Consider the following 230686-nt stretch of genomic DNA (forward strand, 5'->3'; position numbering starts at 1 on the left):
GAAGCCTAATGATTATCTCAATCAAGCAATTTTTTTATTATCTATTTGGGAATTAGATGTTTTTCAGCAAAATCTTTTCCGATACATTCTCCTAATGATCTCCCCCATGTGCCAGCTGTTTCACTATTGATTTTATCTGGCATGCTGGCATACAGTTCATCTTGGCATTTTTTAGTGCTTTCAGGAATTAAAGTCACGCATTGTTCATAAGTCATTTTAATTTCATCAAATCGTTTTTTGAGATCCGGATCTTGAATAAATCCTTTGCAGATAAGATCTGGTAATAAGGGAGTCATAGAGTTTAACCAGGCATCCTTAGTCATCTCATTAGGATTTGCTGTGTCTTCAGCATTGGATATTAAGGGAAATAATGAAGTGCTTAGCACGAGCGTGGTAGCAATAAGTAATTTCCTTGACATGATTTATTGTCCTTATTTTTATAGTCTCATATATATAGTAGGACAAAAAATATAATTTTTCCTTCATTAAGCAATTTAAAGCACTTTAGTTCTCAATGACAGATTCATGGAGTTACGACAATCATCTGATTAACATTTGAATTGTTCAAAAATTAAACTAAAATAATAAAGTGACGGAAAAAAAATAGGTTAAATCATGGAAAAGTCCAATTTTCGCTTAAATTTTTTGTCTCAAATTTTATTCTTCACTTTAGGAGCATTTCTATTCTGTAATGGGTACGCGGCGGGTAATACCTTTATTTTTAATCCTAATACATTAACCTGGAAAGCTATCAGCTCTAATGGCAAGGTGATACGTACAGGGCGAGGATCAGGTGGAAAACACTATTGTTCTGATGTTCGCAGATCATGCAAAACACCATCTGGTGTTTTTAGAGTGATTAGCAAAGGTGGCCCAGCATGCCGATCCAGTCGTTATCCGCTGGGTAAAGGTGGAGCACCTATGCCATATTGTATGTTTTTTAGTAAATTGTATGCAATTCATGGTTCTCCGGATGTGCCAAATTATAACGCAAGTCATGGCTGTGTCAGAGTGAAGCCTCATGATGCAAGATGGTTAAGTCAAAATTTTATTAAAATTGGAACGAAAGTAATTATTAAATCCTATTAATAGCATTAATTAATGCGCCATAATTAGGGATTATGTAGTATAATTGGAATTATTGGAAAATTATTATTCACACGTTCATTTATACTCATTAATTTTAGAAGAAGTAGCGTTATGATTGAAGTAAATATTTGGTTATCAACTGCTTTTTTGTTTAAGAAACGAATTAAGCACAAATTTTTTGGCCCGCTTTTAGCCTCAGAGGATAAAGGGGAAAATGTAGGACACGTTAATTTTACTATAGAAATTGATGAGCGTACAAAAACAAAAAATAGTTTTGATTTTATTGAGCAACATGGGTCAGAATTACGAGCTAAAAAAACATTGCGCGTCGTACCAACTAAAGCTACCAACACATCTCCTCCAAACATAGAATCATCTCATTTGATACCAACTATAGTAAGAAGTGATATTGTTTCTCATAGTTTTTGGCCAGACGCGAGACCCACTAAATCAGAAACCATTAAAGGCAAAGCTGTCAAACCCAAGTTTAAAACTCATGAAGAAGATATGATTTCTGAAGATTCGGTAACAGCAATGACTATTATCCATCGAAAATCTGCTTTAGATGAGATTAGCAGGGAAAAGATGGAAGATCTTGATTTTCTTGTTGAAATTTCAGATTTGGAAGTCAACTTGGAGCAAAGAAAACTATTTATGGATGACCTTAAAAAATTGCAGTTGGAAAAAGATGAATTGATTAAACAACAGAAGCAATTAACCAATTCTTACCAAACCCAATTAAAAGATTTAAAGGGGCAATTAGCCAAGCTGGAACTTCATTTGAATAAAACAAACGGTCAAATTACAGCTACAGAGAGAACTATAAATTATTTAAATAAACTGAAAAATCCTGATCCTAAAACCAAAACACAATTGATTGAGCTTACTGAAAAATTAATTAAATTAAAACAAGAGTTCGAGACTACAATAAATTCTCAACATGAGATAAGCGCATTGATATCAAAATCTGAACTGACTTATCATGAGGACTTGCAACAAGTTGAAAAGAAACTGCAACAGATTGAGCTTGCGATGAACCATCGTATAGAAGATTTGAAAAAGCTGGATATTAAAATCAATGGCAGGGATGAGAATGATTTAAAAGAGTTGCAAGAAGAGGCGCGTCGTCGCAAAGAATATACTTCTCGCAAAGAACAATTCATCAAAAGCCGTGATTTTACTGAAGGAAGGCAACCTGATTACAGCGTTACTTTGCCAACTGCAGAAAGCGGTTTAACTTATTATGTTGATGAAATCAAAATACTGAAAGCTATGCAAGAAGAACGCAGCCAAAACTATTCATTTCTTTTTAATAACTGTGCCAGTAGTGCTAAACGTTGTTTGCTAGCAGGAATAGATGAAAAATTGCGAGCCAAGTTAAAAGAAACAGGTTTAGGTAGCAAATTTTTTGAAATCAGTAAAGTAGAAACATGCAAGTCATTACGTGATTGGGCAAGAACTCTTGATAGTAAATTGACAGAACTTAATCTTCGATCTCCTGCTCCTACCCGAGGTGCTTAAGAATAATAAGCAGTTCGTCCGTAAAAAGCTAAGATCACTGCCTTGAGTTTCAGGCAGTGATTTTTTTATAAATCATCTTCATCACCAATACTAAACGAAGAGCCACAACCACAAGTTGTTTTTGCATTAGGGTTGCGTATGACAAATTGCTCTCCTTGTATTCCTTTAATGTAATCGATTTCCGCATCATGCAAATATTGATAACTCATTGAGTCAACTAGCAATTTGACAGAGGATTTTCCATCAGAACATTGTTGTATCACAATAGTGTCGTCATCATTGATTTGTTCATCAAAGCTAAATCCGTATTGAAATCCAGAACAACCACCGCCTGTAATTGAAACTCGTAAATTCAAATTGGAATTATCTTCTTCTTTGATTAGTTCTGCGACTTTATCTGCTGCACTGACAGAAAAATGTATATCTGAAGTATTTTGTGATACGTCAAGATTGGCCATACTAAGCTCCAAAATAATTACTACCTCTACAATTCATTATATCAATAATACAAGTTGTTTCGTAGTCTCAATCCATAAATTGGTATTAGGGACCAGAGAAAACAAACAGTGCCAATACAAAATTAGCTTCCCTGTTTAGCGGATAATCTGCTCTATAGTAGCTCCGCCCAAGCATTGATTTTTTTCATAAAAGACGATGAATTGCCCCGGAGTAATCGCACGTTGAGGACTTGAAAACATCACATAGTGTTGATTATTATCCGGAGGAGAAATCATGCAGGCTTGATCGGTTTGCCTATATCTTGTTTTAGCAAAGCAGGTTAGTGGTAAATGATTCTCATAGTCTGCCAGCCAATGAATGGGACCACATATCAAACCTTGAGAATAGAGCATTGGATGTTGACTGCCCTGTGCTACGTAAAGGGTGTTACTGGCTATGTCTTTATCCACGACATACCATGGCTCATCTGTCGAGTTTTGTAATCCTCCAATTCCCAAACCCTGGCGTTGTCCTAATGTGTAAAACATTAAACCATCATGTTGACCAAGTGTTTTTCCCCCTGTACTTTTTATTTCTCCCGGTTTGGCAAGTATGAATTCATTAAGAAAAGTTTTGAATCTTTTTTCACCTATAAAGCAAATACCTGTAGAATCTTTTTTGGCATGAGTGACAAGGCCAAGTTGTTTAGCGAATTCTCTAATTTGTGGCTTAGTAAAATCACCTATTGGAAAAATGGTTTTGGACAATGCCTCTGGTTCAACAGCGTGGAGGAAATACGTTTGATCCTTTTCCCTATCTTTTGCCTTAAATAAATAGCCAATAGATCCTTCTATTGTATTTTTGGCATAGTGGCCAGTAGCTATATAATCTGCGCCAAGGGTTAAAGCATGATTCAAAAAGGCATTAAATTTGATTTCTTTATTACATAACACGTCAGGGTTTGGTGTTCTTCCCTTTTCATATTCACTCAGAAAATAAGCAAATACTCTATCCCAGTATTCTTTTGAAAAATTTACAGTATGTAGTGGTATGCGCAATTGATTACAGACGGCCTGGGCATCTGCCAAATCTTTTGCTGCAGGGCAATAATCATTGTGATCGTCCTGCTCCCAGTTTTTCATGAATAGTCCTTCCACCTGGTATCCTTGTTCTTTCAATAGCCAGGCTGCTACAGAAGAGTCTACTCCTCCTGACATACCAACAATAACTTTAGCTTTCATAAATGGTTTGTATCGCTCTTTTTTGAATCATAATCATATTGGAATGTGCGATTTTAACAAATTAACTACACTCTAGGAAATTGTAATTTAGCCCTGTATTTATTACCCAATAAGTTGATATTTTTTACATATAATCGGATAATACCACGTTTTTAGGGATTCGTTATCATTTTAACTTGATTATGTTAGTAAGTCATAAACCGTCTATAAGTGCTTATATAAACTTGCAAGACTCAAAGAGCAAACTCATTCTATATTTCGGATAATTATCTATGATGCATTTACAAGAGTTGGCAAAACATGGCCAGCAAGAAAAGGAAGTGATTTTAAACGAGCGTTTACCCTCGTTTGTTAGTCCCGGATGCCATTTGCATGCATCTTATCATATAGAGGCAAAAGATGATTTTTATCTTATTCATCTTAGAGTGCAAGGCAATTTAAACAGCGTATGTCAGCGATGTATGGAAAACTTCACTGTATGTTATAATAACTCGACTGTTATTGCTGTTTGCCGAAATGATGAGAGAGCTGAGCAACTTTTGAGTCAATATGAATGCTTGGTTTCTTCAAACTGGCAAGTTGATTTAAATGAATTAATAATTGATGAGCTGCATTTGTATGCACCACAAGTTCATCCTGATATTAATGAATGTGCTAATGAAATCAATGAAATTTTAACTGGGAAAAAACAAACTTCTTAATATTTTGATAATTAATACTTGGATTGAAGTTAAAATATCGGTAATATTCCCGCTTTATGAATGCAATTTGTTTAGGAGTAATACAATGGCCGTACAACAAAATAAAAAATCACGCTCACGTCGTGATATGAGGCGTTCTCATGATGCACTAACCAAGCCTACTCTATCAGTAGATCCAACAACTGGTGAAACCCATCTTCGTCATCACATGACCCCAGATGGATATTACAGAGGCAAAAAAATTATTGACGCTGAAACCGCTTACGAACAAGAGTAACTTTCTTGAAGAATATCACCATTGCAATTGACGCGATGGGTGGGGATCACGGCTTGGAAATTGTGATTCCTGCCTGTATTCGTGCTATTAAAAACAACCCTGATTTGAAACTATTGCTTGTAGGAGTCCAGGACAAGATCAGTGCTTCTTTGAAAAAACATGGCATGTTGTCCTGTCAGCAATTTACTATCGTCCACGCATCAGAAGTGGTTACAATGGATGAATTGCCATCTCATGCATTACGAAATAAAAAAGATTCCTCAATGCGAATAGCAATTAACCTGGTTAAGGAAGGCAGAGCGCAGGCTTGCGTCAGTGCGGGCAATACAGGTGCCTTAATGGCTACCGCCCGATATGTCTTAAAGACTTTACCGGGGATTGATCGCCCAGCAATAGTATCCGAGTTACCTACCATGGGTGGAAAAACAAGAGTCATTGATTTGGGAGCCAATGTTGATTCTTGCGCAGAGCATTTGTTTCAGTTTGCTGTGATGGGGTCTGCATTGATACAGGCAATAGAAAATAAACCCAAACCTAAAATTGGTTTACTTAATATTGGCGTTGAAGAAATTAAGGGTAATGATCAGGTTAAGCGTACTGCACATATGCTGGCTGAGTGTTCTGTTATGAATTATGTGGGATACGTTGAGGGTGATCACTTTTACAGTGGTGATGTTGATTTAGTGGTCTGTGATGGATTTGTTGGAAATGTGGCATTAAAAGCAAGTGAAGGTTTGGCAAAGCTTTTATTAACTGTCCTTAAAGAATCATTTAGCAGAAATTGGTTAACAAAAATTGCTGGTTTGATTGCTTTACCAGCCTTAAAACATTTAAAAAATCGTTTGGATCCATCGCGATACAATGGTGCCAGTCTACTCGGGTTGAATGGTATCGTTGTCAAAAGTCATGGTGGAGCCAATGAAGTGGGTTTTCAACATGCTATTGAACAGGCTGTTCTTGAAGTAAAAAATAATGTTGTCGATTTAGTGCGTGATCAAATAAATGATTTTATAAATCAAGGATTGTTGTTATGAAAAATGCTGTTATTAATGGCACTGGAAGTTACTCTCCAGAGAGACAAATGACTAATGCTGAACTGGAAACCATGCTTGATACTAGCGATGAATGGATTGTTACCAGGACTGGTATTAGTAGCCGTAGTGTTGCTCAAGAACATGAAACAACATCTTATATGGCTTCCAGAGCAGCAGAGCAAGCACTAGAGGCATCAGGCCTTGATGCTGAAGAAATTGATTTGATATTAGTAGCAACATGTACCCCAGATTATTTTTTTCCTAGCGTTGCCTGTCACGTACAACATGCTTTAGGAATCAAAAGACCTATTCCGGCTTTTGACATTGGAGCTGCATGCAGCGGTTTTGTTTATGCGATGGATGTAGCGAAACAATACATTGCTACAGGGGCTGCCAAACACGTTCTTGTCGTAGGCAGCGAGAGCATGTCAAGAGCGGTAGATTGGACTGATCGTTCTATTTGTGTCTTATTCGGAGATGGCGCAGGCGCTGTTGTTTTAAGCGCAAGTGATCGCCAAGGGATTATGGGTAGTGTTTTACATTCTGCCTATGACTCTGATAAATTACTAGTCCTTCGTAATTCAACTTTTGAACAAGATCGTGCAACGATTGGAATGCGAGGTAATGAGGTATTCAAAATTGCTGTTAATATTATGGGTAATATTGTTGATGAAGTATTAGAAGCAAGTCATTTAAAAAAATCTGATATTGATTGGCTGATACCTCATCAAGCCAATATACGCATCATACAAGCCATAGCTAAAAAATTATCTCTTCCTATGTCACATGTTATTGTTACAATTGGTAACCAAGGTAACACATCGGCTGCTTCTATTCCCTTAGCACTTGATTATTCTATTAAAAATAATCAGATTAAAAGGGATGAAATATTATTAATTGAATCCTTTGGTGGTGGAATGACCTGGGGCGCTATGGTTATTCGTTACTAAATTAACTAATAAGGATTAATTCTATTATGGTAAAATCAGCATTTGTATTTCCTGGACAGGGATCGCAGTCTATCGGCATGTTGTCTGACTTTATGCCACAGTATACTGTTGTCACCGATGCTTTTGCAGAGGCCTCAGATGCTTTGGGCTATGATTTGTGGGATTTGGTTCAAAATGGGCCAGAGACAAAGCTAAATCAGACTGAATACACGCAGGCTGCCATGTTAACTGCTGATGTTGCAATTTATCGTTTATTAATGCAATTAGGCGTACCTCAGCCTCAAGTAATGGCTGGTCATAGTTTGGGGGAATACGCTGCTTTGGTTTGCGCTAATTCTTTATCTTTAAAGGATGCTGCGCAGTTAGTTGCTCGTAGAGGACAGGTGATGCAAAACGCGATCCCTCTGGGAGAGGGGGCTATGGCTGCCATAGTAGGCTTATCTGATGAACAGGTTCGTTCATTGTGTGAGCAGGCCAGCACAGCCAATCATCTTGTTACCCCGGCGAATTATAATGCTCTGGGCCAAATTGTTGTTGCTGGACATCGAGTAGCCGTTGATAAACTAATACAATTGGCTGAAGAGGCTGGAGCCAGACTGGCAATGATAATTCCTGTAAGTGTGCCTTGTCATTGCCCCTTATTAAAAAATGCTGCCGAATTATTTGCTGAAGATCTTGCTCAAATTGAATTTCAAGTTCCTTCAGTCGATGTAATAAGCAATGTTGATTTAAGTATTTATCATTCCACTCAACATATAAGAGATAAACTCAAAGAGCAACTATACAGCCCTGTGCGCTGGGTTGAAACAGTTCAGTTAATTCAACAGCGCGGAATTGATCTGGTTGTGGAGTGTGGGCCAGGAAAAGTTCTGAACGGTTTGATAAAAAGAATTGAGAGAAATTTAACTACGATTAGCGTTTATGACACCATTAGTCTTGATCAAGTCATAGAGCGTTTACATATCCCAGTTTGAGAGGAAACTAGATGATCAATTTAGAAGGTAAAATTGCATTAGTTACTGGTGCCAGCCGTGGCATAGGTCGTGCTGTTGCCGAGAAATTGGCAAGAAATGGTGCCTTTGTTTTTGGAACAGCAACCACTGAACAGGGTGCTGCGTCTATTAATTCTTTTTTTGAAAAAGAAAAATTGGCTGGTAAAGGCATCGTTTTGGATGTAACCAGCACTGAGCAAGTAGAAAATTTGATGTCTACCTTGTCTGATAATGATCAGTGTCCTTCTATTCTTGTTAATAATGCTGGCATTACCGCAGATAACCTGTTATTGCGTATGGATGATGATGAATGGTACAAAGTAATAGAAACAAATTTGAATTCTATTTACAGAATGACTAAAGCTTGCTTAAAACCTATGTTCAGAGCGCGTTGGGGAAGAATAATTTCTATAGGCTCTGTGGTAGGTGCCAGTGGCAATTCTGGACAGGTAAACTATACTGCAGCCAAGGCTGGAGTTATTGGTTTTTCCAAGTCTTTGGCACAGGAAATTGGTAGTAGAGGAATAACTGTAAACGTGGTAGCCCCCGGGTTTATCGACACAGATATGACTACTGCATTGCCTGATATGGTGAAAGAAGAAATGTTAAAAAGAATTCCCATGCGTAAGCTGGGCCAGCCAGAAGATGTTGCTGATGCTGTAGCTTTTCTAGCATCAGACAGCGCAAAATATATCACAGGTGAAACAATTCATGTCAATGGCGGTATGTATATGAGTTAAATGCACTTGCGTTATCTGTATAATTGAATAAACTAGCCGTCAGTATTTAATAATTTCTATCAACCGAAAGAGGAAAATTACGTTATGAGTACAGTTGAAGAGCGTGTTCGCAAAATTGTTGTTGAACAACTGGGTGTTAAAGAAGAAGAATTAAAGAATGATGCATCCTTTGTTGATGATTTGGGTGCTGATTCCCTGGATACAGTAGAATTGGTTATGGCTCTTGAAGAAGAATTTGAAACAGAAATTCCTGATGAAAAAGCTGAGAAAATTACTACAATTCAAGAAGCAATTGATTATATTGAATCTAACTTAAATAAAGAAGAAGCTTAATTTTTTTAAGGAGCTCTCATTGAATAGTCGGCGTGTGGTTATTACCGGCATGGGTATGCTTACTCCTGTCGGACTTAATGTAGAAGAAACTTGGCGAAGTATTTTAGCTGGGGTTAGTGGGGTAGGTTTGGTGGAAGATTTTGATACTACTGAATACCCAACTAAGATTTGGGCTAAGGTCAAGAATTTTAATGTTGAGAATCACATGCCAATTAAAGACGCCCGCAAAATGGACGTCTTTACACAATATGGTATGGCTGCTGCTGATGAAGCGATGCTTGACTCGGGTTTAAAAATTGATGAAGTCTTATCTCGTCGAATCGGTGTCGCAGTGGGCGCAGGTATTGGTGGTATTCAAACAATCACAAATAACCAGGATAAACTGGTTGCCGGTGGACCACGTAAGGTTTCGCCATTTTTTATTCCGGCAGGTATTATCAATATGGTTGCTGGACAGATTTCTATTAAACATAATTTAAAAGGACCTAATATTTCGGTTGTGACTGCATGTACTACCGGAACACATAATATCGGGCTAGCCGGGCGTATAATTGCTTATGGCGATGCCGATGTCATGATTTGTGGTGGAGCGGAAATGACCACAACGCCACTTTGTCTTGCTGGGTTTTCAGCAGTAAGATCTTTATCCAAACGGAATGATGAGCCTGAGAAAGCCTCAAGGCCTTGGGATAAAGACAGAGACGGTTTTGTTATGGGTGAGGGTGCTGGTGTTTTGGTTTTAGAAGAATATGAACACGCTAAAGCTCGTGGAGCCAAAATTTATGCTGAATTGGTTGGTTTTGGTATGTCAGGAGATGCTTATCATATTACCGCACCCGATGAAGATGCCGATGGAGCTTCACGAGCTATGGAGGCAGCCATCCAGGATGCTGGTATCGATCCCAGACAAGTTGATTATATTAATGCTCACGGTACGTCGACTTATTTAAACGATTTAAATGAAACAAAAGCCATTAAGCGTGTTTTCCAGAACCATGCTTATGATCTGGCGGTTAGCTCAACCAAATCCATGACAGGCCATTTGCTCGGAGCTGCAGGTGCAGTAGAGGCAATTATAAGTATTTTAGCCATAAGAGATCAGGTGGCTCCACCTACAATAAATTTGGATAATCCTGATGAAGGTTGTGATTTGAATTATGTAGCACATGTACCACAAAGCAGAACAATTAATTATGTTCTAAGTAATTCACTTGGTTTTGGTGGGACAAACGGTAGCTTACTGTTCAAGCGAATCTAAATGCAATTCTCTAGACATAAAAAACTGGTTATTCTTGTTTTATCCTTGTTTTTTATGTCTTTCTTGTTTTTATTTTGGAATATATATCGCTTATTGTATACACCAATAATTCCGAAAACTGCTTCTCCAATGATTCTTGCCTTGGATAAGGCGACGTCCGCTTATCAATTTGCTTATATTTTGCAAGATAAAAAATTAATACATTCTGCCAAATTTTTTCTATTGATTATTCGTTTTGAAGGATTATCGCATCAGTTAAAGGCAGGCGTGTATCAAATTACTCCTGGCGAAACTGCAATGAAATTACTACATCGAGTAGTTGCTGGTGATGTAATTACGCAAAATTTTACGATCATCGAAGGATCTACACAGCAGAAAGTAGATTATGACCTAAGACAGGCTAATTATTTGAAATACAATCCAGAAGATTGGGCAATAGTAAAAGAAAATTACCCAAGTGCAGAGGGGTTACTTCTAGCAGACACTTATCAATACCAAGGTGGGAGTAGTAGTAGGGCATTATTAGAGCAAGCCCATCGTAATTTATTAAATTATCTTAATACCAGTTGGGCAAACAGATCACCAAATTTGCCTTATAAAACTCCTTATGAGCTATTGATTGCCGCGTCAATTATTGAAAAAGAAACTGCAATTGCACAAGAGAAAAAATTGATTTCTGGTGTGATGGTAAACAGGTTAAAGAAAAAAATGCCATTACAAATGGATCCTACGGTTATCTATGGACTGGGAAATCAATATAAAGGAAAATTAACACATAATGATTTGCTAATTCAATCACCATATAATTCTTATTTGAATAGAGGGTTGCCTCCCACCCCAATAGCTATGGTTGGCAAAGAGGCCATAGATGCCGCTGCACATCCGCAATTGTCCAATTATTTATACTTTGTTGCCAAAGGAGATGGTACTCATCAATTCTCCGAAACTTATGAGCAACAAAGACAAGCAATTAACCAATACAGACGCAAGGATTATTAATGTCATCGTTAACCGGGAAATTGATAGTTATTGAAGGTTTGGAGGGAGCAGGAAAATCTACAGCTGTCAATTTAGTTGTTGAACTGTTATCCCAAAAAAAAATCAGTACTATAACCACGAGAGAACCCGGAGGAACAAAAATAGGTGAAATTTTAAGAAGTATTATTAAAAATCCAGAGTACAATAATGTTCTGGATGACAGAAGCGAATTACTTCTCCTGTATGCCGCAAGAATACAACTGATTGAGCAAGTGATCAAACCCGCTTTAAATGTGGGGCAGTGGGTCATAGCTGATCGATTTGAGCTTTCCACTTTAGCTTATCAGGGAGGGGGCCGCAAAATGGATATGCGGGTTATTAATGAGCTATCGAATTTCTGTTTAAAAGGATTCAAACCTGATCTTACTTTATATTTAGACATTAATCCCGAGCTTGGCATGATAAGAGCCAAATCAAGGGGAAAATTTGACAGAATTGAGCAGGAATCTATTGAGTTTTTTCATAGAATACATGATACATATCATATTCTTGTTAAACAAAACCCGGAAATTATAATGATTGATGCTAACAGGTCTTTGGAAGAGGTTCAATCTTCCATTCAATCAGTAATCGAGGAGTTTATAGAGCATAACCTATGATTACTTATCAAGAACAATGGCAGAAAATGCAAATGGCCTTGGCGATAAGACGAATTCCTCAAGCCATGCTATTTTCGGGTTCTTTGCATTGTGGTCTTATAGAATTTACAAATCAAGTGATCAAATTACTCTTGTGTAAAATAAAACAGAATGAGCCTTGTTTGACTTGCATGGATTGCCAAATGATAGAGCGTTTTGAGCATCCGGATGTGGAATGGATTAAGCCTGAAAGAAGCGGTGGTATTATTAAAATTGATCAAATTAGGGGATTGCAGAGTACGGCGTTTCTAACACCACAGAGGACTAATCATAAACTTATAATTATCGAATCAGCTGAATCAATGAATATTGCTGCATCAAATGCCTTATTGAAAATTCTGGAAGAGCCAGCGCAACATACTATCTTTATTTTGTTAGCGCAACAAATTGGCAATATACCCCCCACCGTATTGAGCCGATGCCAAATAACGCAATTTGCTGTTTTTGATGAGTTGCCTTGCAACAATTTATTGGCTTTAGGAGAGTACTATACTCAGGAATTGAATAGCACAATGGTCTTCAAGCATTCAGAATCTATTTTAGAAGGCTTGATTGCAATTATTGAGCGAAGAGAGCATCCATGCACTTTGGCTGCACAATGGATTCAACATGAATTAAGTGCTTTTTTGTGGTTTTTATATTTGATCTATTCTCAACTACAGTATATGCATTTGTTTCGAGTGGCTTATTCTGGTACGTTAACAAAACAATTGAATAAGCTATCCTCATTACTCAATCCGGTTATGATTTTTGCCCAAGTAGATAAAATCAATACTTTGTTAAGAAAATTAAGCCATAATATGAATATAAATCATACATTGGTCTTGGAAGATTTATTATTTTCTTTGGTTGTTGATTATTAATTGAGTTTAAAGGAATTAAACCATTGAGTGTAAACCGAGTTTTTTATTAAGCAACTGAAGTGAGCAATATGATTAGTTAAAACAGGACTATTCAAGGAGGATGTCTATTGATTGAACGGAGGAGTTATGACCGAAAAACCACAGATTATAAACTGCTCATTTCCCAATGAAGCATCTTTGTACATGGCTTACATGCCTTTTGTGAAAGGTGGCGGTCTTTTTATAAGAACTCAACACGTTTATTCTCTAGGGCAGTCGCTTGAATTATCTGTTAAATTGCTCAATGAAAATGAACCATATTTGGTCACTGGTAAAATAGTCTGGATTACTCCTAAAGGTGCACAAGGTAATAAGCCGCCGGGAGTTGGTATTCAATTTACCGGTGAAAACAGTCGTTATCTATGTAACAAGATAGAAACTTATTTGGCAGGAATGCTAAAATCATGTCAGGTTACAGATACTATATAGAGTTTTCATTTATTCATGAACAATATATTCATTGATATTATTTTGGGGTATAAAGGTGCTGGTCGACTCTCATTGTCATTTAAATTTTATCGATTTGACTCATTTTAATCATGATCTTGCTCAGGTAATCAATCAGGCTCGCGAGAATGGGGTGGAGTATTTCTTGTCTGTTTGTGTTGAGTTGAGCGATTATCCTCAATTAGAGCGTTTAGCTAAGGATTATCCTGATATTAGCATTTCTGTTGGAGTGCATCCGAATAGTGAAATGAATTATCCTGTTACGGCACAGATGTTATGTGAATTGGCTCAAAATCCTGCCTGTATTGCCATAGGAGAAACAGGGCTTGATTATTATCGTAATCCCACTGAGGAAGCTCAATCTTTGCAACGAGATCGCTTCAGGGAACATATCAAGGCGGCACTTATAACTTCCAAGCCGTTAATTATTCATACCAGGCAAGCTGCTGAAGATACTTTGTTGATGATGGCTAAGGAGGGGGCTAGTCAGATAGGCGGAGTCATGCACTGTTTTGCTGAAGACTTTGATATTGCGCAAAGAGCAATTGATTTAAATTTTTATATATCATTTTCCGGGATAGTTACTTTTAAAAATGCTGTTTCATTGCAAGATGTAGCCAGACAGATACCTTTAGAGAGGATATTGATAGAGACAGATTCACCTTATTTGGCTCCGGTTCCACACAGAGGAAAGCAAAATCATCCCGCTTTGGTGAAACACGTTGCAGAAACTATCGCACAACTCAGAGGGATGGATTTCCAAGAGATAGCAGAAATCACTACAAACAATTTTTATAATTGTTTTAATATCAAACGACAAGGATAAATCATTGGTAAATCGTAGTTCTCAACTTCAAAGCAGAAGCAGTAATTTTTTTGCCTGTGAATAAAGGTTTTAGTAGTATTGATATATCCTATTGCAAATTTAGAGTAATTAATGAGTTTATATATCGGTTTGATGTCCGGTACCAGTATGGATGGCATTGATGCTGCCTTGTTGGAGCTTCCTTCCAATCATTTGATTCACGGGATTACTAAACAATACAGTGATGATGTCAGGAGAAATCTTGATGATTTAATTATGGGTAATCATTTAACCCTGGCTTCGATTTGCCAACTGAACACGCTAATTGGCAGGGAGTTTGCAGAAGCAGTTCGCCAACTCTTGAGTGAAATAAAAGTGCATCCAAAAGAAATTCAGGCCATTGGCAGTCATGGTCAAACTGTCTGTCATGATACAAGTGGAAATATCCCGTATACTTTGCAGCTTGGTTGTGGCCATACGATTTCTTCTTTAACTGGCATTACCGTTGTAGCAGATTTTAGAACAAGAGATTTGGTGAATGGTGGTCAAGGTGCGCCTTTTGCCCCCCTTTACCATCAACAGATATTTTCTAAAGTGAATGAGTCTGTTGCTGTTGTTAACATTGGTGGTATTGCTAATGTTACCTTTATTGCAAAGAATCAAATGACTAGAGGTTGGGATATAGGGCCTGGCAATTGTCTGATGGATGCCTGGATTTATAAAAATAAAGGAGCCCTTTTTGATAAAAGTGGGGTTTGGGCGAGCCAAGGTGAAGTGATTTATCCTCTGCTTGAATATTTGTTACAAGATCCATTTTTCCATTTGGATTCACCTAAAAGCATTGGCAAAGAATATTTTTCTTTATCCTGGCTACAAAAACATTTAAAACCGGATTACACACCAGCTGATATTCAGGCTACTTTGTTGGCGCTTACAGCCCATACGATAGCTGAAACAATATTAAATGAATCAGGAGAAATTAAACAATTATATCTCTGTGGAGGCGGGGCCCACAATACGCATTTGAAAGAGAATTTAGCTCGTCTACTGCCTGGGATAGCAGTAAAAAGCATAGCAGAGTTAGGGATTAGTCCTGATTATCTTGAGGCAATGATGTTTGCATGGTTAGCAGCACAGACGATTAATCAAATACCAGTTAATTTAACATCAATAACTGGAGCTAAAGGTATTGCAATTTTAGGTGCAGTGTATCCTATAATAAAATCATATTGACAAACTAAAGAATCATAAGGTTTAATTTCATAAAAATTAACAGAGTGATTTTAAATTGACCGCACATTACAACGTCGCTTCAAACAGTGGAGCAAGAAATACACTTGCAACGTCTTATTTTATTTTTTTTCTAGCCGCTTCATTTTACTTGTATGAATTCATACTACAAGTAGCACCAAGCGTTATGGCAGAGTCGATGATGAAAACCTTTGGGGTGACGGGTCAAGGCTTTGGTGTCATTTCAGCTTTTTATTTTTATGCTTATGCCCCTACACAATTGCCAGCAGGAGTATTATACGATAGATATGGACCACGCAAGTTAATGACTTTTGCAATCGTTTTGTGTGCATTTGGTTCTGCCTTTTTTGCTTCCACTGACAGTGTATTTACAGCTTGCATAGGCCGATTTTTGATCGGAATAGGCTCTGCGTTTTCTTTTATCGGTGTTTTGGTCCTTATTTCACGCTGGTTTCCCCCTTATTATTTTGCAATTCTAGCAGGGGTAGCGCAGTTGATGAGTTCAGTCGGCGCTATGTTTGGTGAAATGCCGTTGGCAGCTTTAATTGATCTGGTTGGATGGAGAAGTGCGAGTTTTATTTTAGCGGGTGTTGGATTTCTCTTGGCTATTTTATTTTGGGTATTTATTCGAGATTATCCTCATCAGCAAAATCAGACAATCCCTGATCATTATTTAAGAGATGAATGGAAGCGCTTAGTTGCTGTCTGTAAACATGCTTATACATGGATTATCGGTGGTTATGCTTTTGCAATTTGGACTCCTATTGCAGTATTTGCTGCACTTTGGGGGGTTCCTTTTTTACAGGAAAAATTTCAAGTAAGCGTAGTGGCTGCATCAGGCTTATGCAGTATGATTTGGCTAGGCATTGGTGTTGGTAGTCCCTTATTAGGTTGGTTGAGTGATAAATTGGAGAGTCGCCGTATTGCATTGATTATCAGTGCGGTTTTAGGACTGATTGCAACTCTGATTATCCTTTATTGGTCTGAGTTATCTTATAATTGGGCTTATTTTGTCTTGTTCGTTTTAGGATTAGGTGCTGGAGGACAGACGGTAAGTTTTGCAGTAGTTAAAGAAAATAATACACCGGAATTAGTTGGCACAGCATCTGGTTTTAATAATTTGTCTGTATTAATTGGTGGGGCCATTTTCCAGCCCCTCGTTGGTTATATCTTGCAACAGACGGGATCATGGCGAATTGTCAATGGTGCTCATGTATACAGTATATCGAGTTATCAGACTGCGTTGCTTGTTATGCCAGTATGCTTCCTGGCCAGTTTGCTTATTGCCACTTTTTTGCTTAAGGAATCGCATCCTGCGCGCAGAGATTAATAACAGATTTATCAATTCAATTTTGCGTTATTGACCAAAAACAAAGGAATCAGATTATGTAAATGTGGCCTGTTCTTATGAGTTAGCCACATTACTATTTGCTTCATCATGAATTTCAGATTTCTTGGGAGTCCCTATAAAAAAAGTTAAACCGATAAAGATTAGAAATAATAATCCAACGGCATTACAATAGAAGGCGAAATGCAGATTATTGTGATGTTGATAAAACAGGTTAGCTATTTCTATTCCAATAGCCCCAATGATCATAATACTTAGGCTGATTAATGCTGAGGCTGTTCCTTTGCTTACAGCGGTTACAAATAAACAATACCTGTTCAAGGGGGCATTAATTACACTCAGTGAGAAAAAGTAAATTATGATTCCCGGGATCAAATACACATAATTATTGCCATAAAAATAAGGGAGAAGAGCTGTCAGAGCAAGTCCCACGACCATTATGATACAACCTATAAAAATAATTCTCTCGATTTTATATTTGTAAGTTAAATGATGTAAGCACCAGTTTCCTAAAATTGTTGCCCCGAAGATGGGTAGTTGCCAAAGGCCATATTGAATTACAGTTAATTTTGCTTCAGCAATTAATATGATTGGCGCCAGCGCAATCCAGGCGATGCATGGGATCCCTACCAGACCTTCAGCAATTGCACTATAACAAAAGGCCTGATTAGATAATAACGTTTTATAATTTCTGGTTATAGCGTTCAGTGCGAACGGTGTTTTAGGTATAAGCTGGCCGTCTCTTTTTACCTGGCCTATGGGTTCTGGCATAAACCGCCATAATCCCCAATAAGCTAAAAGAGCACCCAAAGCAATAATAATAAAAATCAAACGCCAGGACGTATAATGAATGATTATGGCTCCTAATAGTGGCCCTAGTAATGGGGCTAATATTGCGGCATTAGCCATGATAGCAATTAATCGGATAGCGTCCATTTCTTCAAATATTTCTTGAATTGTGGCATAACCTATCACACCAATGAAACACAATCCCATTCCCTGAAAAAACCGGGCGATTAAAAATTGATTCATGGAGTGTGAGCTTGCAATCAAAAGAGTGAATAGAAAAAATAAGCATGATCCTATTAACATCATTGGTCTTCTGCCATAAGCATCTGATAGTGGGCCAAGTATGAGCTGCAAACTGGCCCCTCCGAGGACATAGACAGTTAGAGAGGTGGCAACAACACTTTCATGCGCGTTGAATGATTTAACAACATTGATCATACCTGGCATGATCATGTCATTGGCTATATAAGTCAAAAACTCATATAAAACTAGGAAGCAAGCAAAGATAATGGCCTGTCTGTATGAAATTTTAATTAGTGGCTCAGACATAGCATTAACCCTGAATCAATCGTTTCTAAAAGGCGGTCTATCAGTATATACGTTTATTTCATGATTTGGTAGAAAATCTGATAAATGTTTTGGTAAGCGACATAAAATCTGCCATATACTGAGAATAAATCTTTACAATAGTAACTGCCACTTAAAGTTTGTTTACGGCAAGCCCACCATTTGATAAGATTTGCTTACTTCTATAATCTGCTTCTTATGATCTGATCAGTATGCCCAAAGAAAAAGTCGTTATTATTATCCCTACCTATAATGAAGAAGATAATATTTCTAATACGATTGATTTGATTCTTAAGGAGACATACTCACTCGCAGATTATCAGGTTGACATTCTTGTATTTGATAGTCACTCTACAGATTCTACAGCCCATATAGTTCGAGAGCTAACTTATACCTCTCAACGTATTCATTTTGCACAAGAACCACAGAAAACTGGACTTGGTTCCGCTTACCTGCAAGCTATGAGAATTGCAATAGATGAGTTAAATGCAGATGTTGTATTTGAGTTTGATGCAGATGGTTCTCATCAACCTTGTTATATTGCTCCAATGTTAGAGCTACTTAAACAGCATGATGTAGTTGTGGGGAGCCGATATATTTCAGGGGGAAGGATTCCCTCAAACTGGGCATTCCATCGTAAATTATTATCTGTGGGAGGTAATTGGGTTGCTCGTATGTTATTAACTGGAAAATATAAAGATCTTACTTCTGGCTTAAGGGCAATACGTACCAATCTGTTAAAGAAACTATTGCCTTCAAACTTCCTATCCAATAATTACGCATATAAACTTGAGTTATATTGGCTTTTACACAAGGCAAAAGCCAGGATCGTTGAATTTCCTATTCAATTTATTGATAGAGAAAAAGGGAAAAGTAAATTACCTAAGAACAGTATGATTGACACCTTGCGTGTTCTTTTTACCCTTCGCTTCAGAGAATTACGCCAGTACCTAACTATGTGTTGTGTGGGCTCTATCGGTGCATTGATTCAATTCAGCTTATACAATTGGTTGCGCAGTTCGAACCATTCCGCTCTGGTATCCAGCCAGGTTGCTATCAGTGCTGCTATTATATCCAATTTTATTTTTCACCATTCCATTACATTCAAACAAAAAACTGACTTCCGGATAACTAAAACAACATTTAGCCGTTTTACACAATTTATTATTTATTCCACATTTATGGTTTATTTTCAAAGCCTATGGGTTCATATTTTTGTCCATTCCTTTGGACAAGGTGTTTTGAAAGAAAATATCATTGTAGCCTCAGGCTTGGGTATTGGATCTATTATCAATTACCTGTTTTATTCAAATATTATTTGGTCATCAAAAGGCACTCATTCCCTCAATTCAAACTCTTCTAAAGAAACTCAAATTTGAAAGCAAAAGAAATTGGGGGCATAAGTCCTGTTTCATTTAAGTATCCAGCTTATTACTGCACCAATAGGCGTAAATGATTGGCTTACCTTTTTCATCAAAAGCAGCTGGCAAATTCAATGATTGACACTGGGCAAAGTATTTTTTAACACATGATAATCTATCAAATGTATCGATATATAGCACTTCGCCAAGGGTATTCAGATTAGGTGACCAGTACCTGTATTGATTTTGCATTGAACCGCAGTCGAAGGTAAAAATTGTTGGTTTATTTTTAAGAAAGAACAGCATGCGTGCCTCAAACCATCCAGGAGTTATGACTATGCTTGGGAGTTTATCATTAGACTGATTAATTTGCTGTATCGATTGATAATAAGCCAATTTTTTTGAATACCCAAAACTAAAAAGAGTAGTATTGTTCATCAAAATGATTCCACTGGTAAGAACGTAGAATACAATTAATAAATAAGTGGAATTACGATAAGCCCACTCTTGATAGCAATAACCAGCTAATAAGCTGGCAGTAATTATGTATTGGCTCAACCAATATGCTCTTATCGTGGCTTTGCCGGCGACAAATAAATAGAAAAGAACAAATGTTACGCAAATAATGAGGCACAAATAAAATACAGGGGATTTTCTAGGGGTGCCTTTGGATAGATATAACGCAGGGGGAATGAACAAAAAGTTAATTGCAGGGAGGAAAAAATTAAAAAAGGCATGCAAGATACCCCCCATCGCATGATGAGTATTTTGCGATTGGTGAGTACTTAACTGGTAGCGAATGGATACCCAATCATGTTGAGCATTCCATAGAATAACCGGGCTGAAGACAATGATTGCCAGGGTTAATGCCAAATAAAAATGCCTGGATTTAAAAAGCCGCCTATAGGGTGTTGCAACCAAAAAAACAAGTAAGGCCAGCACGAGAACAATTCCTGAGTATTTGGATAAAAGCATAAGGCCTATACTCAAACCTATGTAATACAAATCCTGGTTTCGATTAAACTGGATATACCTTATTGTAAAGTAAAGAGTTAATGCCCAAAAAAGGGTTAAAGGCGTGTCATAGGTAGTTTGATTGATCAAATCTAAAGTGACTAATGGTGAGAATAACCAAATCAAAACCGTAACATAACTGGCTTCCTTATTAAGGCATAATCTTGCTGTTTTATAAATTATAAAACTGGTCAAGGCAGTAGAAACTATAGTAACCAGGTTTAAAGCAAAGAGAGTATCTCCAAATAAAAGTGTAGCTATGCGGATAAAGTAGGCAATCATGGGAGAACCATCATAGTATGATAGAGCCAAATGCCTGCTCCAATCCCAGTAATAATAACTATCTAATCCAAGGAGGTGAATTGGTGCAATTAATAGAATGAGTAGAAAATAGAGGCTAATGTAGCGATTCATGTGCAAAAACATTCAGTATTCCCAGGAAAGTAATGATGAATTGTATGTTATTTTATTATCAGTTTTTATATAATGCATTCAGTTTTATCATTAATTAATAAATGACGTTTATGAAATTATATTTTTTTGGTGATGATAATAATAAACCCAAATTAAGCGAACATTTAATCATTTACATACTCAGTTTGCTAGATCCCAAGTCTCAGTCTGTTGCTTCTTTAGTGAATAAAGACTGGTCCCGGCTGGTTCAATTGACACGGCAATACCTGTCTATGTTACCGGTGATTCATCGAATACCTTTATTTGCGAATTTGGGTCTTGACGTTTTGAAATTAAAATTAATGACAGGTGGCATGACGAATTCAACAGTTAGGCTAAGAATCAAAAATGCGCCTGAGAAATGGGTTATGCGGATTCCTGGAATAGGCTCTTCAGCATTTATAACCAGAAGAGATGAAGCTCACAACGCTAAACAAGCCGAAAAACTTGGACTGAATGTTCCAATAGCTTTCTTTGATCCTGAAGATGGGTTGCAGGTAACGCGCTTTATAGAAGGAGTGCATTCTCTGGATGATAAAGCCTTGGCCCGCAAGGAAATTCTGCATGAGGTAGCATCTATGATGAGAAGACTTCATAAATCTCCTCCCTTTGATAATAACACGCTTTTTTTTGAGCGAAATGAAGAGTTATTGGATTTATTAAAACGAAAACCCTTTAATTTCCCAGGGGAAATAGAATTTGTTGAGCAACAAATGAAAAATCTAAAGGAGATTTTTTCTTCTTATCATATTCAGCAATTTCCTTGCCACAATGATACAACGCCACTTAATTTTATCTTGTCCGAAAATCCAGAAATCAAGGGTTCTGAAAAGATTCATCAGATTGATTGGGAATATTCAAGTAATAATGATTTTATTTGGGATTTGGTTTATTTTATGGTTGAGGCCAAGCTAAACCGCGAACAACAGCTTATTCTGTTGAAAGCTTACTTTAATACAGAAGAGCTGAGTGACTCTCTGTTGGCATGGATAGAGGTTTATAAACCCATCATTGAGTGGTGGATAACCATTTGGTCATGGACGCAATTGGCAAATGGAGCTAATGCAGTTGATTTGAGTTCTTATGAGCAACTAGGGCTTGAACGGTATCATAACACCTTAAGTCACTTGAAAAGTGAGGACTATGTCAAAGCCCTGGCACTGATTGAAGCAGATAGTCATAGCCTTACTTTTACGGGGCAGAGGCCTTTTTAGCTGCCGCCATTATCTAGAGAGGACAACTCGTTTACAGTGACGATTAAGATCTTCAGAGCATTTTTTTGAGAAATTCCTGTAAATGCATCTTGTCTTTCTCAGCACCTAAATAGTTTTTGAGTTGTGCTATGTTTCTGTCATAACCTTCCTGGCTAATTGTGCCACGCATCAGCTCAAATCTTAAATACACACAATAGGTGTTGAGTACATCTGTTTCACAATAATCTCTTATTTCTTTCAATTGGCCTGCCTGGTATTGTTCCCAAACTTTAGAGCCACTCATTCCCATTTTTCCAGGGAAACCTAGCATGGTTGAAATGTCATCAAGAGGGGCAAAAGCTCTGTTCTGATATCCTGCAAGAACATCCATTAGATCAATATGTCGGTAGTGAAAGCGGCTTAGATAATTGTTCCATTTGAAGGTTTGTTGATTTTCTCCTGTCTCCCAATAAGTGGGCGCGCTAATACTATGATATAGTGATCGGTAATGCAGTACAGGAAGATCAAAACCGCTCCCATTCCAGCTCACCAGGGTGGGTGTATGTTTGTCAATTCCAGCAAAAAAACGGGTTATTAATTCTTTTTCATCAGAATTTTCATCGCCAAGAGACCATACTTTTATTTGATTTCCATGACTGATTACCACTGATATAGCGCAGATTTTTTGTAAGTAATGAGGCAAAAAATCATTGCCTGCTTTCTCACGCCTTAAGGCAAACATAGCGCATGCCGTATCTTCATCTGATAAGCCATCTAGTGCAAAAAGCCTTCGCCCTGACTCAATATCTGGAATTGTTTCAATATCAAAAACAAGTATTGTCATAATTTATTAGTCCAATTCGGTCTTCATTCTTATTTTTGCAAATTTGCTTGAAATTATCGACAAGTCTCGGATTTGTCAAAATCACAATTGGGATATCTGATTGATTCTATCATGTGAAGGAATAGAAGTAACTTTAAATGGCATAGATTGTATGCAGTATATTTGATACAATATTTTTTAAATTGATACCTTATATCGTAGCATTGATATTCAATACTGCAGGATGAGTTTTTTATCATTAAATCATGAAGATTCGATTTACTTTACTTTGTTTTAGCATTTTTCTTACGGGCTGCGTCAGCAAACCGCCAGCAGATATTAATAATATTTGTAATATATTTAAACAATATCCGAAATGGTATGTGGACTCAAAGGATGTTGAGCGACGCTGGAAGGTTCCGGTTCCGGTCCAAATGGCAATTATTCATCAAGAATCAAAATTTAATGCTCGAGCCAGGCCACCAAGAACCAAACTGTTATGGATAATTCCATGGACAAGGCCATCGACAGCTTACGGATATACTCAGGCGTTGCGTTCGACTTGGGACAATTATAAACGCACCAATGGATGGTTTTGGTCATCACGCGACGATTTTGGAGATGGTGTTGATTTTATAGGATGGTATGCTAACCAGGCGAATATTAAGGCAGGTATTCCCCGAACAGATGCTTACTCACTTTATTTGGCTTATCATGAAGGGATAGGTGGTTATCAAAGGAAAACCTATTTGAAAAAACCATGGTTGATTTCTGTAGCGCGCAAAGTGAAGGCTAAATCACAACTTTATGCAATGCAGCTCAATTCTTGTAAAGATTCGTTGAAGTCACGTTCCTGGTGGTAATTAAGATGGCCTAATTATGTTCTTGCCAGTGGAAATAAAGTCAGATTTGGAACATATATGATTTTGTGTGTTTATAATAACCGCCATAACACGAAGTCAATCTTAAGTAAGGTATACATTTCTATTTTTGAATAGAAAATCGGGTAAAATCCTGTTTATTTAACAGAATAAAGCTTGAAAAGAAAAGGTGAGTGATAGTCTGCTTATGATGTGCCTACTCAATCCTTATAGTCTTAAAAAACCTGTTTTTTGAGCTGCTCATTTAGTTTTTTAAGACTATGCATGACCAAAATTATTTGTCAATGTGCACTAAATAATTATAAAATTTTATAGTGCTACTATGTTACTATATTTGAAAGTATATAATGATTACGAATTATTTAAGGAGTTTTGGATGCGATTAATGCTTTTAGGTGGACCGGGAGCCGGCAAAGGAACCCAAGCTTCACTTTTAATTAACCGTTATAAAATTCCTCAAATTTCTACCGGTGACATGCTGCGTGCTGCCATAGCAAAAGGTACGCCCTTAGGATTAAGTGCCCAAAAAATCATGGAATCAGGTGGGTTGGTGTCCGATGATATTATTATCGGGTTAGTGAAGGAAAGACTAAAAAACCCTGATTGTGATAGAGGATTCCTGTTTGATGGTTTTCCAAGAACATTGGTCCAGGCCGAAGCTTTAAAAGATGCAGAAATCCATTTGGATCATGTGATAGAAATAGCCGTCGATGACGAAGAAATAATTGAACGCATCAGCGGGCGACGCATTCACCAGCCTTCTGGTAGGGTTTATCACGTTGTGAATCAACCGCCGAAAAATCCGGGTGTAGATGACATCACAGGTGAGCCTCTGATTCAACGTGATGATGATAAAGAAGAAACCATACGTAAGCGCTTACAGGTTTACCATAGCCAAACAGCGCCATTGGTGCAATATTATAAGGAATGGGCTGAATCTGGCTCTAAAGAAGCTCCAAAATTTCACACTATTAGTGGTACAGGTACAGTAGAGCAAATATTTGACAACATCGTAACGATACTCGAAACTTAGGAGTTAACATGCCGACCCAGACTATTAACAGCGCTGAATTTGAATCATTAATTAATGACAATGAGATAGTTTTTATTGATTTCTGGGCTGAGTGGTGTGCTCCCTGTAAGCAATTTTCAAAAGTATATGAGCAAGTTTCCGATCAATTTCCAGCTATTAAATTTGTTAAAGTTAACATTGAAGAGCAACAAGAGTTAGCAGATTTTTTCGAGATCCGATCCATCCCTCATCTTATGGTTTTCAAAGACAGTATTGTTATTTATTCTGATGCTGGAAGCATACCCGAGTCCACTTTAAAAGAATTGGCGCAACAAGCACTTGATGCTGATGTTAGTGAAATACGAGCTCAGCTTGAGCAGAAGGATAAGTAGATATACTAGCCAGATAATCCGCAAGTTCTTTTTTACTGGCATTATCCATAGTAAGGCCGAGTTTAGTGCGGCGGTTAAGTATGTCATCACAATAATTCGCCCACTCTTCTAAAATAAGATAATCTACTTCCACCTGGTAGAGTGATGGGCCATATTTTTTCCCCATTGCTTCCATATTGTTGCATTGCGAAAGAAAAATTTCAGTATAACAACCATAGGTATTGAGGTAGCGATTTAATAGTTCATCATCCAGCCAATGATATTTTGTTTTGGCGTAATTGACATATTGAGTAAAACTCATATCTGCTAAAGTTGCCCCAGGTAAGGGCGTATGTTGTGTTTTCGATGGCTTCATTTGTGGAAATACAGGGGTAAGTTGATCTACAACTTCTTCAGCCAACTGTCTATAAGTGGTTATTTTCCCTCCAAAAATTGTAATAATGGGAGCTGGGGAGTGGTTAAACTCATAGGAATAGTCACGACTTAATGATTTGACTTCTTTGCTATCATCAGCTAACAAAGGCCTTATGCCGCTCCAGGAATGGACTACATCTTCTTTAGTTATTTTAAACTTGAAGTAGGCATTTACCAATTCAATTAAGTAATCAATTTCTTCTTCGCCAATCTCTATGTGGTTAAGATCCCCAGTATAGTGGATATCGGTGGTTCCAATCATACTAAAGCCATGATAGGGGATAACAAAAATAACCCGCTGATCATTATGTTGCAAGAAATAGGCATGATTTCCCTCAAAAAGTTTGGGGACGATAATATGGCTACCTTTAACCAGGGTAATATCTTTTTGGATAGGTGTATGAGTTAATTGGGCAATGGATTGCACCCATGGTCCTGTGGCATTAATGATGCTTTTAGCATAAGCTTTATAGCTCTGCCCTTTGGTGGGCTGGATAGTTAAATGCCATATGTTATTGATTACCTCTGCATGGGTTACTTTGGCATGTGGCCTTATGCTTGCGCCATGATTTTTGGCTTGTATGGCATTAAGAATGGTTAAGCGAGCATCATCGGTGGTGGCATCATAGAAAAGAAAACCGCGATTTAGCTCCTCTTTTAGTGGCGTAAAATAATTATTCTTATTATTTCTGTGGATCGATCTGGATTTGGGTAAATGATTTTTTCGACTGAGATGATCGTAAAAAAATAAGCCTAACCTCAATAACCATGAGGGGCGCATATGTTTTAAGTAGGGCAAAACAAAAGATTGGGAATGGACTAAATGGGGAGCCAAATTGAGAAGCGTTTGACGTTCCTGGAGTGCTTTTTTGACTAAACCAAACTCATAATGCTCTAAATACCTTAAACCACCATGAATTAATTTTGTGCTACTTGATGATGTTTTCGAAGCCAGATCGTCCTGTTCGAAGAGTATCACAGACAGACCTCTTAATGCTGCATCTGCAGCGCAGCCGCAGCCATTGATGCCTCCACCAATAATTGCAACATCAAAAACCTGATCCATGTTTTTATCTCCGAAAAAAGATTACACTCAATATCTATAAATATAGAGGGATTTTACAATAATGAACTATATACTAGCTATTGACCAGGGAACAAGTAGTACTCGCGCTATGATCTACACCCTTCAAGGTGATTTAATCGCAAATAGTCAGTATCCTCTTACTCAATATTACCCCAATTCGGGTTGGGTAGAACACGATCCTGAGGAAATATGGCAAAAAACTCTGAATGCGATGAGGGATGTCGTATCTCAAGTTCAAGGAAAAGCAATTTTATGCTGTGGCCTTACCAACCAACGGGAAACTACTCTGATTTGGAACAAAAAAACAGGGGAATGCCTCGCGCCAGCTATTGTGTGGCAAGATAGACGTACGGAGGAGTTTTGTTATTCCTTGTCTGAATACTCGTCAATGATACAAGAGAAAACCGGATTACTTCCTGATCCCTATTTTTCAGCGAGCAAGTTAAACTGGTTACTAAAGAATAATGCTCAAGCTCAATCACTAATTAACCAGGGGGATTTGGCATTTGGGACAATAGACAGTTTTTTAATATGGCGCATGACTAAAGGTGCAAGTCATGCTACCGATATCACCAACGCATCCAGAACTATGCTGTTTAATATTCATGATGAAAAATGGGATAAGCAGTTGCTGGAGCTTTTTTCTATTTCAGAATCGGTATTACCAGCGGTATACTCCAGTGATAATCATTTTGGGGTGATAGATAAAGAATGGCTGGGAGTAGAAATACCAATTACCGGGGTTGCAGGTGATCAACAAGCCGCTTTAATTGGACAAGGTTGTTTTAATGGAGGAATGGTTAAGGCTACTTTTGGTACGGGGGGATTTTTATTACTCAATACAGGTGATAAACCAGTTTTCTCAAAGCATAAATTGTTGACTACTATTGCCTATAAAATTAAAGAAAAAACAGTATATGGTTTGGAGGGTAGTATTTATCATGCCGGAACTACTGTTAAATGGTTACGCGATGAAATGAAGTTGATATCTCATTCTGCTGAAACTGAAGTATTGGCTCGAAGTCTTGATAGCAATAACGGCGTATATCTTGTTTCATCTTTTACTGGTCTGGGAGCACCTCATTGGTTATCAATAACGGGAACAGCCATTATAGGTGTATCCCGTTCAACGAATAGAGCACATTTTGCCAGGGCTGCCTTGGAAGGAGTTTGTTATCAAACACGTGATGTATTAACCTGTATGAGAGATGATAGTCAATTGGATTTGACTTTATTAAGAGCGGATGGAGGGATGGCAGTAAACCAATGGTTTCTACAATTTATGGCTGATCAGTGCCAGTTGACAATTCAAAAACCCAAAGACATTGAAACGACTGCCAAAGGGGCAGCAGTATTAGCGGCAATAGGTTCTGGACTATTTGATTCAGTTTCTTCAGTAAATAAGATATGGGACGTTGAGAACGAGTTTCAGCCATTCAGGGAAAGAGAGGTAGTTGAAAAAGATTTTCGCGGCTGGCTAGAGGCGTTGTCAATGGTTAAAGCAAGGCATGCATAGCCTAGTCTTGTATATAAATTGGTGCGATTAAATTAGATTGCAGTAGCTCGTATTATAGTTTAATACAAGCTACTGATTAACACATTGGATTTTTTATTTTACGTCACGAATTTTTTCACCAGTATACAATTGGCGAGGTCTGCCAATGCGTGACTTGGTGGCTACCATTTCCATCCAATGACTCATCCATCCAACAGTGCGGGCCAGAGCAAATATCACTGTGAACATATTGGTTGGTATTCCAATAGCACTTAAAGTCAGTCCTGAGTAAAAGTCTACATTGGGGTAGAGTTTTTTCTCAATGAAATATTCATCTTCAAGAGCTATACGTTCAAGCTCCATTGCCAATTTGAATAAAGGTGCGTCTTTGGCTCCTACCGCTTCTAGTACATCATAACAGGTCTTACGCATTACTTTAGCTCTTGGATCATAGCTTTTATAGACCCTGTGCCCAAACCCCATCAAGCGGAATGGATCATTTTTATCTTTAGCTCGTTTAATGTAATGATCGATGCGACTCACATCGCCTATTTCTTTTAGCATATTTAAGCAGGCTTCATTCGCTCCACCATGAGCTGGTCCCCATAAAGCCCCTATACCGGCTGAAATGCAAGCAAAGGGATTAGCTCCGGTAGAACCGGCCAGACGTACCGTCGATGTAGAGGCATTTTGCTCATGATCGGCATGGAGAATAAAAATAGTATCCATAGCCCTTACCAGTACAGGATCTGGCGTAGTATCTTCAGATGGAACACCAAACATCATATGGAGAAAGTTCTCTGCATAAGACATTTTATTTTTAGGATACATATAAGGCATGCCAATGGAGTATTTATAGCTCATCGCAGCTAAAGTAGGCATTTTAGCAACCAGTCTGATTGCGGAAATAAAACGGTCTTGTGCGTTATTCAAATCCATGGATTCATGATAAAAAGCAGACAAAGCCCCCACAATTCCAACCATTATAGCCATTGGGTGAGCGTCACGTCTGAACCCATTCAAAAACTGGTACATTTGCTGATGAACCATAGTATGATTGTTGATCAGACTAACGAAAGCTTTCTTTTCTTCTTTGTTAGGTAGTTCTCCATTGAGTAATAAATAACTTACATCAAGGAAGTCCTTTTTTTCTGCCAATTGTTCTATAGGATAACCCCTATACAACAAAATGCCTTTATCCCCATCAATATAGGTGATTTTTGATTCACAGGAGGCAGTTGATAAAAAACCTTGATCAAAGGTAAAGACGCCATGTGAACCAAGCTGGGTAATATCAATCACATCATTACCTAGGGTGGGAGTATAGATTGGTAAATCAATCGTCTCTTGCCCATCGATGCTGAGTTTCGCTGTCTTTTGAGTCATTGCTTCTCCTGATTATTTACATGCTTAAAGCATTCATACTTGCATTAGTGCGCGGAACTATATAAAAATGACAACATACAGTCAAATTAAACATAATTTTGGTCATTAAAAATGCTAGTCCCATATCCAATATTAATTAAATATTCAAATAATTTAGATCATTTGCAACCGTATACATTGATTATATATTATGGTTTACAAATTTGAGGAATAATAGAAAAAAAAATGATAACTCCAGCCGAATTACCTATCAATCATCGTGGTGCGGTATATCATCTTGATTTAAGAACAGAGGAAATAGCTGATCTCATCATTACAGTGGGAGACCCTGGGCGAGTAAGCCTGGTTAGTCAACATTTTGATAAAATTGAAGTGCAACGCTCCCACCGAGAATTTGTTACTCATACAGGGTATCTGGGAACTAATAGAATTACAGTTCTCTCAACTGGAATTGGCATGCCAAACATAGATATCGTGATGAATGAACTGGATGCTTTGGCAAACATCGATTTATCTACACGAACAGTGAATACCACCAAAAAAAGTTTAACAATAATTCGATTAGGCACGACAGGAGCTCTGACTGAGAATTGTTTGCCCGGAGATATAGCCATTAGTCGATATGCAATTGGTTTTGATAGTTTGATTGATTATTATCAATATCAGCCACTGGGAGTGCTTGAAACAATCAAGGAGGAATTATCTCAATATTTAAAGGGAGAGAGTGGTCCGTTTTATATTTCTGAATCTTGCTCTCAATTAGCTGAACAGTTCAGCTCCTTGGGACATACAGGAATTACTGCTACTTGTGGTGGTTTTTATGGGCCGCAAGGTCGCCAGTTAAGATTGCCGCTTCATTACCCCAACCTTATTAGACAGTTAGGAACATTTTGCACTCAGAATTATTCAGTAATTAATCTTGAGATGGAAACTGCTGCTATCTATGCTCTTGGCAGTATGCTTGGACATAAATGCCTATCCTTAAGTGTGGTGATTAATAACAGGATACATGGAAGTTTTGCAGCAGATGTGAAATCTTGCCTGGATTCCCTGATCACAAAATCACTCGCGAACATTAAAAATATCCTTGAGCTATCCGAAGCTTAAGGTGATTTAATTAAGACGCCCAGTGTGGTATCCTTTTGCATTAAATTAATCTTAATTTACTGTCTAAAGGATACATCCAAATTATGGTATACCTAGCCAAAGAAGTCTTACCAGTCAACATAGAAGACGAATTGAAGCAATCCTATTTGGATTATGCGATGAGTGTCATTGTGGGTCGAGCATTACCTGATGTACGTGATGGTTTAAAGCCAGTACACAGGCGAGTTCTTTTTGCGATGAGTGAGTTAAGTAATGATTGGAATAAGCCGTATAAAAAATCTGCTCGTGTAGTAGGGGATGTCATTGGTAAATATCATCCTCATGGGGATACAGCTGTTTATGACACTATTGTTCGTATGGCTCAGCCCTTTTCCATGCGTTATATGCTGATTGATGGGCAGGGTAATTTTGGCTCTGTAGATGGAGATGCTCCAGCTGCCATGCGTTACACTGAAGTAAGAATGTCCAAAGTGGCGCATGCTTTACTGGCTGATTTGGATAAGGAAACCGTTGATTTTAGTCCTAACTATGATGAAACAGAATTTGCTCCAGTGGTATTGCCATCGAGAATTCCCAATTTACTAGTTAATGGCTCTTCCGGTATTGCGGTAGGGATGGCTACTAATATTCCACCACATAATCTTACCGAAGTAATCAATGCATGTATTGCTTTAGTGGATGAACCTGACACGAGTCTTGAAGATTTAATGGAAATTATTCCTGGCCCTGATTTTCCTACAGCCGCAATTATTAATGGTCGTGCTGGAATTATTGAAGGTTATCGTACTGGAAAAGGGCGGGTTGTTATCAGGGCACGCACAGAAATTGAAACGGATGAAAGTTCAGGCCGTCAGTCAATTATTATTCAGGAATTACCCTATCAGGTGAATAAAGCGCGTTTGATCGAGCGTATTGCTGAATTGGTAAGGGACAAGAAAATCGAAGGAATTTCCGGCTTGAGAGATGAGTCAGACAAGCAAGGAATGAGAGTAGTCATTGAATTAAAACGCAATGAAGTAGCAGATGTGGTATTGAATAACCTGTTCGCTCATACTCAAATGCAAAATGTATTCGGAATTAATATGGTTGCTCTGGTGGATGGCCAACCGCGTACTTTGAATTTGAAGCAAATACTGGAATATTTTATAAAACATCGAAGAGAGGTTGTTACCAGACGCACAATATTTGAATTGAAAAAAGCCAGAAGTCGAGCCCATTTATTGGAGGGCTTGGGAATCGCCTTAGCTAATATCGATGAAATGATCGCATTAATTAAGCAATCTCCTACTCCTCAAGACGCAAAAAGTGCTTTATTAAGCAAAATATGGCAACCTGGGTTGGTAAAGGCCATGTTGGAAAAGGCTGGCTCAAACGCGTCAAGGCCTGATGATTTAACTGAAGAGTATGGTTTGCATGAGAGCGGATATAAATTATCTGAAGCGCAGGCACAAGCAATACTTGAATTAAGATTACATAGGCTAACAGCTCTTGAACAAGATAAAATAATTAATGAATTTGAAGAGCTATTGAATTTAATTAAAGAATTACTTGATATATTGGCTTCACCTGAAAGACTTATGCAAGTTATTCGTGATGAATTGATAGAGATTAAATCCCAATTTGGTGATGAGAGACGAACGGAAATAACAGCCTCACAAGAAGATTTGACTATTGAAGATTTGATTACCGAAGAAGATGTTGTGGTCACTTTATCTCATCAAGGTTATGTAAAATATCAGCCCATTACAGCCTATCAGGCTCAGCGCCGAGGTGGCAAAGGCAAATCGGCAACTCATGTCAAGGATGAGGATTTTGTTGAGCGTTTGGTTATTGCGAGTACTCATGACACCTTATTATGTTTCTCCAATCATGGCAAATTATATTGGCTAAAAGCATATCAATTGCCTCAAGCAAGCCGCGCTTCGAGAGGAAGGCCTATAATCAATATTCTTCCTTTGGCAGAAGGCGAAGAGATTAATGCTATGCTCCCTGTTCGTGAGTATAAAGACGGCAGCTACGTGTTTATGGCAACCAAGAAGGGAACAGTTAAAAAAGTGCCTTTAAACGCATTTAGCAGGCCGCGTTCCAATGGTATTATTGCTGTGGACCTGGAAGAAGATGACAGTCTCGTTGGAGTTGATATTACTGATGGTGCTCGCGATATTATGTTGTTTACTGATGCAGGCAAAGTAATCCGCTTTGATGAAAGTAAAGTGCGACCTATGGGGCGCACGGCTCGAGGAGTTCGTGGAATTAGGGTAGAAAAGGATCAAGCCGTTAAATCTCTTGTGGTAGTCGATCCAAGTGGAGGCACCATTTTGACGGCAACTGAAAACGGCTACGGCAAGAGAACTCATATTGATGAATATCGAGTGTCAGGACGGGGCGGGCAAGGTGTTATTTCCATTCAGGTTACTGAACGAAATGGTAAAGTGGTCCGCTCCTTGCAGGTTACCGATAATGACGAAGCCATGTTAATTACAGATAAAGGGACTTTGGTTCGTTTTAAAGTTAATGAATTATCTGTGATAGGCCGAAATACACAAGGAGTTCGTCTGATTAACGTCAGTTCTGGTGAGGCAGTTGTTGGAATGCAAAAAATTGTAGATCTTGGAGAAGAATTAGAAGAGGCAGAAGATTCATCCCTTAATGCTGAAGACAGCAGTGATGAATAGCAGGGTTTTCAATTTTGGAGCTGGCCCTGCCATGCTGCCTGAGGAGATATTAAAAGAGGCTCAAGAGGAATTTCTTAATTGGCGTAATACCGGCATGTCTATACTTGAAATAGGGCATAGAACACCGGAAATCATTAGTCTTTTAAGTACTGCAGAGCAATCGTTAAGAGAGCTGTTAAATATCCCAAAAAATTATCATGTATTATTTTTGGGGGGGGCAGCTCGGGCACAATTTGCCATGATTCCTATGAATTTATTACGGCCAGGAGATGATGCGGCTTATTTTATTACGGGAATCTGGTCTAAGATGGCTTATCATGAAGCGAATCTTCTAAAAAAAGCATATTACCTTAGCAGTGAAGAGAAAGAAGGATTTGTATCAATTCCTGACTATCAAAAGTGGGAGTTAAAAAGTAATACAGCCTATGTCTATTATACCCCAAATGAAACAATTAATGGAGTCAGATTTCCTTATGTTCCTAAAACAGAAGGTGTTCCTCTAGTTGCGGATATGACTTCTTGCTTGCTGAGCGAGCCGATAAATATTAGGCAATATGGTTTGATTTTTGCTGGTGCGCAGAAGAACATTGCCAATGCAGGTTTAACTGTAGTTATCATTCATGAGGAATTACTACAAAATCAACCTGAGCCAGTGATTCCTACCATGTTGAATTATAAAAATCATGCTGATCATCGCTCCTTATATGCTACACCCCCAGTATTTAATTGTTATTTGGCAAGTAAAATGTTCGAATGGATAAAAAAACAAGGGGGTATAGAAGAATTATTTCAGAGGAATTGTTTGAAAGCTGCGAAGCTGTATCAATATCTCGATTCAACTGATTTTTATTTAACTCCAGTATCTAAAGAAGCTCGCTCTATAATGAATGTTTGCTTTTCCCTGTACTATCCGGATTTGGAACAAAAATTTCTCGATATGGCTAATGAGCGTGGGTTAAAGGCTTTAAAAGGCCATCGTTTCACTGGAGGATTGCGCGCCAGTTTGTACAATGCCATGCCTATGGCTGGAGTTGATGCTCTCATTGAGTTTATGTCTGAATTTGCAAAAGAAAATGGTTAATAAGCATGTTGAATTTTATAAGTAAACCAGTAGGCTGCCTTAAGGGCGAAATCACAGTACCTGGAGATAAATCCATTTCTCATCGTTCTATTATTTTTGGCGCGATTGCTATTGGAACTTCAGTAATCGATGGCTTTTTAGATGGTGAAGATTGCATAGCCACCCTTAAAGCATTCCAATCGATGGGTGTTAGGATAGAGGGGCCTGATAAGCAACGTGTCATTATTCATGGGGTTGGTAAATATGGTTTAAAACAACCTCAAAATATTATTGATTGTGGCAACTCAGGCACCAGTATGCGCTTGCTGGCTGGATTGCTTGCAGCACAACAATTTGATAGCCAGTTAACGGGAGACGAAAGTTTACTTAAACGCCCAATGTTAAGAATTAGTAGACCCTTAAGTCAAATGGGCGCAGACGTTACTACTCAGGATGGGAAGCCGCCTATAGTAATCAAAGGCGGAAAAAAATTAAATGGAATACATTATGTTATGCCGGAAGCCAGTGCTCAGGTAAAGTCGTGTTTGTTGTTAGCTGGTATGTATGCTGAAGGACAAACAAAAATAACTGAAAATGCAGTCAGTCGGGATCATACTGAAAGAATGTTAAGAACATTTTCTTATCCAGTTCAGATACAAGATGGTGCTATCATAATTGATTGTAATGGCGAGTGCCATGGAACTCGTCTGAATATCCCGGGAGACATTTCATCTGCTGCTTTTTTTATTGTTGCAGCTTCTATTACTCCAGGTTCCGATGTTTTAATTCGTAATGTAGGTATTAATCCTACACGAACTGGCATTATTCATATTTTAACTGAAATGGGAGCGGACATAAGAGTTTTGAATCAACGTGCCTATGGAGAGGAACCAGTTGCTGATTTGCATATCAGATATTCCCAATTAAAAGGAATCGATATTCCTGCCTCTATGGTGCCTTTGGCGATTGATGAATTCCCGGTTATTTTTATTGCAGCTGCTTGCGCACAAGGGAAAACCACTCTTCATGGAGCTAAAGAGCTGCGCTTGAAGGAAAGTGATCGTATTGGCGCGATGGTGGATGGCTTAAACCAATTGGGAGTTCATGCTGAGGGTTTTGATGATGGAATATTGATAGAGGGTGGAAGTATACAGGGTGGTGAGGTTAATAGTCGAGGAGATCACCGTATTGCCATGTCATTTGCCATTGCTGGCGCTGTCGCCAGTGCTCCTGTAACGATTAAAAACTGCGCCAATGTTGCAACTTCATTTCCATCTTTTGTTACTACCGCTAACATGCTTCATTTTCAGATAGAGGAATACAGCTGATGGTTTTTAATAATGAGGTTCCTGTCATTACGTTGGATGGTCCAAGTGGAACAGGAAAGGGGACAATTTGTCATTTGGTAGCTAAGAGACTGCATTGGAATATGCTTGACAGTGGTGCTATTTATCGTGTTCTAGCTTATGCTGCTCGGAAAAATAGCATCGAACCGAATGATATTAAAAAATTGACTGCTTTGGCCCGTTCCCTGAATTTGCGTTTTGAATCATCTGCGGATAATGAAACAAAAGTAATACTTGATGATGAAAATGTCAGCCAGCAAATCCGCAGTGAGCAATGTGGTCAGGATGCCTCACAAATTGCAGTGATTCCTGAAGTAAGAGCAGCACTGCTTGAACGCCAGAGAAACTTTGCCCAATTTCCTGGATTGGTGACCGATGGACGCGATATGGGGACGGTGGTTTTTCCAAATGCTGTTTTGAAGGTTTATTTATATGCAAGTGCAGAAGAAAGAGCAAATAGACGATATTTACAGTTGCAAGATAATGGAATTAATGTTAGCCTCGCCCAGGTTGTTGAAGAACTGGCTAAACGGGATGCAAGGGATACAGCTCGTACGCATGCGCCATTGAAACCAGCTGAAGATGCTGTCTTGATCGATACAACCGGACTAACAATTGTACAAGTGTTCAATATTGTATTAAAATTAATTGATGAACGTTTGAATAATTTGTAGTTTTGAATTGGGGGGAAGGTGAGTGGAATTCATTCTTCCATTTTTTTACTAAAGAGTTTATTAACATGTCTGAAAGTTTCAAAGAATTATTTGAGCAAAGTATTGCCGGAGCTCAATTTTATCCTGGTGCCATTATTACTGCTAAAGTCATCGATATTGATGATGATTTTGTTACTCTCAATGCTGGACTAAAGTCAGAAGGTATTGTTGCCGTAGAAGAATTCTACGATAAAAATGGCGAATTGGAAGTTAAAGTAGGCGATACTGTCGAAGTGGCCCTGGATTCAGTAGAAGATGGTCACGGCGAAACGCTCCTTTCAAGAGAAAAAGCAAAACGCCAGGAAGCATGGCGCAAGTTATCGAAATGCCACGAAAATAATGAAACAGTCACTGGTTTGATTTCTGGAAAAGTCAAAGGTGGTTTTACTGTGGAAATTGGCTCAATCAGAGCATTTTTACCGGGTTCCCTTGTTGATGTTAGGCCTGTAAGAGATCCATCTTACCTCGAAGGTAAAGAACTTGAATTTAAAGTCATCAAGATGGATTTGAAACGCAATAATATTGTTGTTTCTCGACGAGCTGTAGTTGAAGAAGAAAGTAGCGCTGACAGACAAGCACTACTGGAGTCTTTACATGATGGTCAAGAGCTTCACGGTATTGTTAAAAACCTTACCGACTATGGTGCTTTCATTGATCTTGGCGGCATAGATGGTTTGTTACATATCACTGACATTTCCTGGAAGCGAGTCAAGCATCCAAGTGAAGTATTATCAGTAGGTCAGGATGTTAAAGTCAAAGTACTAAGCTTTGATAGTGAAAGAAACCGCGTTTCCTTGGGTATGAAGCAGTTAGGGAATGATCCTTGGGTTGATTTGGTTGAACGTTACCCAATAGGCAAGAGATTGCAAGGTAAGGTAACCAACATCACCGATTATGGTTGCTTTGTCGAAATTGAGGAAGGTGTAGAAGGTTTAGTCCACATGTCAGAAATGGATTGGACTAATAAAAATGTTCACCCAAGCAAAGTAGTGTCTCTGGGAGATGTAGTAGACGTTATGGTTCTTGAAATTGATGAAGAACGACGACGTATTTCTTTAGGCATGAAACAGTGTGTGGGTAATCCATGGCAGCAATTCGCATCTACTCATAATAAAGGCGAAAAAGTAAAAGGCAAGATCCGTTCTATTACTGACTTTGGAATCTTTATAGGTCTTGATGGTGATATTGATGGACTAGTTCATTTATCTGATATTTCCTGGACTGTTCCTGGTGAAGAAGCGGTAAAACAATTTAAAAAGGGTCAAGAGTTAGAAGCTGTTATTTTAGCAATCGATCCAGAGAGAGAGCGTATTTCTCTAGGATTGAAACAATTGGAAGGCGACAGTTTTGCCAGTTTTGCTGAAACTTACACGAAAGGATCTATTGTTAAAGGTACAGTTACAGCTGTAGAACCTAAAACTGTAACAGTTGCGTTAGCAGAAGATGTTTCTGGCACAATTCGTGTGAGTGAATTATCCGATGAACGTGTTGATGATGCTACCACTATCGTAAAAGTTGGTGATGAAGTTGAAGCAAAAATCACTAATATTGATAGAAAAAATCGCACCATTTCACTTTCCGTCAAGGCAAAAGATGCCCAGGATGAAGCGGATGCAATTAAGAAGTACTCCAGAACAGAGGCAGCATCAACTACTCTGGGTGATTTATTGAAAGAAAAAATGGCTAGCAAAGAAGGTGAATAACCTTTTTAAGTCAAAACTAAAAAAGCGTAGAACTATCTACGCTTTTTTTTATTTTGAGAAAAAGATTATGGTATGATGGACGTTTTAGCTTAAGGATTAAAGGAAATATTCAATGCGCATATTAATGCTGGTAACTTATCTGCTGCTTATTATTATTGGTGTTAGTTTTGCGGCTCTAAATGCCTCGTCGGTTCAAGTTAATTTCTATTTTAAAACGGTGTCCATGCCTATCTCTGTTCTTATGACTATCATGCTCGGAGTTGGTGTTTTTATAGGTTTTGTTCTCTTTATTACACGATATTGGCGTTTAAAAATTGAATGTCGTAAAATGAAAAACCAATTAAAACTAACTGAAAAAGAAATTAAGAATTTACGTTCAATACCCTTACAAGATCAACATTAATTTTATTATTAGTGGAAACTCGATATGCAGAGAGGAAAATTAATAGATGATTAATTTATGGCCACTGTTGTTACCTGCTGCCGCATGGTCTGGCTGGTGGCTGGCTAACCGCAGTAATTCCAATAAAGATGCTCATGTCCACAATCGCTTATCGCGAGAATATGTAGTTGGACTTAATTATTTATTAAATGAACAATCTGATAAAGCGGTTGACGTATTTATCAAGCTTCTAGAAGTTGATAGCGATACAGTAGAAACCCATCTTGCACTGGGTAGCTTGTTCAGGCGTAGAGGGGAAGTAGACAGAGCTATTCGTATTCATCAAAATTTAATCGCCAGGCCTCAATTAAGTATTCAACAACGAAAGGAAGCCCTAATGGCTTTAGGGCAAGATTATATGAGTGCTGGAGTGTTTGACCGAGCTGAACGTATATTCCTTGAAGTTGTTGAGTTGGGCGGGAGTAGAGATACAAGCAGTCTTCAAGGATTATTAGCAATTTACCAACAAGAAAAAGCTTGGGAAAAAGCTTTAGATATTATTAAGAAACTGGAAATTTCTACCGGAGCCAGTTTCCACAATCAAGCAGCTCATTATTACTGTGAAATGGCTAGTCAAGCGCTTAAAATCAATGCAATGGATAGAGCAATTTATTGTATAAAGCAAGCAATGAATGTTGATCCGGAATCCGTAAGAGCCAGTTTGATGAATGCTACAATTGAAATAAAAGAAGGCCGCTATAAACAGGCTATTCGATCTTTAAAAAGAGTGCCGCAGCAGGATGCAGAGTTTTTAACCGAAATCATTGAACCATTAGTTCTTTGTCATAAAGAGCTGGACTCCATGCCGGATTGTATTCACTATCTTGAGCAAACTTTGGAAAAACATCCGAGAGCCTCTGTAATTTTCGTTATAGCTGATTATTTGCGACAAAATAAGGGTATGGATATTGCAATTGACTTTGTGGCTGATAATTTAAGCAAACATCCATCGATAAGAGGTTTGAATCGTTTGATTTATTGGCACTTGGAGTCTGCTCATGGGAAAGTACGTGAAAAACTGCAAATGCTTTATGATATTACTAGCAAGTTTTTAGATAATAAGCCCATATATCGATGTGGGCATTGTGGTTTTGGTGGTAAACATTTACATTGGCATTGCCCAAGTTGTAAACAGTGGGGTAGAATGAAGCCTATCCATGGTTTGGAAGGGGATTAACCTGAGACATACTCTCAGAAAGTTAATGAACAGTTGCATATTAGCTTAGTATCGTAATTCAAATTTGTTATTGCAAATTAAGTAAAACAATTCAAATAGGAAATTTAATTTAATTTGATTTGTTTTGTCTTCTCGTTTGCCAAGGCAGTTTACGTTCAAATCAGTTTATTGCAACTTTAGATTTGTATTAAGATTATTCCTTAACTTCATGGTATTGATCTTAGGTATAGCTAAACAATTTATATACTAATTATGAGATTATAATGCAATTTATCGACTTAAAAACACAATATTCTTTAATTGAGAATGATATTTTAAACAGCATTAAAAGGGTATTAAATCATGGCCAATATATTATGGGGCCTGAAATTGCAGAACTTGAAAAAGAGTTAGCCACTTTTGTTGGAGTGAAGCATGCGATTGTGAATTCAAGTGGTACAGATGCTTTATTAATGGCATTGATGGCTCTGGATATTCAGCCTGGGGATGAAGTAATTACAAGCCCATTTAGTTTCTTCGCAACAGCAGAAGTGATTAGCCTTTGTCATGCAACACCCGTCTTTGTAGATATAGATCCTTTAACTTATAATTTGGATCCTGAGCAGTTAGAGAGAGCAATCACTAAGAAAACCAAGGCCATTATGCCAGTTGATTTATATGGGCAATGCGCAGATTACGATGTGATTAATGCCATTGCAACTCAATACGGTATTCCTGTTATTGAAGATGCTGCGCAGAGTTTTGGAGCTACTTATAAAGGCAAATACTCTTGTTCCCTGGCTACTATTGGCTGTACTAGTTTTTTCCCGTCAAAACCTTTAGGTGGTTATGGTGATTCTGGAGCTTGTTTTACTAATGATGATGTTTTAGCCCAAAAATTAATTGAAATTAGAATTCATGGACAAAATGCCCGCTATTGCCATCATCGGGTAGGGATTAACGGTCGAATGGACACTATCCAAGCAGCAATACTACTTCAGAAGCTGAAAATATTTTCTAATGAAATTCTATTGCGACAAAAAGTAGCAAAACGTTATGATCAAATGCTTTCTGAGTTAGTGAAAACTCCTTATGTGCATGAATGCAATGCGAGTGTGTATGCTCAGTATACCATTGAGGTTGAGAATAGAGATGTATTTGCGAAATCAATGCAAGCCTCAGGTATACCTACAGCTGTTCATTACCCAATTGCTATGCATCAACAGCAGGCACTTGGTTACTTAAATTACAAACTTGGAGATTTTCCAAACTCTGAAAAAGCAAGTCAACATGTAATTAGCCTGCCTATGCACCCTTATTTACAAGAAGATGAGCAATTGAAAATAGTTGCAGCAGTTAGAAATGCTTTACTTGTGATGAATGAAGAGGCCATGGTATAAATGACACCTAAATTAATCGTTGCGTTGGATTTTGATAATCAAGATAACGCTATACAGTTGGTTGAAAAACTTGATCCGAATCATTGCGCACTTAAGGTTGGGAGTGAGCTTTTTACTCTATTAGGGCCTCAGTTTGTAAAAGCATTGGTAAGAAGAGAGTTTAAAGTATTTTTAGATTTAAAATTTCACGATATCCCTAATACAGTTGCTAAAGCATGCCACTCCGCTGCAGAATTAGGGGTATGGATGATAAATGTTCATGCCATCGGCGGCTTAAAAATGTTACAAGCTGCCAGGGAATCTTTAAAAACGTATGGTAAAGACAGGCCTTTGTTGATAGCAGTGACTGTGCTGACCAGTTTTGAAGAAGGGGAGCTGGCCAGTGTTGGTATTAGTAACACATTGCCTGAGCAAGCAACCCATCTGGCTATGCTTGCCAGAGAGGCTGGGCTTGATGGTGTGGTAAGCTCTGCACATGAAGTTAAAATTATAAAACAGAAGTGTGGTGAGAATTTTATTACCGTTACTCCTGGCATAAGACTGCCAAATAATCTAAAAGATGATCAATCGCGAGTAATGACTCCACAACAAGCCATCAGAGAAGGAAGTGATTTTCTGGTTATTGGAAGACCAATTACGCAAGCGAGCAATCCTTATGAGGTTGTCTCAGCATTATTACGTGATCTTTGATGGCGCATACTTTTAAAAAATTATACATATGGTATAATTTTTTTCATTTTTGAATTAGTTGTACCATTCCTATTTTATTCCATAGAGATTTATGATAATTGTTATAAAGATGATTAATAAATATTTAAAAATAACCCATATTATTTCAGATATTTATTCTATGGACTACCCAGACGTAAGGATTTACTGATGACCCCACAGCACGTCATAAGTCAACTGCTGGAATCTGATACCAAATACCCTCAGAATTTAGATTTATTAAAAAAAATAATCATATCAGCTTATCTGGGACGCCTCAGAATTAATGGATTACCTCCAGATAACAAGATTGCACTTGGAAATTATTTATTTGATGATGAACGTATGATTTTTGATTTCACTCGATTGAGTGATTCAAAAAGAGCTTTATTTATTGAATGGTTGCTTGAGCCTCATCAAAAAGATAAAGAGCATGGTTTTTTAAGTGGCGTTTACGTGAATGAATATCGAGGTTTCACTGCGGAGGTTGCTTTAAGTTGGTGGGGTATCTTAAAAAACTGGTTATTTAATAATAAATCTGAGCATTGGAAAATAACGGATTTGGGACTTTCTGTCAATTATCAGCTGACTGGTATTGAAATGTGTCATGGAAAGCAGGGTATCTTAATTGGATTTAACCAGTTTTTAGTACCACCTTCAGGTACAAAATACAGAGATCCGAATGATAGCCAAAGTGAGCCATTAGGTAATGTTAAAAGAGTATTCATTACTGATAAACTGGTTGATGAACTTGTTGGGCTCAATTATAAAAAACTTAATTATGAGTCTGTCTGTAAAAGCCCTCATCCTCAATCTATTGATGTAACTGATCCAGAAGCTCGTCATAAAGACATGTATGACTACAGAAAAATGCAACGTTTCAATGGTGTGAGGCCTTGGTATATCAGACTTTGGAGATGGATATCTAAACTATTTTTTGGCGATACATACGACGCTAAAAAAACAAGCACTTCAGACGACAATTTGGAATTACTTTATAAAACTAAAACTGTCAAAATTTATCAGCGCTCCAAATCAAAAGAGATCTTGGTCACAGAGAAGCGACCTGATATTACTAATTTGGTTTTTTGTGGAGGTGGGGCAAAAATTTTTGCTCACGTGGGGGTTTGGAAGGCTCTCAATGAAGCAGGAATGAAGCCAACCAAATTTGCAGGAAGCTCTGCCGGTGCAATCATGTCTTTGATGTGCTACCTGGGTTATACTGCTGATGAAATTAGTGAACTTTTCAAGCATTTCAAACAAGAGCATTTAGTTCAATTTGATATAGACAGAAATGGATTATCTGATACTCATTCCTTAAAGACCGCGCTGGATTATGCTATCGCAAATAAAGTAAGGCAAATAGTAAATAAATATAAAATTCCATATCCTAAGGGAAAAATAACTTTTAGTACTTTAGCGTCTCTAAGAGAGCAATTTCCAGATTGTGGAATAGGCAAAGAATTAATTGTTACAGCAACAAATAAACGCTCAGGAAAAACTATTTATTTATCAGCAAATCGTTACCCATTATTGGAGGTCAGTGAAGCAGTTAAAATTTCTGCGAGCTTTCCAGTTTTGTATAGAGATACTCTGCTGGATGGTGAAGAGCATAATGACGGTGGAATATTAAGTAATTTTCCAACCGAAGTTTTTTTTGATGACCACTCAACGCTGTTGGAGTCTGAATTTGGTAATAATTTAAAAGTATTGGCAGTTCAATTTGATAATGGGATTGAAAGAAATGTTATTGATAGAATAATGGACAAAGTTTATCGAGAGAATTTCGTTCTTAACTGGATTTATAGCTTACTGACTGGAGTGAGTGATCCTGCAAGTGGATGGGAAAGAGACCGCCTTAAGTTAAGACAATATGCTCTTCAAACTATAATTCCTGAAACAGGGAAAGTATCAACAACAGGATTTAATGTAGAGAGGCAGAGCCAGGAGGAATTAATCCAAAATGGTTATCAATCAACTCTGGATTATCTTAATGTAAGATATACTAGAAAAAACAACAGCTATGTTAATAAGGAAATAATGTACTCTACTTTCAATTCTTTGGGAGATTTGCTTGCTTACTGTTGTTACAGAGGAGATGAACAATGGTTTAATGTTGTTAATAATCTAATTGTGCAATCTACCTTACCTAATCGTACTGCTTTAATGAAACAATCCCTTGAACTTAGAAAACTTTATTTTAATACGTCTCTACCATCTAATCCTGAAAAGAATAAAACAGCTTGTAATGAAAGCAATACTTTAACTTTTTTTGGTAATGCGGTTTGTCAGCATCATAATCACAGCCAGGAACTTGAAAATGGAAACCATGATGTCTTACTGGCACTCTATCCAATTTTTTTAAAACTATCTACTGATTTATTAATAAATAAAATTGATAAGAACCTATTAGACCGTGCACGTCATTCACTAAATATACATTCTCCCTTTGATTGTCTTGAGCATTTTAACAAAATTTCAGGAAATGCTCATGTTATGATTCATATCATCGTTAAATTAATTAAAGAGCTCAAAGAAAGATCATGCCAACAAATTTATGATGTATTAAAAGAGGTTAGGCATTTATTGTATAGCGACATTAATCTTATGAAAGCAAATTATTTTGGCAAATGGGATTTAGGTCTCCCTCAATGTATACGGATCTTGAATTTGTTAAAACAGGAAAAGCATGACGATGTATCTCGGCTATTGGATTGCCTACGTAACCAAATGGAGCCTGTGCAAACAGTAAAAGGAGGAGTGCATCATGATGACCTTAATAACGGGAGCCACGAGAGGTATAGGTTTGGCCTTGGCGTATGAGTTTGCATCACATGGCCATGATTTAATACTTATTGGTAGAGATTCTGAACAGCTGGAGCACATTTCAAAGCAATTAAATACACAATATCAAGTTAATGTTGAATATAAAGTACATGACTTAAGTAAACCTGGAAGCGCATTTAAGTTGTATACTGATTTAAAAGAGCAGGGTGTAGAAGTCAACTGCCTGGTTAATAATGCGGGCATAGGCTATATGGGTTCTTTTGTTGAGATGGGCATGAACAAGCTCGATGATTTAATGAACATAAACATGATTTCTTTAAGTGAATTAACACTATGTTTTCTTCATGATTTTGTGGCTCGAAACGAAGGCAGTGTTTTACAGGTTTCTTCAACAGCAGCATTTCAACCGGGTCCTTTTATGGCAGCCTACTATGCGAGTAAGGCATATGTGGCAACGCTTTCCCATGCTATTGCTTATGAGCTTAAAGATACTAAGGTATCTATGTCTATTCTTTGTCCTGGAGCAACAAAAACCAATTTTTTCCATGCTTCTGGTATGGAAAGTTCTATGTTGGAGAGGGGATATATTGGAATGATGACACCAGAAAAGGTCGCTAAAATTGCCTATAAAGGATTAAAAAAAGGAAAGTTGTATATTATTCCGGGGCTAAGAAATAAAATTTTAGCCTATGCAGCAGCCATATCACCCAAAGCGATTGCTCTTAGGATCGCATCTTATCTTCATCATAAAATTTTGTAGATGATATGCGGCTTCAATTGATGAAAATAACAGGATTTACTCTACTTGAAACGATGCTTACATTAGCTTTGCTTGTAGGATTATTGCTTTTAGGTTCATGGTCATTTTTTTCACTAATACAAAATAATGAGAGAGAAACATTAGTTAATAGTATAAAAACAGCCATTCAATACTCCAAAATACAGGCTATTCATTTGGGGCATCCGATTTATCTTCTTCCTTTTGGTTCTAATGAAAATTGGTCCAGGGGGATGGTGCTTGCTAAACTTAATCAAACAACCAATAAAACTGAGCTTATTCACCAATGGCAATGGAGTTCTAATTCCTGGAATATTAATTGGAAAGGCGTAGATTCAAACCATAGAATTATTATATCCAATATTCCGAATCGTGCGATGAGTAATGGTAAATTTATTTTGAACAATAAGCGAACCAATGAAAAAGTTGTGGTTACTTTAAATAGGCTTGGCAGGGTTAGGGTAGGGGGTAATTAACACAAGATCAAAATAAAAGGATTTTGTTTTTATCTTAAATTATAAGCAATGGTTGTTCATAAAGAGGTAATTTTGTAATATCTTATGAAATTTTTTTCCAAATTATTTATGTATGTCTATTAATTATGAATCCCTGCTGATTGCCGATACCAAAGGGCCAGGATTGCTCAAAAATTGGTTAGAATACCAAGATTCCTTAACAGATAAACTAAAAGCAATAACCGGTAATGCGGAGCTGGAACGTTTATCTCAGAACTGGTCTATCCCAAATTGGTGGGATAAGTATGTTCTGTGTATACCGGACAAAAGCATTCTTCAACGTGAAATTGTTATGAAAAATCAAGGGATTATCTATTGGTACGCGCGATCGGTTATCCCACAATCGTGTTATGCCCTTAAGCCAGAGTTTTTCAACCGTTTGGAAAATGAATCAATACGAAATCTCATTTTTGATGAAAGTAGTGTGAGACGGTTACCAATACTTTGTTATCCTGTAGATCAATTAAATCTTGAGTTTCATTGGGTTAAAAAATACATTAGCGCTGAATACTCTCAAATGTGGGTCAGGTTTACGGAGCTAGTATTTCAGGAAAAGAGTTCTTTTTATTTGGTTGAAATCTTGTTACCAGAGCTGGAAAATTTATTATGATTCCCTGGAATGCCTATGTCAGATTATTACGCTTAAATAAACCAATAGGAATTTTATTACTTTGGTATCCCACCGCATGGGCACTTTGGATGGCAAATCAGGGCTTTCCTTCTATTGATTTGCTTATGATTTTTTTATTAGGTACAGTATTTATGCGTTCCGCAGGTTGTGTTATTAACGATATTGCTGACAGGCATATTGATAGGCATGTAGCCAGAACCCAATTTCGCCCCTTGACTGCTGGAGAGGTCAGCTTGTCTGAGGCATTTATTTTATTGTTTATATTACTTTGTGCCTCATTGCTTTTATTATTAAAACTTCCAATCAATTGTTTTTATTTTGCGGTTATTTCCGTGCTAATTACTTTTTTATACCCATTTTGTAAACGATTTTTGAATGCTCCACAACTGATATTAGGTTTGGCTTTTTCCATGGGTATTCCTATGGCATTTATTGCCTCAGGGAAAAATTTAAATAGTGATTTTATTGTATTGTTTTTAATTAATTTTTCCTGGATTATCGCTTATGACACGATGTATGCGATGACTGACAAAGCCGATGATTTAAAAATAGGAGTCAAATCGACTGCAATATATTTTGCAAGTTATGATAGATTAATTATTGCTTTGTTACTGATTTTTCTGCATTCTTTATGGTTGGTATGGGCAATAAATAAGAACGCAGAATGGTTTTTTTATTTGTTATGGTGTACTGCGGCTGGAATACTGACTTATCAACTAAAGTTAATTTATGCAAGAATACCTAAAAATTGTTTTAAAGCATTTTTAGTGAGTGGTTATTATGGATTAGTAATGTGGTTTGCCGTTGGATTAGCATTGATTTAAATAATATGTCCTCTCAACCCTAATAGAAAATTTGTTGTGCCAAATGATTATGGGTGTCGGAAAATTCCTTCATAAGACAGGCTTTAGAAGAAAAAATCCAACACCAACCCATATTTTGAAACAGGAAGGCTAATTAATATACATCGCTTCCATTATCAGCTACAACTCGAGTGTGTCTTCCATAAATTACCAGAATTTTTTGCTTGTTCTTTAATTTCAAGTCTTCTGCTTGTACCACTGAAATAATGGTGCCAGAGTTTAACTTGATGACGTATTCGACACCATGTGTTCTATTATAACCACCATCTATCAAATTAGAATCAGCACCGCCTTTTACATGCAGATTGGCATCAGCGTTTTGACGATGTAAATTAACTGGTCGTTTGGAAATAATCACACCCGGAATAACCTTTTTTATTTTGCCTATCTCATTTGCATCATATTCACCGGGAGGAAGTTCATTGCTACAACTTACAAGTAGCAAACCCAATAGTAATGATGAAATGGATTTAAATATGATTTTAGTCTTCATGATAATTTAAACTCCAATGCTAATTAATTCACTATGACTAGTTATTCTAACTGAGATTCTTAAAATTATTAATTAATTTTTATTCACTTCCAACACAATGGTGGCAATTAAACAAGTTTTCGGGATCATAATGGTGTTTAATTTGTAATAATTTCTCATAATTGGATCCCCATAAAGCCCTTTGCCAATTTTTTAAATTGTAATCGGCCTCATTTCCATAGGTGCCCGAATCAGGATTCAGAGCAGATATTAGCTTCATTGCTTTTTTTGCCTGTTTAGCTGAAAACCGTGCTTTATCTAAATCAGGTTTGTGCTCAGGCAACTTGGGAAAGACATATTGTTGCCCCCCAATTATTGTTATCAAGGCTGCTGCATCCAATACGGAAGGGTTCATTGATGTTTTTCTTTGTCTCTCGATTGCTTGCTGAGACGCCCCTGCCAAGCCTTTGTTAAAATGCAAAGACAGTTTGGTCAGGCGAGATGCTTCAAACAAAGCGTTAGATAGTTTATTCGAAAATTTTTCTTGAAAGAGGGTATAGGGCAAATAACCGGATTGGTAGTGAGTTAAATAGATAGAAACTTCTGACTGATTACCAGACCACCAAAACTCTGGATAAGGGATATTTTTTCGCTTATCAATTACAATATGATCAGGTAGATTTTTGCTTAGATAATCGTAATCCCAGAATTTTCTTGCAGGTAGTACCAGGCTGTTTATTGTAAATTGATAATGTTCAGGTTTTTGGGATAACCAAGTTTTAAATGGTTGCCATAATCTATCAACCTGAGTTTTGCTCATCCCTTGAAAAACCAATGCCAGCTCTATTTTGTTATCAGGGCCTAATATGACTTGTTCTCCCCAATGTTCATTATGAAGTCTTTCTCTGTAAAAAATAATAAAATAATCTATGAGATTCTTAAAATCCTGCTCTGTTTTTGCTGTAATACTTCCTGTTAATGCTCCAAATGTTGCTGGCAATTCATGCGTTTCCAATGTGACTTTACTTACAATACCATAAGTTCCGCCGCCACCTCCTTTCAATGCCCAATATAAATCCTGGTTTTGGCATTCATTGGCAATCAAAATTGAACCATCAGCGATAATTACTTCTGCTTCTAAAATTCCCCCTGCACCGGTTCCATATTTTTTAGAAAAACTCCCAAATCCTCCACCTTGAATAAATCCCCCAGCAACTCCAACGGAAGTACAGCCTCCGCCCTGAACATAGCGCCCCTGGTTTACAGTAACCTCTTTATAAGCCTCTATCCATCTGGTACCTGCTTCAACAGTTACCGCAGGAACACCCTTATGATTTGCAGAACAACCATTTGGGACGAAATGTTTCTGGAACTGTATTTCTCGCATGTGATGTGTCCAAATCAGCAAAGAATCAGGAGCATTGGATCTTCCAAGATAGTCATGACCAGTGCCTTTGACAACTAGTTTGATATGATGTTTTCTAGCAAATTTTACTGCATGAGCAATTTCCTGCGCTGTTTTTGCTGCAACTATGTATGGGCTTATTTCTGAATCCCATGCCTCAAACCAGCCGGTGGACTGGGTTGCGGTAGGTTGTGTTTCCAAATAAAAGGGATTTTTTATTTCCTCCAGGGTATTTTTACAACCATTACTTTTGGGATCTTCAATGCAAGGTGACAGATAGTTCCTGGCTTTTATTAAATGGCCATTTATTTTTTTGTTTAGTTGCTCCCATTCTTTGGGGGTTGGCCAGCATGGTTGGTTAGGGAGGCAATAAGATGATTTATTGTTATTTACTGGCGCTTTTGCGTGAGAGAATGTTATTAAAAAGGTAACAATAAAGCAGTTAAATAGCATTATCCATAATTTCATTGCAAGAGCTCTCCCTGTTTGCATGCTGACATATTAACACATAGACTGTGCGTTCATGACAATAATTTCTCAAGCAGAGTACTGGCTCCAATACGAAACCAATCCTTATGAATCGCTTTGCCCATAAGTAATTCAGCCAGTTGAGCATATTGTTGAGCCTGAAGAGGCGTTTTAATCCCTCCTGAAACCTTTATTCCACAAGAGGATGCATAAGTTGAATCCATAACAGCACTGACTATAGCAAATACTGCTGCCAGAGTTGCACCCTGAGGGGTTTTTCCAGTCGAAGTTTTGAGAAACCGTCCACCAAGAGCAATGATTTCTGAGCTAAGCTGATAAATGCTTTCCATATCTGGAAAAAGGCCAGTTTCTAAAATTATTTTTAAGGTAAGTTGATGTTTCTTGCAGGTTTGAATAATGACATCACAATGATTTAACGCTTTTTGCTTATTTCCTCTTAAGTAATACTGATAGGGTAGTACATAATCTATTTCATTAGCACCCAGTTGAATGGCATTATCTATCTCTGCCAGGGAAACCAGCAAATCATCATTCCCAAGAGGAAAATTGATAACAGTTGCTAATTTAATTTTGGAGTTAGGCTTAAATACATGAAGATGTTTGGGTAGCACGCAAATAGCTGCAACATTATTTTGACAGGCTTGGCTCTGTAATTGATGCAATGCTTCAAGAGAAGCATCCGCCTCTAGTAGTGTCAAATCAATGCAATGCATCAACTGAGCATTCGAAATAGATGTAATATCCTGGTTTGACAGGAGCTTGTCCAATAGATCATTAAAATGCTTATCCAAACTCACGATAATTCCAAAATATACTGTTTAATCAAAGTATTAAGTTTTTCAGCGGCACTAGAAGCCATTTTGACAACGGATTCATGGCTATGACTGGTTTTTGCAAGGCCAGTTGCATAATTTGTTATGGTTGCAATAACAGCGACACGCAAGCCACAATGATTGGCGACTAAAACTTCAGGCACAGTTGACATCCCCACTGCATCAGCTCCCAGCAATTTAAAGGCACGAATTTCAGCAGCTGTTTCATAGTTTGGTCCCAAGACAGAGATATAAACCCCCTGGTGTAGTTTAATCGAGTGTCTTTGAGCAATATCCAATAATGCATTGCGCATGGTAATGTCATAAGCATTATCTAAAGGATAAAACCTGGGTCCAAACTCATCATCATTCGGACCAACCAGGGGATTTCCGGGTTGAAAATTGATGTGATCGGTAATTAACATTAATTCACCCGGTCCAACTTCTTCTTTAAGTGAACCAGAAGCATTTGTTGCTATAAAATACTGGCAACCTAATAGCTTTAAAGTTCTTACATAGGTTTTTACTGCTTCATGATTTTCCATGCTTTCGTAAGTATGGGCTCTGCCTTGTAAGCAAATAACCGCAGTAGATCCATAATATCCTAAAATTAATTTTCCTCCATGCCCCTGTACTGTAGTTCTGGGAAATCCTGGGAGTTTTTCGTATTCAATAGCAACTGTATCTTCTAACTCTTCGGCAAATTGGCCTAACCCTGAGCCTAATACTACACCCACTTTTGGTTTAAATGATGGACATGTTTTTTGAATATATTCTGCTGCTAAATGTGGGTAACTGATAGTGGATATTGAAGTCGTCATAAAGTCGTCCGATTAAGGGTTAAAATCAAAAGCCAAGGGTAGTAATTCATTAATGGTAATACTATGAAATATTGTTTCTTTATTACAGAGATGTACCATGGTATCAGAGGATGAAAACTCATGAATTCTTTGTCGGCATGCACCACAAGGAGAACATAGCAAATTGTTTGCAGCTAATACCACAATGCTTTTAATTTTTCGCTCACCTGCGGTAACCATATTACAAATCGCTGAAACTTCAGCACAGGTTGTTAGCCCATAAGAAATATTTTCTACATTGACCCCTGTATAAAAATTATTTTTATCAGTGCATATACAGGCAGCTACTGAAAATTTGGAATAGGGGGCATAAGCGTTGACTAGCACCTTATGCGCTTCATTAATCATGTTCGAAGTTAATTTATCCATTGTCACACCCTCATCATTGGCGTGCAGAATATACTAAATTAATACTGTGGTTTACAAGTACGAGAGGATAAATCCATTTGAAGATCTGGAGACGGTTCTTTCATTTTTACATCATGTGGCGTAAAGTGAAGTGGCCTGGTTCCATGATAAGGTTCTGGGGTAGGATTGGGCTCCAAAGTAATTTTTTTCTCCAAATCATTGCTCATTTGTTTGTAGCTTTCATCGATAGTGATATCAGGCTGAGAGTCGCCAAATTTCGATTCGATCCAATATTCAAACGCTAACGCTCCCACTCCAATACATACAATAGTTGTAACTATAAGTAAGGGTATAGTCATTACTGGAATAAAGAAAGCGACAGTAGTTGAGACTGCCGTAATGAATCCTATTAAACTTATGGATAAAGCATAAGACACATAGGCATTTTGGCGGTCTTTGGAAAAATTTTCTTCATGGCTGGGTGGATTATTTAATTTGTTGTACTCACCAATTGTCCAAACAATATTACTGCCAAAAAACAGCCATCCTGAAAGAACAAGCATTATTGGGGAAAAGATTGCCATCATGCTGATAGATGTTGCGACGAGCCCTAGAGCTGCGGCATAAAGATATTGTTCTTTAAATTGAGCAAACTCATACCACTCCTGCATCTTTTTATCTTGGCCTGGGTAAAAATGACTTGCAATAAACCACAAGCTATAGCCAACCAGGTAAAACAAAAGTGAAATTAGATTCAGAGCGGAAGAAACCACGGCAATGGGAAGGTATTTAATTTTTGAAATTACAAATCCAGATATAAAGAAATAATTACTTGCGTTATTTAATTTTGTATCATTGCTCACAAAATGGCATTCCAATTATTTTTTAGATTCATTTTACTTAAATCTATAGGTTTTATCCAGTAAACTGGGATTATGAACAAAATGTATAATTATTTGTATGTATACGGAATTAGATAATAAAAATGCAAGTCAAAAATCAATTTTAGTCAATAAGGAGGAACTCGATATATAGAAATCCTATTTAACATCAGCAGGTAAAATGATACGAACAAGCAAACCACCTTGCTCTCTATTTTTAGCAATAATTTCTCCTTGGTGTAATGCTACAGCCCTAGCTGCAATTGCGAGCCCAAGCCCATAGCCACCGGTTTTTTTTGTTCTGGAGGTATCCACGCGGTAGAAAGGATTAAATATTTTTTCCAGTTGATCTTCGGGAACCCCAGGTCCTTTATCATTAATATCAATATAAACTTGATCTTTGTTTTTATCATAGCTTGATGAAATCAGGACCTTTTCATCTGGAGGAGAATAGTGTGATGCATTACGAACAATATTTTCTATAGCTCTGTGTATTAGGCGTTGGTCAATATTTAATTCACAAGGTGTAATTATTCCAGCTTGTATTCTTATAGAATTGTGACTGAACTCATAATTGGCATCACTTATAACCTGTGCAAGCAAATCCGCGATATTTGTTTGGGATAAATGAAGTTCTGTTGTCGATTTTTCTAAACGAGCAAAATCGAGAATTTCGCCTATCAAATCATTAAGTCTGGATGTTTCAATTTCCATGCGGGCAAATTCATTATCAGCCAAATGCTTGGTTTTCTTTTTCCCTAATTCTATGGCGATTTTAAGTCGAGCCAATGGAGAGCGTAATTCGTGGGAAATATCCTGTATTAATCGTTCTTTGGAATGAACAAGCGCTTCTAATTGCTCGGCCATTCGATCGAATTCATTACTTAACTCCGCAATCTCATCTTTACTATGACCTCTGAAGCGACCAACCCGGGTATTTAAATTTCCTTTAGCGATAGATTTTGCTGCCATGCCTAATGAGCGTAAAGGTTGAGTTAAATAACGTGAGAGTAAATAGCAGATAAGCCCACTGATGAATATAGCCAGAGTTAAACGTATTGTCAGTCCAGCCCATGGAATTTGCACAAAATAAGAGATTGGCTTTTCACTGACAGCTGCTAGCCGGTAATATTTTCCAGAAGTTGATAGGATCTCATGGCTAACGACTAATTTCCCTGTTTTAAATATGCCATCACTTGGGAGTTCATCATTTATTAAATTTTCTGAAATTTTTTTTACGGCGTCAGGTGGTTTCTGTGCGCCAATGATTTCGCCGGTGCTGGTTAGTAAATACAGTGTCATATGACGAGAAAGGCCTATTTTATCAAGCCATTTCAAAAGTGCTGATTGTTGGCCTGACTCATAGGTTGCGACAGCTGCATTGGCATAGCTGTCCATGAACATTTCCTCTCGAGCTGGTTGTGATGATTTTTGTGCGATTTGGCTGGTAACCCATGCCGTAGTAAAAATAATTAAAATGGTGGCCAGCCAAAAAGAAACAAATATTTTCCAGTACAGACTACGCATTAAACATGTACCCAAACCCGCGGACAGTTTTGACTAAAGGTTCTCCCTGAGGATTATCGCCTAATTTATTTCGCAAATTGCTGATGTGAACATCGATACTGCGGTCATAAGCAGTGTATTTTCTTCCCAGAGCATATTCGGTGAGTTCCTCTTTGGAAAATGCTTGCCCTGGTGATTTGATTAACATCTCCAAAATATTAAATTCCGCATTGGTTAATTCAAGGAATTTTCCTCCCATAGTCACGTGGCGTTTGGAGCAATCCACAATGATATTATGTTGTTCAATAATAGGTTTGGGAGTTGGGATTTTTTGAGTGCGTCTTAAAATAGCACGCAGACGTGCAACTAACTCTCGTGGATTACAAGGTTTAGGTAAGTAATCATCTGCACCAATTTCTAACCCAACAATGCGATCGATATCATCACCACGAGCAGTTAACATCAATACAGGTGTTTCCAAATGCTCTCTTATTGCCTTTAATACTTCAAAACCATTAAGCTTAGGCAGCATGACGTCGAGTATAATGGCATCAAATACCTGATTTAAAGCTCTTTTAACGCCATTTTCTCCATCATGCACACATACTACATTAAAGCCTTCTGGTTCCAAATATTGGGTTAATAAATCTGTTAGTTCTGTGTCATCATCAATAATGAGAATAGAGCTGCTCATGAATTACTTATCCTTCAACAGTAGAATTTAGTTTCTCGGGACTTCTTTTATCGAGACATTCTAATAACTTTATTCTTCTCGAATCGGCATTAAGAACTTTAAATTCAAAATCATCTATGATTATTACTTCACCTCGTTGAGGTAAATAGCCGAATTTATTTAATACTATGCCACCAATTGTATCATAGGTTTCGTCACTAAAATCAGCGTTGAGCTGTTCGTTAAATTCTTCTATTGGAGTATGGGCTTTGATGATATAGCAGTGTCCTTCATGTGTTTTAATATAGGCGTCTTCATCGATATCAAATTCATCTTCTATGTCACCGATTATTTGTTCAATGATATCTTCAATGGTAACGAAACCTGACACCTCTCCATATTCATCAACAACAATAGCCATATGATTTCTATTACTTCGAAATTCACTAAGCAGACTATCAAGACGTCTGCTTTCAGGTACAAAAGTTACCTGGCGGCAGATGTCCAATAAATCAAATGATTCCATATTTTCTGGTTGATATTTTAACAAATCTTTTGCGTGCAAAATGCCAACCACTTCATCAGAATTTTCACCCGTTACAGGAAAACGTGAATGTCCCGTTTGAGTTACAATAGATATAATATGCTTAAAATCATCATCCTTATTAATGCAAACCATTTGATTTTTAGGCAGCATTATGTCTCGAACACGCATTTTTGAGAAAAGGATAGCTCCCTCAATCATTGCGAGGGTCTCTGAATTAATCAGGGAGCGTATTTGCGCGTCTCTTAATAAACTGACCAATTCTTCCTGATTTTGTGGCTCTCCTTGTAAGAACTGTTTTAAACGAGAAAACCACGACCCACCATCTTCCAATTTATTCAAGTTCATTTTCCTCGACTTCATATGGATTAGCATAACCTAATTCAGCTAGTAATTTAGCTTCGAGCATTTGCATAATAGAGGCTTCTTCATCTTTTATATGATCATACCCTAATAAATGCAACACTCCATGAATCAGGATTAAAGACCAATGTGCATGGAGCGATTTATTGAATTGAGCACTTTCTGCAAGCAACACTTCAGGGCAAATAACGACGTCACCCAAAAGAGGACATTCCAGTTCAATGTTCGCCGGTAGTGAGCAAGGAAATGCAAGAACATTGGTTGGTTTGTTCTTCTTTCTATAGGTATGGTTAAGATAAGTCATTTCTTCAACATCAACCAGACGAACTGTTAGCTCAGCATCCTGCTTATGATCTCTTAGAGCTAGTGATGCCAGCTTGGTGATTTCATCTTCACTCAAGGGCAATAATTTCCCTGTAGCATTTTGTATGTCAATGTGATAGGTCATTTTTTAATCCTTTCCATCTCATTATCATAGCAATCTACGATTTTTGAAACCAAAGGATGTCTGACGACTTCACGACTGGTAAATGTATGAATGCTGATATCAGGAAAATGTCTGAATAATTGAATGGCATGCGCAAGGCCCGAGTCAATGCCTTTAGGCAAGTCGACTTGAGTGATATCACCTGTGATGACTGTTTTAGAGCCAAAGCCCATGCGTGTCAAAAACATTTTCATTTGCATGATAGTGGTGTTTTGAGCCTCATCCAGAATAATAAAAGATTCATTTAAAGTTCTGCCCCTCATGAAAGCTAATGGGAGAATTTCAATGATATCTGTTTGAATCAGTTTTTGAGTTTCTTTAAAGCCTATCATTTCATACAGTGCGTCATAGATAGGCCTTAAGTAAGGTAAGACTTTTTCTACCAGATCGCCGGGAAGAAAACCGAGCTTTTCACCCGCTTCTACAGCAGGCCTTACAAAAATAAGTCTTTGTACTTCGCCTTTTTCAAAACATTCTATTGCTTTGGAAACAGCCAGGTAGGTTTTACCAGTCCCAGCCGGCCCTACGGCAAATGTAATATCATGCGTATTAATAGAATCCAGATATGCGGCTTGTTTGCTGTTACGTGCAGAAATTGATTTTCGAGATAATCTGATATGGTGAGTCATTGCTGTTTGATAATCCTCATTGATTAAGACTCGTAGAGTTTTGGTATCTATAGGTTCGCTAGTTAAAGGATACAATAATTTTAATACTTTTTTTATCTCTTCAAAATGCTCACCTGATTGGCCACATATTATCATGCTATGATTTTTGATCTTTATTGAAACCTTGAAGTGCTGTTCTAAAATTTTTAAGTTACTGTGCAAAACCCCACACAGGTTTGCGAGTTCCCTGGTATTAAGAGGTGGTAATTTGATTATTTCACTGTTTAATGTACTACTCAAAGTTTTTATTAAAGATTAATGACCATACTTAAAGAATAGTGCAAAAGTACTATGTTGTGCAAGTTGTTCAAAGAAAAGGATAGTTTAGTCTTTACAACATCATATTTTTACCTGGTTTTTCTTATATAGAATTGGGTATTTTGAATGGATCCCGTATAAAAAGCTTTGCTTTTTTACGGGATAACGTGCGTTTAGCGACATAAAAGTCATAAAAGCCTTTTATGTCGAACTCACGTTAATTATGCTATACTTCGATTTTTTTAAATTAGCTGCAATTTATGATCGATCTTCATTGTCATAGTTCTTTTTCAGACGGTGCACTGACTCCAGAAGAACTAATAAAAAGAGCGAGTACTTTACAAGTTGAATGCCTATCTCTTACTGATCATGATACTGTTGCAGGATATGACGCTTTATATGACGCTGCAGTCCATACAAACATTAAAATAGTTAAAGGGATAGAACTCAGTACTCGTTGGAAGAAGTATGACATTCATATACTTGGTTACCAAATTAATCACACAGCAGAATTAAAAGAGTTAATTGCTCATCAAAATAAAAGTCGAATAGAGCGTGCTGAGAAAATTGGAGAATCCTTGCATTCGGTTGGTATTGACAATGCTTATGAAAAAGCCAGTCTTTTGGCAGGCCACAAACGGGTGGGTCGACCCCATTTTGCCCAAGTACTGATTAATGAAGGGAAGGCAAAAGATATGAAGTCGGCTTTTAAAAATTACCTCGGGAGAGGCAAGTGCGCCTATATACCTACCTTATGGATTAGCATGCACGATGCGGTCAAAGGTATATCTCATTCTGGTGGACAGGCTGTAATTGCTCATCCACTTAAATATGGATTGACGCGTTCAAAATTGCGTGACTTAATCACGGAGTTTAAAGAGGCTGGAGGTGTTGGCATGGAAGTCGTTTCTGGAGAAATGACAACTGTACAAATTCAAGAAATGGCCGGGATGTGTGAGCGATTTCATTTGCTCGCTTCATCAGGATCAGATTACCATAGTGACGCTCAATCTTGTATAAATCTGGGGCGCCAGAGACAATTACCAATAATATGCACGCCTATTTGGCAAGAATGGAACATGAAACAGGGGACTTTATGAGTCAGTTTTTTGCTTTACATCCAGATAATCCTCAAGCACGCTTGTTGAGAAAAGCAGTTTCAATTATTGAAGAAGGGGGGCTTATCGTTTACCCGACAGATTCTGGCTATGCTTTGGGCTGTAGTTTGGGCAATAAATCAGCCCTGGAGCGTATTCGCCGCTTACGCCAATTGGATAAGCATCATAATATGACCCTGGTTTGTCGTGACTTATCCCAGTTAGGTACTTATGCAAAGGTTTCTAATCCAATTTTTAGATTATTGAAGGCTTTTACTCCAGGCTCTTATACCTTTATTCTTAATGCTACACATGAAGTGCCTCGTTTGATGCTCCACCCAAAACGAAGAACATTGGGGTTAAGAGTACCTGATAACACGATTACTTTGTCTTTATTGGAGTGTCTGGAAGCCCCTTTAATGAGCACCACTTTAATTTTACCAGGAGCTGAAGCGCCATTAAGCGAGCCTGAAGCAATTAAAGATTTATTAGGCAACCAAATTGATTTAATAATTGATGGTGGAAATTGTGGTCATGAACCCACTACAGTAGTAGATTTAACTGGAGATTATCCGATAATTATAAGAGAGGGAAAAGGAGATCCTGAACCCTTTAAGTAATGGAATACAGTCGCGGTTTTGTTAGTATTTAGTAAAAGAGAATTTTATGTGCTCCTACCAGACTAGAGCTGACACCATTGAATTTTATTTTGTCCAGTTAGCTTTTGATTATTAATCTCATGTCTCTAATCTTGATAAAATTTGGATAAAATATGATTGAAGCAAGCATCAGGTTAGAATTCAGGGAATAAAGAAATTTTTGTATTTGAAATAATTGATTAATTTATAACAAGAAGAGGAAATTGATGTCAGCACTGTTTACTTCCAATAAGCGAGTCGTTTCTGGAATGCGGGTCAGTGGAAGATTGCATTTAGGTCATTATCATGGTGTTTTAAAAAATTGGATAAAATTACAACATCAATACGATTGTTTCTTTTTTGCAGCAGATTGGCATGGCCTAACAACACAATATGAAGACCCCAATTTTATTGAAAAACACCTCTGGGATATGATTATTGATTGGCTAGCTTGTGGAGTTAATCCAGGCTTGTGTAAGATATTTATTCAATCCTGGGTTCCAGAGCATGCTGAATTACATTTACTTTTGTCCATGATCACTCCTTTAGGTTGGTTGGAGCGAGTTCCTACTTATAAAGATCAGCAGGAGAAATTAAAAGAAAAAGATTTATCAACCTATGGTTTTTTGGGATATCCATTACTACAAAGTGCTGATGTACTTTTATACCACGCGGATTATGTTCCAGTGGGTGAAGACCAAGTGGCTCATATTGAGTTAACACGAGAAATAGCCCGAAGATTTAACTATCTTTATGGTAGAGAGGCTAATTTTGAGGAGCTGGCTGCTGCAGCAATCAAAAAGATGGGTAAAAAGAATGGGAAAATTTATACCGAATTACGCAGACAATTTCAGGAGCATGGCATCCACGAATCGATTAAGACAGCACAAGCGCTTTTAGAAGATCAGCCTAATTTGTCGATTGGAGATAAAGAGCGATTGTTGGGATATTTGGAAGGAAGTGGCAAAATTATATTAAACGAACCACAGCCTTTGCTTACGGAAACTGCAAAAATGCCTGGTCTTGATGGGCAGAAAATGTCCAAATCTTACCATAATACGATCATGCTAAGAGATGAGCCAGCTTTAGTTGAAAAGAAAATTCTGACTATGCCCACGGATCCGGCGCGTGTTAAACGTACAGATCCAGGAGAGCCTGAAAAATGTCCTGTTTGGCAATTCCATAAAGTGTATTCTAATGAGGAAGTAAAAGATTGGGTGCAAAAAGGTTGCCGAACAGCAGGAATTGGTTGCGTTGACTGTAAGAGACCAGTGATTGGTGCTATCCATCAAGAACTTAAACCAATACAGGAAGCGATTTCAGATTATGAAGCTGATTTAGGTTCGGTAAAACGTATTGTAGCGGAAGGAAGCGAAGCGGCCAGAGAAGAAGGAAACAAGACTTTAAATACGGTCAGAGAAGTCATGGGGCTTGATTATTAATGAATATCGATTTGCAGCCTGCGCCTGTAGTCAAAGCGGTGGTGGATGGTAAGGAAATTACTCAGTTTCCAGAGGATTTATATATTCCTCCTGATGCATTGGAGGTATTACTGGATTCTTTTACCGGGCCATTAGATTTATTGCTGTATTTAATCCGCAAGCAAAATATTGATATTCTTGATATTCCCATGACAAGTATAACCAACCAGTATTTACAATATATCCAGCTCATGGAAAATCGAAGAATGGAGCTGGCTGCCGAGTATTTATTAATGGCTGCCATGTTAGCTGAAATCAAGTCACGTTTATTATTGCCAGTTACACCAGATTCAGAGGAGGAGGAAGAAGATCCACGTATGACTCTGGTAAGACAGTTGCAAGCTTATGAGCAAATAAAACAAGCGGCTGAATTATTGGATGGATTGCCAAGACAAGACAGAGATAATTTTACAATTCAGGTTAATCCAGACGAGGTTGAAGCAATTAAAGTTTATCCTGAAGTTGAGTTATCTGAGTTAGTCGAGGCTATGAAAATTTTGCTAAAACGTGAAGAGCATTATTCCAAACATCAAGTTTCCAGGGAATTAATGTCTGTTCGTGAACGAATGAGTCGTATTCTCTTTCAATTGCAGCATCAAAAAATTTTGGAATTTGGCCAATTATATACTCTTGAAGAGGGAAGGATGGGATTGGTTGTGAGTTTTTTAGCTATTCTTGAACTGGCTAAGCAGTCTTTATTGATCATTACGCAAACTCAGCCATTTTCACCTATACATTTGCAGGCTGCATGAGATGATTGACAATGAATTAAAAAATATTGTTGAAGCTTTGGTATTATCCAGTAATGAGCCCGTTACTTTAGAAAAAATACAAGAAACCTTTGATGAGTGGCAAAGACCAACACTAGAAGATTTGCAGGCTATAATAGAGAGCTTAAAGGTAGATTATTCTTACCGTGCTTTTGAGCTTATCCAGGTTGCAGGTGGTTTTAAGGTACAAACAAAATCCAAATATGCCACTTGGGTTGCTCGTCTCCAAATCGAGAAGCCAGCAAAGTATTCGCGCGCACTGCTTGAAACTTTGGCAATAATTGCTTACAAGCAACCTGTTACGCGCGCTGATATTGAAGACATTAGAGGAGTTGCCGTTAACAGCCAGATTATAAAAACGTTAATGGAAAGGGAATGGATTCGTATAGCAGGCTATAAGGATGTAGTAGGAAAGCCAGCTGTTTATACAACGACAAAAGAATTTTTAAATTACTTTAACTTAAATTACTTAAGTGAACTTCCTCCCTTACCTGAAATAATGGATACATTAACCTTGCACGAGGCAACCCAACCTATAAAAGAGTGTACGCAAAATGAGCAGTGAAAGATTACAGAAAATATTAAGTCAAGCCGGACTTGGATCTCGTCGTGAAATGGAGCGGTGGATTGATAATGGTTGGGTGCAGGTTAATGGCAAACCAGCTAAACTGGGAGATTCCGCTGGCCCTAGTGATAAAATTAGCGTCAAAGGAAAGTTGATTCCCAACCCTTTAAAAAGCAAACAAAACATCCGGGTTCTTCTTTACCATAAACCTGTCGGTGAAGTATCCAGTCGACATGATCCAAAATTTGAAAAAACAGTATTTGATAATTTACCGCATCTTAGACAGGGGCGTTGGGTGCAAGTGGGGCGCTTGGATTTAAATACTTCCGGCTTGCTCATTTTTACTAATAATGGCGAATTGGCTAACCAACTCATGCATCCCAAGTATGGTTTGGAAAGAGAGTATGCCGTACGAGTTCATGGTCAAGTCAGCCAGGAATCTTTAAATAACTTATTGAAAGGGGTTATGTTGGATGATGGTTTGGCAAAATTTACCAAAATTCAATTTCGTGGAGGAGAAGGAACAAATTCCTGGTACCATGTGACCCTTAATGAAGGAAGAAATAGAGAAGTACGTCGATTGTGGGAGTCTCAAGGTGTTGAGGTTAGTCGATTAATAAGAATCCGTTATGGCATGCTTACAATGCCCAGATTTTTATCCAGAGGGCAGTTTTATGAACTTACCCCAAAAGAAGTGACTGAATTTCTTGATTCATTACCCAACGAATTGTCTTAAATGATTTAAAATCAGATGTTAGATTTCGTTGTATTCACTATATCAACTGTCTTGAAAAGAATGATGACTTTCTGGACAGTTATTTTTGATTAATCCTATCCTCACATGTATAAACATATTCAAAGTTGAAGAAATTTTAGGGAACGAAAATTTAACATCTGAAGAAGCACTGGAGCAATTTACATGGCTTTCCAAAAAATGCTGAATCCAGATCTGAAAATCTACGCAAGATTATTTGCCCATGAGTTTGAAAAGAGAAGTAATGCCTAATTCATCAAATGTTTTAAGGCATATGGAAAATCACTTTGCCTTGACTACCTGTGAAGATATAAAAAATATCATGCAACCTTTGCTCATAAAACATGGTATGACAGTCTTTAATTATTATCGAATTTACTTTGATAGTACTGTCATTAGACTCTCCACAGACCAAAAATGGACTGAGCATTATTTTAAAATGAACTATCTGGAGACACTGACTATTCCAGAATCCTATTTAAAAAAACCGCTGAATTATTATTTATGGCTAACGGATGACTGTCCTTTGATGCTCCAAGATGCAGCAATAAATTTCAACATGGCCAATGGTATATCTATTGCTAAAATAAACCATGATTCTATAGAATATTTTTGTTTTGCAAGTACACGTGATAATACAAGTATTGTTAATAACTTTTATCTCAATAATCTGGATGTTCTAGAACAATATAGTCTTTACTTTAAAGATCAATTTAATTCAATAATAAGTCAATTCGAAAAAAATAAAATAATACTCCCCTATAATGCTACTTGTTGTCAGAGCAACAAAATTAATAAGGAATTAAAAAGATCCCTTCTTTCTCCTCGTCAAAAGGACTGTGCAAAACTCTTATTGCAAGGAATGAGTTATAAGGAAATTGGGAAAATACTCCAATTATCAGCTAGAACTGTTGAAACCCACGTTAATCAATTAAAAACAAAATTGGGATGTGATAATAAAGCTGAATTGATTCTTCAATTGAACGGAATAATTACAAGATAAATAGCTATTTTATCCGTGATTTTACGGATATTCTCTGAATGTTACTTTAAGTATTCTTTATGTTTTTATACAAGAGAGTACTTAAATGCAGAATAAAGTTAAATTCCCAATTCCTTTTCTAATTGGACAGCAGCATTGCTTCTCGTCTCTACGTAAGGCTTTATCAAAGAGTAGAAATAGTCCCCGAACAAAAAAGCTTAATCACATTTGTGTGTAAATATGGCTTGAGAGGATATTCGAATACGGCAAGGCCTGAGTTTTTTCTTTGCTATGCCCATAATTTATAAAATTTTGAAAATATTATTTCAAGACTGATCATTGGGTGCAGAAAAAATTGAAGGTGAATTGAAATTGCGATAACGCGTCAAAAAGAGAATGTTGTAAATGAAAGAAAAAATGATATTAGACAAGTCAAATATTATAAATGCTATTTTTAGTAATCTTTCGGCAGATGAAATCAGGAAAGTCAAAGGCGTATCGCATGCTTTTTATGACCGGGCCACTGAGTATTTAACAGGTCATCTCGAGAATGAAAATTTTCACCTTAACAGAGTTATTCCACCTTCTGATGCGATACAAAGAGAGCAAAAAATTGAATTTTGTGCTAAATCCTTGCAAGCACTTATTTGTAGTATATCTGAAGGAGAAGAGGGAAAGTCTGAGAATTTGCATAAATTTAATAATATGATGGAAAAAATACGCAGTGCTGTACAATCTAACCTGGGTTTAAGTCGTGTTCAACGAGAAACATATGAAACTTTCCATCCTATTTATGTCAAACTCGGAGCGCCCAATTTTCCAATTAATGACGAGGGGGAACTTGATCCAGGCAGCATTGTTTATCGAACTGATCATGTTAAGGGGAGAGATGAAAGAAAATCATCATGGCTAGTATTGTTGAAAGATGACTCAAATGAAGACGGACTTTCCATTTGTTTTGATACTAAATTTCGTAAATATCTACTACACATAGATGGTGCAGGTCATGTTACCTCTCAATTAACACTTAGATGGAATGCTATTTATGACGATTTATTGCCTGACACTGTTATGCAGCAACCACTTAGATCTTTTACTCCCTGGCAGCGGCATGCTGAGGCAAATTTTTTTAATGGACGTTCAACCAATAAAATATTGGGGTTATTAACAAAAAATTACCCGGAAATATTCAACTATGATCCTACCTCTTATTTTAAAGAGGAACCTGTCTTTAGTGTTGAATTAAATAGAAATGCTCCAAAAAAGCTATCAACAGATAAAAAGAATATTTACTTAACTTTAGATGAATCTTTTTTTAAAACGCCAAATGGTTTTGAGAATGGTTTAAACAGACAGCCAATATTGGCTGTGATAAAAACAAACTCCTCACTCAGAGGAGATTGTTTTTCTGTGGTACCAGCCATTTACGAAAAACAGAAGCTTCATATTCTAATTAAGGGACATCAACAGCAAACTAAGGTAGTTGATGTTTTTCATGCAAATTTTAAAACAGGAGAACTCCTGTCATGGGAGTTGCTTGACGATGTTTTAATTTTCGGAGAACCCTCGACAGAGTACAAACCTGCATTAACTGATTTAAATCTTTTATCCGATCAACAATCCGAGTTAATGTCTCATGTTTCAACGGCACCAATGGTAAGAGGAAGCGGGCCTGGCGCCCGACAGTATTGGTTAAATGGGTTTTTCAAAAGCACAGTTTATAGTGAAATGATTGTAATAGCTGAAATTTTCAATAGACGGTTTATGAGCACACCGTTAGCGTCCTTGGAGCAAACACTTAATCATTCAGATGCAACAAAAAGCTTTTATCGATTGCAATTTAGTCGTCAGGAATTAGAAAAGGCTAAAGAGTTTGTTTTTCAGTTGGCTATCCCCAATGAATTTTCCAAGCAAGAAGATTTTGACTTTTTTTATGGTGAGCACGGCAATAAATTAGAAGAAACAACAAAGCTTGCTATTCTCATGTTAAAAAGAATGGTGCCCAAAGAGTTTCATCATAAAATTCGTATTGGTATTAATATGTGCTGCCCTGCTGCATCAGTGGAAAACATTGGTTCAGGCTTTGGTTTGCGTAATAAGCCTGATTTTATAGAGCGCATTGTTAAAGCGATAAAGGATGCTGATTCAAACTTGAAAGTTGAATTTAAAACTTTAATGTTATCACATGAAGACGGCTATGGTGATGGTGATCAAATATCTGGTAATACAAAAAATATCTCGGAAATTCAGAATGAATGTCTCACACGAATAGTTTATAAAACGAAGGCTAATAGATTGGTGTATCAAGGAAAGCCACGCAATATTGAAACTTATAACGTAGATGCAGTGTCGTGTATTATTAGAGAGGTCAATACACCAAAGGAATTCCAGTTTGGGTATAGCGGAATGGTAGCTACTATTACAAATCATGATATAAACCAATTAGGTTATAAGGTTGTCGGTGAGCCACATTACAGTGTACAAAGTATTCTTGAAAAAATTAAAAAACAATTAGGGGAAGTTCCAATTGAATTTGAAGTGATGCTAGGTCGAGTTTTGCTAGGCTCAGCATGGGTTTTACAAGGAAGATATGCCAGTGATGCAGAAATTCTTCTACATACGTTGTTTCAGGCAGCGATTGAGCAAGAATGGGCCAGGGGGATGGGGCGATATGGTATTGATATATATCAAATTCAAGTTCTATATAATATTCGACATATAACTAATGATAATTATAGGAATTCTCTAATTAATAAAATATTTAATGCTCAATCTACAGAGGAAATAATTGATAAGATATTTGAACTATACTTCAGCATTAAGAAGAAAGGGGAATGCAATATTTTACAGCTTCAAAGACTTGAAAAAGCGGTATTTGCTGCAATACCTAATAGCAAAGCTCTTCAACAATATAAATTAATTACAGAGTCAAACTCAAAATCGAGGGCAGGTTTTCAATTTTTCTCAAATAAAGATAAGAAGCAAACACTAGAGGAAAAATCTGTCTTCACTCCTTAAGATAGTATTGTAAATTAAAGTATGGTTGATATTGATAGTTACATTAGATAGTTATTCATGGTTTAAAAAGTTCTTAACAGGAAATAATGAGAAAGATGAAAAACAATGATAAGTCTGTTATTACTGTTGATTTAAATGATCCGGTGAAGAGTCTGGAATATCTTGAAGAGGCTTTCCAGATTGGTACTTTTATTCTAAAAAATTCGCCGGTAAATTTCAAAAGATTAGCGAAAGTTTTATCTGATCTGGACACATTTTACAATTTGGATTTTAAAACTAAAATCGATATTTCCGGACAAATTTCTGGCGGTGGTGCAACCAGAGGCTATTTTCCACTGGGTGTAGAAAGTGGTCTTGTTGATGTATTTGAAAAAAAGGAATCTTACTCGTTTGGGTGGCCTGATAATGAAATCCCGGATTCAGATGCCTCAAATTTATCATTAGTTGCTCCCAATATCTATCCTGATCATGGTTATATCAACCCAGATGATATTAATGGATTGATAAAAGATTTTGCCAATGCAGCAAAAAAATTATCCAGGTTAATTGAAATCATCCTCTTCAATGGAAAAACTGTCTTACCGATCGATGAATCTTCAGATTTTCAATCGTTGTTACGAAGCTTCAGGTATTACAAAAAGACAGAATTTGACCCTCCTAATACAGGAGCAAATTCGCTTCACACAGATTGGAACCTGATTACTTTGGTATATGCAGATGCAGATGGGTACCAATATAGAGATAATGAGGGTAACTTTCAAAACATAATCCCTGAAATGGAAGATTGCCTTATAGTTAATTTTGGAGATTTTTTATCAGCTTGGACTGGTGGAAAAATTGTTAGTCCTTGGCATCAGGTAGTTGAGGCAAAGAAAAAAGATGTAAGAAATTCTTTAGTCTTCTTCTATTATCCAGCAGCCTCTAGCTCAGCTGTTAAAAATCCTATATATAATCAAGGTGAGCCTCTTAGTTTGTTCGTTGATCAGTCTGATCCTTTAAATAGGTTATGGGACTTTTCTAAAATAGAAACCATGAATGAAATGTATGCGGGAAAGTGGAAACAAGTGAGTAGAAAATAGGATTCAGCTTAAGTCATTAAGCAATGATTATCATAACAAAAAATAAAAAAATACCCTTGGCTGGTATATTTTTTGTTCCCCAAAAAAATAGGGTTATGCTGTATATTAGGAATCATTGTTCTCTTCTAATCTCAAGAGGGATTAGATTTTAGTATATTTACAAATGAGCTCACTTGTCTCAAGAATATGGCCTTGCATAGCATATTCAACGTCTTTCTTTGTTGCTTTTTCATCCAGAGATAAAAAAGTATCCAAAGCATATAACCTAAAATAATATCGATGTGTTCCGCTTGGTGGGCATGGTCCGCCGTAACCTGTTTTGCCCCAACTATTCTTAACGCTTATCGCTGAGTCGGGTACATCTATCGCTGCATCCAGTTCGTTATAACTTGCCGGTATGTTGAATAAAACCCAATGAACCCATAATCCTCCTAACGCATCCGGATCATCCATAATTATGACAAAGGATTTGGTATTTGGCGGAGCGTTTTCCCAAGCAAGCGGTGGAGGACAATCCAATCCATGGCAAGTAAATTCATCAGGAATAAAATCGTTATGCTCAAATGCCGGGCTTGTTAGTAATAAACTCAAAATACTCTCCTTATCTCTTTCGGATACAGCATTGTGAATCTTAACTTTTTGTTATTTTTCCCTACTACCCTTAAATTATATTAGCATGGTAATTTTGGATCTGCCATTCATCAAAGCGATAAAGAAATTGAAAATATTGTTCTCTTCATTGACTCTTACTCCTCCTACTCATTAGTATATAAATCTCTTAAATATTTGTCTCAACTAAAGAGTTTTAAGAAGGTATATATCTTGACATCTTACCAAGAAAGACAAGTTAAAATCCCGGGTTTTACTATTGCTCTTAAAATTTGGAATCCCAAAAATCCTAATCCAGTACTGTGTTTGCATGGCAAAATGGATAACGCAGCAAGTTTTGATTTGCTGGCGCCTTTGTTATCAAACAGGCAACTGGTTGCAGTGGATTATCCTGGAACAGGATTGTCAAGCCATTACCCTGAAGGTGTTGTCCCTCATTGGAAAAATGATGCTTTTCTCATGTGTCATGTTATTAAGGCATTAGGATGGAAGAGCTTTGATATTATTGCCCACTCACTAGGTTCTTTCCTGGCAACTGTTCTAGCCATTGCTCAACCTAAACAAGTTAATAAATTGGTATTTTTAGATATTTTAGGACCAACGGTTCATATTATTGAGAACAGTATGGCTTATTTACCCCTAAATATTGAAAGCTATTTAATATCCGGTAAACAACCAAGGACTGTATTTAGCAGTCTGGATGCTGCAATCAAGGACCGTATGAATATTGGTAACATAAGCTATCAGGCAGCTCAAGCCCTGGTTCAAAGGGGTACAAAACAAGATGACGAGGGCTGGGTTTGGACATTTGATCCCCGGTTACGCTGCATTAGCGCAACTATACCTCATGAAGATGAAATTCGAGCCATGTTTCGTGCTATAGACGTGCCGGTTTGCCTAATTCTCGCTAACCAAGGTGTATCTTACCCCGAATCTGTTTTTAAAGGACGTACCCAATCAATAAAAAATTTGACCATTCATAGGGTACAGGGAGGACATCATGTGCACATGGATGATCCAGCCTCTGTCGCAGAAATTATTTCTCAATATTTAAGTTCCAAATAAAACTGGTTTATTAAAGAATAACAAGTATAGATGGACTCTTGCTCTAAATGTTGATGCAGGGATGATTGATAATGAATGATTTTATGATGTATAATTGGGCAATCTATTTAATGGTGGAGCATTAATATGCCTAGATGGTTTAGAAGAATAGTAGATGAGGGAGAAAGGCTGCTTGTCGAAGTAACTGATGAATTGCGTGATGAAAGTGAAGTGCATAAAGCAGTAAGTCAGTTACATTTACGTGTCGAACAAGTTTTAAATGCCAATCGAGCTAGACTTGAAAAACCGGTTATTGAAGCAGCTGAAGGTTTTCTTCATGATCTAGGGGTCATCCTGGAAGAAGATTCCATGTTGAGATTTCCTCATGCACCAGTAAACCAATATCTACTCGCAGAGAAATGCACTGATATTATTTACAATTACAAACCGTCCTTAGAGTCAGCACCAGGGATTTGGAATCAGATCAAGGCTCATATTAATAATTTTATTGAAATAATTTTCGGTTTAGAGAATGTTTTACCAACGACGCAGACTATGTTTGCAAAAGATGTAAGTTTCACCAGATGCAAAAGAAACCTTTCCAGATTAAAGGAGTCACTTGAAAGTGACGCGCCTGATTTGTTGTCTGTGTTGGTCAATGGTTAAATCATCATTGAATTTAATTAATGTCCTTAAGCATTAATTTTTTCTTGAATGACCAGATACTGTATTGACATGCATTGTCTTGGTCATCAAGGTGTCTGGCTTACAAGATACAACTGAGATGGACCTAGGTGGGTGACTCAATCAGTTCTTTTCCATCCTCTTTTTTTAAGCTGGTAAATATCAATCCTGAAAGAATCGTAAGTATCCCTAAAGCAAAAAAGGTTAGATGAAAAATCTTGACTGTTAAAACAAAATGCTGCGAAACCTGAAAAGTGAATAAACTGACCAGTAGGGCAGAAATTGCTACTCCAAAACTTTGGGATAACTGTTGAACTGTGCTCATAATACTTGTCGCATAACTCATATCATTATCGTCAATATTCGCATACGCAAGGGAATTCATCCCTGTGTATTGCAGAGCAATGAAAAATCCATAAAGAAATGTTAAAAAACCAATGTAGATGACAGAAGTGCTTTGATTTATTGTGGCAAAGGACCAGAGAGAAAAACAGACTAAAACGGTATTTAAAAGGAGTAATTTTTTATAACCCAATCTTCGTAAGATGGAGAAAGATAATGGCTTAACCAGGAATACGCCTAATGCCACTGGTGTAAGCAACATTCCTGACAACTGGGGAGAATATTCTAAAATAATTTGGAAGAGCAAAGGTAATAAAAAGGGAATTCCACCAAAACTTAAACGAGTTAATAAATTTCCAAACACGGCAATACGAAATGTTCTTATATTTAACAAAGTAACTTTTATAATAGGATTCCTTTTGCTACGAGAATGTTTGGTATATCCAATTAACAGCAAGGCGGATAAGAGAGTAATTGAAGCGGAGTAAACGATATCCGCTTTCGTCTCACTAAACAAAGACAAGCCTAAAGTCAAGAATGCAAGGCCTGCTCCGAACATTATAAATCCTGATTTATCCAAAGGTGGAACCGATCTGGGCAGGATAGTTGGAAGCAGTTTGTGAGATAAAAGCATGGCGATTATGCCAACAGGGATATTAACCCAAAATATCCACCGCCATGAGAAATAATCAGTAATAATACCGCCTAGTAAGGGACCAAGTAGCATACCTAGCGAGGCAATCATGACGACAATACTCATTTTTGTTATTAATTCGTGACGCTCACAAGTTCTCAGAATAATTAAACGTCCAACAGGCACGGTTAGGGAGCCGCCCACACCCTGTATAATTCTGGCTAATACTAATTCCCAAAGGCTTTGAGTGAATCCGCACCATAAGGAACTTAGAGTAAAGACACCAATAGCTGCTATAAATACTTTTTTTACACCATATTTATCAGCAATCCATCCACTTATAGGAATAAAGATTGCCAAGCTTAAAAGATAGCTAATGAGCGCAAGTTTGAGATCAATTGGATTGACCTCTAAACTATGAGCCATTACCGGGATTGCGGTGTTGATAATAGTTGTATCAATAGCCTCCATAAACATGGCGCATGATACAATGAACATAATAATATTTTTCTTCATAATGCCTGTTTTATGGAAGTTAGAACGTTTAAATTTTATTAACCTGAAACTCTATTAAAGTCACAAGCCCGCTCCAGTATTTTGTCCAATGATGATCATAGTGATCCTTATTATTAACTCGTTTAAGCAAAACGCCGTTTTCAACTTTAAATAATGGAGCTGTATCATTTATCTGTTCAATTTTTGAGTAGTCGGGAAACACATCCATCTCTGGGTAGTGTTCAGGGATAACTCCATTCATAAAAGTACTATGGATACTGTCCGCAGAACGTTGCATGGCGTCTAAGATGACCATTCTTTGTAATTCGGCTTCAGGTTTGTATAAATAGCCATCTCCATAGGCAAGCCAACTTATTCCTTCATGATTCACTACATTTAACCCATGTTGATTATCTTCATTATGCATCAAATTGGCGATAAGAAGATTTAAAACAGAAGGCAGTAATATATCATGTCCTATGGCTCTTCTTGGAGTACGCATGTGCCCTGCAGAAAAAGAATCAGTTAAGTAATGATTTGCAAAGGCGTTTTGAGCATAGGCTAATTCAAGGAGCTTGTGAGCTTCATCGATAAGTCCTTGCTGCTTTTTCTCATAAGCTTTTAATGCTGTTTCTAAAGCAAATCTATGGCCTGTTTTATAGGCTACAAGTGAATCGGGAACAAAGTGATCATAGTTGACTTCAGCTAATTTAATATAATTGCCAAAGGGTATAAAACCACTGATTATACTTCCACCACAAGTCAGTTTGTTTAATTCCTTGCTAATAGCCGAGTCGTGCTGCTTATAATAATCCCAATCATTTGTTCCGTTTTGTTTTGATTTTTCGATCTCTTCAGCCAAATTAGTAAAAAACCGCTCAAGATGAGTTATCTGATTAAGAGGGTTAGAGCAACGTTTGTCTTGCTTGTTACCTAAAGTTCCCAGAGCGTCAAACTGCGCCTGGAAACAAGCTAACCTGTTTTTCTCAGAGCAATTGGATATGGGTTTTGCCGGATTTCCAAACATATCACCACCGTACATCACTATCTCGCCATAACTTAGTTTACTCCCATTGGGTAATCTCAGTTTTACAATACCAGTCTTGCTGTTATGGCTGGGCAAATAAAGTTGAACTCTATCCCCCAGATTTTTATGTTCCAGATTTGCAAAGCCTGCACCAAATTTTTCTAAAAATTGAATGGTCGTTGGTTGAGATATTGTCTCGATAGAAGATGCTTCATTGGCGCAGATGTTATGGCTTATTAACAATGACAAAGACAAAGCTCGTGTGATATTCTTCAACATTATGCATTCCCTTGATTATTTGGCCCTTTATTTGGGCATTTTTTGTTTTTTATATCCATACAACATTCTAAAAATGTAGCATGAGAATTTTGTAATTGATAATTATTTGAGAAACATTTCATGAGAAAAGTTAAGCCAAAATTGAATTTAACCTCACAAACCGCTCGGATCGTAAATTTAAGCCATGATGGAAGGGGGATAGCACGAGTTAATGGCAAAGCAACCTTTATTCAGGGAGCATTACCCGGTGAGATGGTTGAGTTTCAGTATACACGGGTAAAAAAGGATTTTGATGAAGGTAAATTATTATCAATTATCGAGCCCTCTACTCTCAGGGTTGAACCAAAATGCCCTCATTATCAAATGTGTGGAGGCTGTTCTTTGCAACATATGAGTGCCGAGGAACAAATTCGTTTCAAACAATCCCATCTTTTGGATTTGCTATCCAGGTATGGCCATACTGAACCTCAATCAATGTTGTCGCCTTTAACAAGCCATCATTGGAATTATAGAAATAAAGCACGCTTAAGTACTCGCTTTGTAGAAAAGAAACAAAGCACCATGGTTGGGTTTAGAGAGAGAAATAATCCAAGGTTCATTACAGAAATAAATCAATGTCCTATTCTTAATTCAAAAATAGATACTGATATTGTTCATTTAAGAAAGTTAATTGATACGATGGAGGATAAGCAGTGTATCGCACAAATTGAAGTGGCTGCAGGTGATAATGAAGTGGCGCTGATTTTCCGCAATCTAACCCCATTAACAGAGCAAGATGAGTTGAAAATCAGGAAATTTGCGGAACAATTCCAATATAAGGTATTCCTTCAGCCAGGTGGACTTGATTCGGTTTTTTGTTTTTATCCTTCAGATGCCCATGCTTATTTGAGTTATGAGCTGCCCGATTATCAAATAACTTTTCAATTTCATCCCAACGATTTTACTCAGGTAAACGCCGAGTTAAACAGAAAGATGGTAACCCAGGCAATTCAGTTAATGGAATTAAAAAATTCTGATATCGTGCTAGACTTATTTTGTGGACTGGGTAATTTTTCGCTTCCCATGGCTAAACATTGCTCTCGAGTTATCGGTGTCGAAGGCAATAAGAACATGGTTGAAAGAGCCTATATGAATGCCAAGTCTAATCATATTACCAATGTAGATTTTTATGCTGCTAATCTTGATGATGTGATGGAAGTTAGGAATCTGGTTAATACGTCTTTTAGCAAGGTTTTAATCGATCCTCCCCGGTCTGGTGCGCTTGAAATTGTAAAACAAATTGATTCAATTGATCCCGAGCGTATAGTATATGTATCTTGTAACCCGATAACATTAGCTCGAGATACAGATATATTGGTTAATCAAAAAGGTTACGTTTTGATAACAGCTGGGGTAATGGATATGTTTCCTCATACAGCGCATGTCGAGTCTATTGCCTTGTTTCAAAAAGGATAATATGTATGGTAAGAGTAAAAGATACGACTCCGTTGACGCCAGATGGCAGTATTGACGTAGAGATGTGGTTACATCATCTTGGTTCAAAAGGATATTTGGATAATCTCGAACTCGTAAGAGCTGCCTGTACTTTAAGTCAATTGGCTGGGCAGGATCATGCTACTGAAACAGGGCAAACTTGTTTACAACAAGGGTTATCAATGGCTGATTTACTTGCTGACCTGGAAGTAGATCAGGAAACTCTGGCTGCCGCTATTATTTTTGAAAATGTTCATTATGCGGATTTATCTATTGACGATGTTGAAGAGCAATTGGGGCACAATATCGCTAAATTGGTCAAAGGCATAGAAAAAATGAGTGCCATGAACAATTTCCAGGCTTTAAATAAATACCCGCAAAACAAAAATCAAATTGACAATATTCGCAAAATGCTTCTTGCGATGGTTGATGATGTGCGAGTTGTTTTAATCAAGCTGGCAGAGTGTTTATGTATTTTAAGAACAGCAGGGCATCTGTCTGAAACGGTACGTAAACAGCTGGCAACCGAAGCCATGGAAATTTACGCGCCTTTAGCTAACCGCTTGGGAATAGGGGCAATCAAGTGGGAAATGGAAGATTTGGCTTTCCGGCATTTGCATCCAGAAGAATATAAGGCGATTGCCAAGGGATTGAAGGCTAAACGATTGGAAAGGGACAGCTTTGTCAATCGCATTGTCGAACAGCTTGAACATCAGATTCGAGCAACAGGAGCTCGCCACTTTGCCGTTTATGGTCGCTCAAAACATATCCATAGTATTTATAAAAAGATGAAGCGTAAAAATGTATCATTAGACGAGATATATGATGCAACAGCGGTTCGTATTCTGGTAGATACTGAAGCACAATGTTACGAAGTGTTAGGCATGGTTCATACTTTGTGGAAGCAAATTCCAGCAGAGTTTGATGATTACATCATCAATCCAAAATCCAATGGCTATCAGTCTCTTCATACCGCAGTAGAGGGTCCGGAAGGAAGAGTTTTTGAAGTGCAAATCAGAACTTTTCATATGCATGATTTAGCAGAAATGGGTGTGGCAGCCCATTGGAAATATAAAGAGGGCGCGGTATCACAAAAAGAGAGCCATGAGCGCAAAATAGAATGGTTAAGAGACGTTTTGGCGTGGCACCAGGAAATGGCAGCTAATAAAGGTGTCGCAGAAAACGTTACGACTGAGTTTCTTGAAGACAGAGTGTATGTATTTACTCCCGATGGCGATGTGTTGGATTTACCCCATGGGGTGACTCCTTTGGATTTTGCTTATCATGTGCATAGTAATTTGGGACATCGTTGCCGAGGTGCCAAGGTTAATGGTCATATTGTCCCATTGACTTATCAATTGAAAACAGGAGATAGGGTTGAAGTACTGACTGGAAAAGAAATCAAACCATCAAGGGATTGGATTAATCCTCATCTGAATTATTTAAAGACCGCAAGAGCCAAGGCTAAAGTATTGCATTGGTTTAAAATGCAAGATTATGAAGATAATGTGAGAGATGGTCGTGAGTTATTGGAGAAGGAATTAAAATCTTTAGGTATTAAATCGGATAAACTCAATGAAGTTATTACGGCATTGAATTATAAAAAGGCGGATGATCTTTATGCCAGCTTGGGACGAGGTGATATTAAAATAGGTCAAATTGTTAATCGATTGGCACCTCCAGATACTTCAGAACAAAATTTACAGAAGTTTGTAAGACAGCAACAAAAACCAGAGGTCACAGGGAGTGATCTTCGTATTGAGGGAGTTGGGAACTTATTGACATTTATGGCAAGATGCTGCCAACCTGTTCCCGGTGATGAAATAGTAGGATACATCACGATTGGAAGGGGGGTTTCCGTTCATCGAAAAGATTGTCCTAATATTATACATGCCAGTGAAAAGCAAAAGCGACGGTTTATTCAGGTGAATTGGGGTACAGCAACACGGGAAAATTATGTTGTTGATGTGTTGATTAAAGCCTTTGATCGCTCCGAGTTATTGAAGGATGTTACTTCGCTGCTTTCAAATGAAAAAGCCCATGTTTATGCTTTACAGACCCATAGCAATAAACATGAAAATATGGCTTATATCACTTTAACTGTTGAGATCGATGGTTTAAACAGTTTGTCGCGCTTATTAACTAAACTGGAGCAAATTCCTAACGTGCTGGAAGCAAGAAGGCAATTATAGCTTTGGTATATTTAGCCAGAGCCTTCTCAAAAAATTGATATTAGAAGATAAACCCTGCAACAACCGCTCTGTGTTCGCTCAATAAGACGTTATAAGTTCTACAAGCGGCGCCTATCGACATGCATTCGATACCAATTCTTTTTTGCGATAATTGACTGATTAGAGTGGCAGGTAGCGTTTTGCCTGTTTGTAGATGACCAATAATAATTAATTCGGGTTTGCTTCTTAATAATAAATCAATATATGAATTATTAATGTCCTGGATGTCTTTAATTACAAAATCAGTAATGATTTCTTTCTTAGAAACAATTAAACTACTTTCATAAATTATGGAATTAATCTGAATCTTTTTATCGCTGTAAGCTTGCACTGCATGTTGCTCTGCGGTTTCTAGATTGATATTCATGATTTTAAAAAGTTCATTAGTTTATAATGGCTAACAGTATATCACAGAGGTCAATATTATGAGTCAATTTCCACGCATTAAACGCTTACCCCCTTATGTATTTAATACAATAAACCAGCTTAAGATGGAAGCGCGGGCGCGAGGAGAGGACATTATAGACTTTGGCATGGGGAATCCTGATCAACCAACTCCACCTCATATTGTTAATAAGCTTATAGAGGTTGCTCAAAGGCCTGATACGCATCGATATTCAATGTCGAAAGGAATTCCTAGATTACGTCGAGCGATGGCAACTTGGTATCTTCGACATTATGATGTTCATCTGGACAGTGAAAAACAAATATTAGCTACAATAGGATCTAAAGAGGGACTTGCACATTTGGCTTTGGCAATTTCAGGTCCAGGTGATACGGTGCTTGTTCCTGACCCTGCTTATCCTATCCATACCTACGGATTTATCATTGCGGGTGCTAATGTAAAGCAAATTCCTTTAATCGATGAAGTTCAATTTTTGGCTGCAGTAGAAGATGCTATTAACAGAACCTGGCCAAAACCCAAAGCCTTGGTTTTGAATTTTCCGGCAAATCCAAGTACTCACTGTGTTGAATATGAGTTTTTTGAAAAGGTGGTTGATCTTGCCAAGCGTAATAACATTTGGATTATTCATGATTTGGCCTACGCAGATATAGTTTTTGATGGGTATAAAGCCCCTTCGATTTTACAAGTTCCTGGTGCCATAGACATTGCAATTGAAACTTACTCAATGTCCAAATCTTATAATATGCCTGGTTGGCGTGTTGGGTTTGCTTGTGGTAATGAAGAGTTAGTAGCTGCCTTAACACGTATAAAATCCTACTTGGATTACGGTACTTTTACTCCCATTCAGGTTGCTGCAATTACAGCATTGGAAGGCCCTGATGATTGTGTGTTGGAAATAAGAAATCTTTATGAAAAACGACGCAATCTTTTATGTGATGGACTGAATGACATTGGTTGGGAAGTGAGCAAGCCTAAAGGGACCATGTTTGTTTGGGCGCCTATTCCTCTCAATTACCGCGCTATGGGGTCTCTTGAGTTCAGTAAATATTTATTGAAAGAAGCACAAGTTGCTGTTTCACCTGGTATAGGTTTTGGACAGCAAGGGGATGGTTATGTCCGATTCGGCTTAATTGAAAATAAAGACAGAATAAGACAAGCCTTGAGAAATTTAAAAGCTCTGTTTAAAAGAGATGGTTTACTGAAGGCTATTTAGTGCAATGAATGTCATTATAAACACAGAGAGCGACTGTGATAGCAAAGAGGGCAAATTATTAAAATCGCAAGGTTTGGCGGTACTTAATTTATTAGCATGCGGCGGTTATGACCTTGTAAATCCCCCTGTAGGTAACTTATTGAAATCGAGCCATAATCTTGAGGGAGATTGGGTGATTTTAACTCCTATGCATTGGCAAGCATCACATAATGATGCTGTCATTGTCGCTCTTGATAAGGATTTACGAGTAACAGATGAAGAGGTGAAATATTGGTTCGATTTGTATTCTGCCTATTTAGCGGAAGAAGGAATGCCCCTGTATTTTTATGACAAATACACTTGGTTATTGCGAGTTGATGATAAGCCACCTCTTAATTCCAAACCAATTTATCAGGTACTAAACAAGTCTTTGATGCCAGAATTATCGCAACTGGATGAGACTATGTACTGGCAAAAATTTTTTACTGAAAGTCAAATGTTTTTCTCTTCCAATGCTCGGAAATCATTAATTAATGGTGTTTGGGCATGGGGTAGTGGGAAATTGAAAACTAAAAAAACAATATCAATTTGCACAGACAAGCATTTTCTGGCAGTAGCTCAAGCATATTCTTCAAATGTGACTTTATATGACCCGTCAGTGAACTTGAGCGGGTTTGAGGTTGTTCTATTACATGGCATTGATTCTTTAAGCGAATTACATCAAGTTGAAATAAAAAAAATACCGGCACATTGGTACTGGAACAATTGTGTTTTAATTAAAGCAAAATCTCATTGGTTTACTCGATTATGGAGAAGTCTGACGCATGCTGATTAAACAACGACAACAGCCTGAGTTTACTGTCAATTTACCTAATGTACCTGATGTATTAAAACGTATTTATATAACACGAGGCATTAGTGACGAATCTCAACTTGATAAACAATTACAAACATTACTTCCTTTTCACACTTTAAAAGGCATTAATGAAGCTTGTCTAAGATTAGAGAATGCTTTGCGTTCAGAGCAACGTATTCTTATTATCGGTGATTTTGATGCCGATGGGGCAACTTCTACGGCATTAGCCATTACTGCCTTGCGTGCTATGGGTGCAAGGTTTGTTGAGTACTTGGTACCTAATCGATTTGAATTTGGTTATGGTCTTACTCCCGCTATTGTTGAAGTGGCAAGCAAATGGCAACCTGATTTAATTATCACTGTTGATAATGGTATAGCCAGTTTTGAAGGAGTAGATGCGGCTAATAAAATGGGAATAGATGTATTAATTACTGATCATCATTTACCAGCAGAATCACTACCTGATGCTTGTGCAATTGTTAATCCCAATCAGCCTGGTTGTTTATTTCCAAGCAAGTCAATTGCGGGAGTTGGCGTTATTTTTTACGTTATGCTGGCATTGCGAAGGCATCTTTCCAATTGTAACTGGTTTAATGAAATCAACATGGCTGAGCCTAATATGGCGAGTTTTCTGGATTTGGTTGCATTAGGGACTGTAGCCGACGTTGTGGGGCTTGACCAAAATAACAGGATCATGGTTAATCAAGGCATGATGCGTATTCGTCAAGGACAATGCAGAGAGGGAATAAAAGCCTTGATTGAAATTGCTGGTAGGGATTATTCCAGGCTAAGAGAGTCTGACCTTGGTTTTGCCATAGCGCCAAGATTAAACGCCGCAGGCCGTTTGGATGATATGTCGCTTGGTATTGAATGTTTGATTACGACGGATCCAAAAATGGCAAGAAATTTCTGTCAACAGTTGGATGAGTTGAATCTGGAAAGAAGACAAATAGAATCTGAAATGAAAGAGCAAGCCATGCTTGCTTTGGAGAAATTGTCAATTAACGATGAAGAGAATAAGCACTTACCGGTTGCCTTGTGCCTTCATGATAAAACCTGGCATCAAGGAGTGATAGGAATCTTGGCAGGAAGGATGAAGGAAAAATATCATCGTCCTGTCATTGCATTTGCTTCTGTCAGTGAGCATGAGTTAAAGGGCTCAGCACGTTCTGTCCCCGATTTAAACATTAGAGATGTATTGGCAGCTGTTGATAAAGACAATCCAGGACTGATTCTTAAATTCGGAGGACATGCTATGGCTGCTGGCTTAAGTATTAGCCCAGAATTATTGAATGATTTTCGCTCAGCATTCGTGTCAGAGGTTCTGAAACATCTTGACTTATCACAGTGCGAAGGAGAAATACTGACGGACGGACCATTGCAATCCCATGAACTGAGTTTGGAAACAGCACAATTAATACAACAAGCTGGTCCTTGGGGCCAAGCGTTTGCAGAACCCGTATTTGATAATGTATTTGAAATTCTGGATCAACGAATTGTCGGTAAAAATCATTTAAAAATGACATTAATTTCCTCACAAGGAGGGGAGCTACTTGATGCCATTGCTTTTAATGTGGATTTAAAATCCTGGCCTAATCATAGGATTAAGTACATTCATGCCGCCTATAAACTGGATATCAATTTTTATCAGGGGAGAACAAGGCTCCAATTGCTTATCCAGGCAATGAATCCTGTTCAGCAAGCATAAACTCTTAAATTGATGCTATTTTTGTGTATTTCTCAAACAACAATGTATAATGTTATATTTGCTTTAAATTGATATTAAACGTGGTTAATAGTATTTTTTCTAAATTATCTATAGCGCCGATGATTGATTGGACTAACAGTCCATTTCGTACTCTGATGAGGTTATTGGCTCCTAACGCCCTTTTGTATACTGAAATGCAAACAACAGGGGCTGTGCAAAATAATCCTGACAGAGCTTTGTATTTTAATTCTGTTGAACATCCTCTCGCTATTCAATTGGGTGGGGCAGATAAATCCGCATTAGTTAAGTGCGCCATTATTGCTGAACAAAAAGGGTTTAATGAAATTAATTTGAATTTGGGATGTCCTAGTGACAAAGTACAGGCGGGACGATTTGGGGCCTGCTTGATGAAGGAGCCAGAACACGTTGCTGATTGTATTCGTGCAATAAAACAGGTAGTAGGAATACCAGTCACAGCGAAAACGAGGATCGGTATTGATAACCAGGACAGTTATGAGTTTTTCAGATCTTTTTCTCTTCACTTGGTTGAAGCAGGTTGTGATAAGCTTATTATTCATGCTCGTAAGGCTTGGTTAAATGGGTTAAATCCAAAGCAAAATAGAACGATTCCTCCCGTAAATTATGATTATGTATATGAACTAAAAAAAGAAATTCCCCATATCTTTATTACAATCAATGGGAATATATTAACTGTTGAAGAAATAAACAACCATTTAAAGCATGTCGATGGAGTAATGCTAGGACGGCTTGCTTGCGATAACCCCTATCAAATTGCTGAAATTCATCAAGCCTTATACCCAGAATTCATCAAAATTAAACGTAGCCAGTTGTTAATGAATTATCTAGATTATTGGTTTGATCAATCTCGAGCCAATCTCTCGTTAAGCATTTTGGTTAAGCCACTTTTTAATTTAGCTTTTGGATTACCGGGAGCCAAACATTGGAAAAAGAAATTGATGAATATTATTCAGGAGAAAAATACTTCCGGTTTTAGTGAGTTAATCCAGTATTTATTAAATTTGGAAGCAATAAATCAAGTCGAGTTTGTATAAGAAATAATAGAGCAGATGTCAACATTTCGTGGAATTTTATCAAGATTTCTAGTACATTAACGAGTTTATTAATTGGAACATCCTGAGGGTTATTGAGGCCATGCTGAGTACGTTAATTAAGAAAATGTTTGGAAGCCGAAATGAACGGACATTACGGCGAATGGAAAAGTCTGTAATGGCTATTAATGCGTTTGAGCCGAAAATGCAGGCTTTATCAAACGAAGAGCTGGCTGGAAAAACTCAAGAATTTAAAGAGCGTTTCAATAATGGTGAAAGTCTCGATGAGTTACTTGCGGAAGCTTTTGCTACGGTTAGAGAAGTATCATTGCGCACTCTCGGTCTTAGGCATTTTGACGTACAATTAATAGGCGGGATGGTATTGCATGAGGGAAATATTGCTGAAATGCGTACCGGGGAAGGTAAAACATTGGTTGCAACCTTGCCAGCCTATCTCAATGCCATTAGCGGGCGTGGTGTACATATAGTTACTGTTAATGATTATCTTGCAAAAAGAGATAGCCAATGGATGAAGCCCATATATGAATTTTTAGGGCTTACAGTTGGCGTTATCTATCCTGATATGTCGCACAAGGAAAAACAGGAAGCTTACAAAGCGGATATTGTTTACGGAACTAATAACGAATACGGTTTTGACTATTTACGTGACAATATGGCTTTTAGTCTGACTGATAAGGTACAAAGAGAGCTTAATTTTGCTATTGTCGACGAAGTAGATTCCATTTTGATCGATGAAGCGAGAACTCCATTGATTATATCTGGCGCGGCAGAAGATAGTTCAGAGCTGTATATCAAAATTAATTCTTTGATCCCACAGTTAAAAAAACAAGAAGAAGAGGGTGACGAAGGCGATTATACTATAGATGAAAAGCAAAAACAGGCTCATCTGACTGATGCAGGCCATCTGCATATAGAAGAACTGCTGACCAAAGCCAAATTATTAGATCCTGGTGAGAGTCTTTATCATGCCAGCAATATCATGTTGATGCATCATGTGAATGCGGCACTCAAGGCTCATGCAATGTTTCACAGAGATATTGATTATATTGTCAAAGACAATCAAGTGGTGATAGTGGATGAGCATACCGGCCGTACCATGCCTGGAAGGCGTTGGTCAGAAGGCTTGCACCAGGCAGTCGAAGCCAAGGAGGGAGTCCCAATTCAAAATGAAAATCAGACTCTGGCTTCTATAACTTTTCAGAATTTTTTCCGCATGTATAATAAATTGTCAGGAATGACGGGTACTGCTGACACAGAAGCCTATGAGTTCCAACAAATATATAATCTTGAAGTGGTTGTAATACCTACCAATAGGTCAATGATTAGAAAAGACGAGGCTGATTTGGTTTATCTAACACAGGCAGATAAATTCCAGGCGATAATCGAAGATGTACGAGAATGTGGTGTTCGTAGACAACCTGTCTTGGTTGGAACAGTTTCAATCGAAGCTTCTGAGTTTTTAAGTCAACTCTTAAAAAAGGAGAACATAAAGCATCAGGTATTGAATGCAAAATTCCATGAAAAAGAAGCACAAATTATTGCTGAAGCCGGGCGCCCTGGTGCTGTAACCATTGCGACTAACATGGCTGGACGAGGAACAGATATTGTTTTAGGTGGTAGCTTGGCAGCTGATCTGGCTAATTTGCCAGCTGATGCGAGTGAGCAAGAAAAAGAAGCGGTTAAAAAAGAATGGCAAAAACGTCATGATGAAGTGATTGCAGCAGGCGGACTTCGAATTATTGGCTCTGAGCGTCACGAATCAAGACGTATCGATAATCAATTAAGAGGGCGAGCCGGTCGCCAGGGTGATCCCGGAAGTAGCCGTTTTTATTTGTCACTTGAAGACAATTTAATGAGAATATTTGCTTCTGAGCGCGTGGCCTCTATGATGCGTCGTTTAGGAATGCAGCCAGGTGAGCCGATTGAACATAGTTTGGTTACCAGAGCAATTGAAAATGCTCAACGCAAACTGGAAGGACATCATTTTGACGTAAGAAAGCAATTGTTGGATTATGATAATGTAGCGAATGATCAGCGGCAGGTCATTTATACTCAGCGTTCCTCTATTATGGCAATGACGGATACACAGGAAGTTGTTGAAATGATGAGAGAAGAGGTAATGGATAGTTTGGTTGATACTTATATCCCCCCTCAAAGTTTGGAGGATCAGTGGGATCCACAGGCTTTGTCTGATGTTTTGTCAGATGAATTTAAAATCAAAGCCCCTGTGCCTGACTGGATTGATAAAGATCATAGTATACAACCTGAGAAAATTAAAGAAAAAATTCTTGCTTTAGCTATAGAGCATTATGATGAGAAAGTAAGAAAAGTTGGAAGGCCAGTCATTTCACAATTTGAAAAATCAATTATTTTACAAACTTTAGATAATCATTGGCGTGAACACTTGGCTGCAATGGATCAATTACGTCAGGGAATTCATTTAAGGGGTTATGCTCAGAAGGATCCAAAGCAGGAGTACAAAAAAGAAGCTTTTAGTTTGTTTACAATGATGCTGGATAATCTTAAGTATGAGGTGATCAGGATACTATCATCCGTTGAAATTCAAACGGAGGAGGATGCTCACGTTGTTGAAGAGCAACGTAGAGCGGATCAGATTAGAAAAATGAATCTCATGCATGAAAGTTTATCAGAGAATGATGAAGCAAGTGAAACGCAAACTTTTAGACGACAAGAAAAGAAAATTGGCCGTAATGATCCTTGCCCCTGTGGCTCAGGTAAAAAATATAAAGCCTGTCATGGAAGCCTCGTGTGAAAGTAGCAGTTGCTATCATTATCGATGAAAAACAACGTATACTAATTACCCAACGTCCTTTTCATGTCGCACATGGAGGATTTTGGGAGTTTCCTGGCGGAAAACTGGAGCCTCATGAATCTCCAGAGGATGCTTTGGTCCGAGAGATTAGGGAGGAGTTAGGTATAATTGTAAATGAATATCGTTTTCTGGGGTATGTCGATTATGACTATCCAGATAAACACATACAATTAATTATTTTTATGGTAACTCGTTTTACAGGCAACCCTTTATGTCAGGAAGGACAGCTCAATATGAAGTGGGTAAAAAAAGAGGAATTAAATATTAATGATTTCCCTAAAGCAAATCATGCGGTTTTCGATTTAATTGATATCCCTGAACTTCAATATCAAGCTTTATAAATGTGCGAATAGTCTAAAGTTTGAAGCCAGGACATCATATTTAATTGCTAAGCACAAAATAAACTCCTTGTTTAGATGATGTTATAACAGATCAGTTGTCGAGATAAAATCAATCAGAATGGTCATCACATAGACTAGAGATTGCAAAGATAGTAACCTTTTGTAAATGATTAGATTTTGTATTTCAGTTAATTGTTAATCAATTGGACAGAAAAATGATTACTAAGCAAAATGGAATTTATACACTTACTCTTTCTTTATTACTATTCTCACTTCAAATCAAAGCTGCTACAGATTATCAAACATATGAAACAGTTTGTGGTGAACCAACAGATATGCTTTCTTTTCTTGAAAGAGGTGGTATTGCAACTAATCCTTGTGTAGTCCCTCCTAGAAGCGTATTAATTAGCTCTGGATATCAATATCAGCAATTAATTGGGGAAGGTGTACAGCATAATTTTCCTGCTGCTGCAATACAGTTAGGTTTGCCTGGTTATTTTGAGGTAGACTTGTTGTTACCCAATTATATTAATCAGACGGTTGATCCACGCATAGGTTTTAGTCAAACTCAGCTTATTGTCAATCATGTTCTATGGTTTAATAATAAGTGGATTATTACTGCTAGCGGAACATTTGTATTTCCATCAGGCAGCGCTTCTTTTGGTAGTCCAAATCCAGGAGGTGGTGTAATAGGAATTTTAAGTTATAACTTTAATTCCCAATTAAATCTTACAGGTAATTTGGGTATTACTTCTCAATCGGAGCCTAGTTACGATGGTGGACAAAGTTATACGAGTGTTAATCCAGATCTTATTTTATCGTGGACTAAAAATAAAATATCATTATTTGCTGAGATTTATGGGCAAAGTAAAACAGCACCTGATGAAGGAAGCGGTTTTAGTACTGATGCAGGAGTTCTTTATCAAGTTAAAAAGAATATTGCAATTGATTTTGAGGTTGATCAACGTATCACTGGCCTTTTGAATGGTGTTGAGCGTTATTATGGCGGAGGAATTACTATACAATTTAATTAATGCAGACTCACTTTAACGCAAAGCCAGCATAGCGCACAGGGCATCTATATTTGGCAAAATGCAATTTCCATCTCTATTGTTTTATCTCTGATTTCTTGACCAGTGACAAGCTCATAAAGCCTGATAGTTAAACTATGATGCCCTAACTGGATTTTGGGTATCATTTTCAATTTCTTATCTATTCTTAACAAGATCAGATGGTTAAGTGATTTAGGTGAAAGACTATGCTGATAGAATCCATTATTTGCTCTAATGGGAGTATACTGAGTAACACCTCGTAACAATGACAAATAAATTTTTACAGTATCTTCCAGATCCTTCAGGCATGACACCCATTGACTAATTGTTTTTTGCCTCATTAGGGGATCTGAATCAAACCACAATACCAAATGAGGGGAATTAAATTCGCATTCTTTAGTATTGGGGTGGTGTATTTGTCTTAAAGTTTTTAAAAATTCATCATCATGGATTTTGTTACTAAATCGACCTGGTACATGATTTAACACATGAATTTGTGTTTCCAGATCATCAAATAACTCACTATGATTCAATAGATTGGCTTTTTTAAGTACATGCTCAATTCTAATTAACTCTTTGATAAATCTGCTTTTTAATTCCGGCTTTTCAACTATTTCAACAATCTCAATTATATTCTTTAATGCAAAACGATGAATAACCTCATGAGACTCATTACAAGCTTCATTGATGGTTTTAAAGAGGTACTCCAGGCGCAAGGCAATTCTTGATAAAAAATGAGTTGCTAGTTGAAACGTTATCATATGGTCATGCATAGATTAAGGCCATCCTTAGCTTTATCCTATAATAATGGCAATTTAAATTTTTATAGATGCACATTGGGTAAAAATGGGCTCCTGGGTTTATTTAAAAACAATATTGTTTTTTATAAACAAATCTAAAAAATCAAGCTATTAAGGTGAATTTTGTGTTAAGACTAACATAAAAGTTGTTGAAAATAAAAAAATCTTTAAAATCCATATATTAACTGGTCTTTTGCTAGAAATTTATTGTTACTGTTTGATTTTTGCTTCCCTAAGATATTTTTGATGAAGCTTATTCACCTTAGCTTTTAATTCACTCAATCCAGATTCATTGATCAGCACATCATCCGCTGCTTCCAAGCGTTGCTCTAAATTAGGTTGTGTGGCTAAAATAGCTAATGCTTGCTTTTTTGTGCAATGATCTCTTTTAACAATTCTGTCTAGCTGAGATTCTAGGGGAGCAATAACCAATAGAACTTTTTGAAGATAGGGGTAGTGATGTTTATTAAACAGCAAAGGAATTTCAATAAGGCAATATGGCGAAGTGCAGACGATGAGTTGCTCTTCAATTTTTTTACGGATGACTGGATGTAATAGACTTTCAAGCCATAAGCGCTCATTTGAATTGGAAAATATAATATCTCTTATACGCTTCCGATCAAGCTCACCATTATTAAGAACCACTGAAGAACCAAAATGTGAAATAATATCCTGGTAGCAGGGTGTATTTTTAGAAGTTAATTCTTTGGCAATTTTATCTGCATAAATAACATTTATACCCAGTTCGGAAAAAAATTCTGCGACTGTACTTTTGCCACTGGCAATATTACCAGTTAGTCCCACTGAATAAACCATCTGAGTGGGCTCCTTCATTTTTGTTTGCGCAAGTTACCATATTAATATAACAAGTAGCAGGTAGTGTACTGTTTTCTTTACAATAGGCCTGGGCAGCTAAGGCTGCATCATCCCGATTTGAGTAAAAATTACTTTCCCAAGGTTGGGCAGTAATATCGATGGCTGTACAGCGCCACATTGGTCTGGTGCTTACTCCATTTATAAATCCTTCACAATTTGATATGGATGTCTTGCATGTTGCGGGAAGTTGGCTTTCTTTTTTGCAAGTAGCAAATGCAACATTGATAGCCACCTTTCGGTATGAGCTTTGCGCCGTCCATGCTTTGTTGGCTTTATCATAAGTTACGCATTTCCAATAACTTCCTTTTTTCATCATTGGGGCAGTAAAGCCTTGATGGGATAAACCAATTAATAGTAGTAAACCATAAAAAATATAATTCCTCATATTTTTTCTCCTTTAAGCAAGGCTGTTAATTCAGCAATGGATAGCCCTTTGGAATAATACCAGCCTTGTTGTAAACGAACACCATTATTTGCCAGGTAATTAGCTTGGTCTTTTGTTTCCACGCCTTCTGCTATAGTAACTAAGTTTAATCCTTTTGCCATCTGGATAATGGCGTCATTTAATGATTCGATAATATCATTAGAACCAATTGCTTGAACAAATAATTTATCAATTTTTAAATAATTGAATGGAAAATGTTGCAAATAACTAATGCTGGCATGGCCAGTCCCATAATCATCAACAGCAAGTGAAAAACCTGTTTGCCTTAGTTCTTGCATTTTATTGATAAAAGTGGTGTCGTTTTTGTCGAGGAGTTCTCTTTCAGTAATTTCAAAGATTATTTGATGCGGTGAAATATTATATTTTTCTATTAGCTTATGGAATTGATTGAAAAATACCGAATCTGTGAAATGTAGTGCAGAAATGTTAAATGCAAGGTGAAAGTAAGAACGTTCTTCTAATAGAGATCTAAATTCTTTGAAGGCAATTTCTATGATTTGAAGTGTAATTGGCACAATTAACCCGGTAGCTTCTGCTTCAGCAATAAAAAAATCAGGCATAATGATTTGACTGTCTTCATTTTCCCATCGCAATAATACTTCAACCCCTGTGAATCGCTCTTCATCACAATCAAACAAAGGTTGATATACCGGATAAAATTCCTCATTTTTAATAGCCAGTTTTATTGCGCCTTGCAATGAATAACGTTTGGTCATCATATTTTTTATAAGGGCATACAAAATAAAGGAACAAATCAAAACAATAAGAATGGTTATTGTTTGACTATACCAAAAGTTATGAAGGATGGTTTTATTGTTTTCAGAAACAACGACAGAAACACCATTTATGCTTTGTAGTTTTTCTATAGCAACGAGACCTAATGGGGTATATTGTGTGTCAGTTTCTTGCGTATTGCTTAATACCCAGTTTTTATTTTGCTCAGTATATCGAATTCGAAAGATATTTTTTTTCTCATATTCATTATATAGGGCTATAGAGGTGGATTGATTTTTATCTGTTTGTAATTCACTTTTTAAGACAGAAGCAATAACTAAAATACCTATAAGGTAATTGCCCATTTTTTGCTGGATCAGATAAACGGGCTGGTCAAATAATGGTAAATTATAGGGGCCTATAATAGAACGTGAACGAATCGGTGTTGCAATAAGATCTTTATTATTGGGTAAAGTTGAACAAAATAGATTGTGCTTGTTGTCACTAATAATAACACCAGAGATTTTAGGATTATTCAGAGTGATATGTTCCAGGAATGGATATAAATCTGATTTACAATCGACAATTTTTTTCCCATATACAGGCAAAGCATAGATTTCCTGAAGTAGATCTTCAATAAAACCATCTATGTTGTTACTGAGATTGATTGCAACTTCTTTTAAATCTTTATAAGCTCTTTTTTGGTTAATATTCCAATTAGCATAAAAAGCTGAAATCAGGATACCAATAGTTAAGAGAATCCATATGATTTTAAATTTCTTAAAAAGAAATAAAGATAATTTGTGAATAACCTTACTCATATCCTTGAGCTTTGTTATAGGCTTCTTCTATAGAGTTTAATGTGATTTCTGCTAATTTCCCAATAATTTTTTTATCTGTGTAACAACAGTTATTATGCCAAATTTGACAAACCTAAAAGAATAAAAACATATATCAATGGAAATGCGAATGATGAAGAGATACTCGAAAAGATTACTGACTTATATTTATTTACTTATGAAAAGCATACCTCTAGTGTTCACGATGCAACAACTATCATATAGCACAGATAAAATCCCTATACCAACCAATAAACTACCTGATGACCTAAACAAAGTGATGAATAAATCTATTTATAAAAAAGCGTTGTGGGGATTACGTGTTGTTGATCTTGATACTGGTAATGTATTGCTGAATCTCAACTCAAGTACGCAGTTTTATATTGGTTCTGTGCGCAAGATATTTAGTGTAGGCGAACTATTGAATGAAAGAGGAGCTGATTATCAATCTGTTACTAGAGTCCATTATGATGGTGTAGTACACAATGGTAATCTGAATGGGAATCTGGTACTCGTTGCTTCAGGTGATTTGACCATGGGAGGACGAACTTTACCTGATGGACATGTCGCTATCACTGAATACGATCATAACGAGGCAAATTCATTGGGTAATGCAATTATTACACAGACTAATCTTTTAGCAGGTTATCAATATCTCGCTAAACAAGTTTACAAAGCTGGCATTCGCTCTATTTCAGGCGACATTGTGATAGACGATAGATTGTTTGAACCATTTAATTTCAGGGGTGAATTTGATGTAACACCTATTTTCATAAACGATGATGTAGTTGATATTGTAATTCTTCCAAGTTTGATAAACGAGAATGCAAATGTATCGTGGCTGCCACATTCATCGGCGTTCACCGTTATCAACCAACTTCTTACAGTTAATCCGCATGAAAAATATAATCTTGAACTTGAGTCAAAATTACCTGCCTGCATAGGTAAACCAGGCTGTTCTGGCATCATTAAAGGCCATTTGCCTATCAATTTTATACCGCCACTTACTCACAACTACCCATTAGTACAAACTTTTCGAATCACTAAACCATCTAATTATGCCAGAACTATTTTTATCGAGGCACTACAAGAAGCAGGCATCAACGTTTCATCGATTGATAAAACCAAAGAAAATCCGAAAAAACTACTAAAATCTACTAACTTGTACAATAAGAATAACAAAATTGCTGCTTTGAAATCATTGCCATTGGGAGAGCATGTAAAATATATTCTCAAAGTTAGTTATAATATCGGAGCAGATACCAGCCTGGTGTTGTACGGACTAACAAAAGGCGCGCGCTCCATGATTGAAAGTCTAAACGTGGAAAAAAAAATCCTGGATAAAAAATATGGCATATCCCCATCAGAATATCATTTTATTGATGGCAGCGGCGGCGGCGAAACGAAGGCAACCAATACCGCTATAATAAAATGGCTTACTATAATGTCTAAAAGACCAGTATTTAACATATTTTACAATAGTCTGCCTATTCTTGCAGTAGATGGTTCACTTGGCTCAATTAATAACTTTCAATCAGATCCATCGCTTTCTGGGGCGACAGGTCGAGTGCATGCAAAAACTGGAACTTATGTATTGGGAAATGAGTCGGGTATGTTAGTTAAGGGGCGCTCTCTTGCTGGTTACATTATTAGTAAAAAAAATCACCGACTTGCATTTGCCTTAGTTGTTAATAATATACCTATACAGTCACTAGAAGATTTATTTGCTGTAGCTCAGGATCAAGGCATAATAGCATCAATTCTATGGCGAGATTATTGATTATTAATATAAATAATATTTCATTCAACGATTGAAAGACATTATCGAAATGGAGATGTTTATAAAATAAACATTTGTCTAATTTATTGTCCACTCAATAATTTAAGTAACTTCGATAAACTATATTAAATACACATTGTATCTCGCTGTGTTTAATTTTTGTCGTCAACATAGTGCCCAGTTTAGATTCAAACCAAAGAAGAGTTCGGTTAGCAGGTTTTAGGCAAATCACTTGGTTTTGGGTCAAGGAGATTGCTGTTCTTTTAACAATTGGCGAACCGATTTGTCTTTAAACTATTTGTGAATAACCTTACTCATATCCTTGAGCTTTGTTATAGGCTTTTTCTATAGAGTTTAATGTGATTTCTGCTAATTTCCCAATGATTTCTTTATCTGTGTTAAGAGGTGGTAACCAATAGAGAGTATTTCCAATTGGGCGAATCAGTGCGCCTTGTTTTATTGCTTCCTGATAAATTTTAAACCCAATTCTTGCTTGACTGCTCTCTATGAAATCAGCCGCAACAACTGCTCCAACACCACGAACATTTACAAGTTTTCTACTGTCCCTTGCTATATCCTGCAGATAGGAAAACATGATTTTACCAAGTTCCTGACTATGCATGAGTAAATTATCTTGTTCTATTGTTTTAATAGTTGCTAAAGCAGCGACTATAGCAAGTGGATTACCGCTATAGGTATGTGAGTGCAAAAAAGATTTCCCTGTATGGTAATCATCATAAAAAAGATCAAATAAGGTACTGTCAATCATGACACAGCTAAATGGTATTGAGCCGGAAGTTAATCCTTTGGATAGACAAATCAGATCAGGTTGTATCCTTGCATGATCACAGGCTAGCCATTCTCCAGTTCTGCCTATACCAGTCATAATCTCATCAGCAATTAAATAAATGTCTTTTTCCTTAGCCCATGACGAGATTTTTGAGAGAAAATCTGCACTGTAACATAGCATACCTCCAGCACCCTGAATGATAGGCTCCAGAAGTATCGCGCAAACTTTATCGCAAATTTTATTCAATTGTTGTACGACTTTATTCCAATAAGCATCGCAATTTGTCCATAAGGGATCCTTAAGGCCTGAGACATAGGGAATATCATCGATGTAATGGCATTGCACGCCAAACGATGCATAGGGAGTCTTATAGAGTCCCAAATCACTGACACTCATGGTGCCAATAGTTTCTCCGTGGTAGCCATTTTTTAAGGCAATGAATTGGTTTTTATTTTTGTGCCCTTTTATTTGTGAAGCATGAATAGCTAATTTCATGGCAATTTCAACAGCACTGGAACCATCACTAGCAAAAAACACATGCTGTTTTCCTGTAATTTCGCTTAATTTTTCAGCTAATTCCACTGCAGCAGGATGAGTTGTATTGGCACTAATCACATGCTCAAAGCAGTCCAGTTGGTTCTTGATAGCAGCTATCACTGCTGGATGACCATGCCCTAATGATTTGCACCACCAACTGGAAATTGCATCAATCACGGGGCCCTTATTGGTATAGAGATAGCTGCCTTGTGCTTTGTTGACAACGATAGGGGGGAATGTTTCGAAATCTTTCATTTGTGAACAAGGATGCCAAATGTGCTTTAAGTCTTTTGCAATAAGTTGATCTGTGTTTACCATTTTAAAAATTTTGGTTGACAAGTATAGGAGCGACTTTATCATGTTCACTATTCTGAATTAAAGGGGGTAGCCGTGTCTGAAGAAAAAAAACAGTGGTCAATTTCTGATATTGAAGCAATTTATCAACAACCATTTAATGATTTGCTTTATCAAGCACATACCATTCATAGGACATATCACGATCCTAATTCTTTACAATTTGCAACCTTGTTAAGCATTAAAACGGGCGCATGCCCAGAAGATTGTGGCTATTGCTCTCAAAGTGGTCACTATAAAACGCATGTAGAAAAAGAAAAATTGATGTCAGTTGAAGAGGTATTGCAATGTGCCAAAGAAGCAAAGGAGGGTGGGGCAAAACGTTTTTGTATGGGAGCTGCATGGCGTTGTCCACCTGATAAAGCAATTCCGCAGCTAAAAGAAATGATAGAAGGAGTAAAATCTTTAGGGCTTGAAACCTGTATGACTTTAGGCATGCTTACCAAAGAACAGGCCTCTCATTTAAAGGAGGCTGGATTGGATTATTATAACCATAATATTGATACCTCACCATCCTATTACGATAAGGTGGTAACCACTCGAAAATTCAGTGATCGATTAGATACTTTAAATAACGTTCGTTCAGCGGGAATTAATGTATGTTGTGGTGGTATTTTAGGATTGGGGGAAACCAGAGAAGATCGAATCGAATTTTTATTAACATTAGCTAATATGGAAACTCCTCCGGAAAGTGTGCCAATTAATCGTTTAATTCCAGTGGAGGGAACACCTTTAGCCCAAGCTGAGAGAGTAGAAGGGATTGAATTGGTAAGAACCATTGCTACAGCAAGAATTTTAATGCCTAAAAGTGCTATTAGATTGACAGCTGGTCGAACCGAAATGAGCGACGAGTTACAAGCACTTTGCTATTTTGCCGGAGCTAATTCTGTGTTTATTGGCGATAAATTATTGACAGAAGATAATCCCCAGCGCTTCAAAGACAAAACTCTTTTTAACAAACTGGGTTTGACTGAGATGGTATAAATGACTCTTAATATAAAAATTAATGAGTATACAGCACAGCTGCAAGAACAAGGATTATTGCGTACAAGACAAATTTTAGAAACGGATAAGATAGATTATATTCGATTTGATTCTAATGATTATTTGTCGCTCATAGAAGATAGGCGAATTGCAGAAGCCTATCAAAAGGGATATGAGTTGTATCCTTGTGGAAGTGGTGCTTCGATGGTTTTAAGTGGCTACCATAGTAGCCACCAAACCCTTGAGAGGGCCTTTGCCGAAATGCTGGGAGTAGATGATTGTCTTTTATTTTCCTCTGGGTACTGTGCAAATTTGGCCATTACGGCCTTGCTTGGGCGTTTGGGAACACATTGTTTTATAGATAAAAGCGTTCATGCATCAATTTATGATGGATTGGCTTTGTCACGAGTAACCTACTCTCGTTACATACATAATGACATGAATGCTTTGTCTGCCTTGTTAAAATCTCATTTGGGCGATTCTGTTTTGATTACAGAAGGTATTTTTAGTATGAGTGGGCAGATAGCGCCGTTATCAACGATTAATACGTTATGCAAAGAGAATGGCTCTGAGCTCTTTGTAGATGAAGCGCATGCTTTTGGTGTGATTGGACCGCAAGGAATGGGCTCTGTGCCAGGCCATGGGCTGACACAGAATGAAGTTCCCTTGCGAGTTATTCCTTTTGGTAAGGCATTTGCTTCCCAGGGCGCTGTGGTTGGTGGGCGGAAAGATTGGATAAATGCTTTGTTGCAAACGGCACGTTCTTTTGTTTATTCAACTGCTATTAGTCCTGCTTTATGCTATGGTTTGCTCAAGACATTGGAGATAATAGCAGCTGCCGACTCCAGAAGAGCAAAATTAAACCAATTAGTTGCTCAATTTAAAGAATTAATAAAGTCTTCGCCCTTAAATTGGCTGGATTCAGATACTCCAATTCAGCAATTAAGGTTAGGATGCCCTCATAAGGCACTGCATTATGCCAGTGAACTGAAAAAAGATGGGATTTATTGCTCTGCTATCAGAGCTCCAACGGTAAATAGTGCTTCTTCTGGTTTACGGATTATTATTAATTATAAGCATACTATTGAACAAATCATTGAGTTATTTAATAAATTGCACTTAATACATGAATATTCATCTCGATAAATATGGGCAAGGTATGCCTTTGGTCCTATTTCATGGCTGGGGATTTGATAGCCAAATCTGGCAACCGATAATTCCTTACCTTAAGCCTAAATATCAGATTATTTTAGTCGATTTGCCTGGTTTTGGATTGACTCCAATGATGGACTGGGAGAGTTTTAAAAAGAATTTGCTTGACCAATTACCTGATAAATTTGCATTGGCAGGGTGGTCAATGGGTGGGCTGTACGCGACACGTTTAGCAATTGAAGAGCCTGCCAGAGTGCAGTATTTGATAAATATAACGTCTTCACCTCGCTTTATCTCTGATATTGATTGGCCGGGAGTAGCAGAGGAGGTATTTGTCAATTTTTATAACAATTTATCGAAAGATATTAATAAGACATTAAAAGAGTTCATATCCTTGCAACTCAATAAGATGAAATGTGATTTTAAAATAGGTAATCCTCCATCTCCAGAAGGCTTGGCGTTTGGTCTCGAAATTTTGGGTACCTGGGATTTTAGAGAGCAGTTGAAACAAATATCTATACCTACTGTTTACTTATTTGGTCGACTTGATCCGATTACACCTGTCAAGACCATGGCAATTATGGAGAAAAATTACCCGAATTTTAAGTATGTCCTCTTCAACAGAGCAGCTCACATGCCTTTTCTGTCCCATACCGATTTATTTATTACAATAATGGATGAATTTATAAAATGAAACGATATTTTGTTACTGGTACTGACACTGATTGTGGTAAGACATTTGTAACCAATCAATTGGTTAATTATTTTTCAGATTCAGCAGCGATAAAACCCATAGCAAGCGGATGTGAGTATAGTGAAAATCAATTAGTAAATTCTGATGCACTTTTACACCAGCAACAGAATCATTTGCCTATGGAAATTGTTAATCCCTGGCGATTTAGATTGCCAGTTTCGCCGCACTTATCAGCAAGGGAGGATGGTGCAAGTATTGATGTCCATAAAGTGGCTGATTATTGCCTTAATTTGCAAGTGAATGACATTAAGAAATTATTTATCGAAGGAGCCGGGGGATTAATGGTTCCTCTGAATGAGCAGGACACTTGGCTTGATTTTTTAAAATTAACCAGGATCCCTGTTATTTTAGTTGTAGGCATGAAGTTGGGTTGCATCAACCACACTTTGCTTAGCCAGGAAGTGCTCGAAATAAATAAAATCAAATGTCAAGGATGGATTGCTAATTGCCTGGATCAGGACATGCTAATGCTTGATGAAAATATTAGTACCCTTGAAGCCAAATTAAACTATCCTTTATTAGCCAGGACAAACTATGGCGGCAAAATTTCTGATATATGTTTAAGCTCCTTGTAATCGCAGTGAAATTTTATATCAAAACAGCACTATATACCTGATCTTACTGCTTGTTCTGCTTGCGCTATACCCATGGCAGCAATTATAATGAAAAGTTAAATTACAGATACTTCGAGTTTATGGAGTGATGCTAGATGCCAATTTATGAATATCAGTGCACAAACTGTCATCATCAATTTGATTTGATGCAAAAAGTTACGGATGCGCCTGTAAAACAATGCCCAAAGTGTTATGAAAATACTGTAACAAAACTTATATCTCCGGCTGGATTTCAGTTAAAGGGGACTGGCTGGTATGTCACAGATTTTAAAAACAAAGGTAACGGACCAAAGGAGTCAACTGAGAATAAATCAGGAGATCCCGGCATCAATAAAGAGAATTCTTCTAAAGAAACTCCCGCAGCAAGCTCTGCAGATAGCGCAAAATCGACAAAAGGTGATAGCGAGTGAAATTAATCTCCCTCAGGGCCTATTTAATTACCGGGTTAATAGTGTGGTTACCAATATTTGTAACCATTGTAGTCCTGCGATTTATTATTGATATGCTTGATAGCACCTTGGCTTTATTTCCAAAAGCTTATCAACCTGAGCAGTTATTCGGTTTCTATATACCAGGCTTTGGCGTTTTATTTTCATTGGCTTTATTACTCGTGACAGGAATTATTGCAACCAATTTTTTGGGGCAGAGACTTGTAAGTCGGGGTGAATCCTTATTGGCTAAAATACCTCTGGTGCGGTCAATTTATAATGCAGTAAAGCAAGTTATTCATGCTGTTCTATCAACTAATAGCCAAGCTTTCCGCAAAGTTGTTTTAGTTGAGTATCCTCGTAGAGGACTTTGGACCATCGCATTTCAGACTGGCTCCGTTAATCCTGAAATTAAAGAAAAATCCAAGGAAGACATGATGTCTGTATTTGTTCCAACTACACCTAACCCTACTTCGGGTTTTATGTTGATGATACCCAGGCAAGATGCCATCGAGTTGAATATGAGCATTGATGAAGCGTTAAAATTAGTAATATCGTTAGGTGTAATGCAGTCTGATCCTGCATTGGCACAAGTAAAAACTCAATAAACTTTAATAGGTGGTTTTATGCGTACACACTACTGTTCGGCCGTGAATGAATTAAGCTTGGATAAGCAAATCACAGTTTGTGGGTGGGTGCATAATAGACGAGATCATGGCGGAGTTATTTTTTTAGACATTCGTGATCGTTCCGGATTATTGCAAGTGGTGTATGAGCCTGAAAATAAGGAAATTTTTGCAATTGCTGAAAAACTAAGATCAGAGTTTGTTGTTCGTGTTACTGGCATAGTCCGTAAAAGACCAGAAGGAATGATCAATGATAAAATGGAGACTGGCAGGGTTGAAGTAATCGGTACACAACTTGAAATTCTTAATCAATCTCCAACTCCACCGTTTTTGCCAGATGATCATCAAATTATCAATGAAGATTTGCGCTATAAATACCGCTATATTGATTTGCGGCGTGCTGTTATGCAGAAGAAACTGACTTTAAGACACAAATTAAACAGTTGCATACGTAATTACTTGAATGAGCAGAATTTTTTAGACATAGAAACGCCTATGTTAACTAAGGCAACTCCCGAAGGCGCGCGGGATTATCTTGTGCCTTCAAGGGTGCATCCAGGGCAGTTCTATGCTTTACCTCAATCGCCACAATTATTTAAGCAATTGTTGATGATGTCAGGGTTTGATAAATATTACCAGATTGTCCGCTGTTTTAGAGACGAAGATTTAAGGGCTGACAGACAGCCGGAATTTACGCAGCTTGATATAGAAATGGCATTTATTAATGAAGAAGATATATTGCAACTAATTGAAGGATTGCTCAAGATTGTATTTAAGGAAATCCTTAACATTACCTTACCTGATAAATTGCCAAGAATGTCGTATAAAGAGGCTATGACTCGCTATGGAAGTGATAAACCTGATCTGCGTAATCCACTGGAGTTGATTGATATTGCAGATTTGGTAAAAGATTGCGACTTTAATGTATTTGCCTCTGCTGCGAATGATAATTCAGGAAGAGTGGTTGCTTTAAAACTACCTAATGGATGTGATCTTAGTCGAAAGGATCTGGATAACTATGGACAATTCGTAACTATATATGGGGCTAAAGGACTTGCATATATTAAAGTCAACGATTTAAGTGCTGGTATGGCGGGTTTACAGTCACCAATTCTAAAGTTTTTATCTGAAACGGCTGTGCACTCTATTCTTAATCGGGTTGAGGCGCAGACTGGCGACGTCATTTTTTTCGGTGCTGATAAAGCTCATGTAGTAAACGAATCTATGGGAGCCTTAAGGAATAAACTGGGTCATGATAGAAATCTGATTAATTCTGGATGGCAATTACTGTGGGTTGTAGATTGGCCTATGTTTGAATTGGATCCTCAGAGCAATAAGTTACAGCCTATGCATCATCCCTTTACATCCCCTCAGGAACTATCTGCCGAGGCACTTCGCTCCAAGCCAACGCAAACATTAGCCAAGGCATATGATATAGTTATTAATGGTTATGAAATTGGCGGTGGATCTATTCGTATCCATCAACCTGAACTACAAAAAACTGTATTTGATTTGATCGGAATTGATGAGCAAGAGGCACATGAGAAATTTGGATTTTTACTCGATGCCTTACAATATGGTGCTCCACCTCATGGTGGAATTGCGTTGGGAATTGATAGATTAGCTATGCTGCTGACAGACTCAACTTCCATAAGGGATGTGATTGCGTTTCCCAAAACTCAAACCGCATCATGTCCTTTAACAAGTGCGCCATCGCCTGCGGGCAATGCACAATTAACTGAACTGGGTATAAGACTTGCGCCAACTATTACGACAAAGTAATTTAAATTTAAGCACCACAAGTTTTAAATACTTGTGGTGCTTTTTCCTGCCTCTGTTTTTATTATTTTTTAGTTTTTCACTCTTTTCAGCATCAGTTAAAGAAAATAATGCCACGCTAGTAGAATATTTGGCTCATGAAAAAACTCATTTGACTATTGCTATCAATGAAATTAAGCAAAAGAGCGCTCCCAAGGATGAGCAAGAGTACAATGAGAAGTTAAGACAAATTAGAACTATTCTTTCAATGAATAAAGCAAAAATTGAGAGTTTGAATAGTTTTAGTGAAAATCAAAAGAAAGAAGAAGTCAATTTGAATGACCAACTAAAGCGTTTGCAACAAATGCCACTTGCCAATGCTGAAGTAACCATTCAGGAAAAAGTAGGTAAAATCGAGACCTTGCTTACTGTCAATAAAAAAACCACTGAGTTAATTGCAGAAACTTTGGATTTGGCCAAACAATATCAATTACTTTTAAATGATGTTTTGAATGAATTAAAACTTTGGAAAGCCAACTTCGATTTGAAAGAAAAGCTTAAGTCAATTAAAGCCATTAGAGCTAAATTGAATAAAGAGCTGAATATCCTTTATGAGAATGCAGTATCCAGCCAAGATAAAAAGCAACCGGAACTAACGATTAGCGAACAGATTCAATATGAAGCTAATTTGTACATCAATAATCAAAGAATTGCAGTTATTCATCAAAAGTTGAATGCATTGGAGTTACAGAAAAAGATAATTAAAACGAATATCCTGTTATTAAATAATTTGGATACTAAAGCCTTGCAATCAGCAATTGATAATTACAGAGAGGTTATTAATCAATATTCGGCTATAGAGAGTTCTTTGCAAACAATTCTGAATTCTCTTACAAATCAGGCCAATCTTTTTGTTGAGCCAGGGTTACAAAAATCCGTTAGCTTATTGCAGAATGACGTTAAAACAGAATTAAAGGAGACCTCTAATCAAAAACTTATCTTATCCAAAAATTTAGAGGATTATCAAAATCAATTAAAGAAACAGATTTCAACAAGACAAAGCTTAAGCGAATACAATATAGACAGTTGGGCAGTCATTCTCAACAAGCTAATTGATATCCCTAATTTGTTTTATAAATACATCAAAACACTAACCATAAAGGTTTATGATAGTTATACCTGGCTAGATACTTTTCCTGCAATTTTTTTATGGACAGTTCTTATTTTTATCCTGAGCCTGTTTTATATTTTAAATCATGTTTTGAAGACTCTAGCAAGAGATAAAGAACGCTCAAGATTTACTGGTTATCTTTATGGTGGAATACTCGTTTTACTGCAAAGAAACATACCTCATCTTTGCTTCTTCGCTATGTTATCCTTCATTTTATACTTCACCAGTATTTCTTATGCTAACTCTCAATTATTAATTAAACTCATTATCGTGTGGCTTACCTTTAGAGTTTTAATTTTAATAGCCCGTTTGATTTTGTTAGAAAGTATATCGGATTCATCAGGTAAGGACGTTAAATTATATTATCGACTAAAATGGTTGTTGCTTTTTGGTGGATGGACAACCGCGTTGATGACATTTAGTCACTTGTTACCTTTATCAATTCTACTGCAAGATATATTTAATCGATTATTCATGCTTTTTATGTTAACGGTATCCTTGGTCGCATGGAAAAGTAAAGATGTAATTCCTTATCTCATTAGACCATTACTGAAATCAAAGAAAAGATATTTTAAAAATGCAATTTCTTTATTGGTCATTTTAGTTCCTATAACCTTATTTACAACCGCAATTATTGGTTTAATTGGCTTTGTGAACCTGGCATGGACTATGAGTCGTTATCAAGCTTATATTCTGTTGGTTTTAGTAGGTTATATTCTCGTAAGAGGTTTGATATTTGACGCATTAGAGCTTTTCTCTGAGTGGATGATCTCTTCATTGAAAAATGGTTGGTTATGGATAGAGGTTTTCCTCAAACCAATCGATAAAATCTTGCGTATTGTCTTGTTTTTAACAAGTGTATTAATTTTATTTCAGTTGTTTGGTTGGTATTCTGATTCACTGGTTGTGACTAGCCTCGAAAAAGTAGTTCAATACAGTATTCTTAATATTACGGGCATACATATTACAGTCGCCAGTATCATTGAATTTCTTATTCTGCTTGCTGTTTTAGTATGGGCAGCAAAGTGGACAAGAGAATTTTGCTTTCGATGGCTATATAAGAATACCAAAGATGTGGGTATACGCCATAGTTTATCTGTATTTACACAGTATGCGATCATATTACTGGGTACCTTTATCACTCTTCATGTTCTGGGACTGGATTTTAGCGGTATGTCGATGATACTTGGTGGACTTGCTGTCGGTATGGGTTTCGGTTTAAGAGATTTTGCTTCAAATATTGTTGGAGGCATTATGCTTTTAATTGAAAGACCCGTAAGGGAAGGCGATTTGATCACCATAGGTGAATACGAAGGGCAAGTGGCTCACATAGGCATTCGCTCGATGCGCGTATCTTCATGGGACAATACTCAGGTTTTGATTCCGAATGCTGAAACATTCAATAAACCTTTTACAAACTGGACTCATCAAGATGGTATTATTCGTACGGTCATACCAATAAAGGTAAGCAGAGCCGATGATCCAGTGATGATTCAACAGTTAATACTTGATGTGTTGGCAATTATTCCGGAAATTGTTCCAGATCCTCCTGCACAAGTTTTTTTAAAGAAAATCGATACAGCTTTAATAGAATTTGAAGCACGGTATTTTATTAACATCCAGAATCATAACCGGGTTGAAGTAAGGTCAAAAGTCTTGTTTGCCATAACTGCACAGTTTAAAGCGGCAGGAATACAGCCGCCAATTGAGCCTATTACTGTTGAACTAAAAGAGAGCTCCAGTGTTAGCCTTAAAAAACAAACCACCGAAGAATGAAAAAGAACTTTTGGAGCAATGCCAGCGAATTGAGGGGTTGAGTTTCGCTCAGTTAGCTCTTGAATTGGGTCTATTTACCCCTGTAAACCCTGTTCATCGAAAAGGATGGGTTGGGCAAGCTCTCGAGTTAGCTTTAGGTGCTGATGCAAAAAATGAGTCGCTACCTGATTTTAAGCAGTTGGGCATTGAATTAAAAACGATACCTATTAATAAATCAGGGAAACCAGCCGAGTCCACATTTATTGTTTCTATTCCACTACTGACCATCCATCAGCAAAGTTGGGAGTCTTCTCAATGTTACGCTAAACTCAAAAAAGTATTATGGATTCCTATAGAGGGAGATACAGATATTCCCTTTCCTCACAGAAGAATTGGATGTGGATTTTTATGGTCTCCGAATAAAGATCAGGAATCTGTTCTTGCAGAAGATTGGAATTATTTAACAAATCAAATAGTTCTGGGACAATTAGAAACATTAAATTCCTTTTCGGGAGAGTATCTTCAAGTGAGGCCTAAGGCTGCCAATGGAAAATCTTTATGTTATGGTTATGACCCAGAGGGTAATCGTATAAGAACGTTACCACGAGGATTTTATTTACGCGCCTGTTTTACATCCGTAATTTTAAGTCAATCCTAATTTTAAGGATAAATTAAGCACCATCTGTTTACCGGTATTATGATAAATTTTACAGATATTAGGGAAAGCTCATTATAGCTTTTGTCTATTAGTATACATGGACGATATTTGTTCAGATGCTGTTGCTGGAGTCACTATTGATTCTCTTAATGTATATGGTTTTCTGTTAAATAATAACCATTTGAGATCATGGTAGGGTAACTGCTCTTCTGGTTTGGCCTTACTAGAATGCATTTTATCCTTGCGAATATTATGAGAGTGATAAGGTTCTTCTGGTGTTCTGTTCTCCGGATGTTCTATTGTGCTGTTATGTATGGTAGTGGAAGAATAAAGAGAGCTTATACCCAGCATTAGCGTGGCACATGCTAACAATGCAATCATTATTCCTAGCGATGCAGGATTAAAAATAACTGCTAAACTAGCTGCTGAGCTTGTAGAAAATACAAAGAGACTTACGCCTATTGCTAAAATAGCGGCGGTGGCAATACAAACAAAAATGGTATTGCGAGTGAAGTTGGATAGTGATACTTGTGCTTCACTTGCTTTGGGTAACCAGAGCGCAAAGACTTGATCATTAAGCTTAATTGATAATTTATTTAATTGAAAGAGCTGTATATTTTTGTTCGCAGGGAATTGTAAATCTTTAAAGACATGGTTTTTATTTGATTTAATCAAGTTTCCAATGATTGCTATTGTTGGTAATGGACCGAAATGGGCATGGGCTTGAATTTCCTTTTGCCATGCTTTATCAATTTCCATTGCATTTTCTTGATATTCTTTGTGTAACTGCATTAATAAACTGCTAGTGATATAAAAATGAACGCTATCAAGAATAAATCGATCTAAAACGCTAATTTGGTTATCACGCGGGTCAAAATTATCAAAATTACCGAAAAAATATCGGATTCTATTTTGATTATGTGTCCCTATGAAATCGTAAATTTTTTTATGATTATTAGTTAACAATTTAAAAAGTATTTCGTCAGGAAGCTCTTTTATATCATACCTTGCTTTAATACATTCTTTTAATTTGCTGATATCAGATATCTGCTCTAGAAACATTTTTTTGTATTGATTGTAAAGCAATTCCTTGTTTGCAAAAATAGTTTTCATCTTGAGAAACCTTTGTGGAGTAAATCAATGACATTATTTGCTGTTAATCATCCTCATATTGGCCTTAATGATGATTATGCCTCCTTTCTTTAATGCTAATGCCAACCTTTAATAAGGCTTAAGGTCGGCAAGAAAAACATCAGCTCTTTACCTAATACGATCGTTGGGTAATATTTAAGCATGAGGGATCTATTATCATTATTTTGAATTAGATCCTGCCAACATTCCTGGTATGGTTGTTTGCAACAAATTTTTAAATGAGTTGACAGGTTGAGTTAGCTTGGCTTTCAATAATTCTCTAAAATCAGAGTTCGTAGCAAAATACTTGACTGCCTGCTCAAAACCAGCAAAAACCCCTAAGTCAAGACCTCTTGTTTCTACCTGCACTTTTAGGTCTTTAATTCGTTGCACTTGATCCTGACTCGGTTTACTGGCTGTTGAGAACAGTGAAAATGGCGCTGATACTATAGAATAGCCTATCGACAATGTGTTGGATAGTATTCCACTTTGAGTTTCTGCTGTTTTTACTTCTTTAGGCCAGGCAATCATAAAATCAGTAGAGCACAAAGGGGCGATTAATTTAATCATGCGCTGGATATCAGGATACAAAAGGTTATTGGTATTATCGATATCGGTACTATAGTTTTCTTTGTTATTTTTTAGACACCAATTATAGAGTACTTTCATCTCTTTCAATTGTTCATAAAAATCGGTCATGCTAAATGATTCAAGAATGTAACCAGAAACGCCTAAATAGAGACAGGCTGCAAGAAGGTGATTCGCAAATTCAGGAATAGGCAAAAACCTTCCAACTATCCACGAGCCCCCCCAAGCTGTTAATGCAGTACTCATTGTTTGATAGAGGTACATTTGATTGACACTTAACTCAAATTGTTTGATGTACTTTTCCAATGCCTGAGTGTGTTCCTTATTATCCAGGTTGAAGGGAGATGACGTCAGAACTCTTAGGGCTTCTTTCCTCTTGGCTCTTTCAACTCCGACTTCAGCCATTCCAACTGCGTTTACCTTACCCACAATTCTCTCCTTGAAATCAAAATTTCATTTTATACTATAAATTTAAAAAATAATGAATTAGATTTTAGCTAAGAGTTCAATTAATTTAACTTAATAAAAAAGACGAGGTATAATAAAACCGATCAATCAAATTGAAGTCAATATCATGCCTCGTACCATGTTTTTTTCCGTTGATGCAGCTAATCTCCAAAATTTACAAATTACAAATCAAAAAGCTTTTGCAGCGTTGGAGAGTTATCTGAATGATAATGATTCACCAGGTGCCTGGAATAATAATCAAGGATACAAATATACTCATAAGGATGTTACTTATTGCTTCTCATTTAATCAATCCTTAGTGAGACGCCCAAGAAAATCGGATCAAAAAAAACACACATTTGAAATTTTTGACCCTAATAAGAACCCTTTAGGCAAGGGAGCGTACGGTATTGTGTATCCCATTTTAGGTACAATTCAGTTTGAATTTGGAAATGCAATTAAAAGACCACCAAAGAATAAATTAGTTAAAATACAAAACCATAGTGAACGCGATCAAAGTCATTCTGTACTACGTGAATATCAAGGACTTCTTCAATCAGGGCATATAGCGGTTAAACCGCCAATATTTGTAGAAAACAAAGAGAGTAAATTCAGTTACTTGATTATGGAAAAAGCGGAGGGTATCGTTTTAGAGAAGTTTCTAAATCCCATTAAGCGGCTTGATTTGTCTGAAGAGGTACCTGAGCTTAATCTTATTAATCGGATTGAGATTACTTTTGCCATTTTAAAAGCAATTAAAGAGCAGGTGACGGATAAGCATTTGATTCATCGAGATATAAAACCAGGAAATATTATAATCGATTTTAGCAAGTCGCCTCCGATAGCTAAAGTAATCGATTTTGGTTTTGTGCTTAGGGCGTCAGAACAGGATTATCGTCGTTGTGGAACCCGAGCATACAGAGCGCCCGAATCTTTCAATACCCAGGCATTGTACACAGCAAAAGCTGATGTTTGGTCAACAGGCAGAATATTAAGTTATTTGTGGGGAGATAAATATACTAATTACTATATCTCTCGTGATAAGGGTCTGGACTACGTGATTGAGAAGTCAAGAAACGAGCTACTCTTCTCTGACCCGGAATTGGAACTCTATTTAACCAAGGAAGATAAAAGTAAAATCAGATCGTGCCTAAGCGCAATGCTTATAGTTGACCCTGAGGAAAGAGGATCTATAGATAAGGCTATCAAGCAGTTTTCCCAAATTGATTTTGAAAAATATAAAAGATTGAAACGCTCTACAAATTTTGAAATTGATTTAACAGATAATGATATTAAATTAAGAAAACAGCTCAATTCAATTCACCTGCATTTGATTACCCTACAGAGCAAAGAAAAAGATTTGCGTAATAGAGCATGTTTTGATGCAGCAAATGCAATGAGCCAATTGGTTAGTAAGCTCACCGCCTACACCAATTATCTTGAAAAAAATCCAGATCCATTTTTAATAAAACGTTATAAAGAGTGCTGCATAGCAGAAATAGATTTAGCCAATTTGACTTTGCAAAATCACCGTGATGCCTTATGGTTAGTGGCTGAGTTATCAACTGCTATCCTTTTGCTTGGTATAGGGTATTTATTTGCTTTTGGGATAAATTATTACAACACAGGTCGTCTGGGATTATTTTCTCAAACCAGGTCTGAGAAATTGGTGGAGGAAATGAAAAGCTCTGTGTTGGGTATTGCGGTTGGAAATTAAAAATCTGTATTTCCCGGATTATAACAGAGCCGTCTAATCCGGGTTGTTCATGGTTAGATTCTTAACACTTGAGATTGAGCCATATTCAGGTTTTCTAATTTTTGCAAAGAGTCCGTTTCAAAATGAAAGAAAAAATGACGGCCCTCTGTTTTATAATAGTTAATGGAAGCTGCAAGCAAATAGAGAACACCAAGGCCTATGATGGCCGCTCCTACATTAACTAATAAAGGCTTCCATCCTCTATGCTGTTCCAGTACAGGTCGAGCCCTCTCAATTTCTCTTTGGCATGTTTGTTTGAAATTTTCGTATGCCTCGGGTGTTTTATGATAAAAATACAGTTGGGAAGCTATTAATAATTCCTGATGCAGTCTGTTAGCTGCTTTTGATGCAGACTCATAATGATAAGGGTCAATTTCTGCTTTTTTGCTTAACTCCTCAGCTTTTTTTCTGATATTTTCCAATTCAGTATTAAATTGGGTAGTGAATGAAGTTTTGGTGAGCTCCAGCTCATTTAAAAATGTTTCTTTTTCGTCTTGAGAGATTAATTCAGAATTAACAAAAGAAAGTAATGTATTTTTGAGTTTGGCATCGGTTATTTGTTGAGAATACTTAATATTAATTTGAATCTGATCCATGTCATCATAGGTGATGCTAGGGATACCTCCTATAAAATAAAGAATGTACAGATTATTGAAAAGAGCAGTAATTCTTTGCAGCGCCTCTCTATTTTTAGGACAAATGGTTAGAACATTATGAGCTAGATTGATATCAATTTTTTCACAAGAATGTTTAAATGATGACATACTAAACCTCATATAATTCAGAGATTTCCCTATGCAACAATTCATTTCCATTGAAGGCAGGTCAAGTATATGTAGACAAGCTTAAGATTTTATTAAGAAGCGTCTTAAATTTAACAATTTTTCAAAAAAACTTTACGATTTTTTGAAATGCAAAAAATATCGTTAACTCTTGCAGATTTCCTTTATAAAAACCTACACACTTTATCCACTTGATGGTTACCTTGCTGAAAGCAGAGTTGCTTATCAAAGCAGGTAAAATCAATGGGAAAACAGGTAAAATCCGTGGGTTATTAGCAGAATCCCAATAATTAATACCACTATGGAAATCACATAATAACCTGTCCCTGTATAGGCTTTTTGACTGCATTTCACCATAAACTCGGGAAATCCAAGCCATAATATTGATTTAATCAAAATAAGCCAGGCTACCAGTGTAACTAATACCTCTGATTCAGGAACCCAAATGTTATGGACCAGTACAAGGCAAATACCGATAATTAACCCCAAGCTTCCAGCCGTTACAATAGTGGCACTGCCTTCTTTGAGATGAGTTAACAATTCACGATAATATGAAGCTCGAGAAAGCATTATAATTCCCACAATAAGAAGATAGAGGCCGATTGCTTGTGCCAAAAATAAAGAGTGAATTGATTCTTGCATGGTTGGCTCCTTGTGATTCCGCTCCTAAATTAATTATAGTACATGCGGGATTGGGTTTGTTAACCAGGCAGGTACTTGCTAGTTACTACTCATCTAAAACAACTTGTGTACTATATTTGGTTCTATTAAGACAAAAGCTGCTTCTGAATTTTCTAATATTGGGCTCATTAGCGAATACTCGCCTGGCAAATTCATTGTAATGATTCATATCTTTGACATGAATAATAAGCAGGTAATCTGTGTCTCCCGAGACAAAATAGCATTGCATAACCTCAGGCTCTTCCTGCATTTTTCTTTCAAAATGAGCTAGCAGATCTTCTCTTTGTTTTTCAAGAGTAATATTGACGAACACAATTAATGGTCTGCCTACTTTAAATGGATCAACCAAAGCAACATCGTTAACGATAATTTTTTCCTCTCTCAGGCGTTTGACTCTTCGAAAGCAGGGTGGGGCAGAGATTCCAACTATATCTGCCAATGCCTGGTTAGTAATTTGATTATTTTTCTGAAGAATATTTAGAATTTTTCTATCAATTTTATCAAGTATTTCAATTGGATATTCTGTATTTTTTTCATTTGGATAATTTTTTGTTGGCTTGTTTTTCATATATTACCTTTTGTTGCAAAAATACATTATAAAAAGTAATTTTTATAAATAAAATAAGAAATTTATTTATATTTGTTTTATGTTAACTTACCTCCACACAGACTTGCAGGAGGTTACCAATGATTACAATCAGATTAGCTGAAATGAACGAGATTCAATTTTTAAATCAATTAATTTCTTGTTCAGCAAGAGAGCTTAGCCAGGAAGATTATACAAAAGAAGAAATTGAAGGAGCTATTCAATATGTATTTGGTGTAGATTTAGAGTTAATTTTAGACAAAACTTATTTTGTGATAGAAAAGGATGGGCAAACTGCTGGTTGCGGAGGATGGAGCCGAAGAAAAACATTATTCGGTGGCAGTCAATATAAAGGCAGGGAACAAGGAATATATCTGGATCCTCAACAAGATTTTGCAAAAATAAGAGCTTTTTTTATTCATCCCAAATTCGCAAGACAAGGATTGGGAAGTATTCTGTTAAAACACTGTGAGCATGAGGCTCTTTTACAAAAATTTACTCGGTTTGAGATGATGGCCACTTTACCGGGAGTTAAGCTCTATAGCGCTTTTGGTTATCACCCTATCTCAAATGAAGTGATTACTCTCCCCAATAATGTTCCGTTAAGATTTGTCCGGATGACGAAAGGTTAGATGGTAATTCATTTTATATTGTCTGGAGTCATTATTGACTCATGGTTATTGAAACTTAATTTATCATCATAATGTTAGGAACGGTTATCTTAATGAATACAATCCGATTAGATTAATAACGTAATTTAAGTTTTACTTAAGTTATTTATGATATATTCATGACCACTTTGTAAATATTTAATTTATTTTTGGTGTTTTCTCCAGTTGAGACAACAGGAAAATATAGATTATAACCAGGTGGGATAAATATATGAAAGAGCAACAAAAGGCAATTTTTATTGAGAATATCAAATCGACATGCGCTGTTGACGAGCAAATGGCTAAAGAATTGGCTGATTCATTGCTTGAAATTCACCAGTTAAACACTGGAGTTAATGAACAAACACTGATTAATGAGGTGTTTTTAACTAAATTTGCTCTCTATCTTAAAATTGGGAAAGAGGTTGCTTTAGATTGGGTTCGAAAAAATAAGGACTTGGATACTCCCTTTCCTTCTAATACAGTCGAAAATCAGCCTGCTCAAGATGCGAAAAAGCCTGTTGAGAACAAGGTTCAAGTATATGGAGCTATGACAGTTGGCAGTTCTCCTGTTAATAAGACTTTAAATCGATTAACCAATGATCTTTTGAAAGAGGTCGTTGAACGTGGAAAGACTCAGAAAGCTCAAAAATTACGAGCTTACATATTCGATCAATTGGCAAGGCGATTAGAAGCTTCGCTTAGCCAAGAGCAGATTAACGATTTATATAACAGAATAAGAGGCACTGGTGACTATACTAAAAGCGAATCATTTTCCGAAGAACAACTTAAAATTTTAAAAGAAAAAGTTGTTCCAGAATTAAAGAGAGAGCTAAGTGACCTCAGCAACGGGAATGTTAATATTCTGGGGTTGGACGTTAGTCGTGAAGATAAATACGCATTTGATACAACCAATATATTTTCTGTCTGGTTTAGTAATAACCCAGCAGTTTACATGCCACAACATGTTAAAACTCAAGTAGAAAAAACTGCAAAACTTAACCAGCCAGGCAAAACTCGAATTGTTTTTAGCTCATTATGCTTGAATGAGACTGCACAGATTGATTTTCAGCAATGGGCAAAGGAAAACAACATTGAATTGGTTGATATAGATTCAATAGATTTAAAATCAGTCAGTGAAACTGATGCTCAATTGCTAAATCTAGCCAAAGATGAACTTGGAGCAATGAGAAAGGGCAAGGGAGGAAATCCTGCCGCAGCATCTGATCTGGTGCGTTGGGTTGATGTAATCATTGGAGAAAGCAGTACTTATATTGATATTGATTTACCAATGAATGATAAAAAAGTCACAGTTGAGGTTCATTCCGGTTTCCCAGTTCTACTTAATATGGGGTCAGCGCTCACAAAGGATGGTCAACAGCCTGCTATGGAAAACCCGGCTTTCAATACTGATATGATTGCTTATAGCAAAGATAAAGAGGCACGTCGTCAAATAATCGAGGGGGTTGCCAAAAAGATCATTGCGCGTTATGAAAACTGCGCGAAATATATTGAGGAAAGCAAAAACGAAGAGTTAGTACGTTTAAAAAATTCACCAGGTTATAAATTATTTGTTGAAAAAACAGATGGCAAATTTGATTTATGTACTTTAAGGGCGGCGGTTTCAGAAGCTCACCAGGATGCTTTGTCGTTTGCAACTTTTTTTGGCGCTGAGTATTTTGCTAAAACTTTTGCTACACAAGAACTTATACCTGTAATTAAAGAGGCAATTCAGCATCAAAATCAAGATTTGCTTACATCTGTTATTGAAAATCATATAGAAAAACAACATCTCAATGACTATCCTAAGACTCCCGATGGCATTAAAAAACTATTGAAGTCGTTTCAAGGGATTGTCTATAAACCATTGGTTATGGAATTCTCAGGCCCAAGTGCCGTCTCATCATCTTGGGTGGAAGCTATATCTGGAAGATCCATCCCGAGAAATTTTGAATATTTAGCTGAACCTATGTCTCAACCATTACGAGTTTTACAGCATTATGCCTGTGTATCTGGAAAAGCTAATTTTTCTTCTGATAACATTCCTAAATGGTGTGAACTTCAGTCTGACGTAGAAAAACGACAACAACAAAGAGAAGATGGACTTTCCTGGCTTCCTGATGCTCAAGAGAAGCTTAAGAGGGAAGGGCAGCAAGCCAAACTTGAGGAAGAGCAACGAATCAAACTTGAGGAAGAGCAACGAATCAAACTTGAGGAAGAGCAACGAATCAAACTTGAGGAAGAGCAACGAATCAAACTTGAGGAAGAACAACGAATCAAACTTGAGGAAGAACAACGAATCAAACTTGAGGAAGAACAACGAATCAAACTTGAGGAAGAACAACGAATCAAACTTGAGGAAGAGCAACGAATCAAACTTGAGGAAGAGCACAAAAGCAAAAAATACTTTGCTCAGTCCGATGCTATTGATCTCATTTTGAATAATTTCGAAAATGAAATTAACTCTATTGGTGCTTATTATGCCCCTGCAAAACAAAGAGCTATAGAATTGCTAGATACTTTGAGAAAATATAAAGAGGAAGCATTTAATGATCCAAGCAGAGAAAAATTAATCTCTTTTGCGCAAAGTACAAAAAGAGCAATTCAGGAAGCAACACCAATACTGCAAAAAGATTTAGGCTGGGGAGATTATTTAACCAATTTAGCGAAACAATTGGTTAATGCAGTGACCTTTGCTGTGGCTTATGCTGTAACTTTTGGAACCACCGGGCATCAAGGCTTTTTTGCTTTGAAATCTTCTCTGGCGGTTAGTCAATCTCAAAATCTTGAAGGGGCAATCAATAGCGAATTGAGTCAAAAAAACTGTTAGGGAATTAGGCTAGACATAGAATGCTAATGAGCAAGACATTATTTTTGCTGCCCAAGCATTCTTCTTAAATCTAATGTATTTCGATTCGGTAATTTTGATTTAGAAATGAAAGATTGCAATCCATTTCATTTTGCTGATAATGTGCAAAATAGATTTGGTAAGAATAATATAAGCACACATTGTATATCGTAACGATGTTAGGAGAGTTAGATGCGTAGAAGTAAAGCAATACAAATGCCTAAAAAAAGAACACAAATATTAACTATTTCAGAATCAAGTAAAGAAGATTTGGATGTTGTACCCGAGTATTCTGAGGAGATGGATGTATCTCCCAGCAAAGAAACAAGCAAAACTAACAGTAAAAAACTGGAGAGTACTGCCCGTAAAGAACAGATCAAGAAATTGGAAGGAAAGCTTTACAGTCATATTCAAGATGCTATCGAATTAGAAGAAGAATCTTTTGCAGAATTTAGCATTAACACTGGAAGACCTAGTAATTATTTATTTCGCTTTGTCAGTGAAAAAGAATATTTGGCAATTCTTGAAAATTTAAATCAAGGAAAGAGAATATTTGGTAACAAGAAAAAAGTATTTGAAGAAGAGGACGAAAAGATATCAACTAAAGCAAAAGGGGAAACTTTTTTTGCTTTTGATCTTAAATATGCTCAAAAATATTTCAATAAAGGCACACGACGTAATGGAGTGATGCTTGCTATAGAATTGCACGAAGATGCCGATAGTAAACTATTATCCAATACTGAAATTGTTAGAAGAATTGGAGATGATCCCGGAATGGCTGGTGGCCGATGGGCTAAATGCAAGAAGGTAAAGCCTGGTGAACGAGGGGTAGTAGTAGCTAAATGTGAAGGAGTTCGCGCAGGATGTAAGTATCCATACACCTTGGGTTTTAGAGAAGGAGAAGAGGGGGTTAGTCCTTTCGATACACTATTTGAGCTAATACGTTCTGTAAAGGTCCTGGGTAACAATGGCAGTTGTAAAACTATTTATCATTGCTCTGTACCTGCGCCAAAAGAAAAAGAGCTTACAAGTATTGTGAAAGATGCTGAAAGTGGTATAGACGAGATTGTTAGTGATGAGATTTTATCAGTTGATTCAAGTTCTCCTACATCACGCTTTGGTTTCTTTACAAACAAGGAGCTCTCGGGTATTCCACGATTGGTAAATAAAGCACCTGAACATGAAATATTACCCTCTGATGATAAGACCTCCTTGCATCATTAAATCAGGTTAAATTTTTAAGACTTTAAACGGGTAATTAAATACTATTTATTTGCCCGTTTCTGCATATATCCTCCATAATAAGGGTTAGCCACATACAAGTAACCCATAACTTTATTTCCATTGCTAAATACAATTAGCTTATTCGTTGGTTTAAGCCAATTAATATGAGTGTATTGTACTATAATCTTAATAACCACTATGCCTCTCATTTTGTTTATTCACCTGAGAAAAGAGCCAATCATGATAACAATCCTGAGAAAATTATGAAGAAACCTTTGGATACTACTGAGCAGAATCGCATTGCTGCATTATACGAATTAAAAATTCTGGATACACCACCAGATGAAAGATTTGATCGGATTATCCGACTCACTTCGGGCTACTTATCGGTTCCTATTGCCTTTATTTCTTTTATTGATTCTGAACACCAATGGTTCAAATCCAGTTGTGGAATAGGTCTTAACAAAATATCCCGTAATGATTCATTTTGCCACTATACTATTCAACAAAATAAACCAATGATAATCTCAGACACCTTGTTGGATGAGCGATTTTGCAATAACCCCTATGTGACTAGTGAACCCAATATTCGTTTTTATGCAGGATTTCCGTTGTCAACAGTTGATGGTTTTAATGTAGGAACATTATGTGCAATAGATAAAAAACCACGCAATTTAGATGAGACTGAAATTCAAATTTTAAAAGATTTGGCAACTTTGGCAGAAGATCAACTCAACCTATTGGATATTTCGCTTCTCGAAAAGTCTGTTCGAGAAAAAAATATCTCTCTGATAAAAGCTAAAAAAGAACTTGAAATGCGAAATAATTTTATTCGTAAAGTATTTGGTAGTTTTATGTCTGACGAGATTGTTGCAGCGCTTCTTGAATCAAAATCAGAGTTAAAATTAGGAGGGGAGGAGCGGAAAATTACAATTCTGTTTAGTGATTTACGTAATTTTACTACTTTGTCGGAGCACTTTCCTGCTGAGAAAATTGTCGCTGCCCTTAATAATTATTACGGAAAAATGGTTGATGTCATAGAAAAATACAATGGCACAGTCGATTCCTTTATTGGTGACGCCATTATGGTAGTATTTGGCGCACCACATTCTGGAGGTGATGACGCATACCGAGCGATAGCCTGTGCATTAGAGATGCAGGTGATCATGCAAGAGGTGAATGCAATGAACCGTAACAGCAGCTTGCCTGAATTAGCAATGGGCATAGGGATTAATACAGGTTACGCAATTGTAGGGAACATTGGTTCTCAGAAGCGTATGCAATACAGTGCAATTGGTTCTCCGGTTAATCTGGCATCACGCATTCAGGATCTGACTTTGGGTGGGCAAATTTTAATTTCTGAGGCAACTTACCAGGAAGTTAATCATTCGCTTGAGTTAAATGGGCATCTCAGAGTAAAAGTTAAGGGAGTTGCTGCTCCTATCACTATTTATGATGTAATCGGTTTGAATAAAAAATCAGATTCATAGAAGTAATAATATCACTTTTTAAAATCATGGGGCAAATGGAAAGTTCCAAAAATTCTATACAAATAGTCCAATATTTGCAATTTTTGTCATATAAAATGCTATAATGTCATGTGATAGCCATATTAAATTTAAATTGTCAAAAGCAAAATACACTTTTACTAAGATATAAAATTATGAAACATTTAGCTGAATTAAAAAAACTTAAAGAAAAATGTCTGGAGATGAGTGATAAGGAGTTTAATTATTGTTTTAACAAAGGAGATACCTCACAACGCAGCATTGGTACAATTATTGCGCGGCTTATGAACAGAATAGATCTTAAGGATGAGTTTTTCAAGACAGATAAAGATTATGTTGACTGGATAGAAGACGTAATTTCTGCAAGAAAAAAAGCGGCTCTATCTCCCAGCAGCACTCCAGTATCTATGGATAAAAAAACACCTGATTCAGCCACGGAATTAGCAAAGATTAAAGAAAAATGTCTAAACATGAATGAGAAAGAATTTAATTATTGTTTTAACAAAGGAGATGCCTCAGAACGAGGGATTGCTTTAATCATTGCGCGGCTCAAGAATGCAGTAGGCCTCAAGGATGAGTTTTTCAAGACAGATAAAGATTATGTTGACTGGATAGAAGACATAATTTCTGCAAGAAAAAAAGCGGCTCTATCTCCCAGCAGCACTCCAGTATCTATGGATAAAAAAACACCTGATTCAGCCACGGAATTAGCAAAGATAAAAGAACAATTATTGAAAATGAAAGATGGTGAATTTGATTATTATGTTAAAGATTTAAGTACTGATATATCCAACGGAGGCATATCTATTAGCCGACGACTTTTACGAGATTTAGGTCTTAAGGGGGAGTTTTTTAAGACACAAAAAGATTATAATGAGTGGATAGACGACGTAATTTCCACAAGAAAATTTATTAATTTTAGTGCCAATATTGATAATATTCTAAATAAATTTGAAGAAAAAATAAAAAATATAGGGACTAATTATCCTGAGGCAAAAATCAAAGCCAATGACTTGCTGATGTCGCTTAGAAAAAATAAAGATGAGGCATTTTCAAATCCTTCTCTAGAGTCACTCTATGACTTTGCCGATAAATCGAAACAAATGATAAAAAGCACCATTTCATCTTTAGAGAGGGAGTCAGGATCGGTGGTTTTTTTGAGTGATCTCGCTGAGCAAATTCTAAATACTATCAATACATTTCTAAATAATACATTAAGCTCAAGTACCTCCAGTCGTAGTGGTTTTTTTGGTTTTAAGTTGTCCTATGAAAAAGTAATTGTCCAAGACCTTGAAAAGAATATCGACAACGAGTTAAAAAATTTTAAACCATAAAATTTAAAATTTTTTGTAATATTATTAATCAAGGGGATAGATAAAAAATCTATCTATTGAATAATGCGGAAAAATAAGAGATTAAAATATGATGCAAAAGCTATTTCAATAACATCATTTGGATCAAACATCGACTTAAAATGTTTAAAACTTTCAAGTCTGGACTGAGCATTTTGATCATGTGAAAGCAAGTCATGTCCATACACGGCTATATCTTCAACAATTCGCTCATGTCTGTAATAAGATAAAATGGTTTTATCGATGCTTGTTTTACCATAACCTTCATAAAAACAATCAATTTCATGAGGTTTATTCCATACATTACCAATGCCTCCGCCAATGAACATCAAATCACGTTCTTTTGGTGCGAACATGGGCTCATCCCAATCAATAATGTAAATGGACTCCTCATCAACGACCAACACATTGCCTGCATGTATGTCAGAATGACAAAGTACATATTTTTCGAAATCAGGTCGAATTTTTTTAGACAGTTCTTCTGAAGAATTGACTAATTGATGGATAGAGTCGATATTTTGATTAAAAAAAGATTTGAAGTCAGTGGTAATTTGATCATCAGACTCATCAAATCTAATTTGACTGTAAAAAGACCTAACCATTTCACGCCATTTAGGCGAGTAAGTTTCTTTTCTTAATCGCTGTTGTATCGAGGTGGGAACAGAGGTTCCATGGATTTGTCTTAATATTTTCCCAAGCTGTTTCCACTGTTTTTCTGTTAAATTTTTGGTGAAACCATTGGGCGCATCAATAAATGGATACACAATTATTTTAACATGATCCACTTGCTGAAATAAGTTTGCTTCGAGTGTGTTGATAGGAAAAACAATTTCTTTTACTCCAGAGTCATGCAAGAGACGGATGATTGATAAATTAATTTCATCATGATGGCCGTATTTTAGCTTTACGAAATAAGAATTGGATTCTGAATCTGCTTTATATCCAAAGGCATTCATATCAGCACCGCCCACGATGAGTTGTACAGTATGAATATCAATTCCATAATAGACTTTCAAAAGCTCAATGAGGTGTTGATCCGGAATGTTATTTCTTAGCATAAGAGTTAATTACTATTTGGAAATTATCATAATGGTAAAGCAAATAATATAATTGGAATACTATTATTACTATAATATTAAGTCTGATTATCAAAATAATCAGACTTAATTGGCATGTAATGAACCCTATTCTTCTTAGGTATAATGAGGTATTTGTTTACCCTCTATCAAAGTTTGAATTGGAGTACTTCCACAACACATTTTACCTTGATGAGTTCGTTGATTATTGATGTGTATTTTTTAGTTTTTAAATTGTATAACGTATGGGCATTACATTCGTTTTATAACTTGGCAATAAAGCATTTCCTACAAATTAATAATAGAATTACCCATTTGAGTCTCTATATATTTGTTCTGAACTAATATCTATTGCTAGTTAGCTTTTTGCTTGGTTATTACCATAGAGATCTTGAGCATTGATATAAACCCATGCATTCACCCCTGAGTTCAATTTGACATTCACACGTTTATATTCAGAGACTTCATATTTATCAGCTTGTGCTAATTCTTCTTTGCTGATAGTAAATACGATACCTGGAACTTTGTCTGAGGGATTGCCCGTATACGAAATAATGGGATGAAAATTATCGCCACTTGTCGCAACAACGGCTGAATTTTTAATTTCAATCGTGGTTAATTTGAATCCTTGCAATACATCTTCTTGGCCTTGCATTTTTCTACCAAAATTAGCAATTTGTACTTTTTCATAGCGTAAGGTCCCGTATGAAAATAACTTTTCTGTGTACGTTTTGCTCATAAAATCAACCCTCATAAAATAAAAGTAGTGAATTTTAATCATTTTCTTATTATTATCAAAGTGAGATTTATAAAACCAATAGGAGCAAATGATGTCAAAGTTTTTTAATTTAAAGACAGGTACCTTGCATTCTGTAGAATCCTATGCCGGCGCAGTCAAATTGCCTAAAGGCATAAGTCAGGAGTCAATAAGAATAAATGAGCGGATTCTGGATAATGACGGCTACCCTTTGATGGCACCTAAGTTAAGACGTCAAAATGCAAATCAGTTAAGAATGTTTTTTTCCAGAGAAAGTAATACTCTTTTAAATGGATCATATGATCTTGCTGATCGTTCAAACAGGGATCTGACGGAAGTTGCCAATATAATCTCTTATCGCTAAATATAATCAGGTATTTGCCAGAATAATAATCAGGGAAATACCTGACAAACCAGTTTTTCACTGAATGTGTTTGGTTACTTGCTGATTATTCTTAAAGTCCCATAGCATAAACAACAAGCTTTGAATGATTCATCCTGATGATTTTATGGTTAGTTGTATGGCTCCAAATCGGGTGACTTGTTCATGTGCTTCAATGTAAAGCTAAGATTACTTATTAGGCATAGCCGTTAAATCATCTAACCTGATTTTATGTCATTATCCAAAACCATATAACAAATTAATAGACAAAATGTACTATAATTCTCAAATATTCCTGGGAATAGTAGAGGCCAATTATGGTTACGAAAATAATTTGGGTTTCTAATAATGGTAAACCTAATTTAAAAATTGAATTTGTTAGTGAGGAAGAAAAAAGTAATTTTTTCAAGGAGGTAAAGAAAAAAGCAAGCGAATTAGGACTAAATTTTCCATTAGTGCAAGGCTCTGGAAATTCTCTTCTGATAGAAGCTTCAAATTACCCAATTAATCCTTGTGGTTGTTATATATCCCCAGGTGGGAAATTAGCTATTAATTTTGGAAAAGTGGAGTTGAGTCATTTTATATTACCTAAAGTAGGCGTGAAAACAGAACATGCCGAGATTTTCAAGGACCACAATACTATTTTCTTCCATAAACATAAACTTCCAGGTGTGAATTCTGAATTAACGTTCATACCGACTGGCACACCTGTTATTGTTCCCGTAACAAAACCGGCGACTACTTCTCCAGCATTTTTTAATCCTTCAAAGTCAGGGGATTCTTCGATTTCTATTAGTGCGATAGGAAACGTTGATAGTCCGATGATAAGAATTACTTTTCAAAATCAAACGGAGCGAGAGTTTTTTCTAAATAAAATAACAGATAAAGCAAAAAGTTTAGGAGTCAATATCTCAACTCATCCTTTTGAAATCAAAGAACCTAATATGGTACTTATTAAACCTTCTAAATACCCGGACAATAAATTAGGTTGCTATATTTCAAAGAATAAGGAAATTGCAATTAATTTTGGAAGGACAGATTTTAGAGACTTTGTGTTGTCTAATCTCGGAGTAGGCTCTCATTTAGGGACCTGCCCAACAAAAAATGAAACAGGTAACGACACTTTCTATTTTCATCAGGAGAATCTTTCTTTAAATGGCCCTGCATTATCAGTAAATACCAAAATAACCAAAGAAATAGAGAAAAATGATTATCTACTATCTGCTAATGGCTCCAAGGCCATTGATTTTGTTTGGAGTAATTTTTTAAAACATCCTTATAATCCTAAACTGAAGCAGCCAGATGCTAATGTAAAAGCAGCTTGGGAAAAGCATGCTGATTGGGAACATTGGTCCAATATGGGACAGGATTGGTCATTAAATACTCCCTCGGGTTTAGTTCCCAGGCCAAATCATGGAATTGCTCATACGTTACGAGTCGCACAGCTTGTACCAGTCATTGCTGAATTTTTGAAAGCATATTCAGGTGATCCAAAATTCCAAAAATTAACGCAAAAAGAAATACAAAAAGCACAATACATGATGTTATTTTCAGTAATTGGGCGTGAAAACGATATGAGTTGGACAGATGCCAATCATTACCAGCAGGCATTTAAGGAAGCATACAATGGACAGTATTCCAAGCACATCTATGCTACTTTCAAAGAAAATGCTCAAAAAGGTTTTTTAAATCATGTGGTTACCAATAAATCGTCATTAATTCCTTCACTATTTTCCGATGAAAGCGAGCTTCAATATTGGGCTGAAGCTTTGGACACCGGTAAGCCCGGAATTTCTTCTGCCTCGGGCATACTTATGGCTCTGGCTCATGATTTGGACCTCATGAGATGCTATGACAAAGGAAAATTTAATAGTCTGAAGATGAAGGATTTAGTTGCAAGGCTTGGAGGAAATGAAGATGCAGCAAAGAAACTGGCTGATTATGCTCATGATCTGATTGTAGCGACTGGGGATCGATGCATGGGTTATGGGGTAACTCAGGATTATAATTACTCTCTTTTTGGCAAATGCAGCCTTGATCCCAATGAGTGTCTAAAGCAGCTTCAAAGTATTCCTAAACCAGAGACAACCTTGGCAAATCAATATGGTATTTGAGATTAAATCTTTTATACTATGGCTGTAGCCAGTTTAAATCGTACGGTTATTTAATTAGCATCCTTTGAATGCAAAGGGTGCTTCTATTGCTCTAACAAATAAGCACTAGCTCGATTGAAATTACTATCTTGATCTTATATTGTGACTTCACTGAACTGAAAGCGGATAACATGGTTTTTGATCAGTTGAAATAAGGAATATTAATTTTTAGTTTTTTTGGTAAAACAGGGAGTATTTATGAAAACAGATCAATCCAAGGTAAAAAAGTTAAGCGATTATAAGAGCCTTGATTATTTTGTAATTCACGTTGATTTGCAAATTGATCTCAGCAAAAAACCAGTTGAATCCAAAGCCCGTCTTACAGTAGTTCCCAACCTGAATGTTGATTCACATTCAAACGATTTGGTATTGGATGGTGAGAATATGACATTAGTATCGTTACAAATGAACGATAATTTATTGAAAGAAAATGAATATGAGCTAACTAAAGATTCTTTAATAATTAAAAACATACCTCAAAATACCCCCTTTACTATAGAAATGACCTCTCTGCTCGGTGAAAATACCGATTTGTTTGGGTTGTATGAAACAGAGGGCGTGGCCTTAGTCAAGGCAGAGTCTGAGGGATTACGCCGAGTATTTTATTTGCCAGACAGACCTGATAATCTCGCGACTTATAAAACCACTATCATCGCAAATCAGGAAGATTATCCTGTTCTACTTTCAAATGGTGTGCTAATTGAGAAAAAAGAACTTCCTTTGGGTCTGCATTCTGTAACCTGGCTGGATGATGTCCCAAAGCCAAGTTATTTATTTGCTTTGGTCGCAGGCAATTTACAGCGATCAGTCACTTATTATCAAACAAAATCTGGCCGTGAATTACCCATCGAATTCTATGTTCCACCATCAGCCACATCAAAATGTGATTTTGCAAAAGAAGTATTGAAAGAAGCAATGGCATGGGATGAACGTACTTTTAATTTAGAATGTGCCTTGAGACAACATATGGTAGCCGGGGTTGATAAATATGCGTCAGGTGCTTCCGAGCCAACCGGATTAAATTTATTTAATACAGAAAATCTATTTGCAAGCCCTGAAACTAAAACCGATTTAGGCATTTTACGCGTGTTGGAAGTGGTTGCCCATGAGTTTTTTCATTATTGGTCAGGAGATCGAGTCACTATAAGAGATTGGTTTAATTTACCATTAAAGGAAGGTCTTACTACGTTTAGAGCTGCTATGTTCAGAGAGGAGCTGTTTGGTACTGATCTGATAAGATTACTTGATGGCAAGAATTTGGATGAAAGAGCACCACGACAAAGTGCCTACACAGCAGTTAGAAGCCTATATACTGCTGCAGCCTATGAAAAAAGTGCTGATATTTTTCGTATGATGATGTTGTTTATAGGTAAAGAACCCTTTATTGAAGCAGTAGCTAAGTTTTTTAAGGATAATGATGGAGGTGCAGTTACTCTGGAGGATTTTATTGAATCAATTAGCAACTCTTCTGGTAAAGATCTTCGTTCTTTTTTGTCCTGGTTTACTGAATCTGGAATTCCTGAATTGATAGTAACAGATGAATTGAATCCAGATACAAAGCAATATTTTTTAAAAATTAAAACAGTCAATGGGAGAAATCGCCCCATTCCTATCCTTATGGGTTTGCTCGATAGTTCGGGGGCAGAAATTGTAGCTGATAAATTATTAATCGTTGATCAGGAGGAAATCGAGTTTCAATTTGAAAATATCCAGACCCGCCCTATTCCATCGTTATTACGTAGTTTTTCTGCCCCTGTACACATGAAATATGAATATTCTTATCAAGATTTATTATTGTTGATGCAATTCGACACTAATTTGTATAATCGTTGTGAGGCAGCAAAGCAACTTATTTCAGCTTTAATTAACGATTTTTGTATAGGGAAAAAAATAGAATTATCTCCTCAGTTCTTCGCTGTTTACAAGGCATTACTTTCTGATAACTCTTTAAATGAATGGATGCTAGCTGAATTAATTACCTTACCGTCTTTAGAAGAGTTGATTGAAAATCAGGATAAGCCTGATTTTGAAAAATTAAATGAGGGGCGTCAATTAATACAAAATGCCCTTGCAAATGAATTGAAAACGGATTTTTATAATCTCCTTTTTAGAATACAAATATCTGGGGATGATGATAAACAAAAATTAAAAGGTTTTGATTTGAAGCAAGCGGGATTGCGGCGTTTAAAATCCGTATGTTTTTCTTATTTGCTAAATGTTGATTTTGAAAAAACAAAGGAGAAACTGATTCTTCAATTTGAGGATGCTTTAGGCAAAAATATGACAGAGACTGCTTTGGCTTTAAGCATGTTATGCGAAATAAATTGTGAGGAAGCGGATGTTGCATTAGAGGATTATTATCATTATTGGAAAAATGATCCGGGCGCCGTAAATAACTGGTTCAGTATTCAAGCATTAGCGCACTCCCCTGATGTGATAGAGCGGGTAAAAAAATTAATGCGTCATGGTGATTTTGATTTGTCTAATCCTAACAAGGTGTATGCTCTGCTAGGATCATTTATAAAAAACCCATTTGGATTTCATTCTGTTACAGGTGAAGGTTACCAACTGGTTGCTGATGCCATTTTTGACTTGGATAAAATTAATCCAACTTTGGCTGCCAATCTAACTGAAAAATTTACTTATTGGGATAAATACGATGTAAATAGGCAAGCTATGATGATTAGCACTTTAAAAATAATCTACTCTAATGCTACTTCATCTGATGTGAGAACAATGGCAAAAAAGGGATTGGATAAGGTAAAAGAAGATCTCCCATTACCAATCCATTTGACTTTTCATGGGGGATCAACGATGCAGGATAGAACAGCTCAATTAATTGCTGATGGAAATAAGGAAAATGCTTATCAATTGCATTGATTTCTTATTTCATGACCTGATTTGGAATAGAGTGAGATATTGATATTGCCTAAAACTTGGGGGGGGGGGGTGAATACTCCCCTTTCTTGATAAAGAATGAGAAAGCACGTTTTCTAATACAATAAATCATAGTCTTATTTTCACAAACGCTTCTCTGCATCTGGTTTTATACCAAATACTGCAAGTCCTTGAGTTTTAAACCAAATACTGTCTTCTGCAATGACATAAGGTTTTAAATCAGGAATGGACTGTATATTAGAATAAGCTGTTGTACAAAAGTAACTTTGCCCAACCAGATGGAATTCTTTAGTGCTTTTTGAAGGGGTCACTAAAATATGACCATAGGGTACAAGCTCTATTAATTGCTTAATAAAACTAACAATATCTTTCTCTTTTTCTATTCCATTTTGTACACCTAAGAGATAAGGAACAAATACTGTATCAAATGTTTTTGACGGATGATTTTTTATCAGATGTTTTAATTCACCCGCATAAAACTCTATATGATGATCGAACTCAAATTCATTTTGAACTCTTAATTGCACAGCTTGCCTGGTGAGTTTCAGCATATAATAAATATATGATTTTCTTAGTAATTTAGGGTTAATTATCCAAAATACAGAGTTTTTAATCACTCCTGAAGGTAGTTTAAGTAGAGGAGGATACCATTTGGTGAGAGCTGTCAGAAGTTCACCTATTGAAGGATAGGGTTTCCCATTATTATTGTATTCTCTGTAATGGTAATATTTTTTAAATGCTTTTACCCATGCAATAGTCACGGGATCTTTATCATAAACAAGAATAGATTTGGCCCCTGCTTGAGCAAATAAAAAAGCGCTATTACCATATCCAGGGATTATTAGGACATTTTTTTCTTTGATTTCACTGTGTAAATTATACCTTTCTTCTTCATGACCAGATAAAGCAGATGACAAATAGCGTTCTGCTCCCATTGGATAAATTAAAACTTCTTTATTGTCAGTCAGTCTTGTAATACGCTGCTCTAAAATCCAGTTTATTTCTTGCTTATTGAGTAAAGTGCTATGGGTATTTTTACTTGACATGAATAGGCCTTTCATAAAAGGATTAGAACTAGCTGGTGCTCAATGTGAGTATTAATTTAGTCGACATTTAATTACATTATACTATGTTATTGATTTAAATTTTCCGAGCAAATCGTATTAATATCATTAATGGCTTCATTGTACTCCCTGTTTGATATTTTTTCTATTTGCTCTATAAAACTTAATAATTTTGTTTTGACACACGCACAATAAGCCTGAATTGTTTTTTTATCTTCATCACTTTGGTTGGGATAAATAAGGCTCCATCTATTAAGACAATATTGTTCGATTGTTTGTGTCGTTACTTCTGATAAGGTCACTTCTTCCTCCAGCTCATCCATGGCATCATGTAAAATTGTTTGTGGCATGCAATTTCTAATTGCTTTTTGAACCCCTGTTTTATTATCGAGATTTTTAGTTGAAATGCATCGACAATATTTATCTCCAAATTGTTTATATGTTTCTTTGTCAATTGATGGATCCATTTTTTTCATCCAGGTTTCAAAGCAATGTGATTGTAGTGTTTCTTGATACTGAATATTGGACTCTGAATAAGACAAGGTTGGTGTTATACCTATAAGAGCTGCAATCCATATTGATTTTATAAAATCGAAACTCACGTTTGTCACTCCTTTGATGCTTTATTTTATAGTTGAGAATAACTGAAATTTAACTGGCTACCAATCCCTTGGTTTTCCATTAAACCAAAAATAGCCGCTTTTTTTCTTCATACTAATCAGCTCATAGATTTCCAGTGCCGTTTCACTGGGAAGTTTTTTTGCATTTTGTGTTCCCATGTTTGTTTTAACCCAACCTGGATCAAAACTGGATACAGTTATTTGGGGAAGTCTTTCCGCAAGCAATTTAGTATACATATTCAAACTGACTTTTGACATTTTATAATGTGGTTGAAAGGGGGAATTATTGGAACTAAATGCTCCCCACCCTGAAGAGATATTAATAATTTGTGCACTATCATTGAACTTGGGGATACATTTTTCAGTTAACTCAACTGTACCAAACAGGTTAATTGCAAAGGTTTTTTTCAATAAGGACATATTAATTTTTTCTTCATTCCACTCTTCAAGCAACACGGCGGCATTATTAATCAGTACATCAATTTTAGGTAAATTTTTTGCAAATGCATCGATGTGCTCCGAAATGGCTAGGTCTAACTTGTATGTGCGTAGGTTTTTATGTTTTATAGGAGAATATCCGCTGGTGGAAGTACCAATAACCGTCCAATCTTTGTCAAGGAAAATTCTAGCAATTTCCAGGCCTATACCTCTACTGATTCCTGTTATGACGAGAGTCTTCAATTTAAATCCTCTATCCGTGGCTTGTAAAATCAAAATAATTGATCTTTTAACTTTTTGCAAAACTCAATCTCTTAGTTAAAAAAATTTTATAATTCAATCATTTGGTTTATCTAAATTCCCTCCTAAAAAACATTTTTTACCTGGATCTTGAGATTTTTCTTAAGCCCCAAGGGAAGATGCGTCCTTTAATGTTTATGGAATATCTCATACAAGCATAAGATTCATTGCGTTGATTATTTAAAATTGCTGGTTAATGCCAGTACAACATTTTTTGATACCATTGATTCAAGGAATTCACAGTACTATACACAAGTTTATCCACAGATTTTGTGGATAAAAATTTTATAATTACATTAAATAACCTTTGTGAAATAAGACAGATTAACCATCAACTAATGGGTTAGGAAAATAAAATATTAGAATATGAAAAAAGTTATCCACATGTGAATAAATCACATAGAAGTTTTGAAAACTCCTACATGATAACAAAGAAAAAATGAAAAAACAGTCTTGACTTAAAATTTTCCTATAAAATTTTTAATAGTAAGAATATTTTATTTTAGTGATGAAGTAGTTTTTTTAAGAGGATTGCGTCTTCTACACTGTTTTTATCTTTATAATAGTCTTTTTTAATTTCTACTTTTTCAAATCCCATTGTTTCGTAAAGATGTAATGCAGCGCTGTTACTTGGCCTTACCTCTAATATAACTGATTCCGTTTGAGTATATTTTGATAAAGAATAAAGAACTGTTTGTAATAGTTTTCTCCCCAAACCTTTTGATTGTAATGGTTTGGCAATGCACAAATTTAATATATGACAACTATTATTGCTTATTCTGGATATGATATATCCAGCAAGGATCGAGCTATCTCCATTGTTGATTTCCAGAACTCTGCAATCATAACCAACAAGCACGCAATCTCTTAGTATGTCTTTACTCCAGGGGGCAATATGAACATTTGTTTCGATAGAATAGACATTTTCAATATCACTATCTTTCATTCTACGAATGTTTAATATCATTCATTACTCCTGGGAATAATCATACTTAATTTATGATGAATTAAATATTAGCAAATGTGTTATCAAACATTACTAATCCAAAATACTGCACTTAATAATTCTTTAGTCTTTTATTTAGGCCCTTTGCATGACTGTCCTTTCATTTTTTTGCTGTGCTGCATATATTTTTGTGGGATTTATGTAAACTCTACCCCGCAAAAAGTTTGTATCTTGTCCAAAATAAAATAATCAGCCCATGCAAGAGGTCTATATATAATTATATACATATAATAAGCATCCCTTTGCTTTTATGAGCAAAGGAAATACAATGAGGTATAATTGGCTACCTGTAATTATTATTTTTTCTTCTTTTTAGGCAAATACAGATCCGTTATAGTGCCTTCAAATGCTTCTGCTGACTGAGCTATGGTTTCTGATAGAGTCGGGTGAGGATGAATAGTAAGAGCGATGTCTTCAACATCACAACACATTTCAATGGCTAAGGCAGTTTCTGCAATTAAATCGCCGGCATTAACCCCAACAATACCTGCTCCCAGGATACGGTTAGTTTCTGGGCAGAATAGTAATTTGGTCATTCCCTCTTCTCGCCCCATGCTGAGTGCACGACCGCTAGCAGCCCATGGAAAGGAGGCTTTCTCATAGTTTATTCCTTTCTCTTTTGCTTCTTTTTCTGTTAGACCAGCCCAAGCTAATTCTGGATCTGTATAAGCAACACTAGGTATACATTTTGGCTCAAAATAATGTTTTTTCCCTGCAATGACTTCTGCTGCAACTTTCCCTTCAGGGATTGCTTTATGTGCGAGCATTGGTTGCCCATTGACATCGCCAATAGCAAAAATATGAGGAACATTCGTTCTTAATTGATTATCAACTGGAATAAAGCCACGTTCATCTACTTTGATCCCTGCTTTTTCAGCGTTGATTGCTCCACCGTTAGGTTTCCTGCCTACTGAAACAAGTACTTGCTGAAAGCAAAGAGGCTTATCAGTTGCATGTTCTCCTTCCATTGAAACATAAATACCATCTTTTTTGGCTTCAACTGCAGTTACTTTCGTTTTTAATAGAAATTTGACACCCTTTTTAGTCATTCGTTTTTGCAGTATATTGACCAAGTCGGCATCAGCATTCGGAATTAATTGGTCCATAAATTCAACAACTGTTACATTAACTCCCAGCGAGGAGTAGACAGTTGCCATTTCCAAGCCAATAATACCACCACCCAATACAAGTAAGTCACCTTTGATATCAGCGAGTTCTAATGCCCCTGTAGAGCTAAATATTCGTTTATCTTCTGGTATAAATGGTAATTTAATGGATTCTGAGCCTACTGCAATAATGGCATTATCAAATTCAATTTCTACAGTCCCTTCTTTCGTTTCAACAAGAATTTGATGGGTACCTGAAAACTTACCTGTCCCAGTAATTACTTCTACTTTTCTTTGTTTGGCAAGAGCTTTTAGTCCCCCGGTCAACTTTGCAACGACAGAGTTTTTCCAGGCAACCAATTTTTTATTGTCGAATTTAGGTTTACCAAATGCTACACCTTGCTCTGACATTTCATGGGCTTCATCTACTACTTTAGCAATATGCAATAATGCTTTTGAGGGAATGCAACCAACATTTAAACAAACGCCACCTAGTGAGTCAAAACGCTCGACCAAAACCACCTTTTTATCCAAGTCGGCAGCCCTGAAAGCGGCTGTGTATCCGCCTGGTCCACTACCTAATACCACTACATCTGTCTTAATTTTATTAGCCATAAGAAGCCTCATCAAAAAATATGTTTTCTGGGGTTATTGGCATTTCATTCAGAACAAGGAAATACCAATAGCTCTATTCCTTTATATGTCAGAGTAAAACTCTTCTAATATCACCTAAACAATCACAAAGAAAGCGAGTAAACCGGGCTGCCTCAGCGCCGTCGATTACTCTATGATCGTAAGAAAGTGAAATAGGCAACATCAATCTGGGTTTAAACTCTTTATTATCGTATATGGGTTTTATTATTGATCTTGATAAGCCCAAAATTGCAACTTCCGGGCTATTTACAATAGGAGTAAATGCCGTTCCGCCTATACCACCAAGGCTGGAAATTGTAAAACAACCGCCTGACATATCAATAGGTGTTAATCCCTTTTCTCTAGCTTTCGTACTGAGTCTGGACATTTCCTTTGCAATATCAATCACACTCAATTTATCAACATTCTTTATTACAGGAACCACCAGACCGTTAGGTGTATCTACTGCTATACCTATATTATAATATTTTTTATAAATTAAATTTTCACCACTGGTATCTAGTGACGCATTAAATTGCGGGTAAGCATGGAGAGCCTTACAAACTACGCTGCAAACAAATGCTAACAGGGTTAATTTGTAATCTTGATTTTTAGCGCTCTCTGATTCTGATTTTCTAAACGCTTCCAAGTCTGTAATATCTGCTTCGTCAAATTGAGTGACATGTGGAATGGTTATCCAGGAGCGATGTACGTTTGTTCCAGTAAGTTTTTTAATTTTATTTAAAGGCTTTGTTTCAATTGAACCAAATTTACTGAAATCGATGGCTGGATTTGACGGTAAGCTGAAGCCACCAGACGTAGTTTTTTCACTTAAACGTACTTTGATATAATTTTGCAGATCTTCTTTTGTAATACGAGATTTTCTCCCACTTCCCTGAACCAAAGATAAATCGACTCCAAACTCTCTTGCCAACCTTCTTACGGCTGGACCTGCAGATATTAAGATACTTTTTGATTCAGCTATCTCAAGGTTATTAATTGATATTGCTTCGGATTTTAGTTCTTCATATGGCTTCTCTATTTCCTTTATAGATTGTTCTGAGATATTTTTAATCTGGCTTTTTTCGATTTCAGGTGTCTCAGATTTTCCTAGGGTTTTTAGAGTTAGAATAGGAGTACCTTGAGATACTTTATCCCCTAATTTAATTTTCATTTCGATGACTTTACCTGCATAGGGCGAAGGAATATCCATCGTTGCTTTATCACCCTCTAATGTAATTAATGCCTGATCCTTTTCTACTTCCATCCCTGGTTTGACTAAAATATCAATTACATCAACGTCATTTGCACCACCAATATCCGGGATAGATATTTCAATATCTTTGGAACTAGGTGTAGATGCAGTTGCCTTTGTATCAACAGATTGCTCTTCTGCTCTGGTTTGCAAATTCTGTTTTTCTGGTTCAGTCTTTTGTTCTTGAGAACTGGAAATATTTGTCGTTGTATCTGACTTGGCTTTGACAATGAGATCACCTTCGGATACTTTGTCACCGACTTTAACGAGAATTTGCGTTACCGTTCCAGATATTGGAGAAGGGATGTCCATGCTTGCCTTCTCAGACTCAAGCGTAATCAATGGTGTATCTACTTCGATCTGATCACCCTCTTTCACTAAAATCTCAATGACATCAACTTGATTAGCGCCACCGATATCAGGAATTTTAATTTCACTTTCTTTTGTCATATTTTCCTCAGCACTCAGTTAAACCGGAACTATCTTCTGTTCTGATTAATTGTTTAACTAATGGGTCATTGGATCCAATTTGTCTTGATTAATATTGTAACGTTTCATGGCATCGACAATTTTTGTTTTATCAAGACTACCTTCAGCTACAAGTGCATTTAATGCCGCCAACACTATAAATTTTGCATCAACTTCAAAGAAATGACGTAGTTGTGTACGGGTATCACTTCTGCCGTAACCGTCTGTACCTAGGGTAATATAGCGATTAGGAACAAAAGGCCTGATCTGATCTGCATAAATACGCATATAGTCAGTTGAGGCAATAACAGGTCCACGACGTCCTTTTAATTGAGATGTCACATAACTTTCCTGAGGCTTATTTTGGGGGTGCATGTTATTGTATCGCTCTACAGCCAAACCTTCTTTACGTAACTCATTGAAGCTAGTTACACTCCAGATATCCGATGTAATTGAAAAATCCTCTTCCAGCATCTCTGCGGCTTTGATAACTTCACGCAAAATAGTACCGCATCCCATTAGTTGGACATGGTTTTTTGATTTTTTCTTATTTTCTTTTAAGAGATACATTCCTTTGATAATACCTTCCTCTACTCCTGCAGGCATATCGGGATGAGAGTAGTTTTCATTCATAATAGTAATGTAATAAAACACGTTTTCCTGTTTTTCATACATACGGTGCAATCCATTTTGGATGATAACTGCTAATTCATAGGCGTATGTGGGATCATAAGAAATACAATTAGGTATTGTTGATGCTAAGACATGACTATGTCCATCTTGGTGTTGCAATCCTTCTCCTGCCAACGTTGTTCGTCCAGCGGTTCCACCAAGTAGAAATCCTCTCGCTTGCATATCTCCTGCCGCCCATGCTAAATCACCAATGCGTTGGAAACCAAACATAGAGTAATAAATGTAAAATGGAATCATTGCCAGCTTATTTGAACTGTAAGAGGTTGCGGCAGCAATCCATGAACAAAACGCCCCAGCTTCATTAATACCTTCTTCAAGAATCTGCCCGTCAACTGCTTCTCGGTAATACATCACTTGCTCATGATCTACAGGAGTATAAAGTTGACCTACGGGAGAATAAATTCCAATTTGTCTGAATAATCCCTCCATACCGAATGTTCTGCATTCATCTGGTACTATGGGGACTATTCTGGAATTAATATCTTTATTTTTGAGTAGAACTGAAAGAATTCGCACAAATGCCATAGTAGTCGAGATTTCTCTATCTCCTAATCCCTTGGTAATACTGGAAAATTCTCCTAAATCAGGTATTTTTAACTGTTCTACTTCAGTTGAACGGTGGGGCAAATAACCGCCCAAGGCTTCCCTTTGCTTTTTTATATACTTGATTTCGGGACTGTCGTCATCGGGTTTATAGAAAGGAATATCAGCAATTTTGTCATCGCTGATTGGAATATTAAATCGATCTCTGAAAGCTTTTAGTTGATCTATGGTCATTTTTTTCTGCTGATGAGTAATGTTTTGTCCCTCACCAGCCGCTCCCATCCCGTAGCCCTTGATGGTTTTTGCAAGGATAACTGTTGGAGTTCCCTTGTGTTCAACTGCTCTGGCATAAGCTGCATATACTTTTTGAGGATCATGGCCACCACGATTTAATCGCCAAATTTCCTCATCAGACATATTTTCAACCATTTTCTTTAATTCTGGATATTGATTAAAGAAATGTTGTCTTACATACGATCCATCGTTCGCTTTGTAAGATTGATAATCTCCATCCAGACATTCTTCCATCCTTTTCTGTAGCCAGCCTTGATTATCACGGGCAAATAATGGATCCCAACGGCCTCCCCAGATGACCTTAATAACGTTCCATCCAGCTCCTCGAAATAGGCCTTCAAGTTCTTGAATGATTTTACCGTTACCACGAACAGGCCCATCAAGTCTTTGTAAATTGCAATTAACTACAAAAATGAGATTATCCAGCTTTTCTCGTGCTGCGATACTGAGTGCCCCGACTGATTCAGGCTCATCCATCTCGCCATCACCCAAAAATGCCCATACTTTCCTACCCTCAGCTTTGATCAGTCCCCGGTTCTCAAGATATTTTAGAAAGCGAGCTTGATAGATAGCTTGCAAAGGACCTAAGCCCATGGATACAGTGGGAAATTGCCAAAAATCGTTCATTAGCCAAGGGTGTGGGTAGGAAGATAAACCATCTACCTCTACTTCTTGCCGAAATTTTTCAAGTTGTTTCTCTGTTAATCGGCCTTCAAGAAATGCTCTGGCATAAATGCCTGGAGCCGAGTGGCCTTGAATATAAAGCAAGTCTCCTCCATTTTCGCCTTTTTGTCCTTTAAAAAAATAGTTAAATCCAGTTTCATATAACGTTGATGCAGATGCATAAGAAGCGATGTGGCCGCCAAGCTCTGGCGCGTATTTACCTGCCCTAAGTACCATTGCAACAGCGTTCCATCTAATTAATGCATTGATGCGCTTTCCAATTCCCTCATCGGGAGGCATTTGTTTTTCTTCGTGAGGTTTTATAGTGTTTCTGTAGGGAGTATTAATTGAGCTGGTTAGTTTAACCCCCTCGGCGTTCGCTTTATTAAGAAGCTGCTGCAAAAGGAATGCAGTACGCTCAGGACCATCATTAAAGAGTACAGCTTGTAGGGCATCCAGCCATTCACGAGTTTCTATTGGATCCAGATCTAAATTTGTTTCATTGGTCATGAAATAGTTCCCCAACAATCAATAATTTTATGAACAGTATGGTACGGGTTGTAATCTTTTCTGAATTACACCAGAACAACCTTGATTACATGCATTAAAATCCGCAGAGCAATTACAAGTTACTTTGCGGCATTGTAGTGGATCACGGTAAGATTGCAACCCGCGAGTAATATATCCACCTTGGATTTTGACTTCGTGAAGGTATTCCAGATAATTTTCTTTGGCGAAATGGTTTACTTTCGTAGAACAATCTCGGCAGTTGTCTGTGCAATTTTGTTTACAGTAATTAAGCTGCTGAAAACAAGTTTGTTGGCATTGGCTTAAGGTTTTATGATGGGTAATTTTACTTTTTAGTGTGGCACAAGCTGAAAGCTCCAATATTATAAGGCAAAAAAGTAAACGGAATGCAGTGTTCATGATTCAAGTCCCACATTAATTTATTGTGAAATAGAACATTATAGCCAAGCTACTAACGTAAATAATGCAATAAAAACCAACAACACTATTGTGGCATGTTCTACAAGATTTTCAGCAGCAGCCATTGGTACTTCTTCAGTATCATTGATACGAACTGCTTGCAAACCACACCCTCTCAGTATTTTATCATTTGAGTCAGGATAAGTTAGAACATATTGAGCGAATAGATGAAAACCTCGTTGAAAATTTCCAACTAACAAAAACAGCAAGGCGGTGATTCTGGCTGGTATCCATTCGAGAATGTTAGTAATTTGATTTGCCTGAGTACTTATAAAATTAATTTCTTTACATAAAGTGATTAATCTGTATGTTAAAGCTGCTATTGGCCCAGCGATGATGTACCAGAATACAACAGCAAATAATTGGCTGTTAACCTCAGCGAAATATTCTCCAATTGCATCTGTTTCAGTTTGATTAGCCTGTTTCTTCAAAATTGGGTAAAAAGCATTTTGCGGCCCCAGACAGTAGTAAAAAATAAACAGGCTAAGAATTAGGCCAAATAAACCAAACAGAATACTTTGTAGTGAAAAATAAACAAGAAATGTGAGAAAAACAATGGGCAATATGATAGCTATCAAGGTAGCCCAAGGATTAGAAAAACATTTATTTTTATCGATGGTTTTTTTAAGAAATAGACAGTAGTTATTAAACCAGGAAAATCGCTGATAGGACACTGAATGGATTAAAAACCGTTCACTGAGCAAGCATAATACTATTACCAGTAATTTCATTTGATTAATCCTTACGCATTTTTTCAGATAAAGCTATAGGTGTTGGATATTTCAATACAACAAGATACGATGAAACGATAAAAGTTAAAATAGTAGTTGCCTGGATTAAATTGGAGGCGACTTCTGAAATCAGGTTTGTACTCAAGGCGATGCTCGCAACCAATAAAGAAAACTCACTCCCCTGCCCCAAGCGAATTCCTACTTCTTTTGCCACTTGTTTTTTCTCACCAGAACGGGCAAGCAATATATAAAATAGCAACGGCTTAATAATCAGTATCAATGTCGCTAATATCACCGCTGGGATAACTACCTGAGCTCCAAATCCAAAATTAAAAGTAGCACCTATCGAAAAAAAGAACATTACAAGGAAAAAATCTCTTAATGGCTTTAAACTTTCAGCAATGAACAATGAAATTGGGCTTGATGCCAAAGCTACTCCTGCTATAAAAGCGCCAATATCTTCTGATAAGCCTATTGTTTGTGCTAAAACGGATATCCCCAAACACCATCCTATGGAGAGTAGAAAAACGTATTCCTGAGTTCTATCAAAACGTGCCAGCAGTTTTATCAGGATGTATCTTTCAAATAAAAAAGAGAACAAGCACAGGGCCGGTAGCGCGATAATAACCAGGATGAAATCACTGATTGACAGGTTCCCATCCTGATGGGCACTATTAAGTAATATCAAAAGCACTATAGCTATAACGTCCTGCATTAGGAGTACGCTAATCATGACTTCACCAGTATGCTGGTGATGTAAAATGGTTGTTGGTAATAATTTCAAGCCAATAATAGTACTTGAAAACATCATGGCTCCGCCCAATATCAATGACTCAGTCACTGTGAGGCCAAACCATCTGCCAATTCCGTAGGCAAGTGCAGCAAACAGAATTGAGCTTACGATTGCAATCCAGGTTACTTTTCTTAGCATATGAATCAAATTCTGGGGCTGTAAATGCAAACCTAATAAGAAAAGCAAGAATACTATTCCGATGTCACCTATCTGCTTGACAACCGTCACATCGGATACAAGTTTGAATCCCCAAGGACCTAAGATAGCACCAAGTGTTATATAAGCAACCAATAATGACTGTTTGGTGTACAATACCAAAGTAGAAAAAAAAGCAGCTCCAGCAAATATCAAAAATATAGTGTAAAATACAGAGCCATCATGCATTGATTGAATACCTCTTAAGAAAAGGTAGTTAAAATTGAATTATAAAGCCAATTTTATCCATTAATCTATTAATTAGCTATTAATTATTGTTTATTAATAATAAATTGTTGCCTTTAGTTAGAACTAGGGTGATATCTATTGATGAGAATGTCATCGATAGAGTCATAATGTGCTGATATAATTAACACAAGCTATGCACACATTCAGAATCAGTCTGAGTATAATGTTACACCTAAAACTATTTCTTTCCCAAACTATTCTGAGTGGTTTTTTCTTAATTCTAAAGATATAAATTAACCGGTTTTTTCCACGAAACAAATTAAATTAACACAGAAAAAGATCCCTTTATTCCGTTATTTGATAATTTTGTTTTAAGGTTGTCAGCCATTGATTTGTTACCAAAAGGCCCTACTCGGACAATATAGTGCTGTTTATAGTGTTCAATAAACACCGGCGACGGTGTAATGTGAAGTAGTTTCTCTTTCAAACGCTTTGCCAGGGCTTCTGAAGAAAAGGCTCCTGCCTGCAAATAATAATGGCCTTGCCCAGCAGGCCCCATTAGCGTTTCAATTTCAACATGAGCAGTTCCTTTGGGAAAAACCCCCAGTTTTAATGCGGCAGCGTACGAGAGATCTATGACACGATTTGCGTGAAATGGCCCTCTGTCATTAACCTTAACTATTGCGACTTTGCCATTTTCCAAGTTTCTTACTTTGACATAAGTCGGCAAAGGTAATGTTTTGTGGGCAGCAGTCATGACATACATGTTATAGGGTTCGCCACTGGAGGTACGCTGTTTATGAAATTTTGTTCCATACCATGAGGCAATACCACGAGTTTTATACCCTGTTGAGCTTTTCATGACTTCATAAGTACGCCCGTCAACATAATATTCAGAAGGATTACCATATCTGCTTAATGGTTCTTTGACAGGCACTGGTTCTTTAAAGCTTACCTGTTTGGCTTGTTTGGGAGCTCCATCCTGCTGTATTGTATAACGATTGGACTTGTATTTATATCGATCGTAGACAGAGTTTTTAGTGTGAGTGGTTTGGCGTTTTTTATTTGTTAGGTCGGGTTTGTCATGAGTAGTTTGGCAACTTGCTAAAAAAATTGAAAAAACAATAAGTAGTTTACGCATATTCTTTGATATTTCTTGTTGTTATGAGTTATTGCTAATATTACCAAAAAATAATAATTTTCGAAGTGCGATTAGATTAATTCGCATCTTAATTTAGCTTTATAAAAAAATATAAATATTTTTAATATGCCATTTGGCCGCCTGCAAAAGGCTGTGATAAGATACATTTATTTTGCAACTATATCAGGTAATATCATGACCAGAGCAACGTCTTTTTTATTGACGCTATTATTTTTTATTACTTTATTTGTACAGTCTACCAATTCAATGGCTGATGAAGTGCTCCCTTCCTCTGATTTACAGAGGCCTTCACCTACAGTCACAACGAAACCTTTTACAACTCCGGCTGCTCCATTGCTTAATGCCAAAGCTTATATTTTAATTGATGTGAATAGTGGAAAAGTAATTGCAGAAAAGAATAGTGAGGAAAAATTACCACCTGCCAGTTTGACTAAAATGATGACATTGTATGTCATTTCTAATGCATTGAAGAGTGGACAAATTCATCTTAATGATATGGTAAGAGTGAGCCGTGATGCATGGCAAACAGGTGGCTCTCGTATGTTTATAAAAGAGGGGGATCAGGTCTCTGTTGAAGACCTTTTAAAAGGTATTATAGTAGATTCTGGCAATGACGCTTGTGTGGCAATGGCAGAGCATCTTGGTGGTTCCGAAAATGCTTTTACCGACATTATGAATCAGCAAGCTCAAAATCTGGGTATGAAAAATAGTCATTTTACAGACAGTACTGGATTACCTGATCCTAATCTATATACAACTGCTAAAGATTTGGCGATTTTAGGCCGAGCCTTAATACTCGATTTCCCTGAATACTATGACTGGTATAAACAAAAATGGTTTACATATAACGGTATACGCCAACCTAATCGAAATCGTTTGTTGTGGCGAGATAGCCAGGTTGATGGTATAAAAACAGGCCACACCAATGATGCTGGATATTGTCTAGTATCTTCCGCAAAGCGTAATAACATGCGTTTATTAGCTGTGGTTTTAGGGGAACCCAGTGATTCTGTGCGAGCTGATGACAGTGAAAAATTATTAAATTACGGATTTAGATTTTTTGAAACACATCAATTATATAAATCTGGGCAATCAATTGCTGAATTACCGCTTTACAAAGGAACTTCTGATAAAGTTGCTGTGGGTTTAACAGAAGATCAATTTATTACGATACCTGCCGGTCAATATGAAAGATTAAATATTTCAACTAAAATTTCTAATGATTTACAAGCTCCTATAAAGAAAGGCGATAAAGTTGGCGATATTATTGTGCAATTTAATAACAATATCGTTTCAAGCAAACCGCTTTATGCTTTGCAAACAGTGGAGTCAGGTGGATTCTATACCAGAACAAAAGATTCGATAAGGTTAGCATTTAAGCGATGGTTCGGCTCCTAGGATATTTTCATAATGAGTATCGCATTTGTTAACGGCAAGTATTGTTGTCAATCTGAAGCAAAAATTTCAATATTTGATCGAGGGTTTCTTTTTGGTGACTCGGTTTATGAAGTGCTGCCTGTTTACCATGGGCAGCCTTACTTTGTAGACCAACATCTTGACCGATTATTCTCAAATATGAAAAAAATTAAGATGATTATACCAAATTATGATTGGCATGGTTTAATTCATAGACTAATATCAGAAAATAATGGCGGTAATTTACAAGTATATATCCAAGTCACACGAGGGAATCAAGGGGTGCGCAAGCATGATATCCCTACTTCCATCACACCTTCTGTTATCGCATTCACTATGCATAATCCATTTCCCACCCTCGAAGATAAGGAACAGGGAATGTCAGCAAAACTGGTTGAAGATTTTCGGTGGATGAGATGTGATATAAAAACTACTTCTTTAATTGCCAATATATTACTGAATGATGAGGCTGTATCTGCAGGATTCCACACTGCAATTCTTGCCCGGAACGGTCTAATTACAGAGGGAAGTAGTACCAACGTATTTATTGTCGCACAGGATGGTGTTATTAAGACACCACCCATGAATAATTTCTGTTTACCAGGAATTACTCGGCAAGTTGTTATTGAAATAATTAAAAAATTAGATTTAAAGTTCAGAGAAATAGAAATTAGCATTTCAGAGCTTTTTTCTGCTCAGGAAGTTTGGATAACAAGTACGACAAAAGAAGTATTCCCTATTACAAAGATTAATGACTCTTTGATTAATGGCGGAAAAGTTGGCGAATATTGGCGGATAATTAATGATTCCTACCAACAACTAGTAAACTAAATTATGACAAAAACGACTTTAATAGAATTCCCTTGTTATTTTCCTATTAAAATTATCGGAATTAACTCAGAATTATTGCTCAATGAAATCAGGCAAATTGTTATTAATCACTTCCCTACTTTTGAAAATGAGCATTTAACTCATAAAACGAGTGAACAAAACAAGTACTTGGCTATTACTGTGACGGTGTATGCAGAAAATCAAATCTCGCTGGATGGATTATATCAGGATTTAAGTCAACATCCTGCTGTGAAAATGGTTTTATAATGATAATTCATAATTTAGGCATAAAAGATTATACTGAAATATGGGAGCAGATGAAGGAGTTCACTGCAATCCGCGACAGTAATTCTTATGATGAGCTTTGGTTATTAGAGCATTATCCTGTATATACTCAGGGGCAGGCAGGGAAACCAGAGCATGTACTTAATCCCAACTCTATAAAAATTGTGCAATCAGATCGCGGTGGACAAGTTACATATCATGGCCCAGGACAACTAGTAGCCTATGTTTTAATGGATATTCGCCGCAGAAACCTGGGCATAAGAACTTTAGTAGCAAAACTGGAAGAAATATTAATTTCGGTTTTAGAACATTATAGAATTCCAGCAAACATTCGCAGTGGGGCACCTGGAGTTTACGTAGGTGAAAAAAAAATCGCATCGATAGGACTGAGGGTGAAAAATGGGTGTACTTATCATGGTATAGCATTAAATGTGAACATGGATTTGAGCCCATTTTTAGGCATTAACCCATGTGGTTTTGCTAAAATGGAAATGACACAGATGAGTCATTTCCATCCTAATATTCAGTTAGAGGAAGTAAGCCAACATCTTGTACAGTATTTTTTGACTCAATTTAAATAATAGGAAATTATGAATTTGTTAGCAGATTATGTGCAACCACTGACTTATTGGCTACAAGCAAACCCACATTGGTCCCTGTTTATTACTTTCTTAATCGCTTTAAGCGAATCTTTAGCTGTCATTGGGAGTATTATACCTGGCTCTGTTACCATGACTGCAATAGGGATATTAGCAGGTTCTGGAATCATGCGTATCGATTTGACATTGCTTGCTGCTACTCTGGGAGCTATTTGTGGAGATAGCCTTAGTTATTTTTTGGGATATTTCTATAGTGATCGTTTAATTGAGATTTGGCCTTTTAGAAAATACCCGGGCTTATTGAAGTATGGTAAAGATTTTTTTGCAAGCCATGGCGGTAAAAGCGTATTAATTGGTCGCTTTGTTGGCCCATTGCGTTCTATCATTCCAGTGATTGCTGGAATAATGCATATGAAACAGTGGAGGTTCCTGATCGCAAATATAGTTTCTGCTATCGGATGGTCTATTTTATATGTTATGCCAGGGGTGCTGATTGGCGCGGCAGGACATGAATTATCAGCAGAGGGAGCTACAAGGTTTTTTATCTTGATATTGGTCATTCTTGCTGTTATTTGGTTGAGTAGCCTCGTTCTCAAATGGTTATTTATTAGGTTAAATTCATTTTTGAGAAGTAACTTGCATCGTTTTTGGTTAGAAATTAAGACAAGCCCCAGATTATCTAAAGTGTATTATGCTATCACCCCTGTTCAGGAAGAAAATCATTACAATACGGTTGGTTTATTACTTATTGCTCTCGTGATTTTTTTTCTCTTTTTAACTTTAGTTATTTTTACCATTGAAGGTCAACTGCTAGACTATATTAATGTGCCTGTGCATTTTTTTATGCAAAGCTTTCACAGTTCCTTACTGGAAGCAGTTTTCATTGTATGTGCTCAATTAACAAGCAAATCAACCTTAACTGGGTTATTTGTCGCTTCTTGTACATGGTTTATTTATCATAAAAATTACCGAGCTACGGTTTATTTAAGCAGCATAACCCTATTGAGCGGTGTTATTGCTTTATTTTTAACTAAAATTATTGATAGCCCCAGACCGCAAGGGCTATTGGTTACTTTGCCTGGTTCCTCTTTTCCATCTGTTAGTATTTCCATTGCAACTGCATTGTATGGTTTTGTTTTATTTTACATAAATAGCAAGTATTCCTTAATAACCAGCAGTTTTAAAACAATTATTCTAATTGTGCTCGGATTAAGTGGGTTTGCTAATATCTATTTAGGTGACTTTTGGTTTTCTGATATTTTAGCTGCTTATTTGTTGGGAGCTGAAGTATGTTTAATTCATTGTTTGGTATATAGAAGGTTTAGTACTTCTGTTATAAAGAATGAACATCCTTTAATTATGCTCATATCACTGCTTATGGTTATTGTATTTGCGACAGCTGTTTCAACAGTTGTGAATTTTAAAGAGCAGGTTCATGATCATATGCCCTATCACAAGGAGTTTACTTTAACAGAAAAACAATGGTGGGATCAGCAAAGACCTCTTTTACCTTTGTATAGGTTAAGCAGAATTGGAAAACGAATAAGTCTCTTAAACATTCAATACGTAGGTGATCTGGATGCACTGCAAAATAAGTTAGAACAATTTGGTTGGGAACCACAGAGCGATAAAACTTTTTTTACCAGATTGCTGATGCGAATGAATAATGCACCATCAAACGTTAAACTGCCTTTACTCACTCAACTATATGAAAATAAAAAGCCAGGCTTGATAATGACGTATCAAGATAAAAAATCAAAGTTGATTTTTGATTTAACTATTTGGCAATCGAACTATTATTTATCTGAGCCCAAAAGAATTGTGTGGATAGGCTCCATTCATCAAAATATTTTTAATTTAAAGCAAAAAAAATCCAGGCATAATTTACCGCCAGTATTAAATCCATTGTCTTATGTAATCCCTGCTCTTGATGACTTTACCCTTAGAAGGATTATGCTATCTGATGATTTGGTAAAAACATCGGTTTTCCCTACTGCCCCCTATATTCTTTTGATAAAAACTAAATAGCAGAGCGTCATTGATTGCAGGAAGCATGTTCTGATTTATTTATATTAGGCCCGGCTAGTAACCCATGTAAATTACTGATATAACTATGTATGTTCTTATAATTTATAAAATAAGGGATGGAATCAATGCATATCTTGGCTAAAGTTATTCACTGTCTCTTTCCATTAATTGCGCTAACTCTTTTAATTATTGGAATCAAACGAAACGCGATTTATTATATTATTTCTTCCTTATGGATAAGCCTTATTTCATTAGTCATTCATTATCAGACTTCCGGTGGAGAGATTTTAGGTACGTATTTTAATTATCTTAACGCAACAATATATACTATCAATTTGTTCGTTTTGTGTTTATCTTTAGTTTATGTTTTATGGCATTTAAGCAATGATAATGTAGCGTTTAAAATAGTTAGCAGCTTGTTTCAATCATTTATAGTCATTGGAGCTTTATTGGTTGTAATCAATCTTTGGATAAATGCCTATTTTATCGAAAACAGGTTGAATGGAACCCCTGTGATGCAGGTAGCCCTTTTAGAGAAACCTGATTATTGTAATTACAGATATATATTTTATAAGGTGGCACTGGATGGCACCGTTTATTATCTTTGCCCTAATCATTACGGTTTAATCCCATCTATTGGTCGATTGTCTATAAGCCCAGATTTTATAGCATCACAGTTATCAATACCAAGCAAAAAGCAAATGCTCTTATTGCAACAAAAAAGGAGTTAAATTAGCGATTTTCTATATTTTAACAAATTGTTCTGATATTTATTATTTGATAGTATGTGTGTAACTTACCAGTATAGTGCGTCTATGAAACGATTTTTTCCGATATTGTTTATTCTTTACTGCTGTAATTTATTTGCAATGGCACCTAAGCTTAACTGGGATAAAGCGATTGACAAAGCAATAAAACGTTATGGACTAAGAGTAGAACCGCAATTAATTTCTTATTTTTCTAAAGCTGGGGTTAGCTACCCTCCTAAAGAAATTGCCTTGCTTGCCTTCAAGTCAGAGCGTAAAGTCGAGTTATGGGCAAAAAATCCAAACCAGGAATGGACCCATATTCATGATTACCCATTAACTGGCTTTAGCGGGCGTTTAGGACCCAAATTACGTGAGAATGATAAGCAGATCCCCGAAGGGATCTATAAATTAGTAAATTTTAATCCTTTTAGCAGCATGCACTTATCCATGATGATTAACTACCCAAATAGTTTCGATCGGCAAAAAGGTTATATGGACGGTAGGAAAGAGTTAGGAAATAATATTTTTATTCATGGAAAAAATTTATCTGTAGGATGTTTGGCTGTCGGTGACCTTGCCATTGATCAACTGTTTATCTTGGCAAGAAGAGTTGGCCTCAAAAATATTCAGGTTATTATTGCCCCTAATGACTTACGATATCAAAAGCCATCAACATCTACATTTGCCCAACCCAGATGGTTGCCCGAGCTTTATAAGCAAATAACAGAATCACTCAAACCCTTTAAAAAGACTAAATTTACTGCTTAATATAAAGATTAGTCTTTTTATTATTTTATTTAAGTAATTTGAGTATATACTTAAATAAAATAAATAATATAAAGAATAATCATAAAAATCATATGAATACTCCGAGAAGACAATCATGGTCTCATATTGATTTGGGTGAACTAGCCAAGAATGACTCTCTGCTAGCCTGCCTGGTATTATTAACTCGATATTATCAAAATCCGTTTTCGCCTCCATCACTTATAGCTCGTTTGCCATTGGTCAATAGTAAATTGAGTGTTGATATGTTTTCGCGTGCCGCTGCCAGAGCCTCTTTGGATTCTGAAGTCAAAACTATAAAATTAGAACAAATCACTGATTCAGATATTCCCTTAGTATTGATTAAAAAAAATGGCGAGGCTGTGCTTCTAATACTGGAGGATGATGGTAAAAAAGCAATCCTTGATCCCAAGCAACCTGATTCCCGGATTGATTTGAACCAAATTGCCGATGAGTTAAGTGGTGAAGTCATTTTTGTTGAGCAACAATACAAACCTAGCACCAGAGCACATGAAACTCTTTCCAAAGAGCAAAAAAACTGGTTTTGGAAAGTTGTTATTAAATCTTGGCCATTGTATTCTGAAGTTCTTGTGGCCTCCTTGCTCGTGAATATATTTGCACTCGTTGTTCCATTATTTAGCATGAATGTGTATGACCGTGTGGTTCCAAACCATGCTATTGAAACCATGTGGGTGCTTGCTAGTGGTGTAGCTTTGGTATTTCTCTTTGATATGTTGCTCAAGAGTTTACGATCCTATTTCATTGATGTGGCAAATAAACACAGTGATAAAGAGTTGTCTGCTTTAATATTTCAGCAAGTTCTCGGATTAAGTATGGCTAACAGGCCAAAATCGGTTGGTTCTTTAGCCAATACAGTACAGTCATTTGAAGTATTCAGAGATTTTATTACTTCGACTACTATGACAGTTCTTGTTGATCTTCCTTTTGTATTTATTTTTCTTTTTGTTATTTATTTGATTGGCGGGGTGTTGTTTTGGATACCTTTTTTAGTGCTCCCTACTATTTTTATAACAGGTTTGTTGCTGCAATGGCCTTTAATTCGACTTACAAGAAAATCCTATCAATATGGTGCTGAAAAACAAGCGACGTTGTTTGAGTCTTTAGCTACTATAGAAACTGTAAAGACAACTGGAGCAGAATCAGTCCTGCAATCACGGTGGGAAAGAATAATTAATGAATCTTCTAAAAACTCTATGCAATTACGTTTTGTAGCCAATACAAGTATCAGTATCACTAATCTGGCCCAACAAATTGCGACTATCGCTATTATTATTGCAGGTGTTTATATGATCTCCGAAGGTGAGTTAACTACCGGTGGATTAATTGCCTGTACCATATTGACCGGAAGAGCATTGGCGCCAATGGCGCAGGTATCCACTCTATTTACACGTTACTTCCAATCAGTTAATGCTCTGGACTCATTAAACAAGATTATGCAACTTGAGACAGATACCACAGAAGAAACTCGTTATCTCCACAGACCTTCTCTGAAAGGTGCCGTTGAATTTAAACAGGTGTCTTTTCATTACAAGGAAGATGAGACGAAGGTATTACAAAATCTTAATTTTAAAATTAATGCTGGTGAGCGCGTTGCAATTATAGGACGAGTTGGTTCACTTTGGGAAAACTAATATTAAAGCTTTACGTTCCTAACGAAGGAACTATTTTGCTGGATGGCACCGATTATAAGCAAATTAATCCTGACGATTTACGTCAGCAAATAGGTTATGTTCCTCAGGATATTGTTTTATTTTATGGAAGCATAAGAGATAACATTTGTGTAGGTGCCCCCTTTATAAACGACTCTGCTCTTTTAGAAGCCGCTGAAATAGCTGGGGTAACGAGTTTTACCAATAATCATCCCAAAGGCTTTGATAGACAAGTAGGAGAAAAAGGAGCTGAATTATCAGGAGGACAAAGACAATCTGTCGCTCTTGCCCGTGCTTTGATTATGAGCCCTAATATCTTGTTATTGGATGAGCCTACTTCGGCAATGGATGATAATAACGAAAAGCAAATCAAGAAAAATCTTAATGAATACTTATCCGATAATCGTACTTTGATTTTAATAACTCATAAGATTTCCATGCTGGAGCTGGTCAATCGTATTATCGTTTTGGAAAATGGCAAAATCATTGCTGATGGTAATAAAGAAGCTGTTCTAAGCGCCCTTAGGACAGGGGTAACGGTGAGGAAATAGTCTATGAAAAAAACTCACAGCTCAAAAACCTTTACCCATATTATCTTATGGACTTCCTTGCTTTTTTTTATTGTAGCAATTATTTGGGCTAATTATGCCATTCTTGATGAAGTAACTACAGGACAAGGAAAAGTAATTCCCTCTAGTGAGGTTCAGGTCATACAGAATCTTGAAGGCGGGATTATTCAGAATATTTTTGTCAAAGAAGGGCAAATAGTTAAAAAAGATCAAATTTTAATGCAAATCGATAATACTCGGTTTATGGCCAGCTATGCCGAAGCAGAGAAAAAAATTGATGCATTGGAAATAGAAATTATAAGGCTTAATGCTGAAATTAGTGATACAAAACCTGTGTTTCCAGATAAATTTATCAAAACCTATCCTCATCTTGTGCAGGATCAGTTGTCTCTGTATGAATCACGGATGAGAGAGTTGAATCAACTGAAAAAATCCCTAGAGTTGGCGCAAAAAGAATTGGATTTAACTCGTCCATTATTAAAGGGTGGATCCGTTTCAGAAGTAGAGGTTATTCGTCTGGAAAGATCAGTAAGTGAAATTAAAGGAAACATTGAGAAGTTCAAATCAGAAGAACTGGATAAATTGAATAAAGCCAGAACAGAGTTGTTTGCGCTGATTGAGGCCAATAAAGCGGATAAAGATCGTTTAACAAGGACCACAGTTCGTTCTCCAGTTTATGGTATTGTAAAACAAATTAAGACGACAACGATTGGTGGTGTAGTTCAACCAGGTAGTGATTTACTTGAGATAGTCCCGCTTGATGATACTTTATTAATTGAAGCAAAAATACGCCCTTCTGATATTGGTTTTATACACCCAGGCCAAAAAGCGATGGTTAAAATTACTGCTTATGACTTTTCTATCTATGGTGGATTGGAGGGTGTTGTAGAGCATATTAGTGCCGATACTATTATTGATGAGAAAACAGATAAAAAAGAAGAAAGCTACTATATAGTGAAAGTGCGAACAGATAAAAATTATCTGGGAACTGAAAAAAAGCCATTGCCTATCATTCCTGGCATGCAAGCCACGGTTGATATACTTACAGGTCAAAAATCTGTTCTTCAATACCTCTTGAAACCTATCATTAAAGCTAAGCAATCAGCACTAAGAGAACGTTGATTATTAGAAGTCCTTAACTTGTTATATTATGCGATAATTAGTTAATTGGTCTATTATAATATTAATATTATTTTCTGTAAGGCTATCTGTGCAAAGGATATAATATTATGCAATCGATGGTGTTCCATAAATCATCCAATTCTTACTACACTGCATACTATCTAACTGTAGCTTTCGCCACTCTAACATTTATCTTTGGGCTGTCTGTTTTAATTGGTTGGCATTTTAATATTGAGTTTTTAATTCAATACCAACCAAATACGGTAGCAATCGTTTACAATACAGCTTTATGCTTTATTATTTTATCCTTTTCTATTTTTTTATTCCTCAATTGCTACTACAAGTCAGCCATTACTTTAAGTACTACTGTTTTCATTTTATCTGGTTTAGCGCTTACACAGCATGTTTTTAGTATTAACCTTCAGATCGACGAAGTATTCTTTCATCACTATCAATCTATTGAAAATGCTTATCCAGGCAGAATGGCCTCTAATACAGCCTTTTGCTTTTTATTAATCACTACAGCACTTGTTTTGATGAATATAAGAGGCTATCAATCCTTTAATAATTCTCTGGCAGGTGCACTTGGCTTATTAGTATTTTGTTTGGCTTTATTGTTCATAAGTGGTTATTTTTCAGACATTCAACAGGCTTATAAATGGGGTAATAAAACCCCCATGTCAATCAACACAGGGATTGGTTTTTTGTTACTTTCTTTAGCGGTGATGGGATTATATTGGCACAATAATACCCTTTATCAATTAAACTCTGGTATTGCAATGCCTTATTTAAGTGCATTTTGCATTATGTTTACTTTTTCCTTGTTATCATTTGAAATTTTTAAAAAGGAAAAAGAACTAAATTTAAGCACTAATTTATCAATCAGTACGCTTGCTTTAGGAGTTTTTTTTTCCATCCTGTTTGGATTAATCATTAGATTATGGCAATTGGCAAAAATATCAGCCGTAACTGCTAAATACGCATTATCAGAAATTAAGGCAACTCTGGAATCTACAGCAGATGGTATTTTGGTAGTGGATAGAGCAGGCAAGGTGATGAATTACAATAAACGCTTTTTAAATATGTGGTATCAAGAAGAAAGATCTCTGAAAACGATAAATTATCATGATATAAAATTGATAATTAATAAACAATTAATCAATCGAAGGGAAACAATCCAAAGAATTAATAAGATCTTGAAAAACCCAAATTATCAACACGCATTTGAGTTAAAATTTAAAGGTGAAATATATTACGATTGCTATACTCAACCACTAAAACTGGATGATGAAATCATTGGGCGTGTTTGGAGTTTTAGAGACATTACTATTCCTAAAAGGCTTGAAATAGAGCTATCTCACCAATCTACACATGACATGCTTACCAATTTACCTAATAAAGTATTGGCTATTAACATGCTGGGATATGCAATGAAAACAGCTGTTAGTAGTAAAAAAATAGTAGGAGTATATTTATTAGATTTAGATCGATTTACACAAATCAACGATGTGTTTGGGCACAGTAAGGGAGATGAAATAATAAAAGCTATTTCAAAACGGTTAATTGATTGCGTGCCGATGAATCATATGCTTGGACGACTTAGTGGCGATCAGTTTATTGTAATTGCCAGTATTAACAATAGTAAGGAGGTAGTTACTGGAGTCACACGTTTACTGAGTGCATTTCACGAACCTGTTAAAATGAACGGTCATAGTATTAAAATGAGTTGCAGTGTGGGGATTTCGTTTTACCCTAAAGATGGAAATACAGTTGACACCTTATTGTCTAAGGCTGACATTGCCCTGTCTCGAACAAAAGTTGAAGGTCGCAATAGTTTTCAATTTTATACACAAGAAATGCATAGCTATACTTTAGAACACATTTTACTGGAAAGTGAGTTAAAGAATGCAGTGGCAAAAAATGAGTTTGTTTTGTATTACCAACCTATTCTCAAATTGAGTTCTTTGAATGTGATTGGTTTTGAAGCTCTAATTCGCTGGAATCACCCTCGCAATGGATTAATTCTTCCGGACAAATTTATTCCTCTTGCAGAAGAAATAGGAATAATTGGTGAAATTGGTGATTGGGTGTTCGTCACTGTATGCAAACAGATACAAGCATGGCAACTTCAAGGATTTAAAAATATAAAAATTTCAATCAACATTTCACCAAAGCAGTTTAAATTTCAATATATTCCCAAGAGGATTAATGAATTATTATCTGAATTTCAAGTAAAATCAGAATCTATTGAATTAGAATTAACTGAAAATATATTAATAGACAAGTCGACTGATATTATTGATACTTTAAGTAAATTAAAGGAAATGGGTATCCAAATTTCAATTGATGACTTTGGTACTGGTTATTCTTGCTTAAGCTACTTAAAAGACTTACCAATTGATATTTTAAAAATTGATCAAACCTTTGTTAAGGATCTAAAAAATAATCAATCCAATCAAACTCTAATAAAAGCTATAATTGCGATGGCAAAAAAATTTAACTTGAGTTTGATTGCAGAAGGAATCGAAAACCAATATCAACTCGAATTTTTAAAAAAACTGGGCTGTCATTATGGACAAGGATATTATTTTTCTCATCCAAAGCCAACCGAAAAATGCATGCAATTTTTGCAATAAATTATTTACTTGCCTCATGATCCGGATGAACGATAAAAATCCCTGGCGCATTACGTAAGTACTCGTGATAATCCATACCATAGCCAAAAATATAATGATCCTCTACTTGTAAACCGACAAAATCAGCCTTTTGCAAACCATTGGGGACACGTTTACGATATTTATCAACTAATACAGCACTATAAACTTCCGCAGCCCCCATGGCTTTGATTTCATTAATTATGGCAGCCAAGGTTATACCACCATCAAGAATGTCATCTACGACCAGGACTGTTCGTCCTGCAAGATTGCTTGATGGTCTCACTTTCCAAAGAATGTCCCCTCCCGTTAAATCACCTCGATAACGCGTAGCATGAACATAATCCACCTCTAGAGGAAAATCCAAACGATGCAATAGATTACCTAATGGAACTAGACCTCCTACCATCACGCAAATAATTACAGGGTTTTTATCCTGTAGTGTTTCATGAATTTTTATTGCCATTCTGTCCAGTGCTGCTTCAACTTCGTTAGATGTGTATAAACAGGTTGATTTTTCATATACAGCTTTAATTTTATCAGGAATGGTCATTTATTTATTTCCTTAGAAGTTGTTTATACAGGCTAAACGAAGTTAATCTTTTATCTTTCCTGATCCAGGGAAAGGCCTTACTTTATTGCCATGGCTCAAGTTATCTTTGACTTTTGATGTCCCTTGTTTTGAAACTTCATCAATGCGAAATATGGAATGTACAGGAATAAAAATGCGCTTAACATCACAAAATTCCATTTTAAGTTTTTCTTCAGACGGATCAACTACCAGTGCCGTTTGCTCTCCAAAAACCAGCTCCTCAACCTCCAGAAAACCAAACATATCGCTTTCTTTTATTGAACGAGCATAGATTTCATAAATTTCGTCCTGATTAGCAAAACTGATTTTGAATAGCGATTTTTTTGTCATGTATCTAACCTTATCTAAAAGCAGGATAAAGTATACAAAAAGTAAGGGTGTATCTTCAAATATTTAAAGCAGTTTAGTCGTCTAGAGCTTATTATTAGCATCAAATTTATTCATTTAGACTTAATGGTGACAATAATTTAATCTCTTTCGTATGTGGAATATTAATGAAATATAAGTTTCATCTAATTTGTTGCTGGCTGTAAGGGCGAGTCATACTCTTTTTTTACCGATTCTATGGCGGGTTCGATTGTGAGCGATGGGCTGATGTACTCATATTTTTGAGTGATATAACAATAAAAGCCAGAAGGAAAAGGCCATATCATTTTGCCAATTTCATCAAAAAAAGTTAACTTTTTAATTAAAGATTGGCTATTTACTGGCGGTATATAGCAAAAATTAGTTAAAGAACACTGTTTGTAGCCTCTTTGAAGGAAAATTCTGTTAAGATTGAAAGCTGAACGCAATTTTACCGTTCGATTACCATAACAATTAAGCACCCCCCATTTCATAGCCCCTCCCCATAAACTCCAAGGATTAATGCATAAGAATATGAGAAATCCCATAGGCTTCAATATTCGGTCAATTTCATCAATTAAGCTAAAATTGTTTCCAAACGGTTCTAGTGTTAAAGGTACTATAACACAATCCAAAGTATCTCTATTCAGTGGTAACTGATTTAGCGAGCACTCAAGATGGATTCTATTTGTAGAAGAGAATGGTGATGCTATCCATTTGTGTTTAAAATCAAGAAGGTTTAACCAGGGATTTGTAGCACAATCTCCAAGTTGTAGTAACGTCTCTCCTTTTAAGAACTTTTTTACTGGATCTAATTGATCCGTAAATTCTTTAGCAACAAATACTCCTAAAGGTGATTGGAACCATTCGTATAAAGTGCGATAATGTTTTATTTGATGTTCAATCAACAAAATGTGACCTTTAATTTATTACCTTTTATTAACTACAATACAACGAGTTTTAGATGCAAACAATTTAAATCTTTCAAATTTTTTATTATTTCCAAGAGAGTTGCGTTATAGCCCGTGTTTGCAAAAAATTGATATGGCAAAGTAACCAGAAATAGGATTTAGGGGCAGGTCCAAAACACCGGGTTTTGTTCAAAAAACCATGCAATTACAAAAAAATTTAACTATATTTAAAACTAAGATACACTTTGAATAAATGAAATGGCTCTAGCTACAGAAGAATATAGATTACAGGGAATCGGCCAGCTTCTCGTGCTGGAAAAGCTGCTAGATAAAACAAAAGCAATTGAACTACACAAGTTGGCAGCAGCAGAAAAGATGTCTTTGCTGCAATACATTGTAAAAAATAAAATATTATCTGCTGAACAAATTGCACTGACGGCTGCTCAAAATTTTGGTGTACCCATGTTGGATATTAATTGCATCGATGTGGGCACCATTCCTGCCAATCTGGTTAATGAGAAATTAATTAAACGTCACGCCATGGTTCCTCTTTTTAGTCGAGGCACTAATTTATATCTTGCAACAGATGATCCTAGTAAACAAGCTTCATTAAAGGAAATTCAATTTCATACCGGATTAAATACTCATGCGATAGTTGTAGAAACAGATAAACTTAGTGCTCTGATTGATAACCTATTAACAGCAAAGGAAAGTCAGGGCTTATCAGAGTATGTTGAAGACTCTGGAGATCTGGAAGGTTTAGAAATAAGTGCTGATGATGAAGATCAAGATATTGATACTGCAACATCAGTAACTGATGATGCCCCTATCGTGAAATTCGTCAATAAAATTTTATTGGATGCAATAAGGCAAGGAGCTTCTGATATACACTTTGAGCCTTATGAACGAGAATACCGCATCAGGTACAGGCAAGATGGTATTTTACATGAGGTTGCTACCCCTCCCGCAAGCTTGTCATCTCGTATTACAGCACGTATCAAGGTAATGTCTAATTTGGATATATCAGAACGGCGTATCCCCCAGGATGGTGGCTTCAAAATGAAAATTTCCAAGTCACGAGCAATTGATTTCAGAGTGAGTACATGTCCAACCTCGGCTGGGGAAAAAGTGGTTATGCGGGTTCTTGATTCTGGTACTGCTAAATTAGGTATTGAAGCATTAGGATTTAATCCTGTTCAGCGAACAAATTTCCTTAAAGCAATCCAGCGCCCACAAGGGATGATTTTAGTCACTGGCCCTACTGGTAGTGGTAAAACAGTCACTTTATATACGGCTTTAAATATATTAAATACAATTGAGGTTAATATTTCAACAGCTGAAGATCCAGTTGAAATCAAAGTACCTGGTATCAATCAGGTTAATATTAATCCTAAAGCTGGCCTAACCTTTTCCGGTGCATTGCGTTCGTTTCTAAGGCAAGATCCTGATATTATAATGGTTGGTGAGATACGAGACCTTGAAACAGCAGAGATTGCTGTAAAAGCTGCTCAGACAGGGCATTTGGTTCTTTCTACTCTGCACACAAACAGTGCCGCTGAAACTTTAAATCGTTTAGTAAACATGGGAATACCAACTTTTAACATCGCGAGTTCGGTTACCTTAATTATTGCGCAAAGGCTGGCAAGAAAATTATGCAATCAATGTAAGGCAGTGCGAGATGACTTTACCAATCAAGGTTTGATTGAACTAGGTTTCAAGGAAGCTGATCTGGTTAATCTTAAATTATACAAAGCAGTTGGTTGCGAGCAATGTACAAGTGGTTATCGCGGGCGAGTCGGGTTGTTTGAGGTTTTACCGATGACGAAAGAGCTTGGCCAATTGATTATGTCAGGTGGTAATTCGCTGGATATATTAAAGTTAGCTCAATCAGAAGGTATGCTGACTATTTTTCAATCGGGTATAGAAAAAGTTAAGGAAGGAATCACGACCATAGAGGAGGTCAATCGGGTAACCGTTGATTAATTTGGATGGATAAAAATAGCCCACCCCTATTAACCTTTCATTATCAAGGCATTAATAAAGCCGGTCAAAAAATGGAGGGTGATATTCAAGCGAGAAGCTTGGCAATAGCTAAAGCTGATTTGCGTAAGCAGGGGATTGTTACCAATAAAGTAGTAAAAAAAAGAAAACCTTTGTTTGATAGAAAAAATAAAAAAATCACACAAGCAGATATTACTGTGTTTAGCCGCCAATTAGCGACGATGATCGAGTCAGGAATACCATTAGTGCAAGCATTTGATATTGTTGCCAAAGGACAAAGCAATAAAAGACTTAAAGACTTAATAGAAACAATTAAGCACGATATCGAAACGGGGCTAACGCTGGCAGAATCCTTAATTAAACATCCACTCTATTTTAATGAATTATTTTGTAATCTTGTCGATGCTGGTGAAAAATCAGGCTCATTAGATATCATGCTTGACAAGGTTGCAACGTATAAAGAAAAAATTGAAATCATAAAAAAGAAAATAAAAAAAGCTCTCACTTACCCAATTGCTGTTATGGTTGTCGCACTTTTGGTTACTGCGGGATTATTAATCTATGTGGTTCCTCAATTTGAATCGTTGTTTAAAGGATTTGGAGCTGATTTGCCAGCGATGACTAGAGCTGTGATCACTATGTCTGAATTTATGCAGGCTTATTGGTATATTATTTTTGGAGCTTTGGGTGGGATTGTCTATAGCTTTTTTTATGCTAAAAATCATTCTTTAGAGTTTGCGCAAACCATTGACAGAGTGATGCTAAAATTCCCTGTAATTGGCCCTATTTTAGAGAAAGCAGCAATTGCTAGATTTGCGAGGACATTATCCATTACTTTTGCTGCTGGATTACCCCTGGTTGAAGCATTGAAATCTGTAGCTGGAGCGACCGGGAATATTATTTATGCCAAGGCGACTGATAAAATCAGAGAAGAAGTTGCAACAGGACAGCAAATGTTTACTGCTATGGAAAATACTCATTTATTTCCAAATATGGTAATTCAAATGGTAGCAATTGGTGAGGAATCAGGTGCCCTTGAAAAAATGTTAAGCAAAGTGGCTGATTTTTATGAGGAAGAAGTAAATAATGCTGTAGATGCCCTGAGTAGTTTATTGGAGCCGATAATTATGTCAATATTGGGTATACTGGTTGGGGGATTGGTGGTGGCTATGTATTTACCTATTTTCAAACTGGGTTCTGCTGTTTAAACAGATCCTATTTAATTTAATCATACAATATAGGCAAACGTGTCAATGATAAATGCACTAATAATCAATTATCCATGGTTTATGTATTTAGTCGTTGGACTCTTTTCTCTAGCCGTTGGAAGTTTGCTTAATGTGATAATCTATCGCTTACCAATTATTTTGCAGGAAGAGTGGAAAGAGCAATGCTGTGAGCTATTCCATCTTGAACAGCGAAAAGAAAAAATAAAACTTAATTTATTTTTACCACGTTCTTTTTGTCCTCATTGTAAAGCGATGGTTAAAGCGTGGCAGAATATTCCTCTGTTAAGCTATATTTTGTTAAGAGGACGCTGTTACCAATGTGATAGTCCAATTTCAATCCGCTACCCTTTTGTTGAGACGTTGACCACAGTTTTATCCTTATACGCCAGTTGGCATTTTGGGTTTACAATACAATTATTATTTGCTTTATTAGCTATCTGGATATTAATATCACTTGTTTTTATTGATCTTGATCATCAATTACTCCCTGATAGCCTCACTTTAGGGCTCTTATGGATTGGCCTTATTGCTAATACCCAGAATGTATTTGTTAGTCTTGACGTTGCTGTATTAAGCTGCGCTGGCGCTTATTTAGCCTTATGGCTATTCATTAATCTGTTTTATCTGATGACAGGTAAAGTAGGTATGGGACATGGAGATTTCAAATTATTTGCAGCATTTGGTGCCTGGCTTGGATGGATGTATTTACCATTAATTCTACTAATATCTTCAATAACGGGGGCTATCATTGGTTTGATTTATTTAAAGATAAATGGTAAATCAAGAGATACTGCAATACCATTTGGCCCTTTTCTTTGCATTTCTGGATTAATAGCTATGTTTTGGGGAGACTCAATCATCAATTGGTATATAGGTTATTGGATGTAAAATGTTGATTAGCTTAGCGCAACCCAACAATAAATAGAGACCACACGCCTAAAATCACATGAGAAACAGATACTCCCAAAAGAGATTTCTGTCTGTGAAATAACCATCCCCAAAAAAGTCCGGCGATAAAAGTTAATGAGGCAAAGGTTAGCCCCAAGTGAGTGTGCATAGTTGCAAAGATTAGATTGGACAGAAAAATTCCATTCCATTGACGAAATAATTTTTCCCCGGGTAAAAAATGAAAAAAAGTAGATTGTAAAGCACTTCTGGCCATTAGTTCTTGAATGGGGGCAAAAAGGCTATATAAAAAAATCATAGCAAAGTAATATTCCCAATCCACTTCATTATTTACCAAAAAGCGTTTTGTTCCTGAAAATATAGGAGTATTGTCCAGATGATCGATACCTATTATAAAAAAAACCTTGATAATTAGTACAAAAAGCATAATAGGAATTGTAAAAGCTAATGCTTCCAAGATAGTTTTTCCCCAATCTTTCGCAGTGATACCAAATCTGGAATATGGGAGACCAGTAAAGTGCATTGCAATGAGAATTGCTACAGCAAAGATTGAGATTAAACAGATTGACAGTACGGTAGTGACAGTTACCTGATGTATTACAGTAACCAGGAAATGTAGAGATAAAGTATAGAGGCAAATAATCCATAGCAGAGCTATGATAAATACCCCCAATGTATTGCGCCCTGATGCTTCTTTGAGAGCTTGCTGCATATTTTTCACAGTTACTTCATTTGTAAAACGAAGTCTCCTGGAAAGTATTTGAGCCATATTTTTAATTAACATCAAGTTAAGCTTTGGTTTAGCCTTTACCACTTCTAACGGATATTCTATAACACTAAGATCAGTTTTAGCCTTTACCGACGCAGAACGTCGACTATTTTCTATGAGAGCCATTTCTCCTACAACATCATCTTTTGATAAGGTAGCAAGAATATGGATATTATGCTCACCAAACTCATCGATAGTTTTTTTAAATATTTCGGCAACACCATCGATTATAATAAAGAATGAGTCAGCGAGATCATTTTCATTATAAATAATGCTTCCAGCAGTATAGTGCTTATGCTGACCAATTTTTGAAAAACTGGCAAGTTCATCTTTAGAGAAACCAATTGTTATTGATTGGTAACTTCCTATTAATTCAGTATCCAATTGATTGGAGTTGTCATTATCTTTTTTAGAAGCATCATTTTGGTTCATTGCTATTCCAATCCTAAATATGTAAGTCCACATTTACTCTATTTAATGCAACGATAATATATACCTCATAAATAATTTTTGATTAGGAAATTAATCATGAATAAATTTTAAGATGCTCCTTTTCTTCTTTGCATAATAGCTGAGAAAAATTCTGGTTTATTTAATCCCATTGACGCAAATATTTGAGGTATTTTATCCCAACTTCCCTCTTGTTCAATACTGTCCACAACCAACTCGAATCCAGCATTCTTATCGCTTTCAACACCCCAGCCGTTGATAATACATAGTCCTCTTAATCTCTTGGCACCTACATGCCCCAGTTTTTCAGCTGCGATTAAATGTGCATGGGCCTCATCAAAAAGTTGCTGTGCTCTTTTTAAGTTGGCTTGACTATTAAATATTCCTTCATTATCCAGTTTTTGCCTGTATTTTGCTTCGTCCAGAAAAATTTGGCCTAGCTGAAAATTAGCTGCCGAGTCATCGAGATTAGCTGCTGTTCTATAACACTCAATCATCATGATTTCTGCGTAAGGGTATTTTTTATGATTCTTTAATTTTTTAAAAATTGTGGCTAATTCAAAATAATAAAGGATTTCTTTTTTAAGAACTTCATCGCCAGGTTGATTACTTACTCTATTGGCTTGCATAGCCTTGATTCTTTTTGTGATTTTTCTTATTTTCCATCGTTTAAAGATAAACATGCCCTACTCCCTCACCTAAGCTGTTAGGTCAAATAATATTTGTAGTAAAAAAATTATTGCAACAATTAAAACCATTAAGAGAATGATTTTCAATCCCAATATAGTCGAATCTCTCCCACGACCGGCAGGTTTGGAAGGTGATTTTTCTTGCATACTTTCTAAAGGTTTTTCCTGGGGTTCTAAATAGTTTTTATCAATATAGTTAGAGATGTAATAAGAAAGATAACCCATAATTATACTTGGTGTAAAAAAGATAAGCCAAACCAGTGTTTTGCTAGTAATAGGGCTGAAATAATACTCATCTTCCCCGTATGCTATCATGTTGCTAATAAAATCGGGGATATCGTAATCCAATTGCCAAATTAAGAAAGGTACAATATAAAGGCTAAAGAAAAATAGACCCAGGGAAGTTACAAGGCAGATAATCCCTAGAATATGTAGTTTACTATTCTCGTATATATTATGCTGCATAGTGTTCCCATGATTGGATTTGTAATATTATTATTTTTAAGATAGCAGATGGCTATTAATAAGTACAATTGCTATTCCCATTTATAATTTAAATATTATTTATTTATTAATCAATGAATTAAAAAGGCCACTTATGAAACGTTATGTTTTTATGCTTTCCGATGGTACAGGAATTACGGCTGAGACATTAGGTAATAGTCTGATTACTCAATTTGAGAATATTCAATTTGAAAAAATAACAATACCCTACATAGATTCAACTCACAGAGCAGAAAGTGTTGTACTAAGAATTAATCAATGTTTTTCAGAGCAAGGAACCAAGCCCTTAGTATTCATGACTTTAGTTGATCCAGAAATTAGACAAGCCATTAAAAAGGCGCATGCCTGTGTTTTTGATTTGTTTAGTATTTTTATTGGACCATTGGAAAATGAGCTTGAAGAGAAATCATCTTATACAGTAGGCAGGACTCATGGGGTTGCGAATGTGAAATCCTATTCCCATCGAATTGAAGCAATCGATTTTGCCCTTTCACATGACGATGGAATAAAAACGCGTGGTTACGATAAAGCAGATATTATTCTTATAGGAGTTTCACGTTGTGGCAAAACTCCCAGTTGCTTATATATGGCACTGCAATATGGCATTTTAGCTGCCAATTATCCTTTTACAGAAGAAGATTTGGTGGGTTTTCGCTTACCAGAGGTATTAAGACCTTATAAACAAAAATTATTTGGACTAACAATTGACGCACAACGTTTGCAGCAAATTCGCTCTGAACGTAGACCAAATAGCAAATATGCCTCTGCAGAGCAGTGCAGATTAGAGGTAACAGAAGTAGAAGCCATGTACCAACGAGAAAATATTCCTTATATCAATTCAACAAAATATTCCATAGAAGAAATATCGACAAAGGTTCTTGCTATTGCCGGTTTACAAAGGAAAATATAAAACCTATTTTTGAAGGCCACGATTTAGTAAGGAGGGTTGGCTTTGCTATACGCTTAGCCCCCTCCTGGTCTTTGCTAAAAGTCAGTACAGATAACAGATTGAGCGTGGGTATTAGTTAGTCTTTTTAATTTACTATCCACATGGCCATAAAATCACTTACTTTCATAGATGATAGCGTGTTGGTGTCGCTCATGGCATAAATAATCTTTTCAACCATGTCAGTTGAGAATCTTGTACTCAGATTACGCTTGAATTTAGACATTAAAACGGGAATCCCCTCTTCTCGTCTCCGTTTATGGCCAATAGGGTATTCTATAGTTATTAATTCACTTTCTGAGCTATCTTTAAAGATGATTCTCATGCTGTTAGCTATAGAGCGTTTTTCCGGATCATGATAATCGCGTGAAAACCGTTCATTTTCAGTTACATGCATTTTAGCTCGTAAAGCATCTATTCTGGGATCTGCGGCAACGTCGTCTTCATAATGCTCTGCCTTTAAATCACCAAAGAGAAGTCCTACTGCAACCATATATTGCAAGCAGTGATCTCTGTCGGCAGGATTATATAAAGCACCTTGCTTACTTATTATTCTTATTGCTGACTCATGTGTGATTAATTCAATTCTAGCAATATCCTCTAATCTATTTTTTACTATAGGATGTAATTTTACGGCACATTCGACAGCGGTTTGTGCATGAAATTCAGCAGGATAAGATAACTTGAATAACACATTTTCCATCACATAGCTGCCGTAAGGGCGTTGAAACTTGAATTGTTTTTTACCAAATAGCACGTCATAAAATCCCCATGTTTGTGCGGTCAAGGCGCTTGGATATCCCATTTCCCCTGCCTTGGCAATTAAAGCCAAACGAACCGCACGGGAGGTAGCATCTCCTGCTGCCCATGATTTCCTTGAACCTGCATTGGGAGCATGTCTATATGTTCTCAAGCTTTGTCCATCCACAAAAACCTGCGAGAGAGTTCTTAGCATCATATCACGATCTGCTCCAAACAAGTGAGCAGCAACAGCGGCACTCGCTACTTTAACTAATATGACATGATCAAGACCGACGCGATTGAAGCTATTTTCCAGGGCCAAACAACCTTGAATTTCATGTGCTTTAATCATTGCCGTAAGTACATCATGCATCAAGATGGGCGGACGTCCATGATTACAATTTTCCCGGCACAAATAATCGGCAACAGCCAAAATAGCACCCAAATTATCAGAAGGGTGCCCCCATTCTGCAGCGAGCCAAGTATCATTAAAGTCTAGCCATCGTATCATCGTGCCGATATTAAAAGCAGCTTGAACCGGATCCAGTTCATAATTAGTACCTGGTACTCTCGCGCCTCCAGGAAGAGTTGCTCCCGGTACTATAGGTCCCATTAATTTGGTACATTCCTGAAAGTTAAGGGCCAATATGCCACAACCGAGTGTATCCATTAAGCATAACCGCGCAGTCTCATAGGCCTGCACACTATCAATTTCTTTATTTAATACAAAATCAGCTATATCTGTTATAACCTGATCATAGTCTGGCTTAACATTATCCTCTACATAATTGTGCATATTAACCTCGTGTTTCAATAGCAGGAAATGGCCTGGAATCTGGGCCTATATATTCTGAAGTAGGTCTTATTAGTTTATTATTTGCTCTTTGCTCAAATACGTGCGCAGACCATCCTGTGATGCGTGACATCACAAAAATTGGGGTAAACAAATGAGTTGGTATATCGCAGTAATGATAAGCGGATGCACTATAAAAATCCAGGTTGGGAAATAGTTTTTTCTCTTGCCACATGATTTCTTCAATACGTTCTGAAATATGGTATAAAAGTAGGTTCCCCTTTTCTTCACCTAATCTAAATGACCATTTCTTAATAATATCTGAGCGTGGATCACAAGTTGTATAAACTCGATGTCCAAATCCCATGATCAGTTCTTTGCTGGCAAGCATTTGTTTTATGCCTATCGCTGCTTCATCAGGGGTTTTAAAGCGCTCAATTAACCCCATAGCTGCTTCATTAGCGCCACCATGCAAAGGACCACGCAATGTTCCTATAGCACTTGTGATCGCTGAGTAAAAATCTGCCAGTGTTGCCGCTGTAACTCTTGCAGCAAAGGTAGAAGCGTTAAATTCGTGTTCAGCATACAAGATCAAAGAGACATTCATCATATCGGTTTCTATTTTGCTGGGCTTGCGTCCGTGTAATAACGCCAGAAAGTGTCCTCCTGTTGTGTCTTCTTCACTTAAGCCAGAGATTTCCTTATTTTTGAAATGATATGTATACCAATAACACATTATTCCTGGGAAAAGAGCTAGCAAACGATCAGCTATTTCATATTGTTGCTTAAAATTCTCTTCAGGTTCGATAGTGCCTAAAAAAGAACATGCTGTTCGCAGTACATCCATTGGATGAGTATTTTTAGGTATAAGCTTCAAAACCGTTTTAAGCACATCAGGTATATGTCTTAGGTTAACCAGCTTTTTTATGTATACATCAAGTTCCTTTTGGGTAGGAAGTTCACCATAATGAAGCAGATAAGCAACTTCCTCAAAACTTGCATATTCAGCCAGATCATTTATTGAATAGCCTCTATAATTTAATCCTTTGCCTGCCAGTCCAACTGTGGCAATTGCTGATTGACCAGCAACTACACCGGCTAAACCTCCACTTTTGCTACTCATTTTTTTCCTCCATCAGTTGGTCTAGTTTTTATTTATAGTGCAGTCAAAATTGCTGCGCATGTTTTTATTATTACTGAACTTTGAAGCGGTTGACTATTTTACCTTATTCTCCTGAAGAGAATTCCTTTTGGAATGGCATGCTCCATTGGCTCCTAAATGGGTTTTATATTATGCTTCAATGATGAATGCATCTCAATCGATTTTATTAAATTACTAAATGCCCGCGTAGATACCATCGACAATGGCCGGAAATCAATACCCTATTCCTCTCGAGCTCACAATATAACTCCCCTTTTCTGTGTAATCCCTGGATAGCATATAGGCTGTTCTTATTGAGTTTTTCTGCCCAAAAAGGAGCTAATATGCAATGTGCTGAGCCGGTAACAGGATCTTCTGCAATGCTGTGTTTTGGATAAAAACATCGGGAATAGAAATCGGCTTCTGTTGTTGTTGAGGTCACAATGATTCCTCTTTTGGGGAGTTTTGCTAAAGCAAATAAATCGATTTGTAAATTTCGAATCTGTGACTCATGTTCAAGTAAAACTAGATAATCAAGGTCTGTTTCAAATACTTCTATAGCAGGTTGATCCAATAGTGATACAATTGGGTCTGGTGAAAGAGTTTTCTTATAACCTATTCTTGGAAAATTCAGAACAAACTTTTCCTTTCTCTTTTCTACCGAAATCTGTCCACTGGAGTGGTGAAAAACAATAGAATTACTAGGTCCTTTATTTGACTCAAGTAAAGCAAACCCTGCTGCCAAAGTTGCATGTCCTGATAGATTAATTTCCCCATTAGGAGTAAACCAGCGAATATGAAAATCTTGATCATCTTTTATAATAAAAGCGGTTTCTGCCAAATTATTTTGCGCAGCAATGGCTTTTAATAGCTCATCATTTAACCAATCATCGAGAATACAAACCGCAGCCGGATTACCATGGAAGACTTTGTCCGTAAAAGCATCTATTTGATAAAACTCAATATTCTGCACAATCAGCTCACATAAAAATTAAAATTATAACTGATAAAGAAAGATGAAGTTAAGTCGAATTATCAATATATCTTCAATATATCTCTTATGGTCCCTGTATAATTTTTTTTCTTAAGAATCGGGCGGGCGATATAGCTTGTATCAATTTTCTGGGCAGTATTGAAATTTCCTTATTAATTAAACCAGCTAACCATTCAGTTGCGAGAGGTATTGTTGTTAATCCTCTTGACCCAAAAGCCGCACACACATATAGATTTGGATAGCAAGGAGCTGCTTCAGCTATCCATCGTTTGGAGTTAGATTTTAATTCTGAATAAATTTCTTTAAATTCAAGCGCATTGGGGAGGGGTCCCACTATAGGCAAGTAATCTGGTGATGCAGCTCGTATACCAGCCCAATGGTCTAACACGTTTTGGGACCACATTATATCAGGCGCTATACGTTTTAATCGGGCAAGGTTTAATTGATCATCCAGAGCATTAAGCTCAGGCTCAGATGTGCCAATATCATAACTTGCCCCTACTTTATGACTATTGTTTAAAGCTGGTAAAACATGCCCTTCGGCACATAAAGGAATCTTCAATTTGGTACTTTCTTGTGTTGATTGAATCGTAGTCATTTGTCCTCTAATGGCTTTTACAGGCAAATGATTGGTTTCGTGAAAATAATTTACTTGCTGTCCATTTGCCAAAATTAGTACCGAGGCTTCAATGCCATTAACTACCCAGTTTTTTTGATTATAGTTAATAGATTGAACTCTATTGCCAGTGATTAGAGAAATTCTTTTATTATCAATTAAAATATCGCATAGTTCAGGGGAATTAATCCAGCCGGAAGATGGAATAAATAAACCACCGCATGGCAAAGATATCCCTGATAATTCAGAAGACTGCTTTTCATCCACTAATTGCCCTAATTCAGGGTATAATTCTAGCCAATGAATAAGACTTTGCTGGTTTGCTTTTTCCTTCTCGTTATGAGCTAACAGCAAAGAGCCTTTTAATTCACCAAGGTCATAATATTTCAAAAGTTCCTTGTAAACGTCATTAGCATAAAGAAAGGAATAAAGCATAAATTGAGTAAATGGTGATTTATAGGTGGATAACTTAGGGAACAATACAGCCTGTTGATTTGCTGAGCCACCACATCCCACTTTCTCTTTTTCTTCTAATATGGTCACTTCCCATCCACGCTTAGCGAGGCTATTTGCAATAAAACAACCTGCAAGCCCTCCTCCAACAATGAGCGCTGTTCTTTCGTCCTTTGTCACAGGATAGTTTATGTGCCACGGGGTATGGCGATTTTTTTTTGAACTTGAATAAGCTTTTTCATAATGAGCGCATATCATGTGTCGTTTGGGTCCAAATCCCTTTCTTTTTTCAATAACAAATCCTGCATTGGTTAAAGCAGTTTTGACGATACTGGAAGCGGAATAGGTGGCTACTGTGGTGCTTTCTTTAGATAGCATGGCAATGACAGTGAACAGATTGTCAGACCACATGGATTGGTTTTTTGATGGTGAAAATCCATCCAGGTACCAAGCATTAACATAGGATTCTCTCAATTGATGTTCAAGGTTAATGTCCCCACAGAATAATAATTGCTCATAGCACTCCAGCACGTCTCCTAGCATTAATGTTAAAGTAATCTGATTGTTACTAAATGTTAAATGATGATAACCAGGTGTCAAAACAGGATAGTGCGCTATTAATTTTTCAGCCTGCACACTCAGTTCTGGCCACTTTTGTAAGCATTTGATTAGGTCATTTTTTTTTAATGGATGTTTATCACAGGAAATATAATGTAAGCGGGCATTTTGAGGTGCAAATTTTTCCCATAGTTTCCAGGTTAATAAGAAATTCATACCTGTACCGAAACCAGTTTCAGCGATTGTAAATACATTTGATTCATTGGTTGGTAATTGTTGCCAACGATTAATCAAATTATTACCTTCGACAAAAACATAAAGACTTTGATTAATTCCACCTTCAGCAGAATAGTAAATATCATCAAATTGTAAGGAATACGGCAGATCATCACGCCAATCAATATCTGCCGTTATAATTGGGACAAAGGGACTACTCACATAAAGCTACTCTTTCAGTTACCTCTAAGCCAGACTGTTTAAAGCCATTCAAGTTTTTTTCTTTGATCAGTTTTCTTAGTTTAGGCACTAAAATGAAAAGGATAACGGATGATCCTATTGCAAACAAACCAAGCATCAAAAAGACATGACTGTAACCCTCATTGGTTAATAAAGGAGAAGTACTTTCTTGACCAATAATCATTAAGTTTGAGCTATAACTGGATAGAGTAGCACCAACTCCAGTATTCAGCATCCACATTCCCATCATGACACCCTGGAGTGAGGTTGGGGCCAACGCTCCTATCATCGCATAGCCAATTGGAGATATTAGAAGTTCGCCAATACTTTGTAATATAAAGCTTATTACTACCCAACCCGGATTAACCATACCATGCTGATTAGCATAATTGATACCTATTGGTAAGATAGCAAAAGCAACCCCTATAAAAAATAATGCGAAAGCAAATTGAGTAGGAATATTTATCTGAGATCCATTTTGACGCATTCTATTTAAGATGAAACCCAATAGTGGCCCTCCGAATACTATGACTACAGTATTAATATTTTGAAACCACTGTGGCGGAATAATCCAATTACCATATTGTCGTTGCACATTATGGTCAATGAATACGGTTAACCCCATTGGGCCAATTTGATATAACATCCAAAATACAGTACCAACCAACATTAATACTGCAAATCCATAAATCTTGTCTCTTGCTTCTTTTGTAGATTGTTGTTGGGCTAATATCAAGATTAATATGAGCATAATAATTCCAGTGACAATAACCAATTTATTGGCCCAATCAGCATACTGCAATAATTGTCTTAAAATAAATGGAAGTACAAAAATTAGCCCAATCCCAAATGCTGTTGCTTTTCTTTGTGCAGGTTTGTCCTTTCTTGAGTAAGTAGTGTTTTTATCATGTAATTGTTGCCAGAAATAAAGGCATATAAGCAAAGCAACAAGATTACCTAAACTGCTTAAAAGAAAAAGCCTTTGATAGTTTTGAGAAATCTGGAACGCCCCACTGAGGCTAAATCCAATAAAAAAGCCAATATTCATTCCCGCATAATTCCAGAGAAATGCGGTTTCTCTTCGGGAGTCTTCAGGTGCAAATTGCTGAGTCAGCATACAATTTACACATGTTACATTTAACCCTGAACCTGTTAAGAATGCAGCCAAGCCATAATATAAAAAAGTTGTATTTCCTATAGAGAGCAAAACACATCCTACAATTTGCGCGATCATCCCAACACAAAATAAGGAGCGATTAGAGAGCAGTCTGCCACCCCAAAAACCACCTAAGAGATGCAGCGCAAAATTGTAGGCTATAAATACCCCCATGATGCTGTTTGCTGTGGCTATGGGTAAACCAAGTTTACCTTTCATGTACAATACAAGAGTTGAATAAAGAACACTAAAGCTTAAAGTGGAAACAACTTGTATAAAAAATAATGCAAATGTACCTTGGGGCATGGAACTCCATAGTCCTCTTCTTTTACTCAAAATCAACATTATATGCTTTCCCTTGCTAGTTGAGCTCTTCTTGAATATTAACACTAACCCTTGTGGACAAATCAGAGAAAAACCACCTTTCGTCAGCAAGTGAAAAAGTATCTAAAATGAATTAAATATATTTTAATAATCAAACTGCAGTTGTGTTATTAGGTCCAATTAGAAACTTTTTACTTATTCTGCGCAAATCTGATTTTTCACCAAGATTCCCTACTTGCGATCTAGAGAATGGAATATGACATAGGGAAAAACAGCTGTCTAGTGTTTTATTAATTATTTAAAATTGCAGTTAACCAGATTTAAAAATCTGTTCTGCAATCGCATTTAGACGCTTTACTGAACTTAATTACCCAAATACTGATTTTAAAAATTGTATTTAAGTAACTTAAGGTAATAAGGTACAATTCTGCTATCAGGCAGATTTTAATTGATTCAGTACCAATTCAGCAGCATCATATGTTTTTTGTATTTCCAAATCACCATGCATACTGGAGACAAATCCCGCTTCATACATAGATGGCGCAAAATATACTCCTTGAGCAAGCATAGCATGAAAAAATTTCTTAAATAAAACTTCATCCGAGGAAGCAACATCCAAATAATTTTCAACACTATTTTTATCTGTAAAACAAAACCCGAACATTCCGCCCAATGATGCAGCAAAAAATGGAATGTTTGCGTTTTCTGCCGCATCAGCTAATGCCTCGGTTAATTTATTAGTCGTATTGCTTAAATCTTCAAAAAAATTAATTTTTTCAATCTCTTTTAAAGTAGCCAAACCTGCGGCCATAGCCAATGGATTTCCTGAAAGAGTACCAGCCTGATATACAGGGCCTTCAGGCGCCAGAAAGGACATAATTTCACGTTTACCACCTAAAGCACCTACAGGCATACCACCACCTATGATTTTTCCAAGTGTTGTGATATCAGGTTTAATCCCAAACAAGCCCTGTGCACCATGTAAACCAACTCTAAATCCAGTCATTACTTCATCAAAAATTAACAAAGCATTATATTGATCGCAAAGCTCGCGTAATCCTTTTAAAAACTCTATCTTAGGTAGGATAAATCCCATATTGCCAGGAATAGGTTCCAAAATTACAGTAGCGATATCGTTTGGATATTTTTCAAAGAGTTGAGCAACTTGTTCCAGGTTATTAAAATCAGCCGTTAAAGTATGTTCGGTAATGCTTTGTGGAATGCCTGGAGTTGAAGGAATTCCGAGAGTAAGCAAACCAGATCCCGCTTTAACTAATAGGCTATCGCTATGCCCATGATAACAGCCGTTAAATTTAATAAATTTATTTTTATTGGTGAATCCGCGCGCCAGCCGAATTGCAGTCATAGTTGCTTCAGTTCCTGAGTTCACCATGCGAATTTTTTCTATTGATGGCATCAGGGAAGCAATTTTTTCAGCTAATTGTATTTCCAGTTCTGTTGGAGCGCCAAAGCTCATACCACGGTGTAATACATTATCCACAGCTTCTATCACCTTGGGATGGCAGTGTCCGAGGATAAGTGGTCCCCATGATCCAACATAATCAATATATTGTTTATCATCTACATCCGTCAGGTAGGCACCTTTGCCAGATTTGAAAAAAACAGGTTCACCTCCAACACCTTTGAAAGCTCGAACTGGTGAGTTAACACCTCCGGGAATGATTGTTTGTGCTTTATGAAATAAATCTGAAGAACGGCTCATAGAAAATCCCAAAAATGATAAACTTTAGACAAATATCAGTTATTATTTTTAATATTCAAGATGTTTCAGAAATTTATTATACAAAAAATGTTAAAATATTTTTCTACTGGTACTCTTTCTGATTGACGAAATAATGATTTTATTAAAAACTATCTAATCAAATTAGACTGATAACCCTGAGGCAAGAAAATATTACAATCATTTCATGAATATTGCAAAAAATAGTGGCAGCACCTGTCTTTAAAAGATAACCACATTGACTGGTTTTTGGGGTTGATTTTAGCAAACCTATGTCAATTCTCGACGAAGTTATAATGTTCATTATAAGGTTTAATTTAAAATTTATTATGATATTAAAAAGGTTTAACTTTACATAATCATCAACAGTAGATAAATTAGCACTTTTTTATTGAGTTTAGACTATGCAAGAGTACAAAAGATACATTTGTGTTATTTGTGGTTTTATTTATGATGAGGCTGAAGGTTGGCCAGAAGATGGTATTGAACCAGGCACACGATGGGAAGATGTTCCTGAAAACTGGTTTTGTCCTGATTGTGGTGCAGGAAAAGAAGATTTCGAAATGGTTGAAATGGATTAAAATGGTTTTACAACCACCAACAAAACAATGCCTACCAGCAGCAGTGTAGGCATTTCATTAAAAAATCGATAAAAACGAGAGCTTCTTGTATTCTTTCCAAGGGCGAATGATTTAAGAAAGTGGCCGCAAGTTAAATGATATACCCATAAGAGCAAAACCAATGCAAGCTTCATGTGCATCCACCCTGCTTTAAGATAATAAGATAAATTGTAAGTGGATAGCCACAACCCAAGAAATGTGGTTGCAAGAGCTGCAGGCCATGTAATTCCGTAATATAATCTTCTTTCCATTATTTTAAACCGATCAATGCTAATTTTATCTAGTGATTCAGCGTGGTATACGTAGAGCCGTGGTAAATAAAACAACCCTGCGAACCAGGCTACCAAGGCGATAATATGAAAAGCTTTAACAAATAACATACTTATTCTCTTTTTAGTTTTTTACGCTTTACACGTTCATTTTTAATCAAGTTGAGTGATTCAACTGCTAATGAAAAACCCATAGCAAAATACAAGTATCCCCTGGGCACATGGAATTCAAAACCATCAGCTACCAAAACGGTTCCTATTAAAATCAAATAACTAAGCGCCAGCATTTTAATGGTAGGATGTTCGCTAATAAATTTACTTACAGGCTCACTCGCCCAAATCATAATGATAATTGCGATGGTAATTGCTACTGCCATGACTATAAAATGAGATGTTAGCCCTACGGCTGTGAGAACGCTATCTAGTGAAAATATAATATCAAGCAATGCGATTTGAATAACAACCCCCCTGAAAGTGGCAGATGAAGAAACATTTTTTGAAACAGGTTCCATTAATGGCTCATTCATAACGTCCTGATGAATTTCATCAGTTGACTTCCAAATTAAAAAAGCACCACCTAATATGAGGAACAGATCACGAGCAGAAAATACCAGACTGCCTATTGTCAGAATTGGTTTTACTAACTTAACTAAAAAAACTGCTGAGCCTAGTAAAAGAAGTCGTGTCATCCAGGCAAATGTTAAGCCCCATCTTCTCGCCTTTTTTCTTTTTTCACGTGGTAATTTTTCTGTAAGAATCGATAGAATAACCAGATTATCTATTCCAAGAACAACTTCAAGAATAATCAAAGCAGTTAAACTAAGGCCTATATCAATAAAATCCATTTATTATCCTAATAAAATGCAAGATATATTATTTTCTCTAAAATATTTGTAAAGGTAAATGATTCACTTTGATCATTTGCTTCGTTATAATTGCTTGGTGTTAACAATTTAGATTAAATAGTCATCTGAAAAGTTTACGTGTTAAGCTTTATAGAATTGAATATTTCTGTAAAGTAAATATTAAACTTGCAGGATAATTGAAAACACAACCGAATTACTGTTTAATCAATTTAGAGAGAAACAACAATCATCAAGTTTATTAAAAAACTGTTACGAAGAAACAGGTCGCATGGACATGCAATTGACTTGGCTTATATCATCCCGAGAAATAAACATAACATATCGAAAGCAGATATAAGTAATAATGCGCTTAAAGTTCTTAACCGTTTAATCAGCCATGGTTTTCAGGCCTATATCGTTGGAGGCAGTGTCAGAGATTTACTGCTCCATAAAGCGCCTAAAGATTTTGATATAGCGACAAATGCGACTCCCAATGAGGTAAAAAATCTTTTTAAAAATGCTCGTATCATTGGTCGTCGATTTAAACTGGTACATATTTTATTTCATCGTGAAATTATTGAAGTAGCAACTTTTCGTGGCCATAACTCAAGCGATGCAAGCCACCAATTTAATGAACGCGGCATGCTTGTAAGAGATAATGTTTATGGTTCTCTGGACGAAGACGCATGGAGACGTGATTTCACAATAAACTCTCTTTATTATAATATTTCTGATTCTTCAATCATTGATTTTACTGGTGGTGTAGAAGACGTTAAGCAAAAGTTAATTCGAATAATTGGCGATCCCGTTACGCGTTATCAAGAGGATCCTGTCCGTATGTTACGTGCTGTCAGGTTTAGTGCCAAGCTGCAATTTAATTTATCTCCGGAAACCAAAGCTCCCTTCCCCAAAATAAGCCACCTTATAACCCATGTTTCCAGTTCGCGACTATTTGATGAAATAACGAAACTTTATCAATGCGGAGAAGCCGAATCGGTTCAAAAATTATTGGTCGAGTATGGTTTATTTAATTATCTATTTCCTCAAACAGCTGCTCTATTTGATAGTCATTACCCGGTTAATCCGCTTTTGGGCATAGCACTTGAAAATACTGATACAAGAATACGTGATGGAAAGCCTGTGACTCCGGCATTTCTTATTGCTGTTTTGTTATGGTTTCCAATGATAGAGTGTTCCAGAAAACTGCAAGAATCTGGGCTTCCGCCTTTACCCTCGATTGAAAAAGCCATGTCTATAGTGCTTAGTGAACAGAATGCAATTATTTCGATACCTAAAAGGTATAGCCAGGTTATAAGGGAAATTTGGCTTTTGCAATATCGCTTCGAAAAAAGATTTGGTGGCAGAGCATTTAATTTACTTCTTCATCCTCGATTCAGAGCAGCGTATGATTTTATGGCTCTTAGGGCATTATCTGGTGATGAGTCAATGGAGCTGGCGCAGTGGTGGGCCACGTTTCAAGAAGTCGATAATGTTGAAAAAAATAACATGGTAACCCAATTGGCTGCAACAACGCCCGGGCGGCCTAAAAAACGTCGTAAACGGAAAATAGCAAAATGAATGTTTGCTATCTGAGCTTGGGATCGAATCAAAAAAATCCTGAGCGTCAAATAAGACAAGCCATTAATGAAATCAAACAGATTCCATCAACATGCCTTATCAAGGTGTCTCGCTTATATTGGAATAAGGCCTGGGGCTTTGAAAATCAACAGGAATTTTGTAATGTCGTTATAGAGATACGAACTACTCTGTTACCCCATAAGCTCCTTAAGTGGTGCCAGAAAATAGAAAACAGGCACAAGCGAGTCAGGAGAAAGTTTTGGGGGCCAAGAACATTAGATATTGATATCATTTTATATGGTTATAGATTAATTCGCACAAAAAACTTAATCGTTCCACATCCTTGTTTCCATTTACGAGATTTTGTTCTTGTTCCTCTAAGAGAATTAAACTCTAATTTAAAAATACCAAATTACACATAGATATCATAATCTACTACACTATAACTTAATGATTCTATTTAAAATGAGGTTAACATGTATACAAATATTTTATTTGCCACAGATTTGTTAAATGAGCATAGCCACCTTACAGAAAAGGCTGCTAATATTGCTAAACAGTTTAATGCAAAATTGTATCTATTACATGTGATTGAGTTGCCAACAAGTATATTAATAGCTCAAGGATTGGGTTTTACGGAGCTAGCTAACCCATCAAAAGAGGATGCCCAGACTGTATTATCATTAATTGGAGAAAGTTTACAAATACCTCAGGAACAACAATTTGTAGAAATCGGGTCCGTAAAAGAACATATATTAAACAAAGCAAAAGATCTGAATTGCCAATTAATTATAATAGGCTCACACTCTGCTACAGGATTACCGTCTATTCTAGGAAGTACAGCGCATGCTGTAGTAAATCATTCGGTTTGTGATGTATTAACACTCAAAGCAGATTAATAAGAAGAGATTAGTACCTTTTTTCATTAGAACAATTTAAACCTGGCTGAGGTGAACCGGAGTGCTATTTCTTGCTTTTTGCCCATCGCATTAATCGTTTCTTCTTGTTCACTTGCCTTTGTGATAATTTATTTTTTTTATTGGCAAATGGATTTTGACCTCCTTTAAACTCGATTTTTAAAGGAGTACCTACTAATCCTAAATGCTTAATAAACTCATTGTTTAAATAACGTTTATAACTTTCTGGCAAGGCATCGAGTTGATTTCCATGAATAACAATGACTGGAGGATTGTGTCCGCCAAGGTGAGCATAGCGTAATTTTATTCGTCGGCCATTGATGCATGGTGGTGTATGCTTTGCGCTGATATCTTGTAATAATCTGGTTAGTTTTGGAGTAGAAAAGGATTGTATTGCTGAATGATAGGCTTCATTAATATCTTTAAATAATCCACCTACCCCGCTCCCATGCAATGCTGAAATAAATCTTATTTTTGCAAAATTTGCAAAATGCAACCTTCTTGACAGTTCTGACTTTATTTTTTCTTTATGATCTTCTTCCAGGCCATCCCATTTATTCACAGCAATAACTAGTGCTTTACCAGATTCAATAATAAAACCGAGCAAATTCATATCTTGATCGGTAATGCCTTCATTTGCATCAAGAAGTAACAAACAGACATGAGCTTCTTTTATAGCTTGCAGAGTTTTGATGACAGAAAACTTTTCTATTTTTTCATCAATTCGAGACTTACGCCGTACACCAGCAGTATCAATAAGCACATATTGCTTATCTTCTCTTGTAAAGGGTATTGAAATACTATCTCGAGTTGTTCCGGGCATATCATAAACAACTACTCTTTCTTCCCCTAATATCCTGTTTATCAAAGTTGATTTTCCAACGTTAGGGCGCCCCGCAAAAGCAATTTTGATCGCTTTATCATCAGTTGCTTCATGCGTTTCTGTTGTAAATGGCTCGAGAATTTCTTCGAGTAGTGAACTGATGCCTCCACCATGAGATGCAGATATAGCATGTATATCAGTAATGCCTAATGATTGAAAATCGGCACAAGCAATATCTTCATTCATTCCATCTGTTTTATTGACAACAAGATGTACTTTTTTATTAAATTTTCTTAATGCTTGTGCAATTTGCTGATCTATACCTGTTAGTCCTGAACGGCCATCCACCAAGAAAAGAATCACATTTGCTTCGTTTAAAGCAACTTGAGACTGTCTTGACATCAAAGTATCTACTTCAATGTCATCAACTCCTATGCCTCCGGTATCAACAATAATAAAGGACTTGTTTTCATGTTGAGCGTGTCCATATTGTCTATCCCTTGTCAAGCCAGGAAAATCTGCGACAAGAGCATCCTGCGTTTTAGTAATTCTATTAAACAAAGTAGACTTTCCAACATTGGGACGCCCAACTAAAGCGATAACAGGGATCATTTTATTAGCTCACTGAAAGTTGATTGAGCATTCCATTATTGGTTAATACATACATATTTTTACCAGAAACACTCGGTGATACTGTTACTCCACCAGAAAGCTGAGAACGTCCAAGTAACTCACCTGTTTGAGTTGATAGGATATGTAAATATCCTGTTTTATCACCAACAGCTAAATTTCCTCCAACTAATGCAGGTGCAGTAAGACCTCTTGCCTTTAGGGAGGTTTGCTTCCAGTTGACCTGTCCTGTGCTACTATTCAAAGACCACAAGACATCATTGCTGTCCGTAAAATACAGATTATTATGACTTAAAAGCATATTTTTATAAACAGATGCTGGCTTTCTCCATATGAATTGGCCATCAGACAGTGATAGTGCTCCAACATATCCCTGATAAGTTGCCAAATAGGCGACGTTATTGCTTATTATAGGGTCAGAATCAATATCAACTAAACGTTCGACATCACTAGCTCCTGTTCCATAAGCAATGCTTCTTTGCCAGATCAATCGTCCGGTCTGTAATTCCAAAGCATCTAATTTGCCATCGGAAAATCCGACAAGAACCAGATTGTCGACAATGATAGGGGACGAGCTGGCTTTTAACACCAGGCTGGGAGCGCCATGATCTGCAACCCACAGTTGCTTGCCGTTTACCGCATCAATCGCATACACTTTACCATCAATGGTTTTTGCAATGACCTTTTGATGTGAGATAGCAGGAGGAGCTAATACTTCAGCAGATACTTTATTCTGCCATATCTCTTTTCCGTCCGATTGATTAAGTAGTACCAATGTGGAGGCATTAGTTCCTACAGCAACATAACCAGCAGCTACAGTTGGTCCACTAACTATATTATTTTTTAATGCGGTAGACCACTTTATCTGACCATCTTTCCTGTTAACTGCCTGAACCAGTCCACTTGCATCTGCAGTATAAATTATATCGCCACGAATAGCTGGTTTGATATTTAAATACTCATTTGTTTTATGAGCCTTTCCAACTGGAGTTGTCCAGCTTTGTGCCATTTTAACCTTGGGCTGAATTTCTTTTAGCTCTTTGGGTTGGGGCGTATTATCCTTACCGAGCATATAATCATCCACATATGTGCATCCTTGAGTTAAGGCACATAGTATTAAAACTAATATTCTAATCTTCATAAAAAACAAACCTTTATAATAAAATTAAGCTGCTTTTACCTTTTTATCATCAGTAATCATAGATTGAGTCTTAATTGCTAACTCATTTGTTTTCATTTCTAAAAATAAATTACCCATTCCATTTGTTCTTACTTCGTCTATTGCAAGCCGGTAGGCATTCATTGCGTCCTGATATTGGCCTTTGGCGCTATAAATATCCCCTTTCAGTTCGTTAATTACTGGCAAGTAGGCTTCGTCCTCAACAGCACTTAATTCATTTAATGCATTGGTATAAGCTTTATCTGCCGCCAGTAAACGTGCAATGCGGATTTTGGCAATTTGTCTTAGCGGTGTCATTTGGCTTTCCGATGCAACAGCCTTTAACTCATTTCTTGCTTGCTCAAGCTTATTTTTATTTACGTAGATTTTTGCAAGTGTCATATGAGCTATATCAGCATAAACAGTATGGTTATAATTCTTAATTAATTCATTGGCATAGGAACGAACAGACTTTATGTTTTGATTGGAAAATGCAATCATCATATTTTCGTAGGCAATAGATGCTTGTTGTTTTATCTTGTCATTGTGCCAATTCATATATCGGTACCCTGCGATAATCAGGAGCATTATTGATAAAAAAATAGTTATCATATTGCCATATCGTTTCCACCATTTTTTTATAATCTCTAATTGTTCTTCTTCCGTCATGTAAACAGACATATAATATTCTCCTGCCCTTAAGCTAGATAATCTTGCAAAAATTCATTTATTTTGGTCATCGGTATTGATATTTGTTCTATTTCAGTTCTCAAATCTTTAATGCTTACATATTCCTTGGCTATTTCGTCTTCCCCAAGAATCAAAGCCAAGCGAGCCCCGCTTTTATCGGCCTTTTTAAATTGGCTTTTAAAACCACCGCCTGCCGTATTGGTAATGACATCAAGAGATGGATGAGCATTTCGAATTGACTCTGCCATGACAAGCGCTTTCAATATGGCCTCTTCATTAGTAGCAATGATAAATATTGATTGTTTATTGTTACTTTCATTCAACAAGTTTAAAGTTTCCATTAAAAGAAATATTCTTTCCAATCCTAAAGCAAACCCAACTGCAGGTGTGGGTGCTCCGCCAAGGAACTCCACCAACATATCATATCTACCTCCTGCACATATTGTAGCTTGACTTCCTAATTGGTCTGTTACCCATTCAAACACCGTTTGGCCATAATAATCTAATCCTCTTACCAATACAGGGTTGATGGAATAAGGAATACCAAGTGTTTCCAATCCGTTGCAGAACGATTGAAAGTGTTCTCTGCTATCATCACCAAGAACATCAATTAACTTAGGGGCATTTTGAATGAGCTGTTGAAGATCAGGGTTTTTACTATCAAGAACTCTCAAAGGGTTTTTATCCAATCGCCTCTTACTGTCTTCATCAAGTATCTGAAAATGATCGCGTAGATACTCTACCAGGATAGAGCGATATTTCTGACGTTCATTTATTTCACCTAATGAATTAACTTGTAATTGAACTGACTGAGAAAAACCCAGGTCGATCCATAATCTGCGGCAAATTGAGATCAGCTCAAGCTCAATGCCAGTGCCAGTAATTCCTAGCGCCTCAACCCCAAATTGGTTAAATTGACGGTATCTACCCTTCTGAGGACGTTCATGACGAAACATAGGGCCTAAGTACCATAATTTTTGTTGTTGATTATGTAATAAACCATGTTCTATACAGGCACGAACACAGCCGGCTGTGCCTTCTGGCCTTAGGGTTATGCTATCACCATTCAAATCGTTAAAAGTGTACATTTCTTTTTCAACAATATCTGTTATTTCACCAATTGTACGTTTAAATAGCTGTGTATTCTCAACAATTGGAAAACGTATTTCCTTGTATCCATATCGTACGAGGCAATTTATAAAAGTCTGTTCTATAAAGCGCCATATCGAGGTACTATCAGGCAGTACATCATTCATTCCTCGGATAGCTTGAATTTTATCAACCACCATTTTTCTCCAAAGGTGTCATTTGTGTATTGTTGGGCGTTAATAACGATTCCATTTTTGATAAATCAGTCAATTTAATTTCCGAACTGGTTTCACTGATTGATAATCCAGATGAATTCTCTTTTGGGGTATCTATAGACTGGCTATCCTTGTTTTTTTGCCACCATATCCCAACTGCGACTAAAACTCCAATCGCAAATAAAATGGTGAACCATTTTATAAAATGTTCTGCTTTATGAGACTCCTTTTTACTTTGCCATAGGGCTGCTCTTTCCGGTTTTTTTTCAAAACAATATTGTGCATTAAAAAGGGTTAAAAAAGGTTCAGGTGAAACTCCTAATAATTTTGAATAGGCGCGCAAGTACCCTTTTACAAAAACTGGCTGAGGCAATAAATCAAAATCTCCTGCTTCAATGAGCTCTATAATACGAGCTCGTAGATGAAGTTTGCTCGCAACATACTCGATTGAATACCCTTTTTGCTGGCGAAGAGCCGCCAGCTCGTAGCCGGGATTGGTAAATTCATTATTTCTTGTCTCATCCATTGCTGCTATTGTATTCATCGTTTACTCCACTAATATTATTAGTTTGCTCCAGTTTATTGAAGCTATTTTCATATTCTGCTGCAAGAGTATATTGGCCTGTTCTATTTGCTATGTCTTTCGCTAATGCAAGCATTACCTTATCATTTAATACTAAATCAGCATGTTTTTGAAGCAGTTCGAGGGCTTCTTTATCATGTCCTATTTTACTTTGTAATTTTACTAATTCATATAGTGATTCTTTTCTGGATGGATCCTGATTTAAGGCCTTCGTAAAATATAAAATGGCTTTATCATGATCAGGTATAGCCATAGCACATAATCCAGCATTTTCATAAGCGCCTGAGGTATGCACATAGTTTTGATCTTTAACGGCCTTCAGGAAGTAAGTTTCAGCATTTTTATAATCCCCCTGTCGACACAGAAAAGCGCCGTAATTATTCAATTGTGCACCACCATTTTGCGATAGGGTTATTGCTTTATGATAGAATTTTTTCGCTTGTTCCAATTCTTTGGTTTGTTCAAAATAATAGGCTAATGCTGCATTAACATCCGCTGAATCGGGTTGTTGTTCCAAGGCGGTTAACAGCTTCTTTTTTGCTCTAGGCCTGTCGCCTTGCTTCAAATATCCCAACCCTAATTGCACATTAAAAGAAGCCGCTTTGCTAAGGTTTACTTTTCTAATGCTATTAGGCTCTTCGTTATCTTGTGTATGCTGACAAGCTCCAACAAATAAACAAATTATTATAGTTAATAAGTACCTTATGCTTTTTAGCACGATTAATCACTTTACGTTAGAAATGATTTCGCATTATAACCACTTAAGTCCAAATTAAAAATGATTTGTCACTATTTAATGTGAGTCTGCAGGTGAAAACACCTTTATTATACATAATCTCCAACCAGGAAGACTGGAGAAAGTTCTTAATTGGCTCTCGGTTATTATACAAGACTGTGTTATGCAATTTCTTCCGAAGAAATGGTCAATTCAGTTGATTTGTCTGTTTTGCTCATGAAATGAAGTTTTTGCCATCGTTGTGATCTGCTCGTTTTATCTTTTACCTCGCCAGCAAGTTGGCCGCATGCTGCATCAATATCATCTCCACGAGTTTTGCGAGTAATAGTATTAATACCATGTTTCATTAATTTATCTCGAAAGGCATCAATTGTTTCCCGGGATGATCTCTGATATTGAGTTAAAGGAAATGGGTTAAAAGGAATTAAATTAACTTTTGCAGGCACATTATGCAAAAGTTTAATTAATTGACTAGCATGTTCAGGTTGATCATTAACTCCTTTTAGCATGACGTATTCAAAAGTAACTTTTCTTCTTGGTTCGTCTTTAAAATATCGTTTACATAGGGATATTAATTGAGAGAGAGGATATTTTTTATTAATTGGTACCAGCTCGTTACGTAGTTCATCTGTTGGTGCATGTAAGGATACTGCCAACGCGACAGGACTGACTTCTCTGAGTCGTTCCATTTCCGGTAAAACACCCGAAGTGCTTAATGTAACCCGTCTTTTGGATAGTCCATAGGCTAAATCATCCATCATGATGTTCATAGCAGAAACAACATTATCGAAATTAAGTAACGGTTCACCCATTCCCATCATCACGACGTTAGTTATTTTTTTATCGTGAGTGCCATTATTATCTGATAGTTCGCGTGCTGCCAGCCATACTTGACCAATTATTTCAGCTGTTGATAAATTTCTGTTAAATCCTTGCTTTGCTGTGGAGCAAAAAGAACAATTTAAAGCACAACCTACTTGTGATGAAACACAAAGTGTCCCTCGATTTGCTTCCGGAATGAACACTGTTTCAATACAATTCCCACATTCCAGCTTTAATAGCCACTTATGTGTGCCATCAGCTGATTTTTGACATGCAACGATTTCAGGTAAATCTATACAAGCTAATTGGGAAAGTTTATTTCTTAAAACTTTCCCTAAATTAGTCATCTGAGCAAAGTCACGTATGCCAACTTGATGAATCCATTGAAATAGCTGTTGAGCTCTGAAAGGTTTTTCATCCCACGCTATCAATAATTCTCGTAGCTGTGAGTAATTATAATTTAATAGATTCACTTTTTGTTGGTCCATTACCGCTCCCAAGCCTGCCTTTATCTATTGCACAACTCATGCTGTTCAAAGAAAAATGCTATTTCACGAGCAGCATTTTCAAGGCTGTCAGAACCATGCACAGCATTTGCATCAATACTATCAGCAAAATCAGCACGTATAGTTCCAGGTGCTGCTTCTTTGGGATTTGTCGCGCCCATAATTTCTCTGTTTTTAGCGACAGCATTTTCACCTTTTAATACTTGGATCATTACAGGACCAGAAATCATAAAATCCACCAGATCCTTAAAGAATGGTCGCGCGCGATGAATATCATAAAAGCTCTCGGCTTGTTCGCGTGAAAGTTGTGTCATTTTAGCGGCAACAATATCCAAGCCTGCTTTTTCAAAGCGGGTATATATTTCACCTATCACAGACTTTGCTACAGCATCAGGTTTAATAATAGATAATGTTAATTCTTTTGCCATCATGCACTCCAATGAGATTAATTTAAAGTGCATTATTATACATGAATTCATAGTGGTCTGGCTAATAAAAATTCATGCATTCAACCATTCAGTCAATAGTTATAGTATGATTTTAGAGAAAATAGGGTTTTGCGTTAGCGCTCTCCAATCGTTCTATCAAAGTATAATGGTTCTCGGTTAATCGCATCTTGTGCAGGGTCAATTTTATATTCGGGTAATAGTTTAATTAACTCAATGATGCGAAGTATTACCTCATAGAATTGGGTTCTGAATGATTTAGCCTGTTGGCTTAGATGATTAGTCCTATCAGTAAATTCATCAAGCTTTGTATTCAAAGCTTCTAGAATTTGGAAGAGTTCACTCAGATTGGTCAGGATAGACTCTTTTAATTCAGCACCTACAGAAACAGCTAATGTTTGATTCAATTTATCAATTAGCTGGTACTTGTTTTTTTGTGATTGATCCTTGACCAGATCACAATGAATAAAGGCCTTGATTAACGCTTTTCTAATTGCATTTTTTTTAATTTTAGAATTTGTATTTTTGTATAGGCTATTTAATTTAGAAAGAGTTGTTTCCAGTTTTGTATTCCAGTCAATGCTTATTTTCATTAAGCTGGCTTGGCTTGATGCAATGAGATTATCCTGCTCTAATTCCAATTTATGAAACTCATCCCCTAACTGAACCAATCTCTGTCTTTCATCTTCAAGTGATTCGCGAGTTCCGGCCCCCTGTGAGTCAGGCTCTTTGCTGCTTTCACCAGATAACAAATAATCAATTAACAGTTTCTGTGCATAGACATGGTAATCACTTGCCTGTTGAATTACAATTCCATTAAGTACGTTTTTTAGGGGAATCTGTAACAAATGTCTATAGAAACTAGATGGAATGTTAATCGCTTCTAGTATTTCATCTTGTGGCAGTGATATGTTGTATCTACCTAATATACGTTCAGCGGTGATTGTTCCATAGGTAGAAAGCCATTGACTCAATTCATCATCTTTTTTGATCTCGTCCATTTTTTATCCAATTTAAATTCTTTAAAGTATGTGATATAAGGGCTATTTACTTGAAATTATAGTGTATTTTATCATGTTAAAACGATTAGATAGTGATTTACAAACGTTAAATGATTTTTTAAAAACTAAAACTCCGGAAGCCTGGTTAAACCATGCAGCTGCCAATATACCTCTTTTATTGCTCGATCATGCTCATTGTGAACGTAAAGCAGCTGGAACAGCAATTAATTTCATAAGCAAATATCCAGAAAAAGCAGAATTAGTAGCAATTATGGCACCATTGGCAAGAGAAGAATTACTGCACTTTGAAAAAGTCATTGATATCATGAAGCAAAAGGGAATTGTTTATTCTCCCTTGCAGCCATCAGACTATGCATCCAATTTGCATAAGCATGTCACAAATAAAGATGGAATTGAGAGACTATGCGATCAATTAATTATAGGTGCTATCATTGAGGCCCGATCGTGCGAGCGTTTTAGCTCAATAATTCCATATATTGAAGATCAGGACTTAGCCAGGTTTTATAAAACATTGGTTAAATCAGAATGCAGGCATTTTGAAGAGTATTTGCATTTGGCCAAGTTCTATGGCGGTTCTGTTGATGATCGTATTTCGGAGTTTTTAACTATAGAAAATGCATTTATCTTATCAGACGATGTGGTATTTCGCTTTCATAGTGGCTTGCCTCCGGCTTGATGCCTTAAAACAGAGTCAACAGATTTTTCAGCACTAGCCCATAAGTATTATATACAGGCTAGTGCAACCCAATATTTCTCTTGCTTAATCAAGGTCTGCTTGGTCTGAATTGCAAATCAGGATCATATTCCGTTAAAAAGTGATTAAGTCCATGCTGATCGTCTTTTTTTAATTTATCAAACGTTGCTTTGTCTAAGGTTTCACCGTGTGAATTAACAAATTGACCAGGATTATTGCGGTCAGGGGTATAATCATTATTCTTTAGCCACATGTGGATTATACCCTCAAATAATTTATCAAGTTGCCCCTTTTCCTCATGTTTGTCTGAGCGAGTCAGAGGTTCAATTTTCAACTTATTGTCATCAGTGTAACTCACTTCATGTTGCAAAATTGGTAAATCAATTTCAGGATTTCCCGTGAGTTTTTTCCCAATATAATCTTTAATGGGAAAGACACCCCAATCCATAATCGTGTTACCAATTCCTGCGCGCAATTCCTTCATAGTCTGAGCATTTGCCTTGACCATTTCATAATACATTTTTAATAAACTCATGATCGCAGCACGAGCATCCATATAAGAATTTAAATCAGCATTCAAAACTTCCTCTGCTTTTTGCACTGCACTTTCCCAGAGAGTTATTGATTGGCCTGTACGAGGATCTTTGATATATCGGCCTTTTTTTAGGTTGTCATCGGCCTCAGCGCGTTCTCGGCTTCTTTGAGCAAGTAAATCTTCACGCTCTTTTGCTATAGCATTTTCTATTTCAGTTTTTCGAATTTGTTCGAGTTCCTCTTTCATTTTATTTGATGGTTTAGACATTGGGTAACTCCTCAATTTATATCATATTGGGTGAAATAGAATCCTTTTGTATTATCATAACACAATAGTTTGGGTATGTCATCCCAATCACTTAGAACATACCTTGTCAGTATTTTTTCTTCATAATTGTAACTTGTTATGCCAGGCTTATGTGTGTGTCCATGAATCAGTATTTCTGTATTATTTTCAGACATGTGTCGAATTGCAGCCTCTGTAACAATATCCATCTGTTCGATTGATTTATGGTGATTCTTTAGACTGATCTTGCGAACTCCGTTAACCAATCGTTTGCGAAATGATAAAGGAAGTCTTAAAAAAAGAAATGAGAACCACCTATTTCTCGTTAATAATCGGAATCGTTGATGTGATCTGTCATTAGTACAATAACGATCGCCATGAACCAGTAAGATCTTGTGATTTCCAAGTGTAATAATGGTTGGCTCTGTTAATATTTTCCAACCCGTTCGCTTGGCAAATAATGAGCCAAGCAAAAAATCACGATTTCCAGTCATAAAATAAATTTCAATGCCACTTTGAGTCAATGATTCTATCTGTTCTGCAATAGCAGTACTCCATGCGTTAATCGAATCATCACCTGACCAGGCATGAAAAAAATCACCTAGTATGTATATCCTTTTTACAGATAGCTGAGCCCAATTTACAAAATGATCAAATCTGGTTTGAATTTCATTATCTTCTGGATGCAGATGTAAATCGGATATAAAAACGGAGTCAATCATAATGGTTCAACAACGATATGTTCATTTGCCAAGTAAATCTGACAAGGCCCATTAACTGGTTCAATAGCATCACTTATTCGATAGAAACCCGCTATGGATACTAATTCAGCATCCAAAGACTGGCAAAAAATTCTTGCCTCGATATCCCCGGATATTCCTGCTAATGCTCTGCCGCGTAATGTTCCATACACATGAATATTTCCATCAGCTAATAATTCTGCCCCATGGCTAACTGAAGAAGTCACTATCAAATCAGCTCCCTTGGCAACGACTTGTTGGCCTGAACGCACTGGTGTCGTTAGTAATTTTGTTTTGAAATTCTCTATACTTTGACATTCTGAGGATTCTTCGATTATTGGCTTATCATGTGCTGTTGAAGCATTTAGTATGCCCAAACCCTGACATTGAGCCAGAGTATCATGTAAAGGACTACCACCTTGAATTGCCAAAGGAATCATACCATGATTACGTGCAATTTGACATAATTCCTGTAAATCAAATTCGATATGATTGACAGAAGACAAGTCAAAAACAACGGGCGTTCTTTCAAATAATTTAGGCGCTCTAATAACTATTTCAGCAAATTGTTGAGAAAAAGCATTTTTATCAGTGTTCAAAACTTGCAAAACGGTTAAAGTATACAACCTTCCCTTAAGTTTAAATGCTTGTGTATTAGTTATATTTTCACCCATTAGCATGATATCCATTAGAGAGTTTTTTGTTTATACTAGCATGAGGAAAACAATAACAGAAGGATATCAAAGTGGATAAACGATGGTTTGAACAATACCAAAATGGAGTACCACATGAAATTGACGCAAGTCAATATTTATCCCTCATATCTTTATTTAATGAATCATGTAGCTCTTATGCTAGCAGAGCTGCCTATTCTAATTTAGGTACGGAAATTACTTATGCTGAACTGGACAGTTTAAGCAGAAATTTCGCTGCTTATCTGCAGCAATTGAATTTGGAAAAAGGGGCAAGAGTAGCAATAATGCTGCCTAACGTTTTACAATATCCTGTAGCCATCTTTGGTGTGTTACGTGCAGGTTATGTCGTGGTAAACACTAACCCTTTATACACAGCGGATGAAGTAATACACCAAATGAATGACTCGGGGGCAGAGGTTATTATCGTGCTAGCTAATTTTGCAAAAACGATTGAAAAAGCATTGCCGTCAATGCCTTCCGTTAAGCATGTGATTGTTACGCAAGTGGGTGATTTATTTCCTTCATTCAAGAGATTCATTGTTAATTTTGTAGTGAATCATATAAAAAAATTAGTTCCTGCCTTCACAATTCCTCACGCCGTGGCTTTTAACTATGCTTTATCTGAAGGGAAACAGGCAACGCTCCATCGAGTTGAACTGAATCATGATGATATTGCGTTTCTACAATATACTGGTGGTACTACTGGTGTTGCAAAAGGCGCTATTTTGACTCATGGCAATCTTATAGCCAATGTGATGCAAGCATACACCTGGATATCTCCTCTGGGAGTCAGCAATCAAGATGTTATAGTAACTGCACTTCCTTTGTACCATATTTTTTCCTTGACGGCCAATTGCCTCACTTTTATGAAAATTGGCGCGAAAAATATTCTGATCACCAATCCACGTGATATGGGACACTTTATAGATCAAATCAAAAATTCGGGTTTTACAGCAATAACTGGAGTTAATACTCTATTCAATGCATTGCTGAACCATCCTAAATTTAAAGAAATTGATTTTAGCAAATTAAAACTGGCATTATCAGGCGGTATGGCATTGCAAAAGAGTGTGTCCTTAAAATGGTCTGAAATGACTAAAACACGTGTTTTGGAAGCTTATGGATTAACCGAAACTAGCCCTGCTGTAACTATAAACCCGATGTACCTTGAAGGCTATAATGGCAGTATTGGCTTACCTCTTCCCTCAACTGATGTATCTATTCGTGATGAATCCGGGAAAGAAGTGCCTATTGGTACAAGTGGGGAGTTATGCATTAAAGGACCACAAGTGATGCCTGGTTATTGGAAAAGGCCTGATGAGACAGCCTTGGTATTTACTAAAGACGGGTTCTTAAAAACTGGCGATATTGCACGTATGGATGAAGAAGGCTTTATCTACCTGGTCGATAGAAAAAAAGACATGATTGTTGTTTCAGGATTCAACGTTTATCCAAATGAGGTAGAGCAAATAATAGGAATGCATCCCGGTGTATTAGAAGTAGGCGTTGTAGGTATTGTTGATGAAGAATCTGGTGAACGGGTTAAAGCCTGTATTGTAAGAAAAGATAGTACATTGACGGCTGAACAAATTATCAATCATTGCAAGGAGCATTTGACTGCTTATAAAATCCCCAAAGTTGTCGAATTCTTTGACGAACTTCCTAAAACAAATGTGGGCAAGATTTTACGTCGTGCTTTAAAAAACCAAGAAAAGGAGCAAAAAAGCTCGGCCAATAAAAAAACAATGGAGCCTGTTTAGGTATAATTGGAGTATTTTGGGTGCTATTTGTCCTTAATACTCCTCTTCTAAAAGTACTCTGAATATAGTCTCAGATAAGTTCCATCAGCTTCCATTTCAAGAAGAATTTTATTTATTTTTTTAATTAATACAAATTGATCAGGGTTTGCCATAATAGAATACCCTTCTCCAATAGAAATTTTCTTACCAATTAATTTATATTTCTTACCAATTAATTTATAAGCATAGGGTTCAGATGCCATCCAATATTTTGCTGCTTCATAATCCATTAAACTGGCATCAACTTGATTATTGCTTAAGCCAAGAAGCATATCTTGTATGAGCTCATAAAAAATTACCTGATTGTTGCGGTTTTCTGACAAAACTTGCCTTGCGTAAGGAGTTCCTTTTCTTACTCCAATTTTTTTTCCGTGCAAATCATCAAATGTGCTGATTTTAGAATCGACGGTAGTTATATATTGTGAGTTACTTTCCATATAGGGAAGACTAAAAATAAAGTGTTTCTTTCTTTCATCTGTAATAATCATTGAGGCAATAACCAGATCGACTTCGCGGTTTTTTAACGCGGGAAATAAATCATCGAATATATAGGCTTCAAAAGTACAGGTCGCATGTAATCTTCTACATATTTCTTGCATAAGGTCAATATCAAAGCCATACAATGAACTGTTGTTACCAGACCAAACTTCAAAAGGCGGATTAAATTTTGAAGTACCAATTGTTAAATTTAATGAATAAGAATTAGAGGAAATAATAATAAATAAGAGAAGTTGTAGTAACTTCATAAACTATATCCTGTAATTTAGGAAGTTTGTTTAAACATAATCATGGTACAAAAAATTTGATTTGTACAATTTGTAGCATATGATTTCTCTAATTTGGTTTATAATCAGGTAAAGGCATTTAAAGAAATGCCTTTTATCATCCTGGTATAATACTTAATATTGAGAAGCTAATTGCCTCATAATTCTTGCTGTGGCACCCCATATTAATTCTTCATTAGCAATAAATTGGCAGGTGACAATGTGTTTTCCCTCTTTCTCAATTCTAATTTCTTTATAATTTTTCTGATTTTTTACTAAAGGCATAGGCACAAGAATTAATTCACTAACCTCTTGTGGATTCATAGTGTAAGGAAATATAGAATCAATACTGGCGTACCAAGGGTGAATGACTAAACCCAGTAAAGTCTTTTCAATGTTTAATTTTCTGATCAGAGTTATTCTGTCTGATGTAACACCTAGCTCTTCATTAAGTTCTCTCAATGCAGTGCTATATAGATCTTGATCATTTATTTCTTGAAAACCACCAGGAAAGCACACTTCTCCTGGATGTTTTTTAAGCATCTGACTTCGCCTGGTGAGAATTAACGAGTCTTTGGAAAGATCATGTAAAACGATAACTGATGAATGTATTTTGATTGACTGTTGGGTATTATTTGATTCCATTGATAATTGCAGTAATTTTTGTGAAACATTCACGATATTCATCTTCCCAATCGGAGTCAATAACTATTCCCCCTCCTGCTGCCAAATATAAAACATTATCTTTGGCTGTCACCGTACGTATCGCGATATTGGCATCGAAACGGCCATGTTGTGAAAAATAGGCTATGCAACCGCAATAGACCCCTCTTTTATAGGTTTCCTGTTCACTGATAATTTTCATCGTCTCTAATTTAGGCGCCCCGGTAATTGAACCACCTGGAAAACAGGAGAAAAATGCTTCAATTGGATGAATATCCTCTTTGCATAGAGCTCTTATGTCGGAAACCAAATGATGTACTGCATTGAAGCTCTGGATGTGGCAAAGATTCATTACCTTTACACTGCCAGCCTTGGCAAGTTTCCCTAGATCGTTTCTTAGCAAATCGACAATCATGACATTTTCAGCCTTGTTTTTAGGGCATTTCAATAACTGTTCTTTTAATTTTTTATCTACAACAGGATCTTTCGATCGGTGGATAGTGCCTTTTATGGGCGAAGTTAACATTTCACCGTTGTCATAAAGTAAAAATCGCTCAGGAGAAAAGCTCAATATGTCAGCTTCCTCAGTTCTGATAAAAGCAGCATAGGGGACAGGGTTATTTTTGTTAACCCTTTGGTACATATCCCAGAGATCCCCGGTGAATTTTGTTTGAAACGGTTGCGTGAAATTAACCTGATAAGAGCGTCCTGCTCTCAGGGCTTGTTGAATGGCATTGAATGAGCTCCTGTAGTTCTCTTTTGATATTAAAGGCAAAAATTCAGCTTGAACTGAAAATTGTACCGATTTCATGGGTTGATCATTCAATATATTCTTTATTTTATCTACAACGCTTTTTGTTGAAGAATGGCTATTTCTCGCAAATAAAGTGGCCTTTTTTAAATGGTGATCAACTATGATAGCCCAATCATAAAATCCGAAATTTAAAACAGGTATATGCGCCAGATCTTTTTGTGAATATTGTTCATGATTATGTAAGAGTGAACCAAAGTCGTAAGAAACGTAGCCTATGGCCCCGCCCTGAAAAGGAAGATCAAATTCTGACTCCTCTATTTTTAGTTTATTTTTTAATTCTGTTAATACTAAATCTTTATCATGTACATTATTCTCAATAACCATCCTCTCATATGGATAAGCACTTAAAATATCATAACGCCCCGTTGACTTGTCTGTACTCTGAAGCAGGACAAATCCAGGTAAACGACTGAATTTTTCATAGGATTCAGATGAAAAATCATGGTAGTCAAGTGTAATAAGAGTACTATCAATCAAATTATCACCTCAAGATAAGGATGTGCTGTGAAAAAATGCAGTGTTTTTCATTTGGTCATTTTAACCTAACTTATCAATAAAAAACGTATATTTTTATCTTGGGTTCCTATTAATTTACTGGTTTTTAAATTAATTTGTGAGTATCCTATGCCAACGCGTTGTTGACAAGGAGCCATGTAATGACAACTGTTGCTCAATTTGAAATAACATACACACAATACCTGAATGAACAAGGTAAGTTGGTCGCTGAATTACCTCCATTCGCAGATAATCAATCCATACTTAAAGAATTGTATAAAATCATGGTACTCACCCGTACTTTTGATAAAAAAGCAATTGCATTACAAAGAACAGGGAAAATGGGAACCTATGCGCCAATTAATGGCCAGGAAGCTATTTCGACTGCAATTGGGCATGCTCTTAAACCTGAAGATGTACTTGTACCTTATTACAGAGATTATGCCGCTCAATTTCAGAGAGGCGTTAAAATGTCAGAGATACTCGCCTTTTGGGGAGGGGATGAGCGAGGAAGTCATTATTCTAATAATGCCGAAGATTTGCCTATTTGTGTCCCAATTGCATCTCAATGTTTGCATGCCGCAGGAGTCGCATTTGCCTTCAAATACAGAAACCAACCAAGAGTAGCTGTGGTATGTATTGGAGAAGGAGGCACTTCAGAAGGTGATTTTTACGAAGCCATGAATGTGGCTGGGGCATGGAAATTACCAGTGGTCTTCGTAGTAAATAATAACAAATGGGCGATTTCTGTGCCTATAGAGAAACAAACTGGCTCACAAACAATAGCCCAAAAAGCGATTGCTGCTGGTTTTTCTGGCGTTCAAATAGACGGTAATGATATTTTTGCTGCAAGACAGGTTATAGGGGATGCTATTGAAAAGGCTCGTCAAGGTGGTGGACCTACTCTAATCGAAGCCTTAACCTATCGCTTGTGCGACCATACAACGGCTGATGATGCAACACGCTATCAGCCTTCTCATGAAGTAGAGGAGGCAAAAGCCAAAGAGCCTATTGTTCGTTTTAAACACTATTTAATGCAACAAAATATTTGGACATCTCAGGATGAAGAAAAGCTGGTTATAGAATGCAGTGAAACGGTGGAAAAAGCAGTAGAGGAATATTTGAATACCAAACCTCAGCCTGTTAGCAGCATTTTTGATTATCATTACGCAGAATTACCAGAATATTTAATTGAACAACGCGCAATAGCCATGGAGGAGTATTCTCATGCCTGATATTACTTTAGTTGAAGCTGTTACTCAGGCTTTGGCGTATGAGTTAGCTCATGATGAAAATGTAGTAGTCTTTGGCGAAGATGTTGGTAAAAATGGTGGAGTATTTCGAGCTACTGTAGGTTTACAAGACAGATTCGGAGAAAATAGAGTTTTTGATACTCCATTAGCAGAATCGATGATAGCAGGCCTGGCTGTTGGAATGTCCATTCAAGGCTTAAAACCTGTTGCTGAATTTCAATTCATGGGTTTTATTTATCCAGCCATGAATCAGATCATATCTCATGCAGCGCGTATGCGTAACAGAACCAGAGGTCGCTTACATTGCCCTTTGGTTTATCGTGCTCCGTTTGGTGGTGGAATCAGAGCACCGGAGCATCATTCTGAAAGTACAGAAGCATTATTTGCTCATATTCCGGGTTTGCAAGTGGTTATTCCCTCTTCTCCAAAACGTGCTTATGGTCTGTTGTTGGCCGCTATACGTAACCCTGATCCCGTTATCTTTCTTGAACCAAAACGAATTTATCGCTTGGTCAAACAACCTGTTCCAGATGATGGACAAGCCTTACCGTTAGGTAAATGTTTTACCCTGCAACAGGGAGATGATCTGACATTAATTAGCTGGGGAGCCAGTATGCATGAAACCTTACAGGCAGCCAAACAATTAACTGATGAAGGTATTTCCTGTGATGTTATTGATGTAGCAACAATCAAGCCTCTGGATATAGAAACTATTTTAAGTTCTGTAGAAAAAACAGGACGTTGCGTCATAGTGCATGAAGGAGCAAAAACTTGTGGAGTGGGTGCTGAAATATCGGCTCAAATTATGGAACATTGTATGGCAGATTTACTAGCTCCTGTGCAAAGAGTTACGGGATATGATACGGTTATGCCTTATTTCCAACTTGAAAAACAGTACATACCTAGCATTGCACGTATTAAAAACACTGTTATGAGTATAATGGAGTAATAATGAATATTTTTAATCTACCCGATTTAGGTGAAGGTTTACCTGACGCTGAAATTCATGAATGGTTTGTTAAGGAAGGCGACACAGTTAAAGCAGATCAACCTTTAGTTTCTATGGAAACGGCAAAAGCAGTTGTTGACGTACCCTGCCCTCAATCAGGCACTATCGCAAAACTTTATGGCAAACCAGGTGATGTTATCAAAACAGGTGAGCCTCTTGTAGCGTTTGTTTCAACTACCGAAAAACCTGCAGATAAGGGCACAGTTGTTGGTAATCTGGAGGAAAGTACTGATGTGTCAGAAGATAATTTTATTATTGGAAGTCAGCGTTCTTCTCACCGCGTTAAGACAACACCTGCTGTAAGATTGTTAGCAAAAAAATTAGGAGTTGATTTAAGCTCTTTAAAAGGTAGTGGTGACAATGGTGTTATTACTCGAGAAGATGTTCAAAATCAGGCCAATATCAATTCACAACCACCTGCCGGGTTTGAGCACTTGCGAGGTGTTAGACGAGCCATGCTTAATAGCATGGTACAATCTCATGCAGAAATAGTTCCAGTCAGTATTTTTGATGAAGCAGATATCCATATTTGGAAACCCAACACAGACATTACTGTTCGTTTAATCCGGGCTATTATCCATGCCTCAAAAAAGGAACCTGCTCTTAATGCCTGGTTTGATACCAAACATGCCGCACGTAGATGCTTTAAAGAAGTGCATCTTGGCATTGCCATGGACAATGAGGAAGGTTTGTTTGTTCCTGTTATCCATGATGCAGAAAAATACTCCGACAGTGAATTAAGAAAAATAATTGATGAATTCAAAGAGTCAGTTCGTAATCGGGCGGTTAGTGCAGACAAGCTAAAAGGGGCGACAATTACGTTGTCTAATTTTGGAAAATTTTCAGGACGTTTTGCCAGTCCAATAATTGTTCCTCCAATGGTAGCGATTTTAGCAGTTGGAAGACTTTATAAAGCCGCAGTAATTAATGATGAGGATAAAATTGAAGCCCACAAAATGCTTCCTTTATCCTTGAGCTTTGATCATAGAGCTATTACCGGAGGAGAAGCCACTCGATTTTTAGGTGCTGTTATTGAATCTTTGCAACAAGCATGATTTTAATTTATGTTGGGCTTCGTAAATAGCGAGGCCTAACAACAAATACTATTACTACAACTATCTGTCTTTTCTATATAAATTTAAATGCGAAAAATTTAATCCTAGTGATATTTTAAATTTCCTTCTTGAGATTCAATCCATAAGCAAGTAGAGTTTATAGTTTGTTAATTGGCAAGGAAGAGAATGGCCATGAGAATTTTTGTCATGATTTTGCTTTTCTTTTTTAGTATTTCCCCGACCTTGGGGGATAGCACTTTGCCTGCAATTTTTGATGTCAAAAATGCAAATAAACAATTTGATCAAATCAATCTCCAGTTGTCAGTACAAAATCTTAATTTAAATAACCTGAATAAGGCAGTAGAAACTCTCGGTGAACTGTCCGCGCAATCCGATGAATGTATAGCTGATATACAGAAAAAAATAAATGGAGTGGATGTATTAATCAAACAAGCTACCTCTACAGGGAATGATAAAGGAGCTGATTTAGTCTATCTGAATAATCAAAAGCATCAGTTAGCTGAGTTACAATCTCAATGTCGATTATTCTCAATTCGAGCTCAGGAAGCAATAGAAGCTTATAAAAGTGCTATTTTGCAATTAAGGCAAGAAAAGACTTTGGCGCGTACCTTACCATTATGGCAATTAGCAAGTAAAATTATTAATTCATCTGATAATACCAAATGGATAAATCATACTAAAGAGAAATTTTTACTTCAGGATTTGCCTGTATATCTATGGTTTTGTATTGTTGCAGGAAGCTTTTTTATCTCTATCCTGATCTTGTCAAAATTACGGCAATCCAATGTTATACGCCGTTATGTGAAATTAAAAAAAATTCGCTGGTCTCATATTACACTTTTGGCTTTGTTTATGATGACGGGTTCATTTTATGGCTACATTTCCCTATTTACTGCTGAAGAGCAGCTAATCAATTCTCAATTCCTTTTAATAAAGGAGCTTTTTTGGTTTCTTTGCGGCACATTATTCATTGTTTGTTTATTCAAAGTCAAAAAAATCAAAGCTTTTTTTGATTGGTATGCTATGGATAGTGAATTTTTTGAAATACTAAGCATTGTGATTGTTGCATTTTATTTCCTCGCATTATCAGAACAGAGATTATTTGATATTTGGGAAGTCAATAAGATTATTGTGGAGTTAACTCGCTCCATCTTTCTTTTTTTATTGCTTGGTACAACCGCTTATTTTACTCACTATTTCTGCCGTTCTCATCTGCATATTTCTTTTGTAAAAAGACATTATAATTTTATTCGGTACTTTATTTTTGCACTGCTTTCAGGGTGCGCAATTCTTAATATTAATGGCTTTTATACTTTAGCCATGCAGCTTACTCTATCTGGGATTTTCACATTTTTTATCTTGTATATCACTATTTTAATAGGACAGAGTATTAATAAATTTTATGCTTCATTAAGTTACTCACAAGGTAAATTGAATGTTATACGAATATTCGGATATAAAAAGGATCAGATGCTTACTGAGTTTTATATTCTTAAAGTTACCTTAAAACTTGTTATTGTACTCCTAAGTGTCTATCTTATAGGGATATCCTGGGGTTTTGCTACTGATTTTATTGATACTGTTTATAAGAAATTATTGTATGGCTTTACTCTGGCAAATATTACAATTTATCCAACGCGCATTCTCTTCGGAATCATAATTTTTTGTTTTTTATATTTGGTGTCTCGCGCCATTTCAACTTCAATCAGTCGTCACCAACAGTTCGAAAACGAAGAAGAAACTCAGGTAGCTATTGCTTCCATTTTGACTTATGTTGGATTCAGTATTGCTGTTATTTCAGGCTTACTCGTCGCGGGCTTTAATTTTACTGGACTTGCCATTATCGCTGGAGCACTTTCTGTAGGAATTGGTCTTGGACTGCAAAGCATAGTTAATAATTTTGTATCAGGTATAATTTTGCTTATTGAGAAACCAATAAGACCTGGAGATCGAATTAATATCGATGGTGTTGAAGGATTTGTAAAAAAAATCAGAGTCAGATCAACACAAATTCTCACTCCGGTAAATGAAGATATTATTATTCCAAACTCTGATTTAATTACACGCCGTGTTGTCAATTATATGCTGACAGATAATTATTGGCGTGTTAATTGTGAGGTTAGCGTTGCTTTCGGGACAAACCTGAATCTTGTTAAAGACATCCTTTTGGAGATCGCTAATAAGCATGATGATGTTGTAAAAAGTGGCAGAAACAAACCTGTTGTGTTATTTACCAGTTTTGCCGACAGTGCATTAACTTTTCAACTCTGGTGTATGATTAAAGATGTAAATAAAAAATCGACAGTCAAAAGTGAATTAAATTTCTCTATTGAGGAGGCTTTTCGCAAGCATGACATTTCAATAACATAGTCTTAATGTGATTTTCATATTTGAATTGGAGATTAAATACTTTCCCTACTCTGGAAAATAATGCTTGGTATCATTAAACCCTATCGATAATTAAGATATGACCTCAAAGTAAATTCCTGTTAGGATCTTCATATAATTTATATCAGCTTATCGGGTTAAAGGAATAACATGAATGATTAAAAAAATACATCGTTGGTTGCCTTTGCTTGTATTAATCGGGCTATTGGTGCTTTTCTTCAGCCTACACCTTGATAAATACTTAAGTTTTAATGCGTTAAGAGAAAATCATGCTTTACTCATTGCGTGGACCCAAACTCATTATTTTATTGCGCCACTGATTTTTATTGTTTTTTATACCACTGCTGTAGCCATCTCTATTCCAGGAGCAGTTCTTCTTACTTTAACTGGAGGATTTTTATTCGGAGTATTCTGGGGCGTGTTATTTGTAGTCATCAGCGCTACGCTTGGGGCCACCATACTGTTTTTTGCCGTTCGCACTGCTTTGGGCGACTGGTTTGCCCAAAAGGCATCTGGATGGATAGAGCGTATGCGTCAGGGATTTCAGCATAATGCTTTTTCTTATTTAGTTACACTGCGATTAATTCCATTATTTCCCTTTTGGGCAGTTAATATTGTACCGGCTCTTTTAAACATTCGAGCAAAAACATTCATTACAGCGACTTTTATTGGCATCATTCCAGGAACAACAGTATATGTAATGGTTGGAAATGGTTTAAGCCAAATATTTGCAGCCAATCAGACGCCTAATCTTGGGATCATATTTGAACTGCAAATATTAGGTCCACTGCTCGCGTTGGCTGTTCTCTCTCTAATGCCAGTTCTTTATCAATTCTCAACTCGCAAGCATCAGAATCATCACAGTTTCTCAGATATTAGTCGAGTAATAAATTGTGATTTAGCCATTATAGGTGGTGGTGCCGGAGGTTTGAGTTTAGCTTCCGGTTGTTCACAGTTAGGACTCAAAGTTGTTTTGGTGGAATCAGGGAAAATGGGAGGAGACTGTTTAAATTACGGTTGTATCCCATCCAAATCCTTACTTGCTGCAGCCAAGACGTTTTATTATGCAAAACATGCAACACATTTTGGAGTACATACTGAAGCAATAAAAATTAATTTTCAACAAGTAATGCAACATGTGCATCAAATCATAGACAACATTTCTGAACACGATTCTGTCCAACGTTTTGAGTCGCTAGGAGTGCAGGTCATTAAACAAGTTGGGAAATTTTTAAACCCTGATACCTTACAAGCTGGCGATAGCATTATTAAAGCGAAACGCTTCGTGGTTGCAACAGGTTCATCACCATTTATCCCACCCATTCCCGGATTGGATGCAGTCTCCTACTTCACCAATGAAACGATTTTTGATTTAAAGGAACAACCTGAGCACTTGATTGTCATCGGTGGTGGCCCTATTGGTTGTGAACTTGCTCAAGCGTTCGCCATGCTCGGTTCTAAAGTTACTCTGCTCGAAGGATTGAATCTTCTTCCCAAGGACGATCCTGATTGTGTTGCTGTCCTACGCACACAGATGAAATCGATGAGTATTGTCATTCATGAACAAATCGAGATTACGCAAATAAACTCTCATCCTGATACGGGTATCTCCGTATGTTTTGAATTTCAAAACACACAATTCACAATTACAGCCAGTCATCTGCTCATTGCAACTGGGCGTCGGGCGAATGTAAAGCCTCTTGATTTGGAAAAAGCAGGGGTTAAACTCACCAGCAAAGGTGTCGAAGTAAATAAATACCTACAAACCAGTAATAAAAAAATCTATGCTCTGGGTGATGTAACAGGGCTTTACCAGTTTACTCATATGGCGAGTTATCAGGCCAGTATAGTGCTTCGTAATATTGTTTTTAAACTACCGTCTAAAGTGGATTATAGAGCGATTCCATGGGTCACTTATACTGATCCCGAATTAGCTCATGTTGGAATAGGAGTCAGTGATGCCTTGAAGCACCCTGATGCCCAAATAATCGAATGGCCATTTGTCGATAATGATCGAGCACAAACTGAACGCTCGTTAAATGGAAAAATAAAAATCATCACGGACAAGAAAGCAAGGATCCTTGGAGTCACCATAGTTGGCCCACATGCCGGAGAACTCATTTTACCTTGGGTTATGGCGATTCGTGAGAAAAAAAACCTCCGAAGTTTTACTGATGTAATCGTTCCTTACCCTACTCTGAGTGAAATCAGCAAACGAGTTGCTGGTAGTTTTTATGCACCTAAATTATTTTCCAATAAAACACGAATGTTAGTTCGCTGGTTGCAAAAAATTGGGTAAATAGATTTTTAACTAACTATATGTTTTTTGGCTGAAAGAAAAAATTACAAGCTATTTAATTCAATCTTAAACGATGTTTGACTTCTTTTTCATCAGATAAAATTTCAATAACATGGGCAACCCATTTTTTATTGTCTACTCTAGCAAGCACATTGGTACGGCCATATAATTTTTTATTTGGTTTGCAATGGATTAGTGAAGCCAACATGTTGTTGCAAATAACCGAGAAATAGCGACGGTCTTTACTGAAAACTTTCAGATGATATTGAGTTAATAATTTTCCAAAAGGGATATTGGTGTGAGTTATATCAGTAATAAGTTTCTCCGGCAGTTCTTCAAAATTAATGTTAATAGCTGCTAATTCAACTGGAATGATTTCATTTTTCTTTTGGGCGAGCTCTACATTATTTCTTTTCTTATTTCGGTCTACATACAGGATGATAATTCGAGAATAGGTATTATTATGCGGATTTGTAAAGGCAGTAATTACTTTAATCCTGGAGGTGCGCTGATAGTACTTTTCCAAAGTGGTCGTCATTAATGGCTGTGTAAGTAAGTAATTGTAAGGAGAGATTAGACTGTCTTTGCTTAATACAGTGCTCATTTTAACAATATTGAACAGACTATCTACCTGATTTGTGTGGATTGATTTAGTCGCATGTGATAAATCCCCCCAAACACCTAAAAAAAGAAATAAAATAGTATTGATGGTACTTGCTCGCATGGTGAGTTTTAAATTCACCCAGTTGATTAATAAATGAATCATTTCTAGCATGACCTTATATAATTAACTACAAAATTCCTATCTAACAAAAGCATCCATTGGGATTATAGGATGAAAGCAGCAGATCCATGCCGTATTTTAAGTCAGATAATGATGTAAAAATAGTCCAATACCATAAGATAGAGAGGCTGTTACAGTGCCAATTATTAGTGTCTCAAAACCGGAATATAACCAGGATTTGGTTGACCAGTGGCTTTTGATTGAGCCGATGACAAAAAATGTAATTGCAGTGAAAAAACAAGACCAGATGAACGAATTGTTCATGACCAGCACGTAAGGAATTAATGGAATAATTCCAAAAAGTAGAAACGCACTAAAAGTATAAAGCGCAGATTTAAGCGGGAATCGAAGTGTAGCAGGCAACCCATATTCTTCTTGTAACATGGTTTTTATCCATAATGCTCTGTTCGCTGTAATTTCCTCAACAACTTGATCCAATGTTTGGCCATGCAAACCTTTATTTTGAAAAATTTGTTTTATTTCGTTTTTTTCACCCTCTGGAATAAAATCAATATGTTTTTCTTCAATTGTTTTATAACGCTGAAATTGATCGACCTCAGATTTGGTACCCAGATAATTACTTGCCGCCATTGAAAACCCATCAGCAAGCAAGTTGGCAAAACCTAAAATTAGAATAACTAAAGAAGATAGTTGTCCACCTACAACACCAGAAACAATGGCAAAAGTAGTGACAACACCATCAATTCCTCCATATATCCAATCTCGCAAGTAATTTTGAGATGGGACCTGTGCTAATCGATCTCTGATTTCTTTTTGCGAATGTCCATGCTCTAAATTTTCCATAGCAGATCCTTTCTCCATATGTGTTATTTATTCTGCCAATATTATCGCTAGTTTGACAAAGCATATAATAAAATTTAGTATATTTGAGTTTGTTAGATGGCGCGGGGTGTCGGGAAATCCGGCTGAGAGTTACCCGTTGAACTTGATCTGAATCATATCAGCGTAAGGACGCCTTCAAAAAAACCATGGCTTTTTTAAAGCATGGTTCCCTTTTGCCATCTCCATAATATTTAAAATAATAACATAAGGAGTTATGGCGATGTCATCACTAAAATCCAGGGTTACCCTACTGCTTAATTGGTACACCAACCCTTATCATACCCCCATACTTGTGGCACAACAATTGGGATTTTATTCGGAAGAAGATATCAAGCTCGCCATTCTGGAGCCTGCAGATCCCAGTGATGTGACCGAAATTGTTGGCCTGGGAACAGTAGATTTCGGTGTTAAAGCAATGATTCATACTGTTGCAGCCAAAGCAAAAGGTTATCCAGTTACTTCCATAGGAACGCTTCTTGATGAGCCCCCTACCGGACTTATTGCTTTAAAATCAAGTGGCATCAATTCTTTCCAGGATATTGTTGGGAAACGAGTAGGTTATATCGGCGAATTCGGCAAAAAAATTATTGATGATTTGGCCAGCCTCGCAGGTATTGATCCGACGAGCTACAAAACAGTACGTATTGGCATGAATGTCACAGATGCCATTTATCGGGATGTTATCGACACGGGTATTGGTTTTATTAATTTTCAAAAAGTTGAACTGGAGCATCTTTGCGGAGAAACTGTATTTTTACGAATCGATCAATTAGCTGGTTTAGGCTGTTGTTGTTTCTGCTCAATACAATTTATTGTTCCTGAAATAACATTACAGCAACCCGAATTAGTCAAAGGATTTCTCAGAGCAACACAGCGCGGTGCAGCCTACACGACAGAAAAACCTGAAGAAGCCTATGAGTTATTATGTCAGGCTAAACCACAGTTGCGGACTCCTTTATATCAAAAAATTTTTACAAGAACATTACCATTTTTTTCACGTACATTAATTAATGTTGACAGAGACTGGGATAAGGTTGGACGCTATACCAAGCACCTAAAAATTATTGATGAACATTTTGATATCTCGCAATGCTATACGAATCGTTTTTTGCCAGATACACCTTATTCTGATTTGAAACCAATCGCCTGTTGTCTTGAAAATTAATTATGCGAGCAGGCATTGTAGGCTCAGGGATCATGGGGCGTCTGCTGGCTTTTGTATTACATAATGCGGGCTGGCAGGTATCCCTTTTTGATCGCTCTAATGAAAGCATGAATTGCAGTACTGCTGCTGCAGGTCTATTAACACCGTTTTCTGAATTGGATAAATCAATTCTATTGATTTCCACCTTGGGTCAAGAATCTATTAAGAACTGTTGGCCACGTATTATTGAGGATTTGCCTGAATCTGTTTATTTTCAACAATCGGGTAGTCTGGTGCTATGCCACCCAGGCGATCAGGCGGAATGGATTCACTTTAGTCGGCGTATTCTGAGTCAACTCAATCCGAGTAATTCTGTTTTTCAAAAATTATCCCATGAAAATCTCATTGCGCTTGAGCCTGAGCTGACAAAGTTTGAAACTGCTTATTATTTTCCAAATGAAGCGCATATTGATTGCCAAACACTAATGTTGTCTTTAAAAAATTATCTCGACTCTGTTTGTATACCTCACATTACCAATACTCCTGTCTTATCGCTTAAACCTGGAGAGATCAATACAAAAGAACAAAGATATCATTTTGATGTCGTTTTCGATTGTCGTGGTTTAGGTGCGCAAAATGTATTTTCTGATTTACGAGGTATTAGAGGTGAACTCATTTGGCTTCATGCGCCAGGAGTTCAACTACATCGCCCTATTCGTCTTCTGCATCCAAGGTACAGTCTATATCTTGTACCCAGACCTGGAAATTTTTACCTCATAGGCGCTAGCGAAATTGAGGCAGAAGATTTTAGTCCGGTTTCAGTACGTACGGCTTTGGAATTATTGACCGCTGTGTATTATTTACATAGGAACTTTGATGAAGCACGCATTATAAAAACAGTGACCCATTGCCGTCCAACCTTAGTAAATCATTTACCACGTATTAAATTTGCCGACGGGCTAATAGCAGTTAACGGTCTTTATCGTCATGGTTATTTAATAGCCCCAGCCTTGGCAGAAGAAATTTTACGGGGTGTGACATCCAATTTTCGTCATCTGAATTATCCAGAACTTTGGGAGAATTATTGTGATTAATGTCTATTTCAACGATAAAATTTACAACATCCAACCCTCATTATCATTAAGCGCATTTTTAAAGCAGCTTAATTATACTCAACAGCATTTTGCTGTCGCTATAAATAATCATCATGTACCACATAAAGCTTATGAAACTACAATTTTGCAAGCCAATGACTGCATTGATATCCTCTTTCCCATGCAAGGAGGTTAATGATGTGGAATTTGGCAGGAAAAAAATTAAGTAGCCGTTTGATCTTAGGTACTGCGTGTTATCCTTCGTTAGAGCATATGCAGCAGGCAATTCATAATTCGGGTACAGAAGTTATTACAATATCAATAAAACGCCAGACTTCTGCAGGATTGGATGGAGAGTCCTTTTGGCAAGCGGTAAAAAAACTAGATTGTCATCTTTTGCCCAATACGGCTGGTTGCCGTAATGCGGAGGCAGCGATCAATACAGCTGAAATTGCGAGGGAGTTATTTAATACTCAATGGATAAAACTGGAAGTGATAGGCGATGATTATAATTTACAGCCCGAACCATTTGAGTTAATCAAGGCAGCCAGAATTTTGATTGACAGAGGATTTGAAGTTTTTCCTTATTGCACAGATGATCTCGTTTTATGTCAAAAACTGGTTGATGCTGGTTGTAAAATTTTAATGCCCTGGGGAGCTCCTATAGGCTCAGGTAAGGGTTTAATTAACCCCTATGCCTTGGAAACTTTGCGTTATCGATTTCCTGATATCACATTAATCATTGATGCCGGGATTGGTAAACCATCTCATGCTGTACAGGTGATGGAATTGGGTTTTGATGGCGTGCTTCTAAATACTGCTGTAGCTCTTGCTAATCATCCTGCTCTCATGGCAACAGCATTCCGCCATGCTGTTATTGCAGGTCATCAGGCATTTACAGGAGGAATGATGTCTGAGAGAAATGTAGCTCACCCAAGTACTCCATTAATCGATACTCCATTTTGGCATCAGGTAAACAATTTATGAAAAAACCGATTGTTTGGACAATTGCTGGTGTTGACTCATCCGGATTAGCTGGTGTCCATGCTGACATGGAAACTTTTAGTCGCCTGAATGTCAGAGCTTGTTCAGTCATCACCGCAGTAACTGCACAAAATGCTCACTCAATTATAGCAGTAGAAGAGATATCCAGAGATCAGGTTGCTGCTCAGTGCCGTGCCTTGGAATTAAATTTAAAACCGGATGCCATTAAAATTGGTATGTTATGTTCTACACCAATCTGTGAAGAAATAGCTTATTTCTTAAAGGGTTATGAAGGATTTGTTGTTCTTGATCCGATAATTACCTCCTCCTCGGGAACTAACCTGTTTTTTCCAGATTTACAACAGCATAAAAATAATTTAATTCAATTGTTTCCGTACATTACTATTATTACTCCTAATCGGATAGAAGCAGAAATTATTTTAAATCGGAGCATTTATTCTTATCAGGATATAATCAATGCTGCTTCAGATCTGTTATCACTTGGAGCAAAGCAGGTATTACTGAAAGGAGGACATGTAAAAGATAACTCATTCAGTCAAGATTATTGGACTGATGGAAAAGAGTCGTTTTGGATTGCAAATCGTCGTTTTCCTGAAACAAATTACCGTGGGACAGGCTGTGTTCTATCTTCAGCACTCACAGCTTGTCTTGCTCTAGGCTACTCAATAAAAGATGCTATTGTTATTGCTAAAATGTATGTCAATCGTGGCATACGCCAATCAATAGAAATTGATAAAGACGCCTCGCAACTTTATCATGATGGTTGGCCAGAAGATGAGGCCGATCTCCCCTATTTATCACCAACACCGTTCATTAAACCAGTTCCTTCATTTAAAAAATATTCTATGGGTTTTTATCCCATTGTGGATAGTAGCCACTGGTTAGAAATGCTTTTGCCATTGGGAATTAAGTGCATTCAGTTACGAATAAAAGAAGCCTCTCAAGAGCGGTTGGAAGAAGAGATAAAACGGAGTGTCCATTTGGCAAATCAGTATAATGCTGCATTATTTATTAATGATCACTGGGAACTTGCTATTCATTATGGTGCTGCAGGAGTTCACCTTGGCCAAGAGGATCTGGAAAAAGCTGATGTCGATAGAATTAATCGATCAGGTTTATTCTTAGGTATAAGTACGCATTGCTATTACGAAGTTGCTCGGGCTCATGCTCTTAACCCTTCCTACGTCGCTTGCGGCCCCATATATGAAACAACCAGCAAAATAATGCCATTTCAAGCACAAGGAATTGCACGACTTGAACGTTGGCGAAAAACGCTTCGTTATCCATTAGTTGCCATTGGAGGTATAACTTTAAAGAACCTTTCAGATGTCTTAAAAACAAAAATTGATGGTGTGTCAGTGATCTCTGCCATTACAAAAGCATCAGCACCTTTAGTTGCAGCCAAACAATTTTTAACTCAAATGAATGAATCACATAATGAATAAATCAAATTTGGCAATGAACAAATTAACCCGCTATTCTCAACAAATAAAGATGGAAGAAATTGGATTAGACGGACAGGAGAAACTTAAGAATTCTCGAGTATTATGCATTGGGCTTGGCGGTTTGGGTTCGCCTCTCTTACTTTACCTTGCTGCAGCAGGTGTCGGAGTGTTAGGGATTGTCGATGATGACATCATTGAGCTAAGTAATTTGCATAGGCAGATTCTTTATAATCATACCCATATTAATAAAAAAAAGGCTGTTACTGCAAAAAAGCAACTTCTGGCTATTAATCCCCTGATTCAAGTTGAATCTTACTCCAGTAGATTAACAGAAGAAAATGCGGCTGAGCTAATTACGCAGTATGACATCATCGCAGATGGAACCGATAATTTTTATACGCGATATTTGATTCACAGCATTTGCTTTGAACTGGAAAAACCTTATGTGTATGCTAGTGCCTCAGGTTTCCAAGGGTATTGCTCTATATTCCATGGGAAACAAGATCCCTGCCTCCATTGTATCTTCCCGGTTTCTGTAAGCGATATCAATATTCCCAATTGCGAGGGAGCCGGGGTAATTGGTACTTTACCCGGGATGCTAGGTATTATTCAGGCAACAGAAATAATCAAATGGATACTACAAATTGGCAATCCATTAAAAAAGCGTTTGCTTACTATTAACCTGTTAACAATGACCTTTAAGAACATCATTATTTCAAGAAATCCGGATTGTGAATTCTGCATTCAGAATCAGTCAATTAGACAATTAATTAATCCTGTTAATTGTTCAGCTCAAATTGAGCCATGCCATCATAGAATAACTCTTGATGAATTTTATCAATTATTTACGAATAATAAAAACATTCATCTAATTGATGTTCGTAGTACAAAGGAACATCAAATACAAAATATAGGGGGTATTGTGCTTCCTTTAGATGAGCTGCCTCAACGCTTACATGAACTAAACCCTAATCGGCTTATTATTCTGTACTGCCAGTCGGGAACGCGAAGCAAGATGGCGTTAGATATACTTCTCAAGGCTGGCTTTGCTTCTGTTAAATATATAGAAAATGGTTTAAAGGGAGTAACTGACAATTACAATAAAGACATGCCCCAATAATTCACCCCTCCTAAAAAGGAAGCTGAAATTAAATAAGTTTATTTTTACCTTCGGCAATATTATTTAGCAGATAAGCGAGTCGACACCCAGCCAGAAGTATCTGTTTTTCTGTAATATTTTGAGTATTTAACTGATATTGCTTGCCGGGCACCTGATGAGCTGAAACCTTATAAACTTTAGTCAATGCCAATTGATGTGATGCATTAATCCATTGTTGCGGATTTTTTTCCTTACTGGCTGATTGGCAAGACCATTTCTTTTCCAATTGCCTCGCCTTGTTTTTAATCTGAAAAAATTTGTCTTGACCAATCAGAATACCGCCACCATTATCCCAATATTGATGCAAATTATTCCCAATAGGATTTTTAGCTAACTGAAATAAATTACCACCTAAATCACCTTTAGGTAATTTTTTACTTATCTTTGTAACGGTATGCAAAGGCTGATGAATATCTCCAACCAAATGCACCAATATGCGTAAGCTCAATTTTTTATCAGCAATACTGGCTTTTTTGGAAGACAGCACAGCAATTGCCTGATTAATTCCCCAGAGTGCATTGATGTCTGTCAAGACTGGTAATTCTGTCTCATCCATAGAAAAAGGAATGTCAATGTAATGTAAAGCATCAAACCAATGAACATCATGTGCTCTTATGGAATCCAGCCATGAAGCTGATTTTACAAAATTAACATTAGACGACGTCTTCGATTTTGAATGGGAATATAAATCACACATTCTCCTGGATTGAGGTGTCAAATTATCATATGCGATCTGGGCTACCAGTTGGTGCCCTATCGCGTTCCATGCATAACCAGCATTAGCAATAAATAAAAAAAATAATACCAATATGCTTCTTATCATTCTTAACTCAGGTAAGGGGACCAAGCGGGCTCTTGAACATCTCCTTCACGAGCAGGAAGTCTCATTCTAATTCTCCCGTCAATTGAAACAATGCCTAAAACCCCTCTGTCCTGATAACGGGTAGCATAAAGCACTAAACGACTATTTGGAGAGACTGATGGTGATTCATCAAGGCCAGAAAAGGTTAAATTGGAAATCGGGCCACCACCTGTATTTTGTACACCAATATTAAATTGTCTATCCTCCCTGTGCAGCATGACGATATGCTTCATATCTGGAGTATAGGAGGCACGGGCATTATAATTGCCTTCGAAAGTGACTCGACTTATTTGGCCATCGGCCAATGATAAGCGATAGACTTGCGGTGACCCGCCCCTCCCTGAAGTGAACAGCAAACTGCGACCATCAGGAGAATAACGTGGTTCCGTATCGATAGAATTGCCAAAAGTAAGCTGTTTCATAGAACCGCTGCTCAAATCAACATCGTAAATTTTGGGTGTACCGCTTTTGGATAATACAACTGCCAAATGCTGACCGTCAGGTGACCATGCGGGCGCTCCATTAATTCCTGGGAAGCTCGTAATTAAGCGACGCTGTCCTGTTTCAACAGAGACGGTAAAAATTTCAGCTTTTTTCTTTTCAAAAGAAACATAGGATATCGACTTTCCATTGGGTGACCATGAAGGTGACATAATGGGCTCTGAAGAGACGAGTAAGCTTTGAGGATTGTGTCCGTCAGCATCAGCAACCTCCAGGGAGTAGCGAGACCTTCCTCCATTTCGTTGTACCGAAATATAAGCTATCCTGGTGGAGAATATCCCCCGTTCTCCAGTCAGTTTTTGGTATACCTCATCACTAATATGATGAGCCAAAGCTCTTACCTGATTGGCATTGATCTGAAAGGTTTTTGTCAACAAAATATTGCCATTCGCTACGGCATCAGCCAAAGTAAAGCTCACTTCAATCCGGTTACCAACCTGATTAACTCGGCCAGTGACTACACTGTCAGCGCCAAGTTGACGTAATGTACTCACGGAAGATTGAGAATTCGCGCCTTGTGGTCCAGAGATAATTTTAAATTGTCCTGATATAGTCAAATCATTCTCTATGACATTTCCTATTTCCTGAGCCGCCGCGTTTGAGCCAAAAGAATTGATGGCTATGGGCAGGGCTGAATTAATTCCTTGAGTTAGTTCCAAATCAAGAGCAATCACTTGACCGGTAAATAACAGCAAGAAAAGTGAAATAATTCGATTGAACACGAGCTTTACCCCCTAACTTGTTCTGGACGAACGGTTAAACTGATATCGCGAAACAAATTAAATGTTTCAACGTCTTGAGGCACGGGAAGTGGTGAAGCCTTGTATATTGCTGTTTGTGCTGACCTATCTAACAAAGGATCACCACTGCTGCGGATTAGAGACACTTCCAGTACAGTTCCATCAGGTGCAAGGCGTATCCTGAATTGGCTCGACAGAGAACTGTCGACATTTTCAGGTAAAATCCAGTTGCGTCCGATCGCATTGACAATAAGTGCCTTGTATTTATCAACTTCACCAGCTATCCGTGCTTGTCTTTCAGCATTTTGGGCTGCCTGTTGGGCTGCAGCCGCTTCTGCTTGTCTTTTTCTTTCCATCTCTGCTTTTTCTTGCTCAGCACGGGCTTTTTCCGCTTTCAGCTTTTCAGCCTTCGCCTGTTCAGCTTTAAGTTTCTCGGCTTTCTCTTTTTCTTCTTGTTTTTTCTTATTGAGTTCAGCAAGTTTTTTAGCTTCCAATTCCCGTTGTTTGGCCAACTTTTCGTTTTGTTTCTTTAACTCTTCAATGCGTTTCGCTTCTAATGCTTTTTGCTCAGCTAATTCTTTTAACCGTTTTTTTTCTTCTTCAACTTGTTTTTTTCTGGCAATTGCAATTTTATTAGCTTCTTCTTTCAATCTTGCAATTTCTTGTTGCTCTTTGATTCTTTGCTGTTTTGCAGCCTCAGCTTGCCTTAATAATTCCTTTTGTCGATTAAGTTCAGCTTTCTTCTGTTGTTCACGTTCTTGTTTCAAACGATTAACGGTTTTCATTATTTCTTTATTGTCTACACTGACCGCTTTTACTACTTCCTGTTGAGAAGCAGTAGGTTGCATCATGCCAGGTGAATTTTTGGATTCAATGGTTAGCACAGGTTTTTTGCTGCTATTATCTGTAAAAAGCAATACAAGTAAAAAAAGATGAAGTGTTACAGCAAAAAGAAAAGCTTTTCTATAGGTAAGATCACTTATCATGCTTGCCCCTCATCACCAGTCTGAGAGTCAGTAAGCAACCCCACTTGCTCAGCCCCTGCTTGCTTTAAGAGTGCCATGGCTTGAACAACTTTCCCATAAGCAACCCCCTGATCTCCCTTAACAAGCACATTGAGTTTTTGACCTGACTGTTTGGCTAACTCCAGTTCTGCCGCAACTCGTACTAATAATGCCTGAGCTTCAATAGGTTCTGCTGGCGTACTACTAATATTTAAAAAATAGCTGCCTAATTGATTCACTGACACAATGATAGGTTCTCTGTCAGCAGCCTGTAAAGTTTGACTAGCTGCTTTGGGCAGATCTACTGTAACACCTTGTGTCAGCATTGGAGCAGTAATCATAAAAATAACCAGTAAAACCAACATAACATCAATGTAAGGCACTACATTAATTTCTGAGATTGGACGTTCACGATTGGTTTTAGATCGATTCATTTTAGGTCTTATCCTCTAGGTGAACCAGAAGTTTGTTGTTCAATTAAAGAAATCAGTTCTTCTTGAAATAAATCATATTTATTCAGCAAAGTATTGGCACGTGTCGTATATCGGTTGTAGGCAATAACCGCAGGAATTGCAGTAAATAGCCCTAAAGCGGTAGCAACCAGCGCTTCTGAAATACCTGGTGCCACCATTGCGATAGTGGCTTGTTGGGCATGTCCCAAAGCCTGAAATGATGTCATTATACCCCAAACTGTACCAAATAGACCCACATAGGGAGAAATAGACCCTACAGATGCAAAAAATGGTAAATGTTGCTCCAGTTTTTCCGCTTCTTTGGCATGACTTATCTGCATTACTCTTTGTATAGGCTCAATAGATACTTTGCCTTGTTTTCTGCAGCGAACAAACTCTTTAAAACCAGCGTGAAAGATAGCGGCCACCCCTTGTCTTTCATCACTATTACTGTCTACATCAGCATAGAGTTTGCTCAAATCTCCACAATCCCAGAACCTTCTGGTAAAGGTTTCAGTCATTTGCTTTCTACGATTAAAGAACCATGCTCTTTGAAAGATTAATGTCCATGAAATTATCGAAGCAATTAATAATATCAACATAACGGACTTTACTACCAAACCCGCTTGCATAAAATACATTAGTACATTTGCTTGATTAGCCACCATTAATCTCCACACTGAAAGGTTTCGTTATTCATTTCTCATAATATTAGGTAGTCGTTTGGGCTTTAAATTACTGCCAACGCAAACTACTTGAACACTGGCCCTGCAAATTAATTGTTTATGTTGATTAGATATCTCTTGATTAAATAGAAAACTGCACGCTCTAAATTCTTTAATTTCTGTTTTAATTGTTAATTGATCATCTAACCTGGCCGGAAATACATAATTAATTGTGAGTTCGTGAATCGCAAATAAAATATCGGATTTTTCGAATTCACTTAGAATTAAATTGTTTTGCCTTAATAATTCAGTTCGAGCTCTTTCCAAATAACAAAGGTAGTTAGCATGATAAACAATTCCCATATAATCAACATCTTCTGCATAGACTCTAATGTTATGCTGATGATTTGATATAAGATTCATGTGTTATTCCTGTTCGATCGCACTAAAGCCAAAATGCTGATAAGCTTTCGAAGTGGCTATTCTACCGCGAGGAGTGCGCATTAGAAAGCCTTGTTGTATTAAAAATGGCTCCAAAACATCTTCTATAGTCCCTTTTTCTTCGCCAATAGCAGCTGCAATACTATCTATGCCTACTGGACCACCATTGAAGTGTTCTATCACCGCTAACAATAATTTTCTATCCATTAAATCAAACCCGTGCTGATCCACTTCAAGCATTTCCAATGCTTGTTGAGCCATATCAACAGTAATGATGCCATTTCCTTTCACTTCAGAATAATCCCTGACTCTTCTTAACAGGCGATTGGCTATTCGTGGTGTTCCTCTGGAGCGTAATGCAATTTCTCTGGCTCCTTCGGGTTTTGTAGGGACACCAAGCAAATGCGCGGAGCGTGCCACAATCTGGGTAAGCGAATCAACAGAATAATATTCCAAACGTTGCACTATACCAAATCTATCCCTTAATGGCGAGGTAAGCAACCCTGCTCTTGTCGTTGCTCCAATTAATGTAAAGGGAGGTAACTCCAATTTAATGGATCGTGCTGCTGGCCCCTCTCCTATCATGATATCCAACTTATAATCTTCCATGGCTGGATAAAGAATTTCTTCTATAACAGGACTTAATCTATGAATTTCATCAATAAATAGTACATCATTTTGTTGTAGATTCGTCAATATAGCAGCAATATCGCCAGCACGCTCAATCACTGGCCCAGAAGTTTGTCTGATATTCACTCCCATTTCGTGAGCTATGATATTTGCAAGGGTAGTTTTACCAAGGCCAGGTGGGCCAAAAATAAGAACATGATCCAAAGGATCGTTTCTCTTTCTTGCCGCATTGATAAATATCTGCATCTGTGAGCTAACAGAATCTTGCCCTACGTACTCGCTCAAGCTAAGCGGCCTGATGGCTCTATCCATTGCGTCTTCCGAGACAATACTTTGACTACTTATTAGGCGATCACTTTCGAGCATAAGAGGTTTTATCGGGTTCATTCGAATGAAAGCATTTTAACATAGGTTTATCTAATAGCAGATCTTTGTAAGCTTATTTATTTAATAATTAAATGCAATTGATTTCACGATTAAGGTTGATGATTTTATATGATATCAAAATGATATTATAAAGTGTGATTCTCACTTACAATATCCATCAGCTGTTTTCGAGCTCTAAATATACGTGAGCGTACAGTTCCGATGGGGCAATGCATTTCTTTTGCAATATCCTGATAAGTTTGTCCATCAAATATGTGCAGCCCATAACATAATCGTAACTCTTCAGATAAACATGACATTGCTGCTTCTATTTGTTTCTCAAACTCTAATCCCATTATGTCTGACTCTGGAGAATTATGTGGTGTAGAAAATTGTTCATCCATATACTGCATTTCTGAATCAGCATATAAATTATTGGTACGAAAATAATTTTTAATAGTATTTTGAGTAATTTTATATAGCCAGGTTGAAAACTGACTGCGTTCATTAAAATAAGGTAAATGCCTAAATACTTTGATAAGAACTTCCTGAGTTAAATCATTGACATTTGTCCAGTCATGCGTGTAAAAATAAATCATTTGTCTAATTTTGCCCTGATAACGCTCAAACAGTTTATCAAAAGCTAAACCGTTGCCTTTTTGAGCTAATTCAATTAGAGATTCATCACTTAAAGAGGTCTCAATATGCATAGCTTCCTCATTATTCCTTTGCTTGTTATTACGTTAGGATAAGATAAAGTCTAATCATTGTTAACTTGGATTTATTTTAATCATTATGTATTATTATATACTATTTTTGTTGCTGTTTAGGTGTAATAATCGTAATTGATCGGTAGGTATTTGATCATTAAATAGAATTAGCATCTGATTTTTTTTATCTGAAGATAATTGAATAACTTGAAATAGCATATTATGAATAAGAATTTTTAGTTTGTCATAATGATGAGTAGTACCATCTATTGTTTCCAGTGACCACGTAAGATCTTTCAAGCATTTGATTTCTTTAACTTTTTGGCAAGCACTTTGGTAAGTTACGTCATTTTTAAATTGAATAACGATAAGAAAAATTAAGACGCCTTCTATCAACACAGGTAAAGAAGAATATAAAACTAATCCAATGGTGCACAAATAAAGAATCGTAATTAATCGAAGATATACTTTGGATTTACCTGGTTTAATCACAGTTTCTGATGAATGATACAATTTCAAGCAACTCTTTTTCGGGTTCCTCATGCCCCATTAACCAGGCATATAAATTAGGGTCATTGTGGGTTAATAGATTATCAAATGCTTTCAATTGATTTTCTGTAAGTCGATCAATCTCATTGGCTATGAATTTCTGTAAAACAAGATCAAGCTCTAGCATTCCTCGCCTGCATTTCCATAATAACCTTGATTTTTCTCTATTGTCCACAATGGATTTCCTCTGTTACTTCACGATAAATACAACATAACCCTAATTATTCAATAATGATATCTGATTTTGAGAGGCCAAATGATACACTACTCTGTATTATAAACAACATCACTGATCTTGATATGAAAACTATGTTAGAACATTTAGTGAATAATAGGTCTTTAATAACATTCCGCCCTATAGAGTCTGAATTATTATTAAATAAGCAGAAAAACTATCTTTTTGACTTATCCTATCTAGGTGTCATCGATTTGTTTGGAGAGAAATCAATAGATTTTCTGCAAGGGCAGTTAACTTGTGATTTACGATTGGTATCGGATGTTTCAATGGTTCAAGGGGCCCAATGTAACCTTAAAGGGAGAATTCTTTCCTTATTGGATATTATCAACTGGCAAGGTGTAAAATTAGTTCTGCCCCAAGATTTAATTGAAGTAACTCAGAATTCATTAAACAAAGTTGCACTGCTTTCTCGTGTTAAAATCACATCAAATAACAACTATAAAATTTTAGGCTTTTATTTACAGCATGATAATGATCAAATACCACAGCTACTACCTTTGCCCAGCGAATTGTATGCTTTATCTTGTACGGCTCATGGTTGTGTTTATCACTTAGGCAAAGGATTCTATATCTATTTAATCCATTCAGACTATTATGATAGTTTGTGCAAGCCTTTTATTGAAAATAATCAATTACTTGGTTCATTAACCTGGCATACCCTTAGATTATTTAACAATCAAATTGATATTTATCCTAATTCTAGGGGGCTCTTTTTACCACATAGAATTGGCTTACATCAAACCACGTACGTCAGTTTTGATAAAGGGTGTTATAAAGGTCAGGAAATCATCGCAAGAACTCACTATAGAGCCACTCTTAAGCATGAATTAAAGAAATTTGTGATTCAGTCAGATAATCAATTATATTCTGGTCAAAAATTATTTAAATCGGATGAAAACACAGAGGTTGGAGAGTTAATTGATTACTCCATGCTTGGTGAAAATCGATATTTGGTTGCTGCAAGTATATTAAAAGAGAACTTTTCATCTGTCTGTTTGGAAGGCAATAAATTTCCAATCCAATTAGAAGGAAAAATTGAGCTTGAACTTTGAAGTTCAGGCTCAATTTTCAAAAACAGAGGGCTATTTGCTTTTTCCAGGCAGCATACGCTTCAATACATTGTCTTTATCAATAAAATGATGCTTAAGAGCACCCAAAACATGCAGTGTGATGAAGGCGATTAAAATCCACGCAATAATTTCATGGGATTCAGCCATTAATTTTGCTAGAGATTTATTAGGTTCAATCCATGGAAGTGGCGCTTTAAACAAGCCAAAGTAATTTGGTATTCTGTCTGCTGCAACTGACATGATCCAACCACTCAATGGCATAACAATCAAGAGTACATAAAAACCATATTGCACAGACCTTGACAATATTTTCTCCCAAGATTTAACAGACGCAGGTAAAGCAGGCTTTCCTTTAGCATGGATCCAAATAAACCTCAAAATCATCAAGAAAAGGATAGTAATTCCTGTTGATTTATGAAGCATATAAGCAACCCCCTGAAATTGCTCAGGTATTTCATCAAGAAAAAAACCTGCTATTAGCATGATTATAACTGCCAATGCAATGATCCAATGAAATAATTTGCTCAGTGTTGAATATTCTGAAGCAGTTTTAGCCTCCATTTCATTTAACTCCTTTCATGTCAAAATGACTCTTCCATTTTTAAATTGGATTGTAATGTCGTTTGGGTTAAATCCAGCAACTCTCGGGTAGCAACTAAAAACATAGTATAGTTCAAAGCTGTACTTGATTTCAGAGCTGTCAGAATATAGTTCCACCTGTCAATTAAAGAAACGTGTGTCTCTCCCCATCTTGTTAATCGTTCTTGCAAATCCTTATTATTAGGCTCAAAGCCCATTATGGCAGCTGTTAACTGGCGTTGTTGCCAATCCAAATCATCGCGTAATGCCTCTCGAGATAAAGATTCCCAATGATTTTCAGTTGTGTGAACAATAATTTGGGTTCTAAGCCAAGCTATGTCAAGAAATTCGCCAATACCAAAATATATTTCAGCTACTTTTGATATTTTTATGTTTTCCTCGTAGGCAATTTCTATAATGTCTGTTGCGGCAAACAAGCCTCGAGTCACTGTTAATTCATGGGCAAGTTGAGGCGGTATCCCTTCTTTTATCCGCTCTTGGTAATGCTCTTCATATTGAATCCGGCCTGTTTCACCAAAAACGGCAGGCATGGATTTTTTCAGTTCATCAACCCCTTTTGCATATAACTCTATCGCCTGCGTTATACTCATCGACCTTCTATGTGTCCGTAAAAACCACCTAGTCACTCTCCTGGATAGTCGAACATACAGCATCATCATATCAACTTGAGCTTGCGCGCTGACTTTTGTACCAAGTTCCTCAATTTGTTTCCATATTGCTTCCAGATTCAAGACACTTCTGGCAATCATATAGGCCCTGACAATTGCCGCAACAGAGGCCCCAGTTTCATCTTGTAACCTGTAAACATACGTGAAGCCCATTTCATTAACAATAATGTTACTTAAACGGGTAGCAATTATCTCCCTTCTTAAGGGATGATCTTGCATTTGTTTACTAAAACGCTCTTGCAGAGGTTTGGGAAATGAACCAATAAGTATTTGATTCATATAATCTTCTTCAGGAACTTCAGAAGCAAGAACTTGCTCTTTTAGTATGGTTTTGCTGTAGCACATTAAAACAGCAATTCCAGGTTGAGTTAATCCTTTCCCCATTAGTTTGTGTTCCATTAGGACTTTTTCATCAGGTAAAAACTCTAAAGTTCTGTCAATTTTTCCTGTTTTTTCTAGTTCGTTAATATATCTTGCATGTAATTCAATGGCTCTTAAGGCTTGAGAAGCAGTTAAGCTAATGGCTCGGGTTTGTAGGAAATTATCTCTGAGCACTAATTTGGCTACTTCATCGGTCATATTACTTAAAAGCTCATTTCTTTGTTTTGGAGTCAGATCCCCAGCTGATACAACATTATTCAATAAAATCTTAATATTAACTTCTTTGTCTGAGCAATTAACCCCACCAGAATTATCTATGAAATCTGTATAGACTTTGCCGCCGTGTAAACTATACTCCACTCGTGCTAACTGGGTTAATCCCAAATTCCCACCTTCGCCTATAACTTTGCATCTCAACTGATTGGCATTAACACGAGTTGCATCGTTTGTTCGATCTCCTACGCTGGTATTACTTTCAGTACTCGATTTGACATAGGTTCCAATTCCAGCACTCCAAAGTAAATCCACATCGGCTTTTAATATTGCTTTAATTAGATCATTAGGTTCAATCGAAGTTTGTTTTATTCCAAATACTTTCTGCATTTCAGGGCTAACCGGGATAGATTTTGCACTACGAGAAAAAACCCCTCCTCCTTTGGAAATGAGTTTTTTATCATAGTCTGTCCAGTTAGATCTGGGAAGGTTGAATAATCGCTCACGCTCTTTAAAGCTAGCTTCAGCTTCAGGATTAGGGTCTATAAATATATGAATATGATTAAAAGCGCCTACAAGCTTGATATGCCTGGACAACAACATGCCATTTCCAAAGACATCCCCGGCCATATCTCCTATGCCAACCACAGTGAAATCATTGTTTTGGATATCTCTGTTCAATTCATAGAAATGGCGTTTAACAGATTCCCATGCCCCTTTAGCAGTAATCCCCATTTTTTTATGATCATAACCAACAGAGCCACCTGAGGCAAAAGCATCTCCAAGCCAAAAATCATATTCCTGGGAAATTGAATTGGCAATATCAGAAAATGTCGCTGTGCCTTTGTCTGCAGCGACCACAAGATAAGGGTCATCTTCATCATAAAAAACAACATTTTGGGGTTTTACAATGAGTCCTTCTTTGTAATTGTCTGTTATATCCAGCAAACCTCTTATAAAGAGTTTATAACAGCTGATTCCCTCCTCCATAATTTCTTCACGAGTAGCATTAGCTGGTATCTGTTTGGGTACAAAACCACCTTTGGCGCCACTGGGGACAATTACAGAGTTCTTTACTTGTTGAGCCTTCATTAAGCCAAGAATTTCGGTTCGGAAATCTTCACGTCTGTCCGACCAGCGTAAACCTCCGCGAGCCACTTTACCACAGCGCAAATGCACCCCTTCAAATCGTGGCGAGTAAACAAAAATTTCAAACATGGGGTATGGTTTTGGTACACCAGGAATGAGTTTGCTGGACAATTTTATAGAAATATAATTCTTAGGATTACCTTGAGCGTCTACTTGATAAAAATTGGTACGAAGAGTGGCACCGATGGCATGCACGTATTGTCTTATAATTCTGTCTTCATCCAGATTGGCTACATTATCAAGATCAGATAAGATTTCAGCGACAAGTGCAACGTATCTATCCTCTCTCTTTTTGGAGTCATGGGGATTGCACCGAATTTCAAATAACCTAACTAATTTCTTGGCAATGCTTACATTATTATTTAGTGCTGTTTCCATATAATCCTGGCTAAATGTAAACCCTATTTGCCTGAAATATTTTGCATAGGTTCTTAATACAGCAACTTCCCTCCAATTTAGTCCGGCCGCTAATACCAATAAATTAAAGCCATCATTTTCTGCATCACCAAACCATACTCTGGCAAATGCATTTTGAAATAACTCTTTTATTTCGTCGATATTAAACTCGCTTTCTTTGTTGTATTGCATGGCAAAATCGTTAATCCATGCTACTTTACCATCTTCAAATTTTAAAACATAAGGACGTTCACTAATTGCTCTTAAACCAAGTTTTTCCAGGATAGGTAATACATCAGACAAAGGAATAGTGGTGTCATGCTGATAAACCTTTAACCTAAAGCTCTTCTCAGATTCATCCAATGGCTTATAGAAATTAATACCGAGCGAATTTTCAGGGCTTAGCATTTCAATATGCTTAATATCATAGACAGCCGTTCTAGGTGAAAAGGTATCAGAATAAGATATTGGAAACGCATTTTTATACCGAGAGTAAAGTGAATTGGCTTGTTCTTCGCCATAGACTTCATGTAAATGATGTTGCAAATCATCAATCCACGACCGCCCCACTTCAATCAATTTTTGCTCTATTTCTTTTAAATCAAAATCGGGTAAATTTTTGGGATTAACCCTTACTATAAAATGAATTCTTGCCAATACCGATTCCGAAAACTGAGTAGAAAAGGTAATCTCTTCAGCGTTAAAACTGTCTGCCAAAATTTTTTGCATGGCATATCTTAATTCAGTATTAAACCGATCCTTGGGAACATATACCAAGCATGAAATAAATCGCTTGTAAACATCGGCTCTGGCAAACAGGCGGATACGTTTTCTATCTTGCATATAGAAAATACCCATAGCTATTTCCAGTAACTCATCCTCAGTGCCTTGAATTAAATCATCTCTTGGAAGAGTTTCAAGTATATTCAATAATACTTTACCTGCATGGCTATAGGGATTTAAATTAGAATTTTTCATAATTAATGCGACTTTATGTCGCAAAAACGGAATATGCTTGGGATTTGTATGATAAGCTGCAGAAGTATACAGTCCTATAATGCGCCTTTCGCCAATCACCTCTCCTTTTTTATTGAAGCGCTTAACACCAATATAATCGGTATAAGCATCTCTATGAACAGAGGCTAAAGTATTTGTTTTGGACATTACAAGAATACGGGGTGATGAAATTAATCCTTGTGCCTCTGGTCCCATTGCCGTAATACTTCTTGCATTTGATTTGCTCAGACTTTGGCGCAAAACGCCCAATCCTGTTTCAGGAATAGGTTGTAAAATGGTTTCTTTTCCTTTTTTAACCAAATCATAATCTCGTAATCCTAAAAAAGTAAAATGGTGATCTTCCATCCAATTTAAAAAGGCTTTCGTCTCTTCAATTTCACTGATATCAATTGTCTTTGGTACAGTATCAAGCTCCTTAATAATTTCTCGTACTTTAGTACGCATTTTATCCCAATCTTCAAATACCGCTCGATTGTCCTCAAGAGCGCGTTCAAAATTTTTGTGCAGCTCCGTTAAGGTAGCCGGGTCTGTTTGTCGATCAATTTCTATAAAAATGGGAGCCTCATGTAAAACATCATCTCTAGCAGCTCCACCATTTCTTGGAAGAATTTCAGTAACCCTGTTATGGCTGTCTCTTTTCACCCTAATTCCTCCCATATGGATAGTAAGATGAGATGTTAATCCCATTCGATTAATTACTATCCTCAGAGAATCTACAATAAAAGGCATATCTTCGCAGATAACTTCTACAACAGTATGTGTAGTTTGCCATCCATGACGTTCATAATCAGGATTATAAATCCTGATTTTTGTTTCGTGTGGAGCGCGTTCACAAATCAAAGACCAGAAATTGACTGCTGCTCCATAAAGATCATCAATCTCCCACTCTAAAAGATCTTCAAGGGCGACAGTCCCATAAAATTGCTTCGCGAATTCAGCGCAAAACTCTGTTTGTTCGCCAGTCATTGTTTGCTTAATTTTTTCAACAACGCTTTTTACTATTGCGTCTTTACCTTCTTCAAATTTATAGGACATTCATTTACCCCTTCAGGTTCACTTATGCTCCGAAGCATTAATTGTTATTAATCATTGTATGTATACTAAAGTATTCTTTGTTGCCCAAGCTGCCAGCTCAATAATTGCATCATTATTCAGGCGAATGCATCCATGTGAGCCAGGTATACCTAGTTGAGTTGTATCTGGTGTGCCGTGAATATAAATGTAACGATGTAAAGTATCTACATCTCCGCCCTTGTTTCGACCAGGCTCTAATCCATCCAATTGTAAAACTCGGGTTAATATCCAATCCCTTTCTGGAAATTGAGTTGCCAATGATTCTGAATAAATCTCACCAGTCCATTCTCTGGCAACCATCACACTATTAATTGGCAGATCAATGCCAAGTATAGAATAGATCTTATGCCAACCTCTCGGGGTGCATCCACTATTAATTTTTTCACCCACGCCATTTTTCCCGGATGAAATAGCATAGTTTGCAATTAAATGATCCTTTTCAAAACAACTCATCTCCTGTTTTTTTATTGAAATAAAAATGAATTTACTATTTTTTACCATGTTTTGGGTCACTAATCGCAATTGTTTTGGTATTTACAAACTCTAATATACCTTCTCTTGATAACTCTCTACCATATCCTGATCGCTTTATTCCCCCAAAAGGAAGTCTTGGATCAGAGGCTACAAAAGCATTAACAAAACAGGTTCCCGCTTCAATTTCATAAGTAGCAATATGCTCTCCCTTATTAAGATCTTTTGTAAATACAGCAGCACCTAAACCATACTGGCTCATATTGGCCAGTAAAATTGCCTCACTCTCATTTTTAGCAGTAATAATAACAATAACAGGCCCAAATAGTTCCTCATCAAAAGCTGTCATTCCAGGTTTAACATCAGTTAATAATGTCGGCGGGTAGAAGTACCCTTTACCCTCCGGAATTATACCACCAAGCAATAATTTAGCACCTTGTTTAACAGATTTTTCTACTTGTGAATGCAAATTTTCTCGTAAATCTTTTCTTGCCATGGGTCCCAAATTAATATTGGGGTCTAATGGATCTCCCATTTTGTATTTGCTGATGAGTTCTTTGATTTTAGAAATTAATTCTTTTTCAATCGATTGAAGTGCTATAACTCGCTTGGCCGCAATGCAGACCTGCCCGGTATTATTTAATCGTGAAGCCACAATGCATTGAGCAGCAAGATCTAAATCCGCATCTTCAAGAATCAAATAGGGATCTGAACCGCCTAATTCTAGAACCGATTTTTTCAAATTTTTACCTGCATTCGCTGCAACACTTTGACCGGCACGTTCACTTCCAGTTAAAGTAACTGCGGTAACAAATTGATTTTCAATGATATGAGATGCCCCATCATTATCTACAATTAAGTGTTGAAATAATGAAGAAGGAAATCCAGCGTCTCTGAATAATTCTTCGATTTTATTCCCTGTTCCACTCGATATTGGAGCATGTTTTAAAATAGCCCCATTACCCGCCATGATAGTTGGTGCTGAAAATCTAAAAACCTGCCAAAATGGGAAATTCCAAGGCATTATGGCAAATACAATTCCTAGTGGTCTGTAACAAACTTTTGCTGTTTTCATTTCAGTTTGAACAGTTCTTGGCATTAGGTATTGTTCTGCATTTTCAGCATAATGTTCACATACCCAAGCACACTTCTCAATTTCAGCACGACCTGCTGCAATAGGTTTACCCATTTCTAAAGCCATTAAATGCGCTAACTCTTGCTTTTTATCTTTTAATATCTGAGCAAGATTGAGCATTAAAGAGCGCCTTATGTCGAATTTAGAATTTTTCCAATTTAAATAAGCCTCATATCCGCACGCTATTTTTTTATCTATTGAATCAAAATCCAAGCATGTGTAGATATTTAGAACTTCTTCAGTTGTCGGGTTGACAGTTTGAATATTCATTTAATTACTCGATATGATTAACGTTGCCTATAGTTTAGACCAAATCAAAGCTTTTTTTATTTTAAATAATTAACCTAACTTGCACTTTGCTTTTGAATATTGATACTATTTTTATTTTAAACGACATTGTCTTAAAGAACAGTAATAAAAATCAACCTGTTAAGTAAAAAGGACTTGTACTGTTTTAGTAAAAAGCAAAAACACATCGTCTTAATGAACAAAACAATCCAGATTTAATCATTGCGCTGGATATTTTTAAAGGTAACTTGTTTTTTGCTTTTACAAAAAAGACTGAAGCCCTAATTACATTGATTAACTCTAGGATAAGTAATGAATCCAATAAAGCCTCCCTTTACCCTTAATCAATATTTTGCCGCCTGGTTTGTCCATGTATTTACTGCCAGCGCTGCCTGTATTGGTGTCTTTAGCTTATATAAAATTTACCAGCATGATTATGTATTTGCTTTATGGCTAATGGCAATTACTGTATTTATTGACGCAGTAGATGGTAGCCTTGCTCGATTGGTTCATGTAAAAAGCGTATTGCCTAAAATTGATGGCGCTTTATTAGACAATATAGTTGACTATTTGAATTATGTCATTACTCCATGTTTTTTCTTGCTAGTTAAACCGGGTATGCTGCCAGCTGATTATGTCGTACCAATTACAGCCGCAATTACAATTACATCAGCCTATCAATTCTGCCAGGATGACGCCAAAACTCCTGATCACTTTTTTAAAGGGTTCCCCTGCTATTGGAATATTACTGTCTTCTATATGTATATTTTTAACACTTCTATGATTGTGAACACTGTCCTCTTGTCCCTTTTTTGTGTACTGATTTTTATTCCAGTAAAATATGTTTACCCATCAAGGTTAGATTACTTGACTGAGTCGAGAGTCTTGAAAATATTAATGCATTGTTGTTCTGCTCTTTATGGCATCAGTTCATTTTGCCTGCTAGTTAATTACCCCGAAACAAATAAATTATGGGTAAGCCTATCTTTAGGCTATGTGGGCATGTATTTATTTTTAAGTTTCTACAGGACTTATTATCCGATGTTCAAAGCTAAGATTACGGCAAATAATAAAGATTGAGTTTAAATGTAATTTATGTTTTCCATGCAGATATTACATTTCTGGCGGCACTGTTTTATCTTACTCTTTTAGGAATTTTTCTGTTCTTATTGCTTTAAATAGTATCTGTTTACTGAAAAAATAGAGAGGTAATGCAAGCAATTGATATAAAATCTACGCCTCTATAGAAGTTAAATTATGCCAATAACTTATGAATACCTGATAACAAAGATATAATAAAGACGAATTAATAGCTTCTATGCGTTTGATTTTTTTATTCCATGATAGACTTTGTCTATTTAATGATTAAAATAGCATCTTAATTTTGTTTTCTGAGGAAATTATGTCATTAATTAATTATTTTACTAAAACGCTGTTAATCACAGCTTTTGCGACCAATGCAGTCCAGGCTGCTTCGATTTTTCCCCGTGGCTGTGAAGTCACTGGTTTTGGTTATAGTGAAAATTATTTAATTTTAAATGAAACAGGTAATCAAACCTATTATCTCATTCAAAACCGTTCAGATTCGAAAATTGAGCTTGAACGTTTTGATAACTCAGATGCGTTTATGATTCCTCCCTTACAAGCATCGCTAGATCCAATGAGTTGGGCAGCATTCGCCTCAGATGTAAAAAATTTAAACTTTAAGTGTTATAAGCATGTTGATGAAAATACTGCTTTAGTTGATTGTCGAGATGTTCTCGAAGTCTGCCAATATCCTCGTGTTAAATTTGCACTTAGTAATATGGGAAACTATTGGATTTCTACTAATAAATCACAAAATGAAGTTATACAGGAATCGGTTGCTAAAGGAATTTACCTAAAATGGTGATCCGTGAGTAAAACAAAGCATGACACGCTATATCTGGTACTAGGTATTGTTGGTGCTTTGTTACTTATTTATGGGCTGAGCCAGAATAATCCCCAAGTCTATTACATTACTGGCTCACTTGCTCTCATGATTACAGCAATTCATTATAAATTGATTTATTTTATTGCTCTGGAATTAATTTTGGGGGCAGGCCATACCTCCCTACTCCTTGGTATGGGGAGATATATTGGATTAGCTTTACCTTCTTTACTGTGTTTACAGCTACTGATTTTTTATTTAATGTTTGGCAAGGGAAACAGTATTTTTTTATTAACCGGCATTATAGGAATAGCACTGCTTTCGATGGGGCTTGCCTACCATAATCAAATCATATTTTTTTCTGGAAGTTCAGGCGTAGCTGCATATTCTTATTATAGTGCGTATAGAGGTCAATACATCTGTTACATATGGGGCATTCTTAATACAATATTTGCGTCATATGCTCTTTATCAATTGGTATTTTAAGATTATTTGAGGGATTTAATAAAATGGCTAGAACTCTATCAAACATGCTTCCATTAGGTACAGTAGCTCCTCATTTTGAATTATTGGATGTAGTTAGTGGAAGCAAAGTTAAATTAAGAGAGACTCCACGCTATGTGGCTACTGTGATTATGTTTATATGCAACCATTGTCCCTTTGTGAAACATATCAATAATGAATTAACACAACTTGCTAATGACTATATTCCCCAAGGAATTCGTTTTTTAGCTATTAACTCCAATGATGTAGAGAGTTACCCTGATGACTCACCTGAAAATATGATTCAAACTGCTAAAGTTCATCAGTATCCATTTCCATATCTTTTTGATGAAACCCAGGAAGTAGCAAAAGCATATAATGCAGCTTGCACACCAGATTTCTTTGTTTTTGATTCTGATTTGTCTTTAGTTTATCGAGGGCAATTAGATGATTCAAGACCAGGAAATGGTATTCCTGTAACTGGCAACTCAATACGCCAGGCTTTGGATTGCTTATTAAATAATAAACCTTTTGATTTTGAACAAAAACCAAGTATTGGATGCAACATCAAGTGGAAAATATAGGCTGAATCTATCTTTAATTCAAAAAAGCAACATCGATTTCCATTACTCATTATATGTATAATAAAAATCGAATGTTGCTCTCATAACAAACTAGTTAACCATATGTATTATTTTGGTAATGAACCGAGTTGATTTAGTTCCAGCTCGCTCTCCGCTTTCTCCACTGCTTCAGCAGATTTCGCACGTGTCGTAGCAAAGAAGCCTTGACTTGCTCCAAAAGTCACACAAAATACAATAGCGTTTACTATCACTTTAAACAAGTTCTTGAGGTATTCTCCCCAACCTAAATCCTTTTCCAGGATAGGTTTGGCCTGTTGAATCACCAGGTTACTAGCTTCTTTAAATTTAAGCCCTGCCTCTTTGAAATTGATTTGGGGATTAGCTAAATCAATAGCATATTGATCACGTGTTTCTTGCAATTGTCTTAGAAGAATTTTTGCTGCTTCATAGGCTTTGTCATATTTATGTTGATTGATATCCCCTATTTTACCTTTCAGTTCTTCTAATGCTTGATCAACCTTTTCTAATGCAACTTGTATTTTTTTATCAAGTAGTTCATCATCTTTTCTTTTGGTAACAGGTTGTTCAGTATCTGGCGATGTAGCTTTTGGCTTTTCCACTAAATCAGGTAGAAATCTTACGCGTTTGGGTTGGGTTCCTTTACCCTCAACGATGGCAGGAGTTTTACCTGCGCCCAATAAAGCTTCCTCCGTTTGCTCCTTCAAATGCACAGGAGCAGTTATCCAATTGATTAAAATATTTCGAGTTTCAAATATTACTGCAATTATTTGAAATAATTTCATTACTTCAGCTGGCTCTATACCATTTTGCTCTTTTGAACGATTAAGATCTCTAATTATTTCTGAAGTTTTCTGGCCAATTACAACATCATGTCCTACTATGCGAGCCAATGCTTTTGAATCACCAGCATTTTCTAATAATTGCTCAGTTAACTCTTGTAAATTACCGGCTTCAGTTAATGCTTTAATATTTTCTCCATTAGCTAACATCAAAGACGCAGTTTGTTCTGGACTAGCAAAAGCCATTACAACTCGACTGTTTTGATCTACTCCTCTCTTATACATTTCATGTACAAGCTTGGAAATTGCTTGATGCTGATTCTGCAACAATTCATGAATGTTAAAATAAAACCCTCCAATTTCACCCTCATTTGTTTGATAAAGCAAAGTAAAGTGAGTTTTTTTACCACTTATTAGATCCTTTGCATTTTCTTGAACTGCCTGGAGGTATTTTGCCAGAGGACCAGCCTGAGCACCATTGAGAGCCAATTCCTTGAACATTATAGAAATTAGAGCAGATTGTTTTTCTAATGGCTGTTCTCTTACGACCAATTTATCTAAATTTGCCCCATGTTCAGAGGTTGTTGTATCCTGTAAGGAAAGTACTCCAGCTTTTTGAGCAATTTTTAATATATCTGCGTCTTTCAATTTAGGCAGCATGAGTCGAACCATTTGCAGCAATGACATACTGTCTACATTCTTTTGTGCTTGAGTCACTGCAGCTTCAATTACATTCCTGGCTCGATTAATTTCTTCGTATAATTTGCTTTCATGTATATTAACAAGACGCGATAACTCAGCCATCTCTTGATTTTTTTGCTTTCTTTCCTGAGTAGGAAGATTAAGCGCATGATTATATAACTCGTTTCTTAAGTCTTTATATTCTTTCAATAGCTCTTCCATGTTTGCTATTCCAGAATTTATAAATTTTTTGGCTGCTTTTTGCAACTGTGGCCATAAAACTTGAACTACTTCTCTTGCCTTAGCCTGTTGTTTTTCTATTCTGGTATATTCTTCTTTTATTCTTTCTTCTCTATTTTTTATTCCATTTTCGATACGTGTAACACTTTTTCTGATTTCTCGCCGCTCTTCCGGAGAAATAATTAATCTAATTTGATTTAATTCACCTATTTGTTTTCCATTTAATTTGCTTTGGTTTTGATCAATGAAGGTTGCTAGCTCTTTATATCTATTTAATAAGGCTTGGACTTTTTTATAGTTATGTTCAGTAACAACAAGACCCTCGTTATTTAATAGTGTTGCAACTTGCCTAAAGTCACTTAAATTCCGAGCAATAGGATTTTGTTCTCTTTTGGAATGAGACATAGAATGATTCCTTGATGGTTAGTGTGCTCGCATTATAATCAAGGAATGCTATTTTGTCACATTTAATTGGGCAATTTTTTACAAAACTACAACATCTTAATGCATGTTGACTAATAGATAACAAGTTGTGCGACGTGACGCACAACTTGAAGTAAGAATTTATATAAATATTGTTGATTTGAATATTTTTAGGTCGATATCAAACAAATTATTTAGCAGGGATAATTTCAACTTGAAGATTAGCTACTACATCACTATGTACATGTACTTCAACAACATAATTACCTATAGAATGTAGAGGGCCTTCAGGCATAACAATTTCACGCTTGCTGATTTCAATTTGTTTTTCTATCAATGCGTCTTTAATTTCATTAACTCCGACTGAACCATACAATTTACCTTCGTCACTAGCCATAGCACTAATAACTATCGTGGTATCGTTCAATTTAGCAGCACGTTGTTCTGCATTAGCCAAAGCCTGTTGCGCTTTTTTCTCTAGTTCAGCACGACGTTTTTCAAATAATTCAATATTTTGTTCTGTTGCAAAGACGGCCTTATTTTGTGGTATCAAATAATTACGTCCATAACCTGATTTAACGTGTACTTTATCACCTAGATTTCCCAGATTACGTACTTTTTCTAATAAGATTACTTCCATCTTAATAACCCCTTACGTTGATTCTCTCACCCTTGCAGGTAGATATAATCGAAAATTAAATAAACTATCTAGCGAGCCAAATACAATATAGGCAAATAAGACAAAGAATGGTTTTAACAAGATCAATAGAAATAAAAGAACCACCACTCTAACTTGCCACTTTCTGGCTAAAATATAATAGGCCAAAGAAAAACCCGATAAAAAGAAATATGCAAGAAGTAGTGGTAAAGTGCTAATAGCCACTGGTACCTCAAAATAAGAGGCAACAGACACAATAATTAACATCAAAAATGAAAATCTGCCACTACGAAATTCTAATATTTCCTGTTTAAAACCACCGGGCATGAAAAGCTTAGCTTGTATAGTTCGGGCAAACATTAGTGAGATTAAGGCTGAAGCAATCACACTTAATATCTGGATACCAAAAAATAACTGAGCCAAACTTAAATTATTCAATCCATCTGTACTGCTTTCTACCAACTGTTTGTAATCCTGAAATTGAGACAATAGCACTTTAAAATGATTAAATTGATCACTTACGAAGTCAGGTATCAATATTTCAATGGACAGAAATACAAGGAATGCTTGAATTAGAAAAGCTCCAAATACATTTGACCAGCTGGCTGTTTTGCGTAAAGTCAAAGCAGCGATATAGCAAGGCAAATAAGCAACCAATGTATTGATCAATGCCCCTTCCAGAGGTAAAAACATCATTAAAGGCACAGAATGAACAATCATCGCAGGTAACATGACTTCAAATCCAGGTTTTTCACCTTTTCTCAAAGTAATTAAACTCATTAAAGCCACCGATAGCCAAGAGGCGAATGGGACTATTGAAAGAACAACCGCACAAACAATAGCATATTGTTTGTTTTCAAGAGTTGCTTTACTTTGTCTGAGTATAAAATTACCTGCAAGATTCATTTTATCTATGGCTGTCGCAATAAGGCAATAAACCAATAAATCTGGCGTGTTTAATTGCCTTGGCTAATTGTCTTTGGAAACGAGTTTGAGTACCAGTAATACGGCTTGGTACAATTTTACCAGTTTCAGTAATATAATTTTTTAATAGATTGATGTCTTTATAATCTATTTCATTACCACCTTCAGCACTAAAGCGGCACATTTTTTTTCTACGAAAATAAGCTGACATAGATGTTCTCCTCTTAAGCGACTTTAGTTTCTTTTTCTTTCTTCATTAAGACAGATTCTGTAGTAATCGCTTGTTTTTGAACAGTGATTAAGTGTCTTAAAATAGCATCATTAAACTTGAATGCATTCTTGATTTCATTAAGTGCGTCAAGATTACATTCTACGTTCATTAAGATATAATGTGCTTTATGAACCTTATTTATTGAATATGCCAGCTGGCGTCGACCTAAATCTTCTTTACGATGTATTTTGCCGTTATGTTTGGTAATAATCCCTTCATAGCGCTCAACCATACCAGGTACTTGTTCGCTTTGATCTGGATGTACTAGAAACATAATTTCATAATGTCTCATGAATTCTCCTTATGGATAAAGCCTTCCAGCATTGAGTACTGGTAAGGCAAGGGTTTTAAAAAGCTGCCAATTATAACTTTTTTATTTAGTCCTTACAATCTCATTGCGATTTAAAATAAGATATTTATTAATGCTGCGTATCTTAACTTTGCCTATTTTATAGGCAACAAAATCGCATAGCTGCTTTAAATAAATTTTTTTATAAATTTTACAGCAATTTATAGTGACAACCGTCACCAAAGTAAGGTACCGTTCAGCAGTGAATATTGGCCTTAGGAATAATTTATGAAAAAAGAGGTTTTTTTTAAATGGATATAATAAATCTTAAATTTGAAGAACCACTTATCATTCGTATCTCGAATACTGTTGTTAAAATTTTGGCTTTTAAAACACAGGAAAATGGAAATATAAAATTTGGAGTTGAGGCACCCAGGTCAATCAATATTCACAGAGAAGAGGTTTTCCATGCAATTAAACAAAAAGAAACTCTTAGCACAGCTGACTAATAACAAATAAATGCAAGTTATACCTTTCAGATACTTTATTTTATTGGCTGGAACTATAGTATTTCTATCGCTAGTTGCTTTAGTTATCAATCATTTTATCTATCAATTCCCCGGGAATAATTATTTTCCACCTAACACCCCAGTTATGGCATGCATTATCTTGTTAAATTATACCGGGTTGATTTTATTTTTTGGCAAAAAGAATAGAGTGACTTGCTCTGGATTAGAGTTGATCAATTTTTTTATTGTGATGTCAATCATTGCTTTAGCGACAAACGCTGTTCAATTAACTCCCTATCCTCCTATAGACAAGCAAATTATTAAACTGGAGGCGCAACTGGGTATTAATATGATATCTATTCTGGAGTGGACGAATAAATATCAACATTTTAAATACTTATTGGCGATTATCTACGATACCCTACCATATCAAATGAGTATCTTACCCCTTTACGTAATTGTATCAGGGCGATTTTATATCCTTAAAGATTATTATTTCCTATTACTCTGTACAACATTAATGGGGTTTTCTTATTACTACTTTTTCCCAACTACAGCACCTGCAAGTGAACTACAAAGCAGTTTATTCGCCCCTGAACAAATAGCTACAGGACTTAAATTTCATCAAATTCATAATTATATACACCCCACAACTATTGAGGGTGGTTTAATAGCTCTTCCCTCATTTCATACAATCTGGGCAGTTTTGTGCGTCTACTTAATCAAAGACTGGTTTATACCCTGCCTATTGCTGTCAATCATTAATGTTCTATTAATCCTTTCATGTGTACTGCTGGGATGGCATTACCCGATTGACATTTTGGCGGCCATAATACTTGTTGGATTATCTTATTATCTGTTAACTGTAATTAAAGTTGAGGCCCGTTATTTGGATTTATAGGCATTAATCTGACTGAAAACCCATACCTGAAAATAGTTATTGCTTAAAATCAGCTTGCCCTTGTAGAGGAGCATTTATAATTCTTACTGGCGTCCCTACAGACACTAAACTATATAGATGCTCAATATCCTCAGGAAGCATACGAATACACCCCGCACTGACTTTGGCCCCAATCCCATCAACTCGATTAGAACCATGTATTAAGATAGCTGGCCACCCTAAACGCAATACATGTTGACCTAAAGGATTGTGAGGACCAGGGGGGAACTCACTGGGAATAGGAGCACCAATGCTTTCAGCTGCCTTTTGTAATTTTACTGTAGGTCGCCAGGTAGGATTAATTTCCTTGGAGATGATTCTGCTTAATCCCAAAGGAGTCTCCCATCCTTTTTTACCAATCCCAACAGGATAAGTCATGACAACATTGTCATCTGGAGGAAAATAATATAATCGATATTCTGCTAAATTAATCACTACACCTTTTCTGGGAACGTTGGGGAGGATAAAACGAGATGGAATAATTAATTTTGTGTTAGCAGCTAGCGGATATCTGGCATTCACTCCCGGGTTAGCACGTACCATTTCATAATAACCGACATTAAAACGCCGGCCAACCTCATCTATAGTTTCTCCATACTCTGAAAATGCGACCTGAATTTCACCGACGGTATTTCCGGCTTCAGGCAATACATAAACATTCGCAAAAGAATATTGACTGAGTAAAAGTATTAAATACCAAACTCTTATTATAGATTTTGATTTTTGCTCCATATGATGCTTTTCTCTCTAAAAAGCAAGGTAAAACCATAACGTCTTACCTTGCAGAGAAATTATAAGCTGGTATCTACCTTAAAACGTTCGCCGTATTTAGATTCAAATGTTTTAAATAAAGTTTCCAGTTTATCTTTACCAAAATCATTTGCGTAATTCATAGGCCCTCCACGGAATGGAGCAAAACCTGTGGCAAAGATCATTCCAGCATCCAACAAGTCAGAATCTTCAACCACTTTCTCACGTATACAAGCTGCAGATTCATTCACCATGCGCAAAATTAATCTGTCTGCAATGGTTTTATCGACATGTGATGGAGCCTTTTTCTTAATTACTTTTCCATTTTTATATTTATAAAAACCTTCTCCAGTTTTTCTGCCTAGCTTACCTTCTTTTACTAAATCACGTAATCTTTGTGGAATAGTACCACCAAAGTGACTGGTCAGATTTTCAGCCACAGCAAGACAAACATCCATTCCTACTGTATCAGCCAGTTCAACAGGGCCCATAAACATACCAAACTGTAATGCGGCCTCATCTATTGTCTCCGCACTATATCCTTCATCCAATAACTGTACGCACTCCATCAGGTAAGGCATGAGCACTCTATTTATTAAAAATCCAGGGCTTGATTTGACAGGCAAAGGCAATTTGCCAATTTGATTGACGAACGCGCAAGCGCTCTGCTGAACTTTTTTTGTAGTAGATGAGCTGCTGACTATTTCTACCAAATCCATTTTAGCTACAGGATTAAAGAAATGAATGCCTACCAAGCGTTCTGGTTTACTCATTACACTGCTGATTTCATCAAGTGGGATACTAGAGGTGTTTGTCGCTATGATCGCATCTTTTTTGGCATTTTTTTCCACAGTTTTCATTATTTCATGCTTAACAACCAAATTCTCGAAAACAGCCTCAATAATGACATCTGCTCGTTTTACCCCATGCCCATGGGGATCTGCAATTAATCTATCCATTGCGGCCTGGATCAATCGAGGCTTACGCAGTTTTTTGCTATAAAGTTTATGTGCCCTCCCTATTGCAGGGGCAATTTGTTCATAAGACTTATCCTGTAATGTGACCTGAAGACCTCGCAAAGCACACCAGGCAGCGATATCCCCTCCCATAACCCCTGCTCCAATCACATGAACATGGGTCGCTTTGAAATGGCTGTCTTTGGCGAACCCTTTTAATCGCTCACGCAATAAAAATGCTCTGATAAGATTCTTGGCGGTATCATTTTGGGATACAAGTTTTTCTATAGAGTCCACTTCTTTAAGATAAGCCCTCTCTCCCACTCCTCCTTCTTTTTCCCACAGGTCAATCACGGCATATGGTGCAGGATAATGTTCTTTTCGAACTCGCTTGGCTACGTTATAACGCAGTAAATAAGCGATAGCTTTTCTGAGCAGAGAGCTATTCGTTAAACTTTCAATAAATGATGCCCTGTGTCGTGGTGGTTTATTCTTTA

Annotated in this window: 214 protein-coding genes and 1 riboswitch (1 of these 215 running past the window's edge); of the genes, 116 read left to right on the top strand and 98 right to left on the bottom strand. The window is 36.7% G+C overall.

The features are described from left to right. Window positions 1-41: 41 nt before the first annotated feature. A complete protein-coding gene (locus LPG_RS06940; protein ID WP_010947115.1) occupies window positions 42-419 on the bottom strand; it encodes a hypothetical protein in 378 nt (125 codons plus the stop codon). A 196-nt stretch (window positions 420-615) separates the two neighbouring features. Between LPG_RS06940 and LPG_RS06945 the strand changes: the two genes are divergently transcribed. Further along, window positions 616-1089, top strand: coding sequence for a L,D-transpeptidase (locus LPG_RS06945; RefSeq protein WP_010947116.1), 474 nt, complete (start codon window positions 616-618; stop codon window positions 1087-1089). A 111-nt stretch (window positions 1090-1200) separates the two neighbouring features. Continuing rightward, window positions 1201-2610, top strand: coding sequence for a hypothetical protein (locus tag LPG_RS06950; protein WP_010947117.1), 1410 nt, complete (start codon window positions 1201-1203; stop codon window positions 2608-2610). Window positions 2611-2675: 65 nt separating this feature from the next. On the opposite strand, the gene erpA is transcribed toward LPG_RS06950, so the two are convergent. Together erpA and mnmA are read right to left on the bottom strand one after the other, a co-directional pair. Then, a complete protein-coding gene (gene erpA / locus LPG_RS06955; protein WP_010947118.1) occupies window positions 2676-3068 on the bottom strand; it encodes an iron-sulfur cluster insertion protein ErpA in 393 nt (130 codons plus the stop codon). 135 nt (window positions 3069-3203) lie between these two features. Then, window positions 3204-4289 carry a tRNA 2-thiouridine(34) synthase MnmA gene (gene mnmA, locus LPG_RS06960; RefSeq protein WP_010947119.1) on the bottom strand — a complete coding sequence of 362 codons (1086 nt, stop codon included), beginning with the start codon at window positions 4287-4289 and terminating at the stop codon, window positions 3204-3206. Between the two features lie 272 nt (window positions 4290-4561). Between mnmA and LPG_RS06965 the strand changes: the two genes are divergently transcribed. The 15 genes from LPG_RS06965 to LPG_RS07035 all read left to right on the top strand — a co-directional run bounded on the left by LPG_RS06965 (window position 4562) and on the right by LPG_RS07035 (window position 16985). Continuing rightward, the gene (locus tag LPG_RS06965; protein WP_010947120.1) at window positions 4562-4990 is read left to right on the top strand and encodes a YceD family protein; all 429 of its coding nucleotides are present in this window, start codon (window positions 4562-4564) and stop codon (window positions 4988-4990) included. Between the two features lie 85 nt (window positions 4991-5075). Further along, a complete protein-coding gene (gene rpmF, locus LPG_RS06970) occupies window positions 5076-5267 on the top strand; it encodes a 50S ribosomal protein L32 (RefSeq protein ID WP_010947121.1) in 192 nt (63 codons plus the stop codon). A 5-nt stretch (window positions 5268-5272) separates the two neighbouring features. Continuing rightward, window positions 5273-6301 carry a phosphate acyltransferase PlsX gene (gene plsX, locus LPG_RS06975; protein WP_010947122.1) on the top strand — a complete coding sequence of 343 codons (1029 nt, stop codon included), beginning with the start codon at window positions 5273-5275 and terminating at the stop codon, window positions 6299-6301. Further along, the gene (locus LPG_RS06980; RefSeq protein WP_010947123.1) at window positions 6298-7251 is read left to right on the top strand and encodes a beta-ketoacyl-ACP synthase III; all 954 of its coding nucleotides are present in this window, start codon (window positions 6298-6300) and stop codon (window positions 7249-7251) included. The genes plsX and LPG_RS06980 overlap by 4 nt, the downstream gene beginning before the upstream one ends. A gap of 26 nt (window positions 7252-7277) precedes the next feature. Next, entirely contained in the window at window positions 7278-8225 is a 948-nt protein-coding gene (gene fabD, locus LPG_RS06985) for an ACP S-malonyltransferase (RefSeq protein ID WP_010947124.1), read from the top strand. An 11-nt stretch (window positions 8226-8236) separates the two neighbouring features. Beyond that, window positions 8237-8983 carry a 3-oxoacyl-ACP reductase FabG gene (gene fabG, locus LPG_RS06990; RefSeq protein ID WP_010947125.1) on the top strand — a complete coding sequence of 249 codons (747 nt, stop codon included), beginning with the start codon at window positions 8237-8239 and terminating at the stop codon, window positions 8981-8983. A gap of 84 nt (window positions 8984-9067) precedes the next feature. Next, window positions 9068-9316, top strand: a complete 249-nt coding sequence (gene acpP / locus LPG_RS06995) for an acyl carrier protein (protein WP_003631752.1) — start codon at window positions 9068-9070, stop codon at window positions 9314-9316. A 19-nt stretch (window positions 9317-9335) separates the two neighbouring features. After that, window positions 9336-10574 (top strand): beta-ketoacyl-ACP synthase II, encoded by a 1239-nt coding sequence (gene fabF, locus LPG_RS07000; protein WP_010947126.1) that lies wholly within the window; start codon window positions 9336-9338, stop codon window positions 10572-10574. Then, on the top strand, window positions 10575-11573 hold the full coding sequence (gene mltG / locus LPG_RS07005; protein ID WP_010947127.1) for an endolytic transglycosylase MltG: 999 nt from the start codon (window positions 10575-10577) through the stop codon (window positions 11571-11573). Next, on the top strand, window positions 11573-12211 hold the full coding sequence (gene tmk, locus LPG_RS07010; protein ID WP_010947128.1) for a dTMP kinase: 639 nt from the start codon (window positions 11573-11575) through the stop codon (window positions 12209-12211). Before mltG ends, tmk begins: the two co-directional genes overlap by 1 nt. Further along, window positions 12208-13113, top strand: coding sequence for a DNA polymerase III subunit delta' (locus tag LPG_RS07015; RefSeq protein ID WP_010947129.1), 906 nt, complete (start codon window positions 12208-12210; stop codon window positions 13111-13113). Before tmk ends, LPG_RS07015 begins: the two co-directional genes overlap by 4 nt. Window positions 13114-13239: 126 nt before the next feature. After that, window positions 13240-13581, top strand: coding sequence for a PilZ domain-containing protein (locus LPG_RS07020; RefSeq protein WP_010947130.1), 342 nt, complete (start codon window positions 13240-13242; stop codon window positions 13579-13581). A gap of 55 nt (window positions 13582-13636) precedes the next feature. Next, a complete protein-coding gene (locus LPG_RS07025) occupies window positions 13637-14425 on the top strand; it encodes a TatD family hydrolase (RefSeq protein ID WP_015444530.1) in 789 nt (262 codons plus the stop codon). A gap of 111 nt (window positions 14426-14536) precedes the next feature. Continuing rightward, on the top strand, window positions 14537-15637 hold the full coding sequence (locus LPG_RS07030; RefSeq protein ID WP_010947132.1) for an anhydro-N-acetylmuramic acid kinase: 1101 nt from the start codon (window positions 14537-14539) through the stop codon (window positions 15635-15637). 55 nt (window positions 15638-15692) lie between these two features. Beyond that, the gene (locus tag LPG_RS07035) at window positions 15693-16985 is read left to right on the top strand and encodes an MFS transporter (protein ID WP_010947133.1); all 1293 of its coding nucleotides are present in this window, start codon (window positions 15693-15695) and stop codon (window positions 16983-16985) included. Between the two features lie 75 nt (window positions 16986-17060). On the opposite strand, the gene LPG_RS07040 is transcribed toward LPG_RS07035, so the two are convergent. Further along, window positions 17061-18341 (bottom strand): MFS transporter, encoded by a 1281-nt coding sequence (locus LPG_RS07040; RefSeq protein WP_010947134.1) that lies wholly within the window; start codon window positions 18339-18341, stop codon window positions 17061-17063. A 230-nt stretch (window positions 18342-18571) separates the two neighbouring features. Here LPG_RS07040 and LPG_RS07045 point away from each other — a divergent pair, with 230 nt between their 5' ends. Further along, entirely contained in the window at window positions 18572-19738 is a 1167-nt protein-coding gene (locus LPG_RS07045) for a glycosyltransferase family 2 protein (RefSeq protein ID WP_015444527.1), read from the top strand. Window positions 19739-19774: 36 nt separating this feature from the next. Here the strand turns inward: LPG_RS07045 and LPG_RS07050 are convergent, their stop codons facing one another. After that, on the bottom strand, window positions 19775-21160 hold the full coding sequence (locus LPG_RS07050; RefSeq protein ID WP_010947136.1) for a glycosyltransferase family 39 protein: 1386 nt from the start codon (window positions 21158-21160) through the stop codon (window positions 19775-19777). Between the two features lie 98 nt (window positions 21161-21258). Between LPG_RS07050 and LPG_RS07055 the strand changes: the two genes are divergently transcribed. Beyond that, on the top strand, window positions 21259-22401 hold the full coding sequence (locus LPG_RS07055; RefSeq protein WP_015444525.1) for a phosphotransferase family protein: 1143 nt from the start codon (window positions 21259-21261) through the stop codon (window positions 22399-22401). Window positions 22402-22453: 52 nt separating this feature from the next. Here the strand turns inward: LPG_RS07055 and LPG_RS07060 are convergent, their stop codons facing one another. Next, window positions 22454-23224 carry a 3'-5' exonuclease gene (locus LPG_RS07060; protein WP_010947138.1) on the bottom strand — a complete coding sequence of 257 codons (771 nt, stop codon included), beginning with the start codon at window positions 23222-23224 and terminating at the stop codon, window positions 22454-22456. A gap of 245 nt (window positions 23225-23469) precedes the next feature. On the opposite strand from LPG_RS07060, the gene LPG_RS07065 reads away from it, so the two are divergent. The 3 genes from LPG_RS07065 (at window position 23470) to LPG_RS07075 (ending at window position 25488) form a co-directional block, all read left to right on the top strand. Beyond that, window positions 23470-24066 (top strand): membrane protein, encoded by a 597-nt coding sequence (locus LPG_RS07065; RefSeq protein WP_010947139.1) that lies wholly within the window; start codon window positions 23470-23472, stop codon window positions 24064-24066. Between the two features lie 394 nt (window positions 24067-24460). Then, window positions 24461-25117 carry an adenylate kinase gene (gene adk / locus LPG_RS07070; RefSeq protein ID WP_011946427.1) on the top strand — a complete coding sequence of 219 codons (657 nt, stop codon included), beginning with the start codon at window positions 24461-24463 and terminating at the stop codon, window positions 25115-25117. 8 nt (window positions 25118-25125) lie between these two features. After that, window positions 25126-25488 (top strand): thioredoxin family protein, encoded by a 363-nt coding sequence (locus tag LPG_RS07075; RefSeq protein WP_010947141.1) that lies wholly within the window; start codon window positions 25126-25128, stop codon window positions 25486-25488. On the opposite strand, the gene glpD is transcribed toward LPG_RS07075, so the two are convergent. Then, a complete protein-coding gene (gene glpD, locus LPG_RS07080) occupies window positions 25448-26968 on the bottom strand; it encodes a glycerol-3-phosphate dehydrogenase (RefSeq protein WP_010947142.1) in 1521 nt (506 codons plus the stop codon). The two genes, LPG_RS07075 and glpD, sit on opposite strands and share 41 nt — an antisense overlap. Before the next feature lie 61 nt (window positions 26969-27029). Between glpD and glpK the strand changes: the two genes are divergently transcribed. Then, a complete protein-coding gene (gene glpK, locus LPG_RS07085) occupies window positions 27030-28505 on the top strand; it encodes a glycerol kinase GlpK (protein ID WP_010947143.1) in 1476 nt (491 codons plus the stop codon). Window positions 28506-28598: 93 nt separating this feature from the next. Here glpK and gltA read toward each other — a convergent pair whose 3' ends face one another. Then, a complete protein-coding gene (gene gltA / locus LPG_RS07090) occupies window positions 28599-29870 on the bottom strand; it encodes a citrate synthase (RefSeq protein WP_010947144.1) in 1272 nt (423 codons plus the stop codon). A 225-nt stretch (window positions 29871-30095) separates the two neighbouring features. Here gltA and LPG_RS07095 point away from each other — a divergent pair, with 225 nt between their 5' ends. From LPG_RS07095 to ubiA, 15 genes are all read left to right on the top strand, one after another. Continuing rightward, window positions 30096-30977 (top strand): nucleoside phosphorylase, encoded by an 882-nt coding sequence (locus tag LPG_RS07095; RefSeq protein WP_010947145.1) that lies wholly within the window; start codon window positions 30096-30098, stop codon window positions 30975-30977. Window positions 30978-31060: 83 nt separating this feature from the next. Then, window positions 31061-33652 carry a DNA gyrase subunit A gene (gyrA, locus tag LPG_RS07100; RefSeq protein WP_015444523.1) on the top strand — a complete coding sequence of 864 codons (2592 nt, stop codon included), beginning with the start codon at window positions 31061-31063 and terminating at the stop codon, window positions 33650-33652. Next, the gene (gene serC / locus LPG_RS07105; RefSeq protein WP_015444522.1) at window positions 33645-34733 is read left to right on the top strand and encodes a 3-phosphoserine/phosphohydroxythreonine transaminase; all 1089 of its coding nucleotides are present in this window, start codon (window positions 33645-33647) and stop codon (window positions 34731-34733) included. Before gyrA ends, serC begins: the two co-directional genes overlap by 8 nt. A 5-nt stretch (window positions 34734-34738) precedes the next feature. Continuing rightward, window positions 34739-36040 carry a 3-phosphoshikimate 1-carboxyvinyltransferase gene (aroA, locus tag LPG_RS07110; protein WP_010947148.1) on the top strand — a complete coding sequence of 434 codons (1302 nt, stop codon included), beginning with the start codon at window positions 34739-34741 and terminating at the stop codon, window positions 36038-36040. Continuing rightward, window positions 36040-36732 (top strand): (d)CMP kinase, encoded by a 693-nt coding sequence (gene cmk, locus LPG_RS07115; protein WP_011946434.1) that lies wholly within the window; start codon window positions 36040-36042, stop codon window positions 36730-36732. Before aroA ends, cmk begins: the two co-directional genes overlap by 1 nt. Window positions 36733-36797: 65 nt before the next feature. After that, window positions 36798-38474 (top strand): 30S ribosomal protein S1, encoded by a 1677-nt coding sequence (gene rpsA, locus LPG_RS07120; RefSeq protein WP_010947150.1) that lies wholly within the window; start codon window positions 36798-36800, stop codon window positions 38472-38474. 112 nt (window positions 38475-38586) lie between these two features. Further along, a complete protein-coding gene (locus LPG_RS07125; RefSeq protein ID WP_010947151.1) occupies window positions 38587-38877 on the top strand; it encodes a LapA family protein in 291 nt (96 codons plus the stop codon). Window positions 38878-38923: 46 nt separating this feature from the next. Then, window positions 38924-40093 (top strand): lipopolysaccharide assembly protein LapB, encoded by a 1170-nt coding sequence (gene lapB, locus LPG_RS07130; protein ID WP_010947152.1) that lies wholly within the window; start codon window positions 38924-38926, stop codon window positions 40091-40093. 263 nt (window positions 40094-40356) lie between these two features. After that, window positions 40357-41472 (top strand): DegT/DnrJ/EryC1/StrS family aminotransferase, encoded by a 1116-nt coding sequence (locus LPG_RS07135; protein ID WP_010947153.1) that lies wholly within the window; start codon window positions 40357-40359, stop codon window positions 41470-41472. Then, entirely contained in the window at window positions 41473-42162 is a 690-nt protein-coding gene (gene pyrF / locus LPG_RS07140; protein WP_010947154.1) for an orotidine-5'-phosphate decarboxylase, read from the top strand. A 186-nt stretch (window positions 42163-42348) separates the two neighbouring features. Continuing rightward, entirely contained in the window at window positions 42349-45003 is a 2655-nt protein-coding gene (gene vpdC, locus LPG_RS07145) for a Dot/Icm T4SS effector VpdC (RefSeq protein WP_010947155.1), read from the top strand. Beyond that, entirely contained in the window at window positions 44948-45727 is a 780-nt protein-coding gene (locus tag LPG_RS07150; RefSeq protein ID WP_010947156.1) for an SDR family NAD(P)-dependent oxidoreductase, read from the top strand. Before vpdC ends, LPG_RS07150 begins: the two co-directional genes overlap by 56 nt. Window positions 45728-45732: 5 nt before the next feature. After that, complete coding sequence (locus LPG_RS07155) at window positions 45733-46221, top strand: GspH/FimT family pseudopilin (RefSeq protein WP_010947157.1); 489 nt, start codon at window positions 45733-45735, stop codon at window positions 46219-46221. 112 nt (window positions 46222-46333) lie between these two features. Further along, on the top strand, window positions 46334-46870 hold the full coding sequence (locus tag LPG_RS07160) for a chorismate--pyruvate lyase family protein (RefSeq protein ID WP_010947158.1): 537 nt from the start codon (window positions 46334-46336) through the stop codon (window positions 46868-46870). After that, window positions 46867-47715 (top strand): 4-hydroxybenzoate octaprenyltransferase, encoded by an 849-nt coding sequence (gene ubiA / locus LPG_RS07165; RefSeq protein WP_010947159.1) that lies wholly within the window; start codon window positions 46867-46869, stop codon window positions 47713-47715. Before LPG_RS07160 ends, ubiA begins: the two co-directional genes overlap by 4 nt. A gap of 133 nt (window positions 47716-47848) precedes the next feature. Here ubiA and LPG_RS07170 read toward each other — a convergent pair whose 3' ends face one another. From LPG_RS07170 to LPG_RS07220, 11 genes are all read right to left on the bottom strand, one after another. After that, entirely contained in the window at window positions 47849-48247 is a 399-nt protein-coding gene (locus LPG_RS07170; RefSeq protein WP_010947160.1) for a hypothetical protein, read from the bottom strand. Between the two features lie 79 nt (window positions 48248-48326). After that, window positions 48327-50099 (bottom strand): FAD-dependent oxidoreductase, encoded by a 1773-nt coding sequence (locus LPG_RS07175; protein WP_015444518.1) that lies wholly within the window; start codon window positions 50097-50099, stop codon window positions 48327-48329. Window positions 50100-50152: 53 nt separating this feature from the next. Beyond that, entirely contained in the window at window positions 50153-50917 is a 765-nt protein-coding gene (deoC, locus tag LPG_RS07180; RefSeq protein WP_010947162.1) for a deoxyribose-phosphate aldolase, read from the bottom strand. Further along, window positions 50914-51753, bottom strand: a complete 840-nt coding sequence (locus tag LPG_RS07185) for a purine-nucleoside phosphorylase (protein ID WP_010947163.1) — start codon at window positions 51751-51753, stop codon at window positions 50914-50916. The genes deoC and LPG_RS07185 overlap by 4 nt, the downstream gene beginning before the upstream one ends. Window positions 51754-51765: 12 nt before the next feature. After that, window positions 51766-52161: a cytidine deaminase gene (cdd, locus tag LPG_RS07190; RefSeq protein ID WP_010947164.1), complete on the bottom strand. Its 396-nt coding sequence runs from the start codon at window positions 52159-52161 to the stop codon at window positions 51766-51768. A gap of 38 nt (window positions 52162-52199) precedes the next feature. Next, entirely contained in the window at window positions 52200-53003 is an 804-nt protein-coding gene (locus LPG_RS07195; protein ID WP_016356900.1) for a hypothetical protein, read from the bottom strand. Window positions 53004-53180: 177 nt separating this feature from the next. Continuing rightward, window positions 53181-54548 (bottom strand): two-component system sensor histidine kinase CpxA, encoded by a 1368-nt coding sequence (gene cpxA / locus LPG_RS07200; protein WP_016356901.1) that lies wholly within the window; start codon window positions 54546-54548, stop codon window positions 53181-53183. Further along, a complete protein-coding gene (gene cpxR / locus LPG_RS07205; protein ID WP_010947167.1) occupies window positions 54541-55221 on the bottom strand; it encodes a two-component system response regulator CpxR in 681 nt (226 codons plus the stop codon). Before cpxR ends, cpxA begins: the two co-directional genes overlap by 8 nt. A 7-nt stretch (window positions 55222-55228) precedes the next feature. Then, window positions 55229-56119 carry an HlyC/CorC family transporter gene (locus tag LPG_RS07210; protein ID WP_010947168.1) on the bottom strand — a complete coding sequence of 297 codons (891 nt, stop codon included), beginning with the start codon at window positions 56117-56119 and terminating at the stop codon, window positions 55229-55231. Continuing rightward, the gene (ybeY, locus tag LPG_RS07215) at window positions 56079-56555 is read right to left on the bottom strand and encodes an rRNA maturation RNase YbeY (protein WP_010947169.1); all 477 of its coding nucleotides are present in this window, start codon (window positions 56553-56555) and stop codon (window positions 56079-56081) included. The genes LPG_RS07210 and ybeY overlap by 41 nt, the downstream gene beginning before the upstream one ends. Further along, window positions 56552-57358 carry a PhoH family protein gene (locus LPG_RS07220; protein WP_025862363.1) on the bottom strand — a complete coding sequence of 269 codons (807 nt, stop codon included), beginning with the start codon at window positions 57356-57358 and terminating at the stop codon, window positions 56552-56554. Before LPG_RS07220 ends, ybeY begins: the two co-directional genes overlap by 4 nt. Window positions 57359-57780: 422 nt before the next feature. Here LPG_RS07220 and LPG_RS07225 point away from each other — a divergent pair, with 422 nt between their 5' ends. From LPG_RS07225 to LPG_RS07265, 9 genes are all read left to right on the top strand, one after another. Beyond that, entirely contained in the window at window positions 57781-58620 is an 840-nt protein-coding gene (locus LPG_RS07225) for a PHP domain-containing protein (protein WP_016356902.1), read from the top strand. Further along, on the top strand, window positions 58617-59237 hold the full coding sequence (locus tag LPG_RS07230) for an L-threonylcarbamoyladenylate synthase (RefSeq protein WP_011215625.1): 621 nt from the start codon (window positions 58617-58619) through the stop codon (window positions 59235-59237). The genes LPG_RS07225 and LPG_RS07230 overlap by 4 nt, the downstream gene beginning before the upstream one ends. 245 nt (window positions 59238-59482) lie before the next feature. Then, a complete protein-coding gene (locus tag LPG_RS07235) occupies window positions 59483-60697 on the top strand; it encodes a tryptophan--tRNA ligase (RefSeq protein ID WP_016356903.1) in 1215 nt (404 codons plus the stop codon). Next, window positions 60697-61488 carry a segregation and condensation protein A gene (locus LPG_RS07240; protein WP_010947174.1) on the top strand — a complete coding sequence of 264 codons (792 nt, stop codon included), beginning with the start codon at window positions 60697-60699 and terminating at the stop codon, window positions 61486-61488. The genes LPG_RS07235 and LPG_RS07240 overlap by 1 nt, the downstream gene beginning before the upstream one ends. 1 nt (window position 61489) lies before the next feature. Next, window positions 61490-62071: an SMC-Scp complex subunit ScpB gene (scpB, locus tag LPG_RS07245; RefSeq protein WP_016356904.1), complete on the top strand. Its 582-nt coding sequence runs from the start codon at window positions 61490-61492 to the stop codon at window positions 62069-62071. Next, window positions 62061-62807 (top strand): 23S rRNA pseudouridine(2605) synthase RluB, encoded by a 747-nt coding sequence (gene rluB / locus LPG_RS07250; RefSeq protein ID WP_010947176.1) that lies wholly within the window; start codon window positions 62061-62063, stop codon window positions 62805-62807. The genes scpB and rluB overlap by 11 nt, the downstream gene beginning before the upstream one ends. A 262-nt stretch (window positions 62808-63069) precedes the next feature. Next, window positions 63070-63828 (top strand): LuxR family transcriptional regulator, encoded by a 759-nt coding sequence (locus LPG_RS07255; RefSeq protein WP_025862362.1) that lies wholly within the window; start codon window positions 63070-63072, stop codon window positions 63826-63828. Between the two features lie 384 nt (window positions 63829-64212). Then, the gene (locus LPG_RS07260; protein WP_010947178.1) at window positions 64213-66825 is read left to right on the top strand and encodes a lpg1449 family Dot/Icm T4SS effector; all 2613 of its coding nucleotides are present in this window, start codon (window positions 64213-64215) and stop codon (window positions 66823-66825) included. Between the two features lie 95 nt (window positions 66826-66920). After that, complete coding sequence (locus LPG_RS07265) at window positions 66921-67904, top strand: 2OG-Fe(II) oxygenase family protein (protein WP_025862361.1); 984 nt, start codon at window positions 66921-66923, stop codon at window positions 67902-67904. Between the two features lie 141 nt (window positions 67905-68045). Here LPG_RS07265 and LPG_RS07270 read toward each other — a convergent pair whose 3' ends face one another. Next, on the bottom strand, window positions 68046-68495 hold the full coding sequence (locus LPG_RS07270) for a YbhB/YbcL family Raf kinase inhibitor-like protein (protein ID WP_016356906.1): 450 nt from the start codon (window positions 68493-68495) through the stop codon (window positions 68046-68048). Between the two features lie 231 nt (window positions 68496-68726). On the opposite strand from LPG_RS07270, the gene LPG_RS07275 reads away from it, so the two are divergent. Continuing rightward, entirely contained in the window at window positions 68727-69578 is an 852-nt protein-coding gene (locus LPG_RS07275; RefSeq protein WP_016356907.1) for an alpha/beta fold hydrolase, read from the top strand. A gap of 126 nt (window positions 69579-69704) precedes the next feature. Beyond that, a complete protein-coding gene (locus LPG_RS07280) occupies window positions 69705-70223 on the top strand; it encodes a lpg1453 family Dot/Icm T4SS effector (RefSeq protein WP_010947182.1) in 519 nt (172 codons plus the stop codon). Between the two features lie 124 nt (window positions 70224-70347). Here the strand turns inward: LPG_RS07280 and LPG_RS07285 are convergent, their stop codons facing one another. Further along, entirely contained in the window at window positions 70348-71733 is a 1386-nt protein-coding gene (locus LPG_RS07285) for an MFS transporter (protein ID WP_010947183.1), read from the bottom strand. 28 nt (window positions 71734-71761) lie between these two features. Then, window positions 71762-73018, bottom strand: coding sequence for a phospholipase C (locus LPG_RS07290; RefSeq protein ID WP_010947184.1), 1257 nt, complete (start codon window positions 73016-73018; stop codon window positions 71762-71764). 120 nt (window positions 73019-73138) lie between these two features. Here LPG_RS07290 and rlmD point away from each other — a divergent pair, with 120 nt between their 5' ends. Together rlmD and relA are read left to right on the top strand one after the other, a co-directional pair. Then, entirely contained in the window at window positions 73139-74473 is a 1335-nt protein-coding gene (rlmD, locus tag LPG_RS07295) for a 23S rRNA (uracil(1939)-C(5))-methyltransferase RlmD (RefSeq protein ID WP_010947185.1), read from the top strand. 5 nt (window positions 74474-74478) lie between these two features. Further along, window positions 74479-76683, top strand: coding sequence for a GTP diphosphokinase (gene relA, locus LPG_RS07300; RefSeq protein ID WP_010947186.1), 2205 nt, complete (start codon window positions 74479-74481; stop codon window positions 76681-76683). A gap of 40 nt (window positions 76684-76723) precedes the next feature. Here the strand turns inward: relA and LPG_RS07305 are convergent, their stop codons facing one another. Continuing rightward, window positions 76724-77089 carry an Mth938-like domain-containing protein gene (locus tag LPG_RS07305; protein WP_010947187.1) on the bottom strand — a complete coding sequence of 122 codons (366 nt, stop codon included), beginning with the start codon at window positions 77087-77089 and terminating at the stop codon, window positions 76724-76726. A 58-nt stretch (window positions 77090-77147) separates the two neighbouring features. Between LPG_RS07305 and alaC the strand changes: the two genes are divergently transcribed. The 7 genes from alaC (at window position 77148) to LPG_RS07340 (ending at window position 86183) form a co-directional block, all read left to right on the top strand. Next, window positions 77148-78341 carry an alanine transaminase gene (gene alaC, locus LPG_RS07310; RefSeq protein WP_010947188.1) on the top strand — a complete coding sequence of 398 codons (1194 nt, stop codon included), beginning with the start codon at window positions 77148-77150 and terminating at the stop codon, window positions 78339-78341. Between the two features lie 4 nt (window positions 78342-78345). Next, the gene (locus tag LPG_RS07315) at window positions 78346-79155 is read left to right on the top strand and encodes a hypothetical protein (protein WP_010947189.1); all 810 of its coding nucleotides are present in this window, start codon (window positions 78346-78348) and stop codon (window positions 79153-79155) included. Continuing rightward, complete coding sequence (recJ, locus tag LPG_RS07320; protein WP_010947190.1) at window positions 79145-80884, top strand: single-stranded-DNA-specific exonuclease RecJ; 1740 nt, start codon at window positions 79145-79147, stop codon at window positions 80882-80884. The genes LPG_RS07315 and recJ overlap by 11 nt, the downstream gene beginning before the upstream one ends. A gap of 80 nt (window positions 80885-80964) precedes the next feature. Further along, window positions 80965-81957: a tRNA dihydrouridine(20/20a) synthase DusA gene (gene dusA, locus LPG_RS07325; protein WP_016356908.1), complete on the top strand. Its 993-nt coding sequence runs from the start codon at window positions 80965-80967 to the stop codon at window positions 81955-81957. Between the two features lie 100 nt (window positions 81958-82057). Further along, complete coding sequence (secA, locus tag LPG_RS07330) at window positions 82058-84748, top strand: preprotein translocase subunit SecA (RefSeq protein ID WP_010947192.1); 2691 nt, start codon at window positions 82058-82060, stop codon at window positions 84746-84748. Continuing rightward, window positions 84745-85149, top strand: coding sequence for an 8-oxo-dGTP diphosphatase MutT (gene mutT, locus LPG_RS07335; RefSeq protein WP_014841598.1), 405 nt, complete (start codon window positions 84745-84747; stop codon window positions 85147-85149). Before secA ends, mutT begins: the two co-directional genes overlap by 4 nt. A gap of 215 nt (window positions 85150-85364) precedes the next feature. Continuing rightward, window positions 85365-86183: a transporter gene (locus tag LPG_RS07340; RefSeq protein WP_016356909.1), complete on the top strand. Its 819-nt coding sequence runs from the start codon at window positions 85365-85367 to the stop codon at window positions 86181-86183. 44 nt (window positions 86184-86227) lie between these two features. On the opposite strand, the gene zapD is transcribed toward LPG_RS07340, so the two are convergent. The 4 genes from zapD to LPG_RS07360 form a co-directional block, all read right to left on the bottom strand. After that, window positions 86228-86974: a cell division protein ZapD gene (zapD, locus tag LPG_RS07345; protein ID WP_010947195.1), complete on the bottom strand. Its 747-nt coding sequence runs from the start codon at window positions 86972-86974 to the stop codon at window positions 86228-86230. A gap of 237 nt (window positions 86975-87211) precedes the next feature. Next, window positions 87212-87817 carry a dephospho-CoA kinase gene (gene coaE, locus LPG_RS07350; protein ID WP_016356910.1) on the bottom strand — a complete coding sequence of 202 codons (606 nt, stop codon included), beginning with the start codon at window positions 87815-87817 and terminating at the stop codon, window positions 87212-87214. Then, a complete protein-coding gene (locus LPG_RS07355) occupies window positions 87789-88262 on the bottom strand; it encodes a hypothetical protein (protein WP_010947197.1) in 474 nt (157 codons plus the stop codon). The genes coaE and LPG_RS07355 overlap by 29 nt, the downstream gene beginning before the upstream one ends. Next, window positions 88259-89857, bottom strand: coding sequence for an EAL domain-containing protein (locus tag LPG_RS07360; protein WP_010947198.1), 1599 nt, complete (start codon window positions 89855-89857; stop codon window positions 88259-88261). Before LPG_RS07360 ends, LPG_RS07355 begins: the two co-directional genes overlap by 4 nt. 136 nt (window positions 89858-89993) lie before the next feature. Here LPG_RS07360 and LPG_RS07365 point away from each other — a divergent pair, with 136 nt between their 5' ends. Next, window positions 89994-91655 carry a D-alanyl-D-alanine carboxypeptidase/D-alanyl-D-alanine-endopeptidase gene (locus LPG_RS07365; RefSeq protein WP_010947199.1) on the top strand — a complete coding sequence of 554 codons (1662 nt, stop codon included), beginning with the start codon at window positions 89994-89996 and terminating at the stop codon, window positions 91653-91655. Between the two features lie 310 nt (window positions 91656-91965). Here the strand turns inward: LPG_RS07365 and bioA are convergent, their stop codons facing one another. Continuing rightward, the gene (gene bioA / locus LPG_RS07370) at window positions 91966-93300 is read right to left on the bottom strand and encodes an adenosylmethionine--8-amino-7-oxononanoate transaminase (RefSeq protein ID WP_025862359.1); all 1335 of its coding nucleotides are present in this window, start codon (window positions 93298-93300) and stop codon (window positions 91966-91968) included. 72 nt (window positions 93301-93372) lie between these two features. Here bioA and bioB point away from each other — a divergent pair, with 72 nt between their 5' ends. The 9 genes from bioB (at window position 93373) to mutH (ending at window position 103236) form a co-directional block, all read left to right on the top strand. After that, entirely contained in the window at window positions 93373-94320 is a 948-nt protein-coding gene (gene bioB, locus LPG_RS07375; protein WP_010947201.1) for a biotin synthase BioB, read from the top strand. After that, complete coding sequence (locus LPG_RS07380) at window positions 94321-95466, top strand: aminotransferase class I/II-fold pyridoxal phosphate-dependent enzyme (protein ID WP_010947202.1); 1146 nt, start codon at window positions 94321-94323, stop codon at window positions 95464-95466. It begins immediately after the preceding gene. Further along, a complete protein-coding gene (locus tag LPG_RS07385) occupies window positions 95447-96166 on the top strand; it encodes an alpha/beta fold hydrolase (RefSeq protein WP_010947203.1) in 720 nt (239 codons plus the stop codon). The genes LPG_RS07380 and LPG_RS07385 overlap by 20 nt, the downstream gene beginning before the upstream one ends. Beyond that, entirely contained in the window at window positions 96163-96801 is a 639-nt protein-coding gene (gene bioD / locus LPG_RS07390; RefSeq protein ID WP_010947204.1) for a dethiobiotin synthase, read from the top strand. Before LPG_RS07385 ends, bioD begins: the two co-directional genes overlap by 4 nt. Window positions 96802-96935: 134 nt before the next feature. Next, window positions 96936-97250, top strand: coding sequence for an FmdB family zinc ribbon protein (locus LPG_RS07395; protein WP_010947205.1), 315 nt, complete (start codon window positions 96936-96938; stop codon window positions 97248-97250). Beyond that, a complete protein-coding gene (locus tag LPG_RS07400) occupies window positions 97247-97876 on the top strand; it encodes a DUF502 domain-containing protein (protein WP_010947206.1) in 630 nt (209 codons plus the stop codon). The genes LPG_RS07395 and LPG_RS07400 overlap by 4 nt, the downstream gene beginning before the upstream one ends. An 18-nt stretch (window positions 97877-97894) precedes the next feature. Continuing rightward, window positions 97895-99676: an aspartate--tRNA ligase gene (gene aspS, locus LPG_RS07405; RefSeq protein ID WP_010947207.1), complete on the top strand. Its 1782-nt coding sequence runs from the start codon at window positions 97895-97897 to the stop codon at window positions 99674-99676. After that, complete coding sequence (locus tag LPG_RS07410; RefSeq protein WP_010947208.1) at window positions 99651-102599, top strand: mechanosensitive ion channel domain-containing protein; 2949 nt, start codon at window positions 99651-99653, stop codon at window positions 102597-102599. Before aspS ends, LPG_RS07410 begins: the two co-directional genes overlap by 26 nt. After that, window positions 102565-103236, top strand: coding sequence for a DNA mismatch repair endonuclease MutH (gene mutH / locus LPG_RS07415; RefSeq protein ID WP_010947209.1), 672 nt, complete (start codon window positions 102565-102567; stop codon window positions 103234-103236). The genes LPG_RS07410 and mutH overlap by 35 nt, the downstream gene beginning before the upstream one ends. Before the next feature lie 72 nt (window positions 103237-103308). On the opposite strand, the gene LPG_RS07420 is transcribed toward mutH, so the two are convergent. Continuing rightward, window positions 103309-104349, bottom strand: coding sequence for a hypothetical protein (locus LPG_RS07420; RefSeq protein ID WP_010947210.1), 1041 nt, complete (start codon window positions 104347-104349; stop codon window positions 103309-103311). A gap of 198 nt (window positions 104350-104547) precedes the next feature. Further along, window positions 104548-105384, bottom strand: coding sequence for a hypothetical protein (locus LPG_RS07425; protein ID WP_010947211.1), 837 nt, complete (start codon window positions 105382-105384; stop codon window positions 104548-104550). A gap of 145 nt (window positions 105385-105529) precedes the next feature. Here LPG_RS07425 and legK1 point away from each other — a divergent pair, with 145 nt between their 5' ends. Next, a complete protein-coding gene (gene legK1 / locus LPG_RS07430; RefSeq protein ID WP_010947212.1) occupies window positions 105530-107119 on the top strand; it encodes a Dot/Icm type IV secretion system effector kinase LegK1 in 1590 nt (529 codons plus the stop codon). 53 nt (window positions 107120-107172) lie between these two features. Here the strand turns inward: legK1 and LPG_RS07435 are convergent, their stop codons facing one another. From LPG_RS07435 to LPG_RS07445, 3 genes are all read right to left on the bottom strand, one after another. After that, entirely contained in the window at window positions 107173-107982 is an 810-nt protein-coding gene (locus tag LPG_RS07435; RefSeq protein ID WP_010947213.1) for a lpg1484 family Dot/Icm T4SS effector, read from the bottom strand. A gap of 198 nt (window positions 107983-108180) precedes the next feature. After that, complete coding sequence (locus LPG_RS07440) at window positions 108181-108582, bottom strand: hypothetical protein (protein ID WP_010947214.1); 402 nt, start codon at window positions 108580-108582, stop codon at window positions 108181-108183. 85 nt (window positions 108583-108667) lie between these two features. Next, window positions 108668-109189 carry an Lrp/AsnC family transcriptional regulator gene (locus tag LPG_RS07445; protein ID WP_010947215.1) on the bottom strand — a complete coding sequence of 174 codons (522 nt, stop codon included), beginning with the start codon at window positions 109187-109189 and terminating at the stop codon, window positions 108668-108670. Window positions 109190-109308: 119 nt separating this feature from the next. On the opposite strand from LPG_RS07445, the gene LPG_RS07450 reads away from it, so the two are divergent. The 5 genes from LPG_RS07450 to lem9 all read left to right on the top strand — a co-directional run bounded on the left by LPG_RS07450 (window position 109309) and on the right by lem9 (window position 116771). Then, entirely contained in the window at window positions 109309-109839 is a 531-nt protein-coding gene (locus LPG_RS07450; protein ID WP_010947216.1) for a GNAT family N-acetyltransferase, read from the top strand. Window positions 109840-110089: 250 nt separating this feature from the next. Beyond that, the gene (gene lgt3 / locus LPG_RS07455) at window positions 110090-112687 is read left to right on the top strand and encodes a Dot/Icm type IV secretion system effector Lgt3/LegC5 (RefSeq protein ID WP_010947217.1); all 2598 of its coding nucleotides are present in this window, start codon (window positions 110090-110092) and stop codon (window positions 112685-112687) included. Window positions 112688-112897: 210 nt separating this feature from the next. Next, entirely contained in the window at window positions 112898-113929 is a 1032-nt protein-coding gene (ravX, locus tag LPG_RS07460; protein WP_010947218.1) for a Dot/Icm T4SS effector RavX, read from the top strand. Between the two features lie 164 nt (window positions 113930-114093). After that, window positions 114094-115419: an adenylate/guanylate cyclase domain-containing protein gene (locus tag LPG_RS07465; protein ID WP_010947219.1), complete on the top strand. Its 1326-nt coding sequence runs from the start codon at window positions 114094-114096 to the stop codon at window positions 115417-115419. Between the two features lie 110 nt (window positions 115420-115529). Further along, complete coding sequence (gene lem9, locus LPG_RS07470; protein ID WP_010947220.1) at window positions 115530-116771, top strand: Dot/Icm T4SS effector Lem9; 1242 nt, start codon at window positions 115530-115532, stop codon at window positions 116769-116771. Window positions 116772-116824: 53 nt separating this feature from the next. Here lem9 and aph(9)-Ia read toward each other — a convergent pair whose 3' ends face one another. Continuing rightward, on the bottom strand, window positions 116825-117847 hold the full coding sequence (gene aph(9)-Ia / locus LPG_RS07475; RefSeq protein ID WP_010947221.1) for an aminoglycoside O-phosphotransferase APH(9)-Ia: 1023 nt from the start codon (window positions 117845-117847) through the stop codon (window positions 116825-116827). A gap of 376 nt (window positions 117848-118223) precedes the next feature. Then, a complete protein-coding gene (locus LPG_RS07480) occupies window positions 118224-118604 on the bottom strand; it encodes a gamma-glutamylcyclotransferase family protein (protein ID WP_015444506.1) in 381 nt (126 codons plus the stop codon). Between the two features lie 88 nt (window positions 118605-118692). On the opposite strand from LPG_RS07480, the gene LPG_RS07485 reads away from it, so the two are divergent. The 3 genes from LPG_RS07485 (at window position 118693) to pepN (ending at window position 124037) form a co-directional block, all read left to right on the top strand. Beyond that, window positions 118693-118986 (top strand): hypothetical protein, encoded by a 294-nt coding sequence (locus tag LPG_RS07485; protein WP_010947224.1) that lies wholly within the window; start codon window positions 118693-118695, stop codon window positions 118984-118986. 335 nt (window positions 118987-119321) lie between these two features. After that, the gene (gene lem10 / locus LPG_RS07490) at window positions 119322-121118 is read left to right on the top strand and encodes a Dot/Icm T4SS effector Lem10 (RefSeq protein ID WP_010947225.1); all 1797 of its coding nucleotides are present in this window, start codon (window positions 119322-119324) and stop codon (window positions 121116-121118) included. Window positions 121119-121355: 237 nt separating this feature from the next. After that, a complete protein-coding gene (gene pepN, locus LPG_RS07495) occupies window positions 121356-124037 on the top strand; it encodes an aminopeptidase N (protein ID WP_015444504.1) in 2682 nt (893 codons plus the stop codon). Between the two features lie 140 nt (window positions 124038-124177). On the opposite strand, the gene LPG_RS07500 is transcribed toward pepN, so the two are convergent. The 11 genes from LPG_RS07500 to LPG_RS07550 all read right to left on the bottom strand — a co-directional run bounded on the left by LPG_RS07500 (window position 124178) and on the right by LPG_RS07550 (window position 137174). Beyond that, the gene (locus LPG_RS07500) at window positions 124178-125101 is read right to left on the bottom strand and encodes a hypothetical protein (protein ID WP_015444503.1); all 924 of its coding nucleotides are present in this window, start codon (window positions 125099-125101) and stop codon (window positions 124178-124180) included. Window positions 125102-125187: 86 nt separating this feature from the next. After that, window positions 125188-125721: a hypothetical protein gene (locus LPG_RS07505; RefSeq protein ID WP_015444502.1), complete on the bottom strand. Its 534-nt coding sequence runs from the start codon at window positions 125719-125721 to the stop codon at window positions 125188-125190. Between the two features lie 57 nt (window positions 125722-125778). Further along, window positions 125779-126420: an SDR family NAD(P)-dependent oxidoreductase gene (locus LPG_RS07510; protein WP_015444501.1), complete on the bottom strand. Its 642-nt coding sequence runs from the start codon at window positions 126418-126420 to the stop codon at window positions 125779-125781. A gap of 559 nt (window positions 126421-126979) precedes the next feature. Then, the gene (rimI, locus tag LPG_RS07515) at window positions 126980-127444 is read right to left on the bottom strand and encodes a ribosomal protein S18-alanine N-acetyltransferase (RefSeq protein WP_010947230.1); all 465 of its coding nucleotides are present in this window, start codon (window positions 127442-127444) and stop codon (window positions 126980-126982) included. 335 nt (window positions 127445-127779) lie between these two features. After that, window positions 127780-129204 (bottom strand): dihydrolipoyl dehydrogenase, encoded by a 1425-nt coding sequence (gene lpdA / locus LPG_RS07520; protein WP_015444500.1) that lies wholly within the window; start codon window positions 129202-129204, stop codon window positions 127780-127782. Between the two features lie 88 nt (window positions 129205-129292). Then, window positions 129293-130927, bottom strand: coding sequence for a dihydrolipoyllysine-residue acetyltransferase (gene aceF / locus LPG_RS07525; protein ID WP_010947232.1), 1635 nt, complete (start codon window positions 130925-130927; stop codon window positions 129293-129295). A 57-nt stretch (window positions 130928-130984) separates the two neighbouring features. Further along, the gene (gene aceE / locus LPG_RS07530) at window positions 130985-133648 is read right to left on the bottom strand and encodes a pyruvate dehydrogenase (acetyl-transferring), homodimeric type (protein WP_015444499.1); all 2664 of its coding nucleotides are present in this window, start codon (window positions 133646-133648) and stop codon (window positions 130985-130987) included. 27 nt (window positions 133649-133675) lie between these two features. After that, window positions 133676-134065: a hypothetical protein gene (locus tag LPG_RS07535; RefSeq protein ID WP_010947234.1), complete on the bottom strand. Its 390-nt coding sequence runs from the start codon at window positions 134063-134065 to the stop codon at window positions 133676-133678. Between the two features lie 38 nt (window positions 134066-134103). Next, on the bottom strand, window positions 134104-134856 hold the full coding sequence (locus LPG_RS07540; protein ID WP_015444498.1) for a protein AmpE: 753 nt from the start codon (window positions 134854-134856) through the stop codon (window positions 134104-134106). Window positions 134857-134860: 4 nt separating this feature from the next. Next, window positions 134861-136033 carry a cation:proton antiporter gene (locus tag LPG_RS07545; protein WP_010947236.1) on the bottom strand — a complete coding sequence of 391 codons (1173 nt, stop codon included), beginning with the start codon at window positions 136031-136033 and terminating at the stop codon, window positions 134861-134863. 319 nt (window positions 136034-136352) lie between these two features. Further along, entirely contained in the window at window positions 136353-137174 is an 822-nt protein-coding gene (locus tag LPG_RS07550) for a septal ring lytic transglycosylase RlpA family protein (RefSeq protein WP_010947237.1), read from the bottom strand. 195 nt (window positions 137175-137369) lie between these two features. On the opposite strand from LPG_RS07550, the gene LPG_RS07555 reads away from it, so the two are divergent. The 11 genes from LPG_RS07555 to LPG_RS07600 all read left to right on the top strand — a co-directional run bounded on the left by LPG_RS07555 (window position 137370) and on the right by LPG_RS07600 (window position 149886). After that, window positions 137370-138593 carry a D-alanyl-D-alanine carboxypeptidase family protein gene (locus LPG_RS07555; RefSeq protein WP_015444497.1) on the top strand — a complete coding sequence of 408 codons (1224 nt, stop codon included), beginning with the start codon at window positions 137370-137372 and terminating at the stop codon, window positions 138591-138593. Window positions 138594-138605: 12 nt separating this feature from the next. Further along, window positions 138606-139442, top strand: coding sequence for a D-amino acid aminotransferase (locus tag LPG_RS07560; protein WP_010947239.1), 837 nt, complete (start codon window positions 138606-138608; stop codon window positions 139440-139442). A gap of 3 nt (window positions 139443-139445) precedes the next feature. After that, window positions 139446-139709, top strand: coding sequence for an HP0495 family protein (locus LPG_RS07565; RefSeq protein WP_011213793.1), 264 nt, complete (start codon window positions 139446-139448; stop codon window positions 139707-139709). Then, the gene (gene lipB, locus LPG_RS07570) at window positions 139709-140308 is read left to right on the top strand and encodes a lipoyl(octanoyl) transferase LipB (protein WP_010947240.1); all 600 of its coding nucleotides are present in this window, start codon (window positions 139709-139711) and stop codon (window positions 140306-140308) included. The genes LPG_RS07565 and lipB overlap by 1 nt, the downstream gene beginning before the upstream one ends. A gap of 9 nt (window positions 140309-140317) precedes the next feature. Beyond that, window positions 140318-142354, top strand: a complete 2037-nt coding sequence (locus LPG_RS07575) for a bifunctional DedA family/phosphatase PAP2 family protein (RefSeq protein WP_010947241.1) — start codon at window positions 140318-140320, stop codon at window positions 142352-142354. Between the two features lie 125 nt (window positions 142355-142479). Continuing rightward, window positions 142480-143085: a type I secretion system protein LssZ gene (locus tag LPG_RS07580; protein ID WP_015444496.1), complete on the top strand. Its 606-nt coding sequence runs from the start codon at window positions 142480-142482 to the stop codon at window positions 143083-143085. 84 nt (window positions 143086-143169) lie between these two features. Next, complete coding sequence (locus LPG_RS07585) at window positions 143170-143871, top strand: L,D-transpeptidase family protein (RefSeq protein ID WP_015444495.1); 702 nt, start codon at window positions 143170-143172, stop codon at window positions 143869-143871. A 92-nt stretch (window positions 143872-143963) separates the two neighbouring features. Next, window positions 143964-145541, top strand: a complete 1578-nt coding sequence (locus LPG_RS07590) for an ABC transporter transmembrane domain-containing protein (RefSeq protein WP_223804294.1) — start codon at window positions 143964-143966, stop codon at window positions 145539-145541. Beyond that, complete coding sequence (locus tag LPG_RS15350) at window positions 145529-146110, top strand: ATP-binding cassette domain-containing protein (RefSeq protein WP_010947245.1); 582 nt, start codon at window positions 145529-145531, stop codon at window positions 146108-146110. The genes LPG_RS07590 and LPG_RS15350 overlap by 13 nt, the downstream gene beginning before the upstream one ends. A gap of 3 nt (window positions 146111-146113) precedes the next feature. Then, a complete protein-coding gene (locus LPG_RS07595; protein WP_010947246.1) occupies window positions 146114-147250 on the top strand; it encodes an HlyD family type I secretion periplasmic adaptor subunit in 1137 nt (378 codons plus the stop codon). A 107-nt stretch (window positions 147251-147357) separates the two neighbouring features. Beyond that, the gene (locus LPG_RS07600; protein ID WP_016356917.1) at window positions 147358-149886 is read left to right on the top strand and encodes a sensor domain-containing protein; all 2529 of its coding nucleotides are present in this window, start codon (window positions 147358-147360) and stop codon (window positions 149884-149886) included. A 1-nt stretch (window position 149887) separates the two neighbouring features. Here LPG_RS07600 and LPG_RS07605 read toward each other — a convergent pair whose 3' ends face one another. From LPG_RS07605 to LPG_RS07615, 3 genes are all read right to left on the bottom strand, one after another. Further along, window positions 149888-150457 carry a hypoxanthine-guanine phosphoribosyltransferase gene (locus LPG_RS07605; RefSeq protein ID WP_010947248.1) on the bottom strand — a complete coding sequence of 190 codons (570 nt, stop codon included), beginning with the start codon at window positions 150455-150457 and terminating at the stop codon, window positions 149888-149890. A gap of 42 nt (window positions 150458-150499) precedes the next feature. Then, window positions 150500-150826 (bottom strand): DUF1820 family protein, encoded by a 327-nt coding sequence (locus tag LPG_RS07610; RefSeq protein ID WP_010947249.1) that lies wholly within the window; start codon window positions 150824-150826, stop codon window positions 150500-150502. 182 nt (window positions 150827-151008) lie between these two features. Further along, complete coding sequence (locus tag LPG_RS07615) at window positions 151009-151752, bottom strand: methyltransferase domain-containing protein (protein WP_010947250.1); 744 nt, start codon at window positions 151750-151752, stop codon at window positions 151009-151011. Window positions 151753-152010: 258 nt separating this feature from the next. On the opposite strand from LPG_RS07615, the gene pilB reads away from it, so the two are divergent. Genes pilB through LPG_RS07630 form a run of 3 tightly spaced genes read left to right on the top strand, consistent with a single transcriptional unit; the run spans window position 152011 to window position 155870 of the window. Further along, window positions 152011-153735, top strand: a complete 1725-nt coding sequence (pilB, locus tag LPG_RS07620) for a type IV-A pilus assembly ATPase PilB (protein WP_010947251.1) — start codon at window positions 152011-152013, stop codon at window positions 153733-153735. Between the two features lie 5 nt (window positions 153736-153740). Further along, on the top strand, window positions 153741-154961 hold the full coding sequence (locus tag LPG_RS07625) for a type II secretion system F family protein (protein ID WP_010947252.1): 1221 nt from the start codon (window positions 153741-153743) through the stop codon (window positions 154959-154961). Window positions 154962-155006: 45 nt separating this feature from the next. Then, window positions 155007-155870: a prepilin peptidase gene (locus tag LPG_RS07630; RefSeq protein WP_015444491.1), complete on the top strand. Its 864-nt coding sequence runs from the start codon at window positions 155007-155009 to the stop codon at window positions 155868-155870. A 13-nt stretch (window positions 155871-155883) separates the two neighbouring features. On the opposite strand, the gene LPG_RS07635 is transcribed toward LPG_RS07630, so the two are convergent. From LPG_RS07635 to LPG_RS07645, 3 genes are all read right to left on the bottom strand, one after another. Next, window positions 155884-157089 carry a cyclic nucleotide-binding domain-containing protein gene (locus LPG_RS07635; protein WP_015444490.1) on the bottom strand — a complete coding sequence of 402 codons (1206 nt, stop codon included), beginning with the start codon at window positions 157087-157089 and terminating at the stop codon, window positions 155884-155886. Between the two features lie 107 nt (window positions 157090-157196). Beyond that, a complete protein-coding gene (locus LPG_RS07640; protein WP_010947255.1) occupies window positions 157197-157790 on the bottom strand; it encodes a hypothetical protein in 594 nt (197 codons plus the stop codon). A 15-nt stretch (window positions 157791-157805) separates the two neighbouring features. After that, a complete protein-coding gene (locus tag LPG_RS07645) occupies window positions 157806-158261 on the bottom strand; it encodes a hypothetical protein (protein ID WP_010947256.1) in 456 nt (151 codons plus the stop codon). A 133-nt stretch (window positions 158262-158394) separates the two neighbouring features. Between LPG_RS07645 and ppsR the strand changes: the two genes are divergently transcribed. Beyond that, window positions 158395-159210, top strand: coding sequence for a posphoenolpyruvate synthetase regulatory kinase/phosphorylase PpsR (gene ppsR, locus LPG_RS07650; RefSeq protein WP_010947257.1), 816 nt, complete (start codon window positions 158395-158397; stop codon window positions 159208-159210). 124 nt (window positions 159211-159334) lie between these two features. Here ppsR and LPG_RS07655 read toward each other — a convergent pair whose 3' ends face one another. The 6 genes from LPG_RS07655 to hemL form a co-directional block, all read right to left on the bottom strand. Next, the gene (locus LPG_RS07655; RefSeq protein ID WP_015444489.1) at window positions 159335-160783 is read right to left on the bottom strand and encodes a bifunctional 2-methylcitrate dehydratase/aconitate hydratase; all 1449 of its coding nucleotides are present in this window, start codon (window positions 160781-160783) and stop codon (window positions 159335-159337) included. 1 nt (window position 160784) lies between these two features. Further along, the gene (gene prpC, locus LPG_RS07660) at window positions 160785-161903 is read right to left on the bottom strand and encodes a bifunctional 2-methylcitrate synthase/citrate synthase (RefSeq protein ID WP_010947259.1); all 1119 of its coding nucleotides are present in this window, start codon (window positions 161901-161903) and stop codon (window positions 160785-160787) included. A 205-nt stretch (window positions 161904-162108) separates the two neighbouring features. After that, on the bottom strand, window positions 162109-162894 hold the full coding sequence (locus LPG_RS07665) for a PhzF family phenazine biosynthesis protein (protein WP_015444488.1): 786 nt from the start codon (window positions 162892-162894) through the stop codon (window positions 162109-162111). Between the two features lie 85 nt (window positions 162895-162979). Beyond that, window positions 162980-164980 (bottom strand): bifunctional tRNA (5-methylaminomethyl-2-thiouridine)(34)-methyltransferase MnmD/FAD-dependent 5-carboxymethylaminomethyl-2-thiouridine(34) oxidoreductase MnmC, encoded by a 2001-nt coding sequence (mnmC, locus tag LPG_RS07670; RefSeq protein WP_010947261.1) that lies wholly within the window; start codon window positions 164978-164980, stop codon window positions 162980-162982. Next, window positions 164973-166499 carry a peptide MFS transporter gene (locus LPG_RS07675; RefSeq protein WP_015444487.1) on the bottom strand — a complete coding sequence of 509 codons (1527 nt, stop codon included), beginning with the start codon at window positions 166497-166499 and terminating at the stop codon, window positions 164973-164975. The genes mnmC and LPG_RS07675 overlap by 8 nt, the downstream gene beginning before the upstream one ends. Before the next feature lie 412 nt (window positions 166500-166911). Continuing rightward, on the bottom strand, window positions 166912-168201 hold the full coding sequence (gene hemL / locus LPG_RS07680) for a glutamate-1-semialdehyde 2,1-aminomutase (RefSeq protein WP_015444486.1): 1290 nt from the start codon (window positions 168199-168201) through the stop codon (window positions 166912-166914). A 422-nt stretch (window positions 168202-168623) separates the two neighbouring features. Here hemL and LPG_RS07685 point away from each other — a divergent pair, with 422 nt between their 5' ends. Next, on the top strand, window positions 168624-168800 hold the full coding sequence (locus LPG_RS07685; RefSeq protein ID WP_010947264.1) for a rubredoxin: 177 nt from the start codon (window positions 168624-168626) through the stop codon (window positions 168798-168800). Here the strand turns inward: LPG_RS07685 and hemJ are convergent. Both hemJ and LPG_RS07695 read right to left on the bottom strand, forming a co-directional pair. Then, a complete protein-coding gene (hemJ, locus tag LPG_RS07690) occupies window positions 168797-169219 on the bottom strand; it encodes a protoporphyrinogen oxidase HemJ (protein WP_010947265.1) in 423 nt (140 codons plus the stop codon). The two genes, LPG_RS07685 and hemJ, sit on opposite strands and share 4 nt — an antisense overlap. Window positions 169220-169221: 2 nt before the next feature. After that, the gene (locus LPG_RS07695; protein ID WP_010947266.1) at window positions 169222-169953 is read right to left on the bottom strand and encodes a TerC family protein; all 732 of its coding nucleotides are present in this window, start codon (window positions 169951-169953) and stop codon (window positions 169222-169224) included. 306 nt (window positions 169954-170259) lie between these two features. Between LPG_RS07695 and pcnB the strand changes: the two genes are divergently transcribed. Genes pcnB through LPG_RS07710 form a run of 3 tightly spaced genes read left to right on the top strand, consistent with a single transcriptional unit; the run spans window position 170260 to window position 172430 of the window. Next, window positions 170260-171531, top strand: coding sequence for a polynucleotide adenylyltransferase PcnB (gene pcnB / locus LPG_RS07700; RefSeq protein ID WP_015444485.1), 1272 nt, complete (start codon window positions 170260-170262; stop codon window positions 171529-171531). After that, window positions 171528-171953 carry a 2-amino-4-hydroxy-6-hydroxymethyldihydropteridine diphosphokinase gene (folK, locus tag LPG_RS07705; protein WP_010947268.1) on the top strand — a complete coding sequence of 142 codons (426 nt, stop codon included), beginning with the start codon at window positions 171528-171530 and terminating at the stop codon, window positions 171951-171953. Before pcnB ends, folK begins: the two co-directional genes overlap by 4 nt. Before the next feature lie 54 nt (window positions 171954-172007). Then, window positions 172008-172430 carry a universal stress protein gene (locus tag LPG_RS07710; RefSeq protein ID WP_010947269.1) on the top strand — a complete coding sequence of 141 codons (423 nt, stop codon included), beginning with the start codon at window positions 172008-172010 and terminating at the stop codon, window positions 172428-172430. Between the two features lie 64 nt (window positions 172431-172494). Here the strand turns inward: LPG_RS07710 and der are convergent, their stop codons facing one another. From der to dotZ, 9 genes are all read right to left on the bottom strand, one after another. After that, complete coding sequence (gene der, locus LPG_RS07715; RefSeq protein ID WP_010947270.1) at window positions 172495-173883, bottom strand: ribosome biogenesis GTPase Der; 1389 nt, start codon at window positions 173881-173883, stop codon at window positions 172495-172497. Window positions 173884-173887: 4 nt separating this feature from the next. Beyond that, window positions 173888-175042, bottom strand: coding sequence for an outer membrane protein assembly factor BamB (bamB, locus tag LPG_RS07720; protein ID WP_016356919.1), 1155 nt, complete (start codon window positions 175040-175042; stop codon window positions 173888-173890). A 24-nt stretch (window positions 175043-175066) separates the two neighbouring features. Beyond that, the gene (locus LPG_RS07725; RefSeq protein WP_010947272.1) at window positions 175067-175741 is read right to left on the bottom strand and encodes a YfgM family protein; all 675 of its coding nucleotides are present in this window, start codon (window positions 175739-175741) and stop codon (window positions 175067-175069) included. Between the two features lie 17 nt (window positions 175742-175758). Further along, entirely contained in the window at window positions 175759-177039 is a 1281-nt protein-coding gene (hisS, locus tag LPG_RS07730; RefSeq protein WP_010947273.1) for a histidine--tRNA ligase, read from the bottom strand. Further along, window positions 177029-177598, bottom strand: coding sequence for a helix-turn-helix domain-containing protein (locus LPG_RS07735; protein ID WP_010947274.1), 570 nt, complete (start codon window positions 177596-177598; stop codon window positions 177029-177031). Before LPG_RS07735 ends, hisS begins: the two co-directional genes overlap by 11 nt. Then, window positions 177573-178355, bottom strand: coding sequence for a type IV pilus biogenesis/stability protein PilW (gene pilW, locus LPG_RS07740; RefSeq protein ID WP_010947275.1), 783 nt, complete (start codon window positions 178353-178355; stop codon window positions 177573-177575). The genes LPG_RS07735 and pilW overlap by 26 nt, the downstream gene beginning before the upstream one ends. A gap of 179 nt (window positions 178356-178534) precedes the next feature. Further along, on the bottom strand, window positions 178535-179683 hold the full coding sequence (locus tag LPG_RS07745; protein WP_015444483.1) for a bifunctional tRNA (adenosine(37)-C2)-methyltransferase TrmG/ribosomal RNA large subunit methyltransferase RlmN: 1149 nt from the start codon (window positions 179681-179683) through the stop codon (window positions 178535-178537). Window positions 179684-179703: 20 nt separating this feature from the next. Next, window positions 179704-180129 (bottom strand): nucleoside-diphosphate kinase, encoded by a 426-nt coding sequence (gene ndk, locus LPG_RS07750; RefSeq protein WP_015444482.1) that lies wholly within the window; start codon window positions 180127-180129, stop codon window positions 179704-179706. A gap of 134 nt (window positions 180130-180263) precedes the next feature. Further along, window positions 180264-181148 (bottom strand): type 4 secretion system coupling complex assembly protein DotZ, encoded by an 885-nt coding sequence (dotZ, locus tag LPG_RS07755; protein WP_010947278.1) that lies wholly within the window; start codon window positions 181146-181148, stop codon window positions 180264-180266. Window positions 181149-181221: 73 nt separating this feature from the next. On the opposite strand from dotZ, the gene LPG_RS07760 reads away from it, so the two are divergent. Continuing rightward, a complete protein-coding gene (locus LPG_RS07760) occupies window positions 181222-181845 on the top strand; it encodes a tRNA-(ms[2]io[6]A)-hydroxylase (RefSeq protein WP_015444481.1) in 624 nt (207 codons plus the stop codon). 88 nt (window positions 181846-181933) lie between these two features. On the opposite strand, the gene ravY is transcribed toward LPG_RS07760, so the two are convergent. The 3 genes from ravY to minC are packed head-to-tail and all read right to left on the bottom strand — an operon-like array spanning window position 181934 to window position 184097. After that, complete coding sequence (gene ravY / locus LPG_RS07765; RefSeq protein WP_010947280.1) at window positions 181934-182680, bottom strand: Dot/Icm T4SS effector RavY; 747 nt, start codon at window positions 182678-182680, stop codon at window positions 181934-181936. Further along, window positions 182677-183405 (bottom strand): UDP-2,3-diacylglucosamine diphosphatase, encoded by a 729-nt coding sequence (locus tag LPG_RS07770; RefSeq protein ID WP_010947281.1) that lies wholly within the window; start codon window positions 183403-183405, stop codon window positions 182677-182679. Before LPG_RS07770 ends, ravY begins: the two co-directional genes overlap by 4 nt. Beyond that, window positions 183402-184097 carry a septum site-determining protein MinC gene (gene minC / locus LPG_RS07775; protein WP_015444479.1) on the bottom strand — a complete coding sequence of 232 codons (696 nt, stop codon included), beginning with the start codon at window positions 184095-184097 and terminating at the stop codon, window positions 183402-183404. The genes LPG_RS07770 and minC overlap by 4 nt, the downstream gene beginning before the upstream one ends. A gap of 71 nt (window positions 184098-184168) precedes the next feature. On the opposite strand from minC, the gene LPG_RS07780 reads away from it, so the two are divergent. Continuing rightward, window positions 184169-185878, top strand: coding sequence for an AMP-binding protein (locus LPG_RS07780; RefSeq protein ID WP_010947283.1), 1710 nt, complete (start codon window positions 184169-184171; stop codon window positions 185876-185878). A 47-nt stretch (window positions 185879-185925) separates the two neighbouring features. Here LPG_RS07780 and LPG_RS07785 read toward each other — a convergent pair whose 3' ends face one another. From LPG_RS07785 to pabB, 3 genes are all read right to left on the bottom strand, one after another. After that, entirely contained in the window at window positions 185926-186663 is a 738-nt protein-coding gene (locus LPG_RS07785) for a transporter substrate-binding domain-containing protein (RefSeq protein WP_010947284.1), read from the bottom strand. Between the two features lie 153 nt (window positions 186664-186816). Further along, window positions 186817-187326: an NUDIX hydrolase gene (locus LPG_RS07790; RefSeq protein WP_025862357.1), complete on the bottom strand. Its 510-nt coding sequence runs from the start codon at window positions 187324-187326 to the stop codon at window positions 186817-186819. Further along, on the bottom strand, window positions 187313-188635 hold the full coding sequence (pabB, locus tag LPG_RS07795) for an aminodeoxychorismate synthase component I (protein WP_010947286.1): 1323 nt from the start codon (window positions 188633-188635) through the stop codon (window positions 187313-187315). The genes LPG_RS07790 and pabB overlap by 14 nt, the downstream gene beginning before the upstream one ends. A 179-nt stretch (window positions 188636-188814) precedes the next feature. On the opposite strand from pabB, the gene pdhA reads away from it, so the two are divergent. From pdhA to LPG_RS07820, 5 genes are all read left to right on the top strand, one after another. Further along, window positions 188815-189888: a pyruvate dehydrogenase (acetyl-transferring) E1 component subunit alpha gene (gene pdhA, locus LPG_RS07800; protein WP_011213838.1), complete on the top strand. Its 1074-nt coding sequence runs from the start codon at window positions 188815-188817 to the stop codon at window positions 189886-189888. Next, window positions 189881-190855, top strand: a complete 975-nt coding sequence (locus LPG_RS07805; RefSeq protein ID WP_010947288.1) for an alpha-ketoacid dehydrogenase subunit beta — start codon at window positions 189881-189883, stop codon at window positions 190853-190855. The genes pdhA and LPG_RS07805 overlap by 8 nt, the downstream gene beginning before the upstream one ends. Window positions 190856-190857: 2 nt before the next feature. Further along, on the top strand, window positions 190858-191970 hold the full coding sequence (locus tag LPG_RS07810; protein ID WP_010947289.1) for a dihydrolipoamide acetyltransferase family protein: 1113 nt from the start codon (window positions 190858-190860) through the stop codon (window positions 191968-191970). A 186-nt stretch (window positions 191971-192156) separates the two neighbouring features. Beyond that, window positions 192157-194361, top strand: coding sequence for a mechanosensitive ion channel family protein (locus LPG_RS07815; RefSeq protein WP_015444477.1), 2205 nt, complete (start codon window positions 192157-192159; stop codon window positions 194359-194361). 172 nt (window positions 194362-194533) lie between these two features. Continuing rightward, window positions 194534-196678: an FAD-dependent oxidoreductase gene (locus tag LPG_RS07820; RefSeq protein ID WP_010947291.1), complete on the top strand. Its 2145-nt coding sequence runs from the start codon at window positions 194534-194536 to the stop codon at window positions 196676-196678. A gap of 55 nt (window positions 196679-196733) precedes the next feature. On the opposite strand, the gene LPG_RS07825 is transcribed toward LPG_RS07820, so the two are convergent. Further along, the gene (locus LPG_RS07825; RefSeq protein WP_015444476.1) at window positions 196734-197444 is read right to left on the bottom strand and encodes a hypothetical protein; all 711 of its coding nucleotides are present in this window, start codon (window positions 197442-197444) and stop codon (window positions 196734-196736) included. Between the two features lie 96 nt (window positions 197445-197540). Next, complete coding sequence (locus tag LPG_RS07830) at window positions 197541-198266, bottom strand: VIT1/CCC1 transporter family protein (RefSeq protein ID WP_015444475.1); 726 nt, start codon at window positions 198264-198266, stop codon at window positions 197541-197543. A gap of 92 nt (window positions 198267-198358) precedes the next feature. Then, window positions 198359-198452: riboswitch (TPP riboswitch) on the top strand. Between the two features lie 73 nt (window positions 198453-198525). Here LPG_RS07830 and LPG_RS07835 point away from each other — a divergent pair. From LPG_RS07835 to LPG_RS07860, 6 genes are read left to right on the top strand one after another with little or no spacing between them, the layout of a single operon-like run. After that, window positions 198526-199470, top strand: a complete 945-nt coding sequence (locus LPG_RS07835; RefSeq protein ID WP_015444473.1) for an ABC transporter substrate-binding protein — start codon at window positions 198526-198528, stop codon at window positions 199468-199470. Between the two features lie 2 nt (window positions 199471-199472). Beyond that, window positions 199473-200543, top strand: coding sequence for an FAD-dependent oxidoreductase (locus tag LPG_RS07840; protein WP_010947295.1), 1071 nt, complete (start codon window positions 199473-199475; stop codon window positions 200541-200543). Next, window positions 200536-200739 carry a sulfur carrier protein ThiS gene (thiS, locus tag LPG_RS07845; RefSeq protein ID WP_011946564.1) on the top strand — a complete coding sequence of 68 codons (204 nt, stop codon included), beginning with the start codon at window positions 200536-200538 and terminating at the stop codon, window positions 200737-200739. Before LPG_RS07840 ends, thiS begins: the two co-directional genes overlap by 8 nt. A 2-nt stretch (window positions 200740-200741) precedes the next feature. Further along, a complete protein-coding gene (locus tag LPG_RS07850) occupies window positions 200742-201530 on the top strand; it encodes a thiazole synthase (protein ID WP_015444472.1) in 789 nt (262 codons plus the stop codon). After that, window positions 201527-202993, top strand: a complete 1467-nt coding sequence (gene thiD, locus LPG_RS07855; protein WP_015444471.1) for a bifunctional hydroxymethylpyrimidine kinase/phosphomethylpyrimidine kinase — start codon at window positions 201527-201529, stop codon at window positions 202991-202993. Before LPG_RS07850 ends, thiD begins: the two co-directional genes overlap by 4 nt. Continuing rightward, window positions 202986-204113 carry a HesA/MoeB/ThiF family protein gene (locus tag LPG_RS07860; RefSeq protein WP_015444470.1) on the top strand — a complete coding sequence of 376 codons (1128 nt, stop codon included), beginning with the start codon at window positions 202986-202988 and terminating at the stop codon, window positions 204111-204113. Before thiD ends, LPG_RS07860 begins: the two co-directional genes overlap by 8 nt. Window positions 204114-204141: 28 nt before the next feature. Here the strand turns inward: LPG_RS07860 and LPG_RS07865 are convergent, their stop codons facing one another. The 10 genes from LPG_RS07865 to LPG_RS07910 form a co-directional block, all read right to left on the bottom strand. Next, entirely contained in the window at window positions 204142-204975 is an 834-nt protein-coding gene (locus LPG_RS07865; protein WP_015444469.1) for a S1/P1 nuclease, read from the bottom strand. A gap of 2 nt (window positions 204976-204977) precedes the next feature. Continuing rightward, window positions 204978-206237: a Tol-Pal system beta propeller repeat protein TolB gene (gene tolB / locus LPG_RS07870; RefSeq protein WP_010947300.1), complete on the bottom strand. Its 1260-nt coding sequence runs from the start codon at window positions 206235-206237 to the stop codon at window positions 204978-204980. Between the two features lie 5 nt (window positions 206238-206242). Further along, the gene (gene tolA / locus LPG_RS07875; protein ID WP_010947301.1) at window positions 206243-207241 is read right to left on the bottom strand and encodes a cell envelope integrity protein TolA; all 999 of its coding nucleotides are present in this window, start codon (window positions 207239-207241) and stop codon (window positions 206243-206245) included. After that, a complete protein-coding gene (gene tolR, locus LPG_RS07880) occupies window positions 207238-207693 on the bottom strand; it encodes a protein TolR (protein ID WP_010947302.1) in 456 nt (151 codons plus the stop codon). Before tolR ends, tolA begins: the two co-directional genes overlap by 4 nt. An 8-nt stretch (window positions 207694-207701) precedes the next feature. Next, window positions 207702-208379 carry a protein TolQ gene (gene tolQ / locus LPG_RS07885; RefSeq protein WP_011946571.1) on the bottom strand — a complete coding sequence of 226 codons (678 nt, stop codon included), beginning with the start codon at window positions 208377-208379 and terminating at the stop codon, window positions 207702-207704. A 24-nt stretch (window positions 208380-208403) separates the two neighbouring features. Next, window positions 208404-208799, bottom strand: coding sequence for a tol-pal system-associated acyl-CoA thioesterase (ybgC, locus tag LPG_RS07890; RefSeq protein WP_010947304.1), 396 nt, complete (start codon window positions 208797-208799; stop codon window positions 208404-208406). Window positions 208800-208802: 3 nt separating this feature from the next. Continuing rightward, window positions 208803-209813 carry a Holliday junction branch migration DNA helicase RuvB gene (gene ruvB / locus LPG_RS07895; protein WP_025862355.1) on the bottom strand — a complete coding sequence of 337 codons (1011 nt, stop codon included), beginning with the start codon at window positions 209811-209813 and terminating at the stop codon, window positions 208803-208805. Window positions 209814-209959: 146 nt separating this feature from the next. Further along, window positions 209960-210523 (bottom strand): sigma-70 family RNA polymerase sigma factor, encoded by a 564-nt coding sequence (locus tag LPG_RS07900; RefSeq protein ID WP_010947306.1) that lies wholly within the window; start codon window positions 210521-210523, stop codon window positions 209960-209962. A 93-nt stretch (window positions 210524-210616) separates the two neighbouring features. Beyond that, entirely contained in the window at window positions 210617-211066 is a 450-nt protein-coding gene (locus LPG_RS07905; RefSeq protein ID WP_010947307.1) for a lpg1578 family Dot/Icm T4SS effector, read from the bottom strand. Further along, window positions 211008-211247, bottom strand: coding sequence for a succinate dehydrogenase assembly factor 2 (locus tag LPG_RS07910; protein ID WP_011215498.1), 240 nt, complete (start codon window positions 211245-211247; stop codon window positions 211008-211010). The genes LPG_RS07905 and LPG_RS07910 overlap by 59 nt, the downstream gene beginning before the upstream one ends. Window positions 211248-211372: 125 nt before the next feature. Here LPG_RS07910 and LPG_RS07915 point away from each other — a divergent pair, with 125 nt between their 5' ends. Beyond that, complete coding sequence (locus LPG_RS07915) at window positions 211373-212362, top strand: YgfZ/GcvT domain-containing protein (RefSeq protein WP_025862353.1); 990 nt, start codon at window positions 211373-211375, stop codon at window positions 212360-212362. 30 nt (window positions 212363-212392) lie between these two features. Here LPG_RS07915 and LPG_RS07920 read toward each other — a convergent pair whose 3' ends face one another. The 4 genes from LPG_RS07920 to LPG_RS07935 are packed head-to-tail and all read right to left on the bottom strand — an operon-like array spanning window position 212393 to window position 219754. Next, window positions 212393-212941 carry a cytochrome b gene (locus tag LPG_RS07920; protein WP_010947309.1) on the bottom strand — a complete coding sequence of 183 codons (549 nt, stop codon included), beginning with the start codon at window positions 212939-212941 and terminating at the stop codon, window positions 212393-212395. A gap of 20 nt (window positions 212942-212961) precedes the next feature. Continuing rightward, window positions 212962-217839, bottom strand: a complete 4878-nt coding sequence (locus LPG_RS07925; protein ID WP_010947310.1) for an NAD-glutamate dehydrogenase — start codon at window positions 217837-217839, stop codon at window positions 212962-212964. Window positions 217840-217890: 51 nt separating this feature from the next. Further along, on the bottom strand, window positions 217891-218379 hold the full coding sequence (locus LPG_RS07930) for a L,D-transpeptidase (protein ID WP_015444466.1): 489 nt from the start codon (window positions 218377-218379) through the stop codon (window positions 217891-217893). Next, the gene (locus LPG_RS07935; RefSeq protein WP_010947312.1) at window positions 218366-219754 is read right to left on the bottom strand and encodes an NAD-dependent succinate-semialdehyde dehydrogenase; all 1389 of its coding nucleotides are present in this window, start codon (window positions 219752-219754) and stop codon (window positions 218366-218368) included. Before LPG_RS07935 ends, LPG_RS07930 begins: the two co-directional genes overlap by 14 nt. Before the next feature lie 330 nt (window positions 219755-220084). On the opposite strand from LPG_RS07935, the gene pcsA reads away from it, so the two are divergent. From pcsA to LPG_RS07955, 4 genes are all read left to right on the top strand, one after another. Next, window positions 220085-220852, top strand: a complete 768-nt coding sequence (gene pcsA, locus LPG_RS07940; protein ID WP_010947313.1) for a phosphatidylcholine synthase — start codon at window positions 220085-220087, stop codon at window positions 220850-220852. Window positions 220853-221174: 322 nt separating this feature from the next. Continuing rightward, on the top strand, window positions 221175-221663 hold the full coding sequence (locus LPG_RS07945) for a hypothetical protein (protein WP_010947314.1): 489 nt from the start codon (window positions 221175-221177) through the stop codon (window positions 221661-221663). Window positions 221664-221666: 3 nt separating this feature from the next. Further along, entirely contained in the window at window positions 221667-222167 is a 501-nt protein-coding gene (locus LPG_RS07950; RefSeq protein WP_015444463.1) for a hypothetical protein, read from the top strand. A 23-nt stretch (window positions 222168-222190) separates the two neighbouring features. After that, on the top strand, window positions 222191-222748 hold the full coding sequence (locus LPG_RS07955) for a thioredoxin family protein (RefSeq protein WP_010947316.1): 558 nt from the start codon (window positions 222191-222193) through the stop codon (window positions 222746-222748). A gap of 107 nt (window positions 222749-222855) precedes the next feature. On the opposite strand, the gene legC6 is transcribed toward LPG_RS07955, so the two are convergent. The 5 genes from legC6 to rpsF form a co-directional block, all read right to left on the bottom strand. Further along, the gene (gene legC6 / locus LPG_RS07960; protein ID WP_010947317.1) at window positions 222856-224874 is read right to left on the bottom strand and encodes a Dot/Icm T4SS effector LegC6; all 2019 of its coding nucleotides are present in this window, start codon (window positions 224872-224874) and stop codon (window positions 222856-222858) included. A gap of 208 nt (window positions 224875-225082) precedes the next feature. Continuing rightward, a complete protein-coding gene (gene rplI / locus LPG_RS07965) occupies window positions 225083-225532 on the bottom strand; it encodes a 50S ribosomal protein L9 (RefSeq protein WP_010947318.1) in 450 nt (149 codons plus the stop codon). Between the two features lie 12 nt (window positions 225533-225544). Next, window positions 225545-226456: a hypothetical protein gene (locus tag LPG_RS07970; RefSeq protein ID WP_015444462.1), complete on the bottom strand. Its 912-nt coding sequence runs from the start codon at window positions 226454-226456 to the stop codon at window positions 225545-225547. A gap of 1 nt (window position 226457) precedes the next feature. Beyond that, window positions 226458-226685, bottom strand: a complete 228-nt coding sequence (gene rpsR / locus LPG_RS07975; RefSeq protein ID WP_010947320.1) for a 30S ribosomal protein S18 — start codon at window positions 226683-226685, stop codon at window positions 226458-226460. A gap of 13 nt (window positions 226686-226698) precedes the next feature. Then, complete coding sequence (rpsF, locus tag LPG_RS07980; RefSeq protein WP_010947321.1) at window positions 226699-227037, bottom strand: 30S ribosomal protein S6; 339 nt, start codon at window positions 227035-227037, stop codon at window positions 226699-226701. A gap of 308 nt (window positions 227038-227345) precedes the next feature. Here rpsF and LPG_RS07985 point away from each other — a divergent pair, with 308 nt between their 5' ends. Beyond that, window positions 227346-227543 carry a carbon storage regulator gene (locus tag LPG_RS07985; RefSeq protein ID WP_010947322.1) on the top strand — a complete coding sequence of 66 codons (198 nt, stop codon included), beginning with the start codon at window positions 227346-227348 and terminating at the stop codon, window positions 227541-227543. 10 nt (window positions 227544-227553) lie between these two features. Then, window positions 227554-228444 (top strand): phosphatase PAP2 family protein, encoded by an 891-nt coding sequence (locus LPG_RS07990; RefSeq protein ID WP_010947323.1) that lies wholly within the window; start codon window positions 227554-227556, stop codon window positions 228442-228444. Between the two features lie 36 nt (window positions 228445-228480). Here LPG_RS07990 and LPG_RS07995 read toward each other — a convergent pair whose 3' ends face one another. After that, window positions 228481-229215: a L,D-transpeptidase family protein gene (locus tag LPG_RS07995; protein WP_010947324.1), complete on the bottom strand. Its 735-nt coding sequence runs from the start codon at window positions 229213-229215 to the stop codon at window positions 228481-228483. Between the two features lie 59 nt (window positions 229216-229274). Beyond that, window positions 229275-230686: the 3' portion of a 3-hydroxyacyl-CoA dehydrogenase NAD-binding domain-containing protein gene (locus tag LPG_RS08000; protein ID WP_010947325.1), read on the bottom strand. It continues 607 nt past the right edge of the window; the window shows 1412 of its 2019 coding nt (coding positions 608-2019); its start codon lies beyond the right edge, outside the window; it ends in the stop codon at window positions 229275-229277.

Origin of the sequence: Legionella pneumophila subsp. pneumophila str. Philadelphia 1, from assembly GCF_000008485.1 — a bacterium.
GTDB classification, from domain to species: Bacteria; Pseudomonadota; Gammaproteobacteria; order Legionellales; family Legionellaceae; genus Legionella; species Legionella pneumophila.

Bases quoted from the DNA above. Each gene is read 5' to 3' on its own strand.
- LPG_RS07075 (WP_010947141.1), top strand. From the start codon at position 25,126: ATGCCGACCCAGACTATTAACAGCGCTGAATTTGAATCATTAATTAAT.
- LPG_RS07185 (WP_010947163.1), bottom strand. From the start codon at position 51,753: ATGACGACTTCAATATCCACTATCAGTTACCCACATTTAGCAGCAGAA.
- LPG_RS07380 (WP_010947202.1), top strand. From the start codon at position 94,321: ATGACTCTTAATATAAAAATTAATGAGTATACAGCACAGCTGCAAGAA.
- LPG_RS07735 (WP_010947274.1), bottom strand. From the start codon at position 177,598: ATGAATACAATAGCAGCAATGGATGAGACAAGAAATAATGAATTTACC.
- LPG_RS07925 (WP_010947310.1), bottom strand. From the start codon at position 217,839: ATGTCCTATAAATTTGAAGAAGGTAAAGACGCAATAGTAAAAAGCGTT.
- LPG_RS07610 (WP_010947249.1), bottom strand. From the start codon at position 150,826: ATGACAAAAAAATCGCTATTCAAAATCAGTTTTGCTAATCAGGACGAA.
- LPG_RS07485 (WP_010947224.1), top strand. From the start codon at position 118,693: ATGATGTCAAAGTTTTTTAATTTAAAGACAGGTACCTTGCATTCTGTA.
- LPG_RS07315 (WP_010947189.1), top strand. From the start codon at position 78,346: ATGAATGTCATTATAAACACAGAGAGCGACTGTGATAGCAAAGAGGGC.
- LPG_RS07060 (WP_010947138.1), bottom strand. From the start codon at position 23,224: ATGACAATACTTGTTTTTGATATTGAAACAATTCCAGATATTGAGTCA.
- LPG_RS07840 (WP_010947295.1), top strand. From the start codon at position 199,473: ATGCGAGCAGGCATTGTAGGCTCAGGGATCATGGGGCGTCTGCTGGCT.
- pepN (WP_015444504.1), top strand. From the start codon at position 121,356: ATGAAAACAGATCAATCCAAGGTAAAAAAGTTAAGCGATTATAAGAGC.
- LPG_RS07905 (WP_010947307.1), bottom strand. From the start codon at position 211,066: ATGAGGAACCCGAAAAAGAGTTGCTTGAAATTGTATCATTCATCAGAA.
- LPG_RS07480 (WP_015444506.1), bottom strand. From the start codon at position 118,604: ATGAGCAAAACGTACACAGAAAAGTTATTTTCATACGGGACCTTACGC.
- acpP (WP_003631752.1), top strand. From the start codon at position 9,068: ATGAGTACAGTTGAAGAGCGTGTTCGCAAAATTGTTGTTGAACAACTG.
- LPG_RS07420 (WP_010947210.1), bottom strand. From the start codon at position 104,349: ATGAAAACTATTTTTGCAAACAAGGAATTGCTTTACAATCAATACAAA.
- scpB (WP_016356904.1), top strand. From the start codon at position 61,490: ATGATTGACAATGAATTAAAAAATATTGTTGAAGCTTTGGTATTATCC.
- LPG_RS07360 (WP_010947198.1), bottom strand. From the start codon at position 89,857: ATGAGTAAGGTTATTCACAAATTATCTTTATTTCTTTTTAAGAAATTT.
- LPG_RS07340 (WP_016356909.1), top strand. From the start codon at position 85,365: ATGATTACTAAGCAAAATGGAATTTATACACTTACTCTTTCTTTATTA.
- thiD (WP_015444471.1), top strand. From the start codon at position 201,527: ATGAAAAAACCGATTGTTTGGACAATTGCTGGTGTTGACTCATCCGGA.
- LPG_RS07225 (WP_016356902.1), top strand. From the start codon at position 57,781: ATGATCGATCTTCATTGTCATAGTTCTTTTTCAGACGGTGCACTGACT.
- cpxR (WP_010947167.1), bottom strand. From the start codon at position 55,221: ATGAGCAGCTCTATTCTCATTATTGATGATGACACAGAACTAACAGAT.
- LPG_RS07280 (WP_010947182.1), top strand. From the start codon at position 69,705: ATGCCTAGATGGTTTAGAAGAATAGTAGATGAGGGAGAAAGGCTGCTT.
- pyrF (WP_010947154.1), top strand. From the start codon at position 41,473: ATGACACCTAAATTAATCGTTGCGTTGGATTTTGATAATCAAGATAAC.
- folK (WP_010947268.1), top strand. From the start codon at position 171,528: ATGAATGTTTGCTATCTGAGCTTGGGATCGAATCAAAAAAATCCTGAG.
- LPG_RS06980 (WP_010947123.1), top strand. From the start codon at position 6,298: ATGAAAAATGCTGTTATTAATGGCACTGGAAGTTACTCTCCAGAGAGA.
- minC (WP_015444479.1), bottom strand. From the start codon at position 184,097: ATGGGTGAAAATATAACTAATACACAAGCATTTAAACTTAAGGGAAGG.
- LPG_RS07805 (WP_010947288.1), top strand. From the start codon at position 189,881: ATGCCTGATATTACTTTAGTTGAAGCTGTTACTCAGGCTTTGGCGTAT.
- LPG_RS07230 (WP_011215625.1), top strand. From the start codon at position 58,617: ATGAGTCAGTTTTTTGCTTTACATCCAGATAATCCTCAAGCACGCTTG.
- LPG_RS07015 (WP_010947129.1), top strand. From the start codon at position 12,208: ATGATTACTTATCAAGAACAATGGCAGAAAATGCAAATGGCCTTGGCG.
- tolR (WP_010947302.1), bottom strand. From the start codon at position 207,693: ATGAATCGATCTAAAACCAATCGTGAACGTCCAATCTCAGAAATTAAT.
- rpsF (WP_010947321.1), bottom strand. From the start codon at position 227,037: ATGAGACATTATGAAATTATGTTTCTAGTACATCCAGATCAAAGCGAA.
- LPG_RS07265 (WP_025862361.1), top strand. From the start codon at position 66,921: ATGAAAAACAATGATAAGTCTGTTATTACTGTTGATTTAAATGATCCG.
- lpdA (WP_015444500.1), bottom strand. From the start codon at position 129,204: ATGGCTAATAAAATTAAGACAGATGTAGTGGTATTAGGTAGTGGACCA.
- LPG_RS07600 (WP_016356917.1), top strand. From the start codon at position 147,358: ATGCAATCGATGGTGTTCCATAAATCATCCAATTCTTACTACACTGCA.
- LPG_RS07095 (WP_010947145.1), top strand. From the start codon at position 30,096: ATGATAACTCCAGCCGAATTACCTATCAATCATCGTGGTGCGGTATAT.
- ruvB (WP_025862355.1), bottom strand. From the start codon at position 209,813: ATGCTCGAAAGTGATCGCCTAATAAGTAGTCAAAGTATTGTCTCGGAA.
- LPG_RS06965 (WP_010947120.1), top strand. From the start codon at position 4,562: ATGATGCATTTACAAGAGTTGGCAAAACATGGCCAGCAAGAAAAGGAA.
- LPG_RS07810 (WP_010947289.1), top strand. From the start codon at position 190,858: ATGAATATTTTTAATCTACCCGATTTAGGTGAAGGTTTACCTGACGCT.
- LPG_RS07540 (WP_015444498.1), bottom strand. From the start codon at position 134,856: ATGAAATTACTGGTAATAGTATTATGCTTGCTCAGTGAACGGTTTTTA.
- lapB (WP_010947152.1), top strand. From the start codon at position 38,924: ATGATTAATTTATGGCCACTGTTGTTACCTGCTGCCGCATGGTCTGGC.
- LPG_RS07915 (WP_025862353.1), top strand. From the start codon at position 211,373: ATGAAAACTATGTTAGAACATTTAGTGAATAATAGGTCTTTAATAACA.
- rplI (WP_010947318.1), bottom strand. From the start codon at position 225,532: ATGGAAGTAATCTTATTAGAAAAAGTACGTAATCTGGGAAATCTAGGT.
- LPG_RS07395 (WP_010947205.1), top strand. From the start codon at position 96,936: ATGCCAATTTATGAATATCAGTGCACAAACTGTCATCATCAATTTGAT.
- bioA (WP_025862359.1), bottom strand. From the start codon at position 93,300: ATGGTAAACACAGATCAACTTATTGCAAAAGACTTAAAGCACATTTGG.
- LPG_RS07725 (WP_010947272.1), bottom strand. From the start codon at position 175,741: ATGTCTGTTTACATGACGGAAGAAGAACAATTAGAGATTATAAAAAAA.
- LPG_RS07630 (WP_015444491.1), top strand. From the start codon at position 155,007: ATGATAAATGCACTAATAATCAATTATCCATGGTTTATGTATTTAGTC.
- LPG_RS07640 (WP_010947255.1), bottom strand. From the start codon at position 157,790: ATGTTTATCTTTAAACGATGGAAAATAAGAAAAATCACAAAAAGAATC.
- LPG_RS07160 (WP_010947158.1), top strand. From the start codon at position 46,334: ATGTCTATTAATTATGAATCCCTGCTGATTGCCGATACCAAAGGGCCA.
- LPG_RS07970 (WP_015444462.1), bottom strand. From the start codon at position 226,456: ATGAATCTTGCAGGTAATTTTATACTCAGACAAAGTAAAGCAACTCTT.
- mnmA (WP_010947119.1), bottom strand. From the start codon at position 4,289: ATGAAAGCTAAAGTTATTGTTGGTATGTCAGGAGGAGTAGACTCTTCT.
- cmk (WP_011946434.1), top strand. From the start codon at position 36,040: ATGGTTTTTAATAATGAGGTTCCTGTCATTACGTTGGATGGTCCAAGT.
- LPG_RS07170 (WP_010947160.1), bottom strand. From the start codon at position 48,247: ATGAAGACTAAAATCATATTTAAATCCATTTCATCATTACTATTGGGT.
- LPG_RS07305 (WP_010947187.1), bottom strand. From the start codon at position 77,089: ATGAATATCAATCTAGAAACCGCAGAGCAACATGCAGTGCAAGCTTAC.
- LPG_RS07260 (WP_010947178.1), top strand. From the start codon at position 64,213: ATGAAAGAAAAAATGATATTAGACAAGTCAAATATTATAAATGCTATT.
- pdhA (WP_011213838.1), top strand. From the start codon at position 188,815: ATGACAACTGTTGCTCAATTTGAAATAACATACACACAATACCTGAAT.
- LPG_RS07500 (WP_015444503.1), bottom strand. From the start codon at position 125,101: ATGTCAAGTAAAAATACCCATAGCACTTTACTCAATAAGCAAGAAATA.
- LPG_RS07955 (WP_010947316.1), top strand. From the start codon at position 222,191: ATGGCTAGAACTCTATCAAACATGCTTCCATTAGGTACAGTAGCTCCT.
- aceE (WP_015444499.1), bottom strand. From the start codon at position 133,648: ATGACCAATGAAACAAATTTAGATCTGGATCCAATAGAAACTCGTGAA.
- LPG_RS07550 (WP_010947237.1), bottom strand. From the start codon at position 137,174: ATGCGTAAACTACTTATTGTTTTTTCAATTTTTTTAGCAAGTTGCCAA.
- serC (WP_015444522.1), top strand. From the start codon at position 33,645: ATGAATAGCAGGGTTTTCAATTTTGGAGCTGGCCCTGCCATGCTGCCT.
- LPG_RS07710 (WP_010947269.1), top strand. From the start codon at position 172,008: ATGTATACAAATATTTTATTTGCCACAGATTTGTTAAATGAGCATAGC.
- prpC (WP_010947259.1), bottom strand. From the start codon at position 161,903: ATGAGTAGCAAAAGTGGAGGTTTAGCCGGTGTAGTTGCTGGTCAATCA.
- bamB (WP_016356919.1), bottom strand. From the start codon at position 175,042: ATGAAGATTAGAATATTAGTTTTAATACTATGTGCCTTAACTCAAGGA.
- lem10 (WP_010947225.1), top strand. From the start codon at position 119,322: ATGGTTACGAAAATAATTTGGGTTTCTAATAATGGTAAACCTAATTTA.
- LPG_RS07175 (WP_015444518.1), bottom strand. From the start codon at position 50,099: ATGAAATTATGGATAATGCTATTTAACTGCTTTATTGTTACCTTTTTA.
- erpA (WP_010947118.1), bottom strand. From the start codon at position 3,068: ATGGCCAATCTTGACGTATCACAAAATACTTCAGATATACATTTTTCT.
- rpmF (WP_010947121.1), top strand. From the start codon at position 5,076: ATGGCCGTACAACAAAATAAAAAATCACGCTCACGTCGTGATATGAGG.
- lgt3 (WP_010947217.1), top strand. From the start codon at position 110,090: ATGAAAGAGCAACAAAAGGCAATTTTTATTGAGAATATCAAATCGACA.
- cpxA (WP_016356901.1), bottom strand. From the start codon at position 54,548: ATGCGTAGTCTGTACTGGAAAATATTTGTTTCTTTTTGGCTGGCCACC.
- LPG_RS07445 (WP_010947215.1), bottom strand. From the start codon at position 109,189: ATGAAAAACAAGCCAACAAAAAATTATCCAAATGAAAAAAATACAGAA.
- LPG_RS07135 (WP_010947153.1), top strand. From the start codon at position 40,357: ATGCAATTTATCGACTTAAAAACACAATATTCTTTAATTGAGAATGAT.
- LPG_RS07575 (WP_010947241.1), top strand. From the start codon at position 140,318: ATGAATTTGTTAGCAGATTATGTGCAACCACTGACTTATTGGCTACAA.
- LPG_RS07040 (WP_010947134.1), bottom strand. From the start codon at position 18,341: ATGTCTGAGCCACTAATTAAAATTTCATACAGACAGGCCATTATCTTT.
- LPG_RS07645 (WP_010947256.1), bottom strand. From the start codon at position 158,261: ATGCAGCATAATATATACGAGAATAGTAAACTACATATTCTAGGGATT.
- fabD (WP_010947124.1), top strand. From the start codon at position 7,278: ATGGTAAAATCAGCATTTGTATTTCCTGGACAGGGATCGCAGTCTATC.
- LPG_RS07695 (WP_010947266.1), bottom strand. From the start codon at position 169,953: ATGGATTTTATTGATATAGGCCTTAGTTTAACTGCTTTGATTATTCTT.
- hemJ (WP_010947265.1), bottom strand. From the start codon at position 169,219: ATGTTATTTGTTAAAGCTTTTCATATTATCGCCTTGGTAGCCTGGTTC.
- LPG_RS07605 (WP_010947248.1), bottom strand. From the start codon at position 150,457: ATGACCATTCCTGATAAAATTAAAGCTGTATATGAAAAATCAACCTGT.
- relA (WP_010947186.1), top strand. From the start codon at position 74,479: ATGGTAAGAGTAAAAGATACGACTCCGTTGACGCCAGATGGCAGTATT.
- gltA (WP_010947144.1), bottom strand. From the start codon at position 29,870: ATGACTCAAAAGACAGCGAAACTCAGCATCGATGGGCAAGAGACGATT.
- rpsA (WP_010947150.1), top strand. From the start codon at position 36,798: ATGTCTGAAAGTTTCAAAGAATTATTTGAGCAAAGTATTGCCGGAGCT.
- zapD (WP_010947195.1), bottom strand. From the start codon at position 86,974: ATGCATGACCATATGATAACGTTTCAACTAGCAACTCATTTTTTATCA.
- LPG_RS07850 (WP_015444472.1), top strand. From the start codon at position 200,742: ATGTGGAATTTGGCAGGAAAAAAATTAAGTAGCCGTTTGATCTTAGGT.
- ybeY (WP_010947169.1), bottom strand. From the start codon at position 56,555: ATGACCTATCACATTGACATACAAAATGCTACAGGGAAATTATTGCCC.
- LPG_RS07560 (WP_010947239.1), top strand. From the start codon at position 138,606: ATGAGTATCGCATTTGTTAACGGCAAGTATTGTTGTCAATCTGAAGCA.
- LPG_RS07450 (WP_010947216.1), top strand. From the start codon at position 109,309: ATGATTACAATCAGATTAGCTGAAATGAACGAGATTCAATTTTTAAAT.
- LPG_RS07865 (WP_015444469.1), bottom strand. From the start codon at position 204,975: ATGATAAGAAGCATATTGGTATTATTTTTTTTATTTATTGCTAATGCT.
- cdd (WP_010947164.1), bottom strand. From the start codon at position 52,161: ATGGATAAATTAACTTCGAACATGATTAATGAAGCGCATAAGGTGCTA.
- LPG_RS07210 (WP_010947168.1), bottom strand. From the start codon at position 56,119: ATGCTAATCCATATGAAGTCGAGGAAAATGAACTTGAATAAATTGGAA.
- coaE (WP_016356910.1), bottom strand. From the start codon at position 87,817: ATGGTTTATTCAGTGGGACTAACTGGTAATATTGCCAGTGGCAAAAGT.
- ybgC (WP_010947304.1), bottom strand. From the start codon at position 208,799: ATGAATCTTATATCAAATCATCAGCATAACATTAGAGTCTATGCAGAA.
- LPG_RS07815 (WP_015444477.1), top strand. From the start codon at position 192,157: ATGGCCATGAGAATTTTTGTCATGATTTTGCTTTTCTTTTTTAGTATT.
- LPG_RS06945 (WP_010947116.1), top strand. From the start codon at position 616: ATGGAAAAGTCCAATTTTCGCTTAAATTTTTTGTCTCAAATTTTATTC.
- LPG_RS07535 (WP_010947234.1), bottom strand. From the start codon at position 134,065: ATGAACACTGCATTCCGTTTACTTTTTTGCCTTATAATATTGGAGCTT.
- aceF (WP_010947232.1), bottom strand. From the start codon at position 130,927: ATGACAAAAGAAAGTGAAATTAAAATTCCTGATATCGGTGGCGCTAAT.
- LPG_RS07920 (WP_010947309.1), bottom strand. From the start codon at position 212,941: ATGGAGGCTAAAACTGCTTCAGAATATTCAACACTGAGCAAATTATTT.
- LPG_RS06940 (WP_010947115.1), bottom strand. From the start codon at position 419: ATGTCAAGGAAATTACTTATTGCTACCACGCTCGTGCTAAGCACTTCA.
- der (WP_010947270.1), bottom strand. From the start codon at position 173,883: ATGATCCCTGTTATCGCTTTAGTTGGGCGTCCCAATGTTGGAAAGTCT.
- LPG_RS07055 (WP_015444525.1), top strand. From the start codon at position 21,259: ATGAAATTATATTTTTTTGGTGATGATAATAATAAACCCAAATTAAGC.
- LPG_RS07985 (WP_010947322.1), top strand. From the start codon at position 227,346: ATGGATATAATAAATCTTAAATTTGAAGAACCACTTATCATTCGTATC.
- LPG_RS07835 (WP_015444473.1), top strand. From the start codon at position 198,526: ATGTCATCACTAAAATCCAGGGTTACCCTACTGCTTAATTGGTACACC.
- rpsR (WP_010947320.1), bottom strand. From the start codon at position 226,685: ATGTCAGCTTATTTTCGTAGAAAAAAAATGTGCCGCTTTAGTGCTGAA.
- LPG_RS07290 (WP_010947184.1), bottom strand. From the start codon at position 73,018: ATGTTGAAGAATATCACACGAGCTTTGTCTTTGTCATTGTTAATAAGC.
- aspS (WP_010947207.1), top strand. From the start codon at position 97,895: ATGCGTACACACTACTGTTCGGCCGTGAATGAATTAAGCTTGGATAAG.
- LPG_RS07945 (WP_010947314.1), top strand. From the start codon at position 221,175: ATGTCATTAATTAATTATTTTACTAAAACGCTGTTAATCACAGCTTTT.
- mltG (WP_010947127.1), top strand. From the start codon at position 10,575: ATGCAATTCTCTAGACATAAAAAACTGGTTATTCTTGTTTTATCCTTG.
- LPG_RS07830 (WP_015444475.1), bottom strand. From the start codon at position 198,266: ATGGAAAATTTAGAGCATGGACATTCGCAAAAAGAAATCAGAGATCGA.
- LPG_RS07625 (WP_010947252.1), top strand. From the start codon at position 153,741: ATGGATAAAAATAGCCCACCCCTATTAACCTTTCATTATCAAGGCATT.
- LPG_RS07030 (WP_010947132.1), top strand. From the start codon at position 14,537: ATGAGTTTATATATCGGTTTGATGTCCGGTACCAGTATGGATGGCATT.
- LPG_RS07820 (WP_010947291.1), top strand. From the start codon at position 194,534: ATGATTAAAAAAATACATCGTTGGTTGCCTTTGCTTGTATTAATCGGG.
- aroA (WP_010947148.1), top strand. From the start codon at position 34,739: ATGTTGAATTTTATAAGTAAACCAGTAGGCTGCCTTAAGGGCGAAATC.
- LPG_RS07220 (WP_025862363.1), bottom strand. From the start codon at position 57,358: ATGATAATATGTGGCCAATCAGGTGAGCATTTTGAAGAGATAAAAAAA.
- LPG_RS07825 (WP_015444476.1), bottom strand. From the start codon at position 197,444: ATGATTCATTTATTAATCAACTGGGTGAATTTAAAACTCACCATGCGA.
- LPG_RS07635 (WP_015444490.1), bottom strand. From the start codon at position 157,089: ATGAACCAAAATGATGCTTCTAAAAAAGATAATGACAACTCCAATCAA.
- ppsR (WP_010947257.1), top strand. From the start codon at position 158,395: ATGAAACGTTATGTTTTTATGCTTTCCGATGGTACAGGAATTACGGCT.
- alaC (WP_010947188.1), top strand. From the start codon at position 77,148: ATGAGTCAATTTCCACGCATTAAACGCTTACCCCCTTATGTATTTAAT.
- LPG_RS07760 (WP_015444481.1), top strand. From the start codon at position 181,222: ATGTTAAAACGATTAGATAGTGATTTACAAACGTTAAATGATTTTTTA.
- dotZ (WP_010947278.1), bottom strand. From the start codon at position 181,148: ATGGACGAGATCAAAAAAGATGATGAATTGAGTCAATGGCTTTCTACC.
- pilB (WP_010947251.1), top strand. From the start codon at position 152,011: ATGGCTCTAGCTACAGAAGAATATAGATTACAGGGAATCGGCCAGCTT.
- pcsA (WP_010947313.1), top strand. From the start codon at position 220,085: ATGAATCCAATAAAGCCTCCCTTTACCCTTAATCAATATTTTGCCGCC.
- LPG_RS07595 (WP_010947246.1), top strand. From the start codon at position 146,114: ATGAAAAAAACTCACAGCTCAAAAACCTTTACCCATATTATCTTATGG.
- LPG_RS07150 (WP_010947156.1), top strand. From the start codon at position 44,948: ATGATGACCTTAATAACGGGAGCCACGAGAGGTATAGGTTTGGCCTTG.
- rimI (WP_010947230.1), bottom strand. From the start codon at position 127,444: ATGATATTAAACATTCGTAGAATGAAAGATAGTGATATTGAAAATGTC.
- LPG_RS07675 (WP_015444487.1), bottom strand. From the start codon at position 166,499: ATGTTGATTTTGAGTAAAAGAAGAGGACTATGGAGTTCCATGCCCCAA.
- LPG_RS07365 (WP_010947199.1), top strand. From the start codon at position 89,994: ATGGAAATGCGAATGATGAAGAGATACTCGAAAAGATTACTGACTTAT.
- LPG_RS07155 (WP_010947157.1), top strand. From the start codon at position 45,733: ATGCGGCTTCAATTGATGAAAATAACAGGATTTACTCTACTTGAAACG.
- LPG_RS07990 (WP_010947323.1), top strand. From the start codon at position 227,554: ATGCAAGTTATACCTTTCAGATACTTTATTTTATTGGCTGGAACTATA.
- hisS (WP_010947273.1), bottom strand. From the start codon at position 177,039: ATGGTGGTTGATAAAATTCAAGCTATCCGAGGAATGAATGATGTACTG.
- secA (WP_010947192.1), top strand. From the start codon at position 82,058: ATGCTGAGTACGTTAATTAAGAAAATGTTTGGAAGCCGAAATGAACGG.
- LPG_RS07655 (WP_015444489.1), bottom strand. From the start codon at position 160,783: ATGCACAATTATGTAGAGGATAATGTTAAGCCAGACTATGATCAGGTT.
- tolQ (WP_011946571.1), bottom strand. From the start codon at position 208,379: ATGGTGGCTAATCAAGCAAATGTACTAATGTATTTTATGCAAGCGGGT.
- LPG_RS07355 (WP_010947197.1), bottom strand. From the start codon at position 88,262: ATGAGGAATTATATTTTTTATGGTTTACTACTATTAATTGGTTTATCC.
- LPG_RS07465 (WP_010947219.1), top strand. From the start codon at position 114,094: ATGAGTGTATTGTACTATAATCTTAATAACCACTATGCCTCTCATTTT.
- ndk (WP_015444482.1), bottom strand. From the start codon at position 180,129: ATGGCAAAAGAATTAACATTATCTATTATTAAACCTGATGCTGTAGCA.
- LPG_RS07790 (WP_025862357.1), bottom strand. From the start codon at position 187,326: ATGGAATCAAATAATACCCAACAGTCAATCAAAATACATTCATCAGTT.
- LPG_RS07020 (WP_010947130.1), top strand. From the start codon at position 13,240: ATGACCGAAAAACCACAGATTATAAACTGCTCATTTCCCAATGAAGCA.
- glpK (WP_010947143.1), top strand. From the start codon at position 27,030: ATGAACTATATACTAGCTATTGACCAGGGAACAAGTAGTACTCGCGCT.
- LPG_RS07860 (WP_015444470.1), top strand. From the start codon at position 202,986: ATGAATAAATCAAATTTGGCAATGAACAAATTAACCCGCTATTCTCAA.
- gyrA (WP_015444523.1), top strand. From the start codon at position 31,061: ATGGTATACCTAGCCAAAGAAGTCTTACCAGTCAACATAGAAGACGAA.
- LPG_RS07900 (WP_010947306.1), bottom strand. From the start codon at position 210,523: ATGCATATTGAGACCTCTTTAAGTGATGAATCTCTAATTGAATTAGCT.
- recJ (WP_010947190.1), top strand. From the start codon at position 79,145: ATGCTGATTAAACAACGACAACAGCCTGAGTTTACTGTCAATTTACCT.
- LPG_RS07235 (WP_016356903.1), top strand. From the start codon at position 59,483: ATGTCAGCACTGTTTACTTCCAATAAGCGAGTCGTTTCTGGAATGCGG.
- LPG_RS07935 (WP_010947312.1), bottom strand. From the start codon at position 219,754: ATGAATATTCAAACTGTCAACCCGACAACTGAAGAAGTTCTAAATATC.
- fabG (WP_010947125.1), top strand. From the start codon at position 8,237: ATGATCAATTTAGAAGGTAAAATTGCATTAGTTACTGGTGCCAGCCGT.
- ubiA (WP_010947159.1), top strand. From the start codon at position 46,867: ATGATTCCCTGGAATGCCTATGTCAGATTATTACGCTTAAATAAACCA.
- LPG_RS07050 (WP_010947136.1), bottom strand. From the start codon at position 21,160: ATGTTTTTGCACATGAATCGCTACATTAGCCTCTATTTTCTACTCATT.
- LPG_RS07045 (WP_015444527.1), top strand. From the start codon at position 18,572: ATGCCCAAAGAAAAAGTCGTTATTATTATCCCTACCTATAATGAAGAA.
- ravX (WP_010947218.1), top strand. From the start codon at position 112,898: ATGCGTAGAAGTAAAGCAATACAAATGCCTAAAAAAAGAACACAAATA.
- lipB (WP_010947240.1), top strand. From the start codon at position 139,709: ATGATAATTCATAATTTAGGCATAAAAGATTATACTGAAATATGGGAG.
- tmk (WP_010947128.1), top strand. From the start codon at position 11,573: ATGTCATCGTTAACCGGGAAATTGATAGTTATTGAAGGTTTGGAGGGA.
- LPG_RS07585 (WP_015444495.1), top strand. From the start codon at position 143,170: ATGAAACGATTTTTTCCGATATTGTTTATTCTTTACTGCTGTAATTTA.
- LPG_RS07285 (WP_010947183.1), bottom strand. From the start codon at position 71,733: ATGAAGAAAAATATTATTATGTTCATTGTATCATGCGCCATGTTTATG.
- LPG_RS07555 (WP_015444497.1), top strand. From the start codon at position 137,370: ATGACCAGAGCAACGTCTTTTTTATTGACGCTATTATTTTTTATTACT.
- LPG_RS07995 (WP_010947324.1), bottom strand. From the start codon at position 229,215: ATGGAGCAAAAATCAAAATCTATAATAAGAGTTTGGTATTTAATACTT.
- legC6 (WP_010947317.1), bottom strand. From the start codon at position 224,874: ATGTCTCATTCCAAAAGAGAACAAAATCCTATTGCTCGGAATTTAAGT.
- LPG_RS07785 (WP_010947284.1), bottom strand. From the start codon at position 186,663: ATGAAGTTACTACAACTTCTCTTATTTATTATTATTTCCTCTAATTCT.
- glpD (WP_010947142.1), bottom strand. From the start codon at position 26,968: ATGGATCAGGTTTTTGATGTTGCAATTATTGGTGGAGGCATCAATGGC.
- adk (WP_011946427.1), top strand. From the start codon at position 24,461: ATGCGATTAATGCTTTTAGGTGGACCGGGAGCCGGCAAAGGAACCCAA.
- rlmD (WP_010947185.1), top strand. From the start codon at position 73,139: ATGAGAAAAGTTAAGCCAAAATTGAATTTAACCTCACAAACCGCTCGG.
- LPG_RS07770 (WP_010947281.1), bottom strand. From the start codon at position 183,405: ATGATTGACTCCGTTTTTATATCCGATTTACATCTGCATCCAGAAGAT.
- LPG_RS07590 (WP_223804294.1), top strand. From the start codon at position 143,964: ATGAATACTCCGAGAAGACAATCATGGTCTCATATTGATTTGGGTGAA.
- LPG_RS07580 (WP_015444496.1), top strand. From the start codon at position 142,480: ATGCATATCTTGGCTAAAGTTATTCACTGTCTCTTTCCATTAATTGCG.
- LPG_RS07240 (WP_010947174.1), top strand. From the start codon at position 60,697: ATGAATATCGATTTGCAGCCTGCGCCTGTAGTCAAAGCGGTGGTGGAT.
- LPG_RS07745 (WP_015444483.1), bottom strand. From the start codon at position 179,683: ATGGACCAACAAAAAGTGAATCTATTAAATTATAATTACTCACAGCTA.
- LPG_RS07385 (WP_010947203.1), top strand. From the start codon at position 95,447: ATGAATATTCATCTCGATAAATATGGGCAAGGTATGCCTTTGGTCCTA.
- hemL (WP_015444486.1), bottom strand. From the start codon at position 168,201: ATGAGCCGTTCTTCAGATTTATTTCATAAAGCACAAACAATCATTCCC.
- LPG_RS07065 (WP_010947139.1), top strand. From the start codon at position 23,470: ATGAAGATTCGATTTACTTTACTTTGTTTTAGCATTTTTCTTACGGGC.
- tolA (WP_010947301.1), bottom strand. From the start codon at position 207,241: ATGATAAGTGATCTTACCTATAGAAAAGCTTTTCTTTTTGCTGTAACA.
- rluB (WP_010947176.1), top strand. From the start codon at position 62,061: ATGAGCAGTGAAAGATTACAGAAAATATTAAGTCAAGCCGGACTTGGA.
- LPG_RS07545 (WP_010947236.1), bottom strand. From the start codon at position 136,033: ATGCATGATGGCTCTGTATTTTACACTATATTTTTGATATTTGCTGGA.
- LPG_RS07255 (WP_025862362.1), top strand. From the start codon at position 63,070: ATGCCTAATTCATCAAATGTTTTAAGGCATATGGAAAATCACTTTGCC.
- LPG_RS07440 (WP_010947214.1), bottom strand. From the start codon at position 108,582: ATGCAAGAATCAATTCACTCTTTATTTTTGGCACAAGCAATCGGCCTC.
- LPG_RS07125 (WP_010947151.1), top strand. From the start codon at position 38,587: ATGCGCATATTAATGCTGGTAACTTATCTGCTGCTTATTATTATTGGT.
- legK1 (WP_010947212.1), top strand. From the start codon at position 105,530: ATGCCTCGTACCATGTTTTTTTCCGTTGATGCAGCTAATCTCCAAAAT.
- LPG_RS07565 (WP_011213793.1), top strand. From the start codon at position 139,446: ATGACAAAAACGACTTTAATAGAATTCCCTTGTTATTTTCCTATTAAA.
- LPG_RS07930 (WP_015444466.1), bottom strand. From the start codon at position 218,379: ATGGTAAAAAATAGTAAATTCATTTTTATTTCAATAAAAAAACAGGAG.
- bioD (WP_010947204.1), top strand. From the start codon at position 96,163: ATGAAACGATATTTTGTTACTGGTACTGACACTGATTGTGGTAAGACA.
- LPG_RS06950 (WP_010947117.1), top strand. From the start codon at position 1,201: ATGATTGAAGTAAATATTTGGTTATCAACTGCTTTTTTGTTTAAGAAA.
- LPG_RS07685 (WP_010947264.1), top strand. From the start codon at position 168,624: ATGCAAGAGTACAAAAGATACATTTGTGTTATTTGTGGTTTTATTTAT.